Origin of the sequence: Streptomyces sp. NPDC005805 (genome assembly GCF_040630445.1) — a bacterium.
GTDB lineage: Bacteria > Actinomycetota > Actinomycetes > Streptomycetales > Streptomycetaceae > Streptomyces.
Window position 1 is genome coordinate 1 of record NZ_JBEXXN010000006.1, and the last position, 165,934, is coordinate 165,934.

The 165,934-nt window shown below is 72.9% G+C and carries 154 protein-coding genes, 2 rRNA genes and 1 pseudogene; 102 read left to right on the forward strand and 55 right to left on the reverse strand.

What is annotated here, in order from left to right; all coding sequences use genetic code 11:
* The 10 genes from ABZ457_RS05395 to ABZ457_RS05440 form a co-directional block, all read left to right on the forward strand.
* Positions 1 to 74 (forward strand): 23S ribosomal RNA (locus tag ABZ457_RS05395); the annotation flags it as partial.
* An 89-nt stretch (positions 75 to 163) separates the two neighbouring features.
* A 5S ribosomal RNA gene (gene rrf, locus ABZ457_RS05400) occupies positions 164 to 280 on the forward strand.
* A gap of 85 nt (positions 281 to 365) precedes the next feature.
* The gene (locus ABZ457_RS05405; protein WP_359154114.1) at positions 366 to 1,025 is read left to right on the forward strand and encodes an HAD family hydrolase; all 660 of its coding nucleotides are present in this window, start codon (positions 366 to 368) and stop codon (positions 1,023 to 1,025) included.
* A gap of 70 nt (positions 1,026 to 1,095) precedes the next feature.
* On the forward strand, positions 1,096 to 2,325 hold the full coding sequence (locus ABZ457_RS05410) for an MFS transporter (protein ID WP_359154116.1): 1,230 nt from the start codon (positions 1,096 to 1,098) through the stop codon (positions 2,323 to 2,325).
* The gene (locus ABZ457_RS05415) at positions 2,276 to 3,451 is read left to right on the forward strand and encodes an acetoin utilization protein AcuC (RefSeq protein WP_359154118.1); all 1,176 of its coding nucleotides are present in this window, start codon (positions 2,276 to 2,278) and stop codon (positions 3,449 to 3,451) included. The genes ABZ457_RS05410 and ABZ457_RS05415 overlap by 50 nt, the downstream gene beginning before the upstream one ends.
* Before the next feature lie 111 nt (positions 3,452 to 3,562).
* Positions 3,563 to 4,378 (forward strand): phosphatase, encoded by an 816-nt coding sequence (locus ABZ457_RS05420; RefSeq protein ID WP_359154120.1) that lies wholly within the window; start codon positions 3,563 to 3,565, stop codon positions 4,376 to 4,378.
* Positions 4,379 to 4,524: 146 nt separating this feature from the next.
* A complete protein-coding gene (locus tag ABZ457_RS05425; protein WP_018847683.1) occupies positions 4,525 to 4,737 on the forward strand; it encodes a helix-turn-helix domain-containing protein in 213 nt (70 codons plus the stop codon).
* 151 nt (positions 4,738 to 4,888) lie between these two features.
* Positions 4,889 to 4,987, forward strand: a complete 99-nt coding sequence (locus ABZ457_RS05430; RefSeq protein WP_003948845.1) for an AURKAIP1/COX24 domain-containing protein — start codon at positions 4,889 to 4,891, stop codon at positions 4,985 to 4,987.
* A gap of 234 nt (positions 4,988 to 5,221) precedes the next feature.
* Positions 5,222 to 6,301 carry an NAD-dependent epimerase/dehydratase family protein gene (locus tag ABZ457_RS05435; RefSeq protein ID WP_359154123.1) on the forward strand — a complete coding sequence of 360 codons (1,080 nt, stop codon included), beginning with the start codon at positions 5,222 to 5,224 and terminating at the stop codon, positions 6,299 to 6,301.
* A gap of 75 nt (positions 6,302 to 6,376) precedes the next feature.
* Positions 6,377 to 7,543, forward strand: coding sequence for a lysophospholipid acyltransferase family protein (locus ABZ457_RS05440; RefSeq protein WP_359154125.1), 1,167 nt, complete (start codon positions 6,377 to 6,379; stop codon positions 7,541 to 7,543).
* 96 nt (positions 7,544 to 7,639) lie between these two features.
* Here ABZ457_RS05440 and ABZ457_RS05445 read toward each other — a convergent pair whose 3' ends face one another.
* From ABZ457_RS05445 to ABZ457_RS05455, 3 genes are all read right to left on the reverse strand, one after another.
* A complete protein-coding gene (locus ABZ457_RS05445; protein ID WP_359154127.1) occupies positions 7,640 to 8,839 on the reverse strand; it encodes a DUF5667 domain-containing protein in 1,200 nt (399 codons plus the stop codon).
* A 253-nt stretch (positions 8,840 to 9,092) separates the two neighbouring features.
* On the reverse strand, positions 9,093 to 9,938 hold the full coding sequence (locus tag ABZ457_RS05450; RefSeq protein WP_359154129.1) for an ECF subfamily RNA polymerase sigma factor, BldN family: 846 nt from the start codon (positions 9,936 to 9,938) through the stop codon (positions 9,093 to 9,095).
* A 414-nt stretch (positions 9,939 to 10,352) separates the two neighbouring features.
* On the reverse strand, positions 10,353 to 11,300 hold the full coding sequence (locus tag ABZ457_RS05455) for an HAD-IB family hydrolase (protein WP_359154131.1): 948 nt from the start codon (positions 11,298 to 11,300) through the stop codon (positions 10,353 to 10,355).
* 271 nt (positions 11,301 to 11,571) lie between these two features.
* On the opposite strand from ABZ457_RS05455, the gene ABZ457_RS05460 reads away from it, so the two are divergent.
* The 8 genes from ABZ457_RS05460 to ABZ457_RS05495 all read left to right on the forward strand — a co-directional run bounded on the left by ABZ457_RS05460 (position 11,572) and on the right by ABZ457_RS05495 (position 20,858).
* The gene (locus tag ABZ457_RS05460; RefSeq protein ID WP_359154133.1) at positions 11,572 to 11,847 is read left to right on the forward strand and encodes a glutaredoxin family protein; all 276 of its coding nucleotides are present in this window, start codon (positions 11,572 to 11,574) and stop codon (positions 11,845 to 11,847) included.
* 379 nt (positions 11,848 to 12,226) lie between these two features.
* Complete coding sequence (locus tag ABZ457_RS05465) at positions 12,227 to 12,955, forward strand: redox-sensing transcriptional repressor Rex (RefSeq protein ID WP_026277632.1); 729 nt, start codon at positions 12,227 to 12,229, stop codon at positions 12,953 to 12,955.
* Positions 12,952 to 15,261, forward strand: a complete 2,310-nt coding sequence (locus tag ABZ457_RS05470; RefSeq protein ID WP_359154136.1) for a glutamyl-tRNA reductase — start codon at positions 12,952 to 12,954, stop codon at positions 15,259 to 15,261. The genes ABZ457_RS05465 and ABZ457_RS05470 overlap by 4 nt, the downstream gene beginning before the upstream one ends.
* Positions 15,258 to 16,232 (forward strand): hydroxymethylbilane synthase, encoded by a 975-nt coding sequence (gene hemC / locus ABZ457_RS05475; RefSeq protein ID WP_359154138.1) that lies wholly within the window; start codon positions 15,258 to 15,260, stop codon positions 16,230 to 16,232. Before ABZ457_RS05470 ends, hemC begins: the two co-directional genes overlap by 4 nt.
* On the forward strand, positions 16,229 to 17,890 hold the full coding sequence (locus ABZ457_RS05480) for a bifunctional uroporphyrinogen-III C-methyltransferase/uroporphyrinogen-III synthase (RefSeq protein ID WP_359154140.1): 1,662 nt from the start codon (positions 16,229 to 16,231) through the stop codon (positions 17,888 to 17,890). Before hemC ends, ABZ457_RS05480 begins: the two co-directional genes overlap by 4 nt.
* Positions 17,891 to 18,103: 213 nt before the next feature.
* On the forward strand, positions 18,104 to 19,039 hold the full coding sequence (locus ABZ457_RS05485; protein ID WP_359154402.1) for a class I SAM-dependent methyltransferase: 936 nt from the start codon (positions 18,104 to 18,106) through the stop codon (positions 19,037 to 19,039).
* Positions 19,040 to 19,197: 158 nt separating this feature from the next.
* Entirely contained in the window at positions 19,198 to 20,199 is a 1,002-nt protein-coding gene (gene hemB, locus ABZ457_RS05490; protein WP_359154142.1) for a porphobilinogen synthase, read from the forward strand.
* Positions 20,200 to 20,357: 158 nt separating this feature from the next.
* Complete coding sequence (locus ABZ457_RS05495) at positions 20,358 to 20,858, forward strand: hypothetical protein (protein WP_359154144.1); 501 nt, start codon at positions 20,358 to 20,360, stop codon at positions 20,856 to 20,858.
* Positions 20,859 to 20,904: 46 nt separating this feature from the next.
* On the opposite strand, the gene ABZ457_RS05500 is transcribed toward ABZ457_RS05495, so the two are convergent.
* Complete coding sequence (locus ABZ457_RS05500; RefSeq protein ID WP_359154146.1) at positions 20,905 to 21,219, reverse strand: hypothetical protein; 315 nt, start codon at positions 21,217 to 21,219, stop codon at positions 20,905 to 20,907.
* Between the two features lie 168 nt (positions 21,220 to 21,387).
* On the opposite strand from ABZ457_RS05500, the gene ABZ457_RS05505 reads away from it, so the two are divergent.
* Positions 21,388 to 22,164: a hypothetical protein gene (locus tag ABZ457_RS05505; RefSeq protein WP_359154148.1), complete on the forward strand. Its 777-nt coding sequence runs from the start codon at positions 21,388 to 21,390 to the stop codon at positions 22,162 to 22,164.
* A gap of 50 nt (positions 22,165 to 22,214) precedes the next feature.
* On the opposite strand, the gene ABZ457_RS05510 is transcribed toward ABZ457_RS05505, so the two are convergent.
* On the reverse strand, positions 22,215 to 23,549 hold the full coding sequence (locus ABZ457_RS05510) for a cytochrome P450 (protein ID WP_359154150.1): 1,335 nt from the start codon (positions 23,547 to 23,549) through the stop codon (positions 22,215 to 22,217).
* Between the two features lie 265 nt (positions 23,550 to 23,814).
* On the opposite strand from ABZ457_RS05510, the gene ABZ457_RS05515 reads away from it, so the two are divergent.
* Positions 23,815 to 24,192 (forward strand): BlaI/MecI/CopY family transcriptional regulator, encoded by a 378-nt coding sequence (locus tag ABZ457_RS05515; RefSeq protein ID WP_359154152.1) that lies wholly within the window; start codon positions 23,815 to 23,817, stop codon positions 24,190 to 24,192.
* 82 nt (positions 24,193 to 24,274) lie between these two features.
* Here the strand turns inward: ABZ457_RS05515 and ABZ457_RS05520 are convergent, their stop codons facing one another.
* Positions 24,275 to 25,660, reverse strand: a complete 1,386-nt coding sequence (locus ABZ457_RS05520) for a cytochrome P450 (RefSeq protein WP_359154155.1) — start codon at positions 25,658 to 25,660, stop codon at positions 24,275 to 24,277.
* Positions 25,661 to 25,792: 132 nt separating this feature from the next.
* Positions 25,793 to 26,737 carry a helix-turn-helix transcriptional regulator gene (locus ABZ457_RS05525; protein ID WP_359154157.1) on the reverse strand — a complete coding sequence of 315 codons (945 nt, stop codon included), beginning with the start codon at positions 26,735 to 26,737 and terminating at the stop codon, positions 25,793 to 25,795.
* A 269-nt stretch (positions 26,738 to 27,006) separates the two neighbouring features.
* Here ABZ457_RS05525 and ABZ457_RS05530 point away from each other — a divergent pair, with 269 nt between their 5' ends.
* The 6 genes from ABZ457_RS05530 (at position 27,007) to ABZ457_RS05555 (ending at position 34,479) form a co-directional block, all read left to right on the forward strand.
* On the forward strand, positions 27,007 to 28,176 hold the full coding sequence (locus tag ABZ457_RS05530; RefSeq protein ID WP_359154159.1) for a cytochrome P450: 1,170 nt from the start codon (positions 27,007 to 27,009) through the stop codon (positions 28,174 to 28,176).
* A gap of 240 nt (positions 28,177 to 28,416) precedes the next feature.
* Positions 28,417 to 28,827: an SseB family protein gene (locus ABZ457_RS05535; RefSeq protein ID WP_359154404.1), complete on the forward strand. Its 411-nt coding sequence runs from the start codon at positions 28,417 to 28,419 to the stop codon at positions 28,825 to 28,827.
* Between the two features lie 101 nt (positions 28,828 to 28,928).
* Entirely contained in the window at positions 28,929 to 29,477 is a 549-nt protein-coding gene (locus tag ABZ457_RS05540) for a hypothetical protein (RefSeq protein WP_359154161.1), read from the forward strand.
* Positions 29,477 to 32,206 (forward strand): putative T7SS-secreted protein, encoded by a 2,730-nt coding sequence (locus tag ABZ457_RS05545; RefSeq protein ID WP_359154163.1) that lies wholly within the window; start codon positions 29,477 to 29,479, stop codon positions 32,204 to 32,206. Before ABZ457_RS05540 ends, ABZ457_RS05545 begins: the two co-directional genes overlap by 1 nt.
* Entirely contained in the window at positions 32,089 to 34,194 is a 2,106-nt protein-coding gene (locus ABZ457_RS05550; protein ID WP_359154406.1) for an HYD1 signature containing ADP-ribosyltransferase family protein, read from the forward strand. The genes ABZ457_RS05545 and ABZ457_RS05550 overlap by 118 nt, the downstream gene beginning before the upstream one ends.
* Positions 34,195 to 34,197: 3 nt before the next feature.
* A complete protein-coding gene (locus ABZ457_RS05555; protein ID WP_359154165.1) occupies positions 34,198 to 34,479 on the forward strand; it encodes a hypothetical protein in 282 nt (93 codons plus the stop codon).
* 73 nt (positions 34,480 to 34,552) lie between these two features.
* Here ABZ457_RS05555 and ABZ457_RS05560 read toward each other — a convergent pair whose 3' ends face one another.
* From ABZ457_RS05560 to ABZ457_RS05570, 3 genes are read right to left on the reverse strand one after another with little or no spacing between them, the layout of a single operon-like run.
* Positions 34,553 to 35,173, reverse strand: a complete 621-nt coding sequence (locus tag ABZ457_RS05560; protein WP_359154167.1) for a dihydrofolate reductase family protein — start codon at positions 35,171 to 35,173, stop codon at positions 34,553 to 34,555.
* Positions 35,170 to 35,409 carry a DUF397 domain-containing protein gene (locus tag ABZ457_RS05565; RefSeq protein ID WP_359154169.1) on the reverse strand — a complete coding sequence of 80 codons (240 nt, stop codon included), beginning with the start codon at positions 35,407 to 35,409 and terminating at the stop codon, positions 35,170 to 35,172. The genes ABZ457_RS05560 and ABZ457_RS05565 overlap by 4 nt, the downstream gene beginning before the upstream one ends.
* On the reverse strand, positions 35,406 to 36,227 hold the full coding sequence (locus ABZ457_RS05570) for a helix-turn-helix transcriptional regulator (protein ID WP_359154171.1): 822 nt from the start codon (positions 36,225 to 36,227) through the stop codon (positions 35,406 to 35,408). The genes ABZ457_RS05565 and ABZ457_RS05570 overlap by 4 nt, the downstream gene beginning before the upstream one ends.
* A gap of 126 nt (positions 36,228 to 36,353) precedes the next feature.
* On the opposite strand from ABZ457_RS05570, the gene ABZ457_RS05575 reads away from it, so the two are divergent.
* Positions 36,354 to 36,770: an ATP-binding protein gene (locus tag ABZ457_RS05575; RefSeq protein WP_359154408.1), complete on the forward strand. Its 417-nt coding sequence runs from the start codon at positions 36,354 to 36,356 to the stop codon at positions 36,768 to 36,770.
* A gap of 62 nt (positions 36,771 to 36,832) precedes the next feature.
* On the opposite strand, the gene ABZ457_RS05580 is transcribed toward ABZ457_RS05575, so the two are convergent.
* Both ABZ457_RS05580 and ABZ457_RS05585 read right to left on the reverse strand, forming a co-directional pair.
* Positions 36,833 to 39,661, reverse strand: a complete 2,829-nt coding sequence (locus tag ABZ457_RS05580) for a hypothetical protein (protein WP_359154173.1) — start codon at positions 39,659 to 39,661, stop codon at positions 36,833 to 36,835.
* Between the two features lie 194 nt (positions 39,662 to 39,855).
* Positions 39,856 to 40,728 carry a glycoside hydrolase family 19 protein gene (locus tag ABZ457_RS05585; protein WP_359154410.1) on the reverse strand — a complete coding sequence of 291 codons (873 nt, stop codon included), beginning with the start codon at positions 40,726 to 40,728 and terminating at the stop codon, positions 39,856 to 39,858.
* 283 nt (positions 40,729 to 41,011) lie between these two features.
* Between ABZ457_RS05585 and ABZ457_RS05590 the strand changes: the two genes are divergently transcribed.
* Positions 41,012 to 41,281 carry a DUF1876 domain-containing protein gene (locus ABZ457_RS05590; RefSeq protein WP_359154175.1) on the forward strand — a complete coding sequence of 90 codons (270 nt, stop codon included), beginning with the start codon at positions 41,012 to 41,014 and terminating at the stop codon, positions 41,279 to 41,281.
* Positions 41,282 to 41,419: 138 nt separating this feature from the next.
* On the opposite strand, the gene ABZ457_RS05595 is transcribed toward ABZ457_RS05590, so the two are convergent.
* Positions 41,420 to 42,169, reverse strand: a complete 750-nt coding sequence (locus ABZ457_RS05595) for a DUF4232 domain-containing protein (protein ID WP_359154177.1) — start codon at positions 42,167 to 42,169, stop codon at positions 41,420 to 41,422.
* Positions 42,170 to 42,401: 232 nt separating this feature from the next.
* Between ABZ457_RS05595 and ABZ457_RS05600 the strand changes: the two genes are divergently transcribed.
* A complete protein-coding gene (locus ABZ457_RS05600) occupies positions 42,402 to 44,378 on the forward strand; it encodes a helix-turn-helix domain-containing protein (RefSeq protein ID WP_359154180.1) in 1,977 nt (658 codons plus the stop codon).
* 27 nt (positions 44,379 to 44,405) lie between these two features.
* Here the strand turns inward: ABZ457_RS05600 and ABZ457_RS05605 are convergent, their stop codons facing one another.
* The 8 genes from ABZ457_RS05605 to argS form a co-directional block, all read right to left on the reverse strand.
* On the reverse strand, positions 44,406 to 44,699 hold the full coding sequence (locus ABZ457_RS05605; protein WP_359154182.1) for a Dabb family protein: 294 nt from the start codon (positions 44,697 to 44,699) through the stop codon (positions 44,406 to 44,408).
* Complete coding sequence (locus tag ABZ457_RS05610) at positions 44,696 to 45,874, reverse strand: aminotransferase class I/II-fold pyridoxal phosphate-dependent enzyme (RefSeq protein ID WP_359154184.1); 1,179 nt, start codon at positions 45,872 to 45,874, stop codon at positions 44,696 to 44,698. The genes ABZ457_RS05605 and ABZ457_RS05610 overlap by 4 nt, the downstream gene beginning before the upstream one ends.
* Complete coding sequence (locus ABZ457_RS05615) at positions 45,864 to 47,153, reverse strand: MFS transporter (RefSeq protein ID WP_359154186.1); 1,290 nt, start codon at positions 47,151 to 47,153, stop codon at positions 45,864 to 45,866. The genes ABZ457_RS05610 and ABZ457_RS05615 overlap by 11 nt, the downstream gene beginning before the upstream one ends.
* Before the next feature lie 73 nt (positions 47,154 to 47,226).
* Complete coding sequence (locus tag ABZ457_RS05620) at positions 47,227 to 47,976, reverse strand: SDR family NAD(P)-dependent oxidoreductase (RefSeq protein ID WP_359154189.1); 750 nt, start codon at positions 47,974 to 47,976, stop codon at positions 47,227 to 47,229.
* 14 nt (positions 47,977 to 47,990) lie between these two features.
* Entirely contained in the window at positions 47,991 to 48,758 is a 768-nt protein-coding gene (locus tag ABZ457_RS05625; RefSeq protein WP_359154191.1) for an SDR family oxidoreductase, read from the reverse strand.
* Positions 48,755 to 49,459: a cupin domain-containing protein gene (locus tag ABZ457_RS05630; RefSeq protein WP_359154193.1), complete on the reverse strand. Its 705-nt coding sequence runs from the start codon at positions 49,457 to 49,459 to the stop codon at positions 48,755 to 48,757. The genes ABZ457_RS05625 and ABZ457_RS05630 overlap by 4 nt, the downstream gene beginning before the upstream one ends.
* Positions 49,456 to 49,944 (reverse strand): hypothetical protein, encoded by a 489-nt coding sequence (locus tag ABZ457_RS05635; protein ID WP_359154195.1) that lies wholly within the window; start codon positions 49,942 to 49,944, stop codon positions 49,456 to 49,458. Before ABZ457_RS05635 ends, ABZ457_RS05630 begins: the two co-directional genes overlap by 4 nt.
* Before the next feature lie 295 nt (positions 49,945 to 50,239).
* The gene (argS, locus tag ABZ457_RS05640; protein WP_359154197.1) at positions 50,240 to 52,018 is read right to left on the reverse strand and encodes an arginine--tRNA ligase; all 1,779 of its coding nucleotides are present in this window, start codon (positions 52,016 to 52,018) and stop codon (positions 50,240 to 50,242) included.
* A gap of 267 nt (positions 52,019 to 52,285) precedes the next feature.
* Here argS and lysS point away from each other — a divergent pair, with 267 nt between their 5' ends.
* Positions 52,286 to 54,013 carry a lysine--tRNA ligase gene (gene lysS, locus ABZ457_RS05645; RefSeq protein WP_359154199.1) on the forward strand — a complete coding sequence of 576 codons (1,728 nt, stop codon included), beginning with the start codon at positions 52,286 to 52,288 and terminating at the stop codon, positions 54,011 to 54,013.
* Positions 54,014 to 54,094: 81 nt separating this feature from the next.
* Here the strand turns inward: lysS and ABZ457_RS05650 are convergent, their stop codons facing one another.
* The 4 genes from ABZ457_RS05650 to ABZ457_RS05665 all read right to left on the reverse strand — a co-directional run bounded on the left by ABZ457_RS05650 (position 54,095) and on the right by ABZ457_RS05665 (position 58,473).
* Complete coding sequence (locus ABZ457_RS05650) at positions 54,095 to 55,627, reverse strand: DUF2637 domain-containing protein (protein ID WP_359154201.1); 1,533 nt, start codon at positions 55,625 to 55,627, stop codon at positions 54,095 to 54,097.
* 134 nt (positions 55,628 to 55,761) lie between these two features.
* On the reverse strand, positions 55,762 to 56,571 hold the full coding sequence (nshR, locus tag ABZ457_RS05655) for an NshR/TsnR family 23S rRNA methyltransferase (RefSeq protein ID WP_359154203.1): 810 nt from the start codon (positions 56,569 to 56,571) through the stop codon (positions 55,762 to 55,764).
* Between the two features lie 109 nt (positions 56,572 to 56,680).
* Positions 56,681 to 57,397, reverse strand: coding sequence for a DUF3558 family protein (locus tag ABZ457_RS05660; RefSeq protein WP_359154205.1), 717 nt, complete (start codon positions 57,395 to 57,397; stop codon positions 56,681 to 56,683).
* 107 nt (positions 57,398 to 57,504) lie between these two features.
* On the reverse strand, positions 57,505 to 58,473 hold the full coding sequence (locus ABZ457_RS05665) for a DUF3558 domain-containing protein (protein WP_359154207.1): 969 nt from the start codon (positions 58,471 to 58,473) through the stop codon (positions 57,505 to 57,507).
* 203 nt (positions 58,474 to 58,676) lie between these two features.
* On the opposite strand from ABZ457_RS05665, the gene ABZ457_RS05670 reads away from it, so the two are divergent.
* Positions 58,677 to 59,870, forward strand: coding sequence for an RtcB family protein (locus ABZ457_RS05670; RefSeq protein ID WP_359154209.1), 1,194 nt, complete (start codon positions 58,677 to 58,679; stop codon positions 59,868 to 59,870).
* A gap of 112 nt (positions 59,871 to 59,982) precedes the next feature.
* Here ABZ457_RS05670 and ABZ457_RS05675 read toward each other — a convergent pair whose 3' ends face one another.
* Positions 59,983 to 60,747: an SDR family oxidoreductase gene (locus ABZ457_RS05675; RefSeq protein ID WP_359154211.1), complete on the reverse strand. Its 765-nt coding sequence runs from the start codon at positions 60,745 to 60,747 to the stop codon at positions 59,983 to 59,985.
* Positions 60,748 to 60,847: 100 nt separating this feature from the next.
* Here ABZ457_RS05675 and ABZ457_RS05680 point away from each other — a divergent pair, with 100 nt between their 5' ends.
* Positions 60,848 to 61,480: a hypothetical protein gene (locus ABZ457_RS05680; protein WP_359154214.1), complete on the forward strand. Its 633-nt coding sequence runs from the start codon at positions 60,848 to 60,850 to the stop codon at positions 61,478 to 61,480.
* On the opposite strand, the gene ABZ457_RS05685 is transcribed toward ABZ457_RS05680, so the two are convergent.
* Positions 61,468 to 63,066, reverse strand: coding sequence for an FAD-dependent oxidoreductase (locus tag ABZ457_RS05685; RefSeq protein ID WP_359154216.1), 1,599 nt, complete (start codon positions 63,064 to 63,066; stop codon positions 61,468 to 61,470). The genes ABZ457_RS05680 and ABZ457_RS05685 overlap by 13 nt on opposite strands.
* A 160-nt stretch (positions 63,067 to 63,226) precedes the next feature.
* Between ABZ457_RS05685 and ABZ457_RS05690 the strand changes: the two genes are divergently transcribed.
* On the forward strand, positions 63,227 to 63,802 hold the full coding sequence (locus tag ABZ457_RS05690) for a TetR family transcriptional regulator (protein ID WP_359154218.1): 576 nt from the start codon (positions 63,227 to 63,229) through the stop codon (positions 63,800 to 63,802).
* On the opposite strand, the gene ABZ457_RS05695 is transcribed toward ABZ457_RS05690, so the two are convergent.
* The 3 genes from ABZ457_RS05695 to ABZ457_RS05705 all read right to left on the reverse strand — a co-directional run bounded on the left by ABZ457_RS05695 (position 63,778) and on the right by ABZ457_RS05705 (position 66,228).
* Complete coding sequence (locus ABZ457_RS05695) at positions 63,778 to 64,548, reverse strand: Mut7-C RNAse domain-containing protein (protein ID WP_359154220.1); 771 nt, start codon at positions 64,546 to 64,548, stop codon at positions 63,778 to 63,780. The two genes, ABZ457_RS05690 and ABZ457_RS05695, sit on opposite strands and share 25 nt — an antisense overlap.
* Positions 64,549 to 64,730: 182 nt before the next feature.
* Positions 64,731 to 65,288, reverse strand: coding sequence for a GNAT family N-acetyltransferase (locus tag ABZ457_RS05700; RefSeq protein WP_359154222.1), 558 nt, complete (start codon positions 65,286 to 65,288; stop codon positions 64,731 to 64,733).
* 52 nt (positions 65,289 to 65,340) lie between these two features.
* A complete protein-coding gene (locus tag ABZ457_RS05705; RefSeq protein WP_359154224.1) occupies positions 65,341 to 66,228 on the reverse strand; it encodes a helix-turn-helix domain-containing protein in 888 nt (295 codons plus the stop codon).
* Between the two features lie 138 nt (positions 66,229 to 66,366).
* On the opposite strand from ABZ457_RS05705, the gene ABZ457_RS05710 reads away from it, so the two are divergent.
* Both ABZ457_RS05710 and ABZ457_RS05715 read left to right on the forward strand, forming a co-directional pair.
* Positions 66,367 to 66,948, forward strand: coding sequence for a TIGR03086 family metal-binding protein (locus ABZ457_RS05710; protein WP_359154227.1), 582 nt, complete (start codon positions 66,367 to 66,369; stop codon positions 66,946 to 66,948).
* Between the two features lie 243 nt (positions 66,949 to 67,191).
* Positions 67,192 to 68,067: a glycosyltransferase family 2 protein gene (locus ABZ457_RS05715; protein WP_026277621.1), complete on the forward strand. Its 876-nt coding sequence runs from the start codon at positions 67,192 to 67,194 to the stop codon at positions 68,065 to 68,067.
* A gap of 199 nt (positions 68,068 to 68,266) precedes the next feature.
* Here the strand turns inward: ABZ457_RS05715 and alaS are convergent, their stop codons facing one another.
* On the reverse strand, positions 68,267 to 70,915 hold the full coding sequence (alaS, locus tag ABZ457_RS05720; protein WP_359154229.1) for an alanine--tRNA ligase: 2,649 nt from the start codon (positions 70,913 to 70,915) through the stop codon (positions 68,267 to 68,269).
* A 77-nt stretch (positions 70,916 to 70,992) separates the two neighbouring features.
* Positions 70,993 to 72,066, reverse strand: coding sequence for a tRNA (adenosine(37)-N6)-threonylcarbamoyltransferase complex transferase subunit TsaD (gene tsaD / locus ABZ457_RS05725; protein ID WP_359154231.1), 1,074 nt, complete (start codon positions 72,064 to 72,066; stop codon positions 70,993 to 70,995).
* A gap of 181 nt (positions 72,067 to 72,247) precedes the next feature.
* On the opposite strand from tsaD, the gene ABZ457_RS05730 reads away from it, so the two are divergent.
* Positions 72,248 to 72,595 (forward strand): DUF6087 family protein, encoded by a 348-nt coding sequence (locus tag ABZ457_RS05730; protein WP_359154233.1) that lies wholly within the window; start codon positions 72,248 to 72,250, stop codon positions 72,593 to 72,595.
* A 51-nt stretch (positions 72,596 to 72,646) separates the two neighbouring features.
* Here the strand turns inward: ABZ457_RS05730 and ABZ457_RS05735 are convergent, their stop codons facing one another.
* Positions 72,647 to 73,201 carry a hypothetical protein gene (locus ABZ457_RS05735; protein WP_078521423.1) on the reverse strand — a complete coding sequence of 185 codons (555 nt, stop codon included), beginning with the start codon at positions 73,199 to 73,201 and terminating at the stop codon, positions 72,647 to 72,649.
* Positions 73,202 to 73,317: 116 nt separating this feature from the next.
* Here ABZ457_RS05735 and hemL point away from each other — a divergent pair, with 116 nt between their 5' ends.
* From hemL to ccsB, 7 genes are all read left to right on the forward strand, one after another.
* Positions 73,318 to 74,634, forward strand: coding sequence for a glutamate-1-semialdehyde 2,1-aminomutase (hemL, locus tag ABZ457_RS05740; protein WP_359154236.1), 1,317 nt, complete (start codon positions 73,318 to 73,320; stop codon positions 74,632 to 74,634).
* Positions 74,631 to 75,341: a histidine phosphatase family protein gene (locus tag ABZ457_RS05745; RefSeq protein ID WP_359154238.1), complete on the forward strand. Its 711-nt coding sequence runs from the start codon at positions 74,631 to 74,633 to the stop codon at positions 75,339 to 75,341. Before hemL ends, ABZ457_RS05745 begins: the two co-directional genes overlap by 4 nt.
* Positions 75,342 to 75,646: 305 nt before the next feature.
* Positions 75,647 to 76,912 (forward strand): hypothetical protein, encoded by a 1,266-nt coding sequence (locus ABZ457_RS05750; protein WP_359154240.1) that lies wholly within the window; start codon positions 75,647 to 75,649, stop codon positions 76,910 to 76,912.
* A 68-nt stretch (positions 76,913 to 76,980) separates the two neighbouring features.
* Positions 76,981 to 77,580 carry a TlpA disulfide reductase family protein gene (locus ABZ457_RS05755; RefSeq protein ID WP_359154242.1) on the forward strand — a complete coding sequence of 200 codons (600 nt, stop codon included), beginning with the start codon at positions 76,981 to 76,983 and terminating at the stop codon, positions 77,578 to 77,580.
* A gap of 79 nt (positions 77,581 to 77,659) precedes the next feature.
* Positions 77,660 to 78,382: a cytochrome c biogenesis protein CcdA gene (locus tag ABZ457_RS05760; protein ID WP_359154412.1), complete on the forward strand. Its 723-nt coding sequence runs from the start codon at positions 77,660 to 77,662 to the stop codon at positions 78,380 to 78,382.
* A gap of 4 nt (positions 78,383 to 78,386) precedes the next feature.
* A complete protein-coding gene (locus ABZ457_RS05765; protein WP_359154244.1) occupies positions 78,387 to 80,084 on the forward strand; it encodes a cytochrome c biogenesis protein ResB in 1,698 nt (565 codons plus the stop codon).
* A complete protein-coding gene (ccsB, locus tag ABZ457_RS05770) occupies positions 80,081 to 81,190 on the forward strand; it encodes a c-type cytochrome biogenesis protein CcsB (RefSeq protein ID WP_359154246.1) in 1,110 nt (369 codons plus the stop codon). The genes ABZ457_RS05765 and ccsB overlap by 4 nt, the downstream gene beginning before the upstream one ends.
* A gap of 49 nt (positions 81,191 to 81,239) precedes the next feature.
* On the opposite strand, the gene ABZ457_RS05775 is transcribed toward ccsB, so the two are convergent.
* From ABZ457_RS05775 to ABZ457_RS05790, 4 genes are all read right to left on the reverse strand, one after another.
* A complete protein-coding gene (locus ABZ457_RS05775) occupies positions 81,240 to 82,754 on the reverse strand; it encodes a hypothetical protein (protein WP_359154248.1) in 1,515 nt (504 codons plus the stop codon).
* Positions 82,751 to 84,811: a hypothetical protein gene (locus ABZ457_RS05780; RefSeq protein WP_359154250.1), complete on the reverse strand. Its 2,061-nt coding sequence runs from the start codon at positions 84,809 to 84,811 to the stop codon at positions 82,751 to 82,753. Before ABZ457_RS05780 ends, ABZ457_RS05775 begins: the two co-directional genes overlap by 4 nt.
* A 253-nt stretch (positions 84,812 to 85,064) precedes the next feature.
* Positions 85,065 to 85,541: a nucleoside deaminase gene (locus ABZ457_RS05785; protein WP_359154253.1), complete on the reverse strand. Its 477-nt coding sequence runs from the start codon at positions 85,539 to 85,541 to the stop codon at positions 85,065 to 85,067.
* The gene (locus ABZ457_RS05790; protein WP_359154255.1) at positions 85,538 to 85,957 is read right to left on the reverse strand and encodes a PLDc N-terminal domain-containing protein; all 420 of its coding nucleotides are present in this window, start codon (positions 85,955 to 85,957) and stop codon (positions 85,538 to 85,540) included. Before ABZ457_RS05790 ends, ABZ457_RS05785 begins: the two co-directional genes overlap by 4 nt.
* 87 nt (positions 85,958 to 86,044) lie before the next feature.
* Between ABZ457_RS05790 and ABZ457_RS05795 the strand changes: the two genes are divergently transcribed.
* The 3 genes from ABZ457_RS05795 to mqnP are packed head-to-tail and all read left to right on the forward strand — an operon-like array spanning position 86,045 to position 88,880.
* Positions 86,045 to 87,496, forward strand: coding sequence for a menaquinone biosynthesis decarboxylase (locus ABZ457_RS05795; RefSeq protein ID WP_359154257.1), 1,452 nt, complete (start codon positions 86,045 to 86,047; stop codon positions 87,494 to 87,496).
* Positions 87,493 to 87,960 (forward strand): hypothetical protein, encoded by a 468-nt coding sequence (locus ABZ457_RS05800; protein ID WP_359154259.1) that lies wholly within the window; start codon positions 87,493 to 87,495, stop codon positions 87,958 to 87,960. The genes ABZ457_RS05795 and ABZ457_RS05800 overlap by 4 nt, the downstream gene beginning before the upstream one ends.
* Positions 87,957 to 88,880 (forward strand): menaquinone biosynthesis prenyltransferase MqnP, encoded by a 924-nt coding sequence (gene mqnP / locus ABZ457_RS05805; RefSeq protein WP_359154261.1) that lies wholly within the window; start codon positions 87,957 to 87,959, stop codon positions 88,878 to 88,880. The genes ABZ457_RS05800 and mqnP overlap by 4 nt, the downstream gene beginning before the upstream one ends.
* A 92-nt stretch (positions 88,881 to 88,972) precedes the next feature.
* On the opposite strand, the gene ABZ457_RS05810 is transcribed toward mqnP, so the two are convergent.
* Positions 88,973 to 89,566 carry a rhomboid family intramembrane serine protease gene (locus tag ABZ457_RS05810; RefSeq protein ID WP_359154263.1) on the reverse strand — a complete coding sequence of 198 codons (594 nt, stop codon included), beginning with the start codon at positions 89,564 to 89,566 and terminating at the stop codon, positions 88,973 to 88,975.
* Between the two features lie 197 nt (positions 89,567 to 89,763).
* Here ABZ457_RS05810 and ABZ457_RS05815 point away from each other — a divergent pair, with 197 nt between their 5' ends.
* Positions 89,764 to 90,447: a UbiX family flavin prenyltransferase gene (locus ABZ457_RS05815; protein WP_359154265.1), complete on the forward strand. Its 684-nt coding sequence runs from the start codon at positions 89,764 to 89,766 to the stop codon at positions 90,445 to 90,447.
* On the opposite strand, the gene ABZ457_RS05820 is transcribed toward ABZ457_RS05815, so the two are convergent.
* Positions 90,444 to 90,590: a hypothetical protein gene (locus ABZ457_RS05820; RefSeq protein WP_359154267.1), complete on the reverse strand. Its 147-nt coding sequence runs from the start codon at positions 90,588 to 90,590 to the stop codon at positions 90,444 to 90,446. The genes ABZ457_RS05815 and ABZ457_RS05820 overlap by 4 nt on opposite strands.
* A gap of 130 nt (positions 90,591 to 90,720) precedes the next feature.
* On the opposite strand from ABZ457_RS05820, the gene ABZ457_RS05825 reads away from it, so the two are divergent.
* The 6 genes from ABZ457_RS05825 to ABZ457_RS05850 all read left to right on the forward strand — a co-directional run bounded on the left by ABZ457_RS05825 (position 90,721) and on the right by ABZ457_RS05850 (position 95,589).
* Positions 90,721 to 91,176, forward strand: a complete 456-nt coding sequence (locus ABZ457_RS05825) for an Lrp/AsnC family transcriptional regulator (RefSeq protein ID WP_359154269.1) — start codon at positions 90,721 to 90,723, stop codon at positions 91,174 to 91,176.
* 194 nt (positions 91,177 to 91,370) lie between these two features.
* Positions 91,371 to 92,534: an aminofutalosine synthase MqnE gene (gene mqnE / locus ABZ457_RS05830; RefSeq protein WP_359154271.1), complete on the forward strand. Its 1,164-nt coding sequence runs from the start codon at positions 91,371 to 91,373 to the stop codon at positions 92,532 to 92,534.
* Positions 92,535 to 92,703: 169 nt separating this feature from the next.
* Entirely contained in the window at positions 92,704 to 92,994 is a 291-nt protein-coding gene (locus ABZ457_RS05835) for a DUF4229 domain-containing protein (protein ID WP_359154273.1), read from the forward strand.
* Positions 92,995 to 93,146: 152 nt separating this feature from the next.
* Positions 93,147 to 93,248 (forward strand): putative leader peptide, encoded by a 102-nt coding sequence (locus ABZ457_RS05840; protein WP_359154275.1) that lies wholly within the window; start codon positions 93,147 to 93,149, stop codon positions 93,246 to 93,248.
* 123 nt (positions 93,249 to 93,371) lie between these two features.
* The gene (locus ABZ457_RS05845; protein ID WP_359154277.1) at positions 93,372 to 94,751 is read left to right on the forward strand and encodes a dicarboxylate/amino acid:cation symporter; all 1,380 of its coding nucleotides are present in this window, start codon (positions 93,372 to 93,374) and stop codon (positions 94,749 to 94,751) included.
* 160 nt (positions 94,752 to 94,911) lie between these two features.
* Complete coding sequence (locus ABZ457_RS05850) at positions 94,912 to 95,589, forward strand: TetR family transcriptional regulator (protein ID WP_359154279.1); 678 nt, start codon at positions 94,912 to 94,914, stop codon at positions 95,587 to 95,589.
* Here ABZ457_RS05850 and ABZ457_RS05855 read toward each other — a convergent pair.
* A complete protein-coding gene (locus tag ABZ457_RS05855) occupies positions 95,558 to 96,670 on the reverse strand; it encodes a MaoC/PaaZ C-terminal domain-containing protein (protein ID WP_359154281.1) in 1,113 nt (370 codons plus the stop codon). The two genes, ABZ457_RS05850 and ABZ457_RS05855, sit on opposite strands and share 32 nt — an antisense overlap.
* A gap of 2 nt (positions 96,671 to 96,672) precedes the next feature.
* Positions 96,673 to 97,986: a 3-oxoacyl-ACP reductase gene (locus tag ABZ457_RS05860; RefSeq protein ID WP_359154284.1), complete on the reverse strand. Its 1,314-nt coding sequence runs from the start codon at positions 97,984 to 97,986 to the stop codon at positions 96,673 to 96,675.
* Between the two features lie 71 nt (positions 97,987 to 98,057).
* Here ABZ457_RS05860 and ABZ457_RS05865 point away from each other — a divergent pair, with 71 nt between their 5' ends.
* Both ABZ457_RS05865 and ABZ457_RS05870 read left to right on the forward strand, forming a co-directional pair.
* Entirely contained in the window at positions 98,058 to 99,347 is a 1,290-nt protein-coding gene (locus ABZ457_RS05865) for an acetyl-CoA C-acetyltransferase (RefSeq protein WP_359154286.1), read from the forward strand.
* 201 nt (positions 99,348 to 99,548) lie between these two features.
* Positions 99,549 to 101,450: an AMP-dependent synthetase/ligase gene (locus tag ABZ457_RS05870; RefSeq protein WP_359154414.1), complete on the forward strand. Its 1,902-nt coding sequence runs from the start codon at positions 99,549 to 99,551 to the stop codon at positions 101,448 to 101,450.
* Between the two features lie 167 nt (positions 101,451 to 101,617).
* Here ABZ457_RS05870 and ABZ457_RS05875 read toward each other — a convergent pair whose 3' ends face one another.
* Positions 101,618 to 101,821 (reverse strand): cold-shock protein, encoded by a 204-nt coding sequence (locus ABZ457_RS05875; RefSeq protein WP_017948713.1) that lies wholly within the window; start codon positions 101,819 to 101,821, stop codon positions 101,618 to 101,620.
* A 315-nt stretch (positions 101,822 to 102,136) separates the two neighbouring features.
* Here ABZ457_RS05875 and ABZ457_RS05880 point away from each other — a divergent pair, with 315 nt between their 5' ends.
* The 6 genes from ABZ457_RS05880 to ABZ457_RS05905 all read left to right on the forward strand — a co-directional run bounded on the left by ABZ457_RS05880 (position 102,137) and on the right by ABZ457_RS05905 (position 108,673).
* Positions 102,137 to 103,018, forward strand: coding sequence for a menaquinone biosynthesis protein (locus ABZ457_RS05880; protein ID WP_018847605.1), 882 nt, complete (start codon positions 102,137 to 102,139; stop codon positions 103,016 to 103,018).
* Between the two features lie 71 nt (positions 103,019 to 103,089).
* On the forward strand, positions 103,090 to 104,988 hold the full coding sequence (locus ABZ457_RS05885; RefSeq protein WP_359154290.1) for a serine/threonine-protein kinase: 1,899 nt from the start codon (positions 103,090 to 103,092) through the stop codon (positions 104,986 to 104,988).
* A 118-nt stretch (positions 104,989 to 105,106) separates the two neighbouring features.
* Positions 105,107 to 106,306: a cyclic dehypoxanthinyl futalosine synthase gene (gene mqnC, locus ABZ457_RS05890; protein ID WP_359154292.1), complete on the forward strand. Its 1,200-nt coding sequence runs from the start codon at positions 105,107 to 105,109 to the stop codon at positions 106,304 to 106,306.
* A gap of 13 nt (positions 106,307 to 106,319) precedes the next feature.
* Positions 106,320 to 106,919: a hypothetical protein gene (locus ABZ457_RS05895; RefSeq protein WP_359154294.1), complete on the forward strand. Its 600-nt coding sequence runs from the start codon at positions 106,320 to 106,322 to the stop codon at positions 106,917 to 106,919.
* 60 nt (positions 106,920 to 106,979) lie between these two features.
* Complete coding sequence (locus ABZ457_RS05900; RefSeq protein WP_359154296.1) at positions 106,980 to 107,675, forward strand: demethylmenaquinone methyltransferase; 696 nt, start codon at positions 106,980 to 106,982, stop codon at positions 107,673 to 107,675.
* A gap of 65 nt (positions 107,676 to 107,740) precedes the next feature.
* On the forward strand, positions 107,741 to 108,673 hold the full coding sequence (locus ABZ457_RS05905; protein WP_359154298.1) for a glutaminase: 933 nt from the start codon (positions 107,741 to 107,743) through the stop codon (positions 108,671 to 108,673).
* 28 nt (positions 108,674 to 108,701) lie between these two features.
* Here the strand turns inward: ABZ457_RS05905 and ABZ457_RS05910 are convergent, their stop codons facing one another.
* Positions 108,702 to 109,217 carry a GNAT family N-acetyltransferase gene (locus tag ABZ457_RS05910; protein ID WP_359154300.1) on the reverse strand — a complete coding sequence of 172 codons (516 nt, stop codon included), beginning with the start codon at positions 109,215 to 109,217 and terminating at the stop codon, positions 108,702 to 108,704.
* A 103-nt stretch (positions 109,218 to 109,320) separates the two neighbouring features.
* On the opposite strand from ABZ457_RS05910, the gene ABZ457_RS05915 reads away from it, so the two are divergent.
* Positions 109,321 to 110,607, forward strand: coding sequence for a geranylgeranyl reductase family protein (locus tag ABZ457_RS05915; RefSeq protein ID WP_359154302.1), 1,287 nt, complete (start codon positions 109,321 to 109,323; stop codon positions 110,605 to 110,607).
* 175 nt (positions 110,608 to 110,782) lie between these two features.
* Here the strand turns inward: ABZ457_RS05915 and ABZ457_RS05920 are convergent, their stop codons facing one another.
* Positions 110,783 to 111,895: an LAETG motif-containing sortase-dependent surface protein gene (locus ABZ457_RS05920; protein WP_359154304.1), complete on the reverse strand. Its 1,113-nt coding sequence runs from the start codon at positions 111,893 to 111,895 to the stop codon at positions 110,783 to 110,785.
* A gap of 300 nt (positions 111,896 to 112,195) precedes the next feature.
* Between ABZ457_RS05920 and ABZ457_RS05925 the strand changes: the two genes are divergently transcribed.
* Positions 112,196 to 112,951 (forward strand): SDR family oxidoreductase, encoded by a 756-nt coding sequence (locus ABZ457_RS05925; protein ID WP_359154306.1) that lies wholly within the window; start codon positions 112,196 to 112,198, stop codon positions 112,949 to 112,951.
* Between the two features lie 18 nt (positions 112,952 to 112,969).
* On the opposite strand, the gene ABZ457_RS05930 is transcribed toward ABZ457_RS05925, so the two are convergent.
* Positions 112,970 to 113,281 (reverse strand): hypothetical protein, encoded by a 312-nt coding sequence (locus ABZ457_RS05930; protein WP_359154308.1) that lies wholly within the window; start codon positions 113,279 to 113,281, stop codon positions 112,970 to 112,972.
* 534 nt (positions 113,282 to 113,815) lie between these two features.
* On the opposite strand from ABZ457_RS05930, the gene ABZ457_RS05935 reads away from it, so the two are divergent.
* Complete coding sequence (locus ABZ457_RS05935; RefSeq protein ID WP_359154310.1) at positions 113,816 to 114,136, forward strand: antibiotic biosynthesis monooxygenase; 321 nt, start codon at positions 113,816 to 113,818, stop codon at positions 114,134 to 114,136.
* Positions 114,133 to 115,386, forward strand: a complete 1,254-nt coding sequence (locus ABZ457_RS05940) for a helix-turn-helix transcriptional regulator (RefSeq protein WP_359154312.1) — start codon at positions 114,133 to 114,135, stop codon at positions 115,384 to 115,386. Before ABZ457_RS05935 ends, ABZ457_RS05940 begins: the two co-directional genes overlap by 4 nt.
* A 317-nt stretch (positions 115,387 to 115,703) precedes the next feature.
* On the opposite strand, the gene ABZ457_RS05945 is transcribed toward ABZ457_RS05940, so the two are convergent.
* Both ABZ457_RS05945 and ABZ457_RS05950 read right to left on the reverse strand, forming a co-directional pair.
* Positions 115,704 to 115,979: a hypothetical protein gene (locus tag ABZ457_RS05945; protein WP_359154314.1), complete on the reverse strand. Its 276-nt coding sequence runs from the start codon at positions 115,977 to 115,979 to the stop codon at positions 115,704 to 115,706.
* A gap of 136 nt (positions 115,980 to 116,115) precedes the next feature.
* The gene (locus ABZ457_RS05950; protein WP_359154316.1) at positions 116,116 to 116,931 is read right to left on the reverse strand and encodes a C40 family peptidase; all 816 of its coding nucleotides are present in this window, start codon (positions 116,929 to 116,931) and stop codon (positions 116,116 to 116,118) included.
* Positions 116,932 to 117,623: 692 nt separating this feature from the next.
* On the opposite strand from ABZ457_RS05950, the gene ABZ457_RS05955 reads away from it, so the two are divergent.
* The 15 genes from ABZ457_RS05955 to ABZ457_RS06025 all read left to right on the forward strand — a co-directional run bounded on the left by ABZ457_RS05955 (position 117,624) and on the right by ABZ457_RS06025 (position 134,526).
* Positions 117,624 to 117,983: an NADH-quinone oxidoreductase subunit A gene (locus tag ABZ457_RS05955; protein WP_359154318.1), complete on the forward strand. Its 360-nt coding sequence runs from the start codon at positions 117,624 to 117,626 to the stop codon at positions 117,981 to 117,983.
* A 25-nt stretch (positions 117,984 to 118,008) separates the two neighbouring features.
* Positions 118,009 to 118,563: an NADH-quinone oxidoreductase subunit B gene (locus ABZ457_RS05960; RefSeq protein ID WP_006133126.1), complete on the forward strand. Its 555-nt coding sequence runs from the start codon at positions 118,009 to 118,011 to the stop codon at positions 118,561 to 118,563.
* Positions 118,560 to 119,288 (forward strand): NADH-quinone oxidoreductase subunit C, encoded by a 729-nt coding sequence (locus ABZ457_RS05965; protein WP_359154321.1) that lies wholly within the window; start codon positions 118,560 to 118,562, stop codon positions 119,286 to 119,288. Before ABZ457_RS05960 ends, ABZ457_RS05965 begins: the two co-directional genes overlap by 4 nt.
* On the forward strand, positions 119,288 to 120,610 hold the full coding sequence (locus ABZ457_RS05970) for an NADH-quinone oxidoreductase subunit D (protein ID WP_359154323.1): 1,323 nt from the start codon (positions 119,288 to 119,290) through the stop codon (positions 120,608 to 120,610). Before ABZ457_RS05965 ends, ABZ457_RS05970 begins: the two co-directional genes overlap by 1 nt.
* Positions 120,607 to 121,512, forward strand: coding sequence for an NADH-quinone oxidoreductase subunit NuoE (gene nuoE / locus ABZ457_RS05975; protein ID WP_359154325.1), 906 nt, complete (start codon positions 120,607 to 120,609; stop codon positions 121,510 to 121,512). Before ABZ457_RS05970 ends, nuoE begins: the two co-directional genes overlap by 4 nt.
* Entirely contained in the window at positions 121,512 to 122,882 is a 1,371-nt protein-coding gene (nuoF, locus tag ABZ457_RS05980; protein ID WP_359154327.1) for an NADH-quinone oxidoreductase subunit NuoF, read from the forward strand. Before nuoE ends, nuoF begins: the two co-directional genes overlap by 1 nt.
* On the forward strand, positions 122,879 to 125,383 hold the full coding sequence (locus ABZ457_RS05985) for an NADH-quinone oxidoreductase subunit G (RefSeq protein ID WP_359154329.1): 2,505 nt from the start codon (positions 122,879 to 122,881) through the stop codon (positions 125,381 to 125,383). The genes nuoF and ABZ457_RS05985 overlap by 4 nt, the downstream gene beginning before the upstream one ends.
* A 133-nt stretch (positions 125,384 to 125,516) precedes the next feature.
* Complete coding sequence (gene nuoH / locus ABZ457_RS05990; RefSeq protein WP_359154331.1) at positions 125,517 to 126,914, forward strand: NADH-quinone oxidoreductase subunit NuoH; 1,398 nt, start codon at positions 125,517 to 125,519, stop codon at positions 126,912 to 126,914.
* Positions 126,907 to 127,551, forward strand: a complete 645-nt coding sequence (gene nuoI, locus ABZ457_RS05995) for an NADH-quinone oxidoreductase subunit NuoI (RefSeq protein WP_359154334.1) — start codon at positions 126,907 to 126,909, stop codon at positions 127,549 to 127,551. Before nuoH ends, nuoI begins: the two co-directional genes overlap by 8 nt.
* Entirely contained in the window at positions 127,548 to 128,450 is a 903-nt protein-coding gene (locus ABZ457_RS06000; protein ID WP_359154336.1) for an NADH-quinone oxidoreductase subunit J, read from the forward strand. Before nuoI ends, ABZ457_RS06000 begins: the two co-directional genes overlap by 4 nt.
* On the forward strand, positions 128,447 to 128,746 hold the full coding sequence (gene nuoK / locus ABZ457_RS06005) for an NADH-quinone oxidoreductase subunit NuoK (protein WP_006347335.1): 300 nt from the start codon (positions 128,447 to 128,449) through the stop codon (positions 128,744 to 128,746). The genes ABZ457_RS06000 and nuoK overlap by 4 nt, the downstream gene beginning before the upstream one ends.
* A 15-nt stretch (positions 128,747 to 128,761) precedes the next feature.
* The gene (nuoL, locus tag ABZ457_RS06010; RefSeq protein WP_359154339.1) at positions 128,762 to 130,684 is read left to right on the forward strand and encodes an NADH-quinone oxidoreductase subunit L; all 1,923 of its coding nucleotides are present in this window, start codon (positions 128,762 to 128,764) and stop codon (positions 130,682 to 130,684) included.
* 2 nt (positions 130,685 to 130,686) lie between these two features.
* Positions 130,687 to 132,258: an NADH-quinone oxidoreductase subunit M gene (locus ABZ457_RS06015; RefSeq protein ID WP_359154341.1), complete on the forward strand. Its 1,572-nt coding sequence runs from the start codon at positions 130,687 to 130,689 to the stop codon at positions 132,256 to 132,258.
* Positions 132,255 to 133,910, forward strand: a complete 1,656-nt coding sequence (gene nuoN / locus ABZ457_RS06020; protein WP_359154343.1) for an NADH-quinone oxidoreductase subunit NuoN — start codon at positions 132,255 to 132,257, stop codon at positions 133,908 to 133,910. Before ABZ457_RS06015 ends, nuoN begins: the two co-directional genes overlap by 4 nt.
* A gap of 190 nt (positions 133,911 to 134,100) precedes the next feature.
* Positions 134,101 to 134,526 (forward strand): hypothetical protein, encoded by a 426-nt coding sequence (locus tag ABZ457_RS06025; RefSeq protein WP_359154345.1) that lies wholly within the window; start codon positions 134,101 to 134,103, stop codon positions 134,524 to 134,526.
* Positions 134,527 to 134,531: 5 nt separating this feature from the next.
* Here the strand turns inward: ABZ457_RS06025 and ABZ457_RS06030 are convergent, their stop codons facing one another.
* Positions 134,532 to 135,140 (reverse strand): Uma2 family endonuclease, encoded by a 609-nt coding sequence (locus tag ABZ457_RS06030; RefSeq protein WP_359154416.1) that lies wholly within the window; start codon positions 135,138 to 135,140, stop codon positions 134,532 to 134,534.
* A 227-nt stretch (positions 135,141 to 135,367) separates the two neighbouring features.
* On the opposite strand from ABZ457_RS06030, the gene ABZ457_RS06035 reads away from it, so the two are divergent.
* Both ABZ457_RS06035 and ABZ457_RS06040 read left to right on the forward strand, forming a co-directional pair.
* Positions 135,368 to 136,366 (forward strand): AraC family transcriptional regulator, encoded by a 999-nt coding sequence (locus tag ABZ457_RS06035; RefSeq protein WP_359154347.1) that lies wholly within the window; start codon positions 135,368 to 135,370, stop codon positions 136,364 to 136,366.
* 39 nt (positions 136,367 to 136,405) lie between these two features.
* Entirely contained in the window at positions 136,406 to 137,287 is an 882-nt protein-coding gene (locus ABZ457_RS06040) for a carbohydrate-binding protein (RefSeq protein WP_359154349.1), read from the forward strand.
* A gap of 58 nt (positions 137,288 to 137,345) precedes the next feature.
* Here the strand turns inward: ABZ457_RS06040 and fahA are convergent, their stop codons facing one another.
* Together fahA and ABZ457_RS06050 are read right to left on the reverse strand one after the other, a co-directional pair.
* Positions 137,346 to 138,578 carry a fumarylacetoacetase gene (fahA, locus tag ABZ457_RS06045; RefSeq protein ID WP_359154351.1) on the reverse strand — a complete coding sequence of 411 codons (1,233 nt, stop codon included), beginning with the start codon at positions 138,576 to 138,578 and terminating at the stop codon, positions 137,346 to 137,348.
* 142 nt (positions 138,579 to 138,720) lie between these two features.
* On the reverse strand, positions 138,721 to 140,811 hold the full coding sequence (locus ABZ457_RS06050) for a CocE/NonD family hydrolase (RefSeq protein WP_359154353.1): 2,091 nt from the start codon (positions 140,809 to 140,811) through the stop codon (positions 138,721 to 138,723).
* A gap of 213 nt (positions 140,812 to 141,024) precedes the next feature.
* Between ABZ457_RS06050 and ABZ457_RS06055 the strand changes: the two genes are divergently transcribed.
* From ABZ457_RS06055 to ABZ457_RS06130, 16 genes are all read left to right on the forward strand, one after another.
* Positions 141,025 to 142,035: a polyprenyl synthetase family protein gene (locus ABZ457_RS06055; protein ID WP_359154355.1), complete on the forward strand. Its 1,011-nt coding sequence runs from the start codon at positions 141,025 to 141,027 to the stop codon at positions 142,033 to 142,035.
* 198 nt (positions 142,036 to 142,233) lie between these two features.
* Positions 142,234 to 143,505 carry a DUF2092 domain-containing protein gene (locus tag ABZ457_RS06060; RefSeq protein ID WP_359154357.1) on the forward strand — a complete coding sequence of 424 codons (1,272 nt, stop codon included), beginning with the start codon at positions 142,234 to 142,236 and terminating at the stop codon, positions 143,503 to 143,505.
* A gap of 153 nt (positions 143,506 to 143,658) precedes the next feature.
* Positions 143,659 to 144,339 (forward strand): response regulator transcription factor, encoded by a 681-nt coding sequence (locus ABZ457_RS06065; protein WP_359154359.1) that lies wholly within the window; start codon positions 143,659 to 143,661, stop codon positions 144,337 to 144,339.
* A 129-nt stretch (positions 144,340 to 144,468) separates the two neighbouring features.
* Positions 144,469 to 144,948, forward strand: a complete 480-nt coding sequence (locus tag ABZ457_RS06070; protein WP_359154361.1) for a hypothetical protein — start codon at positions 144,469 to 144,471, stop codon at positions 144,946 to 144,948.
* Positions 144,945 to 145,277 (forward strand): transcriptional regulator, encoded by a 333-nt coding sequence (locus ABZ457_RS06075; RefSeq protein WP_359154363.1) that lies wholly within the window; start codon positions 144,945 to 144,947, stop codon positions 145,275 to 145,277. Before ABZ457_RS06070 ends, ABZ457_RS06075 begins: the two co-directional genes overlap by 4 nt.
* A 70-nt stretch (positions 145,278 to 145,347) precedes the next feature.
* Entirely contained in the window at positions 145,348 to 146,160 is an 813-nt protein-coding gene (locus ABZ457_RS06080; protein WP_359154365.1) for a hypothetical protein, read from the forward strand.
* 4 nt (positions 146,161 to 146,164) lie between these two features.
* Positions 146,165 to 146,848 (forward strand): response regulator transcription factor, encoded by a 684-nt coding sequence (locus ABZ457_RS06085; RefSeq protein WP_359154367.1) that lies wholly within the window; start codon positions 146,165 to 146,167, stop codon positions 146,846 to 146,848.
* A gap of 460 nt (positions 146,849 to 147,308) precedes the next feature.
* Entirely contained in the window at positions 147,309 to 148,385 is a 1,077-nt protein-coding gene (gene lxmK / locus ABZ457_RS06090) for a class V lanthionine synthetase subunit LxmK (RefSeq protein ID WP_359154370.1), read from the forward strand.
* Positions 148,382 to 149,392, forward strand: a complete 1,011-nt coding sequence (locus ABZ457_RS06095) for a T3SS effector HopA1 family protein (RefSeq protein ID WP_359154372.1) — start codon at positions 148,382 to 148,384, stop codon at positions 149,390 to 149,392. The genes lxmK and ABZ457_RS06095 overlap by 4 nt, the downstream gene beginning before the upstream one ends.
* 179 nt (positions 149,393 to 149,571) lie before the next feature.
* A complete protein-coding gene (locus tag ABZ457_RS06100) occupies positions 149,572 to 149,790 on the forward strand; it encodes an LxmA leader domain family RiPP (RefSeq protein ID WP_359154374.1) in 219 nt (72 codons plus the stop codon).
* 68 nt (positions 149,791 to 149,858) lie between these two features.
* Entirely contained in the window at positions 149,859 to 150,044 is a 186-nt protein-coding gene (locus ABZ457_RS06105; RefSeq protein WP_359154376.1) for an LxmA leader domain family RiPP, read from the forward strand.
* A 155-nt stretch (positions 150,045 to 150,199) separates the two neighbouring features.
* On the forward strand, positions 150,200 to 151,207 hold the full coding sequence (locus ABZ457_RS06110; RefSeq protein ID WP_359154378.1) for a methyltransferase: 1,008 nt from the start codon (positions 150,200 to 150,202) through the stop codon (positions 151,205 to 151,207).
* Between the two features lie 21 nt (positions 151,208 to 151,228).
* On the forward strand, positions 151,229 to 153,076 hold the full coding sequence (locus tag ABZ457_RS06115) for an ABC transporter ATP-binding protein (RefSeq protein ID WP_359154380.1): 1,848 nt from the start codon (positions 151,229 to 151,231) through the stop codon (positions 153,074 to 153,076).
* Entirely contained in the window at positions 153,073 to 154,035 is a 963-nt protein-coding gene (locus tag ABZ457_RS06120; RefSeq protein ID WP_359154382.1) for an LLM class flavin-dependent oxidoreductase, read from the forward strand. Before ABZ457_RS06115 ends, ABZ457_RS06120 begins: the two co-directional genes overlap by 4 nt.
* Positions 154,032 to 155,645, forward strand: coding sequence for a flavoprotein (locus ABZ457_RS06125; protein WP_359154384.1), 1,614 nt, complete (start codon positions 154,032 to 154,034; stop codon positions 155,643 to 155,645). The genes ABZ457_RS06120 and ABZ457_RS06125 overlap by 4 nt, the downstream gene beginning before the upstream one ends.
* A 23-nt stretch (positions 155,646 to 155,668) precedes the next feature.
* Positions 155,669 to 158,350 (forward strand): insulinase family protein, encoded by a 2,682-nt coding sequence (locus ABZ457_RS06130; RefSeq protein ID WP_359154386.1) that lies wholly within the window; start codon positions 155,669 to 155,671, stop codon positions 158,348 to 158,350.
* A gap of 104 nt (positions 158,351 to 158,454) precedes the next feature.
* Here ABZ457_RS06130 and ABZ457_RS06135 read toward each other — a convergent pair whose 3' ends face one another.
* Positions 158,455 to 159,777, reverse strand: coding sequence for a M28 family metallopeptidase (locus ABZ457_RS06135; protein WP_359154388.1), 1,323 nt, complete (start codon positions 159,775 to 159,777; stop codon positions 158,455 to 158,457).
* A 306-nt stretch (positions 159,778 to 160,083) separates the two neighbouring features.
* Positions 160,084 to 160,533 (reverse strand): VOC family protein, encoded by a 450-nt coding sequence (locus tag ABZ457_RS06140; protein WP_359154390.1) that lies wholly within the window; start codon positions 160,531 to 160,533, stop codon positions 160,084 to 160,086.
* A gap of 22 nt (positions 160,534 to 160,555) precedes the next feature.
* Here ABZ457_RS06140 and ABZ457_RS06145 point away from each other — a divergent pair.
* The 3 genes and pseudogenes from ABZ457_RS06145 to ABZ457_RS06155 all read left to right on the forward strand — a co-directional run.
* Positions 160,556 to 161,155: pseudogene (locus ABZ457_RS06145) on the forward strand (ABATE domain-containing protein); the annotation flags it as partial.
* Positions 161,156 to 161,203: 48 nt separating this feature from the next.
* The gene (locus ABZ457_RS06150) at positions 161,204 to 161,635 is read left to right on the forward strand and encodes an SRPBCC domain-containing protein (protein WP_359154418.1); all 432 of its coding nucleotides are present in this window, start codon (positions 161,204 to 161,206) and stop codon (positions 161,633 to 161,635) included.
* A 77-nt stretch (positions 161,636 to 161,712) separates the two neighbouring features.
* Positions 161,713 to 162,045, forward strand: a complete 333-nt coding sequence (locus ABZ457_RS06155) for a DUF6401 family natural product biosynthesis protein (protein WP_359154392.1) — start codon at positions 161,713 to 161,715, stop codon at positions 162,043 to 162,045.
* 45 nt (positions 162,046 to 162,090) lie between these two features.
* Here the strand turns inward: ABZ457_RS06155 and ABZ457_RS06160 are convergent, their stop codons facing one another.
* From ABZ457_RS06160 to ABZ457_RS06170, 3 genes are all read right to left on the reverse strand, one after another.
* Entirely contained in the window at positions 162,091 to 162,963 is an 873-nt protein-coding gene (locus ABZ457_RS06160; protein ID WP_359154394.1) for a hypothetical protein, read from the reverse strand.
* Positions 162,964 to 163,219: 256 nt separating this feature from the next.
* Positions 163,220 to 164,272 carry an EamA family transporter RarD gene (gene rarD, locus ABZ457_RS06165; RefSeq protein ID WP_359154396.1) on the reverse strand — a complete coding sequence of 351 codons (1,053 nt, stop codon included), beginning with the start codon at positions 164,270 to 164,272 and terminating at the stop codon, positions 163,220 to 163,222.
* A gap of 81 nt (positions 164,273 to 164,353) precedes the next feature.
* On the reverse strand, positions 164,354 to 165,244 hold the full coding sequence (locus ABZ457_RS06170) for an SDR family oxidoreductase (protein ID WP_359154398.1): 891 nt from the start codon (positions 165,242 to 165,244) through the stop codon (positions 164,354 to 164,356).
* Positions 165,245 to 165,366: 122 nt separating this feature from the next.
* Between ABZ457_RS06170 and ABZ457_RS06175 the strand changes: the two genes are divergently transcribed.
* Positions 165,367 to 165,768 carry a helix-turn-helix domain-containing protein gene (locus ABZ457_RS06175; RefSeq protein ID WP_359154400.1) on the forward strand — a complete coding sequence of 134 codons (402 nt, stop codon included), beginning with the start codon at positions 165,367 to 165,369 and terminating at the stop codon, positions 165,766 to 165,768.
* The last annotated feature ends 166 nt before the right edge of the window (positions 165,769 to 165,934 follow it).

Below are 165,934 nucleotides of genomic sequence, written 5' to 3' on the forward strand. Positions count from 1 at the left end.
GGTTGATAGGCCGGATATGGAAGCACGGTAACGTGTGGAGTTGACCGGTACTAATAGGCCGAGGGCTTGTCCTCAGTTGCTCGCGTCCACTGTGTTAGTTCTGAAACAACGAACACCATCAACTCTGTTGGCCGGGTGTGTGGTTCGTATAGTTTCATAGTGTTTCGGTGGTCATAGCGTTAGGGAAACGCCCGGTTACATTCCGAACCCGGAAGCTAAGCCTTTCAGCGCCGATGGTACTGCAGGGGGGACCCTGTGGGAGAGTAGGACACCGCCGAACAATTTTTGTCAGAAGGCCCCGGAACACCGTTCCGGGGCCTTTCTGCATTTCCGGACCCAGTTCGAGGACCGGCTACTGTCGTCGCATGCGCTACGACCTCGTCATCTTCGACAACGACGGCGTGCTCGTCGACAGCGAGCCGATCTCCAACACGATCCTCGCCGCCTACCTCACCGAGCTGGGTCACCCCACCTCGTACGAGGACTCCCTGCGCGACTACATGGGCTCCGCGATGCACCGCATTCACGACCTGGTCCGCGAGCGCACCGGGCAGGCGCTGCCCGCCGGCTTCGACGACACCTTCCACGCCCGGGTGTTCGACGCCTTCGAGCGCGAACTGACCGCGGTCGACGGGGTCGTCGACGTCCTCGGGAAGCTCCGGGCCGACGGCGTCCCGTACTGCGTCGCCTCCTCCGGGAGCCATGAGCGCATCCGGGTCGGGCACCGGACCACCGGGCTGGACCGCTGGTTCGGGGAGGGGATCGTGTTCAGCGCCCAGGACGTCGGCCGGGGCAAGCCGGCGCCGGACCTCTTCCTGCACGCCGCCCGGGCCATGGGCGTCGCCCCGGAACGCTGTGTCGTGATCGAGGACAGCCCCCTCGGGGTCCGGGCCGCCGTCGCCGCCGGGATGGACGTGTACGGCTTCACCGCGATGACCTCCGCCGCCGAACTCGTCGGCGTGAACGGGCACTTCGACGCGATGGAGGAGCTCCTCGCGCTCCTCGCCCAGCCGTCCGCCGCCTGAGGTTCCCCGCCTGAACTCCCCCTACCCGCTCCCTACCGCGCGGTAGGCAACGGGCTTACGCTGTCCGGCCATGACCGACGCGCGATTGCGCCACGGACGCGGGTCCCTGGCGTTCGCCTTCCTCGCGCAGGGCGTCGCCTTCGCTCTGCTCGTCACCCGCATCCCGGCCGTGCAGGACCGGTACGGGGTCTCCGACGCGCTGCTGCCGCTGTTCCTCGCCGCCGTGCCCGTCCTCGCCGGCGTCGGCAGCGTCCTCACCGGACGCGTCGTACGCCGTACCCCGCCCAGCGCCGTGCTGCGCTGGTCCCAGCCGCTGGTGCTGCTGTCCCTCCTCGGGGTCGGCGGCGGGCGCGAACTGTGGCACCTGGCGGTCGCCCTGGGTGTCTTCGGCCTCGCGGTCGGCGCGCTGGACGCGTCCATGAACATGCTGGGCGTCACCCTCCAACGGGCCTACGGGCGCAGCATCATGCTCGGCTTCCACGCGGCCTACAGCCTCGGCGGTATCGCGGGCGCCTCGCTCGCCTGGGCCGGTGCGCGCGCGGACCTGGCGCTGCTGACCGCGTATCTGCCCGTCGTCGTGGTGCTGGTGCCCGCCGCGCTCGCCGCCAGTCGCTGGTACGTGGACGCGTCCCGCCAGAAGCAGCCGGACCCGGAGCCCACGGGGACCGCCGGCCTCGCTGGTGCGGTGCCGCTGGGGGTGCTGATGCCCCTGTGTCTGGTGATGACCTTCGCGTACATCGGGGACTCCACCGTTGCCAACTGGAGTGCCAAGTACCTCCAGGACGTGCTGGGCGGGTCGGAGGAGCTGGCGACAGTGCCCTACAACGCGTACATGGTGACGACGCTCCTCGGGCGGACCGTCGGGGACCTGGGGGTGCGGCGGTTCGGGGCGGTGGCGGTCGTGCGGTGCGGGGCGCTGCTGGCCGCAGTCGGGTTCGGCGTGGTCGCGGCGGCCCCCGGGCCCTGGGCCGGGATCGCGGGCTTCACCCTGCTGGGTCTCGGGCTGTGCGTGATCGTGCCCCAGACCTTCGCCGCGGCCGGCCGGCTGCCGGCGGGGCGGAGCGACGCGGCGGTGGCCCGGCTCAACGTCTTCAACTACGTCGGCTTCCTCGTCGGCTCCCCGCTGGTGGGGGTGCTCGGCGACGCGTGGAGCTACCGCGGGGCGATGCTGGTGCCCCTGGTGCTGGTGCTCGCGATCCTGGGGTATGCCCGCGCGTTCGGTTCGGGGGGCGACCGATACGGTGGCGGGCATGAGCGGCCGCGGGTTGTTGATGTGGGACGAGGCGGTCACGGCGTATGACTTCGGGGACAGCCATCCGATGGACCCGGTGCGTCTCGCCCTGACCATGGGACTGGTGCGGGCCTACGGGCTCGACGGGGCGATGGACGTGGTCGCGGCGAAGCCCGCCGGCGACTCCACGCTGCGGCTGGTGCACCGCGAGGACTACATCGCCGCCGTGCGCGCCGCCTCGCGCGATCCTCGCGCGGCCGACCAGAAGTACGGGCTCGGCACCGTCGACGACCCCGCCTTCGCGGGCATGCACGAGGCGTCGGCGCTGATCGCCGGGCAGTCCGTGGGCGCCGCCGAGGCCCTGTGGCGCGGGCAGACCGAGCACGCGGTGAACTTCGCGGGCGGGCTGCACCACGCGATGCCGGGCTGCGCGTCCGGCTTCTGCGTCTACAACGACGCCTCCCTCGCCATCGCCCGGCTGCTGGAGCTGGGCGCGGAACGGGTCGCGTATGTCGATGTGGACGTGCACCACGGGGACGGGGTGCAGGCGGCCTTCTGGGACGACCCCCGGGTGCTGACGATCTCCCTGCACGAGCACCCCAGCACCCTGTTCCCGCAGACCGGTTGGCCGGAGGAGACCGGTGGGGACGGCGCCGCCGAGGGCTCGGCGGTGAACGTGGCCCTCCCGGCGGGGACGGGCGACGAGGGGTGGCTGCGCGCCTTCGACGCGGTGGTGCCCGAGCTGCTGGCCGCCTTCCGGCCGCAGGTCCTGGTGACCCAGCACGGCGCGGACACCCACTTCGAGGACCCGCTGGCGCACCTGGCGGTGTCCCTGGACGCGCAGCGCGCGGTCCAGGAGACCTGCCACGAGCTGGCGCACACCACCGCCGGCGGCCGCTGGCTGGCGCTGGGCGGCGGGGGCTACGAGGTGGTGGACGTCGTCCCGCGCTCCTGGACCCATCTGGTGGGCATCGCCGCGCACCGGCCGGTGGAGCCGGAGTCGGTGATCCCGTCGGCCTGGCGGGACGAGGTGTACGCGCGCACCCGGCAGTTGGGGCCGGGGCGGATGACGGACGGCCGGTGGCCGGTGCGCCGGCGGGCCTGGGAGGACGGCTACGACCCGGCGGACCGGCTGGACCAGGCGATCCTGGCGACGCGGCGGGCCGCGTTCCCGCTGCGGGGTCTGCTGCCCTAGCCGGTCCCCGGGCCGGGCACCGGCGGCGGGCTCGGAGCGGGATTAGGCCAACGGTGCGGGGTTTTCCGGGTTTTGGTCTCGGTGGCCCGTCCGTGCGCCAGCATGCGGAGGGTGTGGAGCACCGGAGCGCTGCGTGCGCAGCTGCTGACGCATCTGCTGGACTCGGGGCTCGCCGGTCCCGTGGCGACCTCGCGGGAGGCGAGCCTGCGCAGCTACCGGGCGTTCGCGGCCCGCGACCCCCGGGTGACGATCGGGCTCGATCCGCTCGGGCGCTGGGACGAGCGGGCCCTGCTGGCGCTGATGGCGGACCGCTGCGGGGTGTCCGCCGACCCGGCCCGGGTGCACGGCGGGGACGTCATCGACCCGGAGCTGACCGTGCGGGCGCTGGACGTCTTCGCGGAGCGGCTGGCCGAGGCGGTGGGGCGGCGGGCGCCGGTGCTCTTCGGGACCGGGCACCCTCACCGGCTGCTCGGGTTCTACGCTGATCTGGCGGACGCGGTGTCGGCGGCGGGATGTCCTGTTCTCACCCCCGCGCAGGGGCGATGTGTCGACATAACGACCCGGTTCGGCGTACGTCCGCTCACCCTCGCCTACGTACGGGGGGTCGGTCTGGTCCGTGAGTCGGAGGAGGCGGGGGAGGGGGCGCACAGTCATTCGCCGCTGCCCGTCAGGGTCGCCCTCCAGGCCGCGGCGGAGGGGGGCGGGCCGCTCCCGGAGCTGGTCGTGGGCGACCACGGCTGGGTCTGCGGGGCAGGTCAGCTCGGTGTGGAGGCGATCGGGCTGGCGGACACGGACGACCCGGCCCTCTTCGTCGGCGCGGCCGAGGGGCAGGTGTCGGTCGCGGTCCCGCTGGACGACGGCGTGCCCTCGGACCACTACGTGCCGGTGACGCGCTATGTGCTCAAACGCGCGTGTCTGTCACCGTAGAACGCGTCTGTCACCGTAGAGGAGGAATGCAGCTCCTCTTCCCCACTCGCATCACCCGCCCCTAATCTGGGCAGTGAGCGCACAGCGACGAAGAGTCACCGGAGGGGAAGCCGGTGCGCGTCGGGTGCGGAAGGTACAGGTGGGTCATGGCAGCTGGCAGCGAGATGCCTCTCAACGAGGTCAAGTTCCTTACCGTGGCGGAGGTCGCCGCGGTGATGCGGGTGTCGAAGATGACGGTGTACCGGCTGGTGCACAGCGGTCATCTGCCGGCGATTCGGGTGGGGAGGTCCTTCCGGGTACCGGAGCAAGCGGTGCACGAGTATCTCCGCGAGTCCTTCGTGGGGGTGGAATCGGCCTGACGGAGGCCGGACTCCGCTCTCGGATCGCCCTCGGATTACGTCCCTCACCCGGCGGCGGGTAGGCTAGGCCGACGTAGGTCGTGTGGGCCCAGACGCCCCGCACCGATCTCCGCTGGCGCGGAGATGTTCCGAGAAGTGAGCGAGGGTAGTCGTGGGCTCTGTTATCAAGAAGCGGCGCAAGCGGATGGCGAAGAAGAAGCACCGCAAGCTGCTCAAGCGCACGCGCGTTCAGCGTCGCAACAAGAAGTAAGCGGCGCCAGTGCGCTGCTCGGCCCTCCCACCGGTCGCCGGTGGGAGGGCCGAGGTGCGTCCGGGGCCGGTCGCGTACGACCCGGCGGCCGGTTCCGGACCGACCGGCGCCGGGCGGCGCGCGGGGCATGAGGGGCGTGAAAAGGAAGGTCCTGGCAAAAGTGCGCCGCGCGGTCATCACAGCGCAACAACGACGCGCTACGGTGACGAGACCACCTAGGGGAAGGCGCTGATCTTGGGCAAGGTCGTGCTCGTCACCGGTGTCGCCCGGCCGCTCGGGGGCCGTCTTGTGCGCCGCATCCAGCGCGACCCCGAGGTGGACCGGGTGATCGGTGTGGACGCCGTGGCGCCCGGGCGGCCGCTCGGCGGGGCCGAGTTCGTCCGTGCCGACATCCGGATGCCCGCGATCGCGCGGGTCCTCGCGGAGCACGCCGTGGACACCGTGGTGCACCTGGACGTCACGGGCACGCCGCTGGGCACCGGGGGCCGGGCGTCGGTCAAGGAGACCAACGTCATCGGCACCATGCAGTTGCTGGGCGCCTGCCAGAAGTCGCCGACGGTCGAGAGGCTGGTCGTGAAGTCCAGCACCAGTGTCTACGGCTCCGCGCCCCGCGACCCGGCCGTCTTCACCGAGACCACCCCGCCCAAGTCCCTGCCGAGCGGCGGCTTCGCCAAGGACGCGGTGGAGGTCGAGGGGTACGTCCGCGGGTTCGCGCGCCGGCGCCCGGACGTCGCGGTGTGCGTGCTGCGGTTCGCCAACATCCTGGGCCCGTGCGCCGATTCGCCGCTGGCCGAGTACTTCTCGCTGCCGGTGCTGCCGACCGTGTTCGGCTACGACCCCCGGCTCCAGTTCGTCCACGAGGACGATGTGATCGACGTGCTCCGCATCGCCCTGCACGAGCCGCGGCGCGGGACCCTGAACAGCGGCACCTTCAACATCGCCGGCGACGGGGTGCTGAGCCTCGCGCAGTGCGCGCGGCGGCTGGGGCGGCCGACGCTGCCGGTGCTGCTGCCCGCGGTCACCTGGGTCGGGTCCGCGCTGCGGACCGTCGGCGTCACCGACTTCTCGCCCGAGCAGATCCGGCTGCTGACCCACGGCCGGGTGGTGAGCACCGTCCAGATGCGCGAGACCCTGGGTTTCGAGCCCCGGTACAGCACGGCGGAGACCTTCGCGGACTTCGCGCGCGGCAAGGGGCCGGGGCTGCTGCCGCCGGAGGCCGTGGCGAGAGCCGTGGACGAGGTGGCGGCCGCCCTGGCGCCCGAGGGCGGCGGGGCGCTGCCGCCCGTGGGCGCGGCCCGGCACGGAGCCCGATGAGCAGCGCCCGATGACGAGCGGCCGGTGAACGGCGGCGCGAAGCCCGACAGGCCCGGACAAGGAGCACAGCCAACCATGGCGGACGCCAAGGTCATTCCCTTCGACGACGACCGTTCGCGCGGTGGCGCGGCGCGCCCGGCGAGGCGGCGGCCCGGCTCCGGGCGCCGCGCGACCGAGCGGGCCGCGTCCGGCGAGGCGTCGGCCGAGCCGGGCCAGGAGGCGGCCGCGGGCCGCGCCGGGCGGCTCTCCCGGGGGGAGAAGCGGCGGACGGGCCGGGAGCGGTCCGGTGAGGCGGTGGTGAGTCCGCTGCCCGAGCAGGCGGCCGGGGCGGCTGCCGGTGACGGTCCCGCGAACGCGAACGCGAACGCGAACGCGACCCCGGCCCCGGAGCCCGGTGCGGCCGGGGCCTGGGACCGGCGGGTCGCGGGCGGGCTCGCGTTCCTGCGCCGCCGGCTGACCGGCGACTACGAGGTGGACGAGTTCGGCTTCGACGCCGAGCTGACCGACCAGGTGCTGATGTCCCTGCTGCGCCCGATGTACGAGAAGTACTTCCGGGTCGAGGTGAAGGGCATCGAGAACATCCCGTCCGAGGGCGGGGCGCTGGTGGTGGCCAACCACTCGGGGACGCTGCCGCTGGACGGGCTGATGATGCAGGTCGCCGTCCACGACAACCATCCGGCCGGGCGGCATCTGCGGCTGCTCGCCGCCGATCTGGTGTTCATGCTGCCGGTGGTGAACGAGCTGGCGCGGAAGGCCGGGCACACGCTGGCGTGCGCGGAGGACGCGGAGCGGCTGCTGCGGCGCGGCGAGGTCGTCGGGGTGATGCCGGAGGGCTTCAAGGGCATCGGCAAGCCGTTCTCCGACCGCTACAAGCTCCAGCGGTTCGGCCGGGGCGGCTTCGTGTCGACGGCGCTCGGTGCCGGGGTGCCCATCGTGCCGTGCTCGATCGTCGGCGCGGAGGAGATCTACCCGATGATCGGCAACGCCAAGACGCTGGCGCGGTTGCTGGGCTTCCCGTACTTCCCGATCACGCCGACCTTCCCGTGGCTCGGGCCGCTCGGTGCGGTGCCGCTGCCGACGAAGTGGACGATCCAGTTCGGGGAGCCGATCCCGACGGACGGGTATCCGCCGGAGGCGGCGGAGGATCCGATGCTGATGTTCAACCTGACCGACCAGGTGCGGGAGCAGATCCAGCACACCCTCTACAAGCTGCTGGTGCAGCGGCGGTCGGTGTTCTTCTAGGACGCCCTGCGCGCAGAGCAGCGCGCCTGAAGCAGCGACGAAGAGGGGCGCTCCCGGCCGGGAGCGCCCCTCTTCGTCGTTTCCGGCCGCCGCCGGTTACTGGTCGTCCGCCTCCAGGCCGAGGCCGGGGAGGATGCCCGGCAGCAGCGGCGGGATGGTGACGTCCGGGACCGGGGGCTCCGACTGCTTGCCGGACGGGGCCGGAGTGGTGCCCTGGGACGGCGGGTCGAGCAGGCCGCCCGTGTTTCCGCCGAGGAGGCCCTCGTCCTGCGGCGCGGAGCTGGAGCCGGAGGGGCGGGGCTTGCTGTCCTGGCCGGTGCGGTCGCCGTCCTGCTCGGGGGTGGACGGCGAGGTGCGGCCGGGACCGGTGGACCGGTCGGAGTCCTCGGGGGTGGTGCCCGGGCTCTGCGGGCCCCGGTGCTCCTTCACGGGTGGGCGGGGGAGCAGGGATTCGAGCGGGCCGACCTCTTCCTCTATGGCGTCGAAGGCCGAGCTGACCTCTTCGCCGACGTCGTTCAGCTGCACGGGGAGCCGGTCGCGCAGCCCGTCCCAGGTGTCGCGGTGGGCGCGGGAGAACGAGTCGAGGGTGGCCATCGGGCCGAGGGAGCCGTCGCGTTCGTACGCGGCGCTGAGCAGGCGGTGGCCCTCGGTGACGTCGTGCCGCATGCCGGTGAGCGTGCGGCGGACCTCGCCGAGGGACTCGTGGTCCAGGCTGCCCGCCCGGTCCCGTTCCATCAGGCGCCGGGCCTCGCCGAGCCGGGTGGACGCCTGGTTGAGGTAGAGCTCTCCCCGGTCCGCGTCGCCGTCGGCGAGCTGGCGCTTGAAGTCCTCCATGCCGCGCTTGAGCCCGTACAGGGAGTCACCCGGGAGGGCGTCGGAACTGGCAGCGGCCACGCCGCTGAACGCTCCCGCGGCCACACCCACGGTGAGCCCGCCGGCCGCGAGGCCCTTGGACCAGCGGGACCTCGGTCGCAACTTCCGGAGCGGGGAGGCCCGATGGGCGCCGCGGCCGTGGGTCCGCTGCTCGGGCACCGTAGGGCCCGCGGACGCACCTCCCTCGGCGACCGGGCCGTCCTTGAGCATCGCCTCCATGGCGGCCACGAGCTGGGCTCTCTGGACCACCTTGACCTCGGGGTCCATCTCTGGTCTCGGCAGCTCGCCGAGACCGTTCGCCAGGCTCAACAGCCGGTCCTGCTCGGTCTCCTCGACCGATGCGCGGGGCTGTTCGGCCGCCCGGTCTTCCAGGGCCTGGGCGAAGGCGCTCGCCCGCCGGTGTGCCGAAACGTTCGCGATCACTGGCGGCACCTCCTCTCGTCATGACGGTCGACTCCCCTGAGGGTCTGGAGGGTTGCACGCCTTGAGCGCAACCACACGAACGAGTGAGTGGCTGCGGGCATGGCGTGTCCACAGGGAGCCTGCAATCCGCACAACGAGCGGCGCGGCAGTTGGGTTACGCGCGAAAGATGATCGGACCAGTGCGTCATCGGGGCGTCACCGAAGGTGAGTTGGGGACGGGGTCGGTGGGGGGAGGCGGGGAGGCGGCGGTGGCTCAGCGGGCGTCGTCGGGCAGCAGCCGGGCGAGGGTGCGCACGGCGCGGTACTGGAGGGTCTTGATCGCCCCCTCGTTCTTGCCCATGGCGCGGGCGGTCTCGGCGACGGAGAGGCCCTGGAGGAAGCGGAGCGTGACGCATTCCTGCTGCTGGGGGTTGAGCTTGCGGACGGCTTCGAGGAGGGCGGCGTTGGAGAGGGACTCCAGGACGGAGTCCTCCGGGCTGCGCTCGACCTCGTTGGCGTCGAGCATCTCGCCCGTGGTGACCTCCAGCCGGAACCGGGAGGACTTGAAGTGGTCGGCGACGAGGTTGCGCGCGATGGTCACCAGCCAGGCGCCGAAGTCCCGGCCCTGCCAGGTGAAGGTGGAGATCCGGCGCAGGGCGCGCAGGAAGGTCTCGCTGGTGAGGTCCTCGGCGGTCGCCTTCCCGCCGACGCGGTAGTAGATGTACCGGTAGACGGTGTCGCTGTACTGGTCGTACAGCTTGCCGAAGGCCTCGGCCTCGCCGGCCTGGGCGCGTTCGACCAGCTCCATCATCCGGGCGCTGTCGCTGTCCGCCGAGGGGCGGCGGGCGGTGGTGGAGCCTCCGGCGCTGTGGCGGCCTCTGCGGGCGACCGCGCGCCCCTCGCCGGCGGCGCGCGAGTCGGTGACGGCGGTGCGCGCGGGGCCGGTCCCGACGCGGTCGGCCAGGGCGTAGCAGGGCCCGACCGGGCCGCCGGCGGCGGGAACGGGCGTGGCGAAGGCGGGGACGGCGTACGCGGTGGGGACGAGGCCGCGCAGGTGGTCGAGGACCGCTGCGCGCAGCGTAGCCAGGCCCGAGGCGTCAACCCCGACGTGTGGGTACACGGGACTCCCAGAGGCAGAGCTTCCATCACGAGCTGTGCTGGACCTTTCACCCGTCGTGATGACCGGTGGGGTCCGTCATGCGTCTGAGGAGAATAACGCTTCGTGCAGGGCGTGCTACACCCAGTTGTCAAAATCGCCGTTTCCGACACTTCTGTTGTGCCTTGGTGACGGATCAGGGAAGGATCGGTGACCGATTGTTGATCGGATCGCTTCGGAATCTGTTTCGTCGGGGGGCTGCTTGTGCCCACGCGGAGGCAACGGGACTGGCCGTGGCCTTACGGGGGAAGGACGACCGGATCGCCCGGCGACACGCGCGGGTCGTGACCCCGGGGCTGATGGGGGCGGCTCGCGATTGACGGCGGGGCCCCGCCCGGTCGGGCGGCCCGGGGCCGGTGGGTCCCCGGCCGCGGTGGGTCAGCGGCGCCGGCGGTGCAGGGCGACGGCCGCCGCCGTTCCCCCGGCGAGCGCGCCCACGCCCGCCGCGGCCGGGATGCCGACCTTCGCCGCCTTGCGGCCGGTCCGGTAGTCCCGCAGCCGCCAGTCCCGTTCCCGGGCGTGCTTGCGCAGCTTGGTGTCCGGGTTGATCGCGTACGGGTGGCCGACCAGGGAGAGCATCGGGATGTCGTTGTGGCTGTCGCTGTACGCGGCGCAGCGGGACAGGTCCAGGCCCTCGGCGGCCGCCAGGGCGCGCACCGCCTCGGCCTTGGCGGGGCCGTGCAGCGGTTCGCCGACGAGCTTGCCGGTGTAGACGCCGCCGACGGACTCGGCGACGGTGCCGAGGGCGCCGGTCAGCCCGAGGCGGCCCGCGATGATCGTGGCGGTCTCCACGGGCGCGGCGGTGACCAGCCACACCTTCTGCCCGGCGTCCAGGTGCGCCTGGGCGAGGGCCCGGGTGCCCGGCCAGATCCGGTCGGCCATGTACTCGTCGTAGATCTCCTCGCCGATGCTCATCAGTTCGGAGACGCGGTGGCCCTTGACGATGGACAGGGCGCTGTCGCGGGCGTCCTGCATGTGCTCGGGGTCCTCGACGCCGGCGAGCCGGAACCACGCCTGCTGCCAGGCGAAGCGGGCGAGTTCGCGGCGCTGGAAGAACTGCCGCTTGTACAGGCCCCGGCCGAAGTGGAAGATCGCGGCGCCCTGCATCACGGTGTTGTCGAGGTCGAAGAAGGCGGCGGCGCGTTCGTCGCCGGCGACGGGGAACTCCGGTTCTCCCGTGCCCTCGGCCGGTGCGCCCTCCAGTTCCTGGAGGGCCTCGATCGTCTGCGAGGACTTGCGTGCTGCCTCGGCTGCGGCCTCGCCTGCCAGGACACTGCGCGCGGTGGCGGAGCGCCTGCGGGGGGTGAGCCATCCCAGAGCGGCCATGTCGTGAGCATAGCCAGTCCGCCGGCCGCCTCCGGACCCGCCGGGATGCGGTGGCGTGAACAGTCCGCGTCGGCGCCGTTACGCGGCCGGGCCGCGCGGCGTCCGCCACCGCCCGGGCCCGTGGCGGGCCTTGGGAGTGTCCGGAGGGTCGCGCCGTTCGCCCGGAGGGCGGGTTCGCGGCGTCCGGTGCGTGCCGGACGCCGCGAACCAGGCGGGACGGTCCGGACACGACCTTGGGCGGGGCGCCGGCCGGGGCGGGGAGAATGGGGGCATGAGCCCTCTGCTGCGGCGTACGAAGAAGAAGGCCGGTGAGCGTGTCGTGACGCTGATCGGCAAGCCCGGCTGCCATCTGTGCGACGACGCCCGGGAGGTGGTCGCGTCGGTCTGCGAGCGGACGGGGGCGTCCTGGGAGGAGAAGGACATCACCCGGGACGAGGAACTGCACCGCGCCTACTGGGAGCAGATCCCGGTGGTGCTCGTCGACGGCGAGCAGCACACCTTCTGGCGGGTGGACGGGGAGCGGCTGCGACGGGCCCTGGAGGAGTGAGCCGGGCGCCCGGCGGTGCGCGGCGGGCGTCCCCGGAAGGGTGACGCCACACCTCCTGGAGGCCCGATGGAGTCCGGCGGCCGGGCCCGTCCGGGGGCTGTCGGCGGGGGCGCGGACAGGGCACAGTGAGGTGGATCCGGCGGTCTCGGGGGCGTCATCGTGGGGAGTGTGGACGGTTTTGCGCCCTTTGGGAGCGGTACGGGCGAGGTGGGTCCGCGGTTCCGGGATCGGCGCCCCGGAACGCGTGAGCCCGGTCACTTTGCACGGACAAACTGGACACAATCTTTGTGCACGCGTTCACAAAGACATAGCCTGCATTCGACGGGGCGGTCATGGGACTCACGGCCGCCTGCAGCCTCGCTCATCCCGCAGGAGCACCGTGGCAACTGGCCGAAATCACCGACCGGCGACCCGTAGCCGAGGAATCCCCGAGGCCACCGTCGCCCGGCTTCCGCTGTACCTCCGCGCCCTGACAGCGCTGTCGGAGCGGTCCGTGCCGACGGTGTCGTCCGAGGAACTGGCCGCCGCCGCGGGCGTCAACTCCGCGAAGCTGCGCAAGGACTTCTCGTACCTGGGCTCCTACGGGACGCGTGGTGTGGGCTACGACGTCGAGTATCTCGTCTACCAGATCTCCCGTGAACTGGGGCTCACCCAGGACTGGCCGGTTGTGATCGTCGGTATCGGTAACCTCGGCGCCGCGCTGGCCAACTACGGCGGCTTCGCCTCCCGTGGTTTCCGGGTCGCCGCGCTCATCGACGCGGACCCGGCGATGGCCGGAAAGCCCGTGGCGGGCATCCCCGTCCAGCACACGGACGAGCTGGAGAAGATCATCAGTGAGAACGGCGTCTCGATCGGCGTGATCTCGACGCCCGCCGGGGCCGCGCAGCAGGTATGCGAGCGCCTGATCGCCGCCGGTGTCACCTCCATCCTCAACTTCGCGCCCACCGTGCTGTCCGTGCCGGACGGGGTGGACGTGCGCAAGGTCGACCTCTCCATCGAGCTCCAGATCCTCGCCTTCCACGAGCAGCGGAAGGCCGGCGAGGAGACCGAGGCGGCGGCGACCCGCAAGGGACCTGACGGGGACATGCCCGCCGTGATGCCGGCATGAGTCTCCTGGTCGTCGGACTCAGTCACCGCAGCGCTCCCGTGAGCGTGCTGGAGCGGGCCGCGCTCCCCGCCGACGCGCAGGTCAAGCTGTTGCAGGACACCCTCGCCGCGGAGCCCGCGACGGAGGCGGCGGTCCTCGCCACCTGCAACCGCATCGAGCTGTACGCGGACGTGGACAAGTTCCACGCGGGCGTCGCCGAGCTGTCCACGCTTCTCGCGCAGCACAGCGGGGTGGGGCTGGAGGAGCTGACCCCCTATCTGTACGTGCACTACGAGGACCGCGCCGTGCACCACCTGTTCTCGGTGGCGTGCGGGCTGGACTCGATGGTCGTCGGCGAGGGCCAGATCCTCGGCCAGATCAAGGACGCGCTGGCGCGCGGGCAGGAACTGCACACCGCCGGGCGGCTGATCAACGACCTGTTCCAGCAGGCCCTGCGGGTCGGCAAGCGCGCCCACAGCGAGACCGGCATCGACCGCGCCGGCCAGTCGCTCGTCACCTTCGGCCTGGAGCAGCTCGCGGCCGGCGAACCGGTCGAGCGGTGGGCCGAGGGCAAGCGGGCGCTGGTCATCGGTGCCGGTTCGATGTCCTCCCTCGCCGCGACGACGCTGGCGCGGCTCGGTGTGCGCGAGCTGGTGATCGCCAACCGCACGCCGGAGCGCGCGGAACGCCTCGCGGCGGTGCTCGCCGCGGCGGCGGGCGGTCTGCGGGCGCACGCGGTCCGGATGTCGGCGGTCCCCGACGAACTGACACGAGCCGACGTGGTCGTCTCGTGCACCGGCGCGACGGGTCTCGTCCTCACGGCGGACGCGGTGGCGTCGGCGCTCGCGCAGCACGTCGACGTGGACGCCGCCGCCCTCCCCGCGGCCGACCTGCGCGCCCCCGAGGGCAGCGTCGTCGCCCGCCTCGCGGCCCTGGCGGCCCGCGACGGGCGCGTGCCGGAACCGGCCCCGCCGGAGGCCGGCGGGGCAGCCGCAGGCACGCGGCCCGACTCCGGCCCGGCCGCGGTCCTGGACGCCCGCGCGGCGGGCGCCTCCGGCAACGGAACGTTCACCGGCACGAACTCGGCTCCCGGTGAGGCCGGTTCCGGCGGTCCGGCGGCGGGCCCGGATGCCCGCGCGGCGGGCACCGGCATGTTCGCCGGCCCCGGCACGGGCCTCGCGAGCGATGCCGCCGACGTGGCCGGGCTGCCCGGCGGGGACCCGCGCGCGGGTGATGCCTCCGGCCTCGATGCGGCCGGCAACGGAACCGCCCCCGCCGCGGACACGCAGTCCGGCTCCGGCCCGGCGGGTGCCTTCGGCACGGACCCGCGCCCGGCTGGGCCGACTGGCGAGGACGCCCGGGCGGTGGCTGCCGCCACCGCCCCCGGCGCGGGCCTCGCGAGTGATGCCGCTGGTCCGGACGCGGGCGGCAACGACACGTCCACCGCCACCGCTGCGGACACCCGCCCCGGCACGGGCCGCGCCCCCGGCGCGGACGCCCGCGCGGCGGGCGTCACCGGCGTCGACGCGGGGCGCGGGCCGGGCTTGGCCGGCAACGGAACGTACACCGGTGCCGACGCCGCCCCCGGAGTGGACACCCCCGTGACCGGAGACACCACCCCCCTCGGCGGAGCCGGTGACGACCTCGGGGTCGGCGATCCCGCTGCCCTCGCCGGGGCCGAGTGTCCGCTCGGGCTGGAGGATCTGCCCGTGGACGCGCTCGCGCAGCACGGCGCGTGGGTGGACAACGCCGCGCGCGCCGCCGCGCACTCCGCCGCGGCCGCGCGCACCGGCGCGGCGGCGGACGGCGGGCCCGTGCGGCTCGCGCTGCTCGACCTCGCGATGCCGCGCGACATCGACGCGGCCGTCCACCGCCTCGGCGGCGTCCGGCTCGTCGACATCGAGTCGCTCGCCGAGGCGTCCGCCGACGCCCCCATGGCCGCCGACGTCGACGCCGTGCGCACCATCGTCTCGGACGAGGTCGCCGCCTTCGGCGCCGCCCAGCGCGCCGCGCACATCACGCCGACCGTGGTCGCCCTGCGCACCATGGCCGCCGATGTGGTCGCCGGCGAGATGGCCCGCCTCGACGGACGCCTCACCGGCCTCGACGAGAAGCAGCGCGCCGAGATCACCCAGACCGTGCGGCGCGTGGTGGACAAGCTCCTGCACGCGCCCACCGTGCGGGTCAAGCAGCTCGCCAGCGAGCCCGGCGGCGCCGGGTACGCCGACGCGCTGCGGACCCTCTTCGACCTCGACCCGGAGACGGTCGCCTCCGTCAGCCGGGCCGACCTGAACGACGCAGACGTCAAGAACCGAGGGCGGGTATGACCGAGAGGGCACTGAGGCTCGGGACCAGGCGCAGCAAACTCGCCATGGCCCAGTCCGGACAGGTGGCGCAGGCGGTGCGCCGTGCCACCGGCCGGGACGTCGAGCTCGTCGAGATCACGACCTACGGGGACACCTCCCGCGAGCACCTGACGCAGATCGGCGGCACGGGCGTGTTCGTCGCCGCGCTGCGCGACGCGCTGCTGCGCGGGGAGGTGGACTTCGCGGTCCACTCCCTCAAGGACCTGCCGACCGCGCAGCACGAGGACCTCGCCCTCGCCGCGGTCCCGCCCCGCGAGGACCCGCGCGACGCGCTCGTCGCCCGCGACGGACTCACCCTCGACGAGCTGGCCGCGTCCACCGCCGGCCGGCCCGCCCGGATCGGCACCGGTTCGCCGCGCCGCATGGCCCAGCTCAACGCGTACGCCCGCTCCCACGGGCTGCACGTCGAGACCGTGCCGATCCGCGGCAACGTCGACACCCGGATCGGATACGTGCGGAACGGGGAGCTCGACGCCGTCGTGCTCGCCGCTGCCGGACTGAACCGCATCGGCAGGGCCGAGGAGGCGACCGACTTGCTGTCCGTCGACTTCGTCCTGCCCGCCCCCGGCCAGGGGGCCCTGGCGATCGAGTGCCCGGCGGCCGACGCCGGGCTGGTCGCCGCGCTCGCCGCGCTCGACGACCCGCTCACGCGGGTCGCCGTGACGGCCGAGCGTGCCCTGCTCGCCGCCCTGGAGGCCGGCTGCTCCGCACCCGTGGGTGCGCTCGCCGACCTCCTGGACGACGGCCGGGAAGCCACCGAAATGCGCCTGCGGGGCGTCGTCGGCACGACCGACGGCTCCGCGCTGGTGCAGCTGTCCACCACCGGTCCCGTACCCGTGTCGCACGGCGACGCCATCGCGCTCGGTCGCGAACTCGCGTCCGAGATGCTCGCCAAGGGTGCGGCCGGTCTTATGGGGGAGCGAGCACTTTGAGCCCCACCACCTCGAACCATCCGGCCCTCGCGGCGCCCGGGCACGTCACCTTCCTGGGGGCGGGTCCCGGCGACCCGGGTCTGCTGACCCTGCGTGCCGTCGAAGCCCTGGCCGACGCCGATGTGCTGATCGCCGAGCCCGCGGTGCTCGACGTCGTGCGCGGACATGCCCGGGCGGGCGTAAGCACGCCTGAGCTGACGGTTGTTGACGATGCGTCAGCGACCGCCGGAATCCCCGTCCTGAGGGATGCGGCCAATCTTGTCATGGAGGCCGCGCGGGGCGGCAAGCGGGTGGTCCGTGCGGTGACGGGCGATCCGGGCCTGGACACCGACACGGGCCGGGAGATGCTCGCCTGCGCGTCGGAGGGCATCCCCTTCGAGGTCGTGCCGGGCATCGCCAACGCCGTCGGCGTGCCCGCGTACGCCGGTGTCCCGCTGCGCGACGCCGAGGGGGCGGACGTCCGCTTCGTCGACGCGCGCACCGCGAGCGAGCGCTGCTGGACGGAGGTCGGTGCGAGCGACGGCACCGTCGTCGTCTCCACCACCCTGGAGACGGTGGCCGCGGCCGCGGGCGAGCTGGTGTCCGCCGGGCGCAAGCCCGACACCCCGCTCACCGTGACGGTCGCCGGCACCACCACCCGCCAGCGCACCTGGACCGCCACCCTCGGCACGATCGCGGGGACCCTCAAGCAGGCGAAGGTCCTCCCCTCGCCCGAGGGCCACCAGCCGGTCATAGCCGTGGTCGGCGAGCGCAGCGCGGCGGCGCAGCGCGACCGGCTCGCGTGGTTCGAGTCCAAGCCGCTGTTCGGCTGGAAGGTCCTCGTCCCGCGCACCAAGGAGCAGGCCGCCTCGCTCTCCGACCAGTTGCGCTCGTACGGCGCGGTGCCCCACGAGGTCCCGACGATCGCCGTCGAACCGCCGCGCACCCCGCAGCAGATGGAGCGCGCGGTCAAGGGCCTGGTCACCGGCCGCTACGAGTGGATCGCCTTCACCTCGGTGAACGCGGTCAAGGCGGTGCGCGAGAAGTTCGAGGAGTACGGGCTGGACGCCCGCGCCTTCGCGGGCATCAAGGTCGCCGCGGTGGGCGAGCAGACCGCCAAGGCGCTGGTGGACTTCGGTGTGAAGCCGGATCTGGTGCCGAGCGGCGAGCAGTCGGCCGCCGGTCTGCTGGAGGACTGGCCGCCGTACGACCCGGTCTTTGACCCGATCGACCGCGTCTTCCTGCCGCGCGCCGACATCGCGACCGAGACCCTGGTCGCGGGCCTGATCGAGCTGGGCTGGGAGGTCGACGACGTCACCGCGTACCGGACCGTGCGCGCCTCGCCGCCGCCGGCCGACACCCGGGAGGCGATCAAGGGCGGCGGCTTCGACGCGGTGCTCTTCACCTCCTCGTCGACCGTGCGGAACCTGGTCGGGATCGCGGGCAAGCCGCACAACGTGACGGTGATCGCCTGTATCGGCCCGGCGACGGCGAAGACCGCGGAGGAGCACGGGCTGCGGGTGGACGTCCTGTCGCCGGAGCCGTCGGTGACCCGGCTGGCCGAGGCGCTGGCGGAGCTCGGCGCGGCGCGCCGGGCGGCGGCGGTCGAGGCGGGCGAGCATGTGACGCGTCCGTCGGAGCGGCGTCCGGGCGGCCGGAGGCGGCGTACGACGACATGACCCCCTGAGGGCCGGTCGGTTGGTGGCTTCCGCGAGGGCGGGCCGGGATCATCCCGGCCCGCCCCCGGGCGTTTTCCGGCCCGCCCTCGCTGCTTCCGGCGTTTCCCGGGCGGGGCGGTGGTCGACACGGGCGTCCCCCGGGGCGTACACCGGAGGCAGGAGCGCACCGGGCGGCGTGCGCCCGGCGGCCGCGAGGAACGGACGGTGACGGTCATGGGCGAGGGCACGGCGGGGGTCGACGATCCGGCGGGTGCGGGTGCGGGTGCGGGTGCGGGTGCGGGTGCGGGTGCGGGTGCGGGGCCCGGGGTCGGCGTCGTCCACCCGGGGAACGCGGAGCAGGCCCGTGCCTGGGACGGTGACGAGGGCGGGTTCTGGGCCGCGCACGCCGAGGACTTCGACCGCAGCCTGCACGCCTTCCAGGGCCCCTTCCTGGACGCCGCCGCCCTCCAGCGCGGCGAGGCCGTGCTCGACATCGGCTGCGGCGCCGGGCTCACCTCCCGCGCGGCGGGCCGGCTGACCGCGGGCGGGACGGTGCTGGGCGTGGACCTGTCCGGGCCGATGCTCGCGGTCGCCCGGCGGCAGGCGGCGCGCGAGGGGCTGGACACCGTCCGCTTCGAGCAGGCCGACGCGCAGGTCCACCCGTTCCCCGAGGGCGCGTTCGACGTGGCGATCAGCCGGGCCGGGGCGATGTTCTTCGCCGACCCGGTCGCCGCCTTCGGCAACATCCGCCGGGCGCTGCGCCCGGGCGGGCGGCTGGTGCTGCTGGTGTGGCAGGAGGCGGCGCGCAACGAGTGGTTCGTGCGGGTGCGGCGGGTACTCGCCGCGGAGGGCCGGGAGTTCCCGGTCCCGGGCCCCGGCGAGCCCGGCCCGTTCTCGCTGGCCGCCCCGGACCGGGTGCGGGACGTGCTCACCGCCGCCGGGTTCGGGGCCCCTCGGGTGGAGGGCGTCGACGCGCCGCTCTGCTTCGGGCGGGAGGTGGAGCGGGCGTACGCGTTCATGGCGGGGCGGATGGCGTGGATGGTCGAGGAACTGGACGCCGCCGCCCGCGCCCGCTGCCTGGCCGCGCTGCGGGCCGACATCGAGGCGCATCTGACCCCGGAGGGCGTGCGGTACGCGGCGTCGGCGTGGCTGGTGCGGGCGGAGCGGTGACGGGGGTGTGCTGTCCGGGCGGGGCGGGGGCGTCCCGCCCGGGTGGGGCCTGTCCGGGTGGGGCCTGTCCGGGTGGGGGCGGCTGGTTGGCGGGGGGCCGGCCCTCCCCGACGGGCTGTCGGTAATCGCGGCCCCGTGACGGGCGTAGCGTGGCCCGTATGACTGCGTACGGATCCTTCCCCGGTGCCCGCCCCCGGCGGCTCCGGACCACCCCCGCCATGCGGCGCATGGTCGCCGAGAACCGGCTGCACCCGGCCGACCTGATCCTCCCCGCGTTCGTCCGCGAGGGCATCGCCGAGCCGGTCCCGATCCAGGCGATGCCCGGGGTCGTCCAGCACACCCGGGACACCCTGCGGAAGGCGGCCGTCGAGGCGCGCGAGGCGGGCGTCGCGGGGATCATGCTGTTCGGCGTGCCGGAGGACGCGAAGAAGGACGCCCTCGGCACGGCGGGCACGGACCCGGAGGGCATCCTCCAGGTCGCGATCCGGGATGTGCGGGCCGAGGTCGGCGACGAGCTGGTGATCATGTCGGACCTGTGCCTGGACGAGTACACCGACCACGGCCACTGCGGGGTCCTCACGGCGGACGGCCGCGTCGACAACGACGCCACGCTGGAACGCTACGCCGAGATGGCCCAGGTCCAGGCGGACGCGGGCGTCCACGTCGTCGGCCCGAGCGGCATGATGGACGGCCAGATCGGCGTGGTCCGCGACGCGCTCGACACCATCGGCAAGGAGGACGTGTCGATCCTCGCGTACGCCGTGAAGTACTCCTCCGCGTTCTACGGCCCCTTCCGTGAGGCGGTCGGCTCCTCCCTCACCGGCGACCGCAAGACCTACCAGCAGGACCCGGCCAACGTGCGCGAGTCCCTGCGGGAGCTGGCCCTCGACCTGGAGGAGGGCGCCGACATGGTCATGGTCAAACCGGCCGGCCCCTACCTCGACGTCCTCGCCCGCGTCGCCGACTCGGCCCACGTCCCGGTCGCCGCCTACCAGATCAGCGGCGAGTACGCGATGGTCGAGGCCGCCGCCGAGAAGGGCTGGATCGACCGCGAGGCCGCCATCGCCGAATCCCTCCTCGGCATCAAGCGCGCGGGCGCCGACATGATCCTCACGTACTGGGCGACGGAGGCGGCGCGGGGGCTGGGCGGGGGGAGCTGAGGCGACCGGCCCGGAGGCTCTTCGGGGCCGGTGACCGCCTCGGCCCGTCGGTTTTCGGCCAACACTGGCTTTCCGTGGTCGAGTTGGTGCCGAGCGTGATGTTTCCTGGTATAGGGGTGATCAACGGCCCCGCCGCAGACATCACAAGCGAAGGAGTCGTGGCTGTGTTTGGCCTGTCCAGCGCGGAGGGCGACCGGTTCGAGATGGAGGTCGCGGAGGCGGACTCCTACGCGGCCCGGGTGAGGGTGCGAATAGCCCCCGCGCTCCGCAGGCGATTCACGCCGCCCATGTCCCTCGTGCTGCGGGCGCACCGGCATGTGCAGCTGCATCCGCTGCGGAGTCTGTACTGCCGGTGCACCCGGCTGCGGCTGGACGGGAGGCGGTCCGGGCTGCAGATCAGCCGGGTGCGGCCGCCGAAGGTGGACCACCGGCTGCGGACCTGGGACCGGGGGGAACTCGGTTGGTCGGGCGTGCGGTTGGAGACGATCGGGCAGGCGGATCCGGGAAATCTGCTGACCGTCGATTTCACGCCATCCGGCCTGGAAGGGCTGGGCCCCTTCCTGGAGTTGAGGTTTGAGGCGGCGGTGGATCGGGTGAGTGTGGGCGAGGCCCGGCAGGTCTTCCAGGTCAGGGACACGGAACTGGTGCCGGTGGGCTGACGGCCCCCGGGCCCCGGCCCCGTACGCCGTGCCCCGAGGGCGCGGGCTACGCCGCGTCGGCGGGCCGCGGGCGCAGCACCCCGGGCAGCGCCGGGTGGTGGGAGAACGCGGCCGCGGCGACGCACTGGAGCGCCCAGCGGAGCGCGTCGATCTGCCCGACGACGTAGTCGTCGATCGGCGACTCGTGCGCGCTCAGGTGCTTGTCCTCGAACTCGTCGAGCACGGCCCGGACCCCCGCGAGGGCCTTGCGCTCGGCGGAGCAGCCGCTGGTGGACGCCTCGGCGACCCGCGCGCGGAGGAACGCGGCGAGGGCGCGGTCGGTGGCGGGGGTGCTCTCCGCGCTGGGCACGGCGGATCTCATGTGCTGCTCCCTCCCTGGTGCGCTCTGCGGGGTCCCGTGACGAGACCTCATCATCGTGATTCCGCCCGGTGCCGCCCACCGGGGGGAAACGAGATTTCCGCCCCGGCCGACGCGGGCCGCCGGGGAGGTGACGATCCCGTCCGGGTTCCTGTAACCGTGGAGGGTTCTGTGCCTGCCTCATCCGTCACCCGCCGTGCCCTGGGCGAACTCGGCGTGTGCACCCCGCTGTTCGTTCAGGAGATCACCGACGCGGCCGTCGACGCCTTCGCCCCCGACGGGCGGGCGGACCTGATGGTCCGGATCGCCGTGCCACTGCCGGCGCTGAGCATGCAGGGCTTCCTCGGGGCGGACGAGTGGTACGCGGACCGGATGCGGCAGTCGGTCACGGCCCTGACCGCCGGGCAGTCGCCGCATCCGGAACGGGCCGCGCGGGACCTGCACGGGCTGATCGAGGAACTGGTCGCGGAGAAGGCGGTGTCGCCCGGGCCCGACCTGGTGTCCTGGATGCTGCACCACAGTCCGGACGCCCGCCCCGACGCGCTGGCGCACGAGGTCTACGACCTGGTGGTGATCACGGCGGACACGGCGACGGCCCTGATCACCGGGCGGTTGATGCTGGAGCTGCCCGGTCCGGGCCGCGAGGGTTCCGGGCGGGCGCCGGGCGACCAGGCCCGGACCGGTCCCCCGGAGAGCGAGGCGGGGCTCGCCCTGCTGATCGCGGACGCGGTCGTCGACCGGCTGCTGGAGCGGCTGCCGGGCCTGCGGCTGCGGCTTCCGGTGGGGGAGATCCGCCGGACGCACACGGGCCTGCCCCTGGTTCTGGACGCCGACTTCCCTCCGGTGCGGGGTATGCGGGGTACGGCCACGGCCGGCGGGCCGGTCCGCTTCCGGCTGCCGGAACCGTCGTTCACCATCACCCCGCCGGACGGGTCCGGGCGCCGCTGAGGCGACGCGGTGTACGGTCCCGGCCCGGTGGGGCGGCGGATCGGTTCGCCTCAGTGCGCGTCGCGCTGGTGGACGACCATCTCCACCCGGTCGGGGTGGGCCATCGACGCGGTCGCCTCGGTCGGCGGCCTGGCCCCGGGCCGGGGAACGAGCTTCCAGCGCGGCAGGAGGGTCGCCAGGGTGATGACGGCCTCCATCCAGGCGAACCTGTCCCCGATGCACCGCCGGTTGCCCGCCCCGAACGGCAGGGCGTGCTCGCGCGGGCGGGCCGCTACCCGCTCCGGCAGCCACCGGTCCGGGTCGAAGCGCTCGGGGTCCGGGTAGAGGCCGGGGTGGCGGTGCAGGCCGTAGAGGCTGATGAGGACCTCGGTGCCCGCCGGGAGTTCGTGCCCGCCGATCGTCACCGGCTCGGTCGAGCGCCGCATCAGGGTCACGACGCCGTGCAGCCGGATCGTCTCGTCGAGGACCCGGGTGACCGTGGGCAGCCGCATGACGTCGGCGAACGCGACCGGCCGGTCGCCGACCACGGTCTTGATCTCGTCGAGCACCGCCCGCTCCACGTCCGGGTTGAGCGCGAGGTGGTGGAGGGCCCAGGCGAGGGTGGAGGCGACCGTCTCCGAGCCGGCGAAGAGCATCGTGGTCAGCTCGTCGCGGACCTCCTCGTCGGTGAAGCCGACACCGTCCCCGTCCCGGGCGGCCAGGAGGAGGGAGAGGAGATCGGGCCGGCCCTCGGGGTCGGCGGCACGCGTGCGGGTGATGACGTCGTCGATGACCGAGCGCATTCTGGTGGCCGAGCGGTTGAACTCCTTCCATATGGGCCAGGCGTCCATCCATGTGGGCGCGAGCGCCCTGCGCAGCATGTTCCGCATGATGACCGGCAGGTCCTCGCGCACCGACTGGACGGCGGGCCGGCCGATGTCGGCGGCGAACAGGGTCGCGGCGAGGGTCTCGATCGCGTATGTGACCATCACCCCGTTCGCGTCGAGTTCCTGGCCGTGGTGCCACGAGTCCGCGAGGGACCGCGCCCGTCCGCTCATCACGTCCGCGTAGCCCGCCAGCCGTTCCTTGTAGAACATCGGCTGCATCAGGCGCCGGTTGCGCAGGTGCTTGGACCCGTTGCTGTTCGCGAGCCCTTCCCCGACGAGCTCGCTCACCCGGTCGAAGAGGCGGCCCTTCCGGAACGAACGCGCCTTCTTGACCATGACCTCGTTCACGGTCTCCGGGCTGGTGACGTACACCATCGGCATGGTGCCGACCTTCAGCAGGACGACGGGTCCTTCGGTGTGGAGGGACCTCAGGACGGCGAGGGGGTCGCGCAGGAGACGGGGGACATGGCCGAGGCCGGGCACCCCGCCCGTGGCGAGGGGGATCGTTTCCAGGGACACTCGTGGTCCTTCCAGGAGGCGGCGGGCCCGCCGGTGGTGCCGGGAGGGCGGCCGGCGTGGGGGACGCGTGCCCTCGAACGATCAACTATCCCGGATAGTAGTCGCGTGTGCGGGGCGGGAGAAGCGGGCTGCGGTCCCGTGGTCGCCGGCGCGCGCGGGGGCGGTACGCCGGTGCGCGGAACGGCCCGGCCGAAAGGCGCAAGCGGGCGGAAAATTCGCTTCCGCTCCCATCGGGCGCACCCGGTCGCGCTCCTAGGGTGACCGCATGAGGCGCGAACTGGGGGAGTTGGAAGCTGCGGTGATGGACCTGGTCTGGAGAGCGGACGCGGCCGTCACCACGCGCGAGATGCGGGAGCTGCTGCGGGACCGCGGCCGGGAGCTGGCCTACACCACCGTCTCCACGGTCCTGGACAAGCTCAGCCGCAAGGAGTTCGTCGCCTCGGTTCCGGACGGGCGCGCCTACCGCTACTACCCGGTGCTCAGCCGGGCCGAGTACGGAGCGGGCATCGCGCTGCACGGCCTGCGGGTCGGGGGCGAGGACTGCTTCGGCGAGCTGCTGCCCCGGCTGAGCCCCGCGCAGCGCCGGGCCCTGGAGTCCTCGCTGTGCGACCTCGGCGGTGACGTGGACGGCGAGGTGTCATGACCGGAGGCGGTCCCGTCCGGGACCGCCTCCGCTTGTCGGTGCTGGTACCTGTCGGTGCTGGTACCTGTCTGCCGGGCAGGCTCTAGCGCAGGATGGACGACCACCACGAGCGCCGGCGGCCGGGCCCGGGCGCCGCCGCGGCCGGTGCGGGCGCCGGGGGCGCCGCGGCGGGCGGCAGCGGAGCGGCGGGTGTCCGCGCGGCCGCGGGGTCCTGTCGCTGCGAGGCCGGCGGCGTGAACTCGACCGGGAGCGTGGCGGTCCGGCTGCTGAGCCAGTTCGCCGTGATGCCGAGTTCGCTCTCGGGAACGGCCAGCGAGAGGTCGGGGAGGAGGGCGAGCAGTTCCTCGATGCCGGTGTCGGCGATGGCGCGGCCGATGTCCCCGCCGGGGCACTCGTGCGGACCGGCGCCGAAGGACAGATGGGACCGGTTGCCGTGCATCGGCGTGCTGAGGTCCGGGCGCTGGTCGGGGTCGACGTTGGCCGCCGCGATGCAGAGCAGGAGCATGTCGCCGGCCCTGATGTGCTTGCCGCCGAGGGTCGTGTCGCCCGTCGCCCAGCGGCCGGGGATCACGCCGATGCTGGGCTTGTCCCAGAGGATCTGTTCGAGGGCGTCCGGCATGGTCATCCGGCCGCCCGAGAGCCCGCCGCGGAAACGGTTGTCCGTGAGCACCAGGTGCAGGGTGTGGACGATGAGGTTGCTGGTGTTCTGGTGGGCGGCCACCAGGGTCAGCCTGAGGTGCTCGACGATCTCCGCCTCGGTCAGGGCGGCCTCGTGCGAGATGAGGCGCGAGGCCAGGTCGTTCCCCGGCTTCCTCCGCTTCTCCGCGACCAGTTGCTGAAGGACCCGCGTCACCTGGTCGTTGCTCTCCGCCGCCGTCTCGCTGCCCCGCATGAGGTCCAGGGTGGGTTCGACGAGCGAGGGGCTCTCGTCCGGCGCAATGCCGAGCAGCCGGCTCACGACGAGCATGGGCAGCGGCTCCGCGTAGTCGCGCACCAGGTCCGCCGTGCCCGGGCCGAAGGAGTTGACGAGTTCACGGGTGTAGTGGGTGACGTACCGGCGCATACCGCGCCGGTTGAACTGCCCGAGACCGTCGATGACCGCGCCGCGCAGCCGGGCGTGGGGCTCCCCGTCGGCGAACACGCACAGCGGCTGCCAGCCGACCATGGGCATCAGCGGGGAGTCCGGGGCGATCTGGTTCTGCCGGAAGGCCGACCAGACGCGCGAGTCCCGGCTGTACTTGCTGGGCGTGCGCATGACCTCCAGGTTCTCCCGGTAGCCCAGGACGATCCAGGCAGGGATGTCCCCGTGCAGCAGCACGGGCGCCACCGGCCCGTGCTCCCGGCGCAGTTCCTCGTACATCCGCGCCGGCTCGGTCTCCTCGTGGATGCGCCGTGGGAAGGTCCCGCCGTGTGCCGGGCAGCCGGGAGGCGGGCCGGGGACGCTGGATATCGGGGGATGGGCGGTCACTGTGTCCTCCGGAGGAAGGGGCGCCCGTTCCTGGCCGGGGGTTCCGTGCACGGCCGGGGCCGTGGGCGGCGGTCGTGGCCTCGATTCGGCTACGGGCAAGATCCTGAGCGGACGTCAGCATAGCCCGCCGTTTCAGGGCGCCGCAGAGCAGCAACAGGGTTGACATCCCGCTGACTTGGCGGCGTTCCCCGCCGCCGTTACCGCCGTGCCGGCTTCGGCCCTCCCTGGATTCTGACCGCGTCCGGGATGCTCCGTTTCGCCGTCGAGTACCCAGGTTGTGTGGGTGAGAGTGAAGGGCTGGTAGCCGTGGTGGCCCTCGGTCACGATGTTCACCGTCCTCGGGCGGCGGGTCCGCGGATCCCGGAACGGCCGGGGGGTGCTGTTCACATGGAGGTCCCCGTTGCGGACGATCCACTCGGGCAGAGCCTCGTAGGCCCGCCGGACCCTGGGCCGGTTCCGGATCTCCCGCTCGGCCCAGCGGAGTCTGGCGTCCCCGGGATGCAGCCGGAGCGCGGCGAGGTGGTGCGCCAGGGCGGGCATCAGCCAGTACTCCCGGAAGGACTCCGGGCTCCCGTCGCCGAGCACGTCGGCCGCGTGCGGATGGAAGAGGATGTAGGTCAGGCCGTTCTTCAGGGGTGAGGCGAACCGGTGCGGGGCCACGGGCGCGAACAGGTCGTGGAACGCGGCGTTGATGTGGAAGTTCTCGGCGGTGTGGTCGGTGATCATCGCCGGGTGGGCGGAGCCGTCGATGAGCCGCCGGTACACGGTGAGCACCGGAGGCTCGCCCGGGTCCCCGGCGGGCTCGGGCCGGGCCACCAGGAGCTGACGGAGGTTGGCCCGGTTCTCGGCGCTGATGTCCAGGGCATCCGCCAGGCGCTCGATCCGTCTGCCGGTCAGCCCGGACGGGTCCCGGAGCCAGTTGCGCAGGGTGCGCGGCGTGATCTCCATCGCCTCGGCCAGCGCCTTCATGGTCATGCCGCGCGCCACGCGTGTGCTGTCCAGGATCTCCCGCACCAGGTCGGCGTCGCGTGCCTGATGGTCCTTCTTCTCGTGTCCGTGCCCGTCACGACCGTGCATCCTCGCCGTCCCCCGTCGGTCCCTCGTCATGGCGCCTTCCCCGGGCGCGCACAACGTGAAGAGAAAGGATTCTTCCCCATGCCCTTGTGGGCAGTGTCATCCCGGATACCCGCAGGGCGGCCCGTGTGGCAGCGTCCGTCCTCGGGCAGCCCGCCGCCGGCTCGCCCCACCTTGCCAACGCGGTCTGACACCAACCGAGTTACCCGACCACTGGAGCCTTTGTGAACCACCGATCCGGCCGATACGCGATCTCCCCCAGCGCGCATCCCGTGGACGAAGCGAGAGAACTCCGTTCCCAGGGACGGCTGATCCCCGTCACCCTCCCCGGCGACGTCCCGTCCTGGGCGGCCACCGACCTCGCCGTCGCGCACGAGGTCCTGACCCATCCGCGGCTGACCAAGGACCCCGCGTACTGGACAGGGCTCCAGGACGGTTCCGTCCCGGACAACTGGGAGCTCATCGCCCTGGTCCGCGGGGCGAGCATGCTGCACGCGGGCGGTGACGACCACCGGCGCCTGCGGCGGCTGGCCGGCGGCGCGTTCACCCGGGCGCCCATCGACTCGCTGCGCGGGCGCATCACCGAGATCACGGACGAGCTGCTGGACGGGCTGGAGGCGGCCGCCCGGGACGGCGAACCGGTCGATCTGCGTGAGCTGTTCGCGTTCCCGCTGCCCGTCCGGGTCATCTGCGAGGTCCTCGGCGCGCCGGGGAGCGTGATAGCGGGGCTGCGGACCCAGTTCAACCGGATGACCATTCCCCAGGACAGCGCCGACCCCGAGGCGGACATCAGACACGCCGTCGCGGACGTCTACCGCACACTCGGGAAGCTGGTCGAGGACAAGCGCCGGGCGCCGGGCGACGACCTGACCACCGCGCTCGTCGAGGCCCACGACGACGGCGACCGGCTCAGCGAGCAGGAACTCGTCGAGACCCTTTTCCTGATCATGATCTCCGGACACGAGACCACGATCAACGCGATCACCAACACCTCGTACGCCCTGCTGACCCACCCGGACGCGCTCGCGGGCGAGGCCCTGGACGACGACGCCACCTGGGTCCGCGTGGTGGAGGAGGGCCTGCGCTTCACCTCGCCCATCCGGCACATCGTGCTCCGGTACGCGACGGACGACATCACGGTGGCGGGCACCGAGATCCGCAAGGGCGAGGCGGTCCTCGCCTCCACCGTCGCCGCGAACCGCGACCCGTCACACCACGAGCGCCCCGACGACTTCGACATCCACCGCCCCACCAACCGGGACCACATCGCCTTCGGTTACGGCGCGCACTACTGCCTGGGCTCCCGTCTGGCCAAGCTGGAGACCGAGGTCGCGCTGCGACGGCTGTTCACCCGCTTCCCGGACATCCGCCTGGCGTCGGAGCCGGCGCAGCTCGACTCGGTGTCCCTCCAGGGTTACGGCGAGCTGCTGGTCCACCTGTAGGAACCTGCCCCCGCCCCCCAGGAGCGCGATCCGGCCGTTCCGCCACTCCTTCGCAGGCCCCCCGTTTCCGGATTGCTTGTGGAAACGGGGGGCTGGCAGCATGCGGGGGTGACTGACAACGGGGACATAGCGGGGCGGCGGCGTTCGGGGCTGGAGGATCTGGCGGGGGTGTCGGCGGGGGCGGGTGGCGCGCCGGAGTCGGACGGGCCCTCGCCGGGTGGGCCGGTGCCGGAGCCGGTCCTGGAGCCGGACGGGCCCGGGCCTGGTGGGCCCGCGCCGGGGGGTGTCGATCCGGTGGCCGCGCGGCGGGAGTTCGCGCGGGTATTGGGGGAGTTCCGGCGGTCGGCGGTGCTGGTGCCGTTCGATGAGTTGGGGAGCCTCTGGACGGCCGACTTCGGGGGTGTGCGGTGGATCTGTGCGTTCTCGGACGAGGAGGCGTTGGCGCGGTTCGCGGTGGCGCGGGGTGAGGCCGGGCGGGAGTGGCCGTACCGGACGGTGCTGGGCGCGCGGCTGCTGGATGCGATGGTGCCGTTGCTGCCGGGGCCGGGTGGTGTGGCGCTGGACGCGGGCAGTGCGGACGGCAGGCTGTTTCCGCCGGTGGCGGGGATCGTGCCGGAGGGTGTGGCGGTGGATCTCGGGGGTGCGCGGTGAGCGGTGGCGGGGAGCAGGGAGAGCTGGCGGCGGCTTCGTCGGGGCTGGCGGACATTGCGAAGGGGATCGATCTGGCGCATGCCGAGTTGAAGGACCTCGGCATGATCGGTGAGGCGTCGGTGGGGCGGGGGTTCTCCGATCTGGCCCTGTCGGGGCTGGAGTTGGGGCACGGCGGGCTGACGTCCGCGTTCGGGACGTTCTGTGACCGGTGGGAGTGGGGGGTGCGGGCCCTGACGTTGAAGGGGAACGCGTTCGCCCAGGGGGTGGGTCTGTCCGCCGGTTCCTATGCGGAGCAGGAACGATACGTCAAGGATTCGATCAAGGTCGGGGTGAACTCCCTGAACGGGAATCCGCATCTGTCCGAGGACGAAGTCAAGCGGATGAGCTGGGAGACCGTCCGGGACCAGAAGGTGTGGGACAACGCGGACTGGAGCCGTGAGTCGTTCTCCGAGGCGCACCAGGAGGTCGAGCAGACGTGGCGGAACACCGCGTACGACGTGGAGGACGCGCTGCTGGACTCGATGGAGCGCAGTGGTGCGCTCGATCCGAAGCTGCGTGAGGCGATGGACGAGCAGTTGAAGGAGACGCTCGCCCCGGACCAGGCGACGGTGGACCAGGCGGAGCAGCCGCGCTGGGGGGAGAGTCGCTGATGCCGGACTTCGGGATCGTCGGTGATCTGGCGGGCAAGGGCCTGGACAAGGCCGTGGACGTGGTCGACGCGGGGATCGACAAGGGCAAGGAGGCCCTGGGCGAGGGGGTCGACTGGGCGACCGACAAGGCCGGGCAGGGGCTGCGGCACTACGGCTACGACGGGGTCGCGGAGGCGGTCGAGGACTGGGGTGACGAGAAGGCGTCCGCGCTGGGTGCGGAGGTCGGGGAGAAGCAGCTCGGGCAGAGCGAGGAGGCCGACGAGCTGGTCCACGGCAAGCCGGAGAAGATCACCGCGACGGTGAAGAACCTGCGCGACTTCCAGAAGGCGTTCGACCTGGTCGGCGGCGGGATGAAGAAGCTCGACTCCGGTCACTGGAAGGGGGAGGCGGCCGACACCTTCCGGGAGAGGTTCCGGCCCCTGCCCACCGACTGGCTGCGGGCGGCGGACGCCTTCGAGGACGCGGCGAAGGCGCTGGAGACGTACGCGAAGGCGGTCGTCACCGCGCAGGGCAAGGCGCGGGAGGCCATCGCCCTGTTCAAGGAGGGCGAGAGCGCGTCGAAGTCGGCGGTCGAGGCGTACAACAAGAAGGTCGACGCCTACAACGCCGCCCGCAACGGGGACAGTCCGCTGCCGCACCCGGGCCAGTTCTCCGACCCGGGGAAGGCGAAACGGGCCCGGGCGCGGGAGATCCTGGGCGACGCGCGCCGGGCCCGCAACGAGGCCGGCGACATCGCCAGGAGCGCGGTCACCGCGGCGATGGCCCACGCCCCGAAGGAACCCACCGGGCGGGACAAGCTCAAGCTGGAGGTCATGGACTACTCCCTGGCCATGGGCGTGGAGAGCCTCCATCTGACCGGCGGCATCGTCCAGGGCACCGCCGGGCTCATCAACTTCGTCCGCTCGGTCAACCCGATCGACGGCTACAACCTGACCCACCCGGCCGAGTACTACAAGGGCGTCAACATGACGCTCGCCGGCCTCGTCTCCACCGCCGCCAACCCCGACCGCGCCCTGAAGAACGCCTGGGAGGCGTTCAAGAGCGACCCCACCGAGTTCTGGGGGCGTCTCATCCCTGAAGCGATCGGCACCAAGGGCGCGGGCGCGGTCAAGGGCCTTGCCACGGCCGGAATGAAGAACGCGGCCCGGCACGGGGCTCCCGACGGCCCGCCCGCCGGCCGCACCCCCTCCAGGGAGGCGGTCGAGGACCCGGCCAAGCCCTCCCGCCCGGAGGACGCGGTCGAGAACGGCAACACCGACCCGATCGACCTGGCGACCGGCGTCATGTACCTGCCGCAGACGGACCTGGTGCTGCCCGGCGCCCTGGCCCTGGCCTTCCGCCGCCGCGTCGCCTCCGACTACCGGTCCGGCCGCTGGTTCGGGCCGTCCTGGGCGTCCACGGCGGACCAGCGACTGGAGATCGACGCGGAGGGAGTCGTCTTCGTCCGCGAGGACGGCCGGTTGCTCGCCTATCCGCACCCGGCTCCCGGGGTGCCGGTGCTGCCGACACACGGCGAACCCTGCCCGCTGGACCGCTCCCCGGACGGCGACTACACGATCACCGAACCGGACAGCGGCCGCGTCCTCCACTTCTCCCCGCACACTGGCGAACTCGCCCTGCTCACCCAGGTCGACGACCGCAACGGCAACTGGATCACCTTCGAGTACGACGGGGACGGCGCGCCCACCGCGATCGTCCACAGCGCGGGCTACCGCCTGGTGCTCACCACGGACGCCGGACGCATCACCGCGCTCGCCCTGGCCGGTGCGGCGGCGGGCGGAACCGATGAATCGATCCTGCGCTACGGCTACACCGACGGCCATCTGACCGAGGTCGTCAACTCCTCCGGCCTTCCGCTGCGGTTCACGTACGACGAGCGCGGCCGGGTCACCTCGTGGACCGACACCAACGACAGCCGCTACGACTACACGTACGACGACCGGGACCGCTGTGTCGCCGAGCAGGGCGAAGCGGGCCATGTGACCCTGCACATCGACTACGGCGACCCGCACCCGGACACGGGTTTGCGCGTCACGACGACCACGACCGGCTCGGGCGCGGTCTCCCGGTATGTGATCAACGAGTCCCACCAGGTGGTCGAGGAGACGGACGCGGTCGGGTCCGTCACCCGGTACGAGCGCGACCACCGCAACCGGCTGCTGCGCCGCACGGACCCGCTGGGCCGGACCACGCGCTTCACCTACGACGACGCGGGCCGCCCGCTGACGGCCGTCCGGCCGGACGGCCGGGGCACCGAGGCGGAGTACAACGACCTCGGGCTGCCGGTCCGCATCGTCAACCCCGACCGTACGGTGGTCCGTTACGCGTACGACGAGCGCGGCAACCGCACCGAGGCCCTCGCGCCGAACGGGACGGTCACCCGCTGGACCTACGACGAGGCGGGGCGTCTGACCTCGGCCGTGGACGGGCTCGGCAACACCACGCGGGTGCGGTGCGACCCGGCGGGGCTGCCGGTCGAGATCACCGATCCGCTGGGCGCGGTCACCCGGGTCACCCGGGACGCCTTCGGCCGCCCGTCGTCGATCACCGACCCCCTGGGGGCTGTGAGACCCGCTTCCTGTGGACGACCGAGGGCAAGCTCGCCCGTCGCATCGAGGCGGACGGCACGGAGCAGTCCTGGACGTACGACGGCGAGGGCAACTGCGTCGCCCACAGCGATCCGCTCGGCCAGGTCTCCCGCTTCGAGTACACCCACTTCGACCTGCTGACCGCCCGCACCGGCCCGGACGGCGTGCGGTACGAGTTCACCCACGACCATGAGCTGCGCCTCACCCAGGTGCGCAATCCGCAGGGTCTGACCTGGGACTACGCCTACGACCCGGCCGGCCGCCTGATATCCGAGTCCGACTTCGACGACCGGCTGCTGACCTACGAGCGGGACACGGCGGGCTCCCTCGTCGCCCGCACCGACGCCCTCGGGCAGACGATCCGCTACGAGCGGGACGAGCTGGGGCGGGTCGTCCGCAAGGACGCGGCGGGCAAGGTCACCACCTTCTCCTACGACTTCACCGACGGCCTCGCGGAGGCGGTCAACCCGGACGCGACGGTGACCTTCCTGCGCGACCGGTACGGCCGGCTCGTCTCCGAGACCGTCAACGGGCGCACGATCTCCTACACCTACGACGCGCTGGGCCGGCGGCTGAGCCGGACGACGCCGACGGGCGCGGTGAGCACCTGGACGTACGACGCGGCGGGCCGCCGGAACTCCCTGACCACGGCGGGCCGCACGATCACCTTCGAGCACGACGCGGCGGGGCAGGAGGTCGCGCGCCGCATCGGCGACACCCTCACCTTCACCAACGAGTACGACGTGCTCGGGCGGTTGACCAGCCAGCAGGTGACGGGGGTCGCGGGGCGGAGCATCCAGCGCCGTGACTACGCGTATCGGGCGGACGGCCATCCGGTCTCCCTGACCGACCAGTTGAGCGGCACCAAGACCTTCGACCTGGACCCGATCGGCCGGGTCACCGCCGTCCACGCGGCGAACTGGACCGAGCGCTACGCCTACGACGCGGCGGGCAACCAGACGGACGCCTCCTGGCCCGCGGACCACCCGGGCCAGGAGGCGGTCGGCCCCCGCGAGTACACCGGCACGACGATCACCCGCGCAGGCCGCGTCCGCTACGAACACGACGCGCTCGGCCGCATCACGCTGCGCCAGAAGCCCCGCCTCTCGCAGAAGCCGGCGACCTGGCGCTACGAGTGGGACGCCGAGGACCGCATGACGTCCGCGACCACCCCGGAGGGGGTGGTCTGGCGCTACGCCTATGACGCCCTGGGGCGGCGGATCGCGAAGCGGCGACTGGGGGGCGACGGGGAGTCGGTCACGGAGGAGGTGGTGTTCACGTGGGACGGCGCTCTGCTGGCCGAGCAAACGTCCGCGTCGGAATCTGGGCCAACGGTGGTCACGCTCACATGGGAGCACAAGGATAGCCGCGCGCTAGTGCAGTACGAGCGTATCTGTGCCACCAGGACACGCGATGTATCCCGAGAGCGCCTTCTCTCTGTTGCGACTGACCTCATTGGTTCCCCTGTCGAACTAATTGACGAGAGGAATCACGTTGCTTGGCATGTGCGGTCCACCCTGTGGGGCCTCACTGCATGGAGTGCGGGCGCAACTGCGTATGTACCGCAGAGGTTTCCCGGGCAGTACTTCGATCGCGAGACGGGCCTGCATTACAACTTTCATCGTACCTATGACCCCCTATCTGCTCGATACCTGAGTAGTGATCCGCTAGGACTCGTCACTCACCCGAACCCGACGGCCTACGTAAGCAATCCGCATACCGTCAGCGACCCTCTGGGGCTCGCTCCCGACATGTGTCCCTATCGGCTTGAAAGAGTCCCGGAAAAGGATCTAGGGTCGCTGTATCACTACACGAACGAGGGTGGATATAACGGAGTTCTGGAGAGTGGGGAGATGTGGCCGTCGCGTAAGGCGAACAACCCCAAAGATGCGCGCTTCGGTGATGGGCAGTATCTATCGGACATTCAGCCTGGGACGAAGACGCCAGGCCAACTCTCGCATGCGTTCGTACGCGTCCCATGGGCCGGGCATAAATTCACTCATTTCTTCGAGATAGACGTCCGTGGCCTCGAGGTCATGCGCTCTGTGGAGCGTCCTGATGTTTATGTAATCCTGAACAATGAAAATCTTGACCTTACTGGAAGAATTGTCAATCACGGAAAGAGCTGACGGATGGAATACTGGCGAGTCGAGTGGATCCATGAATTCGAATCGGAACCGATCGTCATTTTTAGCGAGATTGATGAAGTTCGGTACGAGACGCGGAAGGTTCAGCAGTACAGGGATCGGGCGAGCCTTAAATCCGATGAATTTCACGAAAGCTCGGATATTGGTTTGAGTGAAATCAGGCTGGAGTCGATCGATGAAGTCAATCAGCAGCCGGATTTTCGAGCCAGGGTGATCTCTCGTAGTGAATTTGAGGTTGCGTGGGGTGAGGCGCAATGGCCTTCGTAGCGTCCCGGCGTCTCCTCTTGATGGTCGTATCCGTTCGTGTAGGGAAGAGAGGGCGTAGGGAGCGGAGCGTTCCTCAGCGCACCACGCCGTACGTCACGTGTATGACCCGGCTCGTCGCCCGGACCGAGAGTTGGTCCAGCCGGAGTGGGGGGACGCCGTCGAAGAGGCGGGTGCCGGTGCCCAGGGTGAAGGGGGCGATGTGGAGGCGGAGTTCGTCGATGAGGCCCGCCGCCAGGTACTGGTTCAGCGTGGTCGCGCCGCCGATGACGCCGACTTCGGCCGGGCCCGCCGCCTCGCGGGCGTGGGCGAGGGCCGCTGTGATGCCGTCCGTGACGAAGTGGAAGGTGGTGCCGCCCGCCATCCGCAGGGGCTCGCGGGCGTGGTGGGTGAGGACGAAGACCGGGGCGTGGAAGGGTGGTTCGGGGCCCCACCAGCCGTCCCACGGGCGGTCCCACGCGCCGCGGACCGGGCCGAACATGTTGCGGCCCATGATGAACGCCTTCGGGGCGGCGAGCCGCGCCAGCTCGGCGCGGTTCTCGTCCGGGGTGTCGAACATCCAGGCGTGGAGCGCCGCGCCCGAGCCGTCGCCGCCGTCGTCGCCGAAGGGGCGGTCCTCGGTCTGGTGGTGCCCGGCCGCGTAGCCGTCGGCCGAGACCGTGAGGTCGCCGACCACGCGGCCGGCCGGGCCGGTCATCCGGTCAGGCCGCCCACGAAGGACGCCCACGCGGACGGGGGCAGGGTGAGGACGGGCCCCGCCGGGACCTTGGAGTCGCGGATGTGGACGGCGGCGGGGTGGGCGGCCACCTCGACGCAGTTGCCGCCGTCGCTTCCGCTGTGGCTCGACTTGCGCCAGTCGTAGGCGACTTCGAGGCAGTTGCCGCCTTCGCTGCCGCTGTAGCTCGACTTGAACCACGTCAGGGCGGAACTCATCTCTCTCCTACCAGCCGATCCAACAGGCCCCTGGTGTCATCGGGATCGAGGGCCAGTGTCCGCAGCATCGCATACTTCTGGGTGAGGATGCTGACCTCGTCGGGGTCATAGATGAGTCGGCTCCCGCGCTGTGTCTCGGTGTACGCCAGATGCTGGTGATCCGGCGTCTCCAGCAGGACGAACGCGCCGTCCAGCGCCGGGTGCGTGGTGTGGCTGAGCGGCATCACCTGCAAGGCGATGCCCGGTAGTTCGGTCAGCGAACGCAGGTGCGCGAGTTGTTCCCGGTGGACATCCGGTCCGCCCAGGGGGACATGGAGGACCGCCTCCCACAGGACGAAGCTGAGGCTGCGGCGGGGCGTGCAGTGCAGGATGCGCTGGCGTCGCAGACGGCGTTCCGTCTGGATCTCGATCTCGTCGGCGTCCATGACCGGGATGCGGCTGGCGAACACTGCCCGCGCGTATTCCTCGGTCTGCAGCAGGCCCGGGACCACCTGGTTCTCGTACGACGACAGAGCCAAAGCTTCCTCCTCCCGGTCGAGGAACTCCTCCGCCCACGCCGGGATCAGGTCCACCTCCGGCATGTTCTCCACCGCGACCGAGAGCGCGCCCTTGGTGTCGAGGCGGTCGTCGAAGCGGTCGGCGAGGTCGGGTTTGAGGGTGCGGCGGCCCTGTTCGATCGAGGCGACCGTCTCCTCCGCGAGGTTGAACTCGGCGGCCAGAGCGCGCTGGGTGAGGCCGGCGGCCTCGCGGAAGCGGGCCAGCTGGCGGCCGAGCATGCGCATGGCCGTGGCGTTCTTGCGGCGTCTCCTGGAGCTCATACCCGCTCAACTCCCCCGAGGTGGCCGTACGTTACGCCCGTACCGCCCGTACAGAAGAGTTGTACGGGTGGGCGCACTGCCCCCGCGGGCGCTCCCGCCGGGAGGCTCGGCCGCGTGGATACGACGATGCAACACGAGGCGCTGCGCGAGCTGTTCTGCCGCCGGGAGCGCCGATCGGTGGGCAGAGCACGGGAGTTCGCGCGGGAGGCGCTGGACGCCTGGGGCTGGGAGGGGGCGCGGGCCGGGGACGTCCTGCTGTGCGTCAGCGAGCTGGCGACCAACGCCCTCGTCCACGGGGTCCCGCCCGGACGCGGCTACCTCGTGCGGCTGCTGAACGAGGACGCGGGCCGCCGTCTCCGCGTCGAGGTGCACGACAGCGGGGACGGACGGCCCGCGCTCGCCCCGCCCGGCGGAACCCGGCCGGAGGAGGACGAGTCGGGGCGGAGGCTGCTGCTGGTCGCCGCGCTCGCCGACACCTGGGGCGTCGGCGAGCGCGACCCGGGCAAGGTGGTGTGGTGCGCCTTCACCCGGGGGCGGACGTAAGGCCACGGGACGTGGCCACGGGACCATGAGCCCCGTGGCCCGTGAGCCCGTGAGTCCGGGGGCTAGGACGCGTCGCGCACCGTGCCCTCCCGCGGCTTGCCCAGGGGCTTGCCCTCGTCGTTCGCGAACTGGAGGCGGACGTACTCGGCCGGCTCCTTCGCCCGGTCACGGACGGTCGGGATCGTCACCTCGGTCGAGGTCTTCCCCGGCGGGACGGCGAGCCAGATGCTCGGGTACGCCACCCGGGAGAGCGGGACCGCCGGGTCCGGGACGCGCTCCACCAGGTCGGACAGCCACTCCTGGTCGACGTCGGCCGTCGACAGCGCCGGGCGGCCGGACGGGACGGCGACGAGCTCCGCGGCGGCGTACATCTCGATGTCCGCCGCGGCCGAGAGGGAGACGCGCCAGGTCAGCGGCTTGCCCTCGGTGACGTCGGTGGCCACCGGCTTGACCGTCATCTTCGGCATCGGGTCGTCGTTCTCGGCGGTCACCCCGCCCGAGTCCGCGCCCACGACCGTGCCCCGGACCGCCTTGACCAGGATGTCGTGGGGCTTGTCCCAGCCGTACCGCTTGTCGCCCTTGACCTTGATCCTGACGTCGATGCCCGCGGCGCCCGGGCCGACCTTCACCAGGCGGCCGGTGGCCTTGCCGGAGTCAGGGTCGACGACGTACAGGCGGACCGTGCCGGAGTTCTTGCCGGTGGTGCGGACGGGCACCTTGTAGGTGCGGACGCCCGAGTCGCCCTCCTTGACCGTGAGCCGGCCGATGTCCACGCGGGCCAGCGGCGCGGCCTGGACCGCCGGGGTGCCCGGCTTCCAGGACCAGGCGTCCATCAGCCATGCCTTGCCGGTGCGGGACTTGGGGGTCAGCTCCAGGGACGCGATCCGGCTCAGGTCGAGCCCGGCGCGGGTGGCGGCGGTCAGCGGGACGCGGACCTCCTGCGCCCAGTAGGCGGAGGAGCGTTCGCCGCTGGGCAGCCCGTCCACACGGACCCCGCCCAGGCTCGCCCGCTTGCCCTCGGCGTCCTTGACGGCCACGTCGAACCGCGTGCCGCTGCTGTTCGGCGGGACGGCGACGCGCAGCGCGAGGGAGGACGCGCCCTTGACGGAGAGCGGCTTGCCGGGGGTCACCCGGGCCGCCGTGCCGGGCTTGGACCAGGACAGGGCGACGGCGCGGCGGCCGGCCTCGTGCTCCGGGCGCCAGTTCGCGAAGTGCGGGGAGGTGCCGACGGCGTCCTGGCCGAGGCAGGCGGACTTGCCGGGGGCGACCGCGTCGCAGAGCCGGGCGCCGGTCACCTTGGCCGGGTTCACCGGGTCGTCGGGCAGGAAGCCCGCTCCCCGGTTGCCGCCGACCGCGTGGGCCGCCACCCGGGCGGGGTCGGCGGAGGGGGCCCGGCGGCCGGTGCCGTCCACGAGTTCGCGGACGCGGTCGTCACCGGCGACGAACAGCCGTGCGGCGGCGGCGACGTAGGTGGCGCCCGCCTTCTGCTGCTGGTCGGCGGTGAGCCGGCCGGGCTTGCCGGGGGAGCAGAGCGGGTCGGGGGCCTCCGGGTCGTGCCAGAAGTCGTCGTTCGCGGGGGCCGCGGCCTGGCCGGGGGTCCACTCGCTGTTGAAGAAGTTGTGGTTGGCGCCGATCATGTAGACCGAGCTGTGCAGGGCCTTGCCCCGGCTCACCCCGCGGGTGCCGTCCGTGTAGACCTGGCCCTGGAGGTCGGCGACATCACCGTCGCAGCCCGGCAGGATGGTCAGGGACGGGACGTCGGCGACCGGGTTCTGGGCGAAGATCGTCGGCCCGATGTGGACGAGGCCGCGGATGGTCCAGCGGGCCTTGCCGCGGTAGCCGTCCTGGGCGGGCGGCGGCGCGTACAGGCTGTCCATGGCCGCGCGGTTGACGCCCTCACCGCCGCGCGAGTGCCCGACGAGGAGGACCCGGGACGGGTCCGGCTTGACGCCCTTGGGCACGCCCGCGGGCGCGGAGGCGGGCTTGGCGGCCCAGTCCGCCCAGCGGGCGAGGTGGTTGCGCACCAGCGAGGAGCGGGCCTGGGCGCCGCTGTCCTCCAGCTCCCCGTCCTGGCCGTTGATGCCGTTCGCGGAGATGGAGACGGTGACATAGCCCTGGGAGGCCAGCAGCTTCTGGTCGCGCAGATAGCCCTTGTGGCTGGGGATCGGCTTGAAGCCCTTGGCGCAGGGCCAGTCGATGGTCGGGTCCGTGCCCTTGCCGGGGACGTAGCAGGTGGCGTGGCGGCCGTGCAGGAAGAGGGCGATCGGCCGCTTGCCGGGCGCGCCCTTCGGGGCGACGACGAGGCCGCGCATCTCCACGGCGGCCTTCATGCCGGGGAGCTTCACGGAGGGGAGGCCGTACTCGCCGGTGGTGGTGGCGTACGGGCCCGCCTTGCCGGGGTCGACGGCTCCGGCGGGGAGCTTGGGCGGCAGCTTCGGCGCGGGCTGCTTCGCGGCGCGGCGGTCGCCCGCGCCGGGGGCCTCGTCGAGGCGGCGGCCGGCGGCCTCGACCCGGAGGTTCTTCAGATCGCCCAGGTCGTCGGCGCGGGCCGCGTCGAGGGGGAGGCGGAAGGTCCGGCCGTCGTTCCCCGGCTCGGGGACGCCGACGAGATCGCCGTCGGCGCGGAACTCCACGCGGGCGTCGCCGTGCGGGATGCGCTTCGGGGAGCGCCACTCCAGGTGGTTCTTGCCGTCGTCGGCGGTGATCCGCCAGCCGGGCGGCAGGCCGTTGCCGGCGCTGTCCCCGTCGGCGCTCCCGGTTCCGGGTGCCGCGGGGGCGGCGGCCCGGGTGTCGGGCGGTGGCGCCGGGGCGGCGTGCGCCACCGCGGGCGCCACCCCCGCCACGGTGAGCACCGCTGTCGCGGTGGCCCATGCTTTCCGGCCACGTATCAAGGCTCCTCCTCAACCCCCGTTGCCCGCGCGTTTGTTTCAGGTCGAACGCGCTCTCGGACACGGAGACGGGGAGGGGAAGCTGTGGGTTGCCTGTGCGGGTGGGCGGGGTGCGGGCGGGCCGGGCCCGGACATGGGTCGGCCGCGGGTCCGGGGGTGGTGGGCGCCCCGGGCCCGCGGCCCGTTCAGGGGGAGCGTCAGCAGTAGAGGTTGCCGCCCGGGGCGACGCCCAGGATCTGCGTGAACTGCTGGTACTTGGTCACCCGGCTCTGCACCTGCGCCGGGTTCCTCCCGTCGCACTCCAGGGAGCCGTTGATGGAGCGGATGGAGTGGCCGAAGCCGTGGCCGTTCACCATCGCGTTGTGGCCGGTCATGGAGCCCGGGCCGGACTGGGTGTTCCAGTACCAGAGGCCGGTCTTCCAGGCGACGGCCGCCTCGTTCTGGACGCGCCAGGGGTTGTTCAGCAGGTCGATGCCGAGGGCGTCACCGGCCGCCTTGTAGTTGAAGTTCCAGCTCAGCTGGATGGGGCCGCGCCCGTAGTAGGCGGCCTGGCCGGCCGGGCAGCCGTAGGGCCGTCCCCAGTCGCAGTAGTGCGGGTAGTTGGCCTGGTTCTGCTCCACGATGTGGACGAGCCCGCCGGTCTCGTGGCTGACGTTGGCGAGGAAGGCGGCGGCCTCCTGCTTCTTGACCGTGTCGCTGCCGGTCTTGGCGAAGCCGGGGTAGGCACTGAGGGCGGCGGTCAGTCCGCTGTAGGTGTAGAAGGAGTTCCGGCCCGGGAACATCTGGTTGAACTGGGCCTCGCTGACCACGAATCCGGACGGGTCGGGGTTGCCCCCGCCGCCACCGCAGTTGTACGGGTCCCAGTACCAGGTGCTGATCGTCGGGTCGTAGCCCGGGTTGTCGTGCTCGGCGATGTAGTAGGAACCGTTGTATCTGACAACGTTGCCAGCGCTGTACCAGGCGCCCTGCTGCCAGTTGGGGGCGGTGTCGCAGGGGGAGGCGGCGGACGCGGTCGGGGTCAGGGCCACCGCGAGGCCGGTGGCGACGAGGACCGCCGTCAGCAGGGCCATGATGCGGGATATCGGTCTCAGCACTCGATCACTCCTCTGAGCACAACAGCCCTGCGTGTCAACGGAGTTGACCGGGGGGAGGGCTGTGGTGGGGGTAGTCCCCACACTCAAGCGCGATTGACGTGATCGAGTCAAGGTATAGACCAATGTGACTTCCGGGTAAGAAGCGGGGGCGCGGCGGAGGTGCGGGCCCGGCGTGGTCGCCCGGGCTCCTGGGCTCCGCGGGGTCGCGATCAGGGGCGGAACGGAGGACGCTGGAAGGACCGGCCCGGAGGTGATCCGCATGCAGACACTCGTCGGATGGCACATCGAGATGGAGTTCCGTGAGGAGGGCGACCGGACGAGGGCGGCCGCCATGGTGAGGCTCGGCGACGGTACGGAGTACCGGGGGCACGGCAACGCGAACCGGCACCGGTCCGACGAGCCGCAGCTCATGGTCGGCGAGGAGATCGCCGGCGCGCGGGCCCTGATGGATCTGGCCTCGCAGCTGCTCCAGAAGGCGCACACGGAGATCGACGAGGCGTCCGGGAGGACGTCCCACCCGATCCGCTGAGCGCGAGTTCGCGGGGCGCGAGTTCGCCGAGCGCGCGAGCCCCCGGCCGGTGAGGGCCGGGGGCTCGCGGGGGTGTCCCGCCGGGGGTCGGCGGGTCAGGGGGCGGCGGGTCAGGAGGCGGCGCGGGGCGCTTTCGGGTCAGCGGGACAGGGCGTCGTCCCTGTCCATCTGCCAGTAGGTGACGCGGGTGCTGCTGTCCGTGTACGTGCCGGAGGGGAGCTTCACGACGGCCGGGGTGCCGACCGAGCCGGAGCCGCTGCGCGGGGCGAAGTGCACCTCCAGCTTCTTCGCCGTGCCGCCGTGCTTGCCGCTGCCGTCCGCCGAGGAGAGCATGATCCCGGCGTAGGCGCTCTCGCCGGGGGCGAGGGTGGCGACCGCCTGCGGCTTGCTGCCCTCGTCGATCGCGATGGCCGCCTGGCCCTCGTCGATACGCAGCAGGGGCGCGTAGTACGCGTTGCAGGCGGTGCTGCCGGTGTTGGTCACGGTGAGCAGCGCGTGGTTGACCGGCCGGCTCACGGGGGCGTAGGTGACCTTGACGGTCTTGGACGTGCACGCCTTGTCGGTCGGGCCGGGGTCGCCCTTCCCCTTGCCGCTGTCGCCGGCGGAGGCGGCCCCGCCGTGCGAGGAGGCGCCGGAGGCGCCGGTGGTGCCGGTGTCGCCGCTCTTGCCGGAGTCCGTGCCGCCGGCGGCGCCCTCGTCGCCCGTGGTCCCCTGCGGCGCGGGGGTCTGCTCGGTGTTCTCCGTGTTCTTCTCCGTGGCGGAGGCGTTGGCCGCGGGCGCCTTGCCCTCGTCCCGCGTCCCGGTCTCGGAGCCCTGGCAGGCGGTGAGCGAGAGGGCGCCGATGGCGGCGGCGACGGCTGCGGCGGTGCGGATGCGGTGGATACGCATGTGGTGGAACTCCCCGTTGTGTCGGTGCTCTTCGGTCTGTGGTCGGTCGGTCTGTGGTCGGTCGTGCCTTGCGGCGTGTCACCAGGCTGCGAGCCGGCGGGTTCCGGCCGCAACGCCGAGCGGGCCATTGGGGACGCCGGAACGCCTGCGGGTACGGTGACCAGCGGGAACCGACCCTGCCTGGAACGCCGTTCCGGGACGCGGGGGAACCGAGGGACAGGGGAATGGCACGGTGGCGACCACACCGGAGGCCCATGAGCTGGCCGCGCTGCTGCGGCGGTTGAAGGAACGCTCGGGGCGCAGCTACGGCGTGCTCGCCGGGCGGCTGCACGTCAGCACGTCGACGCTGCACCGCTACTGCAACGGGGACGCCGTGCCGGCGGAGTTCGCGGCGGTCGAGCGGTTCGCGCGCGTATGCGGGGCGGAGCGCGAGGAGTTGATCGAGCTGCACCGGCGGTGGATCGTCGCGGACGACGCGCGCGCCCGTGCGCGGTCCGCGCCGTCGGCGTCGCCGGTGCCGCCGTCGCCCGGTCGCCTCGACCCGGCACCCGGGCCCGGCGCGGGCGGCGCGGTGGTGATCGGCGGCGGGCCGGCTGCGGGGCCGGCACCTAGGCCGGGGGCCGCAGGAACGAGCGCGGCGGGTGCCACGCCGGGCGCGGCGGGCCCGACCGGGCCCGGCGGCCCCGGCGGACCGGGCGCGGCGGGCGCGCCCAGTGGGTCCGGCTCCGCCGAGGGTCCGGGCTCCGGTGGTGCGGACCGCCCTGCGGACGGCTCGGGCCGACCGGGCGGGGACTCCGGCTCCGCCGATGGCCCGGTCGCCGGTGCCGGGCACGCCGGGGTCGGCCGGTCCGGCTCCGTCCAGGGGCCGGTCGCCGGTGGCGGGGGCCTCGGCGGTGCTGACGGTCCGGGCTCCGGTGACGGGGACGGTCCTGCGGACGGTTCCGCCCGACGTGGCGGGGGCCCCGGGCCTGCTCTCGGCCCGGGCTCTGGTGACGGAGGCCGTCCTGCGGACGGTTCCGGCCGACCGGTCCGGGACTCCGGCTCCGCCGGCGGCCTCGGCGGACCGGGCGCGGCGGGCGCGCCCAGTGGGTCCGGCTCCGCCGAGGGGCCGGGCTCGGGTGACGAGGGCGGCCCGGACCGACAGGCCGGGCACCCAGGGCCCGGACCGTCCGGCTCCGGCGGCGAACCGGTGGTCGGCGGGCGGGCGTTCGGTGGTGGCGGGCAGGGCTCCGGCGGCGCGCGTGGACGGGACGAGGGCGCCGGGGAGACCACGTCCCCCCGCGCCTCCGCGCGCCGGCGGCGGGTGCTCGTCGCGCTCGCCGCCGCCGTGGTCGTCGCGGTGGCCGTACCCGTCGCCGTCCTCGCGGCCGGTGGCGACGGCGGCAGCGGCGACGGGCGGGCCGGGCGTGCGCCCGAGTCCGCCCCCGTCGAGCCGGCCCCCGGGGCCGGCCCCGCGCGGCCCGCCCCGTCCGGCTCCGGCTCCGCCTCACCCGGCGCGAGCCCGGACGGCAAGGACTCCCCGAGCCCCTCCGCCGCGCCGACCCGCCCCTCGCCGAGCGCCCCGCGACCGGGTGGGGCCGAGGCCGGGGACCCGTTGCGGGTGGGCGTCAGCTCGTACAACTGGGACTCGCCCTGCGGCCAGTACTACCTGCTCGACCGCGACCCGAAGCGTGTGCCGTCGCCGCCCGCCCCGCAGGACCACCGGGGCTGGGCGCGGGCGCTCGGAGGGGTGGACGGCGGCGGCATGCTGCTGGAGCTGACGGCCACGGGGAAGTCGGCCGACTCCGTGGTGATCACCGATGTGCACGTCCGGGTGGTGCGGCGGGCCGAGGCGCTGCCCTGGCCCGCGTACTCGATGGGCGAGGGCTGCGGCAGCGGTGTGACGCCGCAGACCTTCGCCGTCGACCTGGACCGGGCGCAGCCCGCCGTCGTCCCCGTGGCCGGGCAGAGCGGTGACACGGTCGTGCCCGCCAGGGACTTCCCGTACAAGGTCGCCTCGGACGACCCCCAGGTGCTCCGCTTCGACGTGGCCACCAAGGCGCACGACGTGAGCTGGTACCTGGAGGTCTCCTGGAGCAGCGGGGACCGGAAGGGCACGATCCGGGTCGACGACGGCGGCAGCCCGTTCCGCACCAGCGCGATCGAGGGGCGTCCCCTGTACCTCTGGTGGGCCGAGCCCGGCGAGTGGCGTCCCCAGGAGGGTGACTGAGGAGACGGGGACCGGGCCACGGGTCGGTCAGACCTCGACGTCGACCATCACCCAGTCGCTGATCTCCCGCCACTGCCGGATCGCCTCCTGGTGGAACGGGTGCACCAGGTAGTCCTGGACGCCCTGCATGTCGTCCAGCAGCCCCTCCACCAGGAAGTCGTACGAGATCTCCCGGGTCGAGACATTGCGTCCGACGCTCCAGTCCCGGACCTCGGGCACCTCGGCCCCGACCTCGGCGGCGGTGCGTTCCGCCGCCAGGGCCCGGGGGTCGTCCCAGCCGATGCCCGGCTTGAACTTGAAGAGCACGACATGCCGTATCAAGACGCCACCTCCGGTCGTCGGGAACCGGCCATCCTGGCCACGGCCTCCCTGAGTCGTTCCTCCGGGGCCAGCAGGCTGACCCGGACGTATCCCTCGCCGTGCTCGCCGAACCAACGGCCGGGCGCGACCGCGACCTTGGCGCGTTCGAGGAGGTCGGCGGCGTACGCCGCGGAGCTCCCGCCCGCCGGCACCGGCAGCCAGGCGAACACGGACTTCGGCGGGTCGACGGGCAGGCCCGCCTCCCGCATCCCGGCCACGAAGACGTCCCGGCGGCTCCGGTAGATCCCGGAGAGCTCCCGGACGCAGTCCTGGGGGCCGGTCAGGGCGGTGGCCGCCGCCCGCTGGATGAACGGCGGGATCGAGACGTAGTAGTGCTCCTGCAACGCCTCGACGGCCGCGACGACCTCGCGGTTGCCGGCCACGGCGCCGACGCGCCACCCCGCCATGTTGAACATCTTGGACAGGGACAGGAACTCGACACCCACCTCCTTCGCCCCCTCGGCCCGCAGGAAGGAGAGCGGGGGCGCTCCGTCCAGGCCCAGTCCGGCGTAGGCGAAGTCGGAGGCGACGACCACGTCGTTCCGGGCGGCGAACCGGACGGTCTCCTCGTAGAAGCCGTCCGGGGCCGCCGCGCCGGTCGGATTGTTCGGGTAGTTCAGGAACATCAGCCGGGCCCGGCCGCGGACGGTGGCGGAGAGGGCGCCGTAGTCCGGGAGGAAACCGTTCCGCCGCAGGAGCGGGAGGGGGTGCATACGGGCCCCGGCGAGGGCGACGCCCGCCCAGTAGTCCGGAAAGGCCGGGTCGGGCATCAGGCAGACGTCCCCCGGGTCCAGCAGGCACTGGCTGATCTCCACCAGCCCGGCCTTGGCGCCGAAGAGGACGGCGACCTCGGACTCGGGGTCGAGCCGCACCCCGTGCTCGGCGGCGTACCACCGGGCGACGGCGGCCTTGAGCTCCGGCAGCCCGGAGAAGGACGGGTACCGGTGGGTGGCCGGGTCCAGGACCTCCCGGCGGAGCGACTCCACGATGTGCGGGGGCGTCGGCAGATCGGGGTTCCCCTGGCACAGGTTGATCACGTCCTCACCCGCGGCGAGGAGCTGTTCCACCCGGGCGGCGGTCGTCGCGAAGGAACTCCGGGGCAGGTCGAGCAGCCTGCGCGCGATCTCAACTCTCATGCGTCGCGACCGCCTTGCTTCCGGGGGAGACGGCGGGGGCCGGATCGCGGTCGCCGCCCCGCCGGTGGGCCACGGCGCTCAGCGCACAGCCGACCAGCATGATCCCGGCGCAGACGTACCCCACGGCCGAGAACCCGTAGGCCGTGAAGAGCGGGCCCATCACGGCCGCGCCCAGGGCCACGGCGAGGTTGGTGGCCAGGCTGTAGAAGGCCAGGACCGTGCCGCGGTGCCGGGTCGAGCACTCGCTGAGCAGGGTGCTCAGCAGCGTGACCACCAGGCTCTGCATGGCGCCCCACAGGAAGAGGCAGACCACCAGCAGGGGTGTCCAGCGGGAGACGAAGGGGATCAGTGCCAGCGCGGGCACCAGACCGGCCAGCAGCCCGGCGAGCACGCGTTCCTTGCCGCGGCCGTCGGCCCACTTGCCGGTGACGAAGCTGGTCGCGAAGCCCAGACCGTAGACGAGGATCATGACGCCGGTCAGGCCGCCCTCGGCGCCGAACCGGTACTGCATGGCGCTGCCGAGGTAGGTGTACATGCCGTAGAAGCCCAGCATGTTGAGGAAGGTCACCAGCACGTACAGGCCCACCCGCGGCGCGCGCAGCGCCTCGGCCGTGGACCGCCGCCACCCCTGCGCGGGCGTGTTCTCCTCGGCCCGTTGTTCCGGCCCTGCGGCGGGCTCGCCGCTGACCCGGGACAGGACGCAGATCACCAGCAGTCCCAGCACCGCGAGGAGCCCGAACGCCCAGCGCCAGCCCGCCCACTCGCCGATGAAGGACCCCAGGGGGACACCGAGCACGAGGGAGAGGGACCAGCTGGAGACGATGATCCCCATGGCCTTGGCCCGGTACGCGTAGGGGATCCGGTCGCCGACGAAGGCGTACGCGGTCGGCACGAAGGCGCCGGTGGCCAGGCCGGCCAGGGCCCGTCCGGTGAAGAACACGCCCGGGCCGGCCGCGAACGCGCACAGCAGGGTGCCCACCAGGAACACGGCCATCCCGGAGATCAGGCAGACCCGGCGGGAGACCCTGTCGCCGAGCGGGGCGAAGAGCAGGGCCCCGATCGCGGTGCTGACGCCGTAGACGCTGACCGACAGGGCCATGACGGCCACCGAGGTGTCGAAGGACCGGGCCATGTCCAGGAGGAGGGGGGAGACCACCAGTTCCTCGGAGCCGACCGCGAAGATTCCCGCCATCAGGGCGAGGACGGTCAGCAGGGGGAACCCGGCCCGGCCGGTGTCACCGCCCGGTGCGCGTGCCTCACCGTTCACACTGTCCGGCATTCTCTGCTTCCTTGCTTTCTTGCTTCTCTGTCGTGGTGCGCGGTGGTGCGCGGACCCTCGGGCCGGGGCCCGTTCAGACGGCGGTGTAGCCGCCGTCGACGGTGAGCGCGGCTCCGGTGATGAACGAGGAGTCGTCCGAGGCCAGGAAGAGGATCGCGTTGGCCACGTCCTCGGGTGTGCCGAGGCGGCCGAGCGGATTCAGCTTCGCCTTCTGTTCCTTGACGTCCAGGTCGTTGCCGACCGACACGTCCGTCATCGGGGTGTCGATGATGCTGGGGCAGACGCAGTTCGCCCGGATGTTGTACGGCGCGTAGTCGGCGGCCAGTGACTTCGTCAGCATCATCACGCCGCCCTTGGTGGTGTTGTAGGCGGCGATTCCGGGCCAGGCGACCAGCCCGCTCACCGAGCAGACGTTGACGATCGCCCCCTGCCGGGCCTCGATCATCCTGCGCAGGGCGTGCTTGGAGCAGAGGAACATGCTGGTCAGATTGGTGGCGAGCAGCCTGTCCCACTCGTGCAGCGGCAGCTCGTGGATCGGTGTCGTGATCTCGATCGCGGCGTTGTTCACCAGGACGTCGACGCCGCCGAAGGTGTCCGCGGTGACCTCGACCAGCCGCTCGCAGTCGGCCTCGCGGGTGAGGTCCGCCCTGACGAAGAGGGCCTCGTGGCCCTTGTCCGTCAGCGACTCGACGAAGGCGGTGCCGTTGGGCTCGTCGATGTCGGCGACCACCACCTTCGCGCCCCGCTGGGCGAACTCCAGCGCGGTCTGCCGCCCGATACCGGACGCGGCGCCGGTGACGACGACGGACTTGTTCTCGAACACGGCCCCGGGGCCTCCTATACGCATGTCAACTGTCCTCCGTCGACGGAGATCTGCTGTCCGGTGAGATACGAGGACTCGGCGGACGCCAGGAAGGCGATGACGGCGGCCACCTCGTCGGCCTCCCCGGGTCTGCCCATGGAGATGCCGTCCTTCAGGCGGGACTCCGCCTCCTCCCGGGAGATGCCGCCGGTCCGGGAGAGGTGGTCGGCGGCGCGGTCGAACCGCGGGGTCCTGATGGTGCCGGGGTGCACGCAGTTGACCGTGATGTGGTGCGGGGCGTACTGGCCGGCCAGGTACTTGGCGGCGTTCGCGAGGGCCGCGTTGACCAGCCCGGACAGGAACATCGCGGGCTCGGGTTCCTTCCCGATGTTCCCGACGACGTTGACGATGCGGCCGAACCCGTGGCGCGTCATGACCGGTGCCACCGCCTTGATCAGGTCGAGGTAGGGCACCAGCTTCTGGTCCATGGCGCGCCCGATGTCCGCCGTGCCGATCTCGTCGAAGGCGCCGGGCGCGGGGCCGGGACCGTTGTTGACCAGGACGTCGATCCTGCCGTGGCGGCGCTCGACCTGCTGGACGAGACGGCGGCGGAAGGCGGGGTCGGTGATGTCACCGGGGACGAGGTCGACGGGACGGTCCCCGGTGAACCCGCTCGCGGTCTTCTCCAGGTCGCTCCGGGTGCGGGAGTTCAGGACGGTCGTACAGCCGCCGGCGTTCAGGCGGGCCGCGGTCGCGCGTCCGATGCCGTGGCCCGCGCCCAGGACGACGGCGACTCGCGTCACTCCGCGTCCCGCTGGGGGACGCGGTGGTAGCGGGGCGGGATGAAGATGTTCAGGGACCGGGCGAGTCGCGCGTTGGGGTTCGCGGCGCCGTGGCCCTCCTGCGGGGCGCAGAAGTATGTGCCGCCGCAGCGCAGTTCGTGGCTGGTGTCCTCGACGGTCATCTCGTACCGCCCCTCCAGGCACGTCCCGATCTGCTCGTGGGAGTGCTGGTGGTACGGCATCTGCCCGCCACCGGGGATGTCGGCGATCATCAGCTCGATCCAGTCGGCGAGGAAGAACGTCACGTCCATTCCGACGAACTTGCGCGATTCGATCGGTTCGAGGAAGTAGCCGTCGGGTGCGGGATAGGACTCGCCCGGCTTTCCGCGCTCGATCTCCAGGAGGAGGGTTTCCTCGGAGGAGGTGTTGGCGGCCGATATCCCGGTTCCGGGCGGGGCGACGAAGACATCGAGTTCGGGCCGCTTCACCTGGGAAACCTCCCCGACCCGCATCGAGAGTTCACCGCGGATCACCATACCGACCCGGGCCTCGGCGGGGGAGGTGCCGGCCAGGACCGTGCCGGGCGGCAGATAGGAGACCCGCACCTCCGTGCCGTCGCGCCGATAGGACTCCACCCTGGTCCCGTTCTCGTGCAGCACCGTGTCGGGGGAGGGGAAATAGGGGAGTTCCCGCGTGGGCGTTTCCTGGGTCTGGGTGGTCACGGTCGGGCAGCCTTCCGGGAGAAAATGGTCCAGGTCATGGGAATGCGCGAGAACGTGCGGACGAATCTGAGGTTGTGCCGCCGGACCGCCTGCTCGTTGGTGATGGCGATGCTGTACCGTCCGTCGGCGACCTGGCCGGCGGCCTGACTCGTGGAGTCCACGGTGACGAGGGTGACGGGCCGGTCGACGTGGTGTCTCAGCAGCGGTATCGGAGCGGGGTGGGACACCACGGGCTCCCGGGAGAGCAGTTCCTCGTCGAACGCGAAGTCGGACCGCACGGCCAGACCGTATTCCGGTGTGTGCCCGCGGAAAACGACCGACGGCTCCAGATCGGGATTCATGTGGAAGGCGTTGATGCCGTGGTACGCATGGGCCACCAGTGCGAGATCGACCTCTTTGGCGAGCAGCGCGTCCATGCATTTCTCGTAGGTGTCCTCCAGGAGGATGTCGATGTCTCCGTGCACCTGGGGAATACGCTGGATCAACTGCGCGATGTACTCGCTGCTCGTGCCCTGGGGACCGAGTGTGCCGAGCCTGACCGGCTGTGCGGAATTCTCGGGGACGAGTGCGGTGAGTGCGCGTTGTTCCGGGCGGGCGGGCCCGCAATCTTCATTTAACGTGTGCCCGCCGGTTTGTCAGGATGTGCGCGGGCGCTGTGCTGACGTGCAGTCAGAACGGAACCCTGTCTGCCACTTGGGCGTTCGGCGCGAAAAGGCCGCGGGCCCGGCACCCCTCCAGGAGGGGTGCCGGGCCCGCGGCCGCGTGGTGGTGCGGGTGGGCTCAGAGGCGCTCGGGCGTCCGGATGCCCAGCAGCTCCATGCCCTTGCGCAGGGTCCGGCCGGTGAGGTCCACCAGGAAGAGCCGGTTCTCCACCACCTCGGGCGCGTTGTCCGCGCTGAGGACGTGGCACTGGTCGTAGAACGTGGTCAGGTGGGAGGCGAGCTGGTACAGGTACGCGGCCAGCTTGTGCGGCTCGTACCCGGACGCGACCTCCGCCAGCACCTCGCCGAACTGGTCCAGGTGCAGGCCCAGCGCCCGCTCGGCCGGGGCGAGTTCGAGCTCGGGGTGCGCCAGGGGCGTCCGGTCGCCCGCCTTCCGCTTGATCGACTGGATCCGCGCGTACGCGTACTGGAGGTAGACCGAGGTGTCGCCGTTGAGCGAGACCATCTGGTCCAGGTCGAACTTGTAGTCCCGCACCGCGGAGGTGGACAGGTCGGCGTACTTGACCGCGCCGATGCCCACGTACCGGCCGTTCTCCACGATCTCCCGCTCGCTCAGGCCCACCTTCCCGGCCTTCTCCCGCACCACGGCCGTGGCCCGGTCGATCGCCTCGTCGAGGAGGTCGACCAGCCGGACGGTCTCGCCCTCACGGGTCTTGAACGGCTTGCCGTCCTTGCCGAGGACCGTGCCGAAGGCGAGCTGGTGGGCGCGCACCTTGTCGTTCAGCCAGCCGGCCCGCCGCGCGGTCTCGAAGACCATCTTGAAGTGCAGGGACTGCCGGGCGTCCACCACATAGATCAGCGAGGTGGCGTCCAGGTTCTGCACCCGGTCGCGGATCGCGGACAGGTCGGTGGCCGCGTAGCCGTAGCCGCCGTTGGACTTCTTGACGATCAGCGGCACCGGCCGGCCGTCCGGGCCCTTCACATCGTCGAAGAAGACGCAGAGGGCGCCCTCGGAGCGGACCGCGACGCCGGACTCCTCCAGGATGCGGCAGGTCTCGTCGAGCATGTCGTTGTACCCGGACTCGCCGACGATGTCGGGGTCCCGGATCTCCATGTCGAGCTTGTCGAAGACCGAGTAGAAGTAGATCTTCGACTCGTCCACGAACTTCTGCCAGAGCGCGAGCGTGTCCGGGTCGCCCGCCTGGAGGGCCACCACCCGGTCCCGGGCGCGGGCCTTGAACTCCTCGTCGGAGTCGAAGAGCGCGCGGGACGCCTTGTAGAGCCGGTCCAGGTTGGACATGGCCTCGGCGCCGGCCGCCTCGCCCTCGGCCGCCGACTCCTTGTGGTCCAGCTCGTGCGGGTGCTCGGTCAGGTACTGGATGAGCATGCCGAACTGGGTGCCCCAGTCGCCGATGTGGTGCCGCCGTACGACCTGCTCGCCCGCGAACTCCAGGATCCGCACCATCGCGTCGCCGATCACGGCGGACCGCAGATGGCCGACGTGCATCTCCTTGGCCACGTTCGGCTGGGCGTAGTCGACCACCGTCCGGCCGGCGTCGGCCGCGAGCGGCACGCCGAGCCGGTCGTCCGCGGCCCGGGCGGCCAGGGTCCCGGTGATCGCCCGGTCGGTGAGCGTGATGTTCAGGAAGCCGGGGCCGGAGACCTCGATCTCCTTCAGGACCTCGTTCGCCGGGACGGCGGCGACGACCTGGGTGGCCAGCTCGCGCGGATTGCCCTTGAGCTGCTTGGCGAGGGCCAGGATGCCATTGGCCTGGAAGTCGGCCCGGTCGCTGCGTCGCAGCAGCGGGTCCGCGGAGGCGGCCTGCGGCAGGGCTGCCGCCAGGGCGTCCGCGAGGCGCTGCTGCACGTTCGAAGCGAGGGAAGGGACCGAGGCCATGAGCTTCCGTTCCTGTTCGGAGGGCGGTCTGACGGGATGTGCACGCGTGGTGTGCACGGGGGTGTTCCGGACGTCAAGTGTCCCACGGCGGGGCAACCGGATTTCGCCCCCGGGGCGGCGGGCCGGCAGGGCCGAGGGCCCCGGGCAGACCGCGACACGCGACGTGCGCCCATAACGCGGGTGCGGCGGCGTTTTCCGTTCTGGGACAATGGTGGGCGGCAGATTTCCGACCCTTCACAGACCCCCTCAACCGAGCAGAGCAAGGACGTGCCGACCGTGGCTCAGAGCAGCACCGAGACCGACTGGGTCTCCCGTTTCGCGGACGAGGTCATCGCCGAGTCGGAGCGACGTGCGCCTGGCAAACCGGTCGTCGTCGCCTCCGGACTGTCTCCCTCGGGCCCGATCCACCTGGGCAACCTCCGCGAGGTCATGACCCCCCACCTGGTCGCCGACGAGGTCCGCCGCCGCGGGTACGAGGTGCGCCACCTCATCTCCTGGGACGACTACGACCGCTACCGCAAGGTGCCGAACGGCGTCGACGGCGTCGACGCCTCCTGGGCGGAGCACATCGGCAAGCCGCTGACCTCGGTGCCCGCGCCCAAGGGCTCGGAGCACCCGAACTGGGCCGAGCACTTCAAGGCCGCGATGACCGCGTCGCTGGCCGAGCTGGGCGTGGGGTTCGACCCGGTCAGCCAGACCGCGCAGTACACCTCCGGCGCGTACCGCGAGCAGATCCTGCACGCCATGCGCCACCGCGCGGACATCGACGCGATCCTCGCCCAGTACCGCACCAGGAAGGCCCCGGCGAAGAAGTCCCAGAAGCCGGTCGACGAGGCCGAGCTGGAGGCCGCCGAGGGCTCCGGCGCGGCGGGCGAGGACGACGGCGCGACCTCGGCCGGGTACTTCCCGTACAAGCCGTTCTGCGGCGGCTGCGGCAAGGACCTCACCACGGTCACCGCCTACGACGACGACACCACCGAGCTGACCTACACCTGCGCCGAGTGCGGCTTCTCGGAGACCGTCCGGCTCTCCGAGTTCAACCGGGGCAAGCTGGTGTGGAAGGTCGACTGGCCGATGCGCTGGGCGTACGAGGGCGTGATCTTCGAGCCGTCCGGGGTCGACCACTCCTCGCCCGGCTCGTCCTTCCAGGTCGGCGGCCAGATCGTGGGCATCTTCGGCGGCGAGCGGCCGATCGGCCCGATGTACGCCTTCGTCGGCATCTCCGGCATGGCGAAGATGTCCTCCTCCCGGGGCGGGGTGCCCACCCCGGCCGACGCGCTGAAGATCATGGAGCCCCAGCTCCTGCGCTGGCTGTACGCGCGCCGCCGGCCGAACCAGTCGTTCAAGATCGCCTTCGACCAGGAGATCCAGCGGCTCTACGACGAGTGGGACAAGCTGGAGGCCAAGGTCGCGGACGGTTCCGTCCTTCCGGCCGACGCCGCCGCCCACTCCCGCGCCGCCCGCACGGCCGCCGGCGAACTGCCGCGCACCCCGCGGCCCCTGCCGTACCGCACGCTGGCGTCGGTCGCCGACATCACCGGCGGCAACGAGGCGCAGACCCTGCGCATCCTGGCCGAGCTGGACCCGGAGCGCCCGGTCACCTCGCTGGACGAGGTCCGGCCGCGGCTGGACCGCGCCGAGAACTGGATCTCCACCCAGGTCCCGGCGGACGCCCGCACCATCGTGCGCACCGAGCCGGACACCGAACTGCTGGCCTCGCTGGACGAGGAGGCGCGCAGGTCGCTGCGGCTGCTGCTGGACGGGCTGGACACGCACTGGTCCCTGGACGGCCTGACCACCCTGGTCTACGGCGTGCCGAAGGTGATGGCGGGCCTGGAGCCGGACGCCAAGCCGACGCCCGAGCTGAAGGCCGCCCAGCGCGCCTTCTTCGCCCTGCTCTACCGGCTGCTGGTCAGCCGCGAGACCGGCCCGCGGCTGCCGACGCTGCTGCTGGCCGTGGGCGCGGACCGGGTACGGGGGCTGCTGGCGGTCTGACGCGTACGCCGACGCACGGGAAGGGCCCTTGCCCCGGAACTCCGGGGGCAAGGGCCCTTCGCCGTCGGGCGATGTGCTCCGTCAGGCGATGTGCTCGGCCTCCAGTTCCGCCTGGAGGCGCTGCTGGAACTCCGGGAGGAGCTTCCGCAGCAGGGCGGTGCTGCGCGGGTGGCGCACCCCGTGGCGGTCGGCGAGCAGTATGTCGAGGTGGTCCACCTTGGGGTAGTCCCCGTGCTCCTTCAGGAACTGGACGAAGACGGGGTACGCGGCCTCGGCGAACTCCTTGTCCTCGACGGAGGCGTCCTCACCGACGGCCGGCTCCGGCGCGGGTCCGGGGGCGAGGCCGGCCGGTGCGGGCTGCCGCGGGACGGGGGCGGGGGCCGACTCCTGGACCGGGGCCGCCGCCCGGACCGGTTCGGGGGCCGGGGCCGCGTCCGGGGCCGTCGGGGCTTGGGGGGCGTACTGCTCCTGGGGCCCGTACTGCTCCTGCGCGTACTGCTGTTGGCCGTACCGGTCGTAACGTTCCTGCGGGTCGTACCACTCCTGGGGGCCGTTGCCGAGGGGGCGGGTGCGGCCCCCGGGACCGGCGGGGACGGGGATCGGGGCGGGGTCCAGGCCCTCCCCGTAGGCCGGGTCGTAGCCGTTCTCGTAGGCCCGCTCGTACGCGTCCGGGGGGAGGTGCTGGGCCGCGAACCAGGGGCTCTCGTGGTTGGCGGGGGCCGGGGCGTGGTCGGCGTCCGCCGCGTGGTCGTCGTCCCGGGGGTCGTACGCCTCGTCGGGTTCCCGGACGCCGCCCGTGCCGGACTCCTCGGCGCTCGTCAGCTCGCGCCGGGCCGCCGCGTCCCGCAAGGTCCGCTCGTCGGACCGGAGTTCCCGCCCGGCGGCCGGGACCGCCGCCGGTTCCGGGGCGGGCGGCAGCAGCACCGGCTCGATGCCCGCCGCCGCGAGGCCCGCCGGGGCGGTCTCCGCCAGCGGCACGCCGTACTTGGCGAGCCGCAGCGGCATCAGGGCCTCCACCGGGGCCTTGCGGCGCCAGGCGCGGCCGAAACGTGCCTGCAGACGGGCCTGGTAGATCAGCCGGTCCTGCTCCAGCTTGATCACCTGCTCATAGCTGCGCAGCTCCCACAGCTTCATCCGCCGCCACAGCTTGAACGTCGGCACGGGGGAGAGCAGCCAGCGGGTGAGCCGGACGCCCTCCATGTGCTTGTCGGCCGTGATGTCGGCGATCCGGCCCACCGCGTGCCGGGCGGCCTCCACGGAGACCACGAACAGCACCGGGATCACGGCGTGCATACCGACGCCCAGCGGGTCGGGCCAGGCGGCCGCGCCGTTGAACGCGATCGTCGCCGCCGTCAGCAGCCAGGCGGTCTGGCGCAGCAGCGGGAACGGTATGCGCATCCAGGTCAGCAGCAGGTCCAGCGCGAGCAGGACGCAGATGCCCGCGTCGATGCCGATCGGGAAGACGAGGGAGAAGTCGCCGAAGCCCTTGCGCTCCGCGAGTTCGCGCACGGCGGCGTACGACCCCGCGAAACCGATCGCGGCGATGATCAGCGCTCCCGCGACGACGACGCCGATGAGTACCCGGTGCGTGCGTGTCAGTTGCATCGCGGCCACCGCGTTCCCCTCCCCTTCTTCTGGCGTGTGCGGGGCACAGCCTGGCACATGTGTGCGGTTCTGCTCCCGCCGCCCTGGTGGTCGCCCCTCCGACCACCCCTTGGGCCCCCTCCGGCCCGGCTCAGGGCCTGGGCTCAGCGACGGACGGCGAAGTTCCGGTCGATGCGCTCGTGCAGCGCGATGCCCACCGACACCGAGACGTTGAGGGACTCCGTGGAGCTGATCATCGGGATGGAGACGGTGGTGGCGGACGCCTCCTTGAAGAGCTCGGACGGGCCGCCCTTCTCGCTGCCGAACAGCAGGCCGAGGCGCTCCCGCTGCGCGCCGAGGTCCTTCACCGTCAGCTCGCCGTCCGCCTCCAGCACCATCAGCGGCAGCCCGCTGTCCCGCACGAAGGCGACCGCCTCCTCACGGCTCGCGAGGACCACGGGCAGGGAGAACACGTATCCCCGGCTCGCCCGGAGCAGCCGCCGGTCGGCGATGCTGGTGAGGTCGCTGTCGACCAGGACGATTCCCGAGGCGCCCAGCGCGAGGGAGGTCCGCACGATCGCGCCGATGTTCCCGACGATCTTCACGCCGTCGAGAAGGACGACGTCGCCGCCGAGTCCGGCGAGGTCACTCGGTTTCGCGGGGCGGGGAACACGCGCCAGACCGAAGGTCTTCGCCTTGCGCTCCCCCTTGAAGAGCTGGTTGACGATTCCCGACTCGACGAGCCGCACCGAAACGTTCTTCTTCCGGCACAGATCGAGAAGTTCCTCGGAGAGCGGGCCGGCGTCGCTCGCGTACACCTCGATGAACTCCACGCCCGCCCCCAGGCACTGCACGAGGGGCTCGGTGTCCTCGATCAGCGCGGTCTTGATGTGGGTCCTGGAGGGCTTGGTGACATCGACGATCCGCCGCATCGCGGGGTCGGAGAGGGACGTGATCGTTTCCAGCTCGGTCATGCGCCGATCCTATGCGCAGCGGCGGGAGGGGCCGGAGCGGCCGGTTCCGAGACGCGGCCGGAGGCCCGGGCGGGACCAGCCCGGGCCCGCCCGGCCCTCCGGCGAGGGCCTACTTGTTCGCCGCGCCGACCGCCGCCACGGCCTCCTTGGCCGCCTTCAGCGCGTCCTTGGTGAGGTCGGCCGTGGACGGGTTCTTCGCCCCCGCGTAACCGGTGCCGTTGTACGTCAGGGTGACCACGCCGTTCTCCGTACGCGCCACGACCGTCGCGTACACGAACTCCTCGCCGGTCTTCTTCAGCTTGTAGGTGACCGAGGTCGCCTCGTCGCCGATCCCCGGCGCGGGCGCGGTCTTCACGTCCTTCGCGCCCTCGGTCGCCTTCGCCTTGGCGACCTCCTTGCCGAAGCTGTCGACCGCGCGCTGCTCGCCGCTGACCGACAGCGTCGCGTCCGAGTCGTAGCGCAGCAGGGAGACGTCGAGCCAGCGGTACTGCGAGCCCTTCACGCCCTTGTCGTCGAGACCGTTCCAGGAGCAGGTGCCCCGGCTGGCCGTGTCGGTCGACTTGCCGGCCGTGCCGCTCTTCGACTTCGCCTCGGGGACCAGGTCCTCGATCGTCTTCTTCGGGATCGTGGCGCACGGGTCCGGGAGCTTGCTGAAGACGGCGGGCGCCACCGAGGGCGTCTTCTTCGCCTCCGGCGACGGCGCCGAACTCGACGAGGACTTCGACGCGTCCCCGGAGTCGTCCGACGAGCAACCGGCGACGACGAACATCACCGGGACGGCGGCGCAGGCGATTATGCGGGTGAGTCGCGATGCTGAACGGTGCATGGTTCCTTCACTCGGTACTCGGTCGTACGGCAGGCCAGGCCACGGTACGCGCTCGGGACCGGCGCGTGGGCGGGTCCGTGACGGCGGCCACGCACCCGGCGCGCGTCCTAACGGTCGAACATCTCCACCAGGCGCCGGGCCAGACTCTCCGTCTTTTCCTGCAGTTCCTTGCTGTCCGGGACCACGGCCGGGGTCACCGGCTGCTGGGTGTAGACGATGCTCACGATGACGTTGGATGTGCGGAACACCACGCTCACGGTGCGCCGCTGGACCGCCGACGCGGCCCCGCCGAGCACATCGTCCAGGAAGGCCGCGTCGCCCAGCCCGCCCAGTACCCGGGGCTCCAGACCCTGCGATTCCGGGTCCTGAGAGGGGTCCGGGGAGGTGCCGCTGCCCGGGCCGCCGGGCTGTCCCGGGGCGTCCGGGTCCGCGCCCGGCTCCTGCGGCGGACCGGAGGAGCCGGCCGCCCCTGTCTCCGCGGCGGCGTCCGTCTCGCCCGCCTGCGTCCCCACGGCCGGGGTGCTCCCGGGCTCCGTCGCACCCGACGGGGAACCGGACGGCTCCGGCTCCTCCTCGCCCTCGCCGCCGTCTCCGCCGTCCTCGCCCTCCTCGTCCGGGGGCGCGATCGGGACGGAGGCCGAGGACTGCTTGCGGATGTAGACCTCCTGCGCGCGGGCGTCGTCGCTGACCGCCGGGTCGTACGAGACCACCCGCTCGAAGTCGACCCGCAACTGGTGCGCGGCGCCCGGGGACGAGCCCTTCCAACTGCACGCCGCGCGCCGGTCGGTGTCGTACGTGGCCGCGGCGACACCCTGGAGCACCTGGCGCCGCTGCTCCTCCGAGAGCGTGGCGACACCCGGCAGCATGTCCCGCAGCACGGACCGGTCCACGGCGCCGCAGGGTTCCAGCAGGGTGCGGTACCGGCCGGGCTGCGCCGCGGGGGCCGCTCCGTCCGCCGCCTTGGAGTCGGTCGTGGAACCGGCGCCCCCACCGCTCCCGGTGCAGCCGGCCGCGCCGGCCGCCACCACGGCCGCGAGGAGTGCCGCCGTGCCTTGGACGTACGCCTTCCGAAGCACTGTGCCGAGCTCCCTTCCTCGTGTCCGCGGTCCCGGTCCCGGGGGCGAAAACCTGTGTCGCCCGGGGCGGGGCGCCCGACACAATGTCTATCGCACGCGCTGCCCCGGATGCCGGTCCGCCAGGTCTTTCGCGGTCATTGGTCGGGTATTTGCGCTATCTGTCTTATTCGGGGGATCTGTCCTCTCGGGGGAATCGAGGAACTGTGTCGTACGTGGAGATGCCGGGCGCCAAGGTCCCGATCCGCATGTGGACCGACCCCGCGTCGGTCGAGGACGTCGCGCTCCAGCAGCTGCGCAATGTCGCGACCCTGCCGTGGATCAAGGGTCTGGCCGTGATGCCGGACGTGCACTACGGCAAGGGGGCGACGGTCGGCTCCGTGATCGCGATGCGGGGCGCGGTGTGCCCGGCGGCGGTCGGGGTGGACATCGGCTGCGGGATGTCCGCGGTGAAGACCTCGCTGACCGCCTCCGACCTGCCGGGGGACCTGTCCCGGCTGCGGTCGCGGATCGAGCAGGCCATCCCGGTCGGGCGGGGCATGCACGACGAGATGGTCGACCCGAGCCGCATCTACGGCCTGGCGGCCGGCGGCTGGGACGACCTCTGGGACCGCTTCGACGGAGTCGCGGACGCGGTGAAGTTCCGGCGCGAGCGGGCCACCAGGCAGATGGGCTCCCTCGGCTCCGGCAACCACTTCGTGGAGTTCTGCCTGGACGAGGCGGGCGCGGTGTGGCTGATGCTCCACTCCGGTTCGCGGAACATCGGCAAGGAACTGGCCGAGCACCACATCGGCGAGGCGCGGAAGCTGCCGCACAACCAGGACCTGGTCGACCGCGACCTGGCGGTGTTCGTCGCGGACACCCCGCAGATGGCGGCCTACCGCAACGACCTCTTCTGGGCGCAGGAGTACGCGAAGTACAACCGTGCCGTGATGATGGGCCTGTTCAAGGAGGTCGTCCGCAAGGAGTTCCGGAAGGCGAAGGTCTCCTTCGGCCAGGAGATCTCCTGCCACCACAACTACGTGGCGGAGGAGCGGTACGACGGCATGGACCTGCTGGTGACGCGCAAGGGCGCGATCCGCGCGGGCTCCGGCGACTACGGGATCATCCCGGGCTCGATGGGCACCGGCTCGTACATCGTGAAGGGGCTCGGCAACGAGGCGTCCTTCAACTCCGCCTCGCACGGCGCCGGCCGCCGGATGAGCCGGAACGCGGCGAAGCGGCGGTTCACCACCCGGGACCTGGAGGAGCAGACCCGGGGCGTGGAGTGCCGCAAGGACTCCGGCGTCGTGGACGAGATCCCGAGCGCGTACAAGCCGATCGAGCAGGTCATCGACCAGCAGCGCGACCTGGTGGAGGTCGTCGCCAAGCTGAAGCAGGTCATCTGCGTGAAGGGCTAACCCCCGGACGGGGCAGACCCCTGCCCTGTGAAGGGCCGGCGTCCGACCGGCCCTTCACGCTGGTCGTCTCCGCCCCCCGCCCGCCCGGGCACCGGGCCCCGCCCGGCTCCCGTCACAGCTCGCGGTGCACCTTGGAGTTGGACGCCTGGGCACGGGGGCGGACCACCAGCAGGTCGATGTTGACGTGCGAGGGGCGGGTGACGGCCCAGGCGATGGTGTCGGCGACGTCGTCGGCGGTCAGGGGCTCGGCCACGCCCGCGTAGACCTTGGCGGCCTTCTCGGTGTCGCCGCGGAAGCGGGTGGTGGCGAACTCCTCGGTGCGGACCATGCCGGGGGCGATCTCGATGACCCGGACCGGGGTGCCGACGATCTCCAGGCGCAGGGTCTCGGCGAGGACGTGTTCGCCGTGCTTGGCGGCCACGTAGCCACCGCCGCCCTCGTAGGTGGAGAGGCCCGCGGTGGAGGAGAGCACCACGATCGTGCCGTCCCCGCTCGCGGTGAGCGCCGGGAGCAGGGCCTGGGTGAGGTTGAGCGTGCCGATGACGTTGACCTCGAACATCCGGCGCCAGTCGGCGGGGTCGCCGGTGGCCACGGGGTCCGCGCCGAGCGCGCCGCCCGCGTTGTTCACGAGGACGTCGCAGCGTTCCAGCGACTCGGCGAACGCGTCCACCGCGGCCCGGTCGGTGACGTCCAGCGGGTGGGCGGTGGCCCGGTGGCCCGCGGCGGTGAGCTCGGCCGCCAGCGCCTCGATGCGGTCCTTGCGGCGCGCGGTCAGGACGACGTGGTGTCCGGCCGCGGCGAGCTGCCGGGCGGTGGCCGCCCCGATGCCGCTGCTCGCTCCGGTGACGACGGCGACGGGGGTTCCGGCGGTGGTCATGTGGCTCCTCGCGCGAGTGATCGGACGTGTGGTCAGGATAGGACGCGCCGTGGTCTGATGATCGGTCAGAATGATTCGGGCCAATCGGTATCTTCTGCCCATGTCTGCAATGTGTACGAAGAACAAGGGACGTGGTCGCGGTGTGCTCGCGGCCGTGGTGGCGGCGGGCGCCGCGGTGCTGCTGCTGACCGGCTCGGGCGCGGTCGCGAGCACGGACCGTGGCGCGGGCGCCCCCGCCCCGGAACCGGCGGCGGCCTCGGCGGCGACGGTGGCCATGGCGGCTCGGGCGGCGGCCGCCCCGGCGGTCTCGGTGGTCTCGGTGGCCACCACCGCCCCGGGGATCGCCCCCGAGGCCGATCTCTCCCACCACGGCTACGCCTCCCTCGACGCGGGCCGGCTCGACCTCGTCCTGGTCAGCCGCAACCACGGCCCCGCGCCGCTGGCCGAGGCGACCCTCCGGCTGGAGCTGTCGGCGCGCCCGGTCGGCGACCTCCGGCTGCCGGGCCGGTGCCTGTGGGCCGAGGAGCGGGTGGTCCTCTGCGGGACCGGGCCGCTGCGCGCGGACGGCGTCGGCCGGAAGCTGGCGTTCGGGCTGGCCGTCGAGGGCGGCCCGGAGGACGAGGTGGTGGTCTCGGTGTCCACGCAGTGGAACGGCGGTGCGACCGACCGAAACCCGGCCAACGACGAGCACCGGCTCCTGGTCCCCGCCACGGGCGACGCCTACGCCTTCTGACGCTGCCCCTGGGCGTCTCGCCGGCCGCCCGCCCAGGCTATGTAGCCGTCGGGGCGCACCAGGAGGTCGGTGCCGTGCGGCGTCGTCCGGTGGGCGAGGACGACGCGCCCCGGGGCGGCCGGCGCACCGCTCGCCCCTGCCGTCCCGCCCGGCCCGGTGACGAGGACGAACTCGCCCTCGCGGAGCAGTTCGTGGAGGCGCCCCTCGGTCAGCGGGAGGTCGGGGGCACGCCGCCCGGTGAGCGGGTGGGCGCCGGGGGGCGCCCCGTACGCGATGCCGATGCCCGAGACGGTGCCCATGGCCTTGGCCGACAGGAACGGGAGACGGCTGACGGCGGCGGCGCCCAGTGCGCGGTCGGCGCGCCGGACCGGTCCATGGGCCATGGCGAGCCGCACGATCGCCCCGCTGCTGCGGAGGACGGTCCGGCCCGCCGGGTGGCGCTCGGCCTGGTAGGAGTCGAGCAGGGCCTCCAGGGCGGGGGCGGTGCCCCGGACGACGGCCGCGAGCTTCCAGGAGAGGTTGGCCGCGTCCTGGAGGCCGGTGTTCATCCCCTGGCCGCCCGCGGGGGAGTGGACGTGCGCCGCGTCCCCGGCGAGGAAGACGTTGCCGACGCGGTAGGACGGGACCTGCCGTTCGTCGCTGTGGAAGCGGGACATCCAACGGGGTGAGTGCATCCCGAAGTCGCTGCCGAGGGCCCGGCGGGCGATGCCGCGCACCTCGTCCAGTGTGACCGGGGCGTCGTCGTCGGCCCGCCGGGCGCGGTCCCAGCCCATGACCCGGTACCAGCCGTCCCCGAACGGGGCGATGAAGGCGAAGGCGTCACCGGCGCCGTTGACGGTCAGCAGATGGTCGGGAGGGGCGGCGAGCCGGACGTCCGCGAGAACGATCGAGCGGATCACGGAGGCTCCGGGGAAGGGCAGCCCCAGCAGCTCGCGCACGGTGCTGCGGACCCCGTCGGCCCCGACGAGGAAGCGGGCCCTCAGCGCGGTGGACGCGCCGTCCGGGCCGCGGAGCCGTGCCGTGACCGGGGCGGTGGTGCCCTGGCTCCCCCTGGCGCTTCTGGCGCCCGGTGAGGACTGCTCGCAGCCGACGAGGGCGGTGTCGTGGCGGAAGCGGACCCCGGCGGCCCGCGCCCGCCGCTCCAGTAGTCGTTCCACCTCGTACTGGGGCGTGATGAGCAGGAAGGGGAAGCGGCTGGGCAGCTTCCCCAGGTCGAGCGAGAGTCGGCGGAACAGCCGCAGCTCCCTCACCTTCGTGCCCGTCGCCACCAGTTCGTCGGCGAGGCCGCGGGCGTCCAGCGCTTCGAGGGTGCGGGCGTGGACCCCGAAGGCCCGGGTGAGGTTGCCGGTGCTTCGCGGACGGCGCTCGACGAGCGTGACCGAGACGCCGGCCTCCGCGAGGTCGCCCGCGAGCAGCAGGCCGGTCGGACCCGCGCCGACGACGATCACATCCGTGTCGATGCCGCCCGTGCCCGCGTCGGTGTCGGCGGTGGTGCTGGTGTCGGTGCTGCTGTCGGTGTCGCGCATGACTGCCTCCCCGTGGGCGGTCCGGGCCGTGGACCACCCACGGCAACCGAAGGCCAACACATGTTGGCCAACGCTCGTTGACAACGGTAGAACCGCCCTCGCGGAAAAGTCAACACTTGTAGGCCAACGTTTGTTGGCCTACAGTTGTTGGCGTGCCTGCCGGGTGTGCGGGCGGACCGGTTCGAGAGCGGCTGGAGCCGGTGACGAGGACGGGAGCAGCATGACGACACGCACGGACGGCGCGCCCCGCCGTTCCGACGCCACGAGGGCCGCGATCCTCGAAGCCGCCCGCGAGCGCTTCGCCGCCGACGGGTACGAGAAGGCGACGATCCGGGCCATAGCGCGGGACGCGGGCATCGACCCCTCGATGGTCATGCGCTACTACGGCAACAAGGAGGGGCTCTTCGCCGCGGCCTCCGAGTTCGACCTCCGGCTGCCCGCGCTGGGTGCGCTGCCCGGCCGGCACGCCGGGCCCGTCCTCGTCGCCCACTTCCTCGACCGGTGGGAGCAGGACGATGTGCTCACGGCACTGCTCAAGGCCGCCGTCACCAACCCGGCCGCCGCGGAACGCGCTCGGGCGATCTTCCGGGAGCAGCTCGGGTCGGTCGCGGCCGGCCTGTCACCGGATCCGGCGGACGCGCCGCGCCGCGCGGCCCTCGTCGCCTCCCAGATCCTCGGCATGGCGATGGCCCGCTATGTGCTGCGTCTCCCGCCCGCCGTGGACATGACGCGGGAGGAGGTGATCGCCTGGCTGGGACCGACCGTGCAGCGCTACTTGACGGAAGAGGCCCCGTGAGACCGGTCCCGGGACCCGTCCTGCGCACGGGCCGTGTTCAGCGCCGACTCCACGATCGCCTCCAGCCGGGCGTGGTGGGCGCCGCGCCAGTAGACCCGTGAGCACGAGGCGCAGCTCGCGAACACGTCGTACGAGCGCTCCGTCCCCTGTTCCAGACGGTCGCGGACCGAGTCCTTGTCCGCGCTCTCCAGGGGGCCGTTGCAGGCCGTGCAGCGGGTCCACGGGGCGAGGACGGGAGCGAAGCGCTCCAGTACGTCGGTGAGTTGCTCGTCCGGCCGGTCGCTGTAGACGTACGCGCCGGCCCAGATCTCGCGGCGGCGGAGCAGGCCCCGGTCGCGTGAGAGCAGGACGCGGCGCTCGGCGGCCGACAGCGCGGCGAGCGCCGGGTCGCCGAGGTCCTCGCTCTCGTAGGCAGCGTCCACGCCGAGCAGCCGCAGCCGGCGGGCGAGGGTGCCGAGGTGGACGTCGAGCAGGAAGCGCAGGGGTGCGCCCGGGACTTCCTGCGGGCGGGTGAAGGCGCGCACCTCCACGTGCTCCCCCGCGCGCGGGACGTGGGAGGCGGGCACGGGCTGCCCGTCGACCAGGAGGACACCGGCCTCGGTCAGCGGCACACCGAGCGACTCGACGACATGGCCGAGGGTGGACACGCCGTCCGTGACGACGGCCGTGCGGCCCGCACGCCGGTCGGCGGGTACGAAGAGGCGCAGTTCGGGGGCGACGCTGAAGGTGATCTCCGGTCCGTTCACGCCGCCAGCATGGCACCGGGCGGCGGGCGGTCGCCAACGCTTTGCCGGGCGGCGTCGCGAGGGTGCCGCTCGACGGCGTGCGCGGGCGCGGTGGGCTGCGGTACGGGCGCGGTGGGCGGGATGTGGGCGTGGCTCGCGGGCACGGGCGGCACCTGGTCGTGGCCCGGTGTGCGCGGGCGCCGTCAGCCGGCCAAGGGGCCGTCGGCCGGGGTCAGATCGAGGCGCCAGTCGTTCGAGCGGATCGGGTTCCCCGGCGGGTACTCGAAGTCGCGCTCCCCGAGCAGGGTGAACCCGGCCTTGCGGCACACCCCGTTGGACGGACCGTTGCCGACGGAGGGGAACGCGTGCAGATACCGGTGGCGTCGCTCGGCGCGGGCGGCCTCGACCACGGCGAGCGTCGCGGCGGTGGCGTAGCCGTGGCCCTGGAACGCGGGGAGCACGCTCCAGCCCGTCTCGTAGACCGGCTCGCCGTCCCAGAGCTGCTCCCAGAAACCGACCGTGCCCACGGCCCGGCCGGCGTGGGCGCCGGCGGTGGCGGTGGCGACGACGCGGTACATCCGGCCGCGCCCGGTGCGGTCGGCGCTCAGGTCCACATAGCGCCGGTGCCGCTTGACCAGCTCCTCCTCGGTCTCCGGGCCGCCGAGGTGGTCCATCAGCTCCGGCGCGTTGGCGGCGCGGAGCAGTGCGAAGTCGTCCTCGGACCAGGGGGTGAGCCGTACCGTCGCGGCGCGTGTGTCCATGTCCGGCACTGTAGGGGCGGGGTCCGACAGCCCGGGGCCGCGAGGGCGGCTCTCAGCCGGGCCCGGCGGGGCGGGCGTACGCCGTCGGCGGCACGCCCACCGTCGCGGTGAAGTCCCGCACCAGGTGCGCCTGGTCGCTGTAGCCCAGCTCGGCCGCGAGCCCGGCCCAGTCGATGTCCCGTCCCTCCTCGGCGCGTTCCAGGGCCTCGTGGATCCGGTACCGCAGGACCACCCACTTGGGGCCGACGCCGACGTACGCGGCGAAGAGCCGCTGGAGGGCACGGGCCGACAGGCCCGCGGAGGCGGCGAGTTCGGCGGTGCGCCGGATGGTGCGGTCGGTCCGTACGCGTTCGACGAGGGCCAGGGCGGTGAACACCGCGTCGGGGGCGGCCGGGGCTTCGGGAGCGAGGCCGAGGAGGAACGTGTCGAGTGCCGCGACGCGTTCGTCCTCCGCGTCCGGACCGGTCACGGCCCGCGCCGCCGCGGCGGCCCGGGCGTCGTCCGCCCCGGGATCGCCGTCGCCGTTGTCGGAACCGCCGCGTGCACGGCCCAGGTCGGGGAGCGCCTCGCCGAGGAGCACCCGGCGGCCGGTCCAGAAGGACACCGGCCGGTCCGGCGCGAACGGGCGGAAGCCGCCCGGCCGGAACTGCACCCCGCACACCCGGCCCCGGCCGGTCAGTTTCTGGGTGAACAGCTCCAGCCCGATGCCCGCGGCCTCCGCCCACGGCTCCGCGTCCCCGTACCGCTGGAAGACCAGGTTCACCGAGGGGTGCGGGACGACGTGGGTGGCGTACGGCTCGGTGAGGTCCCAGTCGATCAGCCAGTAGTGCTCGACGAAGGGGCGCAGCTCCGGGGCGGGTTCGCGGCGGCGGAAGTCCACCCGGGCGAACAGCTCCCGGGCCTCGACGATGCCCCTGGTGTCGCGTCGCGGACCGGCCATGCGTCGATGGTATGCGCGGCCGCCGCGCACCGCGTCCCGCTGGGCCGGGCTCCCCTCCTGCCCCCTCGCAGCCCGGTCCCGCGTCCCGCTGTCGCGTTTCTTCAAGACGGGCCCGCGCCCCACCCCTACCGTCGCCGTATGACGAAGAACATCAGTGATCTGCTGCGGGCAGCGGCGGAGCGCACCGTTCCGGTCGTGCGCGGCGTCCCCGACGAGAAGCTGCCGGCGACCACCCCCTGCGCCGAGTACGACGTGCGCGCGCTGGCCGGGCACCTCTTCGAGGTGGTGGTCAACTTCCAGCGGCTCGCGGCCAAGGAGGACTCCGCCTTCGGCGGCGGCCCCGACCATCTCGCGGAGGCCGCCTGGCGGGACGCCTTCGCCGCGGAGTGCGAGGCGCTGGTCACCGCGTGGGCCGTGCCCGGCGCGGACCAGGGCACCACCGGCGCGATGGGCATGCCCGCCGCGGTGGTGGGCCGGATGGTCCTCGGCGACCTCACCGTGCACGGCTGGGACCTGGCCCGGGCCACCGGGCAGGAGTACGCGCCGGATCCGGCGGTCGTCGACGACCTGCTCGACGCGTTCGCGGAGCTGGCGCCGACCGCCCGGACGATGGGCGCGTTCGGCGCGGAGCACCCGCTTCCGGACGGCGGCGCCGGGGCCTCCCCGTTCGACCGCCTGCTGGCCCTGACCGGACGCGACCCGGACTGGACCCGTCCCTGAGTCGTGGCCGGACCAGCCCGCCAGGCGGACGGCCGGGGCGGGGCCGGGGACCGTGGGGTGCGTCACGTACGCCGGACCCGTCGCCACCCCCGCCCCGGCCCGTCCCCGCTGGTCGGGCCCGCCGGCGCCGGGCTCACCGCCGTACACCCGCCGGACGCCTCCCGTTAAGCTCCCGTGGCACGATCGCCGGACCGGCGGACGTCCGGACGTCCGGACGACGAGGTGAACTGAGGAGACATGGACGTGTCACGAGCGCGTGTGGGTGTGGCCGTACTGACGATGGGCAACCGCCCCGTCGAGCTGCTGGCGCTGCTCGACTCGGTCGCCGCGCAGGACCACCCCGCCACCCGTGTCGTCGTCGTCTCCAACGGCGCGCCGCTGGGCGAACTCCCCGACGGCGTCACCGGGATCGAGCTGCCCGAGAACCTCGGCGTCTCCGGCGGACGCAACGTCGCGATGGACCGGCTGCGCGAGTTCGGCGACGTGGACGTCCTGGTCGACCTGGACGACGACGGGCTGCTGATCGACAAGGACGTCTTCAGCCGGGTCGCCGACCTGTACGCCGAGGACCCCGCGCTCGGGATCGTCAGCTTCCGCATCGCCGACGAGACGGGCTTCACCCAGCGCCGCCACGTCCCCCGGCTCGGGAACTCCGACCCGATGCGCGGCGGGCGCGTCACCACCTTCCTCGGCGGCGGGCACGCGCTGTCGATGCGGATGCTGGAGCGGGTCGGCGGCTGGCCGGACGACTTCTTCTTCACGCACGAGGAGACCGACCTCGCCTGGCGCGCGCTGGACGACGGCTGGAAGATCCTCTACGCGCCCGAGCTGGTCCTCCAGCACCCGCGCACCGCGCCGACCCGGCACGGCGTCTACTACCGGATGACCGCCCGCAACCGCGTCTGGCTGGCCAAGCGGAACCTGCCCGCCCTGCTGGTGCCCCTCTACCTGGCCTCCTGGACGGCGCTGACCCTGGCTCGGACCCGCCCCGGCCCGGGGCTGCGCGCCTGGTTCGGCGGCTTCGCGGAGGGCGTCCGGACGCCGTGCGGGGAGCGCCGGCCGATGCGGTGGAGCACGGTCTGGCACATGGCCCGCCTGGGACGCCCCCCGGTCGTCTGACCCGGGCCCGCACCCCCCGCGTTCACGCCCGGCGCACCACCCGGCCCGGGCCCGCCACCCCCGCGCCGGCCCGGGCCCACGTCCACGCCCGACGCGCCCCGGCCCGGGCCCCGCCCTCACGCCCGGCCCACGCGGTCGTCCCGCCCGGCCCCGGCCCGGCCGTCCCGCCCCCGGCCCACGCGGTCGTCCCGCCCCCGTCTCACTCACCCCCCGGCACCAGCCCCGGAAAGTCCGCCAGCGTCGCCGCCACCCGGTCCGCCGGGAGGCCGCCGCCCTGGGCGATCTCCGCAGAGCCGCCGCCCCGGCCGCCGAGGAGGAGCTTCACCAGCTCCGACGCGTTCAGCCCCGCCGAGACCGCCGCCCTGTTCAGCGCGACGACCACGTTCCCCGCCTCCGTGCCCACCGCGACCGCGCCCGGCGCCGTGGCCGGGAGCAGGCCGCGCACCGCCGTGGCCAGCCCCCGGGCCTCCGCCGCGCCGCCCTCGGCCACCGCCGTGACGACCTGCGTCCCGCGTACGTCCACCGCGCCGCCCGCCAGCTCCACCGCCCGCGCGGCGGTGGCCTGCTGCCGCAGCCGGGCGTTCTCCCGGTCCGCCGCCTTCAGCCGCTCCAGCAGCCCGGAGACCCGCTCGGCCAGCTCCGCGCGTGGCGCCCCGATCTGCTCGGCGATCCGCGTCACGAGGTCCCGCTCGCGCGCCAGATAGGCGAAGCCCTCGATCCCGACCGCCGCCTCCAGCCGGCGCATCCCCGCGCCCACCGAGGACTCCGAGGTCAGGGCGACCGTGCCGACCTGAGAGGCGTGCTCCACATGCGTGCCGCCGCACAGTTCCCGGGACCACGCCCCGCCGATCTCGACGACCCGCACCTTCTCGCCGTACGTCTCGTCGAACAGCGCGAGCGCGCCCAGTTCCCTCGCCTCCGGCAGCGTCATCCAGCGCACCCCGACCGGCAGGTCCCGGCGCAGCGCCCGGTTCGCCGCCTCCTCGACCTCGCTCCGCACGGCGGGCGACAGGGCGCCGCGCCACGGGAAGTCGAGGCGGAGGTAGCCCGGCCGGTTGAACGAACCGGACTGGAGGGCGGTCGGGCCGAGGACCTCGCGCAGCGCCGCGTGCAGGACGTGCGTGCCGGAGTGCGCCTGCCGGGCGCCGAGCCGCCACTCCGGATCGACGGCCGCGTGCACGGTGTCACCCGCCGCCAACTCGCCCGCCGTGACGCGTACCTGATGTGCCACCAGCCCGGGCAGCGGACGCTGCACGTCCAGAACCTCGGCCTCCGCCGAGGTACCGGAGAGCCGGCCCGCGTCGCTGTCCTGGCCGCCGGACTCCGCGTAGAACGGCGTCCGGTCCAGTACCACCGTGACGATCTCGCCCTCGCGGGCCACCGGCACCTCGCCCTTCGCGCCGAGGACCGCCAGCACCCGGGACTCGGTGGTCAGGGTCTCCCAGGCCCGCCAGTCCGTGGGCCCGTGCGCGTCCAGCACCGGCCGCAGCGCCGACGTCCCGGCGCCACCGCCGGACTTGCGGGCCCGGGCGTCGGCGCGGGCGCGTTCCCGCTGGGCGTTCATCAGCGCGGTGAAGCCCTCGCGGTCCACCTCCACGCCCTGCTCGGCGGCCATCTCCAGGGTGAGGTCGACGGGGAAGCCGTAGGTGTCGTGCAGCAGGAACGCCTGTGCGCCGGGCAGGGTCCGCCCGCCCGCCGCGCGGACCTTGGCGACGGCCGTGTCCAGCACGGTGGTGCCCTGCTTGAGGGTGGCGCGGAAGGTCTCCTCCTCGCCGTACGCCCCGTCGCCGATGCGGGCGAAGTCCGCGGCGACCTCCGGGTAGCTGGGCGCCATGCAGTCGCGGGCGACGGGCAGCAGTTCGGGCAGGGCCGGGTCCTGGTGGCCGAGCTGCCGCATGGCGCGCACCGCGCGGCGCAGGATGCGGCGCAGCACATAGCCGCGGCCCTCGTTGCCGGGGGAGGTGCCGTCGGCGAGGAGCATCAGCGCGGTGCGGACGTGGTCGGCGACGACCCGCAGGCGGACGTCGTTCTCGGGGTCGGCACCGTAGCGCACCCCGGCGAGGGCGGCGGCGCGGTCGAGGACGGGCCGGGTCTCGTCGATCTCGTAGAGGTTGTCCTTGCCCTGGAGGAGGGTGGCCATCCGCTCCAGGCCCATGCCTGTGTCGATGTTGCGGCGGGGGAGCTCGCCGAGGATCGGGTAGCCGGACTTGCCGGGGCCCTCGCCGCGCTCGAACTGCATGAAGACCAGGTTCCAGAACTCCATGAACCGGTCCTCGTCGGCCTCCGGCCCGCCGTCCGGGCCGAAGGCGGGGCCGCGGTCGTAGTACAGCTCCGAGCAGGGGCCGCAGGGGCCGGGCACGCCCATGGACCAGAAGTTGTCCTCGTCGCCCCGGGCCACGATCCGCTCGTCGGGCAGGCCGGCGATGCGCCGCCACAAGCCGCGGGCGTCGGTGTCGGAGTGGTGGACGGTGACCCAGATCCGGTCGGGGTCGAGGCCGTAGCCGCCGTCCGCCCGGGCGGTGGTGGACAGCTCCCAGGCGAGGGCGATCGCCTCCTCCTTGAAGTAGTCCCCGAAGGAGAAGTTGCCGTTCATCTGGAAGAAGGAGCCGTGCCGGGTGGTGCGGCCGACCTCCTCGATGTCCAGGGTGCGCACACACTTCTGCACACTGGTCGCCCGCGGCCAGGGCGCCTCGGCCTCGCCCGTGAGGTACGGCTTGAACGGCACCATCCCGGCGTTCACGAACAGCAGCGTCGGGTCCGGCGTGGGCAGCGGGGCGCTGGGCACGACGGTGTGGCCGCGGGCGGCGAAGTGGTCGAGGAAGCGGTTGCGGATCTCGGCGGTGCGCACGGCGGGGCTCCGGGTTCGGGTCGGGCGCCGCCAGGGCGCGCGGCGCGGGTGGGTGGTGGGGCGTGGGGTGGGGCGCGTCAGGCGGCGGCGCGCGCCCCCGGGCGTGCGACCGGGTGCAGTGCGGCGTACTCCAGGGGCGCGGACGGGTCGATGGAGACGTCCAGCGGGGCGGGCGCGGCACCGGCGCGGACCAGGAGGTCGCCGACGGCCGCGATCATCGCGCCGTTGTCGGTGCACAGGCCCAGCGGCGGGACGCGCAGGGCGATCCCGGCGGCCCGGCAGCGCTCCTCGGCGAGCGCCCGTACCCGGGAGTTGGCCGCGACACCGCCGACGACGACGAGGGTGCCGACGCCGTGCTCGCGGCAGGCGGCCACGGCCTTGCGCGTCAGCACATCGGCCACGGCCTCCTGGAGCGAGGCCGCGCCGTCGGCGAGCGGGAGTTCCTCGCCGCACAGCCGGTGCTGTTCGGCCCAGCGGGCGGCGGCGGTCTTCAGCCCGGAGAACGAGAAGTCGTAGGCGGAGTCGCCGGGGCCGGTGAGCGGGCGGGGGAACGCGACGGCGCGCGGGTCGCCCTCGCGCGCGGTGCGGTCGACGGCGGGGCCGCCGGGGTAGGGCAGCCCGAACACCCGGGCCACCTTGTCGAAGCACTCGCCGGCGGCGTCGTCGATGGTGTCCCCGAGGTGGACGATCGGGTCCCGGGCGAGGTCGCGCACCAGGAGCAGCGAGGTGTGCCCGCCGGAGACGATGAGCACCATGCACGGCTCGGGCAGCGGCCCGTGTTCCAGGGTGTCGGCGGCGACATGACCGGCCAGGTGGTGGACGCCGTAGAGCGGGACGCCCAGCGAGAAGGCGAGCGTCTTCGCCCCGGCCAGCCCGACCTGGAGCGCCCCGGACAGCCCGGGCCCGGTGGTGACGGCCACCGCCCCGACGTCGGAGAGCCGCAGCCCGGCCCGGTCCAGCGCCTCCCGCACCACGGGGTTGAACGCGTGGACGTGCGCCCGCGCCGCGATCTCCGGCACGACGCCGCCGAAGCGCGCGTGCTCGTCCATGCTCGACGCGACGGCATGCCCGAGCAGCCGCCCGTCCCGCACCAGCCCCGCCCCGGTCTCGTCGCACGACGACTCGATCCCCAGCACCACCGGAGAACCCACGACCGCCCGCCTCTTCTCGCACTCGATCCGCAATTGCAACCTCTGTGCAACAAGGTACTCGCGCACGGGGCGGCGCGACGCGGCAGCGGGCAGGGCCCCTTTCGTGCGCGCGGGCCCGGTCGGCACCCGGTGGCCGCTACCCTGCCGAGGGCAGCGCACCGCCGACGCGAGGAACGCCGGGATGGACGACGACGAATCCCTGGACGACGAACCCCTGAAGGACTGGGTGGAACGCCGTGACGCGAAAGTCGGCCGACTGCGCGCCGTGCCGGTCGTCCCCGGCGACGGCCCCCGGGGAGCCCATCTGCACCCGGACGCGCCGCGGATCATCGAACGCTGGAACGGGCACACATGGGAGCCGTACGCCTTCGCCGTCGATCTGGTCCAGGCGAAGGCCCTCCTCTACCCGCAGGCCGCCGAACCGCCGGCTCCCGCTGCCGCCCCGAAGCCCCTCGGCTCCGGCACGGGACGCCACCGCAAGCCCTCGCCGGGACCCGCGCGGGGCGACGGTGGTCACGGCGGGGCGTGAGCCGGGCCGGGCACGCGCCCCGCGGTTTACGGCCGGACCAGGCCTCGCGGTTTACGGCCAGACCAGGCAGTACGGCTGGTGCCCCGCCTCGTGGAGGCGATGGCTGAAATCCTGCCATTCGTGCAGCAGCTGGTAGACGTTGAACGCGTCCCGCGGCCCGCCGCGGTCCGGGACCGTGGACCAGATGAAGGCGGCCGCGCCGACCGATTCCTCGCCGATGTCGCGCAGGGGGTCGACCGCGGTCATGGGGAGTTTGACGACCGCGTAGTCGGGGTGGAGGACCACCAGTTCCAGGGGCGGCACCTTGTGCAGGGGCATGCCCTGGATGCCGGTGAGCACCATCGCGGCTATGGTCTCCGGCTTGATCTTGGTGAACATGCCGCCCATGCCGAGTTCGTCGCCGCCGAGTTCCTCGGGGCGCATGGAGATGGGCACGCGTGCGGCCGTCGCGCCGTCGGGCGCGCCGAAGTACTTGTAGGTCACCCCCAACCGGCCGCTCCTGCCTCCCAAGGGCTCATCCGCTTCGCCTCGGCGGTGTCTACCACGCCGGGCAGGCTCGGGACCCAGGTCGTCGGTCCCCTCGCCCAGTCCGCCACCGCGATGCATATCTCCACCCGACCACTCGCAGCCCCCGCCGCGCAACCAGATCATCGTGACAGTGACCTCCCCCACGAACGTGCGGTGAAACACCTGTCCGCAAGATCGCCGAAGCCTCTGAGACCATGGTTTCCGTGAGCTTTCCCTATGACGCCCCAGTTTCGCAGACGCTTTTCGACCGCGCGTCCCTTGTGACGCCCGGCGGCGTGAACTCTCCCGTCCGTGCCTTCCGCGCCGTGGGGGGTACGCCCCGGTTCATGGTGTCCGGCACGGGCCCGTACCTGACCGACGCCGACGGGCGCGAGTACGTCGACCTCGTCTGCTCCTGGGGGCCGATGATCCTCGGGCACGCGCACCCCGAGGTCGTCGGGGCCGTGCAGGAGGCGGTCGCGCGCGGCACGTCCTTCGGGACGCCCGGTGAGGGCGAGGTCGCGCTCGCCGAGGAGATCGTGGCCCGGGTCGCGCCCGTCGAGCAGGTGCGGCTGGTCTCCAGCGGCACCGAGGCGACGATGTCCGCGATCCGCCTGGCCAGGGGTTTCACCGCCCGGTCCAAGGTCATCAAGTTCGCCGGCTGCTACCACGGCCATGTCGACGCGCTGCTCGCCGCCGCCGGCTCCGGTGTCGCGACCTTCGCGCTGCCGGACACCCCCGGGGTCACCGGCGCGCAGGCCGGGGACACCATCGTCCTCCCGTACAACGATCTGGAGGCGGTGCAGGAGGCGTTCCACGCGCACCCCGGTGAGATCGCCTGTGTGATCACCGAGGCGTCCCCGGGCAACATGGGCGTCGTCCCGCCGCTGCCGGGCTTCAACCAGGGGCTCAAGGACGCCTGCGCCAAGAACGGCGCCCTCTTCGTCTCCGACGAGGTGATGACCGGATTCCGCACCTCGCGCGCGGGCTGGTTCGGCGTCGACGGCGTGGTGCCCGACCTGATGACCTTCGGCAAGGTCATGGGCGGCGGCTTCCCGGCCGCGGCCTTCGGCGGGCGCGCCGATGTGATGGGGCACCTCGCCCCGGCCGGGCCGGTCTACCAGGCGGGCACCCTCTCCGGGAACCCGGTCGCCACCGCCGCCGGCCTCGCGCAGCTGCGGCTGCTGGACGAGGCCGCGTACGCGAAGGTCGACGCGGTCTCGGAGGAGATCCAGGGCCTGGTGACCGAGGCGCTGGCCAAGGAGGGCGTGGCGCACCGCCTCCAGAGCGCGAGCAACATGTTCTCGGTGTTCTTCACCTCCCGCGAGGTCCGGAACTACGAGGACGCGCGGAAGCAGGAGGCGTTCCGCTTCAACGCCTTCTTCCACTCGATGCTCTCGGACGGGGTGTACCTGCCGCCCTCCGCCTTCGAGTCCTGGTTCGTCTCCACCGCCCACGACGAGCGGGCCGTGGAGCGGATCGCCGCCGCGCTGCCCGCCGCCGCCCGTGCCGCCGCGGAGGCGACCGCATGAGCACCAACGGCGTGAGCCCGCGCGTGCCGGGCGAGGACGACATCACCGTGGTGCATCTGGTGCGCCACGGTGAGGTGCACAACCCGGACGGCGTTCTCTACGGCCGCCGCGAGGGCTACCACCTCTCCGAACTGGGACGGCGGATGGCCGACCGGGTCGCCGAGCACCTCGCCGTCCGCGACGTCACCCATGTCGTGGCCTCCCCGCTGGAGCGGGCGCAGGAGACCGCGCAGCCGGTCGCCAAGGCGCACGGGCTGACCCTGGAGACCGACGCGCGGCTCATCGAGGCGGGCAACGTCTTCGAGGGCAAGACCTTCGGCGTCGGCGACGGGGCGCTGCGCCGGCCGGAGAACTGGAAGCACCTGACGAACCCGTTCCGCCCGTCCTGGGGCGAGCCGTACATCGAGCAGGTCGTGCGGATGATGGGCGCGCTGGACGCGGCGAAGGACGCGGCGCGCGGGCACGAGGCGGTGTGCGTCAGCCACCAGCTGCCGATCTGGATCGTGCGCAGCTTCGTGGAGAAGCGCCGGCTGTGGCACGACCCGCGCCGCCGGCAGTGCACCCTCGCCTCGCTGACGACGTTCACCTACCGGGGCGACCGGATCGTGTCCGTGGGGTACTCGGAGCCGGCGCGCGACCTGGTGCCGAAGCATCTGCTGGCGGGCGCCAAGCCGGTGAAGGGGAAGTCCAAGGCGTTCGGCGCGTAGGGCGAGGCCGGGCCGCGCCGGCCCGGGCCGGCGCCTGGCGCCCCTCCTGGAGTCCCGGGCCGCCCGGAGCGGGCCCGGGCCGCACCCGCACCCGTTTCCGTGATCGTTTCCGTGGGTCCTTGATCCTTTTCTCCTGTGATCCGCAGGTTGTTTCCCAGGTCGCGGCGCTGATTCCTCGGCGGCTCCCGGGCCGCCGGGGAAATTCGGCCACCGTGGCAGGAACCCCGCCGCGCCCGGCCGCATCTCTCCCTGTGCCGGTTGTACATGTGCCCTCGACGACCGGGAGGGCGCGGTGAGGGGACGTCATGCGCGACATCACGCGAAGGGGACTGCTGGGAGCGGGACTCGGGACGGCCGCCGCCGTCACACTCGCGGCCTGCGGCACGGGCGGGAGCTCCGGCGGCGGGCCGGACGGCGGCTCGGGTGGGGGCGCCGGCAAGGGCGGCGGGCAGGGGGACAGCGGCCCGAAGCCCTCCCCGTCCAAGACCGCCGGGCGGCCCATCGGCGACGGCTCCACCTCGGACACCGGCAAGCAGCCGAACCAGCCCGCCCGGCCCGTGCCCCTCGAACCGGGCCAGGAGCCGCCGCAATTCGTCGTCTTCTCCTGGGACGGCGCGGGCGAGGTCGGAAACGGTCTCTTCCCGCGTTTTCTCGATCTCGCCCGGGACCACGGCGCGGCGATGACGTTCTTCCTCTCCGGGATCTATGTGCTCCCCGAGTCCAAGAAGACGCTCTACCGTCCGCCGAACAATTCCGTCGGCGCCTCGGACATCGGTTATCTGACCGACGACCACATCAAGGACACGCTGAAGAACGTGCGCCGGGCCTGGCTCGACGGCCATGAGATAGGCACCCATTTCAACGGGCATTTCTGCGCCGGCTCCGGTTCCGTGGGGAACTGGACCACCGCGGACTGGCGCAGCGAGATCGACCAGGCTGTGAAGTTCGTCACCGAATGGCGCACCAACAGCGGCTGGACGGACGTCGACCCGCTGCCTTTCGACTACCGCAAGGAACTCGTCGGCGGCCGCACCCCGTGCCTGCTCGGTCAGGACAAACTGCTGCCGGAGGCCAGGAAGCGCGGCTGGCGCTACGACGCCTCCTCGCCCGGCGGCCGCCAGGTCTGGCCGGTGAAGCGCATGGACGTCTGGGACCTGCCGCTCCAGCAGGTCCCGTTCCCCGGGCGCTCCTTCGAGGTCCTGTCGATGGACTACAACATGCTCGCCAACCAGTCCGGGAATTCGACGAAGGGTGTCCCCTCGCGCTATCCGGGCTGGAAGAAGCAGGCCACCGAGGCGTATCTCGCCGGATTCACGCGCGCCTACGAGTCGAATCGCGCACCGCTGTTCATCGGAAACCACTTCGAGCAGTGGAACGGCGGCATCTACATGGACGCCGTCGAGGAGTCGCTCAAGGGCATGGCCGGCAAGAAGGACGTACGGCTGGTCTCGTTCCGGCAGTTCTGCGACTGGCTCGACGTGCAGGACCCGGCGGTGCTCGCGAAACTGCGCACCCTGGACGTCGGCCAGACGCCCGCGGGCGGATGGAACGCATTCCTTAAGGCGTCCTGACAACGGGACCGATCGGGCACACAGGGGGGCCCGGAAGATCGCCGCCGGGCCCATGCGAAACTTTTCACATGAGCTTCAGCCGTGCACGCCGCGCCGCCCTGCTGACCGCCCTGGTCGCCACGGGTGCGCTCACCCTGTCCGCCTGCGGTGACGGCGGAAAGTCCGGTGGCGGCGGCGACACCAACTTCGTCGCCGCCAGCGGCGGCGTCGAGACCGTCCGCGCGCCGGACCGCCGTCTGCCCAACGAGCTCAAGGGCGAGACCCTGGACGGCAGTCGGCTGGACATAGCGGACCTCAAGGGCAAGGTCGTCGTGATCAACGTCTGGGGCTCCTGGTGCGCGCCGTGCCGCGCGGAGGCCCCGCACTTCGCCAAGGTCTCCAAGGAGAAGAAGGCGGACGGCGTCGAGTTCGTCGGCATCAACACCCGGGACGGCGCCAAGCGCCAGGCGATCGCCTTCGAGAAGGACTACGGCATCACCTACCCGAGCTTCTACGACCCGATCGGCAAGCTGGTCGTCAACGGCTTCCCCCGGGGCACCCTGATGCCGCAGGGCATCCCCTCGACCATCGTCCTGGACCGCGAGGGCCGTATCGCGGCGCGGGCGCTGCGGGAGATCGACGAGGCGGAGCTGCGCAAGATGATCGATCCGCTGATCGCGGAGAAGTGACCCGGTGCACACCCACCTCCTGGCCGCCGGCCCGTCCGGCGGCACACTGATCGCGGCCTCCGGCATCGAGGGCACCGTGATGTCGGGCGCCCTGCTGCTCGCTCTGCCGCTGGCCCTGCTCGCGGGCCTGGTGTCGTTCTTCTCGCCGTGCGTGCTGCCGCTCGTGCCCGGCTATCTGTCGTATGTGACCGGTGTCACCGGCACCGACCTCGCGCAGGCCCGGCGCGGGCGCATGGTGATCGGGGCCTCGCTGTTCGTCCTCGGCTTCACCGCCGTGTTCGTCTCCGGCGGGGCGCTGTTCGGCTTCTTCGGCCAGACCCTCCAGCAGAACCGGGAGATCCTCACCCGGGTCGCCGGTGTGCTGATGATCCTGCTCGGCGTCTTCTTCATGGGGCTGATGCCCTGGCTGACGCAGCGCGAGTTCCGCATCCACAAGCGGCCGGTGTCCGGGCTCGCGGGCGCGCCGCTGCTCGGCGCGGTGTTCGGGATCGGCTGGACGCCCTGCATCGGCCCGACGCTCGGCGCGGTGACCCTGCTCTCCGCGAACGAGGCGAGCGCGGGGCGCGGGGCGCTGCTCACCGTCGCGTACTGTCTCGGACTCGGCGTCCCGTTCGTGCTCGCGGCGGTCGCCTTCCGCAAGGCGCTCGGCGCCTTCGCGTGGGTCAAGCAGCACTATGTGTGGGTGATGCGGATCGGCGGGACGATGATGATCGCGACCGGTCTGCTGCTGCTCACAGGCGTCTGGGACACCATGGTCCAGTCGATGCAGAGCTGGGCGAACGGCTTCCAGGTGGGGATCTAGGGACATGGGCAAGGCAGGCGTGAACGACACCGCGGAGACCGAGGAGCGTGAACTCGGCGCGGCCGGCGCACAGCTCTCCACGGCTCCCGTGGAGGGCGCCGGCGACCAGCCCGCCGGCGGCCCCGCCCTCGGTGTGATCGGCTGGGCGCGCTGGTTCTGGCGGCAGCTCACCTCCATGCGGGTCGCGCTGATCCTGCTCTTCCTGCTGTCGCTCGGCGCCATCCCCGGCTCCCTCGTCCCGCAGAACGACGTGGACGAGATGAAGGTCCAGGCGTTCAAGGCGCGCAACGAGACCCTGGCGTCGGTCTACGAGAAGCTCCAGTTCTTCGACGTCTACAGCTCGGTCTGGTTCTCCGCGATCTACCTGCTGCTGTTCGTCTCGCTCATCGGCTGCATCGTGCCGCGCTCCTGGCAGTTCGTCGGCCAGCTGCGCAGCCGCCCGCCGGGCGCGCCCCGGCGGCTGAACCGGCTGCCCGCGTACACGACCTGGCGGACCGGGGCGGAGCCGGAGGAGGTGCGCGCGGCGGCCCTGGCGATGCTGAAGGGGCGGCGGTTCCGGGCGCACGAGGCCGGGGACGCGGTCGCCGCCGAGAAGGGCTACCTCCGGGAGGCGGGGAACCTCGTCTTCCATGTCTCCCTGATCGTGATCCTGGTGGCGTTCGCGGCCGGGCAGCTCTTCAAGTCCGAGGGCGGCAAGCTCGTCGTCGAGGGCGGCGGCTTCTCCAACACGCTCACCCAGTACGACAACTTCAAGTCCGGCTCGATGTTCGGCGTCGACGACCTCGACCCGTTCAGCTTCTCGCTGGACAGCTTCACCGGCACCTACGCCAAGAGCGGCCCGCAGCGCGGCACCCCCCGCACCTACGAGGCCGCCGTCACCTGGTCCGAGCCGGGCGGCGCCGAGAAGAAGCAGATCGTCGAGGTCAACCGGCCGCTGGTGGTGGGCGGGACGAAGGTCTACCTCAACGGCCACGGCTACGCGCCCGTGGTCACCGTGCGGGACGGCAAGGGCGAGATCGTCTTCCAGGACGCGGTGCCGCTGCTGCCGATCGACAGCAACGTCACCTCCACCGGCGCCATCAAGGTGATGGACGGATACCGGGACAGGAACGGCAAGAAGGATCAACTGGGCTTCCAGGCGTTCTTTGTGCCGACCTTCGCCGGAGCCGGCAAGGGCGACATGTTCTCCCAGTTCCCCGGCCTGGAGTTCCCGGTCCTCGCGCTCACCGGCTACCGCGGCAGCCTCGGCGTCGACGCGGGACTGCCGCAGAACGTGTACCAGCTCGACACGCGCAAGATGAAGCAGTTCAAGGGCGCCGACGGCGAGGTCCTCAAGCAGCGGCTGCTGCCGGGCGAGACCATGAAGCTGCCCGGCGGCGCCGGCTCCATCACGTTCGAGAAGGACGTCAAGGAGTGGGCCACCTTCCAGATCACCCGTCAGCCCGCCACCGGCTGGGCCCTGGGCGGCGCGGTCGCGGCGATCGGCGGCCTCGCGGCCTCCCTCTTCGTCCAGCGCCGCCGGGTCTGGGTACGGGCGGTGCGCGGTGAGGACGGCGTCACCGTCGTGGAGATGGCGGGCCTCGGCCGCAGCGAGTCGGCGAAGCTCCCCGAGGAGCTGTCCGACCTGGCCCTGACCCTCAACGCAGAGGCGCCGACGGCGCCCGAACCAGTGGACGCAACCGCCGAAGGAGCCGAGAGGTGAATCTCTCCGCGACAACGCTCGCCGCAGCGACGAACGAGAACCTGGCGCAGATCAGCAACTACCTGATCTATTCGTCGATGGCCGTCTACACCCTGGCCTTCTTCGCGCACATGGCCGAGTGGCTCTTCGGCAGCCGCAGCAAGGTGGCCCGCACGGCCGCCGCCCTCACCGCCCGGCCGGCGGAGGGGACGGCGAAGGCCGGGGCCGCCCCGGCGGTCACCGTCCGCAAGGACGGCGGGACGGCGGTGCTGGACAAGCCGAAGGTCGTCACCCGGGCCGCGAGCGGCGCGCGGGACGTGCCCGACGGCCCCGGCGCGCACGGCGGCACCGAGAAGGGCGACCTGTACGGGCGGATCGCGGTCTCGCTGACCGTCCTCGCCTTCCTGCTGGAGGCGTCCGGCGTCCTCACCCGCGCCCTGTCGGTGCAGCGCGCGCCGTGGGGCAACATGTACGAGTTCTCCACCACCTTCTCCACCGTGGCCGTGGGCGTGTACCTGGCCCTGCTGCTCGCGGGGAAGAACGTCCGCTGGGCCGGACTGCCGCTGGTGACCACGGTCCTGCTGGACCTCGGCTTCGCCGTCACCGTCCTCTACACCGAGAGCGACCAGCTGGTCCCCGCGCTGGACTCGTACTGGCTGTGGATCCACGTCTCCACCGCGATCTTCTGCGGCGCGGTCTTCTACCTGGGCGCGGTCGGCAGCATCCTCTACCTGTTCCGCGACTCCTACGAGGCGAAGCTCGCCCGCGGCGGCAAGCCCGGGAAGTTCGCCACCTCGGTCATGGAACGCCTGCCCTCCGCGGCCTCCCTGGACAAGTTCTCCTACCGGGTCAACGCGGCGGTCTTCCCGCTGTGGACGTTCACGATCATCGCGGGCGCGATCTGGGCGGGCGACGCCTGGGGCCGCTACTGGGGCTGGGACGCCAAGGAGGTCTGGTCGTTCATCACCTGGGTCGCCTACGCCGCCTATCTGCACGCCCGGGCCACCGCCGGGTGGAAGGGCCGCAAGGCCGCGTACATCGCCCTGATCGCGTTCCTCTGCTTCCTGTGGAACTACTACGGGGTCAACATGTTCGTGAACAGCCTCCACTCGTACGCGGGCGTCTGACACTCCGGCCGGCGTCCGACATCCCGGCCGGCGTCCGGCGCCCGCCGGGTCAGGACGCCGGGCGCTTGGTGTAGACGCAGTCCTTCGGCGGGGCCTTCCCCTCCGGCCAGGAGAACTCCTCGAAGCGCAGCGAGCCGTCGGCCGTCAGCCGGACGATCGGCACGGCCTTGTTCCGCGGGTTGCCGTCGGTGTCCAGGCAGATCCAGCCGCTGGCGCCGTTCACCCGCAGGGAGCCCGTCAGATGGGGCCACTGCGCGGAGACGTCGTCCAGGGCGGGGGCCTCGCCGGCGGAGCCGGTGGCGCGGCGGATGCCCTGGACCGCCGTCGCCATCGCGTCGTAGCCGATCATCGTCTGGCCGTCGTGCAGGTCGTTCGGGCCGATCCCGTCCTTCTGCTCGGCCAGCGCGTCGGCGAGTTGGCGGAACGCGGCCTCCGAGCCGCCGGTACGCGGCGGGGTCCGCCCGCCGGCGCTCACCCAGGCGTCCGGATGGGCCAGCGCCGCGTACTTGAGGGTCACCCGCGGGCGCTTCTCCCCGGGCCGCCGTTCCAGGGGCTCGCGGTCCACCAGGGGGTCCGAGCCGAGGTAGGAAGCCTCGTCGCCGGTGAACACGGTGAAGCCCCGCTCGGCGCAGCCGGCCCGGCCCAGCTCCGAGACGAAGACGCGCAGCGGGGTGTGGCGGCCCGCGAAGAAGACGGTGTGCGCCTCGGTGTCGCAGATGTAGTGGGCGATGCTGTTGAAGACATTGCCCAGGTTGCCCGGATTGTCCGGGGCCTCGTGGGAGGTGAACGGCCGGGCGTCGTAGACCTGGTCGGGCAGCTGCTCCTCGAACGCCTCGCGCAGGGTGCGGGCGTAGTTGTCCTTCGGCTGGGTGTCGTAGACCAGGAGGGCGTTGCGGTCGACGGCCCGGGCGTGCGCGACCAGGGCGCGGGCCTCGTCCTTGTTGGTGGGGGAGACCCGGGCCAGGCCCGGGACGCCGGCGATGTCGTCGGCCGTGATGGTCGAGCCCACCATGGGGATGCGGTGGCGGGAGAGCAGTGCCACGGCCTGCTTGTTCACCGTGTTGCTGGTCGCTATGCCGGTCACCGCGCGCAGCGGCACCGCGTCGTCCGCCATGCCCGTGAGCTGCCGGACCACGCCCTCCCAGTGGCGGCCCAGATCACCGGTGTTGGCGAGCAGGACGCGGATCTTCGGCGGCCGGCCCTCCGCGCGGTTGGCGAGCCGCTGCTGCACGTACACGCCCTGGAGCTCGTGCCGCATCTTCACCAGCTGCTCGGGCGCCCGGGAGCTGAACGGCATCAGCACGGCGACGGAGACGGCCTGCTCGCCGGAGGCCGCGACCTCCCGGTTCTCCGCCCCGATCGCCCGGGCGACGTCCGCGATCTCCGCCACCCCGAAGGCGTAGCCGCTGCCGGACACCCCCACGCACTCCTCGCTGCCCTCGGGCCGGGCGACCCCGGCCGCGCAGGAGCGGTCCGGGTCCAGGACACCGGGCAGGAACAGCACCCCGAGGAGCACCGCCAGCGCCGCCCCGGCCCCGATCAGGATCTTGGTCAGGTTGTTCACGGATCCGTCCCCCCGTTCGCCCGTCCCCGCCGCGAGCAGGCGCACTCCCGCAGCGGGCGCCCCGATCTGATGCTCTCCGTCCAGCGCGCGGCGGCGTCGGTCAGCACCGAGCTGTCCGCCACGTCGTCCCGCAGCGCGTGCAGCGCCCCGTGCGCCGCGGTCTCCAGCCGCGCCTCCGGCAGCTCCAGCCGGTCCTGCGCCAGCCAGGCCGCGTGCAGCAGCCGCGCCACCCGCCGGGCCGGGTCCCGGTGCCCGCCGGTGAAGGCGGTCGCGCGCCGCCGCTCCAGGCCGTCGAAGGCGGGCGCGGAGGCGATCAGCAGCAGCTCCGCCAGCCAGGCCCCGGTGTCCGCCCGGTCCAGTGAACCCGTCAGATACGCCACCGCGTTGCGGGTCCGGCCGGTCGCCAGCTCGTGCCGGTACTGCCGCCAGGGAGACGGCCCGGTCGCGTAGTGCATCGCCAGCCGGGTGTGCAGGCCGAGCCAGGAGGAGTGGTCCGCGTCCAGGTGCCACAGCTCGTGCAGCAGCACCGTGCGCAGGCAGTGGTCCCCGACGAAGTGCTCCTCGCAGCGCGGCCAGCCGTCCTCGTCCAGCGCGTGCCGCAGCTCCGAGGTGGTCAGGGCGGCGGCGGGCGGCAGCAGCAGATCGGCGGCCCGGGCGTCCGCCGCGGGGGAGACCAGGGTGAGCAGTTCGCCGAGTTCGCCCGGGGCCAGCTCGCGGCGGAGCAGGGCCGCCACCGTGGGGCCCGGGCCCGGCCGCCGGGACCCGCCGGCCGGGCGGTGGCGCAGCAGCGAGCGCAGGGTCAGCGAGGAGAGCGGACCGGGGCCCGGCGCGAGGTCGGGGTCCATGGCGGCCGAGGTGCGTATCTCCTCGATCGCGTCCGTCATCCGGGTCATCGCCAGCGGGCGTCCGTCGGTGAACCGGTAGAGCGCGCGCGGCAGTCCGGGCGGCAGCATCGCCTCCGGGTCCACATGGCTCAGCAGGCCGTCCGAGGTCTCCGGACCGGCGGGCGGCAGCGGTGGGCACGGCACCACGACCAGGGGGCGCCGGCACAGCGCGTCGCCCCGCTGGCCGGCCAGGGCGACGGCCGAGGTCAGGGACGGCAGCCGGTGGGCGTCCCGCAGGGCGGGCGCATCGCCGCGGCGGAAGGCCGCGTAGACGACCACCCGGTCGGTCTCCCCGGTCGCCCGGTGGGTGAGGCAGCCCCGCACCAGCTGCTCGCCCGGCTCCTCGTGGGCGTTGTCCAGGAGCAGCAGGGGGCGGCCGGTGCGCAGCAGCCAGCCGCCGGTGGTGCGGTACGCGGCCTCCAGGTCGGCCCGCAGCGCCTGGCCGAGGAAGTACTCGGCGCGCCGGCGCTGGTCGCCGCCGATCCGGAAGTGGCTGCCGAGGAGGGTCAGTCCGAGCCGGGCGTTGCCCTGCGCGCCCGGGTAGCCGCCGTACCAGTCGACCGCCCGGCGGCTGCCCCGCTGGAGGAGTTCGCCCATCAGGACCTCGACCGAGACCTCGATGAACTTCTGCACCGGGGGCAGCGGCAGCGGCAGTGCCGCGTAGGCGGCGACGAGCTTGGCCGCCCACTCCCGGACCGCGTTCGATCCCGTGCCGCGTGCCGGGGAGATCAGCTCCAGGCGGCGCAGCTCGGCCGTGATCCGCTCGTCGCGGTCGGCGTTCCAGCCGCCCGAGGCGATGGCGACCAGCCCGGCGAAGAGCCGGGTCATGGCCAGGGTCCCGGTGCGGGGCGGTCCGCTGCTGGTGACGCCGATGCCCAGGGCGCGCAGCGCCTCGGTCACCAGGGAGCGCGCCTCGGGCGCCTCGGCGACGGCGGTGCGCAGCGCCGGGTCGGCGCAGTCGAGGTAGGCGGTGGGCGTGACCGGCGAGCAGACGTCGCGCAGCCGGGTGAAGGCGTGGGTCTTCCCGGTGCCGCGGCCGCCGACGACGGCGACGACCGGTGGGGGCAGCGCCACGCAGGCGCGGCGCTGCCGGCGGCCGGCCACCTCGGTACCGGTGAGATGGGACGTGAGCAGCGCGAGCAGGTCGCCTCTCTCGGCGAGCTGATCCCTCAAGACGACTCCCCCGTCAGTCAACTGGCGCCAGAGGGTGTGCAGTTGTGCCGTCATCCAGGGTAGGCCGAGGGGTGCCCGCCCGGCGCGTGTTCGGGCGGATTCCGTGTTCGGTCCGTTACGCGGCGTCCCGGCGCGCGGGCGTACGCGGGGTCCGGGCCGGGTTCGGGACCCGGCCGGGGTACGCGGCGGCGGCCGGGGGGCAGGGGCGGGCAGGGGTGCCGGCGGGAGCGGCCGGGGCGGCGCGCTCAGGCGGTCAGGCGTCCTCGCCGATGTCCTCGTGCCACAGCTCGGGCCGCGCCGCCACGAAGCCGCGCATCAGTTCCGCGCAGCCGGGGTCGTCGAGGAGCACGATCTCCACGCCGTGCTCCGCCAGCCAGTCGTGGCCGCCCTCGAAGGTCCGCGCCTCGCCGATCACGACCCGGGAGATGCCGAACTGGCGCACCAGACCGCTGCAGTACCAGCAGGGCGAGAGGGTGGTGACCATGGTGGTGCCGCGGTACGAGCGCTGCCGCCCGGCCGCCCGGAACGCGGCGGTCTCCGCGTGCAGGGACGGGTCGCCGTCCTGGACGCGCCGGTTCCGGCCCCGGCCGAGCAGGGCCCCGTCCGCGCCGTAGAGGGCCGCGCCGATCGGGACGCCGCCCTCGGCGAGCCCGGCGCGCGCCTCCGCCACCGCCGTGGCGAGCCACTCCGCGTACGTGTCGGTGCCGGGCGGGGAGCCGGGGGCGGTCACGGGCGGGGCTTGTCCGGGTCGTCCTTGTCCACGGCCTCGCCCGCCGGGTCCGGGCGGCCGTCGCGGTCCGTGCGGCCCTCTCCGGCGGACGCGCCGCCGCCCGGCGCGGTGTCCTTCGGCGTGTCGCCGTCCGCGCCCGGGCCCGGGGCCGGCCGGTCCTGGCCGAGGGACTTCAGGAAGTCGGGATTGTCGTCCGGGGCCACCCAGCGCTGCCGGCCGGCGGGCCGCTGGAGCGCGGCCCGGTCCTTGCCCACGATCAGCCAGGAGATCGATCCCACCAGCGGGAACAGCAGCACCAGAATCGCCCACAGGGGCTTCGGGATGTGCTTGATGTCCTTCTCGTCAGTCGTGATGCAGTCGATGAACGCATAGATGCTGAGCGCCAGCGGCACCAGAATCATCAGCACCCGAAGCATGGACCGACCCCCTGCACACAGAGCTCGGGGCCGAGGTGACGGCCCCCGTGACAGTCCCAGCGTAGTGCGTACCGGATACTGGACCGCATGGCTTACGACGATCTTCGCTCCCTGCTGCGGGCTCTGGAGCGCGAGGGAGACCTCAAGCGCATCAAGGCCGAGGTCGATCCCCACCTGGAGGTCGGGGAGATCGTCGACCGGGTGAACAAGGCCGGCGGCCCCGCTCTCCTCTTCGAGAACGTGCGCGGCTCGTCCATGCCGCTCGCGATGAACGTCTTCGGCACCGACCGCCGCCTGCTCAAGGCCCTCGGCCTGAAGTCCTACGCGGAGATCGGCGAGAAGATCGGCGGCCTGCTCCGGCCCGAGCTGCCGCAGGGCTTCGTCGGTGTGCGCGAGGCCTTCGGCAAGCTGGGCTCGATGGTCCACGTCCCGCCGAAGAAGGTGAAGGACGCGCCCGTGCAGGAGGTCGTCCTCACCGGCGACGACGTCGACCTGGACGCCCTGCCCGCGCTGTTCACCTGGCCCGAGGACGGTGGCTCCTTCTTCAACCTGGGGCTCACGCACACCAAGGACCCCGAGACCGGCATCCGCAACCTCGGCCTCTACCGGCTCCAGCGGCACGACCGGCGCACCATCGGCATGCACTGGCAGATCCACAAGGACAGCCGCAACCACTACCAGGTCGCCGCCCGGCGCGGGGAGCGGCTGCCGGTGGCCATCGCCTTCGGCTGCCCGCCGGCCGTGACCTACGCCTCCACCGCGCCGCTGCCCGGTGACATCGACGAGTACCTCTTCGCCGGCTTCGTCGCGGGCAAGCGGACCGAGATGGTCGACTGCAAGACCGTGCCGCTCCAGGTCCCGGCCAACGCCGAGGTGGTGCTGGAGGGCTGGCTGGAGCCGGGGAAGATGCTCCCCGAGGGGCCGTTCGGCGACCACACCGGCTTCTACACGCCGCAGGAACCGTTCCCCGCGCTGACCATCGACTGCGTCACGATGCGCAAGCGGCCGCTGCTCCAGTCGATCGTGGTGGGTCGGCCGCCGACCGAGGACGGGCCGCTGGGCCGTGCCACCGAGCGCTTCTTCCTCCCGCTGCTGAAGATCATCATCCCGGACATCGTGGACTACCACCTGCCGGAGTCGGGTGGCTTCCACAACTGCGCGATCGTCTCGATCGACAAGAAGTACCCGAAGCACGCGCAGAAGGTGATGCACGCCATCTGGGGCGCGCACATGATGTCGCTGACCAAGCTGATCGTGGTGGTGGACGCCGACTGCGATGTGCACGATCTGCACGAGGTCTCCTGGCGGGCCCTCGGCAACACCGACTACGCCCGCGACCTGACCGTGGTCGAGGGCCCGGTCGACCATCTGGACCACGCCTCCTACCAGCAGTTCTGGGGCGGCAAGGCGGGGATCGACGCGACCCGGAAGCTGCCCGAGGAGGGCTACACCCGGGACGGCGGCTGGCCCGAGATGGTCCTCTCGGACCCGGAGACGGCGGCGAAGGTCGACCGCCGCTGGAAGGAGTACGGCCTGTGAGCCCCGCCGTGGGCGGACCGGCCCTCTTCATCGGCGGGGACGACGCCTATGTGGCCTTCGTCCGCCCCGAGCTGGATCCGGCCGACCCGGGGGTGCGGCGGGCCGCCGAGGAGGCGGGCGTCGACCCGGAGGAGTTCGCGGGGCCCGGGGACCTCTGGGCGGTCCTGGTCGAGCAGGACGGCGCGGGGGACGGCTTCGAGCTGCCCGGGGTGCGCGACGCGGAGCCCGCCGGCTTCGCCGAGCGGCTGCGCGCCGAACTGGTCGGCGCGGCCGGGCCGTTCACGGTGGATGGCGGCGCGGTGCTGAGCCTGGCGGCCCGCCCGGCCGGGGAGGGCGCGGTCGCCTTCACGGCGCATGTCACCCCGCCCGGCGACGAGGCCGTGCCCCTGGTGGTGGAGACCGGCCCGCTGCCCGTCGCCGGTCTGCTGGCCGATCTCGACGCGTTCCTCGGGAGCCTCGCATGATGACGACCGCCGACGGGGTGGTGAGTCCGGGGCCGGCGCCGCGTCCGGCCGGGAAGGTGAAGGGCTTCCTGCGCGTGGTGATGATCGAGCACTCGGTCTTCGCGCTGCCCTTCGCCTATATCGCCGCGCTGACCGCGATGTTCCAGGCGGACGGGACCGTGCACTGGGTCGAGCTGCTGCTCGTCACGGTCGCCATGGTCGGCCTGCGGACCTTCGCGATGGCGTGCAACCGGATCATCGACCGGGAGATCGACGCGCGGAACCCGCGCACGGCCTCCCGCGAGCTGGTGACCGGCGCGGTCTCGGTGCGCTCGGCCTGGACCGGCGCGGGGATCGCCCTGGTGGTCTTCCTCGGGGCCGCGGCCCTGCTCAACCCGCTGTGCCTGGCGCTGGCGCCGGTCGCCGTGGTGCCGATGGTGGTCTACCCCTACGGCAAGCGGTTCACCAACTACCCCCACGCGATCCTGGGCCTGGCGCAGGCCATGGGACCGGTCGGCGCGTGGATCGCGGTGACCGGGGCCTGGTCCTGGGAGGCCGTGATCCTGGGTCTCGCCGTCGGCGTGTGGATCGGCGGCTTCGACCTGATCTTCGCCTGCCAGGACGTCCAGGCGGACCGCGCCCACGGGGTGAAGTCGGTGCCGGCCCGCTTCGGCATCCCGGCCGCCCTGTACGGGGCGCGGGCCTGCCACGCCGTCACCATGGCGCTCTTCGTCTGGTACGCCCTCGCGACCGGCGCGGGCGTGCTGCTGTGGGCGGGTCTGGTGATCGTGGCGGCGGCCTTCCTCTACGAGCACGCGATCGTGCGCCCGCACGACCTGTCCCGGCTGAACCGGGCCTTCTTCACGGTGAACGGCTTCATCGGCATCGCGCTGTTCGTCTGCGCGCTGCTCGATCTGGTGGTGCGGGGCCTGACGGTCTGACGACGGTCCGGGGCGGCGGCGGCCGGACGTCGGCAGCGGTACCCGGCCCGCCCCGCGGGACCGCGACCCGGCCCGCCGCCCCGACCGCCCGGTCAGACGCTCTCGCGCCCCCGCACCCGGAAGACGAAGGCCGCGGCCACACCCGCCACCAGGCCGAAGAGATGGCCCTGCCAGCTCACCCCCGTCGCCGACGGGGAGAGGCCCGCGACGATCGAGCCGCCCCAGACCGCGGCTATCAGCAGGCCCACCACCACGTCGAGCGCCTTGCGCTCCACGAAGCCGCGCGCGACCAGGTACCCGAACAGGCCGAAGACCAGGCCCGAGGCCCCCGCGGTGTTCGTCCCGGACGGCGAGACCAGCCAGACGGCGACGCCGTCGACCACGACGATCAGCAGGGCCACCGCCAGGAACCGGCGTATCCCGCCGAGGGCGGCCAGGAAGCCCAGCACCAGCAGTGGAATCGTGTTGGACGCGACATGCCCGAAGCCGAAGTGGAGGAAGGCCGAGGGGACGACGTCGACCAGCTCGGCGGGCTCGCGCGGCACGACCCCGTACGCGTCGAGCGCGTGGCCCGTGAGCACGTCGACCACTTCGAGCGCCCAGAGCAGGGCGACCCAGGCCAGCATGAGCTTGGCCGCGGACCGGACGCGGTCCGTGCCGCTCCGGTCGAGCTGGATGTCCGTCATCGCGGCCCCCCGATCTGTCGTGCCGCCGTCTGTCCCTGTGAACGTCTGCCTGCGTGCCTGCGTGCCGGCACCGGTGTCCGACATCGGAGGAACGTCCGGCACGCCCCGCCGGTTCCGCCCCGGCGTGTCGCGCCGCCCAAGGGCTGCCGGAAGGTACGCCGGTGAGCGCCTTTCGGCCGCCGGATAGGCTCACGGGTGTGGAGCCGCAGGAAGTGAAGAGTCGCCGGCCGTGGGTCGTGGGGGTGTCGGGTGCCTCCGGCACGCCGTACGCCGCCGCCGTGCTGCGGGCGTTGCTCGCCGCGGGCGAGAGCGTGGACCTCGTCGTCAGCCGGGCCTCCCGGCTGACGCTGCTCGACGAGACGGGGATCGCGTTCCGTGACGCGCACTGGCGGGACGATCTGCGCCAGTGGCTGGCGCGGGGCGCCGACGGGAAACCGGACACCTTCGAGGTCGACACCGGGGCGGCGGATCTGCGCCACTGGGCCGCCGGGGACCTGGCGGCCGGGCCGTCCTCGGGGTCGTACCCGGTGAAGGGGATGCTGATCGTGCCCGCGTCCACCGCCTGTGTGGCGGGGGTGGCGCTGGGGCTGTCGAAGGACCTGCTCCAGCGGGCGGCGAGCGTCACGCTCAAGGAGCGCCGCCCGCTGGTGGTCGCGGTCCGGGAGACCCCGCTGAACGGCCAGACGCTGAAGCATCTGGTGGCGCTGGACGAGGCGGGCGCCGTGGTACTGCCCGCCTCACCGGCGTTCTACGCGGGGGCGACGCACATCCAGGACCTGGTGGACTTCGTCGCGGGGCGGGTGCTCGACGCGGCGGATGTGCCGCACCGGCTGTACCGCCGCTGGGAGGGGGAGCTGGGTGGCGGCTCCGCGGGTGACTAGCGCTTCTTTCCGCTGCGCGGGGCGCGGGCCTTGTCGACCTTGTGCGCGGCGGCGGGCTGGTGGGCACGCGAGCGGTTGGCCAGCTCCTGGAGCTGTCGCATGTGGGCGTAGGCCATCTCGATCGTGTACACGGTGAGTGTCATCTCCTGTATGGATCGTGATCCTGTGGGATCAACTGTGATCGTTTGAGTGAATCGCAGGGTGTCGGCCCTGCATGCCTTAGATTCTACACGTAAACTTGCGAAATCGCTGAATAATGGAAGGCTCAGGCTTATGGACGCCGTGGATAGGCAGCTCATCCAGGCCCTTCGCGAGAACGGCAGGGCCTCGTACGCCGAGCTCGGCCGCCTGGTGGGGCTCTCCGGCCCCTCCGTGACCGACCGCATCAACCGCCTGGAGGCGGCCGGGGTGATCACCGGCTACCGCGCCACGGTGGACTCCGCCTCGCTCGGTCTCGGCGTCACCGCGCTCATCGGCATCTCGCTCTCCGACGCGGCCGACCACGAGGACGTGGCGCGCCGGCTGAAGGACCTGGCCGAGATCGAGGACTGCTGGTTCATCGCGGGCGACGACTCGTACATGCTCAAGGTCCGGGCCAGCGACGTGGACGGCCTGGAGAAGACCATCCGCCGGCTCTCCGGCACCCGCGGGGTCTCCCGCACCCGCACCACCATCGTGCTCTCGACCAAGTGGGAGAACCGCGTCGGGGACCTCCCCGAGGAGGTCTGACCCTCCCCTCCCGGGCTCCGTCCGCCCGCCGCCGGGGCCCGGGAGCGTGCCGTCCGCCGGGGCCCGGGAGAGCACCGTCCGGGCCGCCGGTGCGCGGCCCGGAGCGCGCCATCCGCCCCGCCGGTGAAGAGCCCGGGAGGCGGGGGAGTACCGTGGGCGGAGCCTGTTTACGTGGAGATCTGGGAGGCGGCCGCATGGACGCGGGGCTCAAGCGCGAGCTGGAGGAGAAGGTCCGGGCCGGTGAGCGGCTGACCCGCGAGGACGGCATCGCGCTCTACGCGTCGGACGACCTGGCCTGGCTCGGCGGCCTCGCCCACGAGGTCCGTACGCGCAAGAACGGCGACGTCGTCCACTTCAACGTCAACCGCCACCTCAACATGACCAATGTGTGCACCGCGTCGTGCGCCTACTGCTCGTTCCAGCGCAAGCCGGGCGAGAAGGACGCGTACACCATGCGCATCGAGGAGGCCGTCCGCCTCGCCAAGGCGATGGAGAACGAGAACCTCACCGAGCTGCACATCGTCAACGGCCTGCACCCCAACCTGCCGTGGCGCTACTACCCCCGCTCGCTCTCCGAGCTGAAGAAGGCCCTGCCGAACGTCTCCCTGAAGGCGTTCACCGCCACCGAGATCCACCACTTCGAGACCATCTCCGGGATGTCCGCCTCCGACATCCTCGACGAGCTGATCGAGGCCGGTCTCGAATCGCTGACCGGCGGCGGCGCGGAGATCTTCGACTGGGAGGTCCGCCGGCACATCGTCGACCACCGCACCCACTGGGAGGACTGGTCGCGTATCCACCGCCTGGCGCACTCCAAGGGCCTCAAGACCCCGAGCACCATGCTCTACGGGCACATCGAGGAGCCCCGCCACCGCGTCGACCACGTGCTGCGCCTGCGGGAACTCCAGGACGAGACCGGCGGTTTCCAGGTCTTCATCCCGCTGCGCTACCAACACGACTTCGTGGACATGAAGGACGGCAAGGTCCGCAACCGCCTCCAGGCGCGCACCACCATGGCGACCGGCGCCGAGGCGCTCAAGACCTTCGCCGTCTCCCGGCTGCTGTTCGACAACGTCCCGCATGTGAAGGTCTTCTGGGTGATGCACGGCGTGCAGACCGCGCAGCTCGCCCTCCAGCACGGCGCGGACGACATGGACGGCTCGGTCGTCGAGTACAAGATCACGCACGACGCGGACAACTACGGCACCCCGAACAAGCTGTCCCGCGACGACCTGCTGGACCTCATCCGCGACGCCGGCTTCCGCCCGGTCGAGCGGAACACCCGCTACGAGATCATCCGCGAGTACCCGGGCCCGGACCCGGACCGCCGCGAGTCGCCGCAGCCCATGCGCGTCTGACGCTGACCGGCCCACGCCGAACGCGCGTGTCCGGCCGACGCCGTTCGTACGCGCCCCCGGGGCCCTCCGCAGGGCCCCGGGGGCGTACGTGCTTCACTGGACGGGAATGTCCGGTCCCGGGCGCGTCCCGTCCGGGGCCCGCCCGCCCAGCACAGGAAGAAGGCCCGCCGTGTCCGCAGGAAAGTCGAGCGCCGCGATCCGGTACACCGCCATGCGGCTCGCCGTCTTCGTCGGCTGCCTCCTCGTCGTCGGCGGGCTCGTCCAGATCGGCGTGGTGCCCAAGGGGCTCGGTGACGCCAACTTCGCCTGGGTGATCCTCCTCGCACTGGTGCTCTCCGCGCCGCTCAGCTTCATCCTGCTGCGCAAGCAGCGCGACGCCATGGCCGCGCAGATCGCCGGCAAGGTGGACCAGGCCAAGTCCCGTCTGGACGCGAACCGTTCGCGGGAGGACGCGGTCTGAGACGGCGCCCCGGGGACGGCCCGGGGCGGGGACGGCGCGCGGGGGCACCGCGCGCCGGACGGGACGTGCGACCGCCGAGGAAGACCGGAACGCGCCCTTGACTCAAAGGGGAGCTTTGAGGTTCTCAAAGTTCAAGTGTTAACGTGTCCGCCATGACGACAGCAGTGCGCCACCACGACGCCGCGAGCATCCCGCTCGTGGCGCGCCTGCATGTCGACCTGTGCCGCTGTACCTCCGCGGTCTGTTGTCGCTGAGGGCGCGGTGCTCCCCGTGAGCGCGCCCCTCGGGTCCGACCCGGCACCACCATGCAGCGGCGCCGCGCCACGCGCCGCATCCCGTCCCCGCCGTCCCCTGATACGCCTTACTGGAGTGCGTCCGTGTCCGCGAACACCGCGTCCACCCCTGCCGGAGAACAGTCCGGCAACGGAAGCCGGATATCCCTTCCCAAGGTCCCCTTCTGGGCCCAGATCGTCGCCGGTCTCGTCCTCGGCGTGCTGCTCGGCTGGCTCGCCCGCAGCCAGGACGTGTCCTGGCTGAAGGACACTCTCGACCAGATCGGCTCGATCTTCGTCCAGCTGCTGAAGCTGGCCGTCGCGCCGCTCGTCTTCTTCGCGATCCTGGTGTCCATCACCAATCTGCGGAAGGTCAACAACGCCGCCCGGCTGGCCGGCCGCACCCTGCTGTGGTTCCTGATCACCTCGCTGATCGCGGTGGCCATCGGCATCACCATCGGCCTGGTCACCAACCCGGGCGCCGGCACCGGCCTGACCCCGGCGGACGGCCAGAAGCCCGAGAACTCCGGCTCCTGGATCGACTTCCTCACCGGCATCGTCCCGACCGACGTCATCACGCCGTTCACCGAGCTGAACGTCCTCCAGATCGTCTTCATGGCCGCCGTCGCCGGTATCGCCGCCCTCAAGCTGGGCGAGCGCGCCAAGCCGGTCCTGGCGCTGAGCGAGGCCGTCCTCGAACTCCTCCAGAAGGCCCTGTGGTGGGTCATCCGCCTCGCCCCGATCGGCACCGTGGGCCTCATCGGCTACGCCATCGCCGACTACGGCTGGGACCTCATCGGCAAGTACGCGACCTTCACCGCCGACGTCTACATCGGCTGCGCCATCGTGCTGTTCGGCGTGTACCCGCTGCTGCTCGCCGTCGCCGCCAGGGTGAACCCGGTCCAGTTCTTCAAGGGCGCCTGGCCCGCGATCCAGCTCGCCTTCGTCTCCCGCTCCTCGGTCGGCACCATGCCGGTCACCCAGAAGGTCACCGAGCGCCTCGGCGTCCCGAAGGACTACACCAGCTTCGCCGTGCCGTTCGGCGCGACGACCAAGATGGACGGCTGCGCCGCGATCTACCCGGCGCTCGCCGCGATCTTCATCGCGCAGATCTTCGACGTGCAGCTCGGCGTCCAGGACTACCTGCTGATCGCCTTCGTCTCGGTCGTCGGCTCCGCGGCCACCGCCGGTCTCACCGGCGCCACCGTGATGCTGACCCTGACCCTGTCGACGCTGGGCCTCCCGCTGGAGGGCGTGGGCCTGCTGCTGGCGATCGACCCGATCCTGGACATGATCCGCACCGCCACCAACGTGGCCGGCCAGGCGCTGGTCCCGGTGATCGTCGCGGCCCGCGAGGGCATCCTCGACCGGGACGCCTACGACCACGCCTCGGCCTCCCCGATCGACGACCTCGCGGACGCCGGCGCCGCCGGTGACGCGGAGGGCGGACGCGGACGCGACCGCGAGGTCGCCGTCCCCGCCTGACGGCCGCTGCCGGGCGCACCGCCCGTCGGACCGCCGCCGCGCCCCCGGGCCCCGAGAGGGTCCGGGGGCGCGGGCGTGTCCGGGGGTGGCGCGGGGCGGGGGCGTGCGCGCGCCGTACTCTTACCGCGGAGTAAGGGCACGGGGCGGGAGGACGTCGAGGATGAGTGCGGTGAAGGGCGTGAGGGCCAAGCGCATGCCGCGGGCGGTGCGCGAGCAGCAGATGATGGACGCGGCCGTGGAGACCTTCGGGCAGCGCGGCTACCGTGCCGCCTCCATGGACGAGATCGCGGAACTCGCGGGCGTCTCCAAGCCGCTGGTGTACCTCTACCTGAACTCCAAGGAGGAGCTGTTCACCGCGTGCATCCGCCGTGAGGCGGCCCGGCTCACCGAGGCCGTGCAGGCGGCGATCGACCCGGGCCTGAGCGCCGACGGGCAGTTGTGGGCGGGGCTGGAGGCGTTCTTCCGGCACACCGCCGAGAACCCGGACGGCTGGTCCGTGCTGCACCGCCAGGCCCGGACGCACGGGGAGCCGTTCGCCGCCGAGGTCGCCACGATGCGGGAGGAGATCGTCGCCTTCGTGACCGTCCTGATCGGGGCGGCGGCGCGCGCGGGCGCACCGCCCGCCCCGGGGACCGCGGGCGCGGGCCGGGTCGGGGAGCTGGCGGACCGGGACATCGAGGGCCTGGCCCAGGCGCTGGTGGGGGCCGCCGAGTCGCTGGCCGGGTGGGCCAATGAGTCGGGCGGGCTGTCGGCGAAGGAGGCCGCGGCCACGCTGATGAACTTCGCGTGGACGGGGCTGGGCGGGCTCATGCGCGGGGAGCGCTGGTCCCCCCGCTGAGATCCCCGGAGCCGGTCCCGGAGCCGGAACCTGACCCGGCCCCGGTCGGGCCCTGGGGCCCGAGGTCCCGGTCCCCGGGGGCCGTCCCGGCCGGGCCCTCGCCCTCGTCCCCGTTCACGTCCCCGTACCGCGCCTCGCCGTCGAGGTGGGTGCGCCCGTCGCCGGACCGCAGGGTGAAGGCGGTGGCACCGGCCCCGGCATCGCGCAGGACGCAGCGGACGGTGCCGGGCAGCAGGACGGGGGCCCGGAACGCGGCCCGGGCCGCGACCGGCTGCCCGCCCCGGAGTTCCGGGCCGCCCTGCCGGTCCGCCTCGGCCAGGCAGCGCGCGAAGGTCCACATCCCGTGCGCGATGGCGCGGGGGAAGCCGAACAGGCGGGCCGTGAGCGGGTGCAGATGGATCGGGTTCCGGTCGCCGGACGCGGACCCGTAGCGCCGCCCGAGTCCGCCCGGCAGCCGCCACTCGACGGCCCGCTCCGCACCGCCGTCCGTGGTCGCGGGCTCCGCGGGCGCGGGCTCCGTGGTCATGGGCTCCCCGGGCGCGGGCGCCGAGCCGGGTGGGACCGGGTGGCGGGCCAGATAGCGGCTGCGGGACTCCCACACCAGCTCCCCGTCCAGCCGTGCCTCCGTGACCACCACCACCTCGGTGCCCCGCCGGTGCGGCACCAAGGCGGCCGCGTGGACGCTCAGTTCGGGCCGGTCGCCGGGCAGCAGCGGCGGACCGGGCCGGGTGACCTCGATCGCCGTGTGCACCAGCCCCAGCACCGGCAGCGGGAAGGCGCGCTCCGTCAGCACCCGCATGGCCAGCGGGAACGCCGGCACATGCGGGTACGGCAGCGGCAGCGGGACCTCCGGGCCGGGCTCGGGGAAGCCGCAGACCTCCGCGTACGCGGCCAGCCGCCGGGCGTCGATCCGGGCCGAGGGCAGGACCAGCCGCGTCCCGGGCAGGGGCGCGCCCGTGTGCGGGGTGCGCTTGAGAGGCGAGCGGAGGGCTCCGCGCAGCAGCAGGGGTCCGAGTGCCGGGGCGGCGGTGAGCGTGCGCACGGTGGCTTCGCCCCCGCGCGCCGCACGGGTCGCGTCCATGGTCACGCCCCCAGCAGGCTCTGGCCGCAGACGCGCAGCACCTGCCCGTTGACGGCGGTGGACGCCGGGTCGGCGAGATACGCGGTGGCCTCGGCGACATCGACCGGGAGCCCGCCCTGTGCCAGGGAGTTCATCCGGCGGCCCGCCTCCCGGATGAGCAGCGGCACGGCGGCCGTCATCCGGGTCTCGATGAAGCCGGGCGCGACCGCGTTCACCGTCACGCCGTGCTCGGCGGCTGCCCTCGGGGCGAGCGAGCGGACCAGCCCGATGATCCCGGCCTTGGCGGCCGCGTAGTTGGTCTGCCCGGTGTTCCCGGCGATGCCCGCGATGGAAGCCGTGGCGACCACGCCCCCGCCGCGCCGGACCGCGCCCGCCTTCAGCAGGGCGTCGGTGGTGTCCAGGACGGCGGCCAGATTGACCGTCAGCACCTGCGCCCAGCTTTCGGCGGGCATGTTGGCGAGGCGCCGGTCCCGGGTGATGCCCGCGTTGTGGACGAGGACGTCCAGCTCGCCGCCGGGCAGCGCGGCCATGATCCGCTCCGCCGCGTCCGGGGCCGTGATGTCCAGCGGGAGGGGCGTGCCGCGCAGCCGCCCGGCGGTGCGGGCGAGGTCGTCCCCGGCCCCCGGGACGTCCAGGCAGACCACCTGCGCCCCGTCGCGGACCAGGACCTCCGCGACGGCCGCGCCGATACCCCGGGCGGCGCCCGTGACGAGGGCGGTGCGGCCGGCGAGCGGGCGGCTCGGGTCGCCGCTCCCACCCGGTACGGCACCGGTCAGCTCGACGACCTGCCCGCTGACGTACGCGGAGCGCGAGGAGAGCAGGAAGCGCAGGGTGGACCCGGTGTGCGCGGGGTCCGGGGAGCCGAGGCGGACCAGATTGGCGGTGCGCCCGCCGCCGGTCTCCTTGGCGAGGGACCGGACGAAGCCCTCCAGCGCCTGCTGGGCGGCCGCCTGGTGGTGGTCGTCGGCGGAGGGCCGGGTGCCGAGGACGACGATCCGCCCGCTCTCCGCGACCGAGCGCACCAGCGGGTGGAGCGCCGCGTGCACCTCGGCGAGCCCGGCGGCCGTGGCGACGCCGGTCGCGTCGAGGACGACGGCGGCGGGGCGGTCTCCCGAACGGGAAGCCTCCTGAGCGGGGACGCCCGGCAGCGGCCCGGTCAGCGCGGAGACCCCCGCCGTGCGCAGGACCACCGGGCCGCCGAGGTCCGGCGCGTCCGGGGTCCAGCGCCGCAGCGGCGCGGGCCGGGGGAGGCCGAGCCGGCGGGCGAGGAAACGGCCGGGGCCGGTGCCGGTGAAGGTCGGGTAGCGGTCGGCCATTGTCCTGACTCCCTGCTCGGTCGTAGATTTACCGAAGAGTAAGGTTACTCAAGAGTCAGGAGCTGGTCGAGATGGTGACGTTGCCCCGCAGGGTCGCGGTGATCGGCGGCAGCCGCATCCCCTTCGCCCGGTCCGACGGCCCCTACGCCACGGCGTCCAACCAGGAGTTGCTGGGCGCGGCCCTCGACGGGCTGGTCACCCGGTACGGACTCACCGGCCCCGGTGCCGTCGGGGAGTTCGTCGCGGGCGCCGTCCTCAAGCACAGCCGCGACTTCAACCTGGCCCGGGAGACCGTCCTCGGCTCCGGGCTCGACCCGCGCACCCCCGCGTACGACATCCAGCAGGCCTGCGGCACCGGGCTCCAGGCCGTGATCGCCGTCGCCAACAAGATCGCGGTCGGCGGGATCGAGAGCGGGATCGCGGGCGGCGCCGACACCACCAGCGACGCGCCCCTCGGCGTCAACGACGAACTCCGCCGGATGCTGCTCGCCGCCCGCCGGGCCAAGGGCACGGGCGCGCGGCTCAAGGCGCTGGCCGCCGTCCACCCGAAGCACCTCGTCCCCGACATCCCGCGGAACGCCGAGCCGCGCACCGGGCTCTCCATGGGCGAGCACGCCGCCGTCACCGCCCGCCGCTGGGGCGTCTCCCGCGAGGACCAGGACGCCCTGGCCGCCACCAGCCACCAGCGCCTCGCCGCCGCCTACGAGCGCGGCTTCCTGGACGACCTCGTCGTCCCCTTCCGCTCCCTGGAACGCGACCAGAACCTGCGCCCCGGCTCCACCGCCGCGAAGCTCGCCACCCTGCGGACCGTCTACGGCAACGACGCCCCCGGCGCCACCATGACGGCCGGCAACTCCACCCCGCTCACCGACGGTGCCGCCACCGTCCTGCTGGCGAGCGAGGAGTGGGCCGAGGCCCGCGGCCTGCGCCCGCTCGCCCACCTCACCGCCTACGAGACGGCCGCCGTCGACCATGTCCACGGCGACGCCGCGGGGGAGGGCGGGGACCCGGACGGCGACGGGCTGCTGATGGCCCCCGCGTACGCGGTGCCCCGGATGCTGGAGCGCGCCGGGCTGTCCCTCGGCGACTTCGACCTGGTGGAGATCCACGAGGCGTTCGCCTCCCAGGTGCTGGCCACCCTGGCCGCCTGGGAGCAGCAGGGCCTGCCGCCGGTGGACCGGGACCGGCTGAACGCGGCCGGCTCCTCGCTGGCGACCGGGCACCCCTTCGCCGCGACCGGGGCCCGGATCGTCGCCACCCTCGCCAAGCTGCTCGCCGAACGCGAGGGGCCCGCGCGCGGGCTGATCTCCGTCTGCGCGGCGGGCGGCCAGGGGGTGACCGCCGTCCTGGAACGCGCCTGACACCGGCCGGCCCCGGACCGCGCCCCCACCGCGACCGGGCCACCGCCCGTCCTCCCGCCGGCCCTGCCCCCGGCGCGACCGGGCCACCCCGGACCCGCCTGTCCGCGCGCCCCACCGAACGACCTGCCCGACCCGCCCCGACCGCCCGAACGACCCCCTTTCACAGAGGAGCCGCCCGTGTCCGTCGACCAGGCCAGCAGCATGCCCAGCCCGCCGCCGCCCGCCGCGCCCGTCCTGGTGGAGCCGCACAAGAAGCAGGTGAACGGCGTCGTCCGGGAGGTGTCCGTCCCGCCCCTGGTGCCGCCCGTCGCCCGCGGGTCCCTCGCCGACATCCCCTTCGACAACGAGCGCGAGGCGCCCGCCGAGGCCGTCCTCAGCTGCAAGGACGCGGACGGGCGGTGGCAGGACGTCACCGCCGCCCGGTTCGCCGAGGAGGTCCGCGCGGTCGCCAAGGGGCTGATCGCCCACGGGCTCAAGCCCGGCGACCGGCTCGCGATCATGGCCCGCACCACCTATGAGTGGACCCTGCTGGACTTCGCCGCCTGGGCCGCCGGGCTGGTCACCGTGCCCGTCTACCCGACCTCCTCCGCCTTCCAGGCCCGCTGGATCCTGGAGAACTCGGGGGCCGCCGCGTGCGTCGTGGAGAGCGCGGAGCAGGCCCGGCTGATCAGCCAGGAGCGCCGGCAGCTCCCCGGCCTGGAGCATCTGTGGGTCTTCGACACCGGGGCCGTGGGCCAGCTGCGCAAGGCCGGGGAGCAGGCCCGTATCCCGGACGCCGTGGTGAGCGCCCGCCGCGAGGCGCTGACCCCGGACTCGATCGCGACCCTGATCTACACCTCGGGCACCACCGGCCGCCCCAAGGGCTGTGTGATCACCCACGGCAACTTCTTCGCCGAGGTCGACAACGCGATCGAGCTGCTGCACCCGGTCTTCAAGTCGGTCAGCAAGGACCCCGCCGCCACGCTGCTGTTCCTGCCGCTGTCGCATGTCTTCGGCCGGATGGTCGCGATCGGCTGCCTGCGCGCCCGGGTCCGCCTCGGGCACGCGCCCTCGATCAGGACCGACGACCTCCTCGCCGACCTCGCGGGCTTCGCCCCCACCTTCCTGCTGGCCATCCCGTATGTCCTGGAGAAGGTGTTCAACACGGGCCGCGCGACCGCCGAGAAGATGGGCCGGGCGGCCTCCTTCGACCGCGCCGCCCGGATCGCCCGGCGCTACGGGCAGGCCGTCGAGGCCGCCGAGCACGGCACCGGCCCCGGCCCGTCACTGGGCCTGCGCGCCGCCCGGGCCCTCTACGACCCGCTGGTCTACCGCCGCATCCGCGCCGCCCTGGGCGGCCGGGTCCGCTACGCGATCTGCGGCGGCTCCCCGCTCGGCCGCCGCCTGGCGTCCTTCTACGCGGGCGCCGGCATCCAGATCTTCGAGGGCTACGGCCTCACCGAGACCACCGCCGCCTCCACCGTCACCCCGCCGCTCCGCCCCCGCCTCGGCACGGTCGGCTGGCCGCTGCCGGGCACGGCCGTGCGGATCGCGGACGACGGGGAGGTGGAGCTGAGCGGCGGCCATGTCTTCACCGGCTACTGGGACCCGGAGACGGAGACGGCCGTCCCGGCGACCGGGGGCGGCTGGCTGCCGACCGGGGACCTGGGCGCCCTGGACGAGGGCGGCTACCTCACGATCACCGGCCGCAAGAAGGACATCCTCATCACCTCGGGCGGCAAGAACGTCGCCCCCGCCCCGCTGGAGGACTGGCTGCGGGCGCATCCGCTGGTCGGCCAGTGCATGGTCGTCGGCGACGACCGCCCCTATGTCACGGCGCTGCTCACCCTGGAGCCGGACGGGCTCGACCACTGGCGCCGGATGAAGAAGAAGGCCGGTCTGCCGCTGGCCGAGGTGGTCCGGGACGAGGACCTGCTCGACGCCCTCCAGCGCGCGGTCGACGAGGCGAACCGGCTGGTCTCCCGGGCCGAGTCGATCCGCCGCTTCCGGGTGCTGACGACCGACTTCACGGAGGAGAGCGGCCATCTGACCCCGTCCCTCAAGCTGAAGCGGGCGGACATCGCCCGGGACTTCGCGGCCGAGATCGACGCCCTGTACCGCTGAACGGGCCCGGGGCCCGTACCGCTGGGCGGGCCCTGTCTGTCTTGCTCGCCCGGCCCGGGGGCGGCCGGGCACCGGGCAAAGGCAGGAGCCCTGTTCCGTACGGGCCGTACGGAACAGGGCTCCTTGGGTACTGCTAAGTCGTGCGCGATCGCCGACCCCGGTCGCCCTTAGGCAGGGGTGACGTTCTCCGCCTGCGGGCCCTTCGGGCCCTGGGTGACGTCGAAGTTCACGACCTGGTTCTCCTCAAGGGAGCGGAAGCCGGTCGCGTTGATCGCGGAGTAGTGGACGAAGACATCCGGGCCGCCGCCGTCCTGGGCGATGAAGCCGAAGCCCTTTTCAGCGTTGAACCACTTGACGGTTCCGGTAGCCATAAGCCCTCCTTGGGCCAAAGGGTTGCCCTGCTCCAGAACCTGCAAGAAGTCTGAAAACGACAAGAGCCTGCGGGTTACATGCTCCGCAGGCTCTGTACTGCAAGGGAAACCAAACTGCAACTTGCGTCGAGCCTAGCACGCAGCGTGCGCGCGGCGGTAGAGGGCAAGATCACGTCACCCGTATGTTTGACCGGCGGTCTCCGCGCTGACGCGGCAGGCCCCTGACGAGGGACGACGGGGGTACGGGGGTGGGGCGGCGGGCGCGTCGGCGGCCCCGGCGCGGACGCCCGGGGTCCCCGGGTCTAGCCTCACGATGTGGACAGTCACGGTGAAAGCACAGCAACCGACAACCGGCGCAGCCGCCCGCGTGTCGGCCACATCCAGTTCCTGAACTGTCTCCCCCTTTACTGGGGGCTCGCCAGAACGGGAACGCTTCTCGACCTGGAACTGACCAAGGACACTCCCGAGAAGCTGAGCGAGAGCCTGGTCCGCGGCGATCTCGACATCGCGCCCGTCACCCTCGTGGAATTCCTGCGCAACGCGGACGAACTCGTCGCCTTCCCCGATCTGGCGGTCGGCTGCGACGGACCCGTGATGTCCTGTGTGATCGTCTCCCAGGTGCCGCTGGAGCGGCTGGACGGACAGCGGGTCGCCCTCGGCTCGACCTCCCGCACCTCGGTCCGGCTCGCGCAGCTGCTGCTGGCCGAGCAGTACGGCGTGGCGCCGGACTACTACACCTGCCCGCCCGACCTCGGCGTGATGATGCAGGAGGCCGAGGCGGCCGTGCTCATCGGGGACGCCGCGCTGCGCGCCTCCCTGCACGACGCGCCGCGCCTCGGGCTCCAGGTGCACGACCTCGGTCGGATGTGGAAGCAGTGGACCGGGTTGCCGTTCGTCTTCGCCGTCTGGGCGGCCCGCAAGGAGTACCTGGCCCGGGAGCCGCTGGTGGTCCGCAAGGTGCATGAGGCCTTCCTCGCCTCCCGGGACGTGTCCCTGGAGGAGGTCGCCAAGGTCGCCGAGCAGGCGGCGCGCTGGGAGAGCTTCGACGCGGAGCTGCTGGAGCGCTACTTCACCACCCTCGACTTCCGGTTCGGGGCCGACCAGCTCGCGGGCGTCCGGGAGTTCGCCCGCCGGACCGGGCCGACGACGGGCTTCCCGGCGGATGTGCGCGTGGAACTGCTCGCCCCGGCGGCCTGAGCCCTCTCCCCGGGCCCGGACACCGCTTAGAGTGTGGTCCCTGGGAACGGCGAGCGACCGGGGGAGCCGACATGCAGCCGCTTGAACCGGGGGAGCCGCGTGCCATCGGGGCGTACCGGCTGCTCGGCCGGCTGGGCTCGGGCGGGATGGGCCGGGTCTACCTCGGGCGCAGCGCGGGCGGCCGTACCGTCGCGGTGAAGGCCGTCCATCCGCACTTCGCCCTCGACGACGAGTTCCGGGCCCGGTTCCGCCGGGAGGTCGCGGCCGCGCGCCGGGTCGGCGGGGAGTGGACCGCGCCGGTCCTGGACGCCGATCCGGAGGCGCCCGTGCCGTGGGTCGCCACCGGCTATGTCGCGGGCCCGTCCCTCTCCCGGGCGGTCGCCGACGACGGGCCGCTGCCCCTGGACTCGGTCCGCGTCCTCGGGGCGGGCCTGGCCCGGGCCCTTGAGGCGGTGCACGCGCTGGACCTCGTCCACCGGGACGTGAAGCCGTCGAACGTGATGCTGACCCTGGAGGGGCCGCGGCTGATCGACTTCGGCATCTCGCGGGCCGTCGAGGGGACCGCCTCGCTGACCTCCACCGGCGTCTCGGTGGGCTCGCCCGGCTATATGGCGCCCGAGCAGATACTCGGCCGCGGGGTCACCGGCGCCGCCGACGTCTTCTCCCTCGGGGCCGTCCTCGCCTACGCGGCGCGGGGTGAGGGCCCGTTCTCCGGGGACTCCTCCGCCGCCCTGCTCTACAAGGTCGTCCACGAGGAGCCCGAACTCGGCTCGCTGGACGGCGCGTTGCGGGAGCTGGTGACCGCGTGCCTCGCCAAGGACCCGGCGGCCCGGCCCGCACCGGCCGAGGTCGCGGCACGGCTCGACGCCTCGGGCGCGGACACCGGGCGGGACGGCTGGCTGACCGCGCCCGTGGTCAACCGGATCAGCCGCGCGGCCGTCGAACTGCTGCACCTGGAGTCCTTCCCGGACCCGGCCGACCCCGGGCAGGACGCGGACCCGGCCGCCGCCTCGGGTCCGGTGCCGTTCGCGCCCCCGCCGGCGGGGGCCTTCGGCCCGCCGATCGCCCCGGAGGAGGCCGCGGCGGCGTGGGCGAAGGGGCCGGGGGCGGGGTCCGGTCCTGGACCGGGACCGGTCTCCGGTGGGCCGGGCGGCCCCGGTGCCACGCCAGCCTCCGGGCCGGGCGGGGGACCACACGGGCCGGGCGCCGGGCCGGGCGCGGGTGGGGGCCCGGACGGACCGGGCGGCGCGGCGGGCTCCGGGCCGGGGTCCGGGTACGGCCCCGGCGGCGTGTCCGGGAACGGCGGCGCGGGCGGCGCCGCGGGTTCCGGGCCGGGCGCGAGCGGCTCCGGCGGCGCGTCCGCCGGACCCGGCCGGGAGCCCGGCGGGCTGTCCCTGACCGCGAGCGGCGGCCCCCGCGGCCGCCGCGTGAGCTGCACCCTCGCCCTCACCGTCGCCGGGGCGCTCGCCGCCGTGACCCTCGGCGGCGCCTTCGTTCTCGACCTGCTGCCCGGCTCCGGCGGGGGCGGCTCCAACGGCGCCGACGCGGGCGCCGAGCCGCCCGCCGCCAGCGCCTCCGTGACCCCGGGGAAGCCGGGCGGCTCCGTCCCGAAGGAGTTCGTCGGCGCCTGGCAGGGCCCGATCACCGCCTCCGGCATCCCCGCCGGAACCATGAAGGTCACCCTCCGCCCGGCCGCCGTCGGCGAGGAGGCGGGGACCGCCGCGCACACCGACATCCTCGGCAACTTCATCTGCGAGGACCTGCTCACCGTCCGCAAGGCGGAGGGCCGCACCCTGGTCGTCGACTCCGAGGCGGGCCCCCGCTCCACGGCCGTCTGCACCAAGGGCGTCTCCACCCTCCGCCTCGAACTCCGCGACGGGGAGCTGCGCTACGCCTCCGAGGACGACCGCGCGGGCCGCCCCGCCGGCAGCCTCAGCCGCCTCGACGAGGACGGCGGCGGCGACGACTGAAGGCGGCCGCCGGGCCCCCGGCCGCCGCCCCCACCGGCCCCGCGCGGGCGCGCCCGGCCCGTGGCGTAGCCTGGATCGGTCCGCAGAACCGCAGGAAACCGCCGAAGGGTGACGCCCGGTGACCGAGAAGGCCGACCTCCAGTCCGTGCTGGACCGCGCTGCCGAGGGCGGCCGGATCACGCCCGAAGAGGCGCTCGACCTGTACCGCTCCGCCCCGCTGCACGCCCTCGGCGCCGCCGCCGACGCCGTGCGCCGCCGCCGCTACGCGGGCACGGAGCACATCGCGACGTACATCATCGAACGCAACATCAACTACACCAACGTCTGCGTCACGGCCTGCAAGTTCTGCGCCTTCTACGCGCCCCCGAAGGCCACCGACAAGGCGTGGACCCGGGACCTCGACGACATCCTGCGCCGCTGCGCGGAGACCGTCGAACTCGGCGGCACCCAGATCATGTTCCAGGGCGGCCACCACCCGGACTACGGCGTCGAGTACTACGAGAAGCACTTCGCCGCGATCAAGAAGGACTTCCCGGACCTGGTCATCCACTCCCTCGGCGCGTCCGAGGTCGAGCACATGGCCCGGATCTCCAAGGTCTCCGTCGAGGAGGCGATCAAGCGCATCCACGCCGCCGGTCTGGACTCCTTCGCGGGCGCGGGCGCCGAACTGCTGCCCGCCCGGCCGCGCAAGGCGATCGCCCCGCTCAAGGAGTCCGGCGAGCGCTGGCTGGAGATCATGGAGGTCGCCCACAACCTGGGCGTCGAGTCCACCTCCACCATGCTGATGGGCACCGGCGAGACCAACGCGGAGCGCATCGAGCACCTGCGCATGATCCGCGAGGTGCAGGACCGCACCGGCGGCTTCCGCGCCTTCATCCCGTACACGTACCAGCCCGAGAACAACCACCTCAAGGGCCGGACCCAGGCGACCCTGTTCGAGTACCTGCGCATGATCGCCATCGCGCGGCTCTTCCTCGACAACGTCGCCCACATCCAGGGCTCCTGGCTGACCACGGGCAAGGAGGTCGGCCAGCTCTCCCTGCACTACGGCGCGGACGACCTCGGCTCGATCATGCTGGAGGAGAACGTGGTCTCCTCGGCCGGCGCCAAGCACCGCTCCAACCGCCTGGAGATCATCGACCTGATCCGCAAGGCGGGCCGCGTCCCGGCTCAGCGGGCCACCACCTACGAGCACCTGCTGGTGCACGAGGACCCGGCGCTGGACCCGGTGGACGACCGCGTGGTCTCGCACATCTCCTCCACCGCGATCGAGGGCGGCACGGCGCACCCCGAGCTGAAGCTCCTCGACGCCAACTGAGGGCTCCGGGCGCGTGCTCACCATCCATGTCGCCGAGGCGTCCCCCGAGGCCGCCGTCCTCGTCGAGGGCGCGCAGCTGGTCGCCGTCGGCCCGTACGAGGAGCTGACCGCCCGCGCGCCCGGGGCACGGGTGCGGCGCTGGCCGGGCATCCTCACCCCCGGTCTGCTCAACCCGTACGCGCCCGAACTGCTGGAGGGCGTCTACCACCCGGACCCGCGCGAGGCGGAGGAGTTCGGCACCCGGCCGGTCACCGGGGAGCGCGCCCGGGCCCTGTTCCGGGCCGAGCCCGCGCGGCTCGGCGCCAGCGCCCGGCGCGGTGTGCAGCGGCTCCTCGCCCACGGCACGGTCGCCGTCGCGGGGGAGCTGCGCGGCCGGGCGGCGCAGGACGCGGTGCGCCGGGCCGGACTCGCGGTCGGGCAGCGCCCCCAGGGGCTGCCGGGCCCGGCCTCCTTCTCGCCGTCGCCGCTGGTGCTCCTCCCGGGCCCGGTCGCCGGGGGCCCCGCCCGCTTCGCCGTCTTCGACGTCCCGGACCGGGCCGCCCTGGTCCGGGAGGGCGCGTCGACCTGTGTGGCCACCGTCATCGGCGGCCGGCTGGTCTACCGGGCGCGGTAGCGCGCGCCCCGGCCGGGCCCGCCCCGCCGGACCGGCGCGGCGGGCTGCTTGAATGGGCCCGTGACGCGAGCAACCCTGGACAAGCAGCCGCACGAAGTCGCCTCGATGTTCGACGACGTGGCGGCGAACTACGACCTCACCAACGACGTCCTCTCGCTCGGCCAGGACCGGCGCTGGCGCAGGGAGGTCGCCAGGGCGGTCGACGCCCGGCCCGCGCAGCGGATCCTCGACCTCGCCGCGGGCACCGGCACCTCCTCCCTGCCGTTCACCGAGACCGGCGCGTACGTGGTGCCCTGCGACTTCTCCCTCGGCATGCTGCGCGAGGGCAAGAAGCGCCACCCCTGGCTGCCGCTGACCGCGGGCGACGCCACCCGGCTCCCCTTCGCGGACGGCTCCTTCGACGCGGTGACCATCTCCTTCGGGCTGCGCAACGTCCAGGACACCGACCGGGCGCTGCGCGAGCTGTACCGGGTCACCAAGCCGGGCGGGCGCGTGGTCATCTGCGAGTTCTCGCACCCGACCTGGGCCCCGTTCCGCACCGTGTACGAGGAGTACCTGATGCGGGCGCTGCCGCCGATCGCCCGCGCGGTCTCCTCCAACCCGGACGCCTACGTCTACCTCGCCGAGTCCATCCAGGGCTGGCCCGACCAGCCCGAACTCGCCGCCCGCCTCCAGGGCGCCGGCTGGGGCAGGGTCGCCTGGCGCAACCTCTCCGGCGGGATCGTCGCCCTGCACCGCGGCACCAAGCCGCTGTAGCGGCGGCGCGGGAACGGCACGGACGGGCACGGAACAGGACGGCACGGGAACAGGACGGGCACGCCATGGAACAGCAGGCGGTCGCGGTCGACTACCAGGCCGTGCTGGAGCAGATCGCGCGGGACGTGGCCCCGCTGGCCGGCACCGGACGCCCGGCCGAGTACATCCCGGCCCTCGCCGGCGCCGACCCGCACCGCTTCGGCATGGCCGTCGCCGACCTCCAGGGGAACGTCTACGGCGTGGGCGACTGGCGCCACCCGTTCTCCGCGCAGTCGATCACCAAGGTCTTCACCCTGGCCCTGGTCCTCGCGGAGACCGGCGACGCCCTGTGGGAGCGGGTCGGCCGGGAGCCCTCCGGCAACCCGTTCAACTCCCTGGTGCAGCTGGAGTACGAGAACGGCGTCCCGCGGAACCCGTTCATCAACGCGGGCGCCCTCGTCGTCACCGACGTCCTCCAGACCCTCACCGGGGACGCCAGCAGCGAACTCCTGGACTTCCTGCGGGCGGAGAGCGGCAACAAGGAGCTCTCCTTCGACCCGGAGGTCGCCGCCTCCGAGGCCGCGCACGGCCACCGCAACGCCGCGCTCGCGCACTTCATGGCCTCGTACGGCAATATCACCGGCCCCGTCCCGGCCCTGCTCGACCACTACTTCTGGCAGTGCGCGATCGAGGCGAGCTGCGCCGATCTCACCCTGGCCGCACGGTTCCTGGCCCGGCACGGGGTGCGCGCCGACGGCACCCGGCTGCTCACCCGCAGCCAGGCCAAGCAGATCAACGCGGTGATGCTCACCTGCGGTACGTACGACGCGGCGGGCGACTTCGCGCACCGCGTCGGGCTGCCCGGCAAGAGCGGGGTGGGCGGCGGGATCGTGGCCGTGGTGCCCGGGCGCTGCACGCTCTGCGTGTGGAGCCCGGGCCTGGACGCGCACGGGAACTCGGTCGCGGGCGTCGCGGCCCTGGACCGGTTCACCACCCTGACCGGGCTGTCGGTGTTCTGACACCGGCCGCCCGCCGAGGGGGTCGGTTTCAGGCCAGTTCGAGGCGGAAGCAGTAGCCCTTCCGCCGGGAGGCCGGCGTCATGAACGTCTCGGCCAGCTCCATACCGAGCCGGCGCGCCACCGCGATCGAGCGCTCGTTGCGCGCGTCGACCATCGCGACCACGCTCCCGACGCCCGCGGCCCGCACCCGCTCCAGGGTGGTGCGCGCGGCGGCCGTGACATAGCCCCGGCCCCACGCGGGGCGGGCCAGCCGCCAGCCGATCTCGATCTCGCCGACCGGCCCGAAGTGCTGGTGCGGCCACGGCTGCGCGCCCGTGAAGCCCAGGACCTCGCCGTCCTCGCCGGTCATCGTCCAGAAGCAGAAGCCGTGTTCGGCGTCGTGGCGGCGCTGGCGGGCGGTCAGCTCCTCGTACACCGACAGCTCGGCCGCCTTCCCGCCGTGGAACTCCATGACCTCGGGGTCGGCGAAGGCCCGGTGCCAGGCGAGGGCGTCCTCGTCGGTGGGGACACGCAGGTTCACGACGGGGAGCGGCCTGCTGCTCATGGACGGAGCCCTTCAGTCGGCGGAAGCGTACGCCCCCATAGACTGCACATGTCCTGTGCCGTTCGGTACGCAATATCGAATCGAATTCCCGGGAGATCCCGCCGTGACCGACCACCTCACCGAGCACACCGCCGATGTGATCGTCGTCGGCGCGGGCCCGGCCGGCTCGACGACCGCGTACCACCTCGCCAAGGCGGGCCTGGACGTGCTCCTCCTGGAGAAGACGGCCTTCCCGCGCGAGAAGGTGTGCGGCGACGGGCTCACCCCGCGCGCGACCAAGCAGCTCGTCGCGATGGGCATCGACATCTCCGAAGAGGCCGGCTGGCTGCGGAACAAGGGCCTGCGGATCATCGGCGGCGGCGTCCGCCTCCAGCTCGACTGGCCGGATCTCGCCTCCTTCCCGGACTACGGACTGGTCCGCAAGCGCGACGACTTCGACGAGCAGCTCGCCCGGCAGGCGCAGAAGGCCGGCGCCCGGCTGTACGAGCGGTGCAACGTGGGCGAGCCGGTCCTCGACGAGCGCACCGGCCGGATCACCGGCGTCCACGCCAAGCTGGGCGAGGAGAAGACCCCGGTCACCTTCCACGCGCCCCTGGTGGTCGCCGCCGACGGCAACTCCTCGCGCATCTCCCTCGCGATGGGCCTGCACCGCCGCGAGGACCGCCCGATGGGCGTCGCGGTGCGCACGTACTTCACCTCGCCCCGCCACGACGACGACTACCTGGAGTCCTGGCTGGAGCTGTGGGACCGGCGCGGCCCGGGCCCGGACCGGCTGCTGCCCGGCTACGGCTGGATCTTCGGCATGGGCGACGGCACCTCCAACGTCGGCCTCGGCGTCCTCAACACCTCCTCGTCCTTCAAGGAGCTGGACTGGCGCGAGATCCTCAAGGCGTGGTGCGCCTCGACGCCGGAGGAGTGGGGCTACACCCCGGACAACATGACCGGCCCGATCCGCGGCGCGGCGCTGCCGATGGCCTTCAACCGGCAGCCGCACTACACCAAGGGCCTGCTGCTGGTCGGTGACGCGGGCGGGCTCGTCAACCCGTTCAACGGCGAGGGCATCGCCTATGCGATGGAATCCGGCCAGATCGCGGCGGACGTCATCGTCCAGGCCCACGCGCGCCGCACCCCGGCCCAGCGGGAGCTGGCCCTCCAGCGGTACCCGAAGGTCCTCAAGGACACCTACGGCGGTTACTACACGCTGGGCCGCGCCTTTGTGAAGCTCATCGGCAACCCGAAGGTCATGAAGATCGCGACGGAGCGGGGCCTGACGCACCCGATGCTGATGAAGTTCACGCTGAAGATGCTGGCGAACCTGACGGACCCGTCGGGCGGCGACGCGATGGACCGCATCATCAACGGGCTCTCGAAGGTGGCCCCGAAGGCGTGACGCCGGGGGCGGGCGGGGCCCGCCGGGGTCCGGCACCACGGGGCCCGCGCGCTGCCCGGTGGCCGCGCGGGTCCGGGGCCGCGCGGCCGGGGCCCGTTCCTCCGCACACGCGGCCGGGGGCCTGCTCGCCACTGCGAGCAGGCCCCCGGTGCGTTCTGACGCGGGTGCTCTCCGGTCAGGCGGCGGTCCCGGCGCCCGCCGCGCCCGCCCCGCGGCGGCGCACCACGAAGACCGCGCCCGCGCCGACGGCGACCGCGGCGCCGCCCGCGAGGGCGAACAGCGGCAGCGCCGAGTCGGAGCCGGTCTCGGCGAGGGTGCCCTTCGGGTCGATCGGGGTGTCGCCGCTGGGCTTGCCCGGCAGCGGCTTGCTGCCGCCCTGCGGCTCGGACTCGTCCACGTCGCCCGGCTTCGTGCCGGCCGCCAGGACGTCGAACTGGTAGAAGCTGTCGTCCCCGGCGTAGACGCAGTTGCCCTCGTCGTCCGCGTACACGCCGATGCTCAGCGCGAAGCCGAGGCCGGAGGGCGCGTCGGCCGCCACGCTCAGGCGCATGCCGACGGAGAAGGACTCGCCGGCGGCGACACCGGTGTGGCCGAGGTAGCCGGCGCCCGCGTCGTTCTCGTCGAGGGAGATGGACTTCCAGGCGCCGGAGGCCGGGTCCTGGAACTGGAGGGTCAGGTACCGGGTGTTGACGAAGAACTCCTCGTCGTCGATGAGGGCGGCGAACACCCCCAGGTCGACGCGCTCGTAGGCGGTGTCGCCGGTGTTCTTCACGGTCAGCCGGAAGGAGTGGAAGCCGCTGCCGGCCACGACCTTCGAGGGCAGGCCGGCCAGGCCGGTGCGCAGCGCGTCGTCGAACTTCGGCTCCTCGCCGTCGGTGCACTCCAGCGGGCCGTCCGAGGGGGACACGGAGGGGGAGGTGGTGACGGAGGGGCTCGGCTTCGCCGGGGTCTCCTCCTCGTCCCCGTCCCCGTTTTTGTCCCCGTCCTTGTCCCCGTCCTCGGGAGTGGTCTCCTCGTCCGAGGGCTGACCCGCGCTCCCGCCCGGCTCGCCCTCCTCGCCGTCGCCCGGGGTGGTCTCCTCGGGGGCGGGCTGCTCCCCGCCGCCGGGGGTCTCCTCGGCGGGCGTCTCCCCGGCCGGGGTCTCCTCCGGAACCGTCTCCACCGGGGCGGACTCGGACGCTGCGGGGGAGGGGGCGTCCGTCGCGTGGGCGAGCGGGGCGGCCAGCAGGACGACGGGTGCCAGGGCGGCCGTGGCGGAGGCGAGGGCCAGGGAACGGCGGAGCTTCATGGGGACCTCATGACGGATGGTGCGAACGATTCGCCAGGATGACCGCCGGACGGGCCGAGAGGTTGTACGAATCTTTACGGGATGCCTACATGAGCTGCGTCACCCCGCCAGATCCGGAGCCTCTGATTCCCGCGCCGCGCCGCGCCGCGTGTGCGGGTCGCGTGCCGCGTGCCCGTGCCGCGCGTCCGTTCCAGTGGCCCAGGAGCGGGCTCGCCGAGTGGCCCAGGGCGGCCGGGCCCGCGCTGACTAGGGTCGTGTCCGGCAGACGGACCCAGCGGGACGGGCGCGGAGGAGACGGACATGCGGATCGCGGTGGCGGGCGGAACCGGACTGGCCGGGCGGCACGTGGTGGCGGAGCTGACCGCCGCCGGCCACGAACCGGTGGTCCTCGCCCGGTCCGCGGGCGTGGACCTGACGACCGGCGCGGGCCTGGACGCGGCCCTCGCCGGGGCGGACGCGGTGATCGACACGGTCAACCTGTCCACCATGAGCCGCACCAAGGCGGTGGCCTTCTTCGAGTCCGTGACGCGGAACCTGCTGGCGGCGGAGGAGCGGGCGGGCGTGGGGCACCACATCGCCCTGTCGATCGTCGGGATCGAGCGCGTCGGCCACGGCTACTACCAGGGCAAGATCGCGCAGGAGCGGGCGGTGGCGGCGGGCCCGGTGCCGTGGACGGTGCTGCGGGCGACCCAGTTCCACGAGTTCGCCGAGCAGATGCTCGACCTGATGCCGGGCCCGTTCGCCCCGATCCCGCCCATGCGCGTCCAGCCGGTGGCCGTCCGCGAGGTCGCCCGCCACCTGGTCGCCCTCGCGGCGGGCGCCCCGCAGGGCACGGCCCCCGAACTGGCGGGCCCCCGCGAGGAGTCCCTCACCGGCATGGTCCGCGCCCTCCTCCCCGTCCGCGGCGAACGCCGCCTCGTCCTCCCCTTCCGCCTCCCGGGCCGCGCCGGCCGCGCCATGGCCTCCGGCGCCCTCCTCCCGACGGCCCCGGGCCCGCGCGGCACCCAGACCTTCACAGAGTGGCTGGGGGAGCGGTCGGCGTCGGGCAAGGGGTGAGCGTTCCCCTTCGGCGGGTCAGGAACCAGGCGCCCCGGGAAGACGGGCGCCGCGGCTGTCGGCGACGCGGAGTGCGTCGCGCAGGGACTCGGTGAGGCGGGCGGCCAGGTAGCGGAGCTCGGGAGCGCCGGCGCCGTGCTCGTCGAGCAACGCCTGTGCATGGAGCAGGAGTTGGTGCCCTATGCGGAGCTGCACGGATTCGATCCCGTCCGCGAGACGGGAGACCGTGCCGGCGCTGTGTTCGTCCGGGATCAGGTAGCACGGCTTGCCCTCCGGTCCGGTCCACGGGAGCAGCCGGGCGCGGTGGTGGTATGCGTGGTGCTGGGTCATGCGGGCACCTCCACCCCGTGGATGACGCGGGGGCCGACGTCGATGCCGCGGGTGGCGAACCAGAGCGCCCGGCGCCTTTGCCGTTGAAGTCGCTGCCGTTCGGCCGTGGTCATGACGTAGGGCCGGACGATCCAGCTGTCCTCGCCGCGGAGGACTGGTTCAGGGGGCGGGGCGGGGGTGGGGGAGGCAGGGGTCGACGCCGTCGGAAAGGCGGCCGGGTCGTGGGGAGTCCTGTTCGCGCGGTGCCTGCCGCCTGCGGGCAGCAACGCGCTCAGGATGAGCGTCAGTAGGAGGGCGATAGTGTGCGGCACGTCTACCTGCTTTCTCTCAGGTGGGCCATGCCCCCGGGCCGTTCCAGCGGTCGCGGGGGTCTGTCGTCCGCGCGCAGGGCGTGGCGACGCCGGTGGCGTCACTTACTGTGCCGCCTCCGTCACACACGATACTCGCAGAGAATCTGCTAGTAAAGAAAATCTGCTACCTACTCACTCTGGAAGGGCTCGGCTGACAGACTGGGTGCGAACGGAAGGGGAGTTCATGAGCAAGGGGTTCGGCCTCATCGTCCGCTTCACGCTGAAGGGCGAGGCCGCGGCAACCGCCTTTGACGCGCTGTGCGTTCGCACCCTGCAGGGCATCGATGCACTGGAACCCGGCACGCTGGCCTATGTCAGTCATGTGCCGGAGGGTGAACCACTTGTCCGCGTCTTCTACGAGTTGTACGCGGACCGGGCCGCCTTCGAGGCCCATGAAGCACAGCCGCACACCCGGGCGTTCCTCGCCGAGCGAGAGCAGTACCTCGATGATGTGCGGGTGACATTCCTTCAGGCCGTGGCCGGTACGGCGGCCGATCGTCTGTGAACGCTCAGGAGCAGGGGGCCTTCGGCGTCCGGATCGCAGAGCTGAGGCGGAGCAAGGGGCTGACGCAGACTGAGCTCGCTGCCGCCACCGGGCGGACGGCGAGCTGGGTGTCCCAGGTGGAGCGCGGAGTCCAGCCGGTGAACCGTCTCGACGTCCTGAGGCTCCTGGCCGACGGGCTCGATGTGCCGCTCGCAGCCTTGCGTCCGGACGCACCGGGATCCTGCTCAGCACCGGGAGAGCCGGCGGACACGGTCCCGGTGGCCCACAACGACCTCGACCGGGCCCGCCTGGTGATCTCCGGGCATCCGGCTCTGGACGTCCTGATGGACTCGGCGGCAGTGACCGGCGACCGGTCGGCGCTGCCCGAGCTGAGAGACCGGGCGGAGCGCACCTGGCAGCTGGTGCATGCCGGGCATCTCGCCGAAGCGGGGGAGTCGCTGGCGCTGCTGGTCCCCGAGCTGGAGCGGTTCGCCCGCATGGCCCGGGCCGGCGAGCAGGCCGAGGCGTTCCGGCTCCTGGCCCGGGCGTACCAAGCGGCATCGGCGGCCTTCGCGCGCCAAGGTGAGGCCGACGCGGCATGGGTCGCCGCAGATCGTGCCGTCCGGGCCGCCGAGTCGGGCGGTGACGCGCTCGGCGTGGGAGCCGCCGTCTTCCGGCTCGTTCATGCCTTTGTACGGCTGCGGCGCTTGGACCAGGCGGAGCACGCGGCGGAGACCGCCGTGCGGGCTCTGGCACGGAGCGATCAGGGCGGAAAGGCCTCGGCTGAACTGCTCTCGGTGCTCGGCTCGCTGCGCCTGGCGCTCGCACTGGTCCACGCACGAGCAGGGGAGCGTGCCGCGGCACGGGAGCAGATCACCGAGGCGCGGGCAGTCGCTCGGCGGCTCGGTGAGGAGAGGAACGACTACAACCTGGAGTTCGGCCCGGTCAACGCGGAAGTGCAGGCGGTTTCCACGGCGGTCGACCTCGGAGATGCGGGGGAGGCGCTCGATCTGGCGGCCGGGCTGGACGTCGAAAGCCTCAGCACTGAGCGCCGGGTGCGCCTCCTCGTGGACATCGGGCGTGCCCATGCCCAACGCCGCCGAACCGGAGAAGCGCTGGAGGCTCTGCTGGGGGCGGAAGAGCTGGGGCCCGACATCGTGCGGAACCACCCGGCCGCGCGGGCGGTCATCCGTGACCTCGTCCTCATGGCCGGTCGCGGCGCCCCACCGGAACTGCGCACCCTCGCGGAGCGGGCGGACGCTCTCGGCTGAGGCTTGCCGCGCGGGCACGCGGGCGGTTCGGCCCGACCGAGCCGACTGCCCGGTCCGGGGCCCGGGCGCCTCGCAGCGACCGGTCGGGAAAGGCCGAGCACGCCCGGCGAGTCGATGCCGATCGCGACGACCCCCGGCGGATACCGGCCTTCGTCATCCGTCAGCAGGATCGACATGCCGGTGAACTCGAGCCGCGGCAGGGCGCAGTAGAGCGCGTGGCACGTGTCCGCGCCGCCGCAGCCGTCTCGCACCATGGCGCCGACCGTGACCGAGGCGACCGTGTCCAGTGGTTCGACGGCCATGGTGCAGAGAATGATTCAGAAACCGGCCCCCGGTGCCCTGCGGGCCTTCACTGCGGCCATCCGGTAGATGTTGCCGAGGACATCGGGGGCCTGGTCGAACGCCTCGTCGCTGAGGTCCAGCCCGATGACCTGCCGGACCGTCTCGCGGTCCTGGGCCAGGCGCTCCGCCCGCCGGGCTGCGGTCGGCCGGGCGTCTGCCGGCGTCTGGACCGGTTGCCCGATGCCTGCGCCTCCCTCCCCGGCGAGGTAATCATGAGTGCGCCGAGCTCCCTGAGCGGTCGTGTCTGCCATGACGTGAGTATCCCTGTGCGGCTGCGTGGGGAGTCCAGCCCCGCAGCGCTCTGCCGAGACCCGAGACACGCCGACAGGGCCGCCGCCCCCTTCGCGGGGGCGGCGGCCCTGCCGCCGTCGAGGAGAGGCCGGGGCCTCAGAGGACGCGGACCGCGCCGCTCGCCGGGTAGCCGGAGAGGTCCTGGATCACGACGCCCTTGCTGGGGTTGGCCGCGTCGAGGTACTGGCCGTTACCGATGTAGACACCGGTGTGGTAAGCGGAGCCCGCGCCGCCCCAGTACAGGATGTCGCCGACCTGGAGGTTGGACGTGCCGACCTGGGTGCCGGCCACCGACTGGTCCTGGGAGACGCGCGGCAGCTCGACGCCGACCTGGCGGAAGGCGGCCTGGACCAGGCTGGAGCAGTCCCAGGCGTTGGGGCCCGTGGCGCCCAAGATGTAGGCGTCGCCGAGCTGCGCCTTGAGGAAGGAGACCACCGTCGCGGCCGAGCCCGAGGCGGGCGCCGACGAGGCGGGCTTGGCGGCCGAGGTCGAGGCCGTGGAGAGAGCGGTGCGCTCGGAGCTGCGGGAGGCGCGCTCCTGGGCGGCCGCCTCGGCGGCGCGGGCCCGCTCCTCGGCCTTCTTGGCCTCCGCCTTGCGGTCCGCCTCGGCCTTGGCCTTCTTGGCGGCCTTCGCGGCCTTGGCCGCGGCGGCGTCCTCCTGCGCCCGCAGTTCCGCGTCGAGCGCGATCTCCTGCGTGGCGGCCGCGGACTGCGCGACATGGGCGGAGAGGTCGGCCGAGGTGAGGACCGGCATCTCGATGGTCTCGGTCACCGGCTCGGCGTTCGCCGGCGCGGAGGCACCGGCCACCGCGATGGTGCTGAGCAAGCCACCGGCAACTCCGGCGCGGATCGCGATTTTCGACGAGCCGCGGCGGGGCTTCCGGTGGCTCGGTATGTGAGCGGTTTGGGACATGGGAACAACCGCTATCAGGGCGCGCGGGTTCCCTTCAAGAAACGTGTGTTGCACCACAGTTTCGACCGGAACCTGTGAATCCGCTCCCGCCCGGCCTTTATTGACGCCGTATCGGGCAAAACGGACGCAAGTGATCAGAGCTGTGATCATGGGCTTTGAATAAAAGGTCCGAATTGCCGGAGGCCTACCACCGGCGCCGACCGTTGGCCAAGCCCGCTTTTGTTGAACTCTCCAGCGAGTGGCGCAGGTCACAAAATGATGAAGGCCGGATCGGGCAGGGGCTCGTGAATGCGTGCACGCGTCCACCGGCGTCCGCTTCGTCCCACGGTCGAGTGAGGGTCGCCTTCCTTATCACCGGCGCCCCGTCCACCGCCAATTTGCCTGCGCGGCCCACCCCTTGATAGTGGCGAAACCGCCCCGACCAGCGGTAACGCCACCGGATGTCACGTCTGGTGATCATCCGTGAGCTTCGTGTGCGAAGATCACCGCTCCGGTGGCTTCATGATCCTTCGTCGGGTGGTGGAGATCACAAACTCGATGCCGGACCCCGTGTCGCAGATCACAGACCGACAGGCATAGGATGCGGGGCAGTCGGGCTTGTGAACTGCCTCACATGTACACGATCTTCGAGGCGGCGACGCGGTTGCCCGGTGCGGTCCAACGGTCAAGGACGACTGGAAGGAGCGAGGAGGGTGAATGCGTACGCGCCCATCCTTGTGCTCGGCGCCCTCGGGGCAGGGTTTGCGATCTTCTCCGTGGTCATGGCCACGCTTATCGGCCCAAAGCGGTACAACAGGGCGAAACTTGAAGCCTACGAGTGCGGCATCGAGCCGACGCCGGTGCCGACCGGAGGCGGCCGCTTCCCGATCAAGTACTACCTGACGGCGATGCTCTTCATCATTTTCGATATCGAGATCGTCTTCCTCTATCCCTGGGCCGTCAGCTTCGACGTCCTGGGGATCTTCGGGCTCGTGGAGATGCTGCTCTTCGTGCTCACCGTCTTCGTCGCCTACGCGTATGTGTGGCGCCGCGGCGGTCTGGAATGGGACTAGCGGGACGGGACGAAGGGGCACTCCCATGGGACTCGAAGAGAAGCTGCCGAGCGGCTTTCTGCTGACCACCGTCGAACAGGCCGCGGGATGGGTGCGCAAGTCGTCCGTCTTCCCGGCCACCTTCGGCCTCGCCTGCTGCGCGATCGAGATGATGACCACCGGCGCCGGACGGTACGACCTGGCCCGGTTCGGGATGGAGGTCTTCCGCGGATCACCGCGCCAGGCGGACCTGATGATCGTGGCCGGCCGGGTCAGCCAGAAGATGGCACCCGTCCTGCGCCAGGTCTACGACCAGATGCCGAACCCCAAGTGGGTCATCTCCATGGGCGTCTGCGCGTCCTCGGGCGGCATGTTCAACAACTACGCGATCGTCCAGGGCGTCGACCACGTCGTCCCCGTCGACATCTACCTGCCCGGCTGCCCGCCGCGCCCCGAGATGCTGATGGACGCGATCCTCAAGCTCCACCAGAAGATCCAGTCCTCCAAGCTCGGCGTGAACGCGGAGGAGGCGGCCCGCGAGGCGGAGGAGGCGGCGCTCAAGGCCCTCCCCACGATCGAGATGAAGGGGCTGCTGCGATGAGCGACGAGCCGAACCCCGAGAAGGAACTCTCCGAGCAGAACCTCCCCGGCCAGCGCGGCGAGCACGGCGAGGAGATCCGCGTCCAGCGCGGCATGTTCGGCGCCGGCGACGGAGGGGACACGTCCGGCTACGGCGGGTTGACCCGCTCCGTGCGCCTGCCCGGGCCGGCGAGCCGGCCCTACGGCGGCTGGTTCGACGAGGTCGCCGACGAGCTGGAGGGCGCCCTGGAGGAGCAGGACCTCCTCCCGGAGAACGCCATCGAGAAGACGGTCGTCGACCGCGGCGAACTCACCTTCCACATCGCGCGCGAGCACCTGCTCACCGTCGCCCGCACCCTGCGCGACGACCCGGCCCTCCGCTTCGAGCTGTGCACCGGCGTCAGCGGTGTCCACTACCCGCACGACAAGGGCCGCGAGCTGCACGCCGTCTACCACCTGCGCTCGCTCACCCACGGCCGGCTGATCCGGCTGGAGGTCTCCGCCCCCGACCGGGACCCGCACATCCCGTCCCTGGTCGCGGTCTACCCGACCAACGACTGGCACGAGCGGGAGACCTACGACTTCTTCGGCCTGGTCTTCGACGGCCACCCCGCCCTCACCCGGATCATGATGCCGGACGACTGGCAGGGCTTCCCGCAGCGCAAGGACTACCCCCTCGGCGGCATCCCCGTCGAGTACAAGGGCGCCCAGATCCCGGCTCCCGACCAGCGGAGGTCGTACAGCTGATGAGCACCTCGGAAGCATCCTCCCGCGAGACCACCGAAGGGACCGTCTACACGGTCACCGGCGGGGACTGGGACGAGGTCGTCCAGTCCGCGGCGAAGGCGGACGACGAGCGGATCGTCGTCAACATGGGCCCGCAGCACCCCTCCACCCACGGTGTGCTCCGCCTGATCCTGGAGATCGAGGGCGAGACCGTCACCGAGGCCCGCTGCGGCATCGGCTACCTGCACACCGGCATCGAGAAGAACCTCGAGTACCGGACGTGGACGCAGGGCACCACCTTCGTGACGCGCATGGACTACCTGACGCCGTTCTTCAACGAGACGGCGTACTGCCTCGGCGTCGAGCGGCTGCTCGGCATCGAGGACCAGATCCCCGACCGGGCGGACGTCATCCGCGTCCTGCTGATGGAGCTCAACCGGCTCTCCTCGCACCTGGTGTGCATCGCCACGGGCGGCATGGAGCTGGGCGCGACCACGATCATGATCTACGGCTTCCGTGATCGTGAACTGATTCTCGACATCTTCGAGCTGATCACCGGACTGCGCATGAACCACGCGTACATCCGGCCGGGCGGACTCGCCCAGGACCTGCCCCCGGGCGCGGTCGACCAGCTCCGCGAGTTCGTGAAGACCATGAAGAAGAACCTGCCGGAGTACGACAAGCTCGCCACCGGCAACCCGATCTTCAAGGCCCGGATGCAGGACATCGGGTACCTGGACCTCACCGGCTGCATGGCGCTGGGCGCCACCGGACCGATCCTGCGCTCCGCGGGCCTCCCGCACGACCTGCGCAAGACCGACCCGTACTGCGGCTACGAGACCTACGACTTCGAGGTCCCGACCGCCGACACCTGCGACTCCTACGGCCGGTTCCTGATCCGGCTGGAGGAGATGCGCCAGTCGCTGCGGATCGTCGAGCAGTGCCTCGACCGGCTGGAGCCCGGTCCGGTGATGGTCGCGGACAAGAAGATCGCCTGGCCGGCCCAGCTCGCGCTCGGCCCCGACGGCCTCGGTAACTCCCTCGACCACATCAAGAAGATCATGGGCACCTCGATGGAGGCCCTGATCCACCACTTCAAGCTGGTCACCGAGGGCTTCCGGGTACCGGCCGGGCAGACCTACGCCGCGGTCGAGTCCCCCAAGGGCGAACTGGGCGTGCACGTCGTCTCCGACGGCGGCACCCGGCCCTTCCGGGTCCACTTCCGGGACCCCTCGTTCACCAATCTCCAGGCCATGGCGGCCATGTGCGAAGGCGGCCAGGTCGCCGACGTGATCGTCGCCGTCGCGTCCATCGACCCCGTGATGGGAGGCGTCGACCGATGACGGACGTATCGCTGGGCATGCCGCAACTGCCCGCACCGGACTACCCGGCCGATGTGCGCGCCCGGCTGGAGGCGGACGCCAAGGAGGTCATCGCCCGCTACCCCGGCTCGCGCTCCGCGCTGCTGCCGCTGCTGCACCTGGTGCAGTCGGAGGAGGGGTACGTCTCCCGCACCGGTATGCGCTTCTGCGCGGAGATGCTGGACCTGACCACCGCCGAGGTCACCGCCGTCGCCACCTTCTACTCCATGTACCGGCGCAAGCCCTCCGGCGAGTACCAGGTCGGCGTCTGCACCAACACCCTCTGCGCGGTCATGGGCGGCGACGCGATCTTCGAGGAGCTCAAGGAGCACCTCGGCGTCGGCAACAACGAGACCACCGAGGACGGCAAGGTCACGCTGGAGCACATCGAGTGCAACGCGGCCTGCGACTTCGCGCCCGTGGTGATGGTCAACTGGGAGTTCTTCGACAACCAGACGCCCGAGTCCGCGAAGCGGCTCGTCGACGACCTGCGGGCCGGCGAGGAGGTCCGCCCCACCCGCGGCGCCCCGCTCTGCGGATACAAGGAGACCTCCCGCATCCTGGCCGGCTTCCCCGACGAGCGCCCCGGCGCGGTCGAGGCCACCGGCGGCGCGGGCCCCGCCTCCCTCATCGGACTCCGCCTGGCGCGCGGCGAGGCCGTCCCCGCCCGCGTCGTCCACCCGCGCGGCGAGGCCCCCCGGGGCCGGACCGCCGCGCCCCAGGACCGCCCGCAGCCCGGCTCCGAGCACCTCAGCTCGCACGATGCCCACCCGTCGCCCGACCACCGCCCCTCAACGAGTCCCTCCGGGACACCGGACCAGATCAAGACCTCGGCCTCCGACCCGGAGAACCCGGCCGGACCCGTCGCCGAGGAGGGGGAGTGATGACCGTGTCCACCGAGTACGGGGGCAGGCCGGAGGCCGGCGGCGGAGCCAGCGCAGAGAAGCTGCTCGCCCCCGTCCTGACGGCCTTCTGGGACCAGCCGGATTCCTGGACCCTGGAGACCTACCGCAGGCACGAGGGCTACGAGGGCCTGCGCAAGGCCCTCGCCATGACCCCCGACGACCTGATCGCCTACGTCAAGGACTCCGGCCTGCGCGGCCGCGGCGGCGCGGGCTTCCCCACCGGGATGAAGTGGCAGTTCATCCCGCAGGGCGACGGCAAGCCCCACTACCTCGTGGTCAACGCCGACGAGTCGGAACCCGGGACCTGCAAGGACATCCCGCTCCTCTTCGCCAACCCGCACTCCCTCATCGAGGGCATCGTGATCGCCTGCTACGCGATCCGCTCCAGCCATGCCTTCATCTATCTGCGCGGCGAGGTCGTGCCCGTGCTGCGCAGGCTGCACGAGGCCGTCCGCGAGGCGTACGAGGCCGGCTACCTCGGCAAGGACGTCCTCGGCAGCGGGCTGGACGTCGAACTCACCGTGCACGCGGGCGCGGGCGCCTACATCTGCGGTGAGGAGACGGCCCTCCTCGACTCCCTGGAGGGACGGCGCGGCCAGCCCCGGCTGCGGCCCCCCTTCCCCGCGGTCGCCGGTCTGTACGCGTGCCCCACCGTGGTGAACAACGTCGAGTCCATCGCCTCGGTTCCCGCGATCCTCAACAAGGGCAAGGACTGGTTCAAGTCCATGGGCAGCGAGAAGTCCCCGGGCTTCACGCTCTACTCGCTCAGCGGCCATGTCGCCGGACCCGGCCAGTACGAGGCCCCCCTCGGCATCACCCTGCGCCAGCTCCTCGACATGAGCGGCGGCATGCGGCCCGGCCACCGCCTCAAGTTCTGGACCCCGGGCGGCTCCTCCACCCCGATGTTCACCGACGAGCACCTGGACGTCCCCCTCGACTACGAGGGCGTCGGCGCGGCCGGCTCCATGCTGGGCACCAAGGCCCTCCAGTGCTTCGACGAGACCACCTGCGTGGTGCGGGCCGTCACCCGCTGGACCGAGTTCTACGCCCACGAGTCCTGCGGCAAGTGCACCCCCTGCCGCGAAGGCACCTACTGGCTCGTCCAGTTGCTCCGCGACATCGAGGCCGGCAAGGGCGTGATGTCCGACCTCGACAAGCTGGGCGACATCGCCGACAACATCAACGGCAAGTCGTTCTGCGCCCTCGGCGACGGCGCCGCCTCGCCGATCTTCTCCTCGCTCACGTACTTCCGCGAGGAGTACGAGCAGCACATCACGGGCAAGGGCTGCCCCTTCGACCCGGCGAAGTCCACGGCCTGGGCCGACTCCCCCTCGGAGGTGACCGCATGACCGTCACGACCGGCGCGCCCTCCGGCGGCGGACAGGCCGCCGTACCCCCGGAGGACCTCGTCACGCTGACGATCGACGGCATCGAGATCTCCGTCCCCAAGGGGACGCTGGTCATCCGCGCCGCCGAGCAGCTCGGCATCGAGATCCCCCGCTTCTGCGACCACCCGCTGCTCGACCCGGCCGGCGCCTGCCGCCAGTGCATCGTCGAGGTGGAGGGCCAGCGCAAGCCGATGGCCTCCTGCACCATCACCTGCACCGACGGCATGGTGGTCCGCTCCCAGCTCACCTCACCCGTCGCCGAGAAGGCGCAGCAGGGCGTGATGGAGCTGCTGCTGATCAACCACCCGCTGGACTGCCCGGTCTGCGACAAGGGCGGCGAGTGCCCCCTGCAGAACCAGGCCGTCTCGCACGGCCAGGCCGAGTCCCGCTTCGAGGGGCGGAAGCGGACCTACGAGAAGCCCGTCCCGATCTCCACCCAGGTGCTCCTGGACCGCGAACGCTGTGTGCTCTGCGCACGCTGCACCCGCTTCTCCAACCAGGTCGCCGGCGACCCGATGATCGAGCTGATCGAGCGCGGCGCCCTCCAGCAGGTCGGCACCGGCGAGGGCGACCCCTTCGCGTCGTACTTCTCCGGCAACACCATCCAGATCTGCCCGGTGGGCGCGCTGACCTCGGCCGCGTACCGGTTCCGCTCCCGGCCCTTCGACCTGGTGTCCTCGCCGTCCGTGTGCGAGCACTGCTCCGGCGGCTGCGCCACCCGCACCGACCACCGACGCGGCAAGGTCATGCGTCGCCTGGCCGCCGAGGACCCGGAGGTCAACGAGGAGTGGATGTGCGACAAGGGGCGCTTCGGCTTCCGCTACGCCCAGCAGCGCGACCGCCTCACCACCCCGCTGGTCCGGGGCGCCGACGGCGTCCTTGAGCCGGCGAGCTGGCCGGAGGCCCTGGAAGCCGCGGCCGAGGGGCTGCGCGCGGCGCGCGGCCGCGCGGGCGTGCTGACCGGCGGCCGGCTGACCGTCGAGGACTCCTACGCCTACGCCAAGTTCGCCCGGGTCGCCCTGGACACCAATGACATCGACTTCCGGGCCCGGGTCCACTCCGCCGAGGAGGCCGACTTCCTGGCCGCCGCCGTGGCGGGCCTCGGCCGGGACCTGTCCGGCACCGGGGTCACCTACACGGAGCTGGAGGCCGCCCCGGCGGTCCTGCTCGCCGGGTTCGAGTCCGAGGAGGAGGCCCCCGGCGTCTTCCTGCGGCTGCGCAAGGCCCACCGCAAGCACGGCCTGCGCACCTTCGCCCTCGCCACCCACGCCACCCGCGGCCTCACCAAGGCCGGCGGCACCCTGCTGCCCGCCGCCCCCGGCACCGAGACCGAGTGGCTGGACGCCCTCGCCTCCGGCACCGGACTGGACGAGGACGGCGCGGCGGCCGCCGAGGCGCTGCGCACCGAGGGCGCGGTGATCGTCGTCGGCGAACGCCTCGCGGGCGTGCCCGGCGCGCTGACCGCCGTCCTGCGCACCGCCGCCGCCACCGGCGCCCGGCCGGTGTGGATCCCGCGCCGCTCCGGCGACCGGGGCGCGGTGGAGGCGGGGGCCCTGCCCTCCCTGCTGCCGGGCGGCCGCCCGGCCACCGACCCGCGGGCCCGTGAGGAGACCGCGCAGGTGTGGCGGGTCCGCGAACTGCCGCACGGCTACGGCCGGGACACCGGCCAGATCCTGCGGGCCGCGGCCACCGGAGAGATCGGCGCGCTGGTCGTCGCCGGTGTCGAGCCGCGGGACCTGCCGGACCCGGCCGGGGCCCGCGAGGCGCTGGACGCGGTCGGCTTCCTGGTCTCGCTGGAGCTGCGGCCGAGCGAGGTGACCGAGCGGGCGGACGTCGTCTTCCCGGTCGCCGCCGTCGCGGAGAAGGCCGGCACCTTCCTCAACTGGGAGGGCAGGGTGCGGATGTTCGAGGCCGCGCTCAAGCCCGAGCAGATGACCCGGCGGCTGGCGCCGTCCGACGCCCGGGTGCTGCACATGCTCGCCGACATGCTCGACGTGCACTTCGCGCTGCCCGACCTGAAGGCCGTACGCGCCGAGATGGACCGCTTCGGCCGCTGGGACGGCCCCCGGGCCGAGGCGCCCGCCGAGTCCGCGCGCCCGCTGCCGCGGCCCGGTGAGGGCGAGGCCGTCCTCGCCGGCCACCGGCTCCTGCTCGACCAGGGCCTGCTCCAGCAGGGCGACGAGGCGCTGGCCGGCACCCGGCACGCGGCGGTCGCCCGGCTGTCGGCGGTCACGGCCGCCGAGACCGGGGTGAAGGACGGCGACGAGCTGGAGGTCTCCGGACCGGCCGGTGCCGTCCGGCTGCTGCTCCGGGTCACGGCGATGCCCGACCGGGTGGTGTGGCTGCCGCTCAACTCCGCGGGCGACGGCGTCCTTTCGGACACCGGCGCCCGGCCGGGCGAGCTGGTGCGGATCGCGCCCTCGGCGGTCGGCGCGGCGGCCTCCGGGGAGGTGCGGTCATGACCGCCGCCCGCACCGCAGAGGCGTGCGCCGCCCGCACCGCCGGGGCGTGCGCCGCGCGGCCCGGGGCAGAGCCCGAGTTCCCTGACGTCCCGCCGGCCGCCGGACCGGCCACCCCCGCACCGGAGGTGCGCGCATGACCATGCTGGCCCATGCCGCCGAAGCCCAGCGCAGCGTCCTCGCCCTGGAGGACCTGTCGATGTTCGGGCGGGACCCGTGGTGGCTCGTCGTCGTCAAGGCGGTGTTCTGCTTCGCGTTCCTGATGGTGACCGTGCTGTTCTCCATCGTCTGGGAGCGCAAGGTCATCGCCTGGATGCAGCTGCGCATCGGCCCCAACCGGCACGGCCCCTGGGGGCTCCTCCAGTCGCTCGCCGACGGCATCAAGCTGATGCTCAAGGAGGACGTGATCGTCAAGCGCGCGGACAAGGTGGTCTACGTCCTCGCGCCGATCGTGGCGGCGATCCCGGCGTTCATGGCGATCGCCGTGATCCCGTTCGGCCCGGCGGGCAACGAGGTCTCGATCTTCGGTCAGCGCACCACGATGCAGCTCACCGACCTGCCGATCGCGATGCTGTACATCCTGGCCGTCGCCTCGGTCGGCATCTACGGCATGGTGCTCGCGGGCTGGTCCTCCGGCTCGACGTACCCGCTGCTGGGCGGGCTGCGCTCCTGCGCGCAGATGATCTCCTATGAGATCGCGATGGGCGCCGCGTTCGCCTCGGTCTTCCTCTACTCCGGGTCGATGTCGACCTCGGCGATCGTGGAGGCCCAGGCGGACCGCTGGTTCGTGCTGCTGCTGCCGGTGTCCTTCATCATCTACGTGGTCACCATGGTCGGCGAGGTCAACCGGGCCCCGTTCGACATGCCGGAGTCCGAGGGCGACCTCGTCGGCGGCTTCAACACCGAGTACAGCTCGATCAAGTTCGCGATGTTCATGCTGGCCGAGTACATCAACATGGTGACCGTCTCCGCGGTCGCCGTGACCCTGTTCCTCGGCGGCTGGCGGGCCCCGTACCCGGTCTCCACCTTCTGGGAGGGCGCGAACCACGGCTGGTGGCCGATGCTCTGGTTCGTCCTCAAGGTGCAGTTGCTGCTCTTCTTCTTCATCTGGCTGCGGGGCACCCTGCCGCGGGTCCGCTACGACCAGCTGATGAAGCTCGGCTGGAAGGTCCTCATCCCGGTCAGCGTGGTGTGGCTGATGCTGGTCGCCACCGTGCGCGCCCTGCGGAACGAGAACTACGACTTCCAGCAGATCGTGCTCTATGTCGCCGGAGCCGTGATCGCGGTCCTGCTGCTGTCCCTGGTCGCGGACGTCTTCCGGGACCGCAAGGGCAAACGGGCGGAGGCCGAGCGGCCGGAGGACGGCCCGTTCGACCCGATGGCGGGCGGATTCCCCGTACCGCCGCTGCCCGGACAGGAGTTGCCGCCGGTGCCGCGCAGGCGCCCGCGCCGGGACCGCGAACTGATTGTCAGTGGTGGACCCAATACTGACAGTGATGGCCCTCAGGACGGAAAGGAGGCTGACGGTGTCTGAGGAATCCGAGCGCTCGTTCCAGAACCCGGTCGCCGGCTTCGGCGTGACCTTCAAGGCCATGTTCAAGAAGCGGCTGACCGAGCAGTACCCGGAGCAGCCCAAGGTCACGGCCCCGCGCTTCCACGGCCGGCACCAGCTCAACCGCCACCCGGACGGCCTAGAGAAGTGCGTCGGCTGCGAGCTGTGCGCCTGGGCCTGTCCGGCCGACGCGATCTATGTGGAGGGCGCGGACAACACCGACGAGGAGCGCTACTCGCCGGGCGAGCGGTACGGCCGCGTCTACCAGATCAACTACGCCCGCTGCATCCTGTGCGGTCTGTGCATCGAGGCGTGCCCCACCCGCGCGCTGACCATGACCAACGAGTTCGAACTGGCCGACAGCAGCCGGGAGAACCTCATCTACACCAAGGAGCAGCTGCTCGCCGGTCTGGACGAGGGCATGGTCGACTCCCCGCACGCGATCTTCCCCGGCACCGACGAACAGGACTACTACCGGGGCCTGGTCACCGAGGCCGCGCCCGGCACGGTCCGCCAGACCCCCACCTCCGAGGGGGAGTCCGAGGGGGAGAAGGTCCAGGAGGGCGAGTCCACCTTCGGCGAGGACGAGCCCGCCTCGGGGAAGGTGATCGGCGCATGAGCACCTCCCTCGCCTCCCGCGCCGGCGAGGCCGTCCTCGGCACCGCCGGCCCCGAGGTCTCCGCCGTCCTGGCGGCCTCGGCCACCTCCACCGGCGAGGCCGTCCAGTTCTGGATCCTCGGCACGGTCGCGGTGATCGGTGCCCTGTGCACCATCCTGATGCGGCGGGCGGTGCACAGCGCCCTCTGCCTCGCCGGGACCATGATCATCCTCGCGGTGTTCTACCTGGCCAACGGCGCCTACTTCCTGGGCGTCGTGCAGATCGTCGTCTACACCGGCGCGATCATGATGCTCTTCCTCTTCGTGGTGATGCTGGTCGGCGTCACCGCGGCCGACTCGCTGAACGAGACCCTCAAGGGGCAGCGCTGGCTGGCCGTCCTGTGCGGTCTCGGCTTCGGCACCCTGCTGATCGCCGGCATCGCCAACGCCTCCCTGCGGAACTTCAACGGCCTCGGCGCCGCCAACGCGGCCCGCGGGGGCAATGTCGAGGGCCTCGCCGCGCTGATCTTCACCAAGTACGTCTTCGCCTTCGAGATCACCGGCGCGCTCCTCATCACCGCCTCGGTCGGCGCGATGGTCCTCACCCACCGGGAGCGCATCGAGCGGGCCCGCACCCAGCGCGAACTCGCCGAGCAGCGCGTCCGCGAGGGCAAGCACCTGCCGCCGCTCCCCGCCCCCGGCGTCTACGCCCGGCACAACGCGGTGGACATCGCCGGGCTGCTGCCCGACGGCACCCCCTCCGAGCTCACGGTCAGCGCGACGCTCCGCGAACGCGGCCAGATCCGGGACGTGTCGGGCGAGGCGCTGGACGACCTCAAGGCCCTGGAGCAGCGGTCCGAGGAGCGCCTCGGCCGTGACCGGGGCACGCAGGACCGGGACGGACAGGAGGCCACGCGGTGAATCCGGTCAACTACCTGTATCTGGCGGCGCTGCTGTTCACCATCGGCGCGGCCGGCGTGCTGATCCGGCGGAACGCCATCGTCGTCTTCATGTGCATCGAGCTGATGCTCAACGCCTGCAACCTCTCGCTGGTGGCCTTCTCCCGGATGCACGGCAACCTCGACGGCCAGATCATCGCGTTCTTCACGATGGTGGTCGCCGCGGCGGAGGTCGTGGTCGGACTCGCGATCATCGTGTCGCTCTTCCGCTCCCGCCACTCGGCCTCGGTCGACGACGCCAGCCTGATGAAGCTGTAAGGGGACGGACGAATCGTGGAGAACCTGATCGCGCTGCTCGTCGCGGCGCCCCTGCTCGGAGCGGCGGTGCTGCTCTGCGGCGGCCGCCGCCTCGACAAGACCGGCCACTGGATCGGCACGGCGCTCGCCGCCGCGTCCTTCGTCCTCGGCGTGGTGCTCTTCGCCGACATGCTCGGCAAGGACGCCGACGACCGCGCCCTGCACAGCACCCTGTTCAGCTGGATTCCGGTGGAGGGCTTCCAGGCCGACATCGCCTTCCAGCTCGACCAGCTGTCGATGACCTTCGTGCTGCTGATCACGGGCGTCGGCACCCTGATCCACGTCTACTCCATCGGGTACATGGAGCACGACGAGCGGCGCCGCCGCTTCTTCGGCTATCTGAACCTGTTCCTCGCGGCGATGCTCGTCCTGGTCATCGCCGACAACTACCTGCTGCTGTACGTTGGCTGGGAGGGTGTGGGCCTCGCCTCGTACCTGCTCATCGGCTTCTGGCAGCACAAGCCCAGTGCGGCCACGGCCGCGAAGAAGGCGTTCCTGGTCAACCGCGTCGGTGACATCGGCCTCTCCATCGCGATCATGCTGATGTTCACCACCTTCGGCACCTTCGCCTTCGGCCCGGTCCTCGGCGCGGTGGGCGAGACCTCCGAGGGCACCCTCACCGCGATCGGCCTGATGCTCCTCCTCGCGGCCTGCGGCAAGTCGGCCCAGGTGCCGCTCCAGTCCTGGCTGGGGGACGCGATGGAGGGCCCGACCCCGGTCTCGGCCCTGATCCACGCGGCCACGATGGTGACCGCCGGCGTCTATCTGATCGTCCGCTCCGGCGCGATCTTCAACGCGGCGCCGGACGCCCAGCTCGCGGTCGTGATCGTCGGTGCCGTCACCCTCCTCTTCGGTGCGATCGTCGGTTGCGCCAAGGACGACATCAAGAAGGCGCTGGCCGGCTCGACGATGTCGCAGATCGGGTACATGGTGCTGGCCGCGGGCCTCGGCCCGATCGGCTACGCCTTCGCGATCATGCACCTGGTGACGCACGGCTTCTTCAAGGCCGGGCTCTTCCTCGGCGCGGGCTCCGTGATGCACGGCATGAACGACGAGGTCGACATGCGCAAGTACGGCGGCCTGCGGAAATACATGCCGATCACCTTCGTCACCTTCGGCCTCGGCTATCTGGCGATCATCGGCTTCCCCGGGCTCTCCGGCTTCTGGTCCAAGGACAAGATCATCGAGGCGGCCTTCGCCTACGACGACGGCATCCGCGGCTGGATCTTCGGCGGGGTGGCCCTGCTCGGCGCCGGGATCACCGCGTTCTACATGACCCGCGTGATGATCATGACCTTCTTCGGTGAGAAGCGCTGGCAGCCGACAGCGTCCGAAAGCGGCTCCGCCGCGGGGGAAGGCCATGAGCCCCACCCGCACGAGTCCCCGAAGTCCATGACCATCCCGATGATCGTGCTCGCCTTCGGCTCGGTCTTCGCGGGCGGCTTCCTCGCCATCGGCGACCGTTTCGCCAACTGGCTCGCCCCGGTGACCCAGTTCGAGCACCCGCACCCGGTGATCAGCGTCCCCGCCATCACCGCTTCCACGGTCGTCGTGCTGCTGATCGGCGCCGCGATCGCCTGGGCGATGTACGGGCGCGGGCCGGTGCCGGTCACCGCGCCGCGCGGCTCCCTGCTCACCCGGGCCGCCCGCCGCGACCTCTACCAGGACGACGTCAACCATGTGGTCCTGGTCCGCGGTGGCGAACACCTCACCCGGTCCCTGGTGTACGTCGACCACACCCTGGTCGACGGAGTGGTCAACGGCACGGCCGCCGGCTTCGGCGGGCTCTCCGGCCGGCTGCGCAGGCTGCAGAACGGCTACGCCCGCACCTACGCGGTCTCGATGTTCGGCGGTGCGGCGGTCCTCATCGCCGCGACCCTGCTGATGAGGGCGGTCTGACGATGTCCTTCCCGATCCTGACCGCCACGGCGGTCCTGCCCGCGGTCGGCGCCATCGCCACCGCGGCGGTGCCCGCCGGCCGGCGCACCGCCGCCAAGTGGCTGGCCCTGCTGTTCTCCCTGGCCACCCTGGTCCTCGCGGCGATCGTGCTGGTCCGCTTCGAGCCCGGGGGCGCCCGCTACCAGCTCACCGAGTCGCACGCCTGGATCGCCGACTTCGGCGTCCGCTACGAACTCGGCGTCGACGGCATCGGCGTGGTGATGGTGGCGCTGACCGCGCTGCTGATCCCGTTCGTGATCGTGGCCGGCTGGAACGACGCCGATCCCATGGAAACCACCTCCAAGCGGTGGCGTCCGACCCAGGGCTTCTTCGCCCTGATCCTCATGGTCGAGGCGATGGTGATCCTCTCCTTCGAGGCCACCGACGTCTTCCTCTTCTACATCCTGTTCGAAGCCATGCTGATCCCGATGTACTTCCTCATCGGCGGCTTCGGCGACCGCGCCCACGCGGGCAGCGACGAGAAGGCGGCGGCCCAGCGGTCGTACGCGGCGGTCAAGTTCCTCCTCTACAACCTGGTCGGCGGCCTGATCATGCTGGCCGCCGTCATCGGGCTGTACGTGGTCGCGGGCAGCTTCTCGCTCACCGAGATCGCCGAGGCCCGCGCGAGCGGGCAGTTCGAGATGGCGACCAACACCGAACGGCTGCTCTTCCTGGGCTTCTTCTTCGCCTTCGCGGTGAAGGCCCCGCTCTGGCCGCTGCACACCTGGCTGCCGAACGCGATGGGGGAGGCGACCGCCCCGGTCGCCGTGCTGATCACCGCGGTGGTCGACAAGGTGGGCACCTTCGCGATGCTCCGCTTCTGCCTCCAGCTCTTCCCGGAGGCGTCCAAGTGGGCCACCCCGGCGATCATCGTGCTGGCGCTGGTCAGCATCGTGTACGGCGCCCTGCTGGCGGTCGGCCAGCGGGACATCAAGCGCCTGGTCGCCTATGCGTCCATCTCCCACTTCGGCTTCATCATCCTGGGCATCTTCGCGATGACCAGCCAGGGCCAGTCGGGCGCCACGCTCTACATGGTCAACCACGGCATCTCCACCGCGGCCCTGATGCTGGTGGCCGGCTTCCTGATCTCTCGGCGCGGCTCCCGGCTCATCGCCGACTACGGCGGGGTGCAGAAGGTGGCCCCGGTCCTGGCCGGCACCTTCCTGATCGGCGGTCTGGCGACCCTGTCGCTGCCCGGACTCGCCCCGTTCGTCAGCGAGTTCCTGGTCCTGGTCGGCACCTTCTCCGTCTACCCGGTGGCCGGGATCATCGCGACCTCCGGCATCGTCCTCGCCGCGCTCTACACCCTGGTGCTCTACCAGCGCACCATGACGGGCCCGGTGAAGGCCGAGGTCCAGGGGATGCCGGACCTCAAGGCACGTGAACTGGCCGTGGTGGCACCGCTGATCGCGCTGCTGATCTTCCTCGGCGTGTTCCCGAAGCCGGTCACCGAGATCGTCAACCCGGCCGTGGAGCACACGATGTCCGATGTACAGAAGAAGGACCCCCGGCCCGAGGTGGAGGCGTCCAAGTGAGCAGCGCAGTCGTCCACAGCCTGTGGACACAGGCCGCGGAGGTGGAGCCGATGAGCAAGCTCCCCACCCCGCACATCGAGTACGCCCAGCTCGCGCCGGTGCTGATCGTGGTCGGCGCGGCCGTCCTCGGCATCCTGGTCGAGGCGTTCGTCCCGCGCCGGGCCCGCTACCACACCCAGGTGTTCCTCGCGGTGGTCGCGCTCGCCGCCTCCTTCGCGGCGGTGGTCGCGCTCGCCGCCGGCGGGTACGGCACGACCAAGGCGCACATCGCGGCGATGGGCGCCATCGCGGTGGACGGCCCGGCGCTGTTCCTCCAGGGCACCATCCTGCTGTCGTCGGTGGTCGCCCTCTTCACCTTCGCGGAGCGGCGCCTCGACCCCTCGACGCACGGCAACCGGGTCGACTCCTTCGTCGCCGAGGCCGCCGCGGTGCCCGGCAGCGACCACGAGAAGGCCGCGGTGAAGGCCGGGTTCACCACCACCGAGGTCTTCCCGATCATGATGTTCGCGGTCGCGGGCCTGCTGGTCTTCCCGGCGGCCAACGACCTGCTGACCCTCTTCATCGCGCTGGAGGTCTTCTCCCTCCCGCTGTACCTGCTCTGCGCCCTGGCCCGCCGCAAGCGGCTCATGTCGCAGGAGGCCGCGGTGAAGTACTTCCTCCTCGGCGCCTTCGCCTCCGCGTTCCTCCTCTTCGGCATCGCCCTCCTCTACGGGTACGCGGGCTCGGTCTCCTACGCCCGGATCGCGGACGTGGTCGACGGCAGTGTCACCGGGATCGACCCGGCCCTCGCCGACACCATGGGGAACGACGCGCTGCTGCTGATCGGCGGCGCGATGCTCCTGATGGGCCTGCTGTTCAAGGTGGGCGCGGTGCCGTTCCACATGTGGACCCCGGACGTCTACCAGGGCGCGCCGACCCCGGTCACCGGCTTCATGGCCGCGGCCACCAAGGTCGCCGCGTTCGGCGCGCTGCTGCGCCTGCTGTACGTGGTGCTGCCGGGCCTGACCTGGGACTGGCGGCCGGTCATGTGGGGCGTCGCGATCGTCACCATGCTGGGCGGCGCGATCGTGGCCATCACACAGACCGACATCAAGCGGCTGCTGGCCTACTCCTCGATCGCGCACGCGGGGTTCATCCTCGCCGGTGTGATCGCGACCAACCCGGAGGGCATCTCCTCGGTGCTGTTCTACCTGCTGGCGTACTCCTTCGTGACCATCGGCGCCTTCGCGGTCGTCACCCTGGTCCGCGACCCCGGCGGCGAGGCGACGCACCTGTCCAAGTGGGCGGGCCTCGGCCGGCGTTCCCCGCTGGTCGCCGCGGTCTTCGCGGTCTTCCTGCTCGCCTTCGCGGGCATCCCGCTGACCTCGGGCTTCGCCGGGAAGTTCGCGGTCTTCAAGGCGGCGGCGGAGGGCGGCGCGGGAGCGCTGGTCGTGGTCGGTGTGATCTCCTCGGCGATCGCCGCGTTCTTCTACATCCGGGTCATCGTGCTGATGTTCTTCAGCGAGCCCAAGCCGGAGGGCCCCACGGTCGCGGTGCCCTCCCCGCTGACGATGACCACGATCGGCGTGGGCGTCGCGGTGACCCTGGTCCTCGGCGTCGCCCCGCAGTACTTCCTGGACCTGGCGAGCCAGGCGGGCGTGTTCGTCCGCTGACTCCACGGTCCGCGACGTGCGGAAGGTCCGGCGCCTCCTCGGGGGAGGGGCCGGACCTCCGGCGTGCGCGGCGACGCCCTCCCGTGGTCAACCCGGCCGCCCCCGCCCGCGTCCTCTGTCACGGCGGGCACCCGACCAGTGCCCCGCCACGGGACGACGGCACGAGCGGGCAGGAGCCATGGGGGAACGAATGAGCAGCGACCGGCACGACGAGGACGGGGCGGCGGCGACCACCGCGGAGGAGCGGGACCGGGCCGAGCCGGAGACCGGGCCCTCGGGGCCCGAGGCCCCCGGCACCTCCGAGGCCCCCGGCACCCCGGACGACCCCGATGCCGATCCTGATTCCGATGCCGCCCGGGCCGGCACCTGGCCGGTGGTCCTGCTGGCCCCGGCCCTCCTCGTGCTGCGCTTCTTCGGCGAGCACACCTGGGTGTACTGGGCCACCGCGGTGGCGGGCGCGCTCGGCGTCATCGCGTCCGCGGTGGTCCTCGCCGCGTGCGTCTCCGACCTCCGCCACGGCCGCCACCGCCTCCACGCCGTCGGCGTGGCCCTCCTTCTGGCGGGCGGGAGCCTCGTCACCATCGCCCGCCTGATCGAATTGCGCCCCGGCGGCTAACGCGGCTACGAGGGCCGGGCGCGGCGCCGCTTGGCGGTGATCTCCGTGAGATCCAGGTCCACGGCGAACGGGGCGTCGACCTTCAGCCGTTCACGGAAGATCCCGGTGGGGGTGTACACGCCGGTGGACGGCTCCAGGTCGAAGACGTACACGACCGCCTTGCCGGCCTCGTTCTCCACGCGCCAGTAGTGAGGGATCTTGGCGCGGGCGTACTTGAGCGGCTTGGTCTCCCGGTCCCGGGTCAGGGACTCGGGGGACACCACCTCGATCGCCAGCAGCACGGTCTGCGCCGGGAAGCGGGTCTGCTCCGGGTCCTGGATCACATGCTCCGGGACGACGACGACATCCGGTTCGGGCCGGTTCTGGCGGTCGACGTCGATGGTGAACTCGCGGACGACCTCGAAGTCCTCGGGCGCCAGCGCATGCAACTGCCAGGTGAAGAAGTCCACGGCACGCGAGTGGAAGAGGGTCTGCGGACTCACGAAGACGAGGCTCCCGTCGATCAGCTCCGTGTGCGGAGGCAGGTTCGGAAGCGTGTCCAGGTCGTCGGCGGTCCAGCCGCCCACGGGCGGGACCGGCCACTCGGCCTGCTGTGCCGTCGGTTCCACGCTCATCAGTGCTCCCATGCGACGGAGTCTCGCGGCCCCGTCCAGCGTATCCGGATCAATGGGATCAACACCCCGCGAACGTGTGTACGGGTCGCCTCTGGTTGACGGGCGCGGAGGCGGGGTTCCGTCCGGTCGCCACCGCGTGGCAGGGTGGCCCCGCGCCGATTGGTCTGGACCGGAACGAGGTTGTCGCGGCCCCCGCGCCCGGACCGGGGCCGTGGAGAGGAGAGGCGATGCGCGGCACGACCGTCCCGCCGGGGACCCCCTGCCCGACGCCCCCGGAGGGCGTCTGGCCGATGCACCGGCTGGAGGTGCCGATGCCGAACGCGGTGCCGTTCGCGATCGGCACCTTCGACACCATCGGGCCGCTGTCCCGGGCCGACTTCCCGCACCGGCACACCTTCTGGGAGATCGTCCATGTCACCGGAGGCACCGGCGCCCATGTGGTCGACCTCGCCCGCTGGGAGCTGGACCCGCCGCATCTCGGGGTGATCGCGCCCGGACAGGTCCACCACTGGGAGGACGCCCACGGACTGGACGGGACCGTGGTGCTGTTCACGGAGGACTTCCTGCTCGACCACCCCGGCGACCGGGACCTGCTGCGCGCCCTCGCCGGACGGCCCTGGCGGACGCCTGACGCGGCGGCCGGCGCGGAGACCGCCCTGCTTCTGGCCGAGCTGGCCGCGGAGCACCGGCGGGGCGCCGAGGGCTTCGGCTCGGTGCTGCGCGCCCTGCTGCACGTCCTCGTGGTCCGGGCGGCCCGCGCGGCGGGCCCCGCCGGGGCCGCCCCGGTGTCCGGGCGCTCCGGCGCGGTCGCCGAGGAGTTCGTCCGCCTGGTCACGGCGGGCGACCCGGCCCTGTGGTCGGTGCGCGGCTGCGCCCGGCGCATCGGCGTCACCACCGGGTACCTCACCGAGGCGGTGAAGGCGGCCACCGGCCGCACACCCGGCCGACTGGTCCGTGAGGCCCGCGCCCACGAGGCCAAACGGCTGCTGGCCCGGACCGGGCTGTCGGTCCGTCAGGTCGCGGCCCGGACCGGCTTCACGGACCCCGCCTACTTCTGCCGCTTCTTCCGCCGCGAGACCGGGCTCAGCCCCGGCGAGTTCCGGCGCGGCGGCGGGGCGAACGGCGAGACGGGCGGTGGGGCGGACGGCGCGGGCGGGGCGGGCCCGGGCGGTATTCACCACGTCCCCCGGGTTCCGTCCATCGATCGCCCGGGTGCGCCCGCCTAGGTTCGGTGCCGATCCCCGAAGCCCCCACAAGGAGCAGGCATGGACGGCGACACCACCCCCGACGGGACCACCCCCGGTGAGGCGGCCACCCCCGGCGGCACCACCCCCGACCGGCGTCCCAGCCGCAAGACCGTGCTGCGGGCCGCGCTCGCCGCGTCGGTCGCGGCCCCGGCCGCCCTGATCGGCGTTCCGGCCCTGGCCCGTACCGCGCCGGACACGGCCACGGACCTCGAACCCACCCCGCAGTGCGACGACGGCGACGACCCCACGCCGCCGCAGATGGAGGGCCCCTACTTCAAGCCCGACTCGCCCCGCAGGACCTCACTCCTGGAGCCGGGCACCCCCGGCACCCGGCTGACCGTGACGGGGTACGTCTTCGGGCGGGCCTGCCGCCCGATCCCGGGCGTCCTGCTCGACTTCTGGCAGGCGGACGTCAACGGCGCCTACGACAACACGGGGTTCCGCTTCCGCGGGCACCAGTTCACCGACGCGCAGGGCGCGTTCCGCCTCACCACGATCGTGCCGGGCCTGTACCCGGGGCGCACCCGCCACCTGCACGTCAAGGCGCAGGCCCCCGGGCGGCCGGTGCTGACCACGCAGCTCTACTTCCCGGGCGAACCGCGCAACAACACCGACGCGCTGTTCGACCCCCGGCTGCTGATGACCGTGCGGGACGCGGGCGGCGCCCGGGAGGCGGCGTTCGACTTCGTGCTGGACGTGGCCCAGCAGCCGGGCCCGGGGCCCTCCCCGACCGGCGGCCCGACCACCCCGCCGCCGGGCGGGGCCTGGCGCGCCGGGGCGTCCTACGCGGCGGGCGACCGGGTCACCCACGGCGGCGCGGCCTATGTGTGCCTCCAGGCCCACCTGGCCCAGCCGGGCTGGGAACCCCCGTCCGTCCCCGCCCTCTGGCGCGCCGCCTGACCGGGCCCGGGAGCCCTTCCGCCCCGTTCCGGGCCCGGCGTCCGCCCCGAACCGAGCCTCAGAAAGAAGCAGACGGAACGATCCGGCCGGTGACTTCGCCGAACCCGACACGCACCCCGTCCGGGCCCGGGGCCCAGGCCGTGAGGGTGACCTCGTCGCCGTCCTCCAGGAAGGTGCGCTTGCCGTCCGGGAGTTCGATGGCGTCGCGGCCGTTCCAGGTCAGCTCCAGCAGGGAGCCGCGCTGGTTCACCTCGGGACCGCTCACCGTGCCGGAGCCGTACACGTCACCGGTGCGCAGGGACGCGCCGTTCACGGTCATATGGGTGAGCTGCTGGGCCGCCGTCCAGTACATCGAGGCGAACGGCGGCTCCGCGACCACCGTGCCGTTGATCGCCACCGAGATCCGCAGGTCGAAGCCGCCGGGCTCCTCCTCCGCGGAGTCGTCCAGGTACGGCAGGAGGTCGAAGTCCCGGGCGGGCGGCGCGGTCCGGGCCGCGTCCAGGGCCTCCAGCGGGGTCACCCACGCGGAGACCGAGGTGGCGAAGGACTTGCCCAGGAACGGGCCGAGCGGCACGTACTCCCACGCCTGGATGTCCCGCGCCGACCAGTCGTTGAGCAGGAACAGCCCGAAGACATGGTCGCGGAAGGAGTCGAGCGGGACGGGGGTGCCGAGCGCGGACGGGGTGCCGACGACGAAGCCGACCTCGGCCTCGATGTCCAGCTTCACGGACGGTCCGAAGACCGGCGCCGGGTCGGTGGGCGCCTTGCGCTGCCCGGAGGGGCGTGCCACGTCCGTCCCGGAGACCACGATCGTGCCGGAGCGGCCGTGGTAACCGATGGGCAGGTGCTTCCAGTTGGGGGTGAGCGCGTCGCCGTCCGGGCGGAAGATCCGGCCCACGTTGGTCGCGTGGTGCTCGCTGGCGTAGAAGTCGACGTAGTCGGCCACCTCGTACGGCAGGTGCATGGTCACGGCGGAGAGCGGGTGCAGCAGGGGCTCTATGTCCGGCCGGTGGGCGGGGACGGTGACCCAGGCGGTGAGGGCGCGGCGCACATCACGCCAGACGGTCCGCCCGGCCGCCAGCAGGGGGTTGAGGCTCGGCCGGCCGAGCAGGTCCGCGTAGGGGGAGCCGAGGGCGAGGGCGGCCGCCCCGGCGTCCAGGACGTGATCGCCGATCCGCACACCGAGCCTGCGGCGCTCGGGGTCGTCCGCGGTGGTGAAGACGCCGTACGGGAGGTTGTGCGGGCCGAAGGGATCGCCCTCGGCCACGTCGAGCGGGCTCTGCTCGGACATCGGTGCCTGCCTCGCTTTCCACGGGTGTGGACGACACGTTACGTGGGCGCGCCGCCCGCCACACCGGTGCCCCGCGCCGCCCGGCGGCCCCTCGTGCTCAGCCCGCCGGGACCCGGCCCCGGAACCCCGTCCGGGCGGCCGCTCAGCCTGCCGTGCGCGGGATGCGCCGCTCCCAGGTGCGGTGGAAGACGACCTCGTCGCCGTCCCGGCAGACGACCTCGTCCGCGGTGACGAAGTCCGCCGCGTCGCAGGAGAGCTCCGAGCGGGTGGTGATCCGCACGTCCCAGGCGAGTTCGGGGCGGTGGAGGCGGACGGTCCAGTCGGCGCGGGCGTGGGCGGAGAGGGGGTCGTCCTCCTGGATCGTGTACGTCTCGACGGCGTCCTCGGTGAACTCCAGACCGTCCGGGTGGACCCGGGTCCCGAGGTGCGGGTCCGCCTCCAGCCGCCAGGTGCCCGCGGCCACGTCCCGGACCACCAGCCGCTCGGGGCGCGGTTCGTCGAGGGTGGCGGGGACGGTGACCTGGACGGGTTCGGACTGCTCGGGCTCCTCGAAGCGGATGCCGGCGTCCTCGGGGTGGGCGGCCGCGTCACGTACGGGCAGCTCCAGCCGGGAGCCCGCCGGGTCCAGGGTGAAGCCGCCCGCGTCCGGCTGCGGCCAGATCCAGGGCCAGTACGCCGAGGAGACCGCGAGCCGGATGCGGTGGCCCGGCGGGAAGGCGTACCCGGCGCCGGCCAGCTCGAAGGTCACCTCCTCGCTCTCCCCGGGGGGCCAGGGCACGGCCCGGTCCGGGCCCCGGCGGGCGGAGAGGTTGAGCACGCCCCGGGTCACCAGGGTCGAGGAGCCGTCCGGGGCCACGTCGCAGAGCCGGGCGGCCACCTGCCCGCGCGGGGCCTCCGCGCGCAGCCGCAGGGTCACCCGGGGCCGTCCCAGGATCTCCACCGGGGCCCCGGCCACGGGGAACTCGAAGCTCGCCGAGCGGGCGTCCTCCTCGCGCTGGTCGGGCGGCAGATCGGCGTCCTCGCCGCGCGGGAGGAACCGGCCGGCGTCGAGGCCGGTCCGCTGCGGGGAGCGCACCAGGACCGGATCGCCGGCCAGCGCGTAGGCCACCGGGGTGACGTACGGGGAGGGCCACGCCGGGTCCCCGACCCAGCGGCCGGGCGGGTCGGGGCAGGCGGCGGGCGGCCGGTGCGAGGCGCTGATCCAGGAGCGCAGCAGGGGCTCGTCCATGACGTCGTTGTCCGCGTCCTTCAGATGCCGGTCCCACCAGCGCAGGGTCTCCTGGAGGAAGCCGATCGCCGGGCCGGACGGCAGGTCCCGGTCCGGGTACTGGTGCGACCAGGGCCCGATCAGCCCGCGCACCCGGTCCGCGGGCAGCTGCTCGACCAGCCGCAGCACGGTGTCCCGGTACGGGTCGTGCCGGCCGCCCACCGCGAGGACGGCCGCCCGGATCGCGGAGCGGTCCTCGCGGACGCCGCCGCTGCGCCCGTCGTCGCCGCGCCCGTCGTCGCCGCGCCCGTCGCCGTCGCACCCGTCGTCGCCGCGCCCGTCGCCGTCGCACCCGTCGTCGCCGCGCCAGTAGTCGTCGCGGAGCTGGTGGGCGAGCCAGGTGCGCACGGGCGGTTCCACCGCCTCCAGCCGCTCCAGCCACTGCTCCCGCCAGCCCTCCCCGGCGTGCAGCGGGTCCGGCGGGCGGACGACCAGGGCCAGCGCGGCCGCGGACCGGGCGTGCGTCCCCGTGGCGAGGACGGAGCCGCCCAGGTAGTGGACATTGTTGTCGTACCGGTCGTCCGGCGCGCAGACCGCGACGACCGCCTTGAGCGGCCCGGGCGCGCGGGCGGCGATCCTCAGGGCGTCGCCGCCGCCCCGGCCGATCCCGAACATGCCCACCCGGCCGGTGCACCAAGGCCGCGCCGCCAGCCACTCCACGACCGCGACCCCGTCCGCGAGCTCCCGCTCGTCGTACGGGCCGCCGGGCAGCCCCTCGCTGTTGCCGTGCCCGCGCGCGTCGACCCGCACCGAGGCGTACCCGTGCCCGGCGTACCAGGGGTGGCGCCGGCTGTCGCGGGGCGCGGTCCGGTCGGTGAGCCGGTCCGGCAGGTACTCCAGCAGCGCGGGAACCGGTTCGCCGGAGACCGGACGCCAGAGGCGGGCGTGGAGGCGGGTGCCGTCGGGCAGGGGGATGCGGAGGTCCTCGTGGGCGGTCTCGTACGGCAGGTCGGTACGGATGCGCATGGGCGGTGCCTCCCGGTGGCGGCCCGCGTGCCGAGGAGCGGGAACTCCTCCCGCCGGACGGCGCAAAGCGGGCGTGACGGCATCGAAAAGAACATACCGGCGGGTGCAGGAAGGCGCTCACGGTGATCGAAAGCCGACCGGATACGCTGACATGAGCGAATCCAGCGACACATCGACAATCCGTGTGATCGTCAGCAGACAGGAGACCCCCTCGTGACCGTCGTCGGGCCGTTCGGGCTGAGCGTGCGGGACCAGGCTCTTGAGGCCGATGTCCAGACCGGGCTGTCGGCTGTCGAGGAGGGCCTGCTCGAAGCCACCAAGAGCGAGGTGCCCTTCATCACGGAGGCCGCCCAGCACCTGGTCCGCGCGGGCGGCAAGCGTTTCCGTCCGCTGCTGGTGATGCTGGCCGCCCAGTTCGGCGACCCCTACGCGCCGGGTGTCGTGCCCTCGGCCGTCGTCGTCGAGCTGACCCACCTCGCCACGCTGTACCACGACGACGTGATGGACGAGGCGGAGGTGCGGCGCGGGGTGCCCAGCGCCAATTCCCGCTGGGACAACTCGGTGGCCGTCCTGACCGGCGACTTCCTCTTCGCCCGCGCCTCGCACATCCTGGCCGACCTCGGCCCGGAGGCGGTGCGGGTCCAGGCGGAGGCGTTCGAGCGCCTGGTCACCGGCCAGATCCTGGAGACCGCGGGGCCGCGCGACGGCCGCGACCCGGTCGACCACTACCTCGACGTCCTCGCGGGCAAGACCGGCTCGCTGGTCGCCGTCTCCTGCCGCTTCGGCGCGATGATGGCGGGCGCCGAGGAGCGGGTCACCGAGGTCCTGACCCAGTACGGCGAGCGGCTCGGCGTGGCCTTCCAGCTCGCCGACGACGTGCTCGACATCGCCTCCGACTCCCACGAGTCCGGCAAGACCCCCGGCACCGACCTGCGCGAGGGCATCGCGACCCTGCCCGTCCTCCTGCTGCGCGCGGCGGCCGAGGCGGGCGGACGGCCCGAGGACGCCGAACTGGTCGCCCTGCTGGAGAGCGACCTCGCCGACGACGCCCGGCACGCGGAGGCCCTGCGCCTGCTCCGCGCCCACCCCGCCCTGGAGCAGGCCCGCCGGGAGACCGTGCGCTACGCCGAGGAGGCGCGGACGATGCTCGCGCCGCTGCCGGACGGCTATGCCAAGGCGGCCCTGGAGGAGCTGTGCGACGCGGTGGTGCACCGCGCCGGCTGACGCCCCTTGTGCGCCGGGCCGGGGCCGGTAACCCCGAGTCCGGGGGCGCTCCGCCCCTACGGGACGGGGGAGAGGCCGGGCCGGTTGTCATACCCGAGGGGTACGCGGGTTTGCTTCCGGGGGCTGACGCCTGAGGGGCCGTCCGTTTGGTCATATGGACAACACCACCCCTGACCAACCACGGAGGTAGGGCACACCATGGCACCGAACGACAGCGCACACACCACCGGCGAGGCCCCGGGCCCCGCGGTGGGCCGCCGCAGGGCCGCCCGCTATGTCGTCCCCCTGGCGGTGGCCGGTGTGGCGGCGGGAACCATCGGCCTCGTGCCGGCGCTCGCCAACTCCGGTGACCCCGAGCTGCCGAAGGTCACCGCCCGCGAGCTGATCGAGAAGATCGCGGCCTCGGACACCCAGCAGCTCTCCGGCACGGTGAAGATCAGCACCGACCTCGGGCTGCCGGCCATGGACGGGCTCCTCGGCTCCGTCGCGGGGGCCTCCGGCGACGGCGCGTCCGCCGACCCGCGGGCCAAGCTGACCGAACTCGCCTCCGGCACCCACACCCTGCGCATCGCGGCCGACGGCCCGGAGCGCCAGAAGCTCACCCTCGTCGACGGCTCCGAGGAGTACAGCCTCATCCGCAACGGCGACGAGGTCTGGGCCTGGGACAGCGCCTCGAAGGAGGCGTTCCGGGCCGAGGAGCCCGCCGGCGAGCACGGCGGGGACGCGAAGCCGGACCCGTCCGCCGAACTGCCCGCCACCCCGAAGGAGTTCGCCGACGAGCTGCTGGAGTTCTCCGGCGACACCACCTCCTACCGGGTCGGCGGCACGGCCCGGGTCGCGGGCCGGGACGCGTACCAGCTCGTCGTCGCGCCCGAGCAGAAGGGCTCGACGGTCAAGTCGGTCACCATCGCGGTCGACGCGAAGACCGGCACCCCGCTGAAGTTCACCCTCACGCCCAGCGGCGGCGGCAAGGCCGTGATCGACGCGGGCTTCACCCGGGTCGACTTCGCCAAGCCCGCCGCGTCCACCTTCGACTTCACCCCGCCGAAGGGCGCGAAGATCACCGAGGCCGACGAGGTGGACAAGGCGGCGGAGGCGTCCGGCGCCGACCAGGGCCGGGACAAGGCCAAGGGCAAGGACGACGCGGAACTCCCGGGCGGGCCCGCCGGGCTGCTCGGCGCCGAGGGCCCGGAGGTCATCGGCGAGGGCTGGACGTCGATCCTCACCGTCGGCGGCTCGGACGAGGCGTCCGGGAACGGGAAGGGCCAGGCCGAGAAGGGTGAACTCCCGGCGGAGGCGGGCCAGTTCCTGGACTCCATCGGCGACAAGGTCAGCGGCAGGTTCGGGACGGGCACGGTCTTCTCGACCCGCCTGGTGAACGCGCTGATGACCGACGACGGCACGGTCTACGTCGGCGCCGTCACCAAGGACGCGCTGCTCGACGCGGCGAACAAGGCCGCCAAGGGCTGACGCCCGTTTCCCGGGTGAACCCGCGCCCCGCCACCGGAGTCCGGTGGCGGGGCGCCCTGTTGGAGAGGGCCTGCGGGCGGCGGACCGGTGGTGATCGTCCGTGAGTATGATTTGACCAATCGGTTACCAACGGGGGTAGGTGCTGTGATCCGCGTGATCGTTGTGGACGAGGAGTCGCTGGCTCGTTCGGCTCTGGTCGGCATCCTGGGAGCGGAACCCGACATGGAGGTGGTCGCGGACTGCGACCGCGCCGAATCAGCCGCCCGGATCCGAGCCTGCCGGCCCGACGTGGTGCTCCTCGGCTTCTCGATGCCGGCGGCGGACGGCTTCTCCGTCCTCGCCGATGTGCGCACCATGCCCGGTCGGCCGGCGGTGGCGGTGCTCGCGGCTTTCGCCGGGGAGGAGCACGTCTCGGCCGCGCTGCGCCTCGGGGCGGACGGGTTCCTGCTCAAGGACATGGCCCCGGAGCAGCTCGTCCACTCGGTCCGGATCCTCGCGGGCGGTGGAGGAGTTCTCGCGCCGGTGGTCGGGCGCCAGGTCATCGACGGCTACCTCGCGACCCGGGGAGGGCGGGGTGACCGGGACCTCCTCACCTCCCTGACCTCCCGCGAGCGGGAAGTGCTGGGCTGCCTGACGGACGGGCTGTCCAATCAGGGGATCGCGGCGAGGCTGCACATGGGAGTCAGCACGGTCAAGGAGCACGTCAGCGCCATCCTGCTCAAGCTGAAGGTCGGCAACCGCGTGCAGGCGGCACTGCTCGCCCAGCGCAACGGGCTGAACTGCGCCGCGTCCGGGGCGGACGGGGCGGCCCGGGGCCGGGAAGCCGCCGGCTGACGCGGGCGACCGGGACTGCGGGCGGCCGGGCCGTCGGCGCTCCCGGACGGTGCCCGGGCCGGCCGCCGAGGTTCAGGAGCACGGAAACCACTTGCCATGATGGACAGCAGTTCCTCTATACTTTCCAATATGGAAAGTAACTCGCCCTCATCGACCTCCTCCGGGCTGCCCGACGCCGAGGCGGCTCGTCGCGCGTTGGGCGAGGCGGCGGCCTCAAGGGCGCGCGTCGCCGACAGCGTGTCGAGCCCCTGGTGGTTCCACAGCGGCCTCGGGCTGGCCTTCGCTCTTGTCTGCGTGTCCATCAGCCTGCGGTGGGCCAACTGGGCCATGGGGCCGTTCGTGCTCGTGGTCCTGGGGCTCGGCTGGGCCCTCAGGCGGAGCAGCGGCATCTCGTTCGACCGCTACACGAGCACTCCCGGCGCGGCCCGCGTCTTCGGGGCGTACCTGCTGGCCTGCCTGGTGCTGGTGGCATCCGGTATGACGCTGGAGTGGGGCTTCGGCGTCCCCTGGGCCGTCGCCGGCGCGGGGCTGGTCACCGGTGTGCTCACGGTGGTGATGGGGCACCGCGTCGACACGACCGTGCGTCGGGAACTGCGGGAGGGCCGGTGACCGAACCCCGCTTCGACGCGGTGATCCATGCGCCGAACCGGCTCCAGATCTGCTCCCTGCTGGCGGCCGTCGACGCCATGGAGTTCTCCCGGGTCCGGGAGAGCCTCGGGGTGAGCGACTCCGTCCTCAGCAAGCACCTCAAGGTGCTGGAGGAGGCGGGGTACGTGGAGGTGACCAAGACGCGGGGGGCGTCGTACCCCCGTACCTGGGTCGGGCTCACCCGTGACGGGCGGCGTGCCCTGGCGGGGCACACCGCGGAACTGCGCCGCATCGTCGCCCTCGCGGACGCCCCCTCGAGCGCCGACAGGGAGGCCCTGCCTCCCGACTGATCGCATCCGACGGCGGGCCGCCCGTGCGGCCCGCACCCCATCTGTCCGGTCATCACTTGAGAGGTTTCGCTTGACCACCGAGACCCGGAGTGCACCGGCCGCTTCCTCGCGCCCACTCGACAAGCCCTGGCTGCCGTGGGCGGGAGCGCCGTCGACCAGAGACCTCGTCTGCTGGTACGGAATGTGGCTGGTGTTCGCCTATTCATTCGCCATGTGGCCCTTGCGGCCCTGGCTCATCGGCTCCCACCCGGTGCTGCTGGAAATGCTGACGGGAACCCAGACGGCCATGACCGTCGCGGGCGCCGCAGCGCGCGTCGGGGACACCCCGCTGCTGATCGCCTTCGCCGCGGGCGTCTTCGGGATGATGAAGTTCGCGTGGGTGTTCTGGTGGGCAGGCCGCCTCTGGGGCGGCAACATCGTCGGGATGCTCACCGGCCCGCCCGGACCTGCCGCCGCAGCGGCCGACACCTCACCCGCCGGATCCCCGGCGGAGACCTCCGCGGGGGCACCGGGTGAGGACGTCCCCGCCTCCCCGGGGGACACCGGCACGGCCGGGGGCGGCCCACCGGGCCCCGACAGCGCCCGGAACCGGAAGTTCATCGCCGCCGCGGTCGTCCTCGCGCCGCTGCCCCTCGTCCCCAGTCCCCTGGCGTTCGCGTCGGCGGGCTGGGTGGGGATGGGACTCTGGGCGTTCCTCGGCCTCAACGCCGTCGGCGCCGCGGTGTGGACGGGCATGTTCACCCTTCTCGGTTACGCCATCGGGCAACCTGCGGTCGACCTGGCGGAGACCATCACCGACCACGCCGTCTGGGTCTCGCTCGCCGTCATCGTCGGGATGTTCCTGCTCCGTGCGGTGCAGAACCGCCGTGCGGCGCGGGGGTGAGCGGGTGATCACGACACTGATCGTCCACGACGAACCGCTGCTGCGCGCCGGCCTGCGCCTGATCGTCGAGGCGGCGGACGGGATGACGGCATGTCAGGCGGGCGGGGCGGACGCACTGACGGAGGCCCGGCGCCGCAGCCCGGATGTGGTGTTGCTCGACCTGCGGTTGTGGACCGCCGACGGACTCCGTGTCCTCGACGGTCTGCTCGAACTGCCCGGACCGCCGCGGGTCGCCGTGCTGCCGGGGCCCTCCGCCGACGAGCCCGTCCTCACCGCGCTGAGCCGCGGGGCGGCGGGCTGCCTGCTGCAGGACACAGGTCCCGAGGAACTCGTGGCCTCGGTCCGCGCGCTCGCCGCCGGCTCGACGGTCCTGTCCCGGCTCGCGTCCGCCCGGCTCCTGAGGGAACTGGGCACGGAGGTCCAGGACAACGCGGACACGGCCCGGGCCCGCAGACTCACCCAGGTGCTGAACGCCCGCGAGCGGGATGTGCTCGCGATGCTCGCGGAGGGGCTGCCCAACGCCGGTATCGGCCGCAGCCTCGGGCTCGGCACGGCAACCGTCAAGGACTGCGTGAGCGACATCCTCACCAAGCTGAACGTCACCAACCGGGTACAGGCGGCCGTGATCGCCGACCGGGCGAAGCTGGAGGTGCGTCAGCCCTCGCCCCCGCCGGGGTGCGCCGCCTGACCCGCGGCCTCCTGCGCAACGGACACGCCCGCGGCCTGCTCCACGGGGCAGCGGACCGCGCCCTCCCGGCCTCGCCATGACACGGCGGGCTCCGGCCGTCACTCCGGCCGGAGCCCGCCGTGCCGCGTTCCGGCCGCGTGCCCCGCCCCGCGCCGGGCGATGGCAGGCCCCGGAGCCCCCGGACCCCGCCGAAGCAGGGGAAGCACCGCCGACCGGCGGTCGGCGGACGGTGAACCGCCCGCCGACCGGGGGCGCACCGCCTACCCGAGGCGGGTGGTGGGACCCCGAGTCGCGGGGCGAGACTCGTCGTGCCCCGGCGGGAGAGCGGCACAACCGACGTCCGCCGAGGCAGATCTTCAACGGGGGACACATGCTCACAACAGAACCAGTCGTGTCCGGTGCCCCGGACGCGGTCCGGGAAGCAGTCGGCGCGAAGCGGCGTGCGACGGGGTTCCGTCCGGTGGACCTGGGTGCTGTGCCCGCGGTCGACGCCCTGCTCGACAGCATCGGCGCGGGTGCCTTCCTGCGGGACTCCGTCACCGCTCCGGTCGGCCGCAACCAGGCATGGCTCGGGCGCACGTCCGGCGGACGCGAGGTGTTCGTCAAGCGGCTCGTGGGGCCCGGCCCCGACATGCGGGCACGGATGGCACGGCTGCTGTCCTTCGAGGACTTCGTCCGGGACGTGCCCGGTCTGCGAGGCCGTGTGCCGGTCATGCTGGGGCACGACGAGGCGGAACACCTCGTCGTCTTCGAGCGCATCGAGGCCCGCGGCGGCGCCGAGCTGATGGTGGACGAGACCTTCGGGGGCGACCTCGCCGAGTCCGTCGGCAGCACCGTCGGTCTGCTGCACGCGGCCGACGCGGCCCGGCCGCTGGACGACAGCACTCCCTCCCTCCCGGACGCCTCGATCCTGCACGGGATGCCGCTCGGGCTGTACAACAGCCTCAGTCACGCCGAACTTGAGGCGTGGCGGCTGATGCAGCACGACGCGCCGCTCGTCGACGCGATCGAACGGCTGCAGCGGCAGGAGGCGGAGGCCCCCGGGGTGCCCACCCACTGCGACCTGCGCGTGGACCAGCTCCTGGTCCGTGGGGACGGGACACCCGTTCTCACGGACTGGGAGGAATTCCGTGCCGGTGACGCGGCCAGGGACGTCGGCTCCTTCGCCGGTGAATGGCTCTACCGCTCGGTCCTGGACATCGTCACCCACCGCGGCGACCCCGGATCCGCCTTCGCCGACATGGAACTGACGCACGAACAGGTACTGCAGCGCGGAGCGGCACGGATGGAGCGCCTGCTCCCGCTGGTGCACCGCTTCTGGACGGGCTACCGCTCCGTGCCCCGCCCGCTCGACGCGGGCTTTCCCGCCCGCGCCACCGCGTTCGCCGGATGGCACCTGCTCGACAGGCTGATCGCGGGCGCCGCGCAGGGGCAGCGTCTCTCCGGCATCGAGCGTGCCGCGGCGGGTGTCGGCCGGCGGGCCCTCCTGACGCCGGACAGGTTCGCGCACATTCTGGGATTCGAGGACGTGTCATGAGCAGCGGAACGACCGGCACCGGAACCATCGGCGCCGGAGCGGCGGGCACCGCAATCGCGGGCGGAACACCGGGCGGTGAGGGGCCGGCCCCGGAGCTGCTTCGGGCGGGGCGCTCGGTCCGGGTACTGCCGGACCGTTCGGGGGCGACCGTGGGCGGCCGGACCATCGAGGCCGACAGCCCGAGGGAGCTGCGGCGGCTGCTCGCCGACGCGCTCTATCAGGAACTGCACGCCGGCCTCGACGTCGCCGACGAGGGACTGCCCTTCCGGCTGCGCGACCCGGAGTTCGAGAAGCTGCTCGCGGAGGGGGTGCCGCACCGTGCCACCACCCTGCGTGCGCTGATGGCCGGGCCCGGGACGGACACCCACCTCGTGGAACTGGGCGGCGTCCGTGTCCGGGTGCCCGTCGACCAGGTGCGCGGCGCCGAAGGGGCGGTTCCCGGCTCGCTCGTCGAGGTGGTCAACACCCCACTGCGTCCGGCCCTGTCCCCCGGCTTCTTCCTCGTCGAGGGAACGGCCCCGCACCGGTCCGCCGGACTCCTGCGGGTCTACGTCCACATCACCGACTGGACCGCCGCACCGGCGATCTGGCGCACCGCACTGCACCACCTGGAGGACTGCGGCGCGGTCTACCGGGCGAAGGTCGTCTCCTCCAAGTACCTCTACCCGAGGCGGGACGCGCTCGTCGTCTACCTGGACGAGAGCAGCGCCCATCTCGCGCCCGGGCTCGCCGCGGTCCTCGGGGACCTGCCCGGAGTCGGTCCGGAGACCTCGCTGTTCACCCGTCGGCTCCGGCCGGGTGTGGCCACCGCCTGGGAGCCGAACGACCCCGCCCCCGCGATGCGGGGCCTGAGCTTCGGCCAGCACCGCGCCGGGGTCCTGGCCGAGGCGCTGGTCGACACCGCCGACGACCCGGACGCGTTCCCCCGGGTCCTGCGCACCCTGCTCGTGCGGGCCGGTGTCGACCCCGAGGACCCCTCGCAGAACGTCAGCCCGCCCGCTGCCTGAAACCGCTCCTCCCGGACCGGCCCTTCCCGGTCCGGGAGGCGGCCCGCCCCGCCCCCACCCGCACCCCGGTGCCGGGGGACCGTCCGGCGGTGCCGCGTCGTCCAGGGCTGAAGTGCTTTCCAGGGGGCGTAACCGCGCCCCCTGGATTCAGGTCAGAACTGAACGAGAGTGAAGAGAACATGAGCAACAAGAGCACCGTCATCGCGGACCTCGTCGCCGGCTACGACGCCTACACCGAGGTCGACGAGCTCAACGTCAGCGCCGCCGCCGGCGCGCCGGCGACCACCTGGGTGTGTGTCTCGGTCGCCGCGTCCCGTGCCAGCTCCGTCAAGTGCGGCGCCTGGGCGAGCGCCGGCGCCAGCGCCGTCAGCGGCGCCACCTACGAGATCACCTGCTGAGTGATCCCTCGCGTGCTCCGTCCCGCCGCCCGGCGGGACGGGGACCCGTGACCGAGAGGAGGTGACGAATGAAGACCACGACGATCATGGAACTCGCCGCGGGCTACGACGCCTACGCCGACGCGGAGGAGCTGGAGCTCGGTGCGGCGGCCGAGGCTCCCGCCAGCACTCCGCTGTGCGCGGCCGCGGCCAGCGCGGGCGTGTCCTGGATGGCCAGCCAGTTCTCGGCCAGGACCATCAAGGGCGGTTGCTGAGCCGCCGTGCGGCCCGGGCACGGACGACCACCGGTCGCCGTGCCCGGGCCCCGGGCCTGCCCTGCCCGCCCGGCAGTCGGCCGCGCACGTCCCGGCTCGCCCGCCCGCATGTACTTCGCACCACCACACCCGAACCCTCCCAGGAGCACCGACCCATGGACGACCTCGCCCACGCCAGGAATCTCGTCGACCTCGCCGATCTGCTGCGTCCGGCCGCGGTCCGCGCCGCGGCGACGCTCGGGGTGGCCGACCACATCGCCGCGGGCACCGGCGACCCCGGGGAGCTGGCCCGCCTCTGCGACGCCCGCACGGACCGGTTCGACAGCCTGCTGGACTATCTCGTCGCCCTGGGACTGCTGCGCCGCGACGAGTCCGGCGGCGTGGAGCTGACCGCCGCGGGGCAGCCACTGCGCGAGGACCACCCCGCCTCCGTGCGGGAGTTCCTCCGTCTGGACGGCATGTTCGGCCGGTCGGACACGGCCCTGCTCGGGCTCGTGCACACCCTGCGCACCGGGGAGCCGGCGCACGTCGGCATGTTCGGGGAGGGCTACTGGGAAAGCCTGGACACCCGGCCCGAGTTCGCCGGCGCGCTGGCTCGCGTCACCGCCGACCAACTCGTTTTCGACGGTGAACTCGTGGTGGAGGCATACGACTGGTCGGGCGTCCGCAGTGTGGCGGACATCGGAGGGAACACCGGTGCCCTGCTCGTCAACCTGCTGCGCGGGCACGGGCACCTGAGCGGCACCCTCGTCGATCTGCCGGGCACCGCGGCACTCGCCCGCGACCACTTCGCGGCCACGGGTCTCGCGGGCCGCGCCACCGCGGTCGGCGGCAGCTTCTTCGAGCCGCTGCCCACGGGCCACGACGTCTACCTCCTTTCCGCCGTCCTCGCCGACTGGGACGACGAGCGCGCGACGGCGATCCTCCGCCGCTGCGCCGAGGCAGCCGGCCCCGGCGGCAGGGTGCTGGTGGCCGAGGTCAGCCTCCGCCCCGACCCCGCGGACCCGGAGGCGGCCAGGTCCGGGCTGTGGGTGCGGGCCATGATGCCGCACCCCGTGCGCACGGTGGCGGAGCTGACGGAGCTGGGCCGGGCGGCCGGACTGAAGGCGACCTGGGAGGGTCCCGCCACCCCCGTCCGCTCCCTGATCGAGTTCACGGCCTGAACCGGCGACGAGGAACCACTGATGACGAATCCGCGGCAGACACCCCCGAGCGGGCAGCCCGAGCGGCTGCTCATCCTGCGGGAGATATTCGCGGGCAGACGCCTGCTGCTGACGTGCGTGCTCGGCCTCGCGCTGCTGGCCACCTCGGCGACGCTGGTGCTCCCGTGGACCGTGGGCGAACTGCTCGGCGCGATCCAGGAGGGGCGTGGGTACGCCCGGTGGATCTGGCTCATGGCCGGAGTGGGTCTCGGTGCCGCCGCCGCCAACGCGTTCGCGACCTACCTCCTCTCACGCACCGGCCACGACCTGGTCGCCCGGCTGCGGGTCCGCAGCATGCGGCACTCGCTGGGCCTCTCGCTGCACACCGCGCGAACCGAGGGCACGGGCAACCTGGCCACACGGCTCACCGCCGACGCCGCAGCCGTCAAGAGCGTGGTCGACATCGGCCCGATCCAGCTTCCGATGGCGCTGGCCACCCTGCTCGGAACCCTGGTGATCATGGGGATCCTGGACTGGGTGCTGCTGCTGCTCACCCTCGGCGCCTTCCTTCTCGCGCTCGCGGGCATCGGCGTCGTGATGGTGGCTCTGCGCCGCAAGTACCTGGCCATCCAGGAGGAAGTGGGCGCACTGACCGGCCACTTCGTGGCGATGATGGAGTCGCTCACGATCGTCAAGGCGTACCGTGCGGAGCGTTCCGCCTCCGAGGAACTGGCCGGCCGGGCCAGGAGCGTCGCGCGCATCGAGACCAGCGCGTCCGCCCTGGAGGCGCTGATGGTCCCGGTCGTGAACCTGGGCCAGCAGATCGCCCTCGTCGCCGTCGTGCTCGGCGGCGGCGCGCGGCTGGTCGGCGGCGATCTCGAACTGGGCGCCTTCGTCTCCTTCCTCCTCTATCTCTTCCAGCTCGCCGCCCCCATGATCATGGCCATCTCCGGCATCACGACCATCCAGGCGGGCCTGGCGTCGCGCAAGCGCTTCGACGACCTGTTCGCGCTGCCGTCGGAACCCCAGTGCACCGGCGAGCCCGCCCTCCCCGGCGACGGGGTGACCGCCTCGGCCTCCGACGAGGCGACCGACGAGGCGACCGACGAGTCGCCCGCCGTGCGCTTCTCCGGGGTGTCGTTCGGCTACGGCGCCGAACCGGTCCTGCAGGAGGCGGATCTGACGGTTCCGGCACGGGGTCTGACCGCCGTCGTCGGGCCGTCCGGAGCGGGCAAGTCGACCGTCCTCGGCCTGGTCGAGCGCTTCATGGAGCCGGACACGGGCCGCGTCGAGGTGTTCGGCAGGGACGCCGGGCGCTGGGACCTGTCCGAACTGCGGGGCCGGATCGCGTATGTGGACCAGTCCGCCACCCTGCTGAGGGACACGGTCCGCCGCAATCTCGCCCTGGGCCGCCGGGACCCCGTGGACGACGAGGAGTTGTGGCGCGCGCTGCGCGACGTCGGCCTGGAGGACGAGGTGTCCCGGCTCTCCGACGGTCTCGACACCGTGCTCGGCGGTGCGCACGACCTCTCGGGCGGACAGCGGCAGCGGCTCGCGCTCGCCCGCGCCGGACTGTCGGACGCCCCACTGGTCCTGCTCGACGAACCCTCCTCTCAACTGGACAGCGTCAACGAACTCCGCCTGCGCTCCCTGTTCGACCGGATGGGCCGCGACCGGGCCGTCCTCGTCGTCGCCCACCGCATCTCCACGGTGCAGCACGCCCGTCACGTCGTGGTGATGGCCGGCGGCCGGGTCACGGCCCAGGGACGGCACGACGAGCTGATGCGTACCAGCCCGCTCTACGCGGAGCTGGTGCGCGGACAGGAACTCGGGTCCGCGGGCACCGGTACGGCTGCCGCCCTCCCGACACCGGTGGGAGTTGAACGATGACCGACATCTCCCTGCTGATGCCCTTCGCGCCGCACCGGCCCGAACAGGTGCTCCCGTACGCGGCCCTGGTGCAGTGGACCACCGCCCACCGCCTCTGGCAGGGCCAGGCCATGCTCAACGAGCCCTTCCAGGACTTCACCCACGCGGCGGCCTGCGGCTTCCGGGTGCCCACCGGGACAGGCGTCACGCTCATGCCGATGAGGCACCCCTTCCAGGCCGCCCTGCAGGCAAGGGCGCTGGCGCTGTCCTCGGGCCACTCGGTGGTCGCGGGCTTCGGGCCGGGGTCGGTGCCGCTCCAGAACAGCCTGCTGGGTGCGCCCTACGCCAGCCAGCTCGGTGCCGTGCGCGAGTACGTCGCCGTACTGCGGGGGCTGCTCGACGACGGCGAGGTCCGGCACACCGGGCGGTACTTCACCTGCCACGCGGACCTTCCGCTGCTGCCGAGGCCCGCGGTCCACATCGGGCTCGGCGTCCTCCGACCGCGGATGGCACGGCTGGCGGGAGAGATCGCCGACGTCGCCATCACCTGGCTCACCCCTGCCGCTTACGTCCGCGACGTGCTCGTACCGGCACTGCGCGAGGGCGCGGAGGCCGCCGGGCGTCCCGTGCCGCGGGTGGCGGTGATGGTGCCGCTGGCTCTCGACGCCGCCGGGCGGGACGCGGTGGAGCTGGCCGCGATCAGCAGCACCGGACACACCATGCTCGCCCATTACGCCGACATGCTCGGCCGCTGCGGCATCGAGGTGTCGCCGGACGACCCGCAGGGCAATGCCCGGGCACTCCTCGACGGCGGCGCCTTCCTGTACGGCGGGCAGGACGAACTCGTGGAGCGGCTGGCGGAGTACACCGCCGCCGGTGCCGACGAGATCGTCCTGAACGTCACCGGTGTCCACATGCGGTACGGCGAGCGCGCGTCGCTCGCGGAGCTGGAGAACCTGCTTCAGGCGGTGGGCGCATGACCGGGCCGGGGCCCGCCGGGCCGTTCGACGGCGTCGCGGCCGGCGCCCAGCCGCAGCCGGGCACGGCCGAACTCGGGATCGAGCGGCTCCTCGTGGTGGTCACGGGCTCCGCCTATGCCTGGTCGACCCCCTACTGGCTGGATCTGCTGCGCCTGCACCATCCCCGGCTCGACGTCAAGGTGGTGCTCACCCGCAGTGCGGAACGGTTCGTCACCCGGCAGTCGGTCGCCTCCCGGGTCGGCGGTGCGGTGTACCAGGACGACTGGCCGGCGGACGCGGCAGGAGCCCGGCACGTCGAGTGGGCCGAGTGGGCCGACGCGATCGTCGTGTACCCGGCCACCCTGCACTTCATGGCACGACTGGCCCTGGGGCTGTCCGACAGCCCCGCTCTGCTGGCCGCCCACTGCTCCGGGGCACCCGTCGCAGTGGCTCCCGCCCTGCCGCCCGGAGGGCTGGAGAGCCCGGTGGTGCGGCAGCACTGGGCTGCGCTGGCCGCCCGCCCGGACGTGATCCTGGCACCGCCCGTACCGGGCCGCAGCCTGACGACGGGGCGGGACGACGCGTGGGTCCCCCCGCCGTTGCCGGATGTGCTGCACCTGCTGGCCGAGCGCATCGGGACCGGGGCCGGTGCGGAGAGCAGGTCCGCGGCAGGGACGGAAAGCCCCTTCGGCGCGGTGGCGGAGAAGGACGAGGACCACCCGGTGAGGGAGTTCGGCACGGGGCTCCTGCACACCGCCGTCCACGCTCGTCCGCTGCCGTCCGGCGGCCGGCTCTGGCGGCGCACCCCCGGCCCCCTGGCCCCCGCTCCGTTCGAGCAGCACACACGCGAACTGGCCCGGCTGCTGGAGGAGGCTCCCGGGCGCACGGCCCCGGTCGAAGCGGGCCGTCCGGCCGGGTCCTCCGGGCCTTCCGGCCGGCTGGTGGTGGGTGCGGTGGACGGCGGAAGCCGCCTCTACGACGTGTGCGGCGAGACGTCCCTGGCCCACCTCGTCCTGAACGAGGGGCCGCGCCCGGCCTTCGCCGGCCCGCTGCGTGAACTGGGGCGTCTGCTGCGCGCCCTGCACGACACCCGCCCGCCGGGCCCCCTGCCGTACCGGCCCTCGCGCGGTCTGCGGCGGCTCGACGACTGGCTCGCGGGGCGTGCCGCGGTCCCTCGCGCCGCATGCGCCCTCGGCGAGGTGCGCCGATCGCTCGGTGAGGAGCGCTGGAGCCTGCTGCGCGGCTGGCGGGACGGGATCGCCACCGACCCCACGGCCGTGCTGTGCCACGGCGCGGCCGGCCTCGGCTCCCTCGTGGTGAATCCGGACGAGGGCACGCAGGACCTGCTCGTCGGCGAGGACCTGTACGCGGGTCCCTGGTATGCCGACGTCGGCTGGGTCGTCGGTGAACTCGTCGAACTCCAGTGGCAGGTGGGCGGGGACAAGGAGGACTGGCAGCGGCTGACCGACGCCTTCCTGGAGGGGTACGGGCGGGACCTCGGCCCGGAGTGGAACCGGATCGCCGCCCTGCGGATCCTGCTGCACGTCCACGACATCGCGGCCTACCTGGAGGGGTTCGAGCACGGCTTCGACCACTACAGCGGGTTCCTTCGCTTTCTCGTCGACCTGTAGCCACCCGTAGCAGGAGAAGATGCATGAGCAACCTGTCCAAGGCGACTCTCGGAAACGGTCTGCGGGTGGTGCTCGAACGCACGCCGCACACCCCGCGGACCGCCGTCTGCGTCCACTACGGAGTGGGCTACCGGTCCGAGCGGCCGGGCCGCGAGGGGTTCGCCCACCTCTTCGAGCACCTGATGTTCCGCGGCAGCGCCGGCCTGCCGGAGGGCCGCTTCTACGAGCACGTCCATCCGCTCGGCGGACAGGCCAACGGCACCACGCACCAGGACTACACCGACTACCACCAGGTCGTTCCCGCCGCGGCACTGGAGCGGGCGCTGTTCGCCGAGGCGGACCGGATGCGTGCGCCGCTGTTCACCCCCGAGGCCCTGGCCGAACAGCTCGACGGCATCGAGACGGAGATCCACGAAGCCGTCGTGGCCCCGCCGTACGGCGGGTTCCCCTGGCCGCTGCTGCCGTCCGTGGTCTTCGAGGGCTTCGCCAGCGCACACGACGGATACGGCGCCCTGGACCGGCTGCGGACAGCCACGCCCGATGAGTGCGCCGACTTCTTCGACGCCCACTACGCGCCGGGCAACGCCGTCCTCAGCGTCGTCGGCGACCACGACCCCGCGGAACTGCTCGCCCTGATCGAACGGCACTTCGGCGACATCCCGGCCCGTCCCTTCGCCGCGGCCCCGGATCTGCGCGAGCCCGAACCGTCCGGCGACCGCTGGGCGGAGTGCACCGAGCCGAGGGTGCCCGCGGCGGCGCTCGCCCTCGGCTACCGGCTCCCCGCCCCGGCCGATGACCTCCCCGGCCACCTCGCGCACGCCGTGCTGGCCGAGATGATCACGAGCCACGGGGCGGAGGGGGTGCGGGGGGCGTCGGCGAGCTGCGGTGTCTTCGGTCTGCTCGACGCCCGTGAGTGCGATCTGCTGGTCGTCACCGCGCTGGTGCCGGAGGGCGTTCCCGCCCGGCGTGCGGTGCGGGCGATGACGGACGGATGGGCACGCCTGGCCGAGGATCCCTCGCTCGAGGGCGCCCGGGCGACCGCCGTCCGGCGTATGGTCACCAGGCACTGGCGGGAGCACGCGGATCCCTACGCCCGGGCCCGGGCCCGGGGCAGGCTGGAACTCCTCTTCGGGAGGGCCGAACTCCTCGACGAGCTGCCCTCCGCGCTCGACGCGGTCCCCGGCGGCGCGGTCGCCGCCGCGGCCCGGCGGCTGAGCACCGGGCCCAAGGGCGTCCTGGTGCTCGGCCCCGGGGACCGGCGCACCCGCCCGCCGGTTCCGTGGCGGACCCCTTCGGGGGCGGACTCGCCCGCGTCCGGAGGGGTCGGCCCGGCCGACGGAACGTCCCGGCCCTCACACCTCCTCGACGTGCCGGTCTCCTCACGGCGCACGGCCCGGGAGACCGTGGCCCCCGGCCGTCCTGTACCGCCGTTCGGGACGGGGGCCGTGCCCTTCCACGGTCCGCGCGCGGACACCTTCCTCGAGTGCGGCACCCGGATCGTCGCCGTGGCCGACCGTCGCGTACCGCTGGTCGAGCTGCGGATGAGACTTCCGCTCGGTGGCCCCGGCTGGTGGTGGCCCGACCGCGCGGACGCGCTCAGCCGGTTCCTTGGCGCGCGTTCCGGCGCCGCGGACCGGGCCGACCGGGAAGGCGGGGCCTTCCACCTCACCTCGGACGGGCAGTGGCTGGACGTCACCGGTCACGCCCGCCCCGAACGCGTCGGGGCCTGGCTGGGGTTGCTGGCGGGGCTCGTCGTCCCCGTCGCTGAGCCGCCACCGTCCCCACCCGCCCGGTACCGCGATCCCGACTCCGTCATGGACACGGCGCTGCGCCGCTTCTGGGACGTCCGTGGTGGCGCGGGCGCTCCCGTCCCGGTGCCCGAGCCGCCGGGCCAGGCCGAGTTCCACCGGCGCGTGGTCGTGCCGGGCGGCTGGCTCGTCGCCGTCGGCGACATCGATCCGGAGGCGTTCGCCTCGGCGGCCGGGGCCGCGCTGTCCGCATGGGGTACGCCGCTCCCGCCGCCGGGCGCCGCCGGAGCGGGGCACCGCGCGATGCGTGCGCCCGGTCCGGGAGTCGTGACTCTGGGACAGCCGGAAGCGGACCGGCTGCACCTGACGCTGTCCGCGCCGGAGACGCACGGGGACACGGGGGCGGCGGCCAGGTACCTCGCCACCGCCGTCGTGGGCGCGCATCACGCCTCGCGGCTGACCGTCCACGGACTGTCGGCGCCGGGGTCCGGTCGGCAGATCCACGCCGGACGGGACGTCTGCCGCGACATCCCCCGTGCCTACGTCCGGGCCGTCGTCCCGGAGCACGAGGCAGGGGCGGCGGTGGAAGGAATCCGCCGGGAGCTGGACAGCCTGCGCCTCCGACCCGTGACCCGGGCGGAGCTCGCACCCGTGGCGGCCTTCTGCGCCGCGCAGCTTCTGGGCGTCTTCGACTCGCCCGCGGTGAAGGCCGACATGATCCGGGAGACCCTGTCCGCCGGGCGCGACCCTTCGTGGCTGGAGGACCTGCCCGATCTGATCCTTCGCACACGTCCCGAGGACGTGACCGCGGCGGCGGCCGACCTGTTCGATCCCGGGCGGATGACTCTCGTCGCCCTCGGTGGGGACGGGCCGGTCGCGGAGGCGGCCGGGGCCTGGCGCGGGTCGGCGCAGGCGGCCGCCCCTGCGGATCCGGGCACCGCCCCCGCGCCGGTCTGAGCCCCACTGGGTACGCCGGTCACCCGCGCGGCCCGGCCCGCCCCCTGTGAACGAGGGGGGCGGGCCGGGCCGTTCGCCGTTCCTGCGGGCCTGCGGGGCAGGTGCTAGAAGGTGAGCTTCCAGGAGTCGATGTAGCCCGTGTCGTACCGGGCCACGTCCTGGACGCGCAGCTTCCACTCGCCGTTGGCCGCCTCCGAGGAGGCGTTCACCGTGTAGGTGGTGATCACGTTGTCGGCCGAGTCGCTGCCGCTGGAGTTCTTCAGCCGGTAGGCGCTGCCGTCCGGGGCCACCAGGTCGATCACCAGGTCGCCGCGGTAGGTGTGCTTGATGTCCACGCCGACCCGCAGCGCGGCGGGCGCGTTGCCCGAGCGCCCGGTGACGGGGATCGCCGAGGTGACGGCCGCTCCCGCGTCCGGGATCGCGACGTCCGCCGTCGACTCGTACGCGTCACCGCCGGGCGGGTTGGTGGTGCCGGCCGACAGGGACCAGATCGCGTGGGCGGCGGCGTCGCTGTTGCGGTCCAGCGCGGTGTCGTTGATGTTCGCGGTGGTGTCGCAGGAGGAGTGGTAGCAGCGGTCGAAGGCCTGCCCGGCCGTACCGCCCCACTTCTGGGCCTGCGCGCTGGACTTGGTGCGGCCGGCGCCGGTGAACAGACCGCCGACCGGTATGCCGACGTTCTTGAACGAGGCGTGGTCGGAGCGGCCGTCGCCCTCGGTCTCGATCTCGGTGGGCACCCCGAGGCCGGCGAAGTAGTCCTTGAAGGTCTGCTCGATCACCGGGTCGTCGTCGTAGACGAAGTAGCCCGGGTTCGGCGAGCCGATCATGTCGAAGTTCAGATAGCCCGAGATCTTCGCGCGCTCGGCGGCGGGCAGGTTGTTCACGTAGTACCGGGAGCCGATCAGACCGAGTTCCTCCGCGCCCCACCAGGCGAACCGGAGGTGCTTGGCCGGCTGGAGCTGGGCGCGGGAGACGGCGAGCGCGGTCTCCAGGACGGCCGCCGAACCGGAGGCGTTGTCGTTGATGCCGGCGCCCGAGCTGACCGAGTCGAGGTGCGCGCCGACCATCAGGGTCTGCCCGGTGTCACCGCCGGGCCAGTCGGCTATCAGGTTGTAGCCGGTGGCGCCGCTGGAGGTGAACTGCTGGACGGTGGTGGTGAATCCGGCCGCGTCCAGCTTGGCCTTCACATAGTCGACGGACGCCTTGTAACCGGGTCTGCCGTGGGCCCGGTTGCCGCCGTTCGCGGCGGCTATGGAGGAGAACTGGGTGAGGTGCGCCTTGACGTTGGCGAGCGGTATGTCCGGCGCCGCGAGGGCGGCCGGCCGTGCTGCGCTCGGTGCTGCGGACTGCGCGGGTGCGCCGGCCGCCAGCAGCCCCGCCAGCGCCAGCGCGGCGCCTGCGAGGGTACGTCCGGGAACGGAGAGGTTCATGTGGGGGCTCCGGATTCCGTATGGGGACAGGACGGAACGTGCGTGACGCCCCCGGCCGGCGGGGTCGGGGGCGCTGGAGCAGGAACGGACGTGCGAAGTGCGCGGTGCGTGCTGAATGTTGAGCGAGAGCGTGACGCACCGTCAAGGGCGAGAATCGGTCATGGCTGTCCGCTCACCGGACGGTGGGCTTCCGGTGGACGGGCGCCGGGAGGGCGCCGCGCTTCCGGTGCGAGGGCGGCCGGAGGCGTCCCGGACCCTCGGCCGGGCGGCCGGGGCCCGGAGACCGGTCGGGGCGCCCCGGCGCCTTCAGTGGAGGCAGAACTCGTTGCCCTCCGGGTCGGCCATCACGTCCCACTCGCCCGACGGCTCCCGCACCTGCCGCAGAGTCGTCGCGCCGAGGCCGAGCAGCCGCCGCGCCTCCGCCTCCCGCTCGCCGGGCGCGCTGTGCACGTCGATATGGAGCCGGTTCTTGCCGGACTTCTCCTCCGGCACCCGCTGGAACAGGATCCGCCGCCCCAGACCCGTCCCGCTCTGCTCGTCGTAGGAGTCGTCCGGATGCCGGACGGCGACCAGATCGCGCCATGCACGGCGGTCGTGGGAGCGGACGGTCAGTTCCTCGGGGACGACGTTCTGGGCGAGCAGGGCCTCGATCAGCGTGCTGTTGTCCTCCACCAGGTAGCCGAGGGCCGCCGCCCAGAAGTCGGCCTGCGCGTGCGGGTCCCGTGCGTCCACGACGAGTTTCCAGTGCAGTGTCATGGCAACCACTTATACTGGTTACATGAACGGAAGGACAGGGGAAACGCCGGGGCTGATGCTGCGCGGCGGCGGCCGGCGGCCCTACCGCTTCGACCCCGGAGCCCTGTGTCTGGAGCTGCTGGCCACCGGTGGCCCGGGTGACTTCGCGCGGTTCGAGGTGCTCACCGAACCGGCGGCGGTGATCCACTGGGCGGCGGAGAGCCGGCTCGCCCCCGGGCTGGAACTCGCCGTCGACGAGGGCTCACCCGAAGCCGTCCGGTACGTGCGTGACGCGCTCTGGCGCGCGGCCGCCGCCCGTGCCCACGAGCGGGCGCCCGATCCGGCGGACCTCGTGGTGATCAACGCGGCGGCGGCCGAGGCGCCCCTGGTGCCCCGGATCGCCCCGGACGGCGGCCGGGGCTGGGCCCCGGGGCCCGCGAGCGTCACGGCCCTGCTGTCCACGGTCGCCCGGGACGCCGTGGACCTGTTCACCGGCCCCTTCGCGCACCGCGTCCGCGAGTGCGCGACCCACAACTGCTTTCTGCTCTTCGTCGACACCTCGCGCCCCGGGCGGCGCCGCTGGTGCGCGATGGGCCACTGCGGCAACCGCAGCAAGGTGCGGGCGCACCGCGCCCGCCGAGCCGAAGGAGACGGACCCATGACGGACCGGACCGACAACCCCACCGCGTCGGTGGACACCCCGGCCGAGGCGGCGGACACCCCCACCGGGCTGACGAAGGACGCGGGCTGGGAGATCGGCGTCTCCCGCACCCTCCTGCTGCCCCCGGCGGCCGTGTGGGACTTCATGGCGAGCCCGGAGGGCGTGCGCCTCTGGCTGGGCGAGCTGGACGAGGGAGCGGACCTCCCCACGGCGAAGGGCGGGACGTACGAGACGGCGGACGGCGTACGCGGCGAGGTCCGCGGCTACCGCCCCGGGGAGCGGATCCGGGTGACGTACGGGCCGAGCACCGTGCAGATCGCGGTCTCCCCGGCCCGCTCGGGGCAGGGCACGCGGCTCACCTTCCACCAGGAGCACCTGGCCGACGCGGCCGAACGCGAGAGCCGCCGCGCGCACTGGCAGGCGGTGGCGGAGCGGGTGAAGGAGGCCCTCGGTGTGAGCTGACCGGGGCCGGGGAGGGGGCGGCCCGCTGCGACGGAGGTCACGCCGGGGGGTGTGACCAGCGGGCTTAACGTAAGGGGATGGACGCCGCCCTCCCCGACGGCGGCCCACCGGGCTGCCCCCTGCCCGGGGTGGCCGCAGCCTTCATGCCCCGGCTCTCGGAGTTCGCCTTCGAGCCGGGGCTCGTCGCGGCGGTCGACCAGCACGCGGCCCATGTGCGCGACGCCCTGCTCCCGGCGCAGCGCCGAGCCGGGGAGGCACTGCGCCGGGAGGACCTGGGGGACTACGTCCTCGGCTTCACCGACTGGCTCGCCGAGCACGGCTGGACCGAGCCCGTGGGCCACGACTTCGCGACGCTGCGGCTGACGGCGGTCTGCTGGCTGATCCGCGAGCACGACCTGCTGGGACGCTGAGCCGGGGCACGCCCCCCGGGCGCGCGTCCTCGTGCGCCCGCCCGGTCACATCGGGTCGCGGCTGTCGCCGAGCGGCGGCTCCCCGCCGCCCTCGCGCCCGAAGTCCGGGCCCTTGCCCTGGGGTCGGCCGCCGGTCCCGCCGCTGCCCCGGGTGGTCTCCCGCTCGCCCTGTCCGGCCGCCGCGTCCGCCCGGCCGCGCTGGTAGGCGCCGGTGCCCGCGCCCCCTCCGCCCCGGGCCCGGTCCGACTCGGCCTCGGCCAGCGACAGCCACCGGTCCCAGCGCTGCCGCATCGGCGCGATGAGCCCGCCGCCGACGCCCACGACCAGGATGCCCGTCACCGTCGCCAGCACCGCCCAGAGCAGCGGACCCGTCACCGAGGTCGCGATCTGGGCCTGGCCGAGGGCCGCGACGACGCCGAGTCCGACGATGAACGCCCAGGCGACCGTGGCGAGCGTCCGCCCGTAGGAGGTTCCGGACAGCGCGCCCTGGACGATGTCCCGCACGGCCCGTGCGATGGCCATGGCCACGACGACGATCACACAGGCGACGATCGCCTTCGGGATCCAGGAGACGGCCCCGTTGATCATCGCGCTGACCGGGTTGGGCCCGAAGACCCCGAAGGCCAGTTGCAGGGTGATCAGCAGGATCGCGTAGGAGAGGACCTTGCTGAGGATGCCGGTCGCGTCGTACGAGGAGTTCCGCAGGGTGTGCGCCATGCCGCTGCGCTCCGACATGCGCTCGAAGCCGACCTTGCGCAGCAGGCGGTCGGCGGCCTTGGCGACGGCCTTGGCCACGAACCAGCCGATGAGGAGGATCACCAGGAAGGCGATGAAACGGGGGATGAACCGGGCGACGGCGGACCACGCGTCCTCGAAGCCCTGACCGAAGTCCACCGACAGTGCGAGGGGGTGGGACATGGGGTACTCGCTCCGCTCGTCCGGGGCCGCGGTCCGGCTGACCGCGGGCGGACTACCGGGGTAGCACCGGGGTTCCCCGCCCGGCCTCCGCGCGGGGGTCCCGGCTGCGCCGATCGGGTGGCGAATTGGCACCGCTGGGCGTGTCGCGGGGGCCGGGGCGCGCCGGTGTGTACGGCCCGGGACCGGATGCGGTGCGGGCGTGGCTCGGCCGGGACCGGATGCGGTGCGGGCGCGGCCCGGGCCGGGACCTGCCCGGTCAGGCCGTGCGTTCGGGTGCGCGGTCCTCGGACGCGGCCGTCTCCGCCGGAGCCTCCGCCGCCACCGGCCCCGGGCCCGCCGCCACGACCCCGCCCGGCCCGCCGCTCGTGCGCGGGTCCGCGCCCGCGGCCGCCGCCTCCGCGGCCAGCCGCGCCGCCTCCGCCCGGCTGCGGCGCGCGGTGCGCAGCGCGTCCCAGGTCAGGAAGGACAGCGCCAGCCAGACCAGCGCGAACCCGGCCCAGCGCTCCACGGGCATCGCCTCACGGAAGTAGAGGACGCCCAGCAGGAACTGGAAGACCGGCGCCAGGTACTGGAGCAGCCCCAGCGTGGAGAGCGGCACCCGGATCGCCGCCGCCCCGAAGCAGACCAGGGGCGCGGCGGTCACGATGCCCGTGGCCGCGAGGAGCAGCGCGTGGCCGGTGCCGTGGGCGCCGAAGGTCGCCGAGCCGTCCGCGCCGAGCCAGAGCAGGAAGCCGAGGGCGGGCAGGAACTGGATCGCGGTCTCCGCCGCCAGCGACTCCAGGCCGCCGATGTTGACCTTCTTCTTCACGAAGCCGTAGACCGCGAAGGAGAAGGCGAGGGTCAGGGAGATCCACGGCGGCTGGCCGTAGCCGATCGCGAGGACCAGCACGGCGGCGAAGCCGATGCCGACCGCGGTCCACTGGGCGGGCCGCAGACGCTCCTTGAGCAGGACCACGCCCATGGCGATGGTGACCAGCGGGTTGATGAAGTAGCCGAGTGACGCCTCGACGACATGGCCCGAGTTCACCGCCCAGATGTAGACGCCCCAGTTGACCGTGATCACGGTCGCGGCGACGGTGATCAGGCCCAGCTTGCGCGGGCTGCGCACCAGCTCCCGGACCCAGCCCCACTGCTTCAGCACGAGCAGGGCCACGGCCACCACGACGAGGGACCAGGCCATCCGGTGGGCGAGGATCTCACCCGCGCCGGAGGGCTGGAGAAGGGGCCAGAAGAGGGGGACCAGACCCCACATGCCGTAGGCGCCGATCCCGTACAGCAGTCCTGCCCGCTGCTCGTTCTGCGACTTCACTGACCCTCCCTGCCCTGTGTGTCGTCCCGGAAGACGGTACGCCGCACAGGGGTGGGATGTCATGTCCGTATCGCCATACGGTCATGACCGAGGGTGGGTGGGTCCGGGCGCTCGGACAGCGGCCAGGGCCACCGCGACCGACTCGGCGAGCGGGGTGGTCGGCCGCCCGGCCAGCCGGGCCAGGTCGCCGGTGGTCCGGGCCAGCCGGCCGCGCGCGATCGCCGCGTCCACGTCGACGAGGACGCGGGCGAACTCCTCCGGGACACCGGCGCCGGTGAGGATCTCCCGGTGCGCCTCGGCCGGGACCTCGGTGTAGGCGATCGTGCGGCCGGTCTGCCGGGACAGCTCCGCCGCGTACTCGGCGAGGGACCACGCGGTGTCGCCGCTCAGCTCGTACGCGCGGCCCAGGTGCCCGTCGCCGGTGAGCACGGCCGCGGCGGCGGCCGCGTAGTCGGCGCGGGTGGCGGAGGCGATCCGTCCGTCGCCCGCGTTGGCGACGACGGCGCCGTGCTCCAGGACGGGTGCCAGGTTCTCCGTGTAGTTCTCGGTGTACCAGCCGTTGCGCAGGAAGGTGTACGGCAGATCGGAGCCGAGGATCAGCCGTTCGGTCTCCCGGTGCTCGTCGGCCAGTTCGAAGTCGGCCTCCGGGCCGCCGAGGATGCCGGTGTACGCGAGCTGCGCGACGCCCGCGGCCCGCGCGGCCCCGATCACCGCGGTGTGCTGCGCCACCCGCCTGCCGACCTGGTTCCCGGAGACGAGCAGGACCCGGTCCCCGGGCCGGAAGGCCCCGGCGAGGGAGGCGGGGTCGTCGTAGTCCGCGAGACGCAGCCCGGCACCGCGCGCCACCAGGTCCGCGGCCTTCTCCTTGTCCCGGGCGACGGCGGTGACCCGCTCGGCGGGGACGGTGGCGAGGAGGGCGTCGACGACCAGGCGGCCGAGGGCTCCGGTGGCGCCGGTGACCACGATGCTCATGGGGGGATCTCCGTTCGGGGGTGCGGTGGGAGGGGGCGCGGCGGGGTGTGCGCGCCCTCGATCACCACCGTAAGCACGGAGCTAACCTGGGGAAAGTACCCACTTTGAAGTAAGGTACTGGTATGCCCGTAAGCAGTAGTGTCCCGGTGGGCGCGGCCGACCCGGCGCCCGACGTCAACAGCGCGATGTGCCCTTCCCGGCTGATCCTCGAACACGTCACCAGCCGGTGGGGCGTCCTCGTCCTCGCCGCGCTGCTGGAGCGGCCGCACCGGTTCAGCGAGCTGCGGCGGCGGATCGGCGGGGTGAGCGAGAAGATGCTCAGCCAGACCCTGCGGACCCTGGAGCGGGACGGCTTCGTGCACCGGGACGCCCAGCCCGTCATCCCGCCCCGGGTGGACTACTCCCTCACTCCGCTGGGCACCGAGGCCGCCGAACAGGTGTGGGGCCTGGCCCGCTGGACCGAGAGCCGGGTCGCCGAGGTCCGCGCCGCCCGCACGGCCTACGACGCGGCGAAGCAGCCCTGAGCGCGCCGGAGCAGCCCTGAGCGCGGCGGAGGCCGGGTCCCGTGTGGGACCCGGCCTCCGGCAGCGGCCGTGCGCGTCGGCTCAGCCGCCGATCGTCCAGGTGTCCGCCCCGGTGAGGAGCGCGCCCAGGTCGCCCTTGCCGTGGCGCTCGACCGCGTGCTCCAGC

Coding starts and splice junctions, on each gene's coding strand:
- ABZ457_RS06050 (WP_359154353.1), bottom strand. CDS start 140,811: ATGCGCATCCGTACCGACCTGCCGTACGAGACCGCCCACGAGGACCTC.
- ABZ457_RS06160 (WP_359154394.1), bottom strand. CDS start 162,963: ATGTCCCACCCCCTCGCACTGTCGGTGGACTTCGGTCAGGGCTTCGAG.
- argS (WP_359154197.1), bottom strand. CDS start 52,018: ATGGCCTCGGTCCCTTCCCTCGCTTCGAACGTGCAGCAGCGCCTCGCG.
- ABZ457_RS06115 (WP_359154380.1), top strand. CDS start 151,229: ATGACGAATCCGCGGCAGACACCCCCGAGCGGGCAGCCCGAGCGGCTG.
- ABZ457_RS06060 (WP_359154357.1), top strand. CDS start 142,234: ATGGCACCGAACGACAGCGCACACACCACCGGCGAGGCCCCGGGCCCC.
- ABZ457_RS06175 (WP_359154400.1), top strand. CDS start 165,367: ATGCCCGTAAGCAGTAGTGTCCCGGTGGGCGCGGCCGACCCGGCGCCC.
- ABZ457_RS05870 (WP_359154414.1), top strand. CDS start 99,549: ATGCCCAGCCCGCCGCCGCCCGCCGCGCCCGTCCTGGTGGAGCCGCAC.
- ABZ457_RS05425 (WP_018847683.1), top strand. CDS start 4,525: ATGGCAGCTGGCAGCGAGATGCCTCTCAACGAGGTCAAGTTCCTTACC.
- ABZ457_RS05460 (WP_359154133.1), top strand. CDS start 11,572: ATGAGCCCTCTGCTGCGGCGTACGAAGAAGAAGGCCGGTGAGCGTGTC.
- ABZ457_RS05840 (WP_359154275.1), top strand. CDS start 93,147: ATGACGACAGCAGTGCGCCACCACGACGCCGCGAGCATCCCGCTCGTG.
- ABZ457_RS05950 (WP_359154316.1), bottom strand. CDS start 116,931: ATGTCCCAAACCGCTCACATACCGAGCCACCGGAAGCCCCGCCGCGGC.
- ABZ457_RS05710 (WP_359154227.1), top strand. CDS start 66,367: ATGACGAAGAACATCAGTGATCTGCTGCGGGCAGCGGCGGAGCGCACC.
- ABZ457_RS05660 (WP_359154205.1), bottom strand. CDS start 57,397: ATGCACCGTTCAGCATCGCGACTCACCCGCATAATCGCCTGCGCCGCC.
- ABZ457_RS06095 (WP_359154372.1), top strand. CDS start 148,382: ATGAGCAGCGGAACGACCGGCACCGGAACCATCGGCGCCGGAGCGGCG.
- ABZ457_RS06000 (WP_359154336.1), top strand. CDS start 127,548: ATGAGCACCTCCCTCGCCTCCCGCGCCGGCGAGGCCGTCCTCGGCACC.
- ABZ457_RS05540 (WP_359154161.1), top strand. CDS start 28,929: ATGATCGGTGAGGCGTCGGTGGGGCGGGGGTTCTCCGATCTGGCCCTG.
- ABZ457_RS06030 (WP_359154416.1), bottom strand. CDS start 135,140: ATGAGCGTGGAACCGACGGCACAGCAGGCCGAGTGGCCGGTCCCGCCC.
- ABZ457_RS05930 (WP_359154308.1), bottom strand. CDS start 113,281: ATGACCCAGCACCACGCATACCACCACCGCGCCCGGCTGCTCCCGTGG.
- ABZ457_RS06070 (WP_359154361.1), top strand. CDS start 144,469: ATGGAAAGTAACTCGCCCTCATCGACCTCCTCCGGGCTGCCCGACGCC.
- ABZ457_RS05470 (WP_359154136.1), top strand. CDS start 12,952: ATGAGTCTCCTGGTCGTCGGACTCAGTCACCGCAGCGCTCCCGTGAGC.
- ABZ457_RS05860 (WP_359154284.1), bottom strand. CDS start 97,986: ATGGCCGACCGCTACCCGACCTTCACCGGCACCGGCCCCGGCCGTTTC.
- ABZ457_RS06100 (WP_359154374.1), top strand. CDS start 149,572: ATGAGCAACAAGAGCACCGTCATCGCGGACCTCGTCGCCGGCTACGAC.
- ABZ457_RS05525 (WP_359154157.1), bottom strand. CDS start 26,737: ATGCACGGTCGTGACGGGCACGGACACGAGAAGAAGGACCATCAGGCA.
- ABZ457_RS05765 (WP_359154244.1), top strand. CDS start 78,387: ATGGGCAAGGCAGGCGTGAACGACACCGCGGAGACCGAGGAGCGTGAA.
- ABZ457_RS05855 (WP_359154281.1), bottom strand. CDS start 96,670: ATGGACGCGACCCGTGCGGCGCGCGGGGGCGAAGCCACCGTGCGCACG.
- ABZ457_RS05910 (WP_359154300.1), bottom strand. CDS start 109,217: ATGAGCAGCAGGCCGCTCCCCGTCGTGAACCTGCGTGTCCCCACCGAC.
- ABZ457_RS06025 (WP_359154345.1), top strand. CDS start 134,101: ATGAGCAGCGACCGGCACGACGAGGACGGGGCGGCGGCGACCACCGCG.
- ABZ457_RS05595 (WP_359154177.1), bottom strand. CDS start 42,169: ATGCGTATCCACCGCATCCGCACCGCCGCAGCCGTCGCCGCCGCCATC.
- nuoF (WP_359154327.1), top strand. CDS start 121,512: ATGACCGTGTCCACCGAGTACGGGGGCAGGCCGGAGGCCGGCGGCGGA.
- hemC (WP_359154138.1), top strand. CDS start 15,258: ATGACCGAGAGGGCACTGAGGCTCGGGACCAGGCGCAGCAAACTCGCC.
- nuoE (WP_359154325.1), top strand. CDS start 120,607: ATGACGGACGTATCGCTGGGCATGCCGCAACTGCCCGCACCGGACTAC.
- ABZ457_RS05680 (WP_359154214.1), top strand. CDS start 60,848: ATGTCTGCAATGTGTACGAAGAACAAGGGACGTGGTCGCGGTGTGCTC.
- ABZ457_RS05705 (WP_359154224.1), bottom strand. CDS start 66,228: ATGGCCGGTCCGCGACGCGACACCAGGGGCATCGTCGAGGCCCGGGAG.
- ABZ457_RS06105 (WP_359154376.1), top strand. CDS start 149,859: ATGAAGACCACGACGATCATGGAACTCGCCGCGGGCTACGACGCCTAC.
- ABZ457_RS05500 (WP_359154146.1), bottom strand. CDS start 21,219: ATGAGATCCGCCGTGCCCAGCGCGGAGAGCACCCCCGCCACCGACCGC.
- ABZ457_RS06110 (WP_359154378.1), top strand. CDS start 150,200: ATGGACGACCTCGCCCACGCCAGGAATCTCGTCGACCTCGCCGATCTG.
- ABZ457_RS06135 (WP_359154388.1), bottom strand. CDS start 159,777: ATGAACCTCTCCGTTCCCGGACGTACCCTCGCAGGCGCCGCGCTGGCG.
- ABZ457_RS05810 (WP_359154263.1), bottom strand. CDS start 89,566: ATGACGGACATCCAGCTCGACCGGAGCGGCACGGACCGCGTCCGGTCC.
- mqnE (WP_359154271.1), top strand. CDS start 91,371: ATGGACGCGGGGCTCAAGCGCGAGCTGGAGGAGAAGGTCCGGGCCGGT.
- ABZ457_RS05960 (WP_006133126.1), top strand. CDS start 118,009: ATGGGACTCGAAGAGAAGCTGCCGAGCGGCTTTCTGCTGACCACCGTC.
- ABZ457_RS06015 (WP_359154341.1), top strand. CDS start 130,687: ATGTCCTTCCCGATCCTGACCGCCACGGCGGTCCTGCCCGCGGTCGGC.
- ABZ457_RS05865 (WP_359154286.1), top strand. CDS start 98,058: ATGGTGACGTTGCCCCGCAGGGTCGCGGTGATCGGCGGCAGCCGCATC.
- ABZ457_RS05970 (WP_359154323.1), top strand. CDS start 119,288: ATGAGCACCTCGGAAGCATCCTCCCGCGAGACCACCGAAGGGACCGTC.
- nuoH (WP_359154331.1), top strand. CDS start 125,517: ATGACCATGCTGGCCCATGCCGCCGAAGCCCAGCGCAGCGTCCTCGCC.
- ABZ457_RS05965 (WP_359154321.1), top strand. CDS start 118,560: ATGAGCGACGAGCCGAACCCCGAGAAGGAACTCTCCGAGCAGAACCTC.
- ABZ457_RS05825 (WP_359154269.1), top strand. CDS start 90,721: ATGGACGCCGTGGATAGGCAGCTCATCCAGGCCCTTCGCGAGAACGGC.
- ABZ457_RS05405 (WP_359154114.1), top strand. CDS start 366: ATGCGCTACGACCTCGTCATCTTCGACAACGACGGCGTGCTCGTCGAC.
- ABZ457_RS05590 (WP_359154175.1), top strand. CDS start 41,012: ATGCAGACACTCGTCGGATGGCACATCGAGATGGAGTTCCGTGAGGAG.
- ABZ457_RS05585 (WP_359154410.1), bottom strand. CDS start 40,728: ATGGCCCTGCTGACGGCGGTCCTCGTCGCCACCGGCCTCGCGGTGGCC.
- ABZ457_RS06035 (WP_359154347.1), top strand. CDS start 135,368: ATGCGCGGCACGACCGTCCCGCCGGGGACCCCCTGCCCGACGCCCCCG.
- ABZ457_RS05700 (WP_359154222.1), bottom strand. CDS start 65,288: ATGGACACACGCGCCGCGACGGTACGGCTCACCCCCTGGTCCGAGGAC.
- ABZ457_RS05790 (WP_359154255.1), bottom strand. CDS start 85,957: ATGCTTCGGGTGCTGATGATTCTGGTGCCGCTGGCGCTCAGCATCTAT.
- ABZ457_RS05515 (WP_359154152.1), top strand. CDS start 23,815: ATGAGGCGCGAACTGGGGGAGTTGGAAGCTGCGGTGATGGACCTGGTC.
- ABZ457_RS05850 (WP_359154279.1), top strand. CDS start 94,912: ATGAGTGCGGTGAAGGGCGTGAGGGCCAAGCGCATGCCGCGGGCGGTG.
- ABZ457_RS06130 (WP_359154386.1), top strand. CDS start 155,669: ATGAGCAACCTGTCCAAGGCGACTCTCGGAAACGGTCTGCGGGTGGTG.
- nshR (WP_359154203.1), bottom strand. CDS start 56,571: ATGACCGAGCTGGAAACGATCACGTCCCTCTCCGACCCCGCGATGCGG.
- ABZ457_RS05985 (WP_359154329.1), top strand. CDS start 122,879: ATGACCGTCACGACCGGCGCGCCCTCCGGCGGCGGACAGGCCGCCGTA.
- ABZ457_RS05615 (WP_359154186.1), bottom strand. CDS start 47,153: ATGCCGGACAGTGTGAACGGTGAGGCACGCGCACCGGGCGGTGACACC.
- ABZ457_RS05730 (WP_359154233.1), top strand. CDS start 72,248: ATGGACGACGACGAATCCCTGGACGACGAACCCCTGAAGGACTGGGTG.
- hemL (WP_359154236.1), top strand. CDS start 73,318: ATGGTTTCCGTGAGCTTTCCCTATGACGCCCCAGTTTCGCAGACGCTT.
- mqnP (WP_359154261.1), top strand. CDS start 87,957: ATGATGACGACCGCCGACGGGGTGGTGAGTCCGGGGCCGGCGCCGCGT.
- ABZ457_RS05945 (WP_359154314.1), bottom strand. CDS start 115,979: ATGGCAGACACGACCGCTCAGGGAGCTCGGCGCACTCATGATTACCTC.
- ABZ457_RS05565 (WP_359154169.1), bottom strand. CDS start 35,409: ATGAGTTCCGCCCTGACGTGGTTCAAGTCGAGCTACAGCGGCAGCGAA.
- ABZ457_RS05885 (WP_359154290.1), top strand. CDS start 103,090: ATGCAGCCGCTTGAACCGGGGGAGCCGCGTGCCATCGGGGCGTACCGG.
- ABZ457_RS06170 (WP_359154398.1), bottom strand. CDS start 165,244: ATGAGCATCGTGGTCACCGGCGCCACCGGAGCCCTCGGCCGCCTGGTC.
- ABZ457_RS05455 (WP_359154131.1), bottom strand. CDS start 11,300: ATGGCCGCTCTGGGATGGCTCACCCCCCGCAGGCGCTCCGCCACCGCG.
- ABZ457_RS05925 (WP_359154306.1), top strand. CDS start 112,196: ATGCGGATCGCGGTGGCGGGCGGAACCGGACTGGCCGGGCGGCACGTG.
- ABZ457_RS05875 (WP_017948713.1), bottom strand. CDS start 101,821: ATGGCTACCGGAACCGTCAAGTGGTTCAACGCTGAAAAGGGCTTCGGC.
- ABZ457_RS05935 (WP_359154310.1), top strand. CDS start 113,816: ATGAGCAAGGGGTTCGGCCTCATCGTCCGCTTCACGCTGAAGGGCGAG.
- ABZ457_RS06125 (WP_359154384.1), top strand. CDS start 154,032: ATGACCGGGCCGGGGCCCGCCGGGCCGTTCGACGGCGTCGCGGCCGGC.
- ABZ457_RS05735 (WP_078521423.1), bottom strand. CDS start 73,201: ATGCATCGCGGTGGCGGACTGGGCGAGGGGACCGACGACCTGGGTCCC.
- hemB (WP_359154142.1), top strand. CDS start 19,198: ATGACTGCGTACGGATCCTTCCCCGGTGCCCGCCCCCGGCGGCTCCGG.
- ABZ457_RS05675 (WP_359154211.1), bottom strand. CDS start 60,747: ATGACCACCGCCGGAACCCCCGTCGCCGTCGTCACCGGAGCGAGCAGC.
- ABZ457_RS05570 (WP_359154171.1), bottom strand. CDS start 36,227: ATGAGCTCCAGGAGACGCCGCAAGAACGCCACGGCCATGCGCATGCTC.
- ABZ457_RS05745 (WP_359154238.1), top strand. CDS start 74,631: ATGAGCACCAACGGCGTGAGCCCGCGCGTGCCGGGCGAGGACGACATC.
- ABZ457_RS05440 (WP_359154125.1), top strand. CDS start 6,377: ATGGCGGACGCCAAGGTCATTCCCTTCGACGACGACCGTTCGCGCGGT.
- ABZ457_RS05560 (WP_359154167.1), bottom strand. CDS start 35,173: ATGACCGGCCCGGCCGGCCGCGTGGTCGGCGACCTCACGGTCTCGGCC.
- ABZ457_RS05690 (WP_359154218.1), top strand. CDS start 63,227: ATGACGACACGCACGGACGGCGCGCCCCGCCGTTCCGACGCCACGAGG.
- ABZ457_RS05575 (WP_359154408.1), top strand. CDS start 36,354: ATGCAACACGAGGCGCTGCGCGAGCTGTTCTGCCGCCGGGAGCGCCGA.
- ABZ457_RS06120 (WP_359154382.1), top strand. CDS start 153,073: ATGACCGACATCTCCCTGCTGATGCCCTTCGCGCCGCACCGGCCCGAA.
- ABZ457_RS05820 (WP_359154267.1), bottom strand. CDS start 90,590: ATGACACTCACCGTGTACACGATCGAGATGGCCTACGCCCACATGCGA.
- ABZ457_RS05610 (WP_359154184.1), bottom strand. CDS start 45,874: ATGAGAGTTGAGATCGCGCGCAGGCTGCTCGACCTGCCCCGGAGTTCC.
- ABZ457_RS05920 (WP_359154304.1), bottom strand. CDS start 111,895: ATGAAGCTCCGCCGTTCCCTGGCCCTCGCCTCCGCCACGGCCGCCCTG.
- ABZ457_RS06140 (WP_359154390.1), bottom strand. CDS start 160,533: ATGACACTGCACTGGAAACTCGTCGTGGACGCACGGGACCCGCACGCG.
- ABZ457_RS06155 (WP_359154392.1), top strand. CDS start 161,713: ATGGACGCCGCCCTCCCCGACGGCGGCCCACCGGGCTGCCCCCTGCCC.
- ABZ457_RS05410 (WP_359154116.1), top strand. CDS start 1,096: ATGACCGACGCGCGATTGCGCCACGGACGCGGGTCCCTGGCGTTCGCC.
- ABZ457_RS05415 (WP_359154118.1), top strand. CDS start 2,276: ATGAGCGGCCGCGGGTTGTTGATGTGGGACGAGGCGGTCACGGCGTAT.
- ABZ457_RS05795 (WP_359154257.1), top strand. CDS start 86,045: ATGGCTTACGACGATCTTCGCTCCCTGCTGCGGGCTCTGGAGCGCGAG.
- ABZ457_RS05760 (WP_359154412.1), top strand. CDS start 77,660: ATGTCGGGCGCCCTGCTGCTCGCTCTGCCGCTGGCCCTGCTCGCGGGC.
- ABZ457_RS05755 (WP_359154242.1), top strand. CDS start 76,981: ATGAGCTTCAGCCGTGCACGCCGCGCCGCCCTGCTGACCGCCCTGGTC.
- ABZ457_RS05545 (WP_359154163.1), top strand. CDS start 29,477: ATGCCGGACTTCGGGATCGTCGGTGATCTGGCGGGCAAGGGCCTGGAC.
- ABZ457_RS05750 (WP_359154240.1), top strand. CDS start 75,647: ATGCGCGACATCACGCGAAGGGGACTGCTGGGAGCGGGACTCGGGACG.
- ABZ457_RS06040 (WP_359154349.1), top strand. CDS start 136,406: ATGGACGGCGACACCACCCCCGACGGGACCACCCCCGGTGAGGCGGCC.
- ABZ457_RS05905 (WP_359154298.1), top strand. CDS start 107,741: ATGGAACAGCAGGCGGTCGCGGTCGACTACCAGGCCGTGCTGGAGCAG.
- fahA (WP_359154351.1), bottom strand. CDS start 138,578: ATGTCCGAGCAGAGCCCGCTCGACGTGGCCGAGGGCGATCCCTTCGGC.
- ABZ457_RS05555 (WP_359154165.1), top strand. CDS start 34,198: ATGGAATACTGGCGAGTCGAGTGGATCCATGAATTCGAATCGGAACCG.
- ABZ457_RS05485 (WP_359154402.1), top strand. CDS start 18,104: ATGGGCGAGGGCACGGCGGGGGTCGACGATCCGGCGGGTGCGGGTGCG.